163 protein-coding genes, 2 tRNA genes and 2 pseudogenes are annotated in these 188,793 nt (G+C 39.0%); 63 read left to right on the forward strand and 104 right to left on the reverse strand.

Annotated features, from left to right (window positions below):
- Positions 1-134 precede the first annotated feature (134 nt).
- A complete protein-coding gene (locus I6F41_RS06350) occupies positions 135-683 on the forward strand; it encodes a cytochrome b (RefSeq protein ID WP_011328160.1) in 549 nt (182 codons plus the stop codon).
- 56 nt (positions 684-739) lie between these two features.
- On the opposite strand, the gene I6F41_RS06355 is transcribed toward I6F41_RS06350, so the two are convergent.
- Positions 740-1,993 (reverse strand): YeeE/YedE family protein, encoded by a 1,254-nt coding sequence (locus tag I6F41_RS06355; protein WP_182684530.1) that lies wholly within the window; start codon positions 1,991-1,993, stop codon positions 740-742.
- A 286-nt stretch (positions 1,994-2,279) separates the two neighbouring features.
- Positions 2,280-2,939 (reverse strand): SCO family protein, encoded by a 660-nt coding sequence (locus I6F41_RS06360; protein ID WP_197107934.1) that lies wholly within the window; start codon positions 2,937-2,939, stop codon positions 2,280-2,282.
- Positions 2,940-3,290: 351 nt separating this feature from the next.
- Here I6F41_RS06360 and I6F41_RS06365 point away from each other — a divergent pair, with 351 nt between their 5' ends.
- Positions 3,291-3,644, forward strand: coding sequence for a TM2 domain-containing protein (locus tag I6F41_RS06365; protein WP_011328163.1), 354 nt, complete (start codon positions 3,291-3,293; stop codon positions 3,642-3,644).
- A 120-nt stretch (positions 3,645-3,764) separates the two neighbouring features.
- Here I6F41_RS06365 and I6F41_RS06370 read toward each other — a convergent pair whose 3' ends face one another.
- On the reverse strand, positions 3,765-5,282 hold the full coding sequence (locus tag I6F41_RS06370) for a leucyl aminopeptidase (RefSeq protein WP_011328164.1): 1,518 nt from the start codon (positions 5,280-5,282) through the stop codon (positions 3,765-3,767).
- Between the two features lie 214 nt (positions 5,283-5,496).
- Between I6F41_RS06370 and I6F41_RS06375 the strand changes: the two genes are divergently transcribed.
- The gene (locus I6F41_RS06375) at positions 5,497-7,311 is read left to right on the forward strand and encodes a protein kinase domain-containing protein (protein ID WP_182684531.1); all 1,815 of its coding nucleotides are present in this window, start codon (positions 5,497-5,499) and stop codon (positions 7,309-7,311) included.
- Between the two features lie 59 nt (positions 7,312-7,370).
- Positions 7,371-7,814 (forward strand): DUF3859 domain-containing protein, encoded by a 444-nt coding sequence (locus tag I6F41_RS06380; protein ID WP_179807058.1) that lies wholly within the window; start codon positions 7,371-7,373, stop codon positions 7,812-7,814.
- Positions 7,815-7,917: 103 nt separating this feature from the next.
- On the opposite strand, the gene I6F41_RS06385 is transcribed toward I6F41_RS06380, so the two are convergent.
- From I6F41_RS06385 to acuR, 3 genes are all read right to left on the reverse strand, one after another.
- Positions 7,918-8,334, reverse strand: a complete 417-nt coding sequence (locus I6F41_RS06385; RefSeq protein WP_011328167.1) for a VF530 family DNA-binding protein — start codon at positions 8,332-8,334, stop codon at positions 7,918-7,920.
- 72 nt (positions 8,335-8,406) lie between these two features.
- Positions 8,407-9,399: an acrylyl-CoA reductase (NADPH) gene (acuI, locus tag I6F41_RS06390; protein ID WP_197107936.1), complete on the reverse strand. Its 993-nt coding sequence runs from the start codon at positions 9,397-9,399 to the stop codon at positions 8,407-8,409.
- Positions 9,400-9,447: 48 nt separating this feature from the next.
- Positions 9,448-10,083, reverse strand: a complete 636-nt coding sequence (gene acuR, locus I6F41_RS06395) for an acrylate utilization transcriptional regulator AcuR (RefSeq protein WP_197107938.1) — start codon at positions 10,081-10,083, stop codon at positions 9,448-9,450.
- Between the two features lie 386 nt (positions 10,084-10,469).
- Here acuR and rmf point away from each other — a divergent pair, with 386 nt between their 5' ends.
- Complete coding sequence (rmf, locus tag I6F41_RS06400) at positions 10,470-10,640, forward strand: ribosome modulation factor (RefSeq protein WP_011328170.1); 171 nt, start codon at positions 10,470-10,472, stop codon at positions 10,638-10,640.
- Positions 10,641-10,716: 76 nt separating this feature from the next.
- Here the strand turns inward: rmf and fabA are convergent, their stop codons facing one another.
- Positions 10,717-11,232, reverse strand: a complete 516-nt coding sequence (gene fabA / locus I6F41_RS06405; RefSeq protein WP_011328171.1) for a bifunctional 3-hydroxydecanoyl-ACP dehydratase/trans-2-decenoyl-ACP isomerase — start codon at positions 11,230-11,232, stop codon at positions 10,717-10,719.
- A gap of 203 nt (positions 11,233-11,435) precedes the next feature.
- Here fabA and I6F41_RS06410 point away from each other — a divergent pair, with 203 nt between their 5' ends.
- The 3 genes from I6F41_RS06410 to I6F41_RS06420 are packed head-to-tail and all read left to right on the forward strand — an operon-like array spanning position 11,436 to position 13,544.
- Entirely contained in the window at positions 11,436-12,293 is an 858-nt protein-coding gene (locus I6F41_RS06410; RefSeq protein ID WP_179807056.1) for a 6-carboxytetrahydropterin synthase, read from the forward strand.
- Positions 12,286-13,104: a M23 family metallopeptidase gene (locus I6F41_RS06415; RefSeq protein WP_182676700.1), complete on the forward strand. Its 819-nt coding sequence runs from the start codon at positions 12,286-12,288 to the stop codon at positions 13,102-13,104. Before I6F41_RS06410 ends, I6F41_RS06415 begins: the two co-directional genes overlap by 8 nt.
- 5 nt (positions 13,105-13,109) lie before the next feature.
- The gene (locus I6F41_RS06420) at positions 13,110-13,544 is read left to right on the forward strand and encodes an acyl-CoA thioesterase (RefSeq protein WP_011328175.1); all 435 of its coding nucleotides are present in this window, start codon (positions 13,110-13,112) and stop codon (positions 13,542-13,544) included.
- Between the two features lie 198 nt (positions 13,545-13,742).
- Here I6F41_RS06420 and I6F41_RS06425 read toward each other — a convergent pair whose 3' ends face one another.
- Genes I6F41_RS06425 through I6F41_RS06445 form a run of 5 tightly spaced genes read right to left on the reverse strand, consistent with a single transcriptional unit; the run spans position 13,743 to position 19,347 of the window.
- A complete protein-coding gene (locus I6F41_RS06425; protein WP_041454421.1) occupies positions 13,743-15,065 on the reverse strand; it encodes a Na+/H+ antiporter family protein in 1,323 nt (440 codons plus the stop codon).
- On the reverse strand, positions 15,062-17,053 hold the full coding sequence (locus tag I6F41_RS06430; protein WP_197107939.1) for a transglutaminase TgpA family protein: 1,992 nt from the start codon (positions 17,051-17,053) through the stop codon (positions 15,062-15,064). The genes I6F41_RS06425 and I6F41_RS06430 overlap by 4 nt, the downstream gene beginning before the upstream one ends.
- Positions 17,050-18,039 (reverse strand): DUF58 domain-containing protein, encoded by a 990-nt coding sequence (locus I6F41_RS06435; RefSeq protein WP_197107940.1) that lies wholly within the window; start codon positions 18,037-18,039, stop codon positions 17,050-17,052. Before I6F41_RS06435 ends, I6F41_RS06430 begins: the two co-directional genes overlap by 4 nt.
- A gap of 5 nt (positions 18,040-18,044) precedes the next feature.
- Positions 18,045-18,950, reverse strand: a complete 906-nt coding sequence (locus tag I6F41_RS06440) for an AAA family ATPase (RefSeq protein ID WP_197107941.1) — start codon at positions 18,948-18,950, stop codon at positions 18,045-18,047.
- A gap of 13 nt (positions 18,951-18,963) precedes the next feature.
- Positions 18,964-19,347 carry a response regulator gene (locus I6F41_RS06445; protein ID WP_086994129.1) on the reverse strand — a complete coding sequence of 128 codons (384 nt, stop codon included), beginning with the start codon at positions 19,345-19,347 and terminating at the stop codon, positions 18,964-18,966.
- Positions 19,348-19,772: 425 nt separating this feature from the next.
- On the opposite strand from I6F41_RS06445, the gene I6F41_RS06450 reads away from it, so the two are divergent.
- Positions 19,773-20,516, forward strand: a complete 744-nt coding sequence (locus I6F41_RS06450; protein WP_197107942.1) for a hypothetical protein — start codon at positions 19,773-19,775, stop codon at positions 20,514-20,516.
- A 237-nt stretch (positions 20,517-20,753) separates the two neighbouring features.
- Positions 20,754-21,713, forward strand: a complete 960-nt coding sequence (locus I6F41_RS06455) for a sugar-binding transcriptional regulator (protein ID WP_179807051.1) — start codon at positions 20,754-20,756, stop codon at positions 21,711-21,713.
- A gap of 1,681 nt (positions 21,714-23,394) precedes the next feature.
- Here the strand turns inward: I6F41_RS06455 and I6F41_RS06460 are convergent.
- From I6F41_RS06460 to I6F41_RS06475, 4 genes are all read right to left on the reverse strand, one after another.
- Complete coding sequence (locus tag I6F41_RS06460; protein ID WP_197107943.1) at positions 23,395-23,778, reverse strand: DUF1090 domain-containing protein; 384 nt, start codon at positions 23,776-23,778, stop codon at positions 23,395-23,397.
- 107 nt (positions 23,779-23,885) lie between these two features.
- Complete coding sequence (locus I6F41_RS06465) at positions 23,886-24,458, reverse strand: tRNA-(ms[2]io[6]A)-hydroxylase (protein WP_011328238.1); 573 nt, start codon at positions 24,456-24,458, stop codon at positions 23,886-23,888.
- Positions 24,459-24,545: 87 nt separating this feature from the next.
- Complete coding sequence (locus I6F41_RS06470) at positions 24,546-25,178, reverse strand: sulfotransferase (protein WP_086996941.1); 633 nt, start codon at positions 25,176-25,178, stop codon at positions 24,546-24,548.
- 10 nt (positions 25,179-25,188) lie between these two features.
- On the reverse strand, positions 25,189-25,563 hold the full coding sequence (locus I6F41_RS06475; protein ID WP_011328240.1) for an MAPEG family protein: 375 nt from the start codon (positions 25,561-25,563) through the stop codon (positions 25,189-25,191).
- 121 nt (positions 25,564-25,684) lie between these two features.
- Here I6F41_RS06475 and I6F41_RS06480 point away from each other — a divergent pair, with 121 nt between their 5' ends.
- On the forward strand, positions 25,685-27,031 hold the full coding sequence (locus I6F41_RS06480; RefSeq protein ID WP_011328241.1) for a DUF2254 domain-containing protein: 1,347 nt from the start codon (positions 25,685-25,687) through the stop codon (positions 27,029-27,031).
- 9 nt (positions 27,032-27,040) lie between these two features.
- Here the strand turns inward: I6F41_RS06480 and I6F41_RS06485 are convergent, their stop codons facing one another.
- The 3 genes from I6F41_RS06485 to ggt all read right to left on the reverse strand — a co-directional run bounded on the left by I6F41_RS06485 (position 27,041) and on the right by ggt (position 31,593).
- A complete protein-coding gene (locus tag I6F41_RS06485) occupies positions 27,041-27,751 on the reverse strand; it encodes an SIMPL domain-containing protein (protein WP_011328242.1) in 711 nt (236 codons plus the stop codon).
- 217 nt (positions 27,752-27,968) lie between these two features.
- Positions 27,969-29,663 (reverse strand): NAD-dependent malic enzyme, encoded by a 1,695-nt coding sequence (locus I6F41_RS06490; protein ID WP_011328243.1) that lies wholly within the window; start codon positions 29,661-29,663, stop codon positions 27,969-27,971.
- A 151-nt stretch (positions 29,664-29,814) separates the two neighbouring features.
- Positions 29,815-31,593 carry a gamma-glutamyltransferase gene (gene ggt, locus I6F41_RS06495; protein ID WP_197107944.1) on the reverse strand — a complete coding sequence of 593 codons (1,779 nt, stop codon included), beginning with the start codon at positions 31,591-31,593 and terminating at the stop codon, positions 29,815-29,817.
- 94 nt (positions 31,594-31,687) lie between these two features.
- Between ggt and rrtA the strand changes: the two genes are divergently transcribed.
- Entirely contained in the window at positions 31,688-32,272 is a 585-nt protein-coding gene (gene rrtA, locus I6F41_RS06500) for a rhombosortase (protein WP_197107945.1), read from the forward strand.
- A gap of 54 nt (positions 32,273-32,326) precedes the next feature.
- Here rrtA and I6F41_RS06505 read toward each other — a convergent pair whose 3' ends face one another.
- The 7 genes from I6F41_RS06505 to I6F41_RS06535 form a co-directional block, all read right to left on the reverse strand.
- A complete protein-coding gene (locus tag I6F41_RS06505) occupies positions 32,327-34,831 on the reverse strand; it encodes a S9 family peptidase (protein WP_197107947.1) in 2,505 nt (834 codons plus the stop codon).
- 102 nt (positions 34,832-34,933) lie between these two features.
- Entirely contained in the window at positions 34,934-36,106 is a 1,173-nt protein-coding gene (locus I6F41_RS06510) for an endonuclease/exonuclease/phosphatase family protein (RefSeq protein ID WP_197107949.1), read from the reverse strand.
- Positions 36,106-37,032 (reverse strand): YeiH family protein, encoded by a 927-nt coding sequence (locus I6F41_RS06515; RefSeq protein WP_011328248.1) that lies wholly within the window; start codon positions 37,030-37,032, stop codon positions 36,106-36,108. The genes I6F41_RS06510 and I6F41_RS06515 overlap by 1 nt, the downstream gene beginning before the upstream one ends.
- 6 nt (positions 37,033-37,038) lie before the next feature.
- Positions 37,039-37,263, reverse strand: a complete 225-nt coding sequence (locus I6F41_RS06520; RefSeq protein WP_179807044.1) for a DUF2798 domain-containing protein — start codon at positions 37,261-37,263, stop codon at positions 37,039-37,041.
- Between the two features lie 57 nt (positions 37,264-37,320).
- Positions 37,321-38,469 (reverse strand): 5-(carboxyamino)imidazole ribonucleotide synthase, encoded by a 1,149-nt coding sequence (locus I6F41_RS06525; protein ID WP_179807043.1) that lies wholly within the window; start codon positions 38,467-38,469, stop codon positions 37,321-37,323.
- 2 nt (positions 38,470-38,471) lie between these two features.
- Positions 38,472-38,954: a 5-(carboxyamino)imidazole ribonucleotide mutase gene (gene purE, locus I6F41_RS06530; RefSeq protein ID WP_011328251.1), complete on the reverse strand. Its 483-nt coding sequence runs from the start codon at positions 38,952-38,954 to the stop codon at positions 38,472-38,474.
- Between the two features lie 151 nt (positions 38,955-39,105).
- Positions 39,106-40,695, reverse strand: coding sequence for an ABC-F family ATPase (locus I6F41_RS06535; protein WP_080516828.1), 1,590 nt, complete (start codon positions 40,693-40,695; stop codon positions 39,106-39,108).
- 718 nt (positions 40,696-41,413) lie between these two features.
- Between I6F41_RS06535 and I6F41_RS06540 the strand changes: the two genes are divergently transcribed.
- Positions 41,414-42,625 (forward strand): porin, encoded by a 1,212-nt coding sequence (locus tag I6F41_RS06540; protein ID WP_197107951.1) that lies wholly within the window; start codon positions 41,414-41,416, stop codon positions 42,623-42,625.
- Positions 42,626-43,426: 801 nt separating this feature from the next.
- On the opposite strand, the gene I6F41_RS06545 is transcribed toward I6F41_RS06540, so the two are convergent.
- Positions 43,427-43,927 (reverse strand): GNAT family N-acetyltransferase, encoded by a 501-nt coding sequence (locus I6F41_RS06545; protein WP_197107953.1) that lies wholly within the window; start codon positions 43,925-43,927, stop codon positions 43,427-43,429.
- Positions 43,928-44,078: 151 nt separating this feature from the next.
- On the opposite strand from I6F41_RS06545, the gene I6F41_RS06550 reads away from it, so the two are divergent.
- Positions 44,079-44,282 carry a hypothetical protein gene (locus I6F41_RS06550; protein ID WP_011328256.1) on the forward strand — a complete coding sequence of 68 codons (204 nt, stop codon included), beginning with the start codon at positions 44,079-44,081 and terminating at the stop codon, positions 44,280-44,282.
- Between the two features lie 89 nt (positions 44,283-44,371).
- On the opposite strand, the gene I6F41_RS06555 is transcribed toward I6F41_RS06550, so the two are convergent.
- The gene (locus I6F41_RS06555; RefSeq protein WP_011328257.1) at positions 44,372-44,569 is read right to left on the reverse strand and encodes a CPXCG motif-containing cysteine-rich protein; all 198 of its coding nucleotides are present in this window, start codon (positions 44,567-44,569) and stop codon (positions 44,372-44,374) included.
- Positions 44,570-45,017: 448 nt separating this feature from the next.
- Between I6F41_RS06555 and I6F41_RS06560 the strand changes: the two genes are divergently transcribed.
- Both I6F41_RS06560 and msrA read left to right on the forward strand, forming a co-directional pair.
- Positions 45,018-45,539 (forward strand): TetR/AcrR family transcriptional regulator, encoded by a 522-nt coding sequence (locus tag I6F41_RS06560; protein WP_086996965.1) that lies wholly within the window; start codon positions 45,018-45,020, stop codon positions 45,537-45,539.
- Between the two features lie 815 nt (positions 45,540-46,354).
- Positions 46,355-46,954: a peptide-methionine (S)-S-oxide reductase MsrA gene (gene msrA / locus I6F41_RS06565; protein ID WP_197107955.1), complete on the forward strand. Its 600-nt coding sequence runs from the start codon at positions 46,355-46,357 to the stop codon at positions 46,952-46,954.
- A 97-nt stretch (positions 46,955-47,051) separates the two neighbouring features.
- Here the strand turns inward: msrA and I6F41_RS06570 are convergent, their stop codons facing one another.
- Both I6F41_RS06570 and I6F41_RS06575 read right to left on the reverse strand, forming a co-directional pair.
- Positions 47,052-49,163 carry a TonB-dependent siderophore receptor gene (locus I6F41_RS06570; RefSeq protein WP_197107956.1) on the reverse strand — a complete coding sequence of 704 codons (2,112 nt, stop codon included), beginning with the start codon at positions 49,161-49,163 and terminating at the stop codon, positions 47,052-47,054.
- Between the two features lie 758 nt (positions 49,164-49,921).
- Positions 49,922-50,842, reverse strand: coding sequence for a transposase (locus I6F41_RS06575; RefSeq protein WP_197107958.1), 921 nt, complete (start codon positions 50,840-50,842; stop codon positions 49,922-49,924).
- A 361-nt stretch (positions 50,843-51,203) separates the two neighbouring features.
- Between I6F41_RS06575 and I6F41_RS06580 the strand changes: the two genes are divergently transcribed.
- The gene (locus I6F41_RS06580) at positions 51,204-52,397 is read left to right on the forward strand and encodes an acetyl-CoA C-acyltransferase family protein (protein ID WP_197107960.1); all 1,194 of its coding nucleotides are present in this window, start codon (positions 51,204-51,206) and stop codon (positions 52,395-52,397) included.
- Between the two features lie 352 nt (positions 52,398-52,749).
- Here I6F41_RS06580 and I6F41_RS06585 read toward each other — a convergent pair whose 3' ends face one another.
- Complete coding sequence (locus I6F41_RS06585) at positions 52,750-53,607, reverse strand: AraC family transcriptional regulator (protein WP_041454433.1); 858 nt, start codon at positions 53,605-53,607, stop codon at positions 52,750-52,752.
- A gap of 268 nt (positions 53,608-53,875) precedes the next feature.
- On the opposite strand from I6F41_RS06585, the gene I6F41_RS06590 reads away from it, so the two are divergent.
- The 4 genes from I6F41_RS06590 to I6F41_RS06605 all read left to right on the forward strand — a co-directional run bounded on the left by I6F41_RS06590 (position 53,876) and on the right by I6F41_RS06605 (position 58,166).
- Positions 53,876-54,064, forward strand: a complete 189-nt coding sequence (locus I6F41_RS06590; protein WP_011328267.1) for a hypothetical protein — start codon at positions 53,876-53,878, stop codon at positions 54,062-54,064.
- Between the two features lie 118 nt (positions 54,065-54,182).
- On the forward strand, positions 54,183-55,562 hold the full coding sequence (locus tag I6F41_RS06595; protein ID WP_197107962.1) for an NAD-dependent succinate-semialdehyde dehydrogenase: 1,380 nt from the start codon (positions 54,183-54,185) through the stop codon (positions 55,560-55,562).
- A gap of 386 nt (positions 55,563-55,948) precedes the next feature.
- Positions 55,949-56,578, forward strand: a complete 630-nt coding sequence (locus I6F41_RS06600; protein WP_089368324.1) for a response regulator transcription factor — start codon at positions 55,949-55,951, stop codon at positions 56,576-56,578.
- Complete coding sequence (locus tag I6F41_RS06605) at positions 56,565-58,166, forward strand: MASE1 domain-containing protein (RefSeq protein ID WP_197107964.1); 1,602 nt, start codon at positions 56,565-56,567, stop codon at positions 58,164-58,166. Before I6F41_RS06600 ends, I6F41_RS06605 begins: the two co-directional genes overlap by 14 nt.
- Before the next feature lie 28 nt (positions 58,167-58,194).
- On the opposite strand, the gene I6F41_RS06610 is transcribed toward I6F41_RS06605, so the two are convergent.
- Complete coding sequence (locus I6F41_RS06610) at positions 58,195-58,737, reverse strand: hypothetical protein (protein WP_011328271.1); 543 nt, start codon at positions 58,735-58,737, stop codon at positions 58,195-58,197.
- 210 nt (positions 58,738-58,947) lie between these two features.
- On the opposite strand from I6F41_RS06610, the gene I6F41_RS06615 reads away from it, so the two are divergent.
- The gene (locus I6F41_RS06615) at positions 58,948-59,664 is read left to right on the forward strand and encodes a metal-dependent hydrolase (protein WP_197107965.1); all 717 of its coding nucleotides are present in this window, start codon (positions 58,948-58,950) and stop codon (positions 59,662-59,664) included.
- Between the two features lie 168 nt (positions 59,665-59,832).
- Here I6F41_RS06615 and I6F41_RS06620 read toward each other — a convergent pair whose 3' ends face one another.
- The 3 genes from I6F41_RS06620 to I6F41_RS06630 all read right to left on the reverse strand — a co-directional run bounded on the left by I6F41_RS06620 (position 59,833) and on the right by I6F41_RS06630 (position 63,248).
- On the reverse strand, positions 59,833-61,707 hold the full coding sequence (locus I6F41_RS06620) for an AAA family ATPase (protein WP_197107966.1): 1,875 nt from the start codon (positions 61,705-61,707) through the stop codon (positions 59,833-59,835).
- A 162-nt stretch (positions 61,708-61,869) separates the two neighbouring features.
- The gene (locus I6F41_RS06625; RefSeq protein ID WP_182683719.1) at positions 61,870-62,346 is read right to left on the reverse strand and encodes a hypothetical protein; all 477 of its coding nucleotides are present in this window, start codon (positions 62,344-62,346) and stop codon (positions 61,870-61,872) included.
- Positions 62,347-62,636: 290 nt separating this feature from the next.
- Positions 62,637-63,248, reverse strand: a complete 612-nt coding sequence (locus I6F41_RS06630; RefSeq protein WP_197107967.1) for an excalibur calcium-binding domain-containing protein — start codon at positions 63,246-63,248, stop codon at positions 62,637-62,639.
- Positions 63,249-63,533: 285 nt separating this feature from the next.
- Here I6F41_RS06630 and gloA point away from each other — a divergent pair, with 285 nt between their 5' ends.
- Positions 63,534-64,061, forward strand: a complete 528-nt coding sequence (gene gloA / locus I6F41_RS06635) for a lactoylglutathione lyase (protein WP_197107968.1) — start codon at positions 63,534-63,536, stop codon at positions 64,059-64,061.
- An 82-nt stretch (positions 64,062-64,143) separates the two neighbouring features.
- Here gloA and I6F41_RS06640 read toward each other — a convergent pair whose 3' ends face one another.
- The 8 genes and pseudogenes from I6F41_RS06640 to bioB form a co-directional block, all read right to left on the reverse strand.
- Complete coding sequence (locus I6F41_RS06640; protein WP_197107969.1) at positions 64,144-64,422, reverse strand: flavoprotein; 279 nt, start codon at positions 64,420-64,422, stop codon at positions 64,144-64,146.
- A 226-nt stretch (positions 64,423-64,648) separates the two neighbouring features.
- Positions 64,649-65,005, reverse strand: a pseudogene (locus tag I6F41_RS06645) (NADPH-dependent FMN reductase); the annotation flags it as partial.
- 49 nt (positions 65,006-65,054) lie between these two features.
- Positions 65,055-65,507, reverse strand: a complete 453-nt coding sequence (locus I6F41_RS06650) for a DUF302 domain-containing protein (RefSeq protein ID WP_197107970.1) — start codon at positions 65,505-65,507, stop codon at positions 65,055-65,057.
- A gap of 116 nt (positions 65,508-65,623) precedes the next feature.
- Complete coding sequence (htpX, locus tag I6F41_RS06655) at positions 65,624-66,493, reverse strand: protease HtpX (protein ID WP_089368331.1); 870 nt, start codon at positions 66,491-66,493, stop codon at positions 65,624-65,626.
- Between the two features lie 154 nt (positions 66,494-66,647).
- Entirely contained in the window at positions 66,648-67,331 is a 684-nt protein-coding gene (gene bioD / locus I6F41_RS06660) for a dethiobiotin synthase (protein ID WP_197107971.1), read from the reverse strand.
- Between the two features lie 37 nt (positions 67,332-67,368).
- Positions 67,369-68,265 (reverse strand): methyltransferase domain-containing protein, encoded by an 897-nt coding sequence (locus I6F41_RS06665; RefSeq protein ID WP_197107973.1) that lies wholly within the window; start codon positions 68,263-68,265, stop codon positions 67,369-67,371.
- Positions 68,262-69,413: an aminotransferase class I/II-fold pyridoxal phosphate-dependent enzyme gene (locus I6F41_RS06670; RefSeq protein WP_197107975.1), complete on the reverse strand. Its 1,152-nt coding sequence runs from the start codon at positions 69,411-69,413 to the stop codon at positions 68,262-68,264. The genes I6F41_RS06665 and I6F41_RS06670 overlap by 4 nt, the downstream gene beginning before the upstream one ends.
- Before the next feature lie 58 nt (positions 69,414-69,471).
- Positions 69,472-70,512, reverse strand: a complete 1,041-nt coding sequence (bioB, locus tag I6F41_RS06675) for a biotin synthase BioB (RefSeq protein ID WP_197107977.1) — start codon at positions 70,510-70,512, stop codon at positions 69,472-69,474.
- A gap of 100 nt (positions 70,513-70,612) precedes the next feature.
- On the opposite strand from bioB, the gene bioA reads away from it, so the two are divergent.
- The 5 genes from bioA to I6F41_RS06700 all read left to right on the forward strand — a co-directional run bounded on the left by bioA (position 70,613) and on the right by I6F41_RS06700 (position 76,456).
- Positions 70,613-71,914 (forward strand): adenosylmethionine--8-amino-7-oxononanoate transaminase, encoded by a 1,302-nt coding sequence (bioA, locus tag I6F41_RS06680; protein WP_197107979.1) that lies wholly within the window; start codon positions 70,613-70,615, stop codon positions 71,912-71,914.
- Positions 71,915-72,069: 155 nt separating this feature from the next.
- Entirely contained in the window at positions 72,070-72,882 is an 813-nt protein-coding gene (locus I6F41_RS06685; protein WP_011328289.1) for a hypothetical protein, read from the forward strand.
- The gene (locus tag I6F41_RS06690) at positions 72,883-73,923 is read left to right on the forward strand and encodes an extracellular solute-binding protein (protein ID WP_011328290.1); all 1,041 of its coding nucleotides are present in this window, start codon (positions 72,883-72,885) and stop codon (positions 73,921-73,923) included.
- A complete protein-coding gene (locus tag I6F41_RS06695) occupies positions 73,923-75,422 on the forward strand; it encodes an ABC transporter permease (protein ID WP_011328291.1) in 1,500 nt (499 codons plus the stop codon). The genes I6F41_RS06690 and I6F41_RS06695 overlap by 1 nt, the downstream gene beginning before the upstream one ends.
- Positions 75,423-75,436: 14 nt before the next feature.
- The gene (locus tag I6F41_RS06700) at positions 75,437-76,456 is read left to right on the forward strand and encodes an ABC transporter ATP-binding protein (RefSeq protein WP_089368337.1); all 1,020 of its coding nucleotides are present in this window, start codon (positions 75,437-75,439) and stop codon (positions 76,454-76,456) included.
- Between the two features lie 55 nt (positions 76,457-76,511).
- Here the strand turns inward: I6F41_RS06700 and I6F41_RS06705 are convergent, their stop codons facing one another.
- The gene (locus tag I6F41_RS06705) at positions 76,512-76,946 is read right to left on the reverse strand and encodes an ATP-binding protein (RefSeq protein WP_011328293.1); all 435 of its coding nucleotides are present in this window, start codon (positions 76,944-76,946) and stop codon (positions 76,512-76,514) included.
- 304 nt (positions 76,947-77,250) lie between these two features.
- On the opposite strand from I6F41_RS06705, the gene asnS reads away from it, so the two are divergent.
- Positions 77,251-78,648, forward strand: a complete 1,398-nt coding sequence (asnS, locus tag I6F41_RS06710; RefSeq protein ID WP_011328294.1) for an asparagine--tRNA ligase — start codon at positions 77,251-77,253, stop codon at positions 78,646-78,648.
- Positions 78,649-78,940: 292 nt separating this feature from the next.
- Here the strand turns inward: asnS and I6F41_RS06715 are convergent, their stop codons facing one another.
- Complete coding sequence (locus tag I6F41_RS06715; protein ID WP_182683480.1) at positions 78,941-79,867, reverse strand: electron transfer flavoprotein subunit alpha/FixB family protein; 927 nt, start codon at positions 79,865-79,867, stop codon at positions 78,941-78,943.
- The gene (locus I6F41_RS06720) at positions 79,868-80,617 is read right to left on the reverse strand and encodes an electron transfer flavoprotein subunit beta/FixA family protein (RefSeq protein ID WP_011328296.1); all 750 of its coding nucleotides are present in this window, start codon (positions 80,615-80,617) and stop codon (positions 79,868-79,870) included.
- Positions 80,618-80,836: 219 nt separating this feature from the next.
- On the opposite strand from I6F41_RS06720, the gene I6F41_RS06725 reads away from it, so the two are divergent.
- The 5 genes from I6F41_RS06725 to I6F41_RS06745 all read left to right on the forward strand — a co-directional run bounded on the left by I6F41_RS06725 (position 80,837) and on the right by I6F41_RS06745 (position 86,628).
- Entirely contained in the window at positions 80,837-82,483 is a 1,647-nt protein-coding gene (locus tag I6F41_RS06725) for an electron transfer flavoprotein-ubiquinone oxidoreductase (protein WP_182683479.1), read from the forward strand.
- Positions 82,484-82,604: 121 nt separating this feature from the next.
- Entirely contained in the window at positions 82,605-83,069 is a 465-nt protein-coding gene (locus I6F41_RS06730) for an acyl-CoA thioesterase (RefSeq protein WP_011328298.1), read from the forward strand.
- Positions 83,070-83,330: 261 nt separating this feature from the next.
- A complete protein-coding gene (locus I6F41_RS06735; protein WP_011328299.1) occupies positions 83,331-83,900 on the forward strand; it encodes an outer membrane beta-barrel protein in 570 nt (189 codons plus the stop codon).
- A 204-nt stretch (positions 83,901-84,104) separates the two neighbouring features.
- Positions 84,105-84,809 carry a tRNA (N6-threonylcarbamoyladenosine(37)-N6)-methyltransferase TrmO gene (gene tsaA, locus I6F41_RS06740; protein WP_041454438.1) on the forward strand — a complete coding sequence of 235 codons (705 nt, stop codon included), beginning with the start codon at positions 84,105-84,107 and terminating at the stop codon, positions 84,807-84,809.
- A 94-nt stretch (positions 84,810-84,903) separates the two neighbouring features.
- Positions 84,904-86,628, forward strand: a complete 1,725-nt coding sequence (locus I6F41_RS06745; protein WP_089368340.1) for a proline--tRNA ligase — start codon at positions 84,904-84,906, stop codon at positions 86,626-86,628.
- Between the two features lie 121 nt (positions 86,629-86,749).
- Here I6F41_RS06745 and I6F41_RS06750 read toward each other — a convergent pair whose 3' ends face one another.
- The 4 genes from I6F41_RS06750 to I6F41_RS06765 form a co-directional block, all read right to left on the reverse strand.
- The gene (locus I6F41_RS06750) at positions 86,750-89,809 is read right to left on the reverse strand and encodes an ATP-binding protein (protein ID WP_197107980.1); all 3,060 of its coding nucleotides are present in this window, start codon (positions 89,807-89,809) and stop codon (positions 86,750-86,752) included.
- A gap of 229 nt (positions 89,810-90,038) precedes the next feature.
- Complete coding sequence (locus I6F41_RS06755; protein WP_011328303.1) at positions 90,039-91,247, reverse strand: ABC transporter permease; 1,209 nt, start codon at positions 91,245-91,247, stop codon at positions 90,039-90,041.
- A complete protein-coding gene (locus I6F41_RS06760; RefSeq protein ID WP_011328304.1) occupies positions 91,240-92,028 on the reverse strand; it encodes an ABC transporter ATP-binding protein in 789 nt (262 codons plus the stop codon). Before I6F41_RS06760 ends, I6F41_RS06755 begins: the two co-directional genes overlap by 8 nt.
- Positions 92,025-92,837: a DUF3025 domain-containing protein gene (locus I6F41_RS06765; protein ID WP_011328305.1), complete on the reverse strand. Its 813-nt coding sequence runs from the start codon at positions 92,835-92,837 to the stop codon at positions 92,025-92,027. The genes I6F41_RS06760 and I6F41_RS06765 overlap by 4 nt, the downstream gene beginning before the upstream one ends.
- 116 nt (positions 92,838-92,953) lie before the next feature.
- On the opposite strand from I6F41_RS06765, the gene I6F41_RS06770 reads away from it, so the two are divergent.
- The gene (locus I6F41_RS06770) at positions 92,954-94,579 is read left to right on the forward strand and encodes a M28 family metallopeptidase (protein WP_089368342.1); all 1,626 of its coding nucleotides are present in this window, start codon (positions 92,954-92,956) and stop codon (positions 94,577-94,579) included.
- A gap of 121 nt (positions 94,580-94,700) precedes the next feature.
- On the forward strand, positions 94,701-95,873 hold the full coding sequence (locus tag I6F41_RS06775; protein WP_197107981.1) for a putative manganese transporter: 1,173 nt from the start codon (positions 94,701-94,703) through the stop codon (positions 95,871-95,873).
- 76 nt (positions 95,874-95,949) lie between these two features.
- Here I6F41_RS06775 and I6F41_RS06780 read toward each other — a convergent pair whose 3' ends face one another.
- From I6F41_RS06780 to seqA, 6 genes are all read right to left on the reverse strand, one after another.
- Positions 95,950-97,524, reverse strand: coding sequence for a dihydrolipoyllysine-residue acetyltransferase (locus I6F41_RS06780; protein WP_197107982.1), 1,575 nt, complete (start codon positions 97,522-97,524; stop codon positions 95,950-95,952).
- A gap of 8 nt (positions 97,525-97,532) precedes the next feature.
- Entirely contained in the window at positions 97,533-98,510 is a 978-nt protein-coding gene (locus I6F41_RS06785; protein WP_011328309.1) for an alpha-ketoacid dehydrogenase subunit beta, read from the reverse strand.
- Positions 98,510-99,724, reverse strand: coding sequence for a thiamine pyrophosphate-dependent dehydrogenase E1 component subunit alpha (locus tag I6F41_RS06790; protein WP_011328310.1), 1,215 nt, complete (start codon positions 99,722-99,724; stop codon positions 98,510-98,512). Before I6F41_RS06790 ends, I6F41_RS06785 begins: the two co-directional genes overlap by 1 nt.
- Before the next feature lie 264 nt (positions 99,725-99,988).
- A complete protein-coding gene (astE, locus tag I6F41_RS06795) occupies positions 99,989-101,044 on the reverse strand; it encodes a succinylglutamate desuccinylase (RefSeq protein WP_197107983.1) in 1,056 nt (351 codons plus the stop codon).
- Between the two features lie 97 nt (positions 101,045-101,141).
- A complete protein-coding gene (gene pgm / locus I6F41_RS06800; protein ID WP_011328312.1) occupies positions 101,142-102,779 on the reverse strand; it encodes a phosphoglucomutase (alpha-D-glucose-1,6-bisphosphate-dependent) in 1,638 nt (545 codons plus the stop codon).
- 9 nt (positions 102,780-102,788) lie between these two features.
- Positions 102,789-103,382 (reverse strand): replication initiation negative regulator SeqA, encoded by a 594-nt coding sequence (seqA, locus tag I6F41_RS06805; RefSeq protein WP_089368346.1) that lies wholly within the window; start codon positions 103,380-103,382, stop codon positions 102,789-102,791.
- Positions 103,383-103,645: 263 nt separating this feature from the next.
- Here seqA and I6F41_RS06810 point away from each other — a divergent pair, with 263 nt between their 5' ends.
- From I6F41_RS06810 to fur, 5 genes are all read left to right on the forward strand, one after another.
- On the forward strand, positions 103,646-104,413 hold the full coding sequence (locus I6F41_RS06810; RefSeq protein ID WP_086994251.1) for an alpha/beta fold hydrolase: 768 nt from the start codon (positions 103,646-103,648) through the stop codon (positions 104,411-104,413).
- 95 nt (positions 104,414-104,508) lie between these two features.
- Complete coding sequence (locus I6F41_RS06815) at positions 104,509-104,730, forward strand: DUF2788 domain-containing protein (protein WP_011328315.1); 222 nt, start codon at positions 104,509-104,511, stop codon at positions 104,728-104,730.
- Positions 104,731-104,732: 2 nt separating this feature from the next.
- Entirely contained in the window at positions 104,733-105,011 is a 279-nt protein-coding gene (gene ybfE, locus I6F41_RS06820) for a LexA regulated protein (protein WP_011328316.1), read from the forward strand.
- A 12-nt stretch (positions 105,012-105,023) separates the two neighbouring features.
- A complete protein-coding gene (gene fldA / locus I6F41_RS06825) occupies positions 105,024-105,551 on the forward strand; it encodes a flavodoxin FldA (RefSeq protein ID WP_011328317.1) in 528 nt (175 codons plus the stop codon).
- Positions 105,552-105,747: 196 nt separating this feature from the next.
- Positions 105,748-106,191, forward strand: coding sequence for a ferric iron uptake transcriptional regulator (gene fur, locus I6F41_RS06830; protein WP_011328319.1), 444 nt, complete (start codon positions 105,748-105,750; stop codon positions 106,189-106,191).
- A gap of 113 nt (positions 106,192-106,304) precedes the next feature.
- Here the strand turns inward: fur and glnS are convergent, their stop codons facing one another.
- Positions 106,305-107,963 carry a glutamine--tRNA ligase gene (glnS, locus tag I6F41_RS06835; RefSeq protein WP_011328320.1) on the reverse strand — a complete coding sequence of 553 codons (1,659 nt, stop codon included), beginning with the start codon at positions 107,961-107,963 and terminating at the stop codon, positions 106,305-106,307.
- A gap of 216 nt (positions 107,964-108,179) precedes the next feature.
- Here glnS and I6F41_RS06840 point away from each other — a divergent pair, with 216 nt between their 5' ends.
- Complete coding sequence (locus I6F41_RS06840) at positions 108,180-109,250, forward strand: DUF3083 family protein (RefSeq protein WP_011328321.1); 1,071 nt, start codon at positions 108,180-108,182, stop codon at positions 109,248-109,250.
- A 68-nt stretch (positions 109,251-109,318) separates the two neighbouring features.
- Here the strand turns inward: I6F41_RS06840 and sucD are convergent, their stop codons facing one another.
- From sucD to sdhC, 8 genes are all read right to left on the reverse strand, one after another.
- Positions 109,319-110,191: a succinate--CoA ligase subunit alpha gene (sucD, locus tag I6F41_RS06845; RefSeq protein WP_011328322.1), complete on the reverse strand. Its 873-nt coding sequence runs from the start codon at positions 110,189-110,191 to the stop codon at positions 109,319-109,321.
- On the reverse strand, positions 110,191-111,357 hold the full coding sequence (sucC, locus tag I6F41_RS06850; RefSeq protein ID WP_011328323.1) for an ADP-forming succinate--CoA ligase subunit beta: 1,167 nt from the start codon (positions 111,355-111,357) through the stop codon (positions 110,191-110,193). The genes sucD and sucC overlap by 1 nt, the downstream gene beginning before the upstream one ends.
- Before the next feature lie 177 nt (positions 111,358-111,534).
- The gene (odhB, locus tag I6F41_RS06855; RefSeq protein WP_197107984.1) at positions 111,535-113,073 is read right to left on the reverse strand and encodes a 2-oxoglutarate dehydrogenase complex dihydrolipoyllysine-residue succinyltransferase; all 1,539 of its coding nucleotides are present in this window, start codon (positions 113,071-113,073) and stop codon (positions 111,535-111,537) included.
- Positions 113,074-113,076: 3 nt separating this feature from the next.
- On the reverse strand, positions 113,077-115,896 hold the full coding sequence (gene sucA / locus I6F41_RS06860) for a 2-oxoglutarate dehydrogenase E1 component (protein ID WP_011328325.1): 2,820 nt from the start codon (positions 115,894-115,896) through the stop codon (positions 113,077-113,079).
- 88 nt (positions 115,897-115,984) lie between these two features.
- Entirely contained in the window at positions 115,985-116,701 is a 717-nt protein-coding gene (locus tag I6F41_RS06865) for a succinate dehydrogenase iron-sulfur subunit (RefSeq protein WP_011328326.1), read from the reverse strand.
- 10 nt (positions 116,702-116,711) lie between these two features.
- Entirely contained in the window at positions 116,712-118,484 is a 1,773-nt protein-coding gene (gene sdhA / locus I6F41_RS06870) for a succinate dehydrogenase flavoprotein subunit (RefSeq protein WP_011328327.1), read from the reverse strand.
- Complete coding sequence (gene sdhD / locus I6F41_RS06875; RefSeq protein ID WP_011328328.1) at positions 118,485-118,832, reverse strand: succinate dehydrogenase, hydrophobic membrane anchor protein; 348 nt, start codon at positions 118,830-118,832, stop codon at positions 118,485-118,487.
- The gene (gene sdhC / locus I6F41_RS06880) at positions 118,823-119,200 is read right to left on the reverse strand and encodes a succinate dehydrogenase, cytochrome b556 subunit (protein WP_011328329.1); all 378 of its coding nucleotides are present in this window, start codon (positions 119,198-119,200) and stop codon (positions 118,823-118,825) included. Before sdhC ends, sdhD begins: the two co-directional genes overlap by 10 nt.
- Positions 119,201-119,606: 406 nt before the next feature.
- Between sdhC and I6F41_RS06885 the strand changes: the two genes are divergently transcribed.
- The 3 genes from I6F41_RS06885 to I6F41_RS06895 all read left to right on the forward strand — a co-directional run bounded on the left by I6F41_RS06885 (position 119,607) and on the right by I6F41_RS06895 (position 122,676).
- Positions 119,607-120,893, forward strand: a complete 1,287-nt coding sequence (locus I6F41_RS06885) for a citrate synthase (RefSeq protein ID WP_011328331.1) — start codon at positions 119,607-119,609, stop codon at positions 120,891-120,893.
- 125 nt (positions 120,894-121,018) lie between these two features.
- A complete protein-coding gene (locus tag I6F41_RS06890; RefSeq protein WP_182683471.1) occupies positions 121,019-122,245 on the forward strand; it encodes an aminotransferase class V-fold PLP-dependent enzyme in 1,227 nt (408 codons plus the stop codon).
- Positions 122,246-122,259: 14 nt separating this feature from the next.
- Positions 122,260-122,676 (forward strand): SufE family protein, encoded by a 417-nt coding sequence (locus I6F41_RS06895; RefSeq protein ID WP_182676632.1) that lies wholly within the window; start codon positions 122,260-122,262, stop codon positions 122,674-122,676.
- Positions 122,677-122,710: 34 nt separating this feature from the next.
- Here the strand turns inward: I6F41_RS06895 and tcdA are convergent, their stop codons facing one another.
- The 7 genes from tcdA to I6F41_RS06930 are packed head-to-tail and all read right to left on the reverse strand — an operon-like array spanning position 122,711 to position 130,181.
- Positions 122,711-123,517: a tRNA cyclic N6-threonylcarbamoyladenosine(37) synthase TcdA gene (tcdA, locus tag I6F41_RS06900; RefSeq protein ID WP_089368348.1), complete on the reverse strand. Its 807-nt coding sequence runs from the start codon at positions 123,515-123,517 to the stop codon at positions 122,711-122,713.
- Positions 123,518-124,198, reverse strand: coding sequence for a TIGR01621 family pseudouridine synthase (locus I6F41_RS06905; protein ID WP_182683470.1), 681 nt, complete (start codon positions 124,196-124,198; stop codon positions 123,518-123,520).
- A complete protein-coding gene (gene kdsB, locus I6F41_RS06910; protein WP_011328336.1) occupies positions 124,195-124,956 on the reverse strand; it encodes a 3-deoxy-manno-octulosonate cytidylyltransferase in 762 nt (253 codons plus the stop codon). The genes I6F41_RS06905 and kdsB overlap by 4 nt, the downstream gene beginning before the upstream one ends.
- On the reverse strand, positions 124,944-125,141 hold the full coding sequence (locus I6F41_RS06915) for a Trm112 family protein (RefSeq protein ID WP_011328337.1): 198 nt from the start codon (positions 125,139-125,141) through the stop codon (positions 124,944-124,946). The genes kdsB and I6F41_RS06915 overlap by 13 nt, the downstream gene beginning before the upstream one ends.
- Entirely contained in the window at positions 125,131-126,111 is a 981-nt protein-coding gene (gene lpxK, locus I6F41_RS06920) for a tetraacyldisaccharide 4'-kinase (RefSeq protein WP_089368349.1), read from the reverse strand. The genes I6F41_RS06915 and lpxK overlap by 11 nt, the downstream gene beginning before the upstream one ends.
- Entirely contained in the window at positions 126,108-127,853 is a 1,746-nt protein-coding gene (gene msbA, locus I6F41_RS06925; RefSeq protein WP_011328339.1) for a lipid A export permease/ATP-binding protein MsbA, read from the reverse strand. Before msbA ends, lpxK begins: the two co-directional genes overlap by 4 nt.
- A gap of 60 nt (positions 127,854-127,913) precedes the next feature.
- On the reverse strand, positions 127,914-130,181 hold the full coding sequence (locus I6F41_RS06930; protein WP_182683469.1) for a DNA internalization-related competence protein ComEC/Rec2: 2,268 nt from the start codon (positions 130,179-130,181) through the stop codon (positions 127,914-127,916).
- On the opposite strand from I6F41_RS06930, the gene I6F41_RS06935 reads away from it, so the two are divergent.
- Positions 130,161-130,667, forward strand: coding sequence for a DUF2062 domain-containing protein (locus I6F41_RS06935; RefSeq protein ID WP_011328341.1), 507 nt, complete (start codon positions 130,161-130,163; stop codon positions 130,665-130,667). The two genes, I6F41_RS06930 and I6F41_RS06935, sit on opposite strands and share 21 nt — an antisense overlap.
- A 93-nt stretch (positions 130,668-130,760) precedes the next feature.
- Here I6F41_RS06935 and I6F41_RS06940 read toward each other — a convergent pair whose 3' ends face one another.
- The 21 genes from I6F41_RS06940 to I6F41_RS07040 all read right to left on the reverse strand — a co-directional run bounded on the left by I6F41_RS06940 (position 130,761) and on the right by I6F41_RS07040 (position 159,872).
- Positions 130,761-132,500 carry a DUF3466 family protein gene (locus tag I6F41_RS06940; protein ID WP_182683468.1) on the reverse strand — a complete coding sequence of 580 codons (1,740 nt, stop codon included), beginning with the start codon at positions 132,498-132,500 and terminating at the stop codon, positions 130,761-130,763.
- Positions 132,501-132,511: 11 nt separating this feature from the next.
- Positions 132,512-134,428, reverse strand: coding sequence for an ATP-binding cassette ATPase Uup (gene uup / locus I6F41_RS06945; RefSeq protein WP_011328343.1), 1,917 nt, complete (start codon positions 134,426-134,428; stop codon positions 132,512-132,514).
- Positions 134,429-134,443: 15 nt separating this feature from the next.
- Positions 134,444-134,683 carry a glutaredoxin family protein gene (locus tag I6F41_RS06950; RefSeq protein ID WP_041454446.1) on the reverse strand — a complete coding sequence of 80 codons (240 nt, stop codon included), beginning with the start codon at positions 134,681-134,683 and terminating at the stop codon, positions 134,444-134,446.
- Positions 134,676-136,793: a bifunctional 23S rRNA (guanine(2069)-N(7))-methyltransferase RlmK/23S rRNA (guanine(2445)-N(2))-methyltransferase RlmL gene (gene rlmKL / locus I6F41_RS06955; protein ID WP_011328345.1), complete on the reverse strand. Its 2,118-nt coding sequence runs from the start codon at positions 136,791-136,793 to the stop codon at positions 134,676-134,678. Before rlmKL ends, I6F41_RS06950 begins: the two co-directional genes overlap by 8 nt.
- A 90-nt stretch (positions 136,794-136,883) precedes the next feature.
- Complete coding sequence (locus tag I6F41_RS06960; RefSeq protein ID WP_011328346.1) at positions 136,884-137,414, reverse strand: cell division protein ZapC; 531 nt, start codon at positions 137,412-137,414, stop codon at positions 136,884-136,886.
- Positions 137,415-137,593: 179 nt separating this feature from the next.
- Entirely contained in the window at positions 137,594-138,604 is a 1,011-nt protein-coding gene (pyrD, locus tag I6F41_RS06965) for a quinone-dependent dihydroorotate dehydrogenase (protein ID WP_182683467.1), read from the reverse strand.
- Between the two features lie 136 nt (positions 138,605-138,740).
- Complete coding sequence (locus I6F41_RS06970; protein WP_011328348.1) at positions 138,741-143,570, reverse strand: NAD-glutamate dehydrogenase; 4,830 nt, start codon at positions 143,568-143,570, stop codon at positions 138,741-138,743.
- Between the two features lie 210 nt (positions 143,571-143,780).
- Positions 143,781-146,102 (reverse strand): efflux RND transporter permease subunit, encoded by a 2,322-nt coding sequence (locus I6F41_RS06975; protein ID WP_011328349.1) that lies wholly within the window; start codon positions 146,100-146,102, stop codon positions 143,781-143,783.
- Positions 146,102-147,097, reverse strand: coding sequence for a YCF48-related protein (locus tag I6F41_RS06980; protein WP_011328350.1), 996 nt, complete (start codon positions 147,095-147,097; stop codon positions 146,102-146,104). The genes I6F41_RS06975 and I6F41_RS06980 overlap by 1 nt, the downstream gene beginning before the upstream one ends.
- 131 nt (positions 147,098-147,228) lie before the next feature.
- The gene (locus I6F41_RS06985) at positions 147,229-148,593 is read right to left on the reverse strand and encodes a DUF1329 domain-containing protein (protein WP_197107985.1); all 1,365 of its coding nucleotides are present in this window, start codon (positions 148,591-148,593) and stop codon (positions 147,229-147,231) included.
- Between the two features lie 13 nt (positions 148,594-148,606).
- Entirely contained in the window at positions 148,607-150,706 is a 2,100-nt protein-coding gene (locus I6F41_RS06990) for a DUF1302 domain-containing protein (RefSeq protein ID WP_182683465.1), read from the reverse strand.
- Between the two features lie 253 nt (positions 150,707-150,959).
- Entirely contained in the window at positions 150,960-151,181 is a 222-nt protein-coding gene (locus tag I6F41_RS06995) for a DUF2835 domain-containing protein (RefSeq protein ID WP_086998601.1), read from the reverse strand.
- Positions 151,182-151,184: 3 nt separating this feature from the next.
- Positions 151,185-153,779 (reverse strand): aminopeptidase N, encoded by a 2,595-nt coding sequence (pepN, locus tag I6F41_RS07000; RefSeq protein WP_182683464.1) that lies wholly within the window; start codon positions 153,777-153,779, stop codon positions 151,185-151,187.
- 48 nt (positions 153,780-153,827) lie between these two features.
- A complete protein-coding gene (nhaC, locus tag I6F41_RS07005; protein ID WP_011328355.1) occupies positions 153,828-155,312 on the reverse strand; it encodes a Na+/H+ antiporter NhaC in 1,485 nt (494 codons plus the stop codon).
- 159 nt (positions 155,313-155,471) lie between these two features.
- Entirely contained in the window at positions 155,472-157,496 is a 2,025-nt protein-coding gene (prc, locus tag I6F41_RS07010) for a carboxy terminal-processing peptidase (protein ID WP_011328356.1), read from the reverse strand.
- A gap of 26 nt (positions 157,497-157,522) precedes the next feature.
- Positions 157,523-158,161, reverse strand: coding sequence for an RNA chaperone ProQ (proQ, locus tag I6F41_RS07015; RefSeq protein ID WP_086998613.1), 639 nt, complete (start codon positions 158,159-158,161; stop codon positions 157,523-157,525).
- A gap of 15 nt (positions 158,162-158,176) precedes the next feature.
- Positions 158,177-158,455: a hypothetical protein gene (locus tag I6F41_RS07020; RefSeq protein WP_011328358.1), complete on the reverse strand. Its 279-nt coding sequence runs from the start codon at positions 158,453-158,455 to the stop codon at positions 158,177-158,179.
- Positions 158,455-158,913, reverse strand: a complete 459-nt coding sequence (locus I6F41_RS07025; protein WP_011328359.1) for a GAF domain-containing protein — start codon at positions 158,911-158,913, stop codon at positions 158,455-158,457. Before I6F41_RS07025 ends, I6F41_RS07020 begins: the two co-directional genes overlap by 1 nt.
- 128 nt (positions 158,914-159,041) lie before the next feature.
- Positions 159,042-159,422: a hypothetical protein gene (locus I6F41_RS07030; protein WP_011328360.1), complete on the reverse strand. Its 381-nt coding sequence runs from the start codon at positions 159,420-159,422 to the stop codon at positions 159,042-159,044.
- A gap of 167 nt (positions 159,423-159,589) precedes the next feature.
- Positions 159,590-159,680: transfer RNA gene (locus I6F41_RS07035), tRNA-Ser, on the reverse strand.
- Positions 159,681-159,781: 101 nt separating this feature from the next.
- Positions 159,782-159,872: transfer RNA gene (locus I6F41_RS07040), tRNA-Ser, on the reverse strand.
- A gap of 251 nt (positions 159,873-160,123) precedes the next feature.
- On the opposite strand from I6F41_RS07040, the gene I6F41_RS07045 reads away from it, so the two are divergent.
- The 6 genes from I6F41_RS07045 to I6F41_RS07070 are packed head-to-tail and all read left to right on the forward strand — an operon-like array spanning position 160,124 to position 162,853.
- Entirely contained in the window at positions 160,124-160,789 is a 666-nt protein-coding gene (locus I6F41_RS07045) for a Bax inhibitor-1/YccA family protein (protein WP_041454448.1), read from the forward strand.
- Positions 160,790-160,843: 54 nt separating this feature from the next.
- Positions 160,844-161,197: a sulfurtransferase complex subunit TusD gene (gene tusD / locus I6F41_RS07050; protein ID WP_011328362.1), complete on the forward strand. Its 354-nt coding sequence runs from the start codon at positions 160,844-160,846 to the stop codon at positions 161,195-161,197.
- On the forward strand, positions 161,194-161,550 hold the full coding sequence (tusC, locus tag I6F41_RS07055; protein WP_041454449.1) for a sulfurtransferase complex subunit TusC: 357 nt from the start codon (positions 161,194-161,196) through the stop codon (positions 161,548-161,550). The genes tusD and tusC overlap by 4 nt, the downstream gene beginning before the upstream one ends.
- A gap of 20 nt (positions 161,551-161,570) precedes the next feature.
- The gene (tusB, locus tag I6F41_RS07060) at positions 161,571-161,837 is read left to right on the forward strand and encodes a sulfurtransferase complex subunit TusB (RefSeq protein WP_041454715.1); all 267 of its coding nucleotides are present in this window, start codon (positions 161,571-161,573) and stop codon (positions 161,835-161,837) included.
- A gap of 3 nt (positions 161,838-161,840) precedes the next feature.
- A complete protein-coding gene (locus tag I6F41_RS07065; RefSeq protein ID WP_011328365.1) occupies positions 161,841-162,170 on the forward strand; it encodes a TusE/DsrC/DsvC family sulfur relay protein in 330 nt (109 codons plus the stop codon).
- On the forward strand, positions 162,170-162,853 hold the full coding sequence (locus I6F41_RS07070) for a pseudouridine synthase (RefSeq protein ID WP_011328366.1): 684 nt from the start codon (positions 162,170-162,172) through the stop codon (positions 162,851-162,853). The genes I6F41_RS07065 and I6F41_RS07070 overlap by 1 nt, the downstream gene beginning before the upstream one ends.
- Positions 162,854-162,918: 65 nt before the next feature.
- On the opposite strand, the gene I6F41_RS07075 is transcribed toward I6F41_RS07070, so the two are convergent.
- Positions 162,919-164,190: a sensor domain-containing diguanylate cyclase gene (locus I6F41_RS07075; RefSeq protein WP_197107987.1), complete on the reverse strand. Its 1,272-nt coding sequence runs from the start codon at positions 164,188-164,190 to the stop codon at positions 162,919-162,921.
- Between the two features lie 297 nt (positions 164,191-164,487).
- On the opposite strand from I6F41_RS07075, the gene mnmA reads away from it, so the two are divergent.
- The 5 genes from mnmA (at position 164,488) to I6F41_RS07100 (ending at position 169,304) form a co-directional block, all read left to right on the forward strand.
- Positions 164,488-165,588, forward strand: coding sequence for a tRNA 2-thiouridine(34) synthase MnmA (mnmA, locus tag I6F41_RS07080; protein ID WP_011328368.1), 1,101 nt, complete (start codon positions 164,488-164,490; stop codon positions 165,586-165,588).
- Positions 165,588-166,190 carry a high frequency lysogenization protein HflD gene (gene hflD, locus I6F41_RS07085; protein WP_011328369.1) on the forward strand — a complete coding sequence of 201 codons (603 nt, stop codon included), beginning with the start codon at positions 165,588-165,590 and terminating at the stop codon, positions 166,188-166,190. Before mnmA ends, hflD begins: the two co-directional genes overlap by 1 nt.
- 31 nt (positions 166,191-166,221) lie before the next feature.
- Positions 166,222-167,592, forward strand: a complete 1,371-nt coding sequence (gene purB, locus I6F41_RS07090) for an adenylosuccinate lyase (RefSeq protein WP_011328370.1) — start codon at positions 166,222-166,224, stop codon at positions 167,590-167,592.
- Positions 167,593-167,681: 89 nt separating this feature from the next.
- Positions 167,682-168,827 (forward strand): cupin domain-containing protein, encoded by a 1,146-nt coding sequence (locus tag I6F41_RS07095; RefSeq protein WP_011328371.1) that lies wholly within the window; start codon positions 167,682-167,684, stop codon positions 168,825-168,827.
- Positions 168,828-168,836: 9 nt separating this feature from the next.
- A complete protein-coding gene (locus I6F41_RS07100) occupies positions 168,837-169,304 on the forward strand; it encodes a GNAT family N-acetyltransferase (protein ID WP_197107989.1) in 468 nt (155 codons plus the stop codon).
- A 61-nt stretch (positions 169,305-169,365) separates the two neighbouring features.
- Here I6F41_RS07100 and I6F41_RS07105 read toward each other — a convergent pair whose 3' ends face one another.
- A complete protein-coding gene (locus tag I6F41_RS07105; protein WP_011328373.1) occupies positions 169,366-169,812 on the reverse strand; it encodes a DUF4826 family protein in 447 nt (148 codons plus the stop codon).
- Between the two features lie 125 nt (positions 169,813-169,937).
- Positions 169,938-171,356 (reverse strand): M28 family metallopeptidase, encoded by a 1,419-nt coding sequence (locus I6F41_RS07110; protein WP_197107991.1) that lies wholly within the window; start codon positions 171,354-171,356, stop codon positions 169,938-169,940.
- Positions 171,357-171,555: 199 nt separating this feature from the next.
- Here I6F41_RS07110 and I6F41_RS07115 point away from each other — a divergent pair, with 199 nt between their 5' ends.
- Positions 171,556-172,353 (forward strand): spermidine synthase, encoded by a 798-nt coding sequence (locus I6F41_RS07115; RefSeq protein ID WP_197107993.1) that lies wholly within the window; start codon positions 171,556-171,558, stop codon positions 172,351-172,353.
- Between the two features lie 172 nt (positions 172,354-172,525).
- Positions 172,526-174,373, forward strand: coding sequence for an ABC transporter ATP-binding protein (locus I6F41_RS07120; protein WP_197107995.1), 1,848 nt, complete (start codon positions 172,526-172,528; stop codon positions 174,371-174,373).
- Positions 174,374-174,455: 82 nt separating this feature from the next.
- On the opposite strand, the gene I6F41_RS07125 is transcribed toward I6F41_RS07120, so the two are convergent.
- From I6F41_RS07125 to I6F41_RS07140, 4 genes are all read right to left on the reverse strand, one after another.
- Positions 174,456-175,832, reverse strand: a complete 1,377-nt coding sequence (locus tag I6F41_RS07125; protein ID WP_011328377.1) for an NAD(P)-binding domain-containing protein — start codon at positions 175,830-175,832, stop codon at positions 174,456-174,458.
- 352 nt (positions 175,833-176,184) lie between these two features.
- On the reverse strand, positions 176,185-177,621 hold the full coding sequence (nhaD, locus tag I6F41_RS07130) for a sodium:proton antiporter NhaD (protein WP_197107997.1): 1,437 nt from the start codon (positions 177,619-177,621) through the stop codon (positions 176,185-176,187).
- A 366-nt stretch (positions 177,622-177,987) separates the two neighbouring features.
- Positions 177,988-178,407 (reverse strand): MAPEG family protein, encoded by a 420-nt coding sequence (locus I6F41_RS07135; RefSeq protein WP_011328379.1) that lies wholly within the window; start codon positions 178,405-178,407, stop codon positions 177,988-177,990.
- Positions 178,408-178,647: 240 nt separating this feature from the next.
- Positions 178,648-179,730, reverse strand: coding sequence for an endonuclease/exonuclease/phosphatase family protein (locus I6F41_RS07140; RefSeq protein WP_197108014.1), 1,083 nt, complete (start codon positions 179,728-179,730; stop codon positions 178,648-178,650).
- A gap of 530 nt (positions 179,731-180,260) precedes the next feature.
- On the opposite strand from I6F41_RS07140, the gene I6F41_RS07145 reads away from it, so the two are divergent.
- Positions 180,261-181,523 carry a valine--pyruvate transaminase gene (locus I6F41_RS07145; RefSeq protein ID WP_197108000.1) on the forward strand — a complete coding sequence of 421 codons (1,263 nt, stop codon included), beginning with the start codon at positions 180,261-180,263 and terminating at the stop codon, positions 181,521-181,523.
- 301 nt (positions 181,524-181,824) lie between these two features.
- Complete coding sequence (locus tag I6F41_RS07150) at positions 181,825-183,024, forward strand: Nramp family divalent metal transporter (protein ID WP_197108002.1); 1,200 nt, start codon at positions 181,825-181,827, stop codon at positions 183,022-183,024.
- A 105-nt stretch (positions 183,025-183,129) separates the two neighbouring features.
- Here the strand turns inward: I6F41_RS07150 and I6F41_RS07155 are convergent, their stop codons facing one another.
- The gene (locus I6F41_RS07155; protein WP_058373532.1) at positions 183,130-183,570 is read right to left on the reverse strand and encodes a hypothetical protein; all 441 of its coding nucleotides are present in this window, start codon (positions 183,568-183,570) and stop codon (positions 183,130-183,132) included.
- On the opposite strand from I6F41_RS07155, the gene I6F41_RS07160 reads away from it, so the two are divergent.
- A complete protein-coding gene (locus tag I6F41_RS07160; RefSeq protein ID WP_197108004.1) occupies positions 183,555-184,745 on the forward strand; it encodes a PQQ-dependent sugar dehydrogenase in 1,191 nt (396 codons plus the stop codon). The genes I6F41_RS07155 and I6F41_RS07160 overlap by 16 nt on opposite strands.
- A 247-nt stretch (positions 184,746-184,992) precedes the next feature.
- Here I6F41_RS07160 and I6F41_RS07165 read toward each other — a convergent pair whose 3' ends face one another.
- Positions 184,993-185,427, reverse strand: coding sequence for a hypothetical protein (locus I6F41_RS07165; RefSeq protein WP_197108005.1), 435 nt, complete (start codon positions 185,425-185,427; stop codon positions 184,993-184,995).
- A gap of 117 nt (positions 185,428-185,544) precedes the next feature.
- Here I6F41_RS07165 and I6F41_RS18010 point away from each other — a divergent pair.
- Positions 185,545-185,803 (forward strand): annotated as a pseudogene (locus I6F41_RS18010) (IS110 family transposase); the annotation flags it as partial.
- A 37-nt stretch (positions 185,804-185,840) separates the two neighbouring features.
- Here I6F41_RS18010 and I6F41_RS07170 read toward each other — a convergent pair.
- Positions 185,841-187,244, reverse strand: coding sequence for a KAP family P-loop NTPase fold protein (locus I6F41_RS07170; protein WP_197108007.1), 1,404 nt, complete (start codon positions 187,242-187,244; stop codon positions 185,841-185,843).
- Positions 187,245-187,362: 118 nt separating this feature from the next.
- Complete coding sequence (locus tag I6F41_RS07175; RefSeq protein WP_197108009.1) at positions 187,363-188,595, reverse strand: hypothetical protein; 1,233 nt, start codon at positions 188,593-188,595, stop codon at positions 187,363-187,365.
- Positions 188,596-188,793 lie beyond the last annotated feature (198 nt).

A 188,793-nucleotide genomic window follows, 5' to 3' on the forward strand; every position in this document is an offset into this window, starting at 1 on the left:
TCTGGCTAGAGAAAATAAAATTAAATATAACGATGATTCAATATGTTAGTAAATCTCTTAACCAGAGTTCAGGTTAAGTACGGTGTGCTTGAGAAGTAAAGAGCGCATTTATTTCTTATATTTTTAGAGGTTTTATGGCTATAAAAAACACATCTACCCATTACAATAAACTCTCAATAATCCTGCACTGGCTAATGTTATTAGTATTAATTGCTGTGTATGCATCTATTGAACTACGGGTTTTATTTGATAAGGGCACAGAAACTCGCGATTTATTTAAAATGTGGCATTTTATGCTGGGGTTATCAGTTTTATTGCTTGTAACTATTCGGCTATTTATTCGTTTAAAAAGTGGTTCTAAACCATTAATAACGCCCAGTCCAGCAAAATGGCAAACCATGGCGGCTAGTATTACGCACATTGCACTTTATGCTTTTATGTTTGCAATGCCTTTGGCAGGTTGGTTTATGCTGAGTTTATTTGATGCGCCAATCCCTTTTTATGGTTTTGAATTACCCGCATTAGCGGCAAAAAACACTGATCTGGCAAAACAAATTAAATACCTACACGAAACAACGGGCGTACTTGGTTATTACTTAATTGCATTACATGCCAGCGCAGCACTTCTGCATCATTATATTATTAAAGACAATACACTTAAACGTATACTGTTTAAAAAATAACGGTTAGTAAAAATGCCGACTTATAATTTAAGTCGGCATTTTAATTATAAAAGGTATTATTTAATAACAGCATGTTGCAGCTTATTACCCAGTATTCCACCAAGCAGTAAAAAAATTAGGTAAATCCAACCTGACAATGAAAAGTTAGCGATAGGGGTAAATAATGCACCTACATTGCAGCCATTGGCAAAACGCGTACCAAACCCCATTAGTAGCCCGCCAAGTGCAAATAAAGCAAACTGTTTAGCTGAGTGGTTTATTTTAAATGAAAACGAAAATTTACCCATAAGCAGCACGGCTATTAATGTGCCTAACATTATTGCAAAGTTTTGTACCGAAATAGCATGATCAAAAAAGCCTGTAGTAAACATTACTTCGGGTCTTAGAGTATAGTTTGCAATATCGTTTGCGCTTATGCCAAGTTGCATTACAAGCTTACCAAACCATATGCCAAAAGGGGTAGAAGCGCCCCAGCCCGAACCAGTTGACGCCATCATTACACCAAATATAATTGCAATTACTAAAGCAGAAGTGCGCATTTCCCACATGTTTCCTATCCAGCGTTTATATGTGTGGGTGCTAAAAAATGTAAATTGTTGTGTACTGTTGTGTAATAACTGGTTTTGTCGGGCTATTTCACCGTCAACCCCTAAATAAGATCCACTTTTTTGTCGGTAGTTCTCATATTTTTTAGCCAGCACTACAACAATTAAAGCAAAAGCAATCGTAACTAAAATAGCAATAAAGTAGCCATTTAATGGCCCCCAACTAAACAAATCGGGCAGGTAAACACCTTGCCCAGCATAACTACTTGTAGAGATTACACTTTGCGTGATCCAGCTTTGCGTTGCTTGTAGCGGAAAGCCAAAAAACACACCTGCTCCAAAAAATACCAATGTTGTTAGTGCGCGTGGTACATCGCTTACCATTTCTACCATCATGCCGGTAGCACAGCAGCTCGACAAGCTCATACCGGCACCAAACATTACGCCACCAATAATCAGGCCTAAATTAATAGGGTTAACCCATAAGTTATAACTTGTTGAATCTGTATTTACTAATAAGCCAGCATTTATAATGGCAGTAATAACAAACATAAACATAAGAGTTTGCAATAGCTGTGTTGAGCCACGTCGGTATGCGCGATTAATGCTGCCAGCAAAACCAATTGAACCTTTCGCTAAGGCAAAACCCAAAGCTAAGCCTAGCAGTAGACGTAAAAACAGTGATGATGTTTCGAGAAATAGTGCCCCTAACAAAATAGATAAAATAGCAATAGCGCTACCTAGTATGGCTTGTTTTTTATTCACGTAAGTACCCAATAATTAATAATACAAAGCTGAAGTGTGAGTGAAGGGCGGATTATTCTATTGTGCTGCAAATAAGTCCAACGCTACCCTATAACTTGTTGGTATATATACGTCATTAATACTCTATGCTGTAAGCAAGTGAAGTAGTTGATTAAAAATATATTAGAGATTAAAAGTGGACTTAACTGGTAGGGAGGTATTTTAAGTAAACATTTATAAAATAATATAAACACTCTATTTGCTAATAAAGTGTTTTATATTTGTGTTTTTAGTAATAGTGAGTAGCTTAAAAGTTGGCAAGCTCCTTAGCAGTGAAAGTTGCATTACTAATTACACCCGTTTTTTGGAACTTGATTCTGCCTTGCTGATCAAGCACCGTCATTATATTAGAGTGCTCTACCTCGCTATTCCCTATATTTTGATACTTAATGTTTAATGCTGCAGCTAAGCTGCGCACATCATCGGCTGAGCCTGTTAATAAGCTCCAATTATGTGCACTTAGTTTTCTGCTTTGGGCAAAGCTTTGTAATACCGTCGGGGTGTCTGTATCAGGAGTAAGCGAGACTAATATAAATCCAACATTGTTTTTTTCTTCATTACTAAGCTTATTTTCAATAGCTTGCATGGTCGACACAATAGTAGGGCAGGTATGCGCACAATGTGTGTAAATAAGGCTCACTATTTGCTTTTTACCACTAAAGCTACTTAATAAACGCTCGTGGCCATCTTGATCTAACCACGTATTATTTAATTGGTAAATCGAGTTTTGAGGAATGTTTTGAGCTGGAGCCTGTTTGCTATCTTTAGATGAAGCTTGAGCATAGGCTTGTAAGTAAGCCTGTGTGTAGGTTTGTGAGAAGCCTAGTGAGTATGCGGCTGAGCTGGTTAATAATGCCGTAACAGTACACATTTTAACAAATAGTGTTATCGATTCAAATTTTATCATTTTGATACTCCATTAAAAAACCACAATTAACTTAGTGCTGCGCTATTAAGCAAAAAGGGTTTATGCAGAACAACTAACTAAATGTAAATTTTGTTAACGTTATTTAGTGTTGATTATTGATACTATCGAGTTTTAATAGCTGCACATCGTTTATTTGCACTATATAAATCATGTATAAGCACCCAAATGTAAAATAGTTGTTTTATTTTTGTTGAATATGGTTTGCCTATTGTGCTAAGTTTTTAGCTGTTAAATATTTTCAAGTATCTAAAAATTAAAACTAATAATTTATATACTGACATTTACTTAACTACGCTATGAAGCATATTTATAAACAATGGAGAGTTATTAATGAGTGATGCAGCAACATTAAAAAGTGCAGACGAAAAGTTTTGTTCGGACTGTGGAGGCGTAATTAGTTTAAAAGCAGAAATTTGTCCTAAATGTGGGGTAAGACAAACAGCGCAACCTAATTCATTAGGTGGTACTGCGCCCAATGGTAAGAGTAAAATAGCTGCAGCATTGCTTGCGGTATTTTTGGGTGGCTTTGGTGTTCATAAGTTTTACTTAGGGCAAATTGGCTTAGGCTTTATTTATCTGTTGTTCTTTTGGACAGCTATTCCGGCGATCATTGCATTTGTAGAGTTTATTATTTTATTAACCATGAGCGATGAAGCGTTTAATAATAAGTATGGTTACGACTAAAACGTGTTTGACCTTCTAGGTTAAAGGTTATATTGCTTTAACTAACAATAAAAAACGCCAAAAGCATATATGTGCTTTTGGCGTTTTGTGTTTTAGCTAGTAAAGCTAACTAATGTATATTTAATTACTTAGTAGCCATTCACTCAATAAACGCACGCCAAATCCGGTACCGCCAGCAGATACTTCGTCTTTGCCTTTTTTAGCTAATGCATTGCCGGCTATGTCAATGTGTACCCAGCGAGTGTCACCGGCAAAATGCTCTAAAAAGCTTGCTGCAGTAGTTGCACCAGGGCCGCTGGAGCCAACATTGGTTAAATCAGCAATATCCGACTTTAAAGCATCTTTATACCCTAAAGGTAGGCGCCATAAGTTTTCGTTAACCTGTTTTCCGGCTAAGGTTAATTGCGTTACTAATTTATCATCTTGTGAAAATACTGCCGCGTATTCATTGCCAACAGCACCTACTTTAGAGCCAGTTAATGTGGCTACATCAATCATTATTTCAGGATTAAAGTGCTTACGCGCATACCACATTGAATCGCTAAGTACCAAGCGGCCCTCTGCGTCGGTATTAAGTATTTCTACACTTAAACCTTCAGCGGTACGTACTACGTCGCCCGGTGCTACAGCAAATTGCGACACCATGTTAGCGGCCATACCCATCACTGCAACTACGTTTTTATCTGCTTTAGCAAGTGCCATTGCTTTTACAGTACCCAGTACCGCTGCTGCACCTGCCATGTCTGATTTCATTCGTGCAATAGATGCACCTGTTTTAATGCTGTAGCCGCCAGAGTCAAATGTAATACCTTTACCTATTAGGGCAATAGGTGCGTCGTTAGACCCTTTATAATGAGCAACTACAAGGCGAGCGCCTTGTTCGCTACCACGGCCAACAGCTTCAAGCGCTCCCATACCTAGCTCTTTTAATTGTGCAGGCTCAAGTACGCTAATAGTAACGCCAAGAGACTCTAACTCTTTAGCTGCATTGGCAAAGTCGACCGGGGTCATGTGGGTAGCAACTTCAGAAGTTAAGTCGCGGGCCAAAAACACCCCAGCTTGAATGCTTTGTAGCAACTTATATGTTTTTTGTGTTTGCTTAGTGTTAGCAACATCAAATGTGTAACTAATAGTTTCTGTGCTGGCTTTTTGCTTATATTTTTCAAAGCGGTGGTCGCGTAAATTAGCACCGTGAGCAAAGTTAGCTGCTAACTCGGCATTATTATTTAAGCCGGTTACGTCATCAAATATTACACTTGCGGTTGTTACTTTATTACCGAGTAAGCGAGCATGTATATTGCCACCTAATTTTGCAATACGGGCTTTATCTAGTTCTTTTTGTTTACCCGTACCTACCACTAATATACGATCATATTTACTGTTTTGTGGTGCTATAAGTTCGGCAACACTGGCGTAATCGCCTTTAAAGTTTTCAATGTCTATTACGCGCTGTAAATGCTGTTTAAACTCTTTATTAAGTGCTTTAAATTGTTTGTTTTTTCCATCTTGGCTATAAAATACGACTAATGTTTGTGCATCTTTGTTTATGTTTGATGAGAAAGTAAACTCAGCTGCGTGCGTACTCATACCAGCACAAAGCGCTATAGCTAAAGAAGAGGCTTTAATTATGTTTGTCATTGTTTGACCCAAAAGAATATAAAGCCCTGTTTTACCTTATTTTAGCCCAATAGGTTAAGCCCTATACGTTGAATCCGCAATTTCTAGCGATATGTAGCCTTAAAATTTAAACGAGCGCTATTACTTGAGATAAAACTTTAAATAAAATAGAGTATTACACAGCTAAAAGGGTTATTAATTTAAGCCGTTACACTTCCTTAATTGAGAAAATACAGTGCAAGCCAAAGAAATTCGTAACTTTTATATTAACGAAGAGCAATCTGTTTATTTGCTCTCACACCACGATGCTAAAAAGCATAGACAGTGGCTTAATATATGTATTAAAAAACTTACCTTACTTGGTTACGAAAATGTAGAAATGATTGGCTCAGGCGCTTTTGGTTTTGTATTTGCGGGACACGACGATACCGGCTTACCTTGGGTATTTAAGTTTTCGCGTATTACGCTAGCGCAAAGTATACGCGACCGCCTAGAAGACGAAGCTTACATGCTATCGCAAATTAACAATCCACTTGTACCTGAATTTTATGCATTTGAACGAATTAAAAAACAAGGCATTTTAATGATGGCTCGCGCCATGGGCGAAGACCTTGAAAAAGTATCGTTGAAAAAAGGCCGAATTGGCGCTGCAAAAATTATGACGCTGGCAGTGCGACTCAGAAACGTGCTGCTCGATCTGCGCAATCATAATACGGGTATAACGGCGCAGCCTATTGTGCATGGCGACATTAAACCTTCAAACTTAGTATGGGACGAAGCCAGTGATGCACTATCGTTAGTGGATTGGGGAAGCTCGGTATACGCGCAAATAGATAGTGACGGTAACCCCATTGCCAGTAATTTTATGGATTTAATGTCGGCAGACCTAAGCACCACTAACGCACGTATGGGCGATGTTTACTTTATTGGTGAAGCACAAATGTCGGGAGAGCAATCATCTCCACGCTTTGATGAGCAAGGCGTAGCGGCAACCTTGTACGCCCTTGCTTCTGCACAGTCTTGTCGGTTTGGAGTAGACGTTATTCCGGCCAGCAGTTTAGGGCTACCAATAGAGCTGGCTAAAGTAATTGACGGTATGCTCTCTAAAAACAAACAAGTGAGAGATAGCGCAGGTGATTACTTTATGCGTAACATTACTAGTATGGCGAAAGCGTACCTACCTGAGTTACCTAAAAAAGTAGTTAAAGCCGCGATTCCGTTTTGGTTTAGTTATGACGAAGAGCCCGAAACCGTTGTATACAGTTCACGAAAGCAGTTTTTACGCCAAGCCGATCATAAACAGCAATTGCTTGATGTAAACGATGCCCAATTAGATCGTTACTACAAAGAGTTTTTGTTTGATACCGGAGATACCGAAAAAGCATTTTTAGCTTCAATTAGTCGTTTAGCAAAATATCCTGCCGTAGGCGGATTAAGCTTTCATTGGAAAGATGAGTCACTGTTTGTTGAATCATCGCTAATTTTGTATAACGAAACGTTAGCCGCTGCATTTACCGATGCGGTAAATAACACCGTAATGCTGGCACAAGCAATTAGCCAAAAAGGGCTGTTTAAATGTTGTTTGTTTGACGCACGTAAAACCATTCAGCTAGAGCGCGATAGAACCGGCGCCTTTAAGTTTGAAAGTTTACCAGAACTTGATTTTGAAACGGTGAATGTAAATGCCAGTGATGTTACCCGGCCACATTCTTACTTTGAAGATGGTAAAGATCCCGACGAGCAACTACAACTGCCAAAAAAAGTAATTAAATGTGTGTTTGAGCTAAATCAAATACACCACACTGGCTGCATTATTTTTGAAGCGCTGCCCGATAGGCTCAAAATACATCATTACTACCGGTTGCTCGATGCCAGTAAAGAGGATGAGTTTAGGCGGCTGCTTAATAAGTTGATGCAATACGCAGTTAATATTACCGACGTAGGGGTAGCCGGTTTTATGAAGTTACCTTACAAAAATACTCGTGAGTTTAGTTTGTGCGAGCAGCAGAGCAATCATTACTATCCTAAAAACCCAAAAATGACACTTTAAATATGGCAAATTTACACTCTGCTGGCATACAATAAACGTTAAATATAAAGTTAGGTGATATGGCTAAATTAAAACCGATAATTACGCTGCAAAGCTACGGTATTTACTCAACATGGGATAACGAGAGTAAAGCATTGCCGCAAATAGAGCAATTTACTACTGAGGTCATCGCTACTCTTGATGTTGAATTTGGTTTGATCATAAATATTAAAAAAGCCAAAGGCGAAAAATTACATTACAGCATTTATCATCCTAATATACCCGATGATGAAGGCGACATAATGCCTCCTTTTTCCGGAGTGGTGTATGTTAAAGACAGCGACTGGCATTTTTATTTAGGTGATACTTTATGGCCACCAATTAATAATAAACTTGGTAATTGGCGCATGACCATAGAGTACAATGGCAAACTTATAGCGGATAAAACATTTAATGTAGCACTGGCTACAGAGCGCTCGGCTGTAGAGTTTTGGCAAGATAGGGGATACAAGCCACTAAAGTAAAGTTTATACCTCTGTTGCTGTTAACTTATAGGGTATGAGTAAAAAGGCGTAATAAAAAAGCCGGCAATGCCAGCTTTAATAATGAGTGGTTTAACCTTGTGCTTTAGTTGCCCCAAGGATTAGTTGAGCTAACACGCTGTTTACGGGTACGCGCACGTTGCTTAGTCTCTTTTTTCTCCATAATACGCTTTGCATCAGTAAAGCTTAACTCACACGGCTCACCAGGTTTATGATCAGCAGGGATCACGCGATCACGCGGTGGCAGTTCGTATTGTACATCATCAGGACGTGGTAAGTTTTTAAGGCGATACAAATAAAAGTTATCTACTTTTTCTTGTGCCCACTGTGTTTTACGTAAAAATTTAACCGCCGATTTAATATCAGGATTATTTTTAAAGCAATTTAGCTGTAAATAAGCGTATAGGAGTTCCCACCCATATTGTTCAACCAGCTCTTCAACCACTTGTTCTAATTTTACGCCTTGCAGTGGGTTATTACTGAAAAGTTCTTGGTTGCTCATAGGTGTTGCCTCGTTATTAAAATACAAATTGTATTATAAATTTAATAACGAGGCTTTAACAGTGTAAAAAGCTTAACTTTGGCAATTAACTACAACACGGCCGCGAATTTTACCTTTCATAAGCTGCTCGGCGTTATCAATTACTTGTTCAAGCGTTATTTCGGTCGATATTTTATCAAGGTAATCAGCTGCTACTAAAGATGCTAAACGATCCCATGCTTCAATTCGGTCGGCTTTTGGGCGCATTACGCTATCAATGCCTATTAATCGAATGCCACGTAATATAAATGGTGCTACAGAGCCAGGTAAATCCATACCTTGTGCAAGCCCACATGCGGTTACAACACCTCCATATTTTAATGAGGCGCAAATATTAGCTAAAGTATGGCTACCTACTGAGTCTATAGCTGCGGCAAAACGCTCTTTTTGTAGCGGCTTACCTGGGTTTGAAAGCTCATCACGATTAATTACATTTGCTGCTCCTAGCTCTTTTAAATAATCACTTTGCTCCATTCGTCCAGTAGCTGCGGTTACATTGTAGCCAAGCTGATTTAGTAAATATATTGCAAAACTACCTACGCCACCATTGGCACCGGTTACCAGCACTTGGCCTGAATCGGGTGTTATGCCTTGTTTTTCGAGTGCAATTACACTGAGCATAGCGGTGTAACCCGCAGTGCCAACTTGCATAGCTTGTTTAGGTGAAATGCCAGCAGGCAAGGGGATTAACCAATCGCTATTAAGTGCTGCTTTTTGAGCAAGCCCACCCCAGTGTTTTTCGCCTACACCAAACCCATTTAAAATTACCTTATCGCCACTTTTAAATTCATCGCTGGTGGAGTGGCTCACAGTGCCTACTAAATCTATACCCGGCACCATAGGAAAACTGCGTACCACAGGCCCTTTTCCGGTTATTGCTAAGCCATCTTTATAATTTAAAGTGCTGTATAGCACATCAATAGTGACATTTTCATTCGGCAGGTCACTATTCTTAATGCTGCTTAAAGAGGCGCTGTAGTTATTATCATCTTTATTAATAACAATGGCTTTAATTGGGTTACTCATGGGATATCCTTTTAGACCGATCGTCTTTTAATTAGTAAAAAAAACGCATTAGGTTAGTAATGCGCGTAAAAACATTTCTGTATACAAAGTAAGTGGAGTATTAGACTTAGTGAGCTTGGCACGCATAACCGCACCCTCCCAACCAATCCAAAAATACTCACTCATTAATGGGGTGTTTACACTGTTGGCAATTGTACCTTGCTGCTTTGCTTGGTTTAAACACACCTCTACCAAGTTTTGCCAGCTAGTATAACTTTGCAATAAGCGGGTTTGGAATTCGTCACTTAAGTGATTCAGTTCTTGATTTAAATTGCCTACTAAACAGCCACGCTTATAATCGTACTTCTTCATCCCTTTAATGGCACTTTGGGTAAAGTTGACTATTCGCTCCAGCGGGGGCACGTCACTTTGTTGTAAATAATGATTAAGTTTGGCAATAAAATAACTGTCGTAAGCATCAACAAGGGCAATACCGTACGCTTCTTTACTTTTAAAGTAATGATAAAAAGAGCCTTTAGGTACGGCTGCTTTTTTTAATATGGTATCGAGGCCAGTTGCGCTAAAACCAAACTCGGTTAGTGTTTCTAGGCCTGTGCGAATAAGTAACGCTTTGGTATCTGCGTTTTCTCTGGCTACTTTGGGTGGGCGGCCACGCCTTACTGGAGTTGGTGTGTTTTTGTTCATACAACATATTAGACCGATCGACTTTAAATAATCAAGCATTAATTGTGTTGTTTATTAAATAAGCTAAATGAAATTTAAAATAATTAAAAAATAGACTAGATTAATTTGGAACTAAGGCTAAATTAGCCGGTCACAATATATACACAACAGTGTAATAAAACGATTTTTTAATCGTGTTTTTAAGTTAGATTAAACCGGTCAATACAGTGCAAGTACGACCACTTACTTTTTAAAAAGCTAATTCATCATTGCATCAGCAGCTTAGTTAAAGTCAAACTAATTAATTGCTTTTATAATTTGAATTAACCTTTTTTATTAGCTATTCATTACATGTAGATTTCACTAATGCTACAAAATATATAAATACAAAGGTGAGGATATTACCGATGAAGAGACAAAAAAGAGATCGTTTAGAGAGAGCACATTCTCAAGGATTTAAAGCAGGTTTAGCAGGTCGCTCTAAAGAGCATTGTCCCTATCAACAAGTTGATCCAAAATCAGAATGGTTAGGTGGTTGGCGCGAAGCAATAGACAATCGTAATATTTATAAAACATAGTATATAACTGAATTTAAGCAAAAATGCCTCCAAGTGGAGGCATTTTTGTATGTGTATTTTAATTATTAACAGTTAATTAAAATGCACTGGTGTCTTGAAATAGACCTACTTTTAAATCTTTCGCTTCGTAGATTACACGGCCATCTACTTCTACCGTGCCATCGGCAACACCCATAAATAATTTGCGTTTAATTACGCGTTTCATTACTAGGCGGTAGGTTACTTTTTTAGCGGTTGGTAAAATTTGGCCGGTAAATTTAACTTCACCCACACCTAGCGCACGGCCAAGACCTGGACCGCCAGACCAACCTAAGTAAAATCCAACTAACTGCCACATAGCGTCTAAACCTAAGCAACCGGGCATTACAGGGTCACCTTTAAAATGGCAGTCGAAAAACCATAAGCTAGGGTCAATATCTAGCTCAGCAACAATTTCGCCTTTACCGTGTATTCCGCCATCGGCAGTAATAGAGGTAATGCGGTCCATCATTAACATATTGTCGCTTGGTAAACGGCAGTTACCTTCACCAAACATTTTACCTTCACCACATAGGATCAAGTCTTCTTTTGTATAGCTATTTTTAGGTTCCATAACACTTATCTTCGCTTATAAATTGCCAACTACTTTAGCGTACACTTGTACGCTGAACAACTCGGATCAGTTAAAAAAGCTAAATTTAGCAGGTTTTTTAATCAATCGATTGGTGTAATTGATTTTAGCCTGATTAAACCGCGCAATTACAATCATAAATCATTATAATTACCGCTGACTTTTAACCTGTTTAAAGGAAATTTATGATCCTTTTTGTTAACTCACTAACAGTGATAGATTTTTCTTACTTGTGTAATAAACGCGGCGCAGTTGGCGAGAGCTGGATTGTTGATTTAACTTTGCATGGCAAACTAAACGATGAGTCTATGGTATTAGACTTTGGCTTAGTTAAAAAGCAAATTAAAGGCATTATAGATGAGTGTATTGATCATCGTTTAGCTGTACCTAATAATCTAAATGGCGTGGTTAGCGAATTTAGCGACCATAAAACATTAGATTGTACATTTGGTGATAACCACCATTTGGCGATGAGTGCTCCACATCAAGCTTATTGTATGATTAACGCAGATGAAGTAACTATTGCATCGGTTACAGATTTTTTAATAGCGACTATTTTGCCACAACTGCCAGATAATATAGAAAAAATTGAGCTGTCATTGAAGCCAGAGCATAATCAAAGCTATTATTACCATTACAGCCATGGCCTTAAAAAGCATGATGGTAATTGCCAACGTATTATTCATGGGCATCGTTCTCAAATTGGTATTAGTTTAGATGGTATTTCTATGCCTCGCCTGCAAAAAGAATGGTCACAAAAGTGGCAAGACATTTATCTAGCCACCGCTGAGGATCAAATTAAGGCAGACGAGTTACAGCACGTTAGCGCAAAAGCTGGCGATGTATGTTTTGCATATACTTCAGCGCAAGGCTATTTTGAAATGGCTATTAGCGAATCGCGTTGCGATATTTTACCTAGCGATACCACGGTTGAATGCATTGCAGAATACTTAGCGGGTCAGGTAAAAGCACAATATCCTGAAAAAGCGGTAAAAATAACGGCCTACGAAGGAGTAGGCAAAGGGTCTATTAGCCATGCTTAAAACATTATTAGCAGCCGTGTTAATTTCCTCTACTAGCTTAAGTGCAATGGCACTTGAGCTAAAAGGGCAATTAACTCAAGGCGGTTTAGTAACCGGTAATATTAGCAACGCGCAGTCGGTTAGCTTTAACGACAAAACACTTAAGCTTTCGAGTAAGGGTGATTTTGTATTTGGCTTTGGCCGCGATGCACCAACAAATCACACACTTAAATGGGTTGATAAAGCTGGTGTTGAGCACAGTGAAAGCCTAGTAATTACTAAGCGCGACTATCAAATTGATAAAATTACCGGCGTTGCTAAAAAATATGTATCGCCGGCTAAAGAACTCAGCGCACGTATAAGTAAAGAGGCTGCTGCGATTAGAGCTGCGCGCCAGGTTAATTCTGACCTATTGTACTTTTTAGATCCTGTGCTAAAACCTGCACAAGGGCGTATATCTGGGGTGTATGGTAGCCAACGTTATTTTAATGGCGAGCCACGCAGACCACATTTTGGCTTAGATATAGCCAATAAAACGGGGACACCTGTGTATGCACCTATAAGTGGTACAGTGGTGTTTTCGCAGCCGGATATTTATTATTCAGGTGGCACACTTATTTTAGACCATGGCCACGGCGTTACCTCTACTTATATTCATTTAAGTAAGCTTGATGTAAAGCTGGGCGATAAAATTGAGCAAGGTAGTAAAATAGCTGAGATAGGTGCAACAGGGCGGGTAACAGGCCCACATTTAGATTGGCGTTTTAACTGGCAAGGTGAACGCCTTGATCCGGCCTTATTAATGCAAAACAAATTAGCTAATAAAAAGTAGATACTATGACACAAGTAGAGCGCGATGCTATTATCGCGCAACGTATTAAAGATTCCACCACATCGGTAACTAAAACAGTGTTTCCGGGGCGAACTAATCACCACAACACTTTATTTGGTGGCGACGCTTTAGCTTGGATGGACGAGGTTGCTTTTATAGCGGCAACGCGTTTTTGCCGTAAGCCTTTAGTTACCATTTCATCAGATCGAGTAGACTTTAAAGAAGCTATTCCTGCAGGTACTTTTGCTGAACTTATAGCAAAGGTGGTGCATGTAGGTAATACCAGTTTAAAAGTTGATGTCGATATACTTCTAGAAACTATGCATAATGACAACAAGCATTCTGCTATTAGTGGCAGCTTTACCTTTGTTGCAGTAAATGATGATCACCGACCAACGCCTGTGGTTTGCGATAAAATGATTTATGGTTTTGACAAGTAAACATTAGAATAAAGTATTTTAATGTTATTAAAAATAAGCACTTTAAGTAGTGCTTATTTAAACACCACTAAAGAACACATCATACTAATTAATTGCAAAAGATATAGCTAAACAGCAGAGTCAATTTTAATAATAATTATCAAGGTGGGAGGTCGATAACCTAATCTATTATTAGGTTATCGTTTTACATTACTTAGGTTAAAGCACCATGGCGGCTATCCAGCCAAATATTAATAACGGTATATTAAAGTGAATAAAGGTAGGCACTACTGAATCCCAAATGTGGTCGTGCTGGCCATCAGCATTTAGCCCGGAAGTTGGCCCAAGTGTAGAGTCAGAAGCGGGGGAGCCTGCATCACCTAACGCACCGGCCGTACCCACTAAAGCAGCAGTGGCCATAACCGAAAAGCCCAGCTCTAAACATAAAGGAACAAATAAAGTAGCTATAATTGGCACGGTTGAAAATGAGCTACCTATACCCATGGTAATAAACAATCCAACTAATAAAATAACCGCTGCCGCAATGGGTTTATTCCCAGCAAATAACTCAGCGCCACTGTGTACTAAACTAGCCACATGACCTGTAGCTTGCATAACAGCTGCAAATCCTTGAGCAGAAATCATTATAAAACCAATCATTGCCATCATAGCGACGCCTTTACTAAATACGTCGCCATTATCTTCCCATTTAACGATGCCGAAAACGCTAAAAATCATTACACCCACTAAGCCACCTAAAATCATTGAACCGCTAGCGTTTTGCGCAATAAGTGAAGCAAGTACAGCAAACAGGCCAACTAACATTACCTTTTTTGGGTTTTCTACCGTGGTTTCTTTACTTTCTATGGTAAGCGGTAGCGCTGCGTAGTCGCGACGTTTTCTGTAACTAAAAAATATTGCAATTAATAAACCTGCAAACATGCCCAAAGCCGGAATTATCATTGCCATAGGCACTTGGGTATTTATTATTTCTAAACCGTTATCCACTAAATTTTTATGGAGTATTGAATATAAGTAAATACCACCAAAGCCATACGGTAGTACCATATAAGAAGTAGCTAAACCAAAAGTTAATATACAAGCTATTGCACGTCTATCCAGCCTAAGTTTATTAAAAATTACCAGCAGCGGTGGAATAAGAATAGGAATAAAGGCGATATGAACCGGCACTAAGTTTTGCGATGAAATGGCGCAGATCATTATTATAAATAAAATAAAATAACTGAGCAGGGTTTCACTGCCACTTTTTTGTGCATTAACTTTAGCTAATAATTTTGCGGCTAAAATACGTGTTAAACCTGACTTAGAAATAGCCACTGCAAAAGCGCCTAACATGGCATAACTTAGTGCTATTTCAGCACCTGCCGACAATCCCGAATTAAAGGCGTCTATACTTTCTTTTAAGCCCAAACCAGCGGTTAAACCAGCAACTAGGGCACTTATTATCATTGCAACAATAACATTTACGCGGACCAAGGTAAGCCCAAGCATTAATAAAACGCCTATAACAACCGCATTCATAGATTTCTCTGTTTCGTAGATTTAATTAATTTTATCAGATATTTTGCCTGAGTTTTACGTTCTTTATTAAATGGTTTTTTAGCATAACGTACTTGGTTAAATAACTGACTAAACTCGAGTAATTGTTGCTCAACATGCGGCGCTTGCGATGCTAAGTGTTGTAATTGTTGAGTAGGCGTTAAATGATCGGCTATCTTAAGTTTACGTTTTTTAGCCCAATTTATTAATTGTTCAAACTCTTTAACCATAGGAGCTAATTTAGTAGCGGGCTTAGGCCAATTTAAATAAACAAAATAACTAACAAAAGTTAGCCCTAAAATAACAATTACAGCCAGCGGTACCAGCCAAATATTTTTGCTGCCAAAAATAGACTTTAAAAAGTCGTTTTGTTTTTCATCATCAAAACCAAGTACCCAGCTAGACCACTTATAATCTAAGTTTTCTAGCTCTAGTCTTAGCCAATTAATAGCTGCAAAGTTACTTAAACTGACCAAACCAAAGTCGAGATTGCTTTTAAACTCATTATTTAATTCATTATTTTGTGAAAGCGATCCTGTAAGCCTATCGGGAGCAACCACCGCTGTGGCATCAAATATTTGCCAGCCTTCATTATCTAAATACACTTCTACCCATGCATGTGCATCATATTGGCGAACAGATAAAGTATTATTATCAGTATTAAGCTCACCACCTAAATAGCCACTGACAACTCTTGCCGGTATACCCGCACTTCTAAAAATATAAGCTGCGGCACTGGCATAGTGGCCACAAAACCCACGTTGTTGCTCAAACATAAACTGATCAATAGTATTGTTGCCGCTCATTGGCGTCGGGTTAAGCGTATAACTAAATTTTTCGTCTATAAAGTACTGTAGTAATGCATTGTAAAAATCACGGTCGCTGGTTAAGTTTTGTTTTAAATTATAGGCAAGGGCACTTGCTTTGTTATTGTTGTTATTGTCGTTATTTACTAAGTGTTTGTAGTGTTTAGTTTGCCACTGTAATAAAGGAGCATTTGTTAGTGCAGAGCTACTTGCTGTGTATTGCACACTTTTAGCTTGGTAATTTTTTTTACGCAGTAAGCCCAGTGAGTCACTCTCTACGTTATCGTTATTACTGGTTGCAAAGTTGAGCCCATATAACCACTTTTGACTCGAGGGCTCGGCAATAATCGAATAGTCGTATTTTGTTAAACTACTAACTTGTTGCGTTTTAGTTTGAGTTACGCTGTTATGCTTTAATAAATTGGAAGTGAGCCACGCATTTCCGTTAAACTTATCGTGTACTAAGGCTCGCCAATACAGGGGAGCTTTAGGTGCTAGATCATTAAATTTAGCTCTAAACACCAGTTCATCTGAATTAGATAACTTGGCAATATCAAACGGATCTATTTGCTCAGACAAACCTGTTTTAGCTAACTTTGGCCCAGGTAGTTGCCAAAATGCCGGCATTTTTGGTAAAAATATTAATAAAAATACCGCCAGCGGTAATGCCAATAATAGTAATTTACCGCTTTGTTTAGATGCGACTTTTAAATTATGTTTTGATTCTAACAAGCCCAGTACAGCAAAGTTTAAAATGTACAAACTACTCACTACTAAAGTAGTTAAAATACTTTGGTTAAATAAATAAACCGCCGAAAGCGAAAAAAATGTCAGCGTAGTTATTACATGATAATGCTTTTTAGTTTTCGCCTGTAACAACTTAAATAAGCTTGAAAGCAACAACATAGCCACAAATAAAATAACCGTGTCGCTAAATCCCACACTAAAAAGCATTAACCCTAAAGCAAGTGCTGCTAAAGCATTAGCCAGCCAGGCATTAGGTTTAGTTTTATTACTTATGGTTACATAAAAGTTCCACGCACAAAGTAGCGCTAGTACACTAATAAATACAATTGGTAAGTGAGCAATAAAAAACACGACTAAGCAGCTGTATATAAAACACAGTGAATAATTTATTACTTTTATGTTTTTTATTGCCGTCACTTTGTATAACCATTAAATGTACTAAGTGATTCTAAACAAAGTGTTTTATGTTGCACACCTACGTTGGTAGCTATTATTTTACTTGGTAGTTTTAGCATAAAGGGGGTGTTATTCTCTGTTGCTTCACATACTAAAAAGCACAGCTGGTTTAAGCGTTGCTCGGTATCGCCATGCATTAAATCAAAATCAAATAATGCATCAGCAGCTTTAAAATCAACAAACTCTTTAACTAATAACTGCTGTGTTTTAGCAAAATGTTTCCAAGAAATTCTTTGCAATCCCATTTCAGGCAAGTGCGGTATTAATGTTTCAAACTCTTCACTACCGAGTTGTTTGGCAATACTGTTTTCGGCTTGATCGGCTAGACTATTTATCTGAGCGTCACTAAACACCTTTTCAAGTGAAGGGTAAATATAAACACTTGATTGTAGTTGAATGTAGCTCCAAACAGTGATCAAGCCAAAGGGATAATTACTGGCAATTTTTATTCGCTGTAGTGAGTAACATCCGCGTTTGTTATAGGGTAGTGGTAAGCTTAGCATTTGGGCTGTATTGGTTATTTCATCATGATCAATTTGCGTTTGTTGATCGCCTTGATAAATTAGCATCACAGATTGGCAAATCGAGGGGCTTTGTACAGCAAACTGAACTTGTGGATTTTGTGGTGCAAAGCTCGAAAGTGAATTTTTAAAAGTAACAGTTAGGCCTTTTGCATTGCTGTAACCCAGTAGTACAGCAATAATCATTACCACAAACATTAAATAAGCCATGATCAAAATTAAGTTGTTTTGATAGTTAATCCCCATCACAAAATTTAAAATAGCTACACTAATAAAGTAGCAGCCAAGGGCTGATGGAAAAACATAAATAGTTTTGTGTTCAAGTGTAATTGACTGTTTTAAATGTTTATTTTTTAATAATTTATTAAATATGGCACGTTTAAATGACTTAAATAAAGCAGGGCGCTTAGCTTTTTTATTTGGCATAAATGCTATACCGGAACCATAACAGCTTTTAATATTTGCATAACTTGCGCTTCGCCCGACTCATTGTGTAACCCTAAACGGTGCTGACAAACACTGGCAAAAACTGCTTGCACATCTTCAGGCATAACAAAGTCACGACCGTCAATATAAGCCCATGATTTAGCAGCTTTTGCTAATGCCATGCTAGCGCGTGGCGATAACGATGCAGCAAAATTATTACTTTCGCGTGTATAATTTACCAATTCAATAATATAATCAATTACAGGATTACTAAGTGTAATATTGCTAATTTCAGTTTGAATTTGAGCTAATTGTTGCTCAGTAATACGTTGTGGTAGCTGGGTGTAGTCACGCTTTTGCATATTTAGTAACAGCCTTTTTTCGGCTTCTTTTGGCGGAAAACCAAGGCTAATACGCATTAAAAAACGATCTAGCTGCGACTCAGGTAAAGGGTAAGTACCTGATTGATGTAATGGATTTTGTGTAGCAATAACAAAAAATGGGGTAGGAAGAGAATACTTTTTACCATCAACAGTAACTTGTTGTTCTTCCATTGCCTCAAGTAAGGCGCTTTGTGTTTTAGGTCCCGCTCTGTTTATTTCGTCTGCTAAAACAACTTGGCTAAAAATAGGCCCTTTATGAAAGCTAAAACTGTGTTCATTACTATTAAATACATTAGTACCTAATATGTCGGCTGGGAGTAAGTCGCTGGTAAATTGTATCCGTTGATACGACAAGCCTAAAACGGCTGCTAAGGCATGCGATAACGTTGTTTTACCCATGCCAGGTAAATCTTCAATTAGTAAATGGCCTTCACTAAATAAGCAGGTGAGCGCGAGCTTTATTTGTTGTTTTTTACCAAAAATAACATTAGATAAATCATCGATAATTGCACTAACAGAACTTTGCATACTAACCTTATTATTATTCAATGAGCTCTAAACGCTTCATTACTGTATCTACTTTTTGTACATTAAACGGTTTTGCTATAACCCCTTTAGCACCAAGTTCCCACGTATTTTCTACATTTTCGAAACTGTTATGGCCAAAGCAAATAACAACATGAATATGCGGATAGCAATTATTTATATAAGTTAAAATATCACTACCTTCAGAGTCAGGTATTTCGACATCTAAAAATATAACCTTTGGGGACTTTTCGCTAAGCAGCGGTTTTGCACAATCAAAATCTTCACACTCAAGAATATCTTCATAACCAAGATCCGTTAAAATTTGGTTTAGATAGTCGCGACTGTTTTTTGTATCATCAATGATTAAAATAGGTTCTAGTGGGTGCACAAATTCCATATGTTGTTACTTCTATTGTTAATACCATTTGAGTACTTTCAATACTAAGCTAACCACCTCATAAGCTCAAGATAGTAACTAAAAAACAGTCATTAATAACTGATTTAAATAATTTTTTGCTACTTTGTCGTTTTATTAAATAACCTCCGCGCATTACTTATCCTTTAATATTGTAAAAATTTACGCTGTAAGTGATTTACGTTTAATTAACAAAAACAAATTAACAATTATGGTGTTTTAACCTACTGATATAATTGGCTTATTATTGCAAGGTAATGCATTGTGAATTTTTTGTTATTTAAATAGTTGACGTACGAACTTCTTGCTGGGATTATGACCACAAGAAGGGCTTATGCCCACATTGTAATTTAGCACTATATAACTCAAGCCAAACGCAGAGCTTATACAACCAAAGAAGCATATTTATGAAAGCTAAACATGTATTAACACTAACGGCAGCAATAGCAACTTATAGTAGCCAGGTACACAGCAACGATTTTAATTTAGGGTTAGAATTTAAAACAAATCACTTATGGCATGGCTCAATTGTAACGCCAGGCCCAATGGTTGCTGGTGAATTAACTTATAAAACGGCGGATAATAAAATCACCTTAGGTTTATGGGGTGGGACCTCTTTTGATGGTGAGTATCAGGAGTTTACTTATTTTGCTTCTTATAAGTTTTCAGAGCAGCTGTTCATTGAAATTGTTAATCATGGTAACCACTCGTCGATTAATAATGTAGATATTTTTGACTATTCAAGCGATCCGGATAAAACCGGAAACTTTATTGATGTCGGCCTTGGTTACACCTTTGCGGGCGAAATGCCATTATCACTTTACTACTCAGTAATAGTTCAAGGGATAGATACCTATTTAGATGAAAGTTCAGGAAAAAACAAACAAGCTTACACTAACTATCTCGAAGCTAGCATGCCCGTGTGGAAGGGTAATGAATTAGATGAGCAAGTCTCTGTATTTATTGGTGGTGCTTTTTCTTTTTTAGATCAGCAAAACTTTTATGATGATAACGCTAATATAGTTAACTTAGGTTTTACTTACTCCAAGAGCTTACAAATACTAGAGTATAATTTTCCTATATCGGCAACAGCTATGTGGAACCCCGCGCAAAATAAAGGTGCATTACAGGTCGCATTTACGTTTTTATAATTTTTATAGCTGTGGCCATAACTTGCACTTAGCTGTAATAGAAAAAATATGTTGTGAGCAATTAGAAAGCGTTAACTTGATTTCTATTAGTGCAATAACATGAAAATTCGACACTTTTATTAAATGAATGGTATATTTAGAGGGCTAATAACAATTAAATAATTCGTTCAATTAACAAAAATATTTTGCTGTTAATCAATTTTAATAGTCTTTTTATTTTGATTTTAAGAGGTTTCAGTGGCCAAGCTATCTAATACAGAAATTAGAAAACTCGATGACGCAGCAAGAGCAGGGTGGTTGTATTATGTTGCAGGTAAAACACAAGACGAAATAGCTAAAAAGCTTAATACCTCACGCCAATCGGCACAAAGAATGGTAGCGCTATCTGTTAGCCAAGGATTAATAAAAGTAAGACTCGATCATCCTATTGCTAAATGTATGGATTTGGCTGAACAAATTAAAACACGTTTTGGTTTGCTCTCTTGTGATGTAGTCCCTAGTGATCCGTCAGAACCTTCATCTACATTAGGTTTGGCACAAGCTGGTGCGGCTGAAATAGAACGCCATTTAAAATCACCACAACCAAAAGTTATTGCAATGGGAACTGGGCGAGTTTTACGCGCATGCGTAGATGAGCTGCGAACACAAGATTGCCAACAACATAAAATAGTTGCCATGTTAGGCAATATGGCATTAGACGGATCGGCATCGCCATACGATGTAGTAGTAAGAATGGCGGAACATATAAATGCTAAACATTACCCAATGCCGTTACCTGTTTTGCCACGCACCATTGAGGAAAAGCTGCAACTGCATTCACAGCAGAATGTTGCTAGTAATTTAAAATTAGCCACGAATGCAGATGTTACATTTGTAGGCGTTGGCAATTTAGGATTAAATTCGCCACTTCATAAAGACGGTTTTGTAAGCCTTGACGAACTCCAAGAGTTACAACAGCAAGGTGCTGTAGGAGAAATGATAAGCTGGGTGTTTGATAAAAATGGTAAGTTATTAGATTGTAATGTTAATCAACGAGTAGCAAGTACGCCATTAAAAGTTAATTCAGATAAACAAATTTTTGCCATAGCTGCCGGAGAAGAAAAAGTATTAGCCATTTTAGGTGCGCTAAGATCTAAAATGATTAGTGGGCTTATTACTAACGAATACACGGCCGAGCGTTTACTAAGTATTGAGTAACTTATATTTTAAATGAAATCCTGAAATATAATATTCCATGCATTAGATTACATACATTAGAAAATATTAATTAAATTTAAATGTACCAAACTGAGAATAACTAACTTAGATAAAAACCTCTTTAATGTCCGATACCGTCTAGTATTGGACATTGTAGAGCTAATAAAGAGAATATATGGCACTCCTTATTAATACATATATAACTACCTATAATTTATATTATGTTAAATAGGGTTTGCAGTAAGCTATTCAGTATAACTATGTGTGTTGTAAGCCTTCTCGTTACGAGATTATTAAGTGTATTTTACGTTTTTAAGCAAATTCAATACAGCTGCTTTCCTACTACTACGAATACATAACTTTAAATATGGATGCTTTACTTACATGAGCCCTATAAAGCAAGTTTGTTATTTAAACATGTATTTGTATAAAACAACCCCGCTGATAATTTAGCGGTTAAAGTTCTCCTTGTTTATAAAGCGCACCTATCTATAACTAACCAGTCTGCAAGTATATTGTTATGCCTTTGCTATATTTTCAATTCAAAGAACGGAATTTTGCTGCTTACTATTTATGTGGCTTCTTATACTCTTTGTATATAAACACTAATGTTGCAATTATTATCTTATCTAGCTTAATGAATCAGGCCCCTTAAAGCATTACTTTTTTTGGCTATGCATAAATCACGAATTTAACTTAGGTAATATTCAGCTACTATTTCATACCTACACGTTACTTATAAATCTCTATATGCACATCTTTGCTCTCTATATTATTTAACTTATATCTATAAATTTACTAGCAGCCTTACTGTGATTTTAACTAAGTGATAATTCAATTAAATTTGCGCCATAACTTACTACATAATTAACGCCTATAAATAAGCTTAAGTCTTTAACCTAGTTAATCGCTTTATTTTATCTTCTATTCCAATAGCTAACTAACATTTCTATTTCAATCCCATGCTGTTTTATTACTCTTTATGAGTAACAATCCGGCCATAATATTTGAATTGATATACCATATGCTTATACTTTGGCTATCAGTTGTAATAGTTTTTTATAAATAAACCTCAAAAAGATCTGGTTTATCACTGTTACACTCATGGGTTTTACCTGTATTTACATAGCTAGTTTTACAAAATAACGCTATTAACAGTAATAAATCAGCTGGTTTAGTTCGTTTTATAAGCAGGTGCTTTAAATAGCCTATTATGTAGGGTTTTAATTTTCAGTTTTAGTTATATTTGGTTTAATTATTAGTCATTTAAATTATGTTAAATTATGTTAAATTGTGGTGTGATTATGTTTGTCACAGTAATGCGCTTGGTTATTTAACTAAAACTCACTGCTGATAGTGGTTTTAACTATGAACTTCTAAGTTGTTGAAAGACAGCTGGTATAAAACAGAGTAATGGAAGCGCGCTTCCCCATAATGTTTGATTGCTATTTGTAGTATGACTTTTTAAGTATAATTTTTAAGTGTATTTTAATTAGGCTAGTTTTAAAGATTGAAGTGCCCTGCACTGTATATAGTTATTGTTGCGTAATAATGTAATTAAATATGATGGTTAATCCGATAATATTCGCAGTACACTTGCTGTTAACGATAACCTAAAGCGTTAACAACAAGTAGCCACTGGTGATTTAATTAATTTTGCCAAGCTCATCTTTCAGATGTTTTAGTTTAAGCTTTCTGCTGTAATCTTTTTTTGATACTTACTAACTTTATCACTTTTACCTGCTTGTTTAGCATCTAGCAGATCTTCTTCATATTCAGCAATATCATTGTTAGCATCGTTTATTTTTTCTATTAAATTTTCTTTCAATATTTTTTCGCTGCAATTAGCTTTTGCTGCATGTAATGCCTTTTTTAACCCTTCAATCTTGTATTTATTGCCATGTTCCTTAGCTATGGCAAGCTGGCTTTCTATCTCGAAAAATTTTTTTTCACAGCCAGTCAAATCACTACACGCTAATGATGAAGCAACCGATGTGGATGACAGCATAAATAGAATACCTGCTGTTGTTGGTATTACTTTATATTTTGAAAATATATTAATCATCAGCTTTGTCCAAACATAATAATTATTAAATTATGCGTAATTGTTACAAACAAAAAAGCGCCAAATATAAATTTAGCGCTTTTAGAGTATGGCATTAACAGCTTAAATTAATGCAGTGCCGCAGTAAACGGAATGCTTTCACAAATTTTAGCTTCCGCTATTAGTAGCTCTTCTAGGCGTATGTCTACTTCTTCTTTATCAAAATACTCATACGCTAGTTCTACAAATAAGTTTTTATGTTTTTCTTCTGATTCGGCAATCGCAATGTAAAACTCTTTTTCTTTGCCCTCTGGTAGCGCTTGCGCCACTAGTGAAAAACGTTCGTGCCCTCTTGCCTCAATAACCCCACCGACTAATAATCGATCCATTAAAAAACCGTCGCGGCCGTGTCTAAATAAAGCACGTATTTGTTTTATATAAGGGTCTTTTTTGTCGTCACCTAAATTTACATCACGTGAAATTAAAATTTTCAGCACTTCTTTAAAATGAATCATTTCTTCAAGTGCTAAGTCTGCCATAGCTGTAACCAGTTTACGTTTATCGGGGTAATGCGACAGCATAGACATGGCCATACCCGATGCTTTTTTTTCGGCTGCGGCGTGGTCTTGTAAAAAAGTATCGAAGTCATCAAGTACAACTTCGGTCCATTCAAATGGAGTGTGGTATTTTAATTCAAACATGCTCTGTACTACTTATAACAAGGTGTAAAATAATGCGCAGATTTTAGCGTATATTAGGCAAAAAATCATGCTCCTAAGCCTGTAAAGTTAAACCTTGTAGCGTAACAGTTTATCTATGCGCCCTTTTGCTGTTGATTCAACTTTTAGCGGATGTTTTATATCGTTCCAGGCAGTAACTTTGCCGCCCATATTCATTTTTTCAAAATCTGTTTTATTACTTTTAATCGCTAAAAAATCACAGAGCATTTTGTAGCTTTGCGGTTTTGCTATATTTATTGATAAAAAGCGTTGCTCTTGGTGTTTAAAATAATTTTTAGCGTCATTGATATGCGTGTTATAACAATGCGTTAAGTAACTATCATCGTTTATATTATCAATTGTTAAATTACTAAATGTATTTAAATAACAATGCTTTATATGAATATTAAAGCCACCATCAGTGCGTGTTAAATTAGTATGCATACGTAATAATAATTGCTTTATTGATGGTAGCCATACGTTAAGCTCACGCTCTAAATAAATAAATTTTGCATCCGGATAATACTTATCGAGGGCTTTATAATCATTAAAAATTGGCGTATCGGCAATTGCATGGGCGTTATCAAAACAATTGTTTGTGTAAGCAGTATGCGCTGTTGGTATACCAAACTCTAAAAAAGCATGGCAAACACTTGTAGTGCCTGTACGCGGTAAACCAATAATAAATATTTTGTTATTCATACTATTAAATTTAACTAAAGCGGGTTAATAAAATAACTAAAGCACTTATAAGCATAGTTAAAAATGTAGCTATAACACCAATTTGGCGGTACTTTAGGTTTTTTTCTACTATGCCAAAATTATGAAAAACGCGGCCTATAAGCAACATTGCACCAAGTGCATGGCAATAATGACTCGCTAACCCCTGATATTCTGCTAAAAAAAGCAAAATAATAGCAAACGGTACATATTCCATAAAATTACCATGGGCACGAATTGCCCGTTGCAACTGTGGATTTTCGCCTTCACCAAGTGATATTTGCGCTGCCCTGCGCACGTTTATTACGTTAAAGCTTAAGTAAATATAGTAAAATGCAAGTAATGCAGCGTATGTTGAAATGATCACAGTATTATCCTAATATTTTTGGCAATAATAACACACAAGTTAACCTTCATTATCAGAAGTTTAGTTTACAACTATGCTAAAGTATTAATAATACTCTTATACAATAAAGCATAAGGATTTTATGTTTGTACCTCGCAAAGTAGCCGACAGTTATCGAGAAATGATAAATAGTATTGGCTTTTACCCTTCTTTACTTTCAATTGCATTTTTAACCTTTGCGGTTATTACGATGTCGGTTGAATATATGCCCATTATTGAAAAGCTAAAGTCGTTTATATCTGTAGTATTAGTAGATAGCGCCGAAAATGCGCGAACTGTTTTAAGTACCTTAGCCGGCAGTATTATTTCGTTAACTGTGTTTAGTTTTTCAATGGTAATGGTGGTATTAAACTCAGCCAGTGCCAGTTTATCGCCGCGTGTAGTACCTGGATTAATAACCCGGAAATCTCACCAACTGGTATTAGGTTTTTATTTAGGCAGTATTATTTACTCAGTAATTATGCTCATAAATATTAATAAACTCGAGAATGGCGCCATGGCTATACCGGCACTTGGGGTATTATTTGCGCTTATTTTTGGTTTGATTTCGTTAGGGCTATTCGTATTTTTTATTCACTCTATATCTCGCGCTATTCAAGTAGATAATGTTTTAAATGGTTTATTTAGCCAAACAAAAAGTGAAATTAAAACCATTATTAAAAGTCAGCAAGAAGCGCCACTTAAAAATCTTCCCGACTTTACTGATTGGCATTCTATAAATAGTCAAACTGAAGGCTACTACAAAGGAGTGCACACCGATAAGCTTTGCGCCTTATTATCTGCAGAAGAAATTGAGCTTTATATCACTGTTAAACAAGGTTATTTTACAGTTAAAGGTTATCCATTTTTAAAGTGTAATAAAGATATTTCAAGTAATGATGAGTTAATTACTAAAATTTTAAGCTGTTTTATTTTTTATATAGAAGAGTATATTAGCGACCATTATCGTTATGGTTTAACGCAAATATCAGAAATAGCCGTTAAAGCGATGAGCCCAGGCATAAACGATCCGGGTACAGCAGTTAAAGCCATTGATATGTTGAGTATTTTATTAATTAAACGACTTTCAATAAGTGATATTAATTACAGCTTTAAGCACAGCAAAGATACGCCATTATTATATATACACGAAACCCGCTTTGATGAATTACTGCATGATAATTTTACACCGCTACGTAATTACGCTAAAGGCGATGCGTACGTAATGACCAATGTGTTAGAAGCATTTAAAAATATTTTATTTGTTGCTCACGAAAATTCAGCGGCGAGGGAAAGTTTATTTAATTATTTAAATGCTATTGTTGATGACATTAACGAGCACGTAACGAATGAGTACGACAGGCAGGAAATTAATAATATGCTTAAATCAATTGCCCGTATTAGTAAGCAACAAGGTGATACATTACTGGCACGTTTTAAGCGCCAGTAATGTATAAACTTAATCTATATAATAAACTGCATAACTAGATGCAGTTATAATGATTTCACCTGCATGATAGGCATCGGGAACATAATTACTCGGTGTACTATCTGAGAGCATCACTTTTTCGGCGCGCATATAAGGGGCTGATTGCACATTTAATGGCTGCATAGATGCGCTATATAAGCCTTTTAACTCTACGCCAAACTCACTGCTAAATTCTTTAGCTGCATCGCGAGTATCTTTTATAGCCAGTTTTTGCGCTTTTTTGTAGAGTTCATCGTAATTGCTTGCTAAAAAACGCGTATGGTTAATTTCGTTAATACCATTGTTTACTAAGTTTTGTAGTAACTCGGGATATTTATTAATGGCATTAAGCTTAACCGTTAAAGATCTGCTAACCCTAAAACCTTTAAATTGTTGCTCACCGCTTTCACGATTATATTGGCTTTCTCGGTTTATTGATATTTGCCCGGCATTAATATCTGCATCACTTACACCTAATGCTGTTACTAATTTTATTGCCTTAGCCATGGTTATATCGGTTTTATTTTTTGCTGCAATTAAATCTTTATCTATTTCGGTAATGCCAACATTTAATAATACATGGTCTGGCATGGTGGTAATTGTTGCCTCACCTTTAACATAAATATGCGGTGTATCGGGTGTGGCCGCAGCAAATGCATTAAAGCTCAGTGCTGCACCTAAAAATAAAGTAAACGTTTTCATAAGTGAATCCTTTTATATTAACCGTAACAGCTGGTTATATTACTAACTTTATTAAATTCGCAATCCTTTATTGGTCACTAATTTAATACAAAAAGTATTTACAGCTTGCTATATATTAAGCTTATTAAACACTTTAAGTGGTTAATTACAGATGAACAAGTACAAAAAACAGGCCGTAGCCTGTTTTTTAATTATTACTAAATACTAAGTTGCAGCTTTAAATGCTACTGCGCTTATAGTTACGGTACTTAGGTAACCAGTAGTTTTTATCGATAGCAGCCCATAGTGCGTCGTCAGAAATATCAAGAGCAACGCCCTCTTCAATCGCTTTTTTGCCTACAGCAAATGCAATACGTTTACTTAGGGTTTCAATTTCTGTAAGTGCCGGCAATAAACTTCCTTTACCTGTGTTTGCACGCGGCGATGATTCAGCCAGCATTTCGCTAGAAACACTTAACATAGCATCTGTAATACGCGTTGCTTTTGCAGCTATAACCCCTAAACCAATTCCCGGGAAAATATAACTGTTGTTACACTGCGGAATTGGGAAAAGCTCACCATTATATTCAACTGGGGCAAATGGGCTACCTGTAGCAACAAGTGCTTTACCTTCGGTCCAGTTAATAATATCTATTGGGTGTGCTTCTACCTGTTTTGACGGGTTACTTAATGGGAAAATAATAGGTTGTGCACAACCTGAATACATAGCGCGTATTACTTGTTCGGTAAATAAACCAGGTTGGCCCGAAACACCAATTAAAATATCGGGTTTAGAGCAATGCATTACATCAAGTAATGACGCAAATTCGCCGCTGTACGTCCATTCACTCAAACGAGCTTGTGGTTGCGCTAAAACTTGCTGAAAGTCGCGTAGACCTTCCATACCTTCCGATAACAAGCCAAAGCGGTCAACCATAAATACCTGGCTGCGTGCTTGCGCTTCGCTAATACCTTCAAAAACCATTTGGCTTACAATTTGCTCAGCAATACCACAACCCGCAGAGCCAGCACCAACAAATACTACTTTTTGATCTGCTAGGCGTTCGTTTTTAACTCTACACGCAGCAAGCAATGAGCCAACAGTTACTGCAGCTGTGCCTTGAATGTCGTCATTAAAACTACAAATTTCATTGCGGTAACGTTTCAGCAGTGGCATCGCATTTGGCTGAGCAAAGTCTTCAAACTGTAGTAATACATTTGGCCAGCGACGCTTGATTGCTTTAATAAATAAGTCTAAAAACTCATCGTACTCATCTTGAGTAATACGCTTATGACGCGCACCCATATACATAGGATCGTTTAATAGCTTCTCGTTATTTGTACCCACATCTAGCATTACCGGTAATGTATACGCAGGGCTAATGCCACCACATGCGGTATACAAAGATAGCTTACCAATAGGAATACCCATGCCACCAATACCTTGGTCACCTAAGCCTAAAATGCGTTCACCATCGGTTACCACAATTACTTTTACTTTACCTTTGGTGGCATTGCGTAAAATGTCGTCTATTTGAAAACGATTTTCATATGAAATAAATAATCCACGTGCGCTGCGATATATATCTGAGAATTTTTCACAGGCATCACCCACTGTTGGGGTGTAAATTATTGGCATCATTTCTTCAATATGATCACGCACTAAACGATAATAAAGTGTTTCGTTATTATCTTGAATTGCACGTAAATAAATATGCTTATTAAGATTGTCGGTAAAACTAGAATACTGCTGGTAACAACGCTCTACCTGCTCTTCGATTGTTTCATAACGAGGAGGCAGTAAACCCGCAATATTAAAGTTTTCGCGTTCTTTTTGGCTAAATGCACTGCCTTTATTGAGTAATGGCGTTTCAAGAAGGCCGGGGCCAGAATGATGAATATAAAGATAATTTGGATCGGTATTTGTAGTCATATTTCCAAGCTTTACTTAGTCTTAAGTTATGATCTGCCATTATCGGTGTTAAAGGCTAAATTGCAATGCTATTTAACCTTGTCAGACCATTGAGAATATATAAATGCGCTAATTTTAAACACTAGCTTAGCGCATTTGTATTATACATAATTTAGAATTTTAAAGTGGCGCTTTTATCAGTTAAATCAGACAAAGCCACCCCTTCACGGCGAGGATCGGCGCCGCCTATTAATGTGTTGTTTTTTACTTCAACTGCATGTAAACCAGAATTTAAATCTAAAATTCTAACATTATGACCACGCTTGCTAAGTGCTGGCGCTAATGCTTCAAGCGCAGTGCCTTTTTCAAGGCTAGTGTAGTCGTTACGATTAGTAGTACGTGGTAGATTAATTGCTTCTTGAACAGATAAATCCCAATCAAGCACGCCAATTACCACTTGCGCAACGTAACTAATAATACGGCTTCCGCCAGGAGATCCGACAACCAAACGTAAACTTCCATCTTTATTAAATACCATTACTGGCGACATAGAGCTGCGCGGGCGCTTGCCAGCTTCAACTCGGTTTGCTACAAGCTGGCCGTTTTTACGCGGCGATAATGAAAAGTCAGTCAGCTGATTATTTAAAATAAAACCATTTACCATTACCGTTGAGCCAAAAGCCATTTCTATTGAACTGGTCATAGACACTGCATTACCTTGGCTATCTACAATCGACACATGGCTGGTTGATGGCAATTCGAACGAGTCGTCTTTGGCATAACTTAAGTAATCAACTGGGTTACCAGCAACGGCTGTTATATCTTGCTCGGTAATTAGTTTTGCACGTGTGGCTATATAGTCTTTATTTAATAATTCCTTGGTAGGTACTTGGGTAAAATCGGGATCGCCCATGTAAACATCCCTATCGGCAAACGCAATTCTTGATGCTTGGCTAAAGTAATGCAGTGCTTGCTCACCATTTACTGGCAGTGCGCCCATGTTTTTATGCTCTAATAAGCCAAGCATTTGCAGCACAGCTACCCCGCCGCTACTGGGTGGTGCCATAGAACATACATTATAAACACGGTACTCAATACATACCGCCTCGCGCTCTTTGCTAGTGTAATTAGCCAGATCTTGCTCATTTAATTTGCCAGGCGCTATTTTAGAGTGCTGTACCGCATTAACCATTTGTTTGGCATTAGCGCCCTTATAAAATGCATCAATACCATTACTAGCAATCTCTTTGTATAAATTAGCTAATGGCTGGTTTTTTTTGATGCTACCTATCGCAATTAATTTACCGTTTGGGAAAAAGTAGTCGTTAATTACTGGCATGCTCATTACGCCAGGGTTTAATTGGCGCTGCAGTAAACCGTGTAATCGCGGCGAAACCTCAAAGCCTTGCTCTGCAAGCTCAATGGCTGGTTTAAATAAATCAGCCCAAGGTAGTTTACCGTATTGTTTATGTGCGTTAGCAAAGGCATGTAAAACCCCTGGCACACCTACTGAGCGTCCACCTACTATGGCTTCAATCCACTTCACGGCTTTGCCATGCTTATCTAAAAACAATGTTTCGTCGGCGTTTTCTGGTGCAGTTTCACGGCCATCAAAACTGGTTAATTTGTTGTTTACTTTGTTGTAGTACAGCATAAAGGTGCCGCCACCAATACCTGACGATTGTGGTTCTACTAAAGTCAGTACCAGTTGCGTTGCTATTGCAGCATCAACAGCGCTGCCGCCTTGCGCTAATATTTGCTGCCCAGCACGAGATGCATACGGGTTAGCTGCAACCACCATATATTTATTGCCGCTCACGGCTTGTTTATGTACTAGGCCGGTTGCGGCTTCTGGCTCGCGCGTTTCAATTTGAGTAAGGGGTTGTGCAAATAAAGGAAAAGACGTTGCACATAATGTAATAGCAAGTAATGCGTGATGTTTAAAGTTCATAAAGAGTAAATAACCTAAATTATCAGGAGTTAATTGGCATCTTAAAGTTAAACAGGCACAATATGCAAAAATTAATACTAAAAATTACAATTAAATGCTTAATTTACCAGTGCAACCTCGTTATTTACTCCCTCCTTTATTTTTAATGCTGCTAAGCGTTACTTTTGCTACTTTTGATTTAAATGACTTACTCGAATTTAATCGCGATTTAGTTAGTCAGGGCGAATTGTGGCGAGTTTTTAGCAGCCAATTTGTTCATGCTAACTGGGCACATTTGGCGCTAAACTGCGGCGGTATTATTTTAATTTGGTTACTACATGGCGAATATACGTCGCCTAAACGCTACGCTATTAATATTAGCTTATTGGCTCTGTGGTGCGGCTTAGGTGTTTACTGGTTTTGCCCCAGTATTTATATTTACACTGGGCTAAGCGCACTGTTACATGGCGTTATTATTTGGGGCGCAGTTAAAGATACAACGCTTGGGCTTAAATCAGGCTATTTATTGTTTATTGGGGTGTGGCTTAAAATAATATTTGAGCAGCTAAATGGTCCTAATGCCGATATTGGTAAGCTTATAAACTCAACCGTTGCAATTGACGCGCACTTAATTGGTGCTATTGGTGGTACTTTGTTAGCTGCACCTTTATTAGTTAACTACATTAAAAACAAAAACTAAATATAAAAAACGCCACTTAAAAGTGGCGTTTTAGGTGTAACTTGTTATTAATCGTTACAGGGTTTCTTTAAACAGTTTATAAATACGGCGATATTCATCTAACCAGCTCGATGGCTGCACAAAACCGTGCGGCTCTACCGGAAAAATAGCCGTTTCAAAGTTTTCTTTTTCAAGCTCAATTAAACGCTGTACTAATCTAACCGTATCTTGAAAAAACACGTTGTCGTCAACCATAGGCGCATTAATTAATAAGCGTTTGTTTAAACCCTCAGCATAGTAAATAGGCGAACTGCGCTCATATGCAATTGGATCAACATCCGGATGGTTTAATATATTTGCCGTGTACGGCGCATTATAATGAGCCCAATCGGTAACGGGGCGAAGTGCAGCACCCGCTTGAAACAATTCTGGCGCGGTAAATAACGCCATAAAGGTCATAAAGCCGCCATAAGAGCCGCCATACGTGCCTACAGCTTGCGTATTTACGTTGGCATTTTCTGCCATCCATTTAACCCCATCAGCTAAATCTTGGGTTTCGGGTGTACCCATTTGACGATAAATTGCCGTACGCCAATCACGTCCATAGCCTTTAGATGCGCGGTAATCCATATCCATTACTACATAACCTTCGTCAGCTAATAACGAATGAAACATAAACTCACGAAAATACCCAGACCAGCCCAAGTGCGAGTTTTGTAAGTAACCTGCACCGTGGTTAAAAATAACCGCTTTACGCTTTTTACCCACTTCGCCCTCTACATAATCAGCCGGATAGTACACTTTTGCGTAAATAGGTTGATCAGTATGGCTAGATGGCACTGCAATTATTTTAGGGGCCGTTAGCTTTTTAGCTAAAAACTCATCCGAAACCGTATGTGTTAACCGGGTAACCTGTGTGTTTGCTTTTGCATCAGCCACATACAACTCAGTTGGTAACATAATTGTTGAGTGCTTTAACAGCAGCTTGGTTTGATCAGGGCTAAGTGTATAGTCGGTCATACCGTTAAGGTCGGTTACTTGCTCGTTTTTACCGGTTAGTGGATTTACACGGTAAATTTCGTATAGGCCTGGGTGTTCAACGTTAGCTTTATAATAAATAGCACTGTTATCGTCGGTAAGCGTAAGATTAGATACTTCAAACTTACCTGTTGTTAGCGCTGTTGCTTTACCATTTAACGGCTTTTTATAAAGCTGACTGTAACCCGACTGCTCTGATAAATAATATAAGGTGTTAGAGTTGTGTAGCCAGCCAAAATCGTTAAAAGCATAGGCTATCCAAGCGTCGTCATGTAAACGATGTTGCGACACTAACTTATTATTTTTAAAATCGACGGTTGCTAACCAGCGATCTTTGTTATCCCACGCTTCTAGCATTATTGCTACGTTTGAGCCGTCGTCGTTCCAAATTATAGGGCTTTGATCCCAGCCCCAATCGCTAATTAAATTTATACCACGCGGCGATTTTTTAGACTTATACGTTTTACCATCACGGGCATAGTTTTCTTTTTTAACCGCTGCCAATACGTCTTCATCAAAGCCCGGTAGGGTATCAAAGCTTAAGGTATTTTGACTTTTATCGTTTAAATTAATGTATACCAGCTCTGAGGTTTGCGACTTTTCGTCAGCTACTCGGCGGCGCGCTTTTTTAGGTTCAATGCGGGCATCATCGGTAATATAATTTGGCATTATATCGCTATCATCGCGCCAATCTCTTTGCTCTTGCACTACCACTAATAAAGCATCACCATTTGGCGATAACTGCACGTCTTTTACACTATTACCTTTGCCTAAATAAAACTCAGTATTAGCAATTGAGCTATTTTGCTGCTTAAGCTGTGCTTTGCGTGCTTGTTTATCTTTATTGTTTTTATGCGTTAGCGCTATGTAATCAATAAGTTTGTGCTGCTCTTTAGCAATATAACTGCTTGGCTCTGTAATGCCCTGGGGCTTATCTGCCAGTTTTAAATTAGCAATTTCAGTGGTTAAGCCTGAGCTTAAGTCAACTTTAAAAAATGTATTACCTTGACGATAAGCTAAGCTGCCATCATTTAAAAATTGTGGTTTAGATTCAGTGCTAGAGGTATGCGTTACTTGTTGAATTGCACCTGTTGTAACGCTTTTTACAAATATATTACCCTCAAATACATAGGCTTGCAGGGCTTTATTTTTTGAATAAACAGCTTTATTTGCACCTACAGTGTGCAGTTTATTAAGTGCTATTTGCTCTGCGCTTTGGCTTGTAATTGATTGGCTAAATAAGTTACGTAACTCATTACCTTGCTCTTTACGTGCATAAATAATGGTAGCAGAATCACTGCCCCAAAATGCGCGCTCTGGTTGACGTCCAAGCCAATCGGGATGGGCCATAGCTTGCTCTAACGTTATTTTAGTAGAGCCCATATCGGCGGGGGTATTAACAACGGCAGCAACAGGAGACGTTGTTACATTATTTTGCGTAGCTGTTGAAGATGATGCAGTTGCTTGACACCCTGCTAAAAAAACACTTGAGGCAACAGCCAGTGCTATTAATGTTTTGGACGATGAGATATTAAAAATCATAGTGCTTCTTAACGGTAATTATAATTAAGCCGTATTTAAGCAGAAGCACTTTGGTGATTGCAATTTTTTAAGACAAACGCCGGTGTAACTGAGTTAGGTTGCTTATTCTAAGCGTAAATCTAGCCAAACTAGTCGATGATCACTCGACGCATTTCTGTCTTTAATTAAGCGGTATAGCTGGCTATTTTTAGTTGGCCAAAATACCCCACCATCAATAATTTTTAACCCATAATGCGATGGCAAAACATAGTCAACCCGTGCTTGCCAACTTGCACTGTAATTTTTAGCATGGCTGTGCTGTGGATATTGCTCTTTTGCGCCAGCACTTTTCGGTATAAAACTGGCGTTTACAAGCGGATGCTTAAGTAGCTGATCTGTAGTTATAGTTCGCTGTTTATCACCCTCAGGGGCGGCATTTAAGTCACCTAAAATAACAAACCGAGACTGAGCATTTAAACCGCCTTTTTTACCTTTATCGTCATAAATATAATCGGCATTATTAATGTAGTCTGCAACTAACCTTACTTCATCATGGTTACGCTTGCCGTTTCTGTCCTCTAAGCCATCAAAAACCGGCGGGGTTGGGTGCGATGCAAGTATATGTACCGTTTTATTATTAACTGATATGGGTAAATCCCAAAAAGATTTTGAGCTCAAACGAATGTTTTGCCATTCTTGCTCGTTATACCAGTTTTTGCCTGTGGTTGGATCGATAGGCATTTGCGCATTAGGCATATCTTTATATTTAAAAGTTTGCAGCGTTCGTACTTTATCTAAATCGATTGGATAACGAGATAAAACAGCCATACCGTAATGGCCTTCAAAAAAACCAAAACCGTGAGCGTCACCCATTATTCCTGTTTTTTTACCATCGTTATCTAAATCAAACTCAGTGGCTAAACCGGTATTAACTGGCGCAATATAAAAATAAGGATAGTCTATTGCCGCTTGATTATTTTGACTCACGTTTAAATAATGGCTTTTAAAGTACGCTATACCCTGCTCTTTTGGCACATAGTCAAACTCGTTTAATAGTATTATATCGGGGCGAACACGTTGAATTATTTCGGCAATATTTTTAATTTGTGAATGCTCTGCTTTAAGCGCGCTAACCAAAGAATCGCTTTTTACAGGGGTTTTTCTTGGTGTATAGTTAGTTGCATCCATACTTACATTAAAGGTGGCAACACGCAGTTGCGCCGCTGCAACGTAGTTGCTTAGCAGTAAACAAAACAACGTACTACCCAAAGTAATACTACTTAAATTACCTTTCATTATATCAACCCATCTAAAATTAATAATAAAATAACACTACTTACCACTATCCATAATAAAATTGCCATTATAAAGGGCTTAAGTCCGGCTTGTTTTAGTACTGCTAATGATAGGCCACTACCAATTAAAAATAATGTAACTATAAGCAATTGTTTAGCAACTATATTAATAACGCTCCATACAGGTGAAAACTGTGGCAAATAAGTATTAATAAGTGCGGCGAGTACAAAGCCAACAATAAATAGTGGAATACTGGCTTTTTCATCTGAGCGTAAAAACACCCCAGCAAGCGCAGTATAAGGAATGATCCACATAGCGCGGGTTAATTTTACTGTGGTGGCAATGCTTAGTGCCACAGCGCCATAAGTAGCGGATGCACCTACAACACTGCTGGTATCGTGAATAGCTAAAGCAGCCCACATGCCAAATTGCTGCTCGGTTAAATTAAAATAATGGCCAATGGCCGGAAACAACAGTAAGCCCACGCCATTGAGCATAAATACTACGCCAAGTGCCACAGCCACTTCATGATCTTTTGCTTTAATTACCGGTGCCATAGCTGCAATAGCACTGCCACCACAAATAGCAGTGCCAAATGAAATTAATACGCCGGTATTGCGGTTAAGTTTAAATACTTGGGTAAGTATTTCACCTAAGCCAATTATTGCGGTAATACTCACAATAGTGAGCACTAAAGAGCTGCTACCCACTTCAATTACCTGATTAAAGTCAACGGCAAAACCAAGCCCGACCACCGCTGCTTTTAACATCCACTTACTGGCTTTTTGCGAAAGCTCGGCAAACGGATTACCTAATGTCATAGCAAAAGCAGCGCCTATTACCAGTGCACTACCAGCGCCAATAAAAGGAGTGATACATAATGCTAAAAGAATTAAAAACAATGGCTTTTTGAGTGTTAATGGCATGCTGTATTACGCTCGAATTATTTTATCAGTTAACTTGTGTACTAAAGGTGCAACTAGAATAACTGTAGGAAATGCGATAGAAAATGCAAATATCCATGCTTTGAGCCATATAGTTATAATATTATCGACCATTCCCACGTTAAATAATGAGATCACAAAAGACATAAAGCCCGACATTAATAGTGCCATTAAAAATGCAAACACAACATTGCGGTATTTAGGGTTAAACATAGGTGTAGCCTTTGGCGTTAAGCAATAAATTGAGATGTCCCAATTTATTGCTTATTTTTAGTTGAGTATCAAAGATGTACTCGTGGCTAAAATACCTGGGTAGGCTTGTTCTGGTAAACACTCGCTAAGTTCAGCTAAGCGCTCACCTAGTTGATGTAGACTTTGAGCTGAGACATTAATATGACCCATTTTACGCCCTGGTTTTACTGTTTTACCGTACCAATGACTAGTTACATCAGTCACTTCTAAAACTGCAGTAGGAATACTGGCTTGGCCAAGCACATTTATCATCGCAGTGGCGTGTTTAAGCTCAGTATTACCCAGAGGCAGCCCTGCAACCGCACGCATATGGTTTTCAAACTGCGAGCAATGGCAACCTTGCTGTGTCCAGTGGCCTGAGTTGTGTACACGCGGGGCAATTTCGTTTACCAGTAAAGTGCCTTTAACGTCAAAAAACTCAATTGCCAATACACCCACATAATTAAGCTCATTCGCTAATTTAGTAAAGGCATCAATAGCTTGCTGCTCTACATGGCTATTATTTAAACCTGCTACCGATAAGGTTAATACACCATTGGTGTGCTGGTTTTCGGTTAACGGATAAATTGCAACATTACCGTTTTTATCGCGTGCACCAATAATAGATACTTCACGATCGAACGGAATCATTTTTTCAGCAATAATAGTATGAGGTGCATGTGCTGTGCCTGAGGTAATAAAATCAGACATTTGAGCCCAAATTTCATCAATTTGATCGTCAGACTTTAATCGCCATTGGCCTTTACCATCGTAGCCTGCTTGACAGGTTTTAATAACTAAAGGTTTACCTAGGTTTTTAACCGCAAGCTCAAGGTGCGCTTTTTCAGTAATAAGTTGATACGGTGCGCACGCTACAGCTGTTTTATCTAGTAGTGCTTTTTCGATTTGGCGATCGCCACCGGTTTTAATGGCCGCTTTACCCGGATAAAACTTATTGCTATTACAACAAAGTGTTAATACATCGTCAGGTATATGCTCAAACTCAGCAGTAATTGCATCTGCGTTTGCTATGGCTTGCTCTAATGTGGTTGAGTAAACTTCGCCTGTGAGTGGGTGCACAATTTTTTGGCTGCCTACATCGTACGCAACCACATTTAAATTAAGTGGCGCGCCAGCAAGGCTCATCATGCGTGCTAATTGCCCTGCACCTAAAATTAAAATAGTCATTATTACTCTGCAGGATTAGGGTTAGCTAAAATAGTGTCGGTTTGTTCTTTACGAAACGCTTCAATTTTTGCGAATATTTCAGGATTTTGACACCCTAAAATTTGCGCTGCAAGTAAACCTGCATTAGCAGCGCCAGGCTCACCAATAGCTAATGTCCCTACCGCAACACCTTTAGGCATTTGGCAAATAGAAAGTAGCGAATCAATACCATTAAGCGCTTTTGATTTAACTGGCACACCAAGTACTGGTAATGAGGTAAATGCAGCTGCCATACCCGGCAAATGGGCCGCGCCGCCTGCGCCTGCAATTATAACTTTAATACCACGGTCGCTTGCTGAGCTTGCGTAATCAGCAAGGAGTTGAGGAGTTCGGTGGGCAGAAACTACTTTTGTTTCGTACTCAATGCCAAATTTTTCTAGCATGAGCGCCGCATGTTCCATGGTTGGCCAATCTGATTTAGAACCCATAATAATGCCAACTTTCATAAATACTCCTCAGTAATATACTATTTTAACTAGCGGACTTATGTCCGCTTTTATGGCGGGTATTATACCCAAAAGTCATTAAATTGCGACTAACAAAAACAAAAAAAGCCATGTTAAACATGGCTTTTAAAAGTTAGCAGTAAAGCGCTATTTACGCCTCTTTACTTGCTAGGTACTCAGCGTAGGTACCTCTAAAGTCAATAACCTTACCGTCTTTAACTTCCCAGATACGCGTAGCAACCGATGATACAAATTGGCGATCGTGAGACACAAACAATAAAGTACCTTCGTAGGCTTCAAGTGCTAAGTTAAGTGCTTCAATAGATTCCATATCCATGTGGTTGGTTGGCTCATCCATTAGTAATATATTTGGTTTATGCATCATAATTTTACCAAATAACATACGGCCTTGCTCACCACCTGATATTACTTTAACCGACTTTTTAATATCGTTTTGAGAGAACAACATACGGCCTAAAAAGCTGCGCACCACTTGCTCGTCGTCGCCTTCTTGCTGCCATTGCTCCATCCACTCAAATAAGTTCATATCGGTGGCAAATTCATCTGCATGATCTTGCGCGTAATAACCAATATTGGCATTTTCAGACCACTTAAACTCACCCGACTTAGGCGCTAAACGCCCAGCAAAGGTATTTAACAGTGTTGTTTTACCTACACCGTTTTCGCCAATAATAGCAATGCGTTCACCTACTTCTACTAAACCTTCAAGGCCAGAGAACAAAGTGTTGTCGCCAAAACCTTGGCTAAGGTTAGTCATTTCTAGCGCATTACGGAATAATTGTTTTTCTTGATCGAAACGAATAAATGGCGTTTGACGTGATGACGCTTTAACTTCATCTAACTGAATTTTGTCGATACGTTTAGCACGCGACGTTGCTTGCTTAGCTTTTGACGCATTAGCAGAAAAACGTGATACAAATTGTTGAAGTTCAGCAATTTGGTTTTTCTTTTTGGCGTTTTCACTTAACAGACGCTCACGTGCTTGCGTTGCAGCAAACATGTATTCGTCGTAGTTACCTGAATAAATACGCAGCTCACCGTAATCAATATCGGCCATGTGGGTACAAACCGAGTTTAAAAAGTGGCGGTCATGCGAAATTATTATCATTGTGCAATCGCGTTGGTTCAATACATCTTCTAACCACTTGATTGTATAAATATCCAAGTTATTAGTAGGTTCATCGAGTAGCATTATTTCAGGATCTGAAAACAGTACCTGTGCTAAAAGTACACGCAATTTAAAACCTGGCGCAATTTCTGACATAGGGCCATAGTGTTGCTCAGTAGCAATACCTACACCTAATAACAACTCACCCGCTTTAGATTCTGCAGAGTAACCGTCCATTTCGGCAAATTCAGTTTCCAAATCGGCTACTTTCATGCCATCCGCTTCGCTCATTTCAGCTAAAGAGTAAATACGGTCGCGTTCTTGTTTAATTTCCCATAACTGCTTGTGACCCATGATCACAGTATCAATTACAGAATACTCTTCGTACGCAAACTGGTCTTGGTTTAGTTTAGCAACTCGTTCATTTGGATCAGTGCTAACGTTACCCGAAGACGGCTCAAGCTCACCACTTAGAATTTTCATAAATGTTGATTTACCGCAACCATTAGCACCGATCAAACCGTAACGGTTGCCGTCGCCAAATTTTGCTGAGATGTTTTCAAATAATGGTTTAGCACCAAATTGCATGGTGATGTTAGCTGTACTAATAATAGCGCTACCCTCCAAGGGAGACATGATGTATTTTAATTGCGCGCAGTTTAAACCAAATTCATCGTTTTTTCTATGAAAGTTTAAAGGCTAAATACGCAAATAAGAGCCTGCTTTAATAACTATAATTAAGTTGTAAAATATTACTTAACGCACACTAGGTAACGCACCTTACAAAGCGATTAAATTGCCGCATAATTAAACAAATTTCAATTTTGAAAAGTTAGCAACTCCTTAATATTTGTATCCAAAAACAACATCAGTCAGCAATTGATATTGCTGCTGGTGCGTATTTAATTAATAAATTTTTGCTGACTGAATTTCATTCGCCGTTGTTAACATCTGCAAAATTATTTAATACAACTGTTTAACCTGTTTGTTAGCTTGTTTGTCGCATTTAGTTTTTATTAAAAATATTTTTGTATATATTGATGATATAAAAGCCACTTAGAGCTTTTGCACTACCCTTCACTTTTTAGCCAACTTGAAAAAAATTCACCTTTATTTTTTTAATTTCTAATACCAAACAACTACCCAGCAACTCAAAGCATTAAAAAAAGCAACACTACAAAAACAAAATTAACGCTTGGTGAATATTTGCCATTTATTTTGTTTATTGCGGGTGATTATTTTTCACTTTTGAGCATATTATTGCTTTGTTAGTCTTCAACCCCACAGATATACCCCAATAAAAAAGCATCAAATTTACACAAGGCAACAAATGATAAATAACAAGTTAGCAACTCTACTAAGCGTAAGTATTTTAGCGGCTCCAGCTGTATCAGCAGTAGAAGTTTATAAAGACGATAAAAATGCTGTCTCTATTGGTGGTTATATTGACGTTCGTGCGATCAATACCCAAAACCAAACTGAAATAGTAAATGGTGCCTCGCGTATTAACTTTGCTTTTAAACGCCAATTAAAAAATGATTGGGAAGCACTGGCCTTAATTGAATGGGGTGTAAACCCTGTTGGTAACAGTGATATTGTTTATAATAACCGTTTTGAATCTATTCAAGATGAGTTTTTATATAACCGCTTAGGTTATGCCGGCTTATCGCATGATAAATATGGTCAAATTACCATTGGTAAACAATGGGGTTCGTGGTTCGATGTTGTTTACGCCACCAACTACAGCTATGTGTGGGATGGTAACGCAGCAGGTGTTTACACATATAATAAAGACGATGGCGCAGTAAATGGTACCGGTCGCGGTGATAAAACGCTGCAATATCGCAATACTTACAACGACTTTGAATTTAGCGTACAAACGCAGCTAAAAAACAGTGAGTTTTACACTTGTGATGTAAGCAATATTACAGAAGCACAGTGCCAAACAAAATGGGAAGCTGGCGATGCGACAGCACAAAAAGTAGAGTTTAATTACACTTTTGGTGGCGCAGTAACTTATAACGTAACCAATATGCTTACGTTAACTGCCGGCATTAACCGCGGTGAGTTTGACTTACACTTTGGCGATGGCACAACTCGCTCAGTAGAAGATATAATTTATGGCGCTGGTATTATTTGGGGTAACATTAACGCACCAGGTTTATACGCTGCCGCTAACATTAATAAAAACGAAAACCATGATACCGACAATCTGGGTCGCTTAATTAAAGAAGCAGTTGGTATAGAAACATTTGTATCTTACCGTTTCGATAATGACTTTAGACCATTTATTGCATACAACCTTTTTGATGCTGGCGACGATTACGTAATTCAACCTAACTTTAACGCCGACCCTAACGATGTATTTAAGCGTCAATTTGCCGTTATTGGTGTTCATTACTTACTTGACGACAATACCCAGCTTTACATAGAAGCACGTAAAGATTTTGGTGACTTTGAAAGTGCTAATAAAGAACAACAAGCACTTATGGAACAATCGGAAGATGACGGCATCGCAATTGGTTTTAGGTATATACTTTAAAGCTTAACATAGTTTTATAAAGGCCTTGTTATAGAGCATAACAAGGCCTTTTTTATTGGTTTTAAGTTTATAGCATCACTCAGCCATGCTGCTTTGAATGTCTATTTGGGCGCTTAAAACTATATTTACAAATGTTGTACTTACGTCATTTTTTAAATTGAATTTGTAGTGGACTTTGCGTACTTACATTCTCTAGCGTTATAAAATGACATCCTCACTGTAAAATTTCTTGTGCACAATACAGTCCTATCACCCCACTCCTAAACATTACAATCTCGGTTACTAATATTTGCATATGCCTAGGTTTGCTAACACTATTTGGCGAAAACCCGACTTATTTACTTTCACATTTATGGCCTTGATTAACAAGAGCAACTAGCTTATCTGGATAGACCGCATGGCTAATAAATTCATTGCTAATTGTGCTTCTTAGTAATGGCCTTGAAAACGCTATATCAATTTGCTCTGTAGCTGTCATTTCAAATAACGTTACGTGCACTTGCATATAGTAGGTTGTATAAGTGCGGACCAAAGCCACCATAAAAGTTAAACACGCCGAACTCAAATGTGCAATTTAAGTGAACCGGATAAGTCGTCAGGATCTCAGATATTGTAATTTGAAATAAATATCTGCGCTTAGCATTTACTACTCCCTGCTACTTTATAAATTTAACACCTTTGCTAAGGTATTACTCCCTCTCAGCAAGTATGATGTGTTCTTTACTGTGTTTACTTATAAATAATTACAGTAATTACGGAGGTAACGTTTAGATTTAAACCGGCTATTGTAGCACGTTAACTCTATAATAATTTATACCAAAGTGAACTGTTATCACTATTTTGTACACCACACTTTGGCGTAAATCCTAGCTTTATTAGCAAAGCGTGTGAACGTTGGTTGTGTGTACTCACCTCAGCATACAAATGTTTTAATTGTAATGCAGGCATTACTGCCATAAAACCTAAAAGCACTTCTTGCATAATTCCTTGTTGCCAAAAATTTGGGTGTAGCTCAAAACCTATAAAAGCAGTTTGCTTGTCTGTATTTATTTTGTATAAACCACACGAGCCTAACAATTGGCCATTGCTGTTATGCTCAATTGCTAAGCGCAATACACCCCCTTCGTAATAGCCGCTAATATCGTTTTGTATTAATTGCTTTACCTGTTGCTGGCTAAGCGGTGTTTGGTAATCGTTATATTGAGACACTAAAGGATGATTTAAAATGCCAAACAAAGCTGCGCCATGTTTGTGAGTTATTAAACGCAAGGTAACTCGCGGTAGTGTTATTGTTTTAAACATGCAATTACCAAAATTATAAATTTTTGAGCTACCTACTACTTAAATTCAATATTTGTAAAAATAGCTATTAAGCAATAAATAGCACTTTATATAACAGTATTATTAACTTACCATACTGCATTAACAAGCAATATATTGAGAGTAATTAGCCATGAGTGACGATTTTAAAGTAATACAGCCCACTACCACGGTTTATTGCCCTGAGCGCGGCGAAGGTTGGACCCTAACGGGGATTACTAATATTAACGAGTTCACTTCGGTGATGTTTGACGGCACGCGCTACACCCTTCCCGCTCGCGAAATTATAGAGCAGTTATTGCCAAACCAATTAGCAAGAGAGCAGCAAAATAAATAACGACTTTTTAGCTTACATAAATAACCAAAAGGCTGCTTTGATAAAAAGCAACCTTTTAGTTTTAAATTAAATCTGCGAGATTATAAAAGTTAAAATGCATCATCTTCACTGTATACATTAACACCAAGCTCAGCATCAGCATCTTCAAAAACTTTAAAAATAATTGGCTTACAACATACCTGGCAGTCTTCAATATACTGTTGGTCTAAATCTGCAGCATCTAGTAAAACGTCAATTGTTTCGCCGCAATAAGGGCAGCCAATCGATTTTTCGGTTAATTGATTCATTTACACACCAACCATTATAAATAAAGTTATTTTAGTTAAAATGCAGCTATTAAACAACATATCCTAAGTATTACACTGTGCTAATTTTTATAGCATTTACGCGAGTAAATATTATCGCTTATAACCAAGCTATTGGTTTATTTTAATGCGCTTAAATAAGGCAATAAACTCTAACTTGAGAGTTAGATAAACAAACTAGAACCTGTAGAATGAACAAATACATGTTTGCTATAATAATAACAATGCAGATTATTAATTGAGCATGCTCACAATAAAAATGAGCACACTCAATTACTATTTACTTAATTTAGTAAGTAGCGAATAGTCAATAAGCATTTGCAAGCTTGAAATAGGGTACTCAATTGTTTTTAATGCAGTTTTATAAACACTTATTTTGCACTTACAAACATTACTTAATAAAACTAGTAGAGAGCAATACACAAATATAATGGATAAAAAACAGAGAACACGTAATAAAATTTTAGTATCTGCTTGGGAGTTATTTTTATTACAAGGTTACGAGCATACCTCAACCCGAGAAATTGCAACAGCTGCTGGTGTGGCTGTGGGCACTGTATTTAGTCATTTCGAAAATAAAATAGACTTATTAATTGCCGGAATGCAGCAACAAATTACCGCTATAATTAATCAAGCTCGCGCATCCGATAAACAACACTCTCCTAGATTAAAGCTGCGTCATTATGCACATCCCCTGTATTATTTTTATTGTGAAAACAGTGAATTTAGTAAAATACTTATCAGTAATGTTATTTGGCAAGCAACCTTTTTTAGTGAGCAAGTAAGCCTGTTTAAACAGTTATTATTTCAGCAGCAAACTCAAATTGATGACGTAAAAGCAAGCGTAATGATTGACTGCTACTTTATGACTTTAATTAGCGGGTTAAACGAGCAATCTCCCAATGCCGATGCTATGTTAAGGCAACTTACCCAAAAAATAGCTTTGCTATAAACAGAGCACTATATAATTACTGGTAACTAAAACGGAGCATCGCTATGCGGTAAGCCCCGCCCTTTACTTATGATAAAGAAAACATAAAGATTAGCGCTATTGCTAAACTATACTCACCCACAGCAAAGCATGATGTGTTCTTTTTACTCATAACTTTGTCCATTAAATCTAATAATATAAAGTATAAATAAAATAAGCTCTGAATAAGGTGTTTAATACACTAGCCATTTCTTATTAAACTCCTATTCTGCACTTTAATAAGTACAGGTAATATTATACATTCCCAAACAATTACTGTATATAAATACAGTTGCCTGCAATATTGTAACCCAGCTAAGTAAACCGGCACCATTTAAAGTTAAAACTTTATATATAACAACCTATTATAAAACTGAATTTATACATAAAGTTTATTATATAAAAACAAACACTGTACGCACACAGTCAACGCCATTTGTGCTAAATATCTTACTTCCCTACTTTTTAAATACATACCCCCACCAGCGGTATTGGCAGTTAACATTTTATAAGCTTGTGTACTAAGCACCTACCCGCTATCTTTTTGCTAATGCCTAGTTGTGATCCACCGGCAATAAGCATTTTATTAGTTTTACTGTTCTTAAAATTTGCTAACAAGCTTTGCGTTAGTCTCAAAAATAGGGTTTAGGCTTTAAAGTGGGTTTTATTAAAGTGGCCTCATTCACTAAAGCGCGTTGCGGCTTACAAATAAAAATGAAATACGTTTTACTAATAGCGGGTCTAGTAACTATACCAATATATTTATTTATACATTCATCAAACAGATGCGAGATTTTATGAAAAGAATATTAGCCTTAGCGTTAACATCATCCGTTATATTTTATGCATCGCTCGCCCATGCAAACAAAACCGAAAAAGCCGTTTTAGCCGGAGGTTGCTTTTGGTGTATGGAAAGTGATTTTGAAAAGCTAGCAGGTGTAACCGATGTAATATCGGGTTTTACAGGAGGTAAACTTAAAAACCCAACTTATAACGGCAATCATCGTGGTCATTATGAAGCTGTAGAAATTACTTACGATCCTGCAATAGTTAGCTATAAAGCTATACTCGACCATTACTGGGTAAACATTGATCCCTTTGATGCTAAAGGCCAATTTTGCGATAAAGGGCCAAGTTACCTAAGCGCTATTTTTGTAGCTAACGAGCAAGAGCGCAAATTAGCAGAGCAATCTAAACAAGCAGTGAGCAAACAGTTCCCAAATAAAACCGTGGTTACCCCTATACTAAACACCAGTACCTTTTACCCAATTAATGGCGATGAAAGTTACCATCAAGATTATTATAAAAACAATCCTATTCGCTACAATACCTATCGCTGGCGTTGTGGGCGCGACAACCGTCTAGAAGAAATTTGGGGCGATAAAGCAAACCATTAAAGTACCCACAATAAAATACCTTACTCAATACTAGATTAACTAACAGGCTGCTTATACTAACCAGCCTGTTATACGTTTTTAAAATACGTGTAAGGTATTAAAACTTAAACGAGGCAGAAAATCTAACGCTACGAGGCGTGCCTGGTTGCACCCAAGCGTCTGAAAATGAGCTGATATAATAAGTTTCATTAAATAAGTTATCTAGCTCCCCTGTTAGCGTTATTGAGTCTGATACGGCGTAACGCATAAATGCCCGAGCAGTTATATAACTTGGCAGTGTAAAGTCGGTACCAAAAAAGCCATTTCGATCTCCCACATAAAGTAAACCACCACCCAATTTTAATGCTTTTCCATTCACTTCTGTCGACTTTACCAACTGTAAACTCAATTGATGCTGAGGAATATTTAACAGCGAGCTGCCTGCAGCTATATTTAGGCCAAAGTTGCTATCGTAAAATGAATTTTTGGTTGTTGCATCAACATAAGCATAAGACGCCCACAGGTTTAAGTTATTCGTTAGTTGACCATTTATATCAATTTCAAACCCTTTACTTTGCGCCTCCCCAATAGCGGCACTGGTAAATGCTGTTGGATCGTCTACTACCAACATATTTTGTTGCTCAACTTTAAATAAGGCTAAGGTGCCCACCAGCGCACCGTTATTTAAACTAACCTTAACGCCTACTTCCTTTGAAGTTGTTTGGTTTGGTTTAAAGCCGTTTCCCTGCGCGTCGGTACCCGAAAGCGGACGAAAGTTTTCACCATAAGCCGCATAAGCCGATATAAAGTCAGACACCGCATACACAGCCCCTAATTGCGGACTAATACGCGATTCTGTTTGTTTATACCCTGTATTAGTTAAACGATTATTAAGTGTTTGCTTAAAATCGTCTAAACGCGCGCCAAGACGTATATCTAGCTTATTGGTTAAACTTATTTGATCTTGTATAAATACGCCCAATGATTGCTGAATTTCAATACGATCAGTATGAGTGGTGGGTGCAGGTAGCGCATAAGCACCATACTCTGGGTTATATACATTAATATATTGATCGCCCTTTACCTGTAGTAAAAACTGATCGTTTTCAAATTTATCGGTATCAGCCCCTATAGTTAAACGATGCTCAAACCCTGCAAAATTAATATCGCCAGTAACTTCGCCGCGTAAAACCTTATAGTTTGCACTGTAATCTCGATAACGCCTAAAGCGATTAACCTCATCATTCACTACACCTGCAAAACCAGTTTCAGTGGCAAAACCGGTTAACTTAGTATCACGGTAATTAGCAGCAATTAATACACTCCAGTCGTCATTAATATCATGCTTAAGTTCAAGCTGATGGCCAACTACTTGTGCTGTAATAGGGCCATCACCCGGCTCACCTAAAAATCGGTTTGCAGGAATAACCCCAAGCTCACCATTTATTGCTAACACTCCTCTATCAAAAGGTATTGTTTGCTTACTGTATTCAAGTTCGTAAATCAGTTCACTATTGTCGTTAATATACCAAGCTACTGATGGGCTAACGCCTTGTTTGGTTTTTTTAATGGTGTCTCTAAAGCTATTTGAATCTTCATAAAAACCGATCAGTCTAATTGCAACATCATCAGAAACCCCAGTGGTGTAATCTATATCAGCCCTATAAGTATCCTCACTTGCAACAGCAAGTTTTAGTTCGCCTGCGGTATCAAATGTTGGCCGTTTAGTTATTAAGTTAACCACTCCGCCAGGTTCTCCCCGACCAAATAACGCAGCACGCGGCCCTTTTAGCACCTCAACCGAGGCAATACTTGACAGATCTCGCGTACCACCCAAGCCCCAGCCTATATTAAAGCCATTAACTAAGTAGTTACTCGAGAGGTTTTCATCTCCTGTAAAACCACGTAAAGCAAAATTATTTAACAGGCCACCAAAGTTATTTTGCCTAGCAACCGAAGCAGATAGATCCAATGCTTGGTTTAAATCCCATGCGCCAGCATTTTCAAGCGTTGCTAAATCGATTGTTTGCTCAGCTTGTGGTGTTTCTAAAGGCGTAAAGTTACTGCTGTATACATGGCGCGAGCCTATCACTGCAACCCTCTCTATAGCTGTATTAGCCTGATTAATTAGCGGTGGTTGCTCAAAGGCTGAGCTTGTTTGGCTGGTAAATAAGAAAACTAAACAAGCAGATAAATAAGTAAGCTTACGCTCTTTAAAATTGGTGTTCATTGTTAACCTTGTTAATTACATAACTAAAATTGAATTGCAGCCTAAAGCAGTAACTAGTGCTTAGTACTTATAGGCTGTTTGCAAAGCTTGGCATGTGAGGTAATGCCGCTTTTGTTGGATTACGTTTAAAGCATTGACGTTTATAAACGTGCTGTAGCTTATAAACTGGTTATACAAATTTACGGCCATAGCCGTGTGATTAGAATTAATTAACTTACAAAATGACATGCCTAGCGTGATCATCACCAGCGGCGTGTAATTAATACTAAATACCCAGGTACGTGCTCATATAAGCATTCGTGCGGTACGTATGATTTAAGGTGTAGCCGTAGGCTAAAATAAATTCGGTGTGTTTGGTTAAGTGCTGTTGCTGCAAAGCGGCTTTATATTAAAGATAATACTGGGCGCCGTTTTTCGATAAAAGTCCAAAAAATTCAATAGATTAAATTGGCTTGTTCACCCTTGCTATTATCCATACTATATTGAGTAAACTAAAGCTGGCAGTCTTATACCATAAACAGTGTTTATTGCAATATTGGCATGAAGTTATTTATTATTAAAAATGAGACTGGCATATTAAAAAGGGATTAAAATGGGACAGGCACATATTACCTGGTTTATTTAACCTCAAAGTTCGTCATCGTTATTTACTAATTCCCTCTCACTTCTACGCTCTATTAAAAATGGGACAGGCATATGTTAGTTTCAAAGGTGGTTTGTTAAAGTTGTTGTTTAAGTTATCGCTGAAGGTGTGGCGCTCACCCTGCACCTTTGTACCATTTAACATCGTTATTCGCGGCTTGCTGCTTTAATCGTTGTTTACTCCCTGCAAAGTTTGAATATTTATGCCTAAATCGTTGAATCGATTCAAGCCATTGTGCTTCTTCTATATTCAGAGTAACTAGCACTTTAGGAATTGCTTTATTTATATATCCTTTTTTGTTTGGAGAAATTTGACGACCACTCCAATCTACTAATTCTAGGTAATCTAGTAACGCAAAAGGTATAGTGGGTTTTATGTTGTTAGCGCAAAATGGCTTTAGCTGACTTGGTTGACTTTGATCTTGAACACTATCTTTTTGCTTTGAGGGGTTATTTGTTTGAACCGTATTTTTAGTAAAGGCTGTCAATTGCGCTATACGTTCTTGAATAGAAGTAAAATCACTGTCTTCTAACGTACCGGCCATGTTTGCTCTAATAGGATTTAAATCGACATAGGCCATGCAACTAAGCAATGCGGTTTCATCTAATAATGCTTGTGATTTATAGCGCCCTTCCCAGTACTTACCTGTGCAGCTATCTTCCTTATTTGCTTCACGGGCAATGTATTCATTTAGGTTTTTCATATACCAGCTTATGTCGTAAAGTCTTTCTCGCCATTTAGCTATAATTTCATTAACGCAAACTAAACTCGCATTATCTAACTGCTCGCCTTTTAAGTAACTATCCACCAAAGCGTGGCCATTATAAAGCCTATACCAGCGTTCAATTACTTCACTATTTGCCCAATCTAGTGTCTGCTTTCTATTAACATTTACAACTAAGTGATAGTGATTACTCATAATTGCGTAAGCTGCAATCTCTATGGCAAACACACTACTTAACAACTTTATACGCTCTACTAGCCACTCTCTGCGGTGATCAAAGTTTTTACCTGTGTATTTATCATCACCACACAAAAAAGCTCGCCTAACGCATCTAGCTATTAAGTGATAATAAGATGTTGATGCCAAATCAATGAGATTTTTTCTTGCGCGTGTCATAAAATACAAAACCAATAACCACTGGATATAATAACAGTAGTAGCTAATGTGAGTTTTGCAAATACTTTGTACCTGTCCTTTTAAATCCTCTTTTTAAATCTCTTTAAAGCAAAAACATAAAATGATTAACAAAGTTATATATCAACTCAACGCCTGCAGCTTTAGTTTATTTTAAAATTATGTTTTGATGAATTAAAGTCAACCTTTATCCTTTTGCTCTTTTAATATCATTTAGAATAAAGTGGATACAAGCAAAAAAAATAATAAAGAGAACACAATGACAAAATTTAATAACAATAGCGTAGTAATATTAAGCGCAGTACGCACTGCTATCGGTGGCTTTGGTGGCAGCCTTAAAAACTTCACTCCCGCTCAGTTAGGCACTATGTGCGCCAAAGAAGCATTAGGTAGAGCCAATATTTCACCAAAGCAAGTTGGTTCATGTGTGGTAGGTAAAGTGATACATAACGGTCCTAAAGACGCGTATTTGTCGCGAGTTATTGGGCTAGATGCAGGGTTACCAATTTGCAGTCACGCGGTAACACTCAACCGCTTGTGTGGTTCGGGTTTAGAAGCCATTATACAAGCAGCACAACAAATTCAATTAGGTGATGTAAACGCAGCTTTAGCAGGCGGAGCAGAAAGCATGAGTAGCTCAGGCTATACTCTAGCAAGTAATCGTTGGGGCCAAAAAATGGGTGATAGTACAGTAGTTGATGAGCTAACTACCACATTACAAGACCCATGGGACAACACCCCTATGGGCGTTACCGCTGAAAATATTGCAGAAAAATATAGCATTAGCCGCAAGCAACAAGACGCTTACGCAGCACAAAGCCATCATAAAGCGGCTAAAGCCATTACCGCAGGCTATTTTAAACAGCAAATAATGCCCATCGAAATTAAATCTCGTAACGGTAATCAAATTTTTGATACTGACGAGCATGTTCGTGCTGACACAACGGTCGAAAAACTCGCCACCTTAAAACCCTACTTTAAACAAAATGGTACAGTCACCGCAGCTACCTCATCAGGTATTAATGATGGCGCAGCCATGTTAGTGCTTATGTCGGAGCAAAAGGCCAATGAACAAGGCTTAAAACCACTCGGTCGCCTAGTCGGTTATGCCAGAGCAGGTGTTGAGCCTTCATTAATGGGCACAGGGCCTATTCCTGCTGTGCAACAGGTGTTTGACAAAACTGGATTAACTATTGATGACATGGACGTAATAGAATCAAACGAAGCCTTTGCCGCACAGGCATTATGCGTAGGCAATGAGTTAAACTTTCCTGAGCATAGAGTAAACCCCAATGGCGGAGCTATAGCACTTGGCCACCCTGTTGGCGCAACCGGTGCTATTTTATCAACCAAATGCCTGTACGAACTGAAACGCATTAACGGTAAATACGGCTTGGTCACTATGTGTATTGGTGGCGGACAAGGTATAGCTGCTATTTTTGAAGCGCTTTAGTTATAAAAGATTTTAAAAGAAATAGCGGCTAAAAATAAGCCGTTTTAATTTAGTAAAAATAAAGTTTTGATTAGTAAAGGACATGATTATTAAAGGACAGGCATAAACCTGTTAATTGCTTTATGCCTGTCCCTTTATTTTCCTAGTTAAAATGAGTTTATTAGCAAATAGCCTGGGGTATAGAATCATTCATATTCCTAACCCACCTAGGAAAATGGCTTAGAAAATATCAGGGTTTAATTTACGGCACTGTTAATTATTTTATGCCTGTCCCTTTATATCTTTATGTCCCTTTATTTCTTTACCTTTATTTCTGCTTTGTGACCATCTGGAAGACTGCTGTTGCGATGCTTTAATCCAAGTCATTATTTGGACTGATGCCAAACAGTCGTTTATATTCTCGGCTAAACTGGCTAGGGCTTTCATATCCTACTTGCAAGGCAATGTATGATATTTGCGCGTCATTGATTTTAATCAGCCGTCGCGCCTCCATTAATCGTAAGTTTTTTTGATACTGTAGCGGACTCAACTGAGTAATTTTCTTAAAGTGTTGGTGAAACCCTGAAACACTCATACCGCAGCGGCTTGCCAAGTCTGCAATAACCAAAGGTTCATCTAGATGTGCTTTCAGCCAATCGACTGCTTGAGCAATACGATGAATATGGCTGCCATTCGTTACCAGTTGGCGCAGCTTATCGCCTTGTTTTCCTGATAGTAATCGATAATAAATTTCTTGCTGTATTAAAGGAGATAGAAATTCAATATCATTTGGATAATTAAGTAACTCTATCAATCGATCAAACGATGGCATGATAGAGTCATCTAATTGCCATTTGATTCCAAAATAACCCTCGTCTATATGTTTTTTAGGTGGTATTTTAGCCAGAACGTCGCGAATCATTAGCAAATTTAATTTCATAGATAATACAACAACAGGATTGTCTAACGAAGCCTGTTTAATATGTATGTTCAATGGAGCGTCTACTGGACAAAACATCAGGTTAGTATTGTCAAACTTTACACAATCTGTTCCTAAGTAAACCTCGCGCTCGCCTTGTAAAACAATACATATACTAGGCTCTAGGACGTAACCGATTATTTTTTCTGGCCTGTCGGCACAATGAAATACTAAGTCTGGAATATCTGATTCGATGGTTTGGTTCTTAGGGATTAATCTAAGTAGTTGCTCAATGTTTGTTTTCTGCATCATATTTTACTTATTTTTAGAACCTGATTGACAGTACAAATTTTTATAGGATTAGGCAACACATTTGTAGGACTATTATAACGAATTATTAAGCTGTCCCTTATAATGATCGCATCACAAAATGAAAGTATTACACAGCTTAGGCAATAGCAGCCGGTGATCGGTTTGGGCATACAAGTCTTGACAATGGTTCACTAAGTTTTTGATTTGGTGTTCTTTCAAGAACCAGATAAAAAGGGTTTTAATCCAGAACAGCTGTTTGTGATGGGTTATGCAGCGTGTTTCGATAGCGCGCCCTGAACATGGCAGCACAACAGTTAAAATTACCAATTACAGCTTCAATACATCTGCTCAAGTCGGTCTTGGTATGAAAGCCGATAATAGCTATAACTTAATATATATAGATCTGTCTGTTGAAGTATCACGTATTAACAATGTGCAATCACAAAATCTCATCTAACCTGTCCTTACTCTAATGCAACATTTAGTATTGATGTACGCTTACATGTTGCAGTTGTATAAATAATAGTTGTACTCAGTGAGTCACTATAAATGAACTTTTAATCCAAGGAATATTTATGAGCGAATATAAAGTAACCAATCCAGCAACTGGCAAAGTTGAAGCCAGCTACCCTACTGCAAATGAACAAGATATTCAGCAAGCCATCACAAAAGCTGATGATGCCTATAAAGAATGGCGTAACATCTCTCTTAGCGAGCGCAGCGCACTTCTGCACAAAATTGCAGATATCTATATTGAGCGTCAAGATGAGCTGGCAAACATGATCGCTGTAGAAATGGGCAAGCCTGTAGCCCAAGGTAAAGGAGAGCTCGCTCTAGTCGCTGAAATATATCGCTATTATGCAGACAACGCAGAACAGCTATTAGCACATAACCAAATCAATGTAGCCGAAGGCTCAGCTTTTGTAGAGAAACTGCCAGTAGGCGCATTGCTAGGAATTATGCCGTGGAACTATCCGCATTATCAAGTAGCACGCTTTGCAGCACCTAACTTTATGGCAGGCAATACAATTATTTTAAAGCATGCCCCGCAGTGCCCTAAAACGGCAGAAGTAATTGTCGAAATTCTTAAAGATGCCGGTTTACCAGATGGCGTATATAACAATGTATTTGCTACCAATGATCAAGCCGCAACTATCATCGAAGACAGCAGAATACAAGGCATCTCATTAACAGGTTCTGAGCGTGCAGGACAAGCAGTTGCTAAAATAGCAGGCGGCGCCCTTAAAAAGGTCGTTTTAGAGCTTGGCGGTTCAGATGCCTTTATCGTTGCAGCAGATGCTGATATTGAGCGAGCAGTAGCAGATGCCATCACCGGCCGCTTTGGCAATACAGGACAAGCTTGTAACGCCGCTAAGCGCCTAATTGTCGTTGAAGCCGTTTATGATAAGTTTGTACAAGGCTTTGCCGATGCGGTTCGTGAGATGACGTTGTCTGATCCATTAGATCAAACAACCTTTATCGGACCGATGTCCTCAAAAAGCGCTGCAGTCAATTTACAAAAGCAGTTAGATGAAGCAATAAAAGCTGGTGCCACCGTTCTAATTGAAGGCGGCATTGTCAAAGACAAGCCAGGCGCTTGGTTTGCTCCAGCAGTACTTACCAATGTCGATAACTCAATGGCTGTTTATAGCGAAGAACTATTTGGTCCTGTTGCTGTTATTTATAAAGCTCGTGATATCGCTGATGCGATCAAAATTGCCAACGATGTTCCATTTGGTCTTGGTGCGTCAATCCAGACTAAAGACTCAGAATTGGCAGCTGAGATTGCTGATCAGTTAGAAGTCGGCATGGTGACCATAAACGCACCTTCTGGTACTGAAGCCAACACCCCTTTTGGCGGTGTTAAGCGCTCAGGCTTCGGTCGTGAACTTGGTACCCTTGGTATTACTGAATTTTTAAACTACAAATTGATTCGTAATAAAACCAGTGCATAGATTTAAAGTATAATTCTTATAAATAAATAACAAAAAGCCTAGCGTTAACATGCTAGGCTTTTTTGTTGCTCACTGACCCGTCCTGAAATAACTTTACGAACAAGGAGCTTATAAATAGACTTATCCATCTAAGAGCAAACATAGACTTTCAAATAACCACCAGCCCAAACTATAAATCTTCTAGAGATTAAGCTAGCTGACATTAAATTCCACAGCTTATTTTTAGTAAGATCGTGAAGTATTCAAAAATTTAGGCACTGTAAATTATTTTATGCCTGTCCCTTTATTTTTTGCCTTTATTTTTCTACCTAATTACCCTTTCTAAGATTTTTTCCTAGCCAATACTTACCTATTACCATGTATAATAATTTTAAAGGGAGATATAAATGCACATTGGTATCATAGAAGATCATCAACTAGTAAGAGATAGCTTTAAAAAGCTACTCGAATTACAGCCAGATTGGAAAGTAATAATAGAAGCTTGCAGCGTAAATGAAGCAAAGCTTGCGGTTGAACTAGAACAACCCGATATATTTATAGTGGATATATCGCTTAACGGTAAAGAAACCGGGCTTACTTTTTTATCTTACCTTTTTGAGCATTTTCCTAACATTAAAACCATTGTTGCCTCCATGCATGACCACGAACCCTATGTGAGTAACGCTTTGCGACTTGGCGCGTTAGGTTATGTGTCAAAACGCTCTGCTTCTGAAGAATTAATAGATGCGGTTAAGTCTGTAGCTTTGGGTAAGCGCTATATAAGCGAAGACGTAAACTTTGCCCTAACCACAGAAAGTAGCGCACTTACGCTACTAACAAATCGAGAAATAGAGGCCTTACCATTATTTTCTAAGGGGCTTAATGCCAAGCAAGTAGCACAAGCATTAGGAATAATGCCTAAAACTGCTCATGTCCATAAGGCAAATATATACACTAAGCTTAACGTTACAACTTCATTCGAGCTGTTAAAAATTGCAATAGATGTAGGAGTAATACAACTAGATGAGCTTACTTAGCCTATCCCCCTCGTTTAGTTTTTTTATTACTACAGCTTTTAAACAAGTAACCAAGCAGTTACTTGTTGGGCTTGTTTATTTTGTTATATTTGCTGCAACTTTTTGGCTCAGCAAAAATCTAGAAACAGTCCCCGAAAGCAGCGCAATTTTTATTCCTGCGGGCATTAAAATTGCCTTCTTTTTACTTTTACCTACAAAGTATTGGCTAACTTTATGGGTAGCATCTCGTCTTCTCGCTGCCTTTGTGGGTGCTTTTAATAATGAAGTTTTAGCTCTTGCACAATGGGATTTTAATTTATTTCATGGTTTTTGGCAGGAGCTTTGCTTTGTTGCGCTTATTTATATTTTAAAAAACAGCCGTTGGCCGCCCAGTATTAACGATAGCCAAGGTATACTTTCGTTAATATTACTGGCTGTTGCTAGTACATCTATTAAATGGTTTGTATTTGCTAGTGCGTTTGAATTTACCAATATACTGGTTGCTACAGAATTATTACAGTACCAGTTAAATATGTGCCTTGGGGATATTACCGGCACACTATTAGTCACTCCGCTAATGATGCTAATTTTTAGCGTGAGGCATAAATTAAATAAATCGCTATTACTAAAAATGATGCATTTAGGGGCTGCTTTATTGTGCCTTTTATTAATTGTAATTTTTGTATATGCACTACGCCCCGACACCTACCCGCTACTAAGGCTCGCCTCGTTATTACCCATTATTTGGTTTTCGTATAGGTTTGGCTCTTTGGGCGCTGTAACCAGTGCCACGTTAATTAATAGCTTAATTATACTCGAGGCAAGCTTTACTCATGCCCCTGAAAACACTTATATAAGCCAGTTATTCATTTTAGCAAATGCAATTACCAGTATGGTTTTAGGCGCTGCAATTACTGAACTAAAACGTAAAAATAATGAGTTATATAAAACGAACCTAGAACTCAGAAAGCAGTTAACTAAAAACACACACCTTGCGGCTAAAATGGTTAGCGTACAAGAAAATGAGCGAAAACATCTTTCTCAAGAGTTACACGACGAGTTGGGTCAAAATCTCACTGCTTTAAAAACTGACTTATCTATTTTGTCTCACATGAGTAATAAAGATACTCAGTCGTTTGTTAAAAGCTTAAAAACGAATGCCAATACCATGTACGATTCGGTATACCAATTAATGCATTACCTTCGCCCACGCGAATTAGACGAACTTGGCTTAAATAAGGCAATAACAGCCGGGCGACTAAAAAGTTTACTGCATAAGGCAAAAATTAATTTTCAGGCCGACTTTAAAATTCATAAAGCCCTGTCAAAAGATCATGAAATAGCTATTTATCGAATATGCCAAGAAGCTGTAACTAACTGTGTTAAGCATAGTAATGCCAGCAAAATGCATATAGAACTCGTAACCGATAATAATTTTATTACACTAACCATTAGTGATAATGGCAGTTTAGCAACACCTGCTAACAACTCGGGTAATTATGGTTTAGCTTTTATTGAAGAGCGCGCAATGGCATTGGGCGGAACTTTTGAAGTGTGTGTAAAAAATGGCTTTACCATTAAGGTAAAGCTTCCTTTTTACTTTGATTAGTTAGCACATTGCTTAATTTGTAAATTGCTTAGCAAATAAAAACTTGTTTAGTATAAAACTTTTGCCTTAATTGGCCTGCTTCTATATGTTCGGGATTAACTTGTATTTCAGCTTGGTTACCTATTAGCTGCAGTAGCATACCTTGTGCTATTTGGCTGTTGCCAAGCCTTGACTTTACCACCACTTGCTTGCCTATAGCGCCTTGTAATCGTGGCTTTGGCAAACTAGGTTTGCTAATTGGTTTTAACCCTTCCGACTTTGCAAATAAGTTTACGCAGTGCTGCTTAGCTGCAACTATCAAATCGTCTTTACCTTTAACCACGTCAACATTATTTAATAAATGGATAAATGCTTGATTAGCTCTATCAAACTCTGTAGACACATCAGTTAAACCCCGTATAGCTGCCCATTTTCGAATGACTATATATTTACCCTTTTTAATACGCGCTAAACTAATTGAGGCACCTGTCATTTTGCTATACCACTCAATACGATAGCAAAATGAGCCTAGGCTATGTAAAAACACCGTAATATTGCCAAATTCCTTTGTGCTTGCTTCAATTAAACTCATTTTACTTCCCTAACGTCCTAGTTAAATTGAGTTTATTAGCAAATAGCCTGGTATAAAATCATCCATATTCCTAATCCATCTAGGAAAATGGCTTAGAAAATACAAGTGGATTAATTTACGGCACTGTTAATTATTTTATGCCTGTCCCTTTATTTGTCTTAAAGAACATAATTGTTAGAATGCCCTCCTATTTCCCCATCAAGAGACACAATGGCAAATTTCAATACTCATCTTAATACTGCGCTAATCATCACAGGCTTAGCCTCAGCCACCTTATTATCTGCAGAACATATTGATTTAAAGGGCGCGCTCTGGTTATGGTTTTTAGGTTCAATCGGCGGTTTATTACCAGATATAGATTCAGATAACTCCACATCTCTCGACACTATTTTTAACTTATTTGCACTGAGCGCTGTATTACTGGTACTGCATTACATAACCACTGAGCTAATTATTAAAATTAGTTTTATCGAGTTAATTGTCGTGCCGTTATTGGTTTACGGATTTATGAAATATATTATTAGACCACTTTTTGAATGGATCACAGTACATAGAGGCAGTTGCCACTCTTTACTATTTATACTGCTATGCGCGCTATTAACAACACAAGTAACATGGGAACTGAATGATCAATCAACCCCACAAGCAGCCACTTTTGCCTGGTTAACGGGTGGATTTATTTTACTAGGAGGATTAATTCATTTATTGCTGGATGAAATTTACAGTGTAGATTTAAGTAATGTCACAATTAAACGCTCTTTCGGGACCGCTCTAAAAATAGCTGACTTCAATAATAAATTAATTACATTATCGTCAATTATTGCCATTGCAGGTTTAATCTATGTCGCTCCCCCTACAAAACAAACTATCACAGCGTTGAGTGATTGGTCTCACTTTAGATTTCAATCTTTAAAAATTAGATTTTAAGCCCTCTATACGCATAATGATACGCATAGCGAAATCAAGTGAATAGCATTGACACCCACCCTAGTTTTTTCAAAGTGATTAGCGTGGGTGTCATCATAATTTTATTCTTTGTGTTTGTTTCAATTAAACTCATTCCACCTAGGGAAATAGTTTATAAAATACCAAGATTTAATTTACGGCACTGTTGATTATTTTATGCCTGTCCCGTTTCATCGTTTCACACATTCCAATTATCTCGTCAATGATAGTCACAAGATCTTCACATATTTCATCCGAGTTTATAGAGTTAATATACTCTTCTCTATCGAAACTAACTCTGAAATAGGAATTTATTCCCTTAAGCACTGGTTTTACATCTTTGACAAATAGAGCTTCTGTACTGCTTGTTCTATCTGAGAGCTTAAACGTTTCAGGAATCACTAATCCGTGTTCATTTATTAGATAATCTCTTACAGAATTAACATCTTTAGGGATTTCAGTATTTCTACAATTACTGACTATATACCGACTTATAGCTTCAGGAATTATTAAATAGTTTTCAATCTCTCTGCGCCTTAAGGTTCGATACTTCATAATTACATATTCGCCAGAATCATCTCTTTGTTCATCTTTACCATTGTCAAATAATTGAATATTAGTAGTATTATAATTATTGTCATCTAAGTCCCTTAGACTATAAGCTATTATAGGGCTACCCGTTTCTTGGAGTATCTTTTGATTGAGTTCAATGATTAGAGTTTTTCGTTCTTTATGTTTTTTATTTGTGACCCACTCAACCAGATTTTCAGGCCAGACCTTTCCTGATTTTTCACATAAGCTCTTAAGAATACGCGTGTCACTTGCATTCTCTACCAATAGTACTTTCTTGTGCTCAATCATTGAATCTAAAAGAGGGAAGTATTTGCTACCAAGCCCCTCCAAAACCAGTACTTTTTCTTCATTATTTTTTAGATATTCTGCTTTTGAATTCTCAACATGTAAGACCTTTTGGTAATCAATAAGTTTTATTAGATCAGAGCTATGACTAACCATAATAACTTGTTTATTATTTTCTTCGCATATCTTTTCCAGCTTTTCTAAAAGCAACGATTGCAATGAAGAATGTAAGTGAGCGTCAGGCTCATCTAAAAGGAGAATGTTATTGTTTTTATCTAGAGCTAGAGCAAAGACACTTAGCCATTGAAGAAAGCCGCTACCTTCAACCATAAGATCTCGTTTACTCGAAATATTCCTTTCTTTTTCTTGGGTTTCAGGATTTTTAAACAGATCTAAAACATCAACACTTATGAAGTTATGAAACTGACTATCGAAATCATGGACATATAAATTCACGTGAAATACGTCAGATAATATTGTTTTTAATTGTCGCCATTCTGTATCTACTTCTTTAAGTCTATTTTGGTCAGCCTGTGTTAATCGCTGCTTGCTTGGAAAAAGCTCGTTTTTGCGATTTTCAATATCGTTTTCATGTGATTTATGTAAATCTAACAACAAGTTTCGAATAACAGAGCCAGCTTGACCTTTTCCAATAAGCTTTCTTCTGTCTGCAATTGATAGCCAACTTTCATTTTCATTCATCCCACCGAAAGGAGGAAGGTATGCTATCGTTGGGATTACATCAGATTCAGCAAGGTTAGAATCTGATTTCTTGATGGCAAAATTATTTCCGTTAAGTGTATAAGCTATTTCTAAATAAAGACTTCTGTTTTCTGATCCTTTCCAACCTACTTTTATCTTAAGTTGATATGACCCGTTCGTCTTCTGATCTTTCCATAAGTATTTCAATGAAGGGATGCTAATTGGAGAAAAAGATTCCGAGGGAATACCTAGCCCTTTCTTTTCGATATTATACTCTTCAAAAAGTGATTCTTTACCACGATAATTAACCAGTAGAATCTTAGCATATTCCCACACTGCCAAAGCATGCAGAAGGCTAGTTTTACCAGAGTTGTTAACTCCAGATACTAGAGTTAACCCCTTTTCATTGAGATCAACATTGATCTCTTCGAATTTTTTAAAATTCTTTAATTCTATCAGGTTCACTCAGTACTACCTTGTATGAATATAACGCCCGCATAACGGGCAAATAATGCTTGGCTAAAATAGTGAACGCAGTGAACAAAAGCCAAGCTTTATTTGTCCCTGTTAATGCGCTTGTTAGGCGCACATCAGGAAACATAACTTAATTAATAAACAAGCTGGCTTTTAAGAAATATCTGAACCATCTATCATACATAAGTTATCTTGTTCAATTGCGTCCTTTAATTCAACAATATCCCGTAAGAAAAGTTCACTAGTATTAGGGATTGCTATTCGAAAGGTATGCTTTAACTCTATAGCTTTAACGCTACCATTTGGAAAAGAAGCATCAAGTTCTTTTTCAATTGCAAACAGGCCATTCCCGTTAGGTTCTATATTAAAATCACCACCATCAACTATATGCCTAACGACACAGTTGCTTACAGTCGGCAACTCTTCTTTTCCGATATCTATAGTTGTAATTTGACCTTTATGATCTGAATCTAACCTTCTATAAACATAAATAACGGCTTTATCTTCGACAGGTTTAAACTCGAGTAATTCCTTATATTCTTCAGTCCCTTTTTGAGCTGTTGGTATTGTTGTACAACCACTAGTTAAAATTGTTGCAGCAATCGCTGTTGCTATAAAAAGCTTTTTCATATGTGTACTTATCCTTGTTGGAGTTGTTGTTTAATTAAAGTGATACGCAATGATGGCAGTGCGCCTAACAGCTTATTGAACACCCCAAAACGGCGCATATTACGTTGTTCGACAAAAAACAAACAACTCATTTATAAACAGATAGTTACAACTGCTATTTTGTAACCTTTATAATTTAATCCCAAAACAACTTTAATAATGTTATGGGACAAAACCTACAGCACTGTACTTATATACAGTATCAAATTAAATTTATTTTTTATAAAAACGCATCTGCAATTATCACCTATTTAAAACCTTGAATCATTTTCACAAGGTATTCCGTCGTTATCGCCATCCATTTTTGTATTCGGGCAGTTATTAATAAAAAATACAGCTTCGGCTCGTGAGGTCATTTGGCTACAGTGTTGCCTGCCATCACATGTAAAGTTTTGGGTGCTTTTAGGAATAACGATTTTTGGGTATTTCTCATCAAAGGTGGTTAAGTCGGCATTGGTAATAACGGGGGTGTTGTTTTTATTGCCTGCATGAGTGTTTGCGAAGTACCTATTGTATGCGCTAAAACCTATGCTTAATATAATTACCAGCGCAACAAGGTTAGCTAAAGTGCTCGACTTCTTTTTTGCTTTACTCATTTTAAAGGGTTTATTAAAAGCAGCTGTTTTTTCTAATTTGCTTTCTACTTTGCTTTCAATTACGCCTTCAATGCGGCAGTTTACGGCTTTGCTTTTACCATTGGGATCAGTAGCTACCTCAAAATAGATAGTGTCGCCTACTTTGGGTTTGCGGCTCATGTGTTTAAGCGAAGATATGTGTATAAAGGTGTCGTGTGCAACGCTGCTAGATTTAATAAAACCATAACCTCGGTTGTCGTTCCACGACGTTAACAATCCTTTGTTCATTGGTGTTCCTGATTTTTATACTTTTTATTAGTTATTTTTTATGTGTTACTTATGCAAACTATACGTTTCTAAAAGTGGTCGGTAAACTTATTTTAAGTAATTTTAAAATTAAACTACTTTATAGCCATTGCTTGGCGGTATTTTAATTAACTAATTATTGAATAGTGATTGAATAACGAATGAATTACATAGGGTGGTTTTAATTTGCGGTGCTGTTGATTATGATGGCGCTAGAAATACTTAATAAGTCTGTTGTGCTTTAAATTTTTTAGTAAGGATCATCTTATGTCTAGCTATAACGAATCTCCAGAGCAAGTTACTAAAGCGACCGAAGATTATGTAATGCAGCAAACTATGCTGCGAATTAAAGACCCAAAACCGTCATTAGCATTTTATGAAAACGTATTAGGTATGAAGTTGTTGGGCAAATATGACTTTCCTGGTATGAAGTTTACCCTGTACTTTTTAGGTTACGAGCAACAACTGCCTGAGGGCGATGATAAAACCAAAGCTGAATGGGTGTTTCGCCGCCCTGCACTAATTGAGCTTACCCATAATTGGGGCACAGAAAACGACGATAGCTTTGCAGGCTATGTAAGTGGTAACGAAGAGCCTAAAGGCTTTGGCCATATTGGTATTAGCGTACCCGATGTATACGCCGCGTGCGAACGTTTTGCAAAATACGATGTAGAGTTTGTAAAAAAACCAGACGATGGCTCGATGAAAGGTTTGGCGTTTATTAAAGACCCCGATGGTTATTGGATAGAAATACTCTCGGCCGAGGGCATTACCGAAATTATTATGTCTCAGTAATAGCTAGGCCGTATGTTTAAAGTTACAAAGCCAGCAGCTAAGCTGGCTTTATTGTTTGTAGGCGTTGTTAATTAAACTTAGTTTATTTAGGAGCGTTTCGCTGTGAAGGATCTTTAGTAAAGCTGCTTAATACTTCAGTTGGATTTTGAGTTAGCTTTTGCTGTTGAGCAGCCTCTGCCCACCAGGCTAATTGGGTAAATGTACGTGAGAAGTAATTAAACCAAGTGTCTTGTTCACTTTGATCATTGAACGAGCCATTTTCAGTCATTACCTCTTGCGCTTTTGGTACATGGATCATTGCTGATACGGGTAAGCAGCCTAATTCACTTAAAAAGTTACGCATACCCATAGCGGCGCGCATACCACCCCATTGCCCAGCGGAATGGATAACCTAAACTCTGGATAATAAATCTATCTCAAGCAGCTACTTTCTGCGCTAACTGCGTTGAATTCACTTGCAATAGGCCAGCTATTGACGCGTAAATTCGCCTTGTTTTCACTAAAAGTCTCTGGCTAGAGAAAATAAATTTAAATATAACAATGATTCAATACGTTAGTAAATCTCTTAACCAGAGTTTAGGTTAAGCAACAATAGCGCTGGGTTTGTACGAAAACAGTGAGCTGCCAAAATGATTTAATAAGTTGGCCAGTGCTGGGCTCATAGAATGGTTGTACTCTGGGCTGACCATAATGTAGCCATCGGCTGCGGCAATTTTATCGGCTAGGGTATTTAGCTGCTCCGGAGCTTTACTTTTGGGATAAGCAAAGTGTGGTTTAAATACTGGTTCGAGCGGGTAATCTAGCGCGTCGATTAGCTCTATTTCGTGTGTACTAAATTGGCTTTGCAAACACGCTATACATGCTTGGGCTACGCGCTCGCCAAGCCTTGCTGGTTTAGGTGGTGTGCTATTGCGTACTGTGCCTAAAAATACTAAAAACTTCATGTATATTCCCTCGTTGTTTAAATTACTTTTTTAGGATTGGTAATTAAGCTCAGGGCTGTATAGCCTGTGCAGCAAGATCTGCAAGTACATTGGCAAGCTTTGTAGCAACAGCGCATTGCCCTGCACCATGGCGCTTAACTAAATAGCTAGGATCGTTGTAGCTCAACCATACTTTTGCATTGGCGTCTTGCCAAACAAGTGCTTTAAGCGGTAAATCAATCCCCATTGTTTGCGCGCACTGCATTAAAGGAGTACCGCCTTGTGGATTACCAAATATAATAACTTCGGTATAGCCAAGCTGCTGCCCTACTTTTTTAGCCCCTGCGGCGTGATCAATACGTGCAAAAATTGTCAGTCCTTTATTTTTAGCCAGTAGCTCAAACTTATTCATAGTGGCTTTGGCGCTTTGCTGGCTTTGTAGTGTTATTAGGCCGTTTGTTGCTTTAGCCGGAAAAAACACAAAAAGTAACGCAAATACAAAAGTGGTGCTTAATAGTTTCATGTATAAACTCTGGTTTGGTTAAACATATGAGCAACCAACTTAGCATGTAATTTAGCCACAAAAAAGCCAGCGGTTAAGCTGGCTTGGTATATATGCAATAACTTTGCGCTAAAACATTATTTACGCAGTGCGTCTATACGGGCGTCAAGCGGTGGGTGCGACGAAAACAACTCAGCCATGCCTTTACCACTGGCAATACCAAACGCCATCATTGAGCCTTCTAGTTGCGAAGGATGATTTTGCTTTAATCGCTCAAGGGCTGAACGCATTTTGTCTGCGCCTACTAGTTTGGCAGCGCCGCTGTCGGCAGCAAACTCACGTTGGCGGCTGTAATAAGCCACTATAACGCTGGCTAAAATGCCAAAAATTACTTGAAACAACATATCGAACAGGAAGTAGGTCCAGCTGTTGCCGCCCTCTTGTTCATCGTTGTTACTGTTTATAAAGTTATCTACTATGCCTGCTAGCACTTTAGCGGCAAATATAACAAAGGTGTTTACCACGCCTTGTATAAGTGTAAGCGTTACCATGTCGCCATTAGCAATATGCGATACTTCGTGGGCCAATACGGCTTCGGCTTGATCTTGGCTCATGCTGTGTAATAAACCTGTGCTTACTGCCACTAGTGAGTTGTTTTTACTTGGGCCGGTGGCAAATGCGTTCATTTCTGGGCTGTCGTAAATGGCCACTTCTGGCATTTTAATGCCGGCTTTTTGCGCTTGTGCTGCAACCGTAGTTACTAGCCAATGTTCGGTTTCGTTACGTGGTTGGGTAATAACATGTGCGCCGGTTGATTTTTTAGCCATCCATTTCGACATAAATAACGAAATAAACGAGCCACCAAAACCAAACACAGTAGCAATCATTAGCATACCGCCTAAGCTACGGTTGCTTAGTCCAAATACACTCATCACTATTGAAAGCACTACACCTAATACCAACATAACCGCGAGGTTTGTTAGTAAAAATAAAAAAACACGTTTCATACTTGTCCTCAAAAAATAATATCGATTGCGGTACTATTAATATGTTTAGTGCGTTTGGCACTAAATTGATTAAAAGCAATCACTGCGTTATGACGCAGTATGTCACAACGTTAGCGCTATTCTGTGACAAACTATGTCGTAAAACAAGTGTTTTTTATGTGTTTAGTGCGAAATTTTCTAGCAGTGTTTTATATATTTGTAATTTAGGGGTTTGCTCACTGTATGGGCTTATTGCCAGTATAGGAAAGGGTAAACGTAATTTAAGTGAATCAAGATTAGCTTGGTACTCGTCTATGTTTGGATCAACCTGATTAGCAATCCAGCCAATGCAGTTTATACCCATGCTTTGCATATGTGCAGCAGTAAGTAGCGCATGGTTTAAGCAGCCTAACTTCATACCTACTACTAATATTACCGGCAGTTGCTCTGTTTTAACCCAATTGTATAAATAATCTGTGTTGCTTATAGGCAGCGCCCAGCCACCAGCACCTTCGGTAAGTATATAATCGGCACCTTGCTGTTTTACGTTTTTATACGCGCTGCTTAGCTTATCTGCAGTAATAGTAACCCCTGCTTGCTCGGCGGCTATGTGCGGGGCAATAGCAGGTGCAAAGGCAAACGGATTAATTATATCGTACTTGGCACTTACCGTTGCGCTTTCCATTAATATTAGTGCATCGGCATTTACTAGCTGATCAAACGCCATTTCGCAGCCAGACGCGAGCGGTTTAAAACCAATTGCTTGCTTTTTATGTTGGGCAAGTAGCTTTAGTAATAAACTGGTAACGTGGGTTTTTCCGGCGTCGGTGTCGGTGCCGGTAATAAAAAATTCTTTCATGGCGTTATTTACCTTTGCTGTTTTATTTAACTGGTTTTTATTTAACTGTTTTTTTGCAAAGTGCTAATAGCATAACGTGATACGACACGTGCGCTTTATTATTTTTAAGCGGATATGCGCTGCATACCTGCTGCAAAGCGTGCTTAGTTAACAAGCCTCTGCGCGTATTACTGTGATTTTGCGCTGTAGCACCTATGGCCTTAATAGAGCGAATGGCATTTAATGGCGATGTAAACTCATCGCTATACAGGGCTTTTTGTATTGTATTAATAGTAAACCCAGATTTTTGGACTGATTGGTTTATATACTGTTCGCTATTAAAGGTATTTATATGGCTGTTGTTATCAAGTGCGCTAAATGCGGTTTTTATCTCGTTAAGTGAGCCTTCAATAACGCAGCTAATATAGGCTTGCCCGCCTGGTTTGAGCGCAGTATAAAGCGATTTTAATAATTGAGCAAAATCGGCCGACCATTGCACTGCAAAGTTACTGTAAATAATATCAATACTATTGGCTTGCAGCGGTAGATTATCCATATCGGCGCATAGCCGTGGCGTATTTAGTGCGCTGCTTTGTAGCATGTTTAAACTAAGATCCATGGCAATAACGCTGCCAAATAATGTTTGCAAAGTATGTGTATTAACTAATGGCCCTGCGCCTAAGTCGATACACAGTTTGGCTTTATTACTGCTATTTGCATTCGCTTTTATAAGTTTAAATAAATCATCTGCGGCTTGTTTTTGCACATTAGCATGGTGGTTATAACTGCTGGCTGCTTTTGAAAATTTACTCTGCGCCCCTTTTTTAAGGCTACAGCTTGGTAATAATATAGGCCCTGCTGATAATGATTGTATATTTAACGGCTGCCTATTTGGCTCTGTATTTAATGGCTGTGTAGTTATAGAAGCAGCATTTAAAAGTGTTTGAGCAATCATACTAATGCACCTACTAAGCTATTAACTAAATGGTTAATGTCGTGCTTTGTATGCGCTGCGCTGAGTGTAATTCGCAAACGTGCGGTGTTATGAGCAACGGTTGGCGGGCGAATAGCAGTAAGCCAAACACCGTATTCTTTAAGTTTACTAGCCACGTTTAAGGTGTGCTCGGCGCAGCCTAAAACAATGGGCTGAATAGCGGTACTTGACTCCATTACGCCAATATTATGTTGTTTAGCAAGTTGCTTAAAGTAGCTAATATTTGCGTTTAATTTAGCGCGTTTATCATCTGCGGTTTTAATCGCTTTAATACGTGCAAGAGTAAGCCCTGCAATAAGCGGCGACATAGCCGTGGAATAAGTGTAATCGCGATTAAATTGCAGCATGTAATCAATAAAATGTTTACTGCCTAATACACACGCGCCGCTACTGGCTACCGCTTTGCCAAAAGTAATAACCAGTAACTCAGGTAGTTGCTCGGTATTAAGCGCCTCGCAGCTGCCTAATCCGGTTTTACCTAATACGCCAAAACCATGAGCATCGTCTATCATTAGCCAAGCATTGTGCTGTTTGGCTAACGCCAGTAGCTCGCTAAGTGGCGCTTTGTCGCCATCCATCGAAAATACACCTTCGCTTATAATTAGCTTATGCTGCGCTGTTGATTTTTCTAAGCGGGCGCGTAAATGGTTCATGTCGTTATGATTAAAACGGATTAAAGCGGCGTTTGCATGCAGTGCGCCGTCTATTAGGCTGGCATGATTAAGCTTATCTTGAAAAACAGCACTGTGCTGCGCTACGGTTTTATCTTGAAACAGCGCTTTTATTACACTGCTATTAGCACTAAAGCCCGAGCTAAACAGCATGGCGGCTTCGTAACCTAACTGTGCGCATAAATACTGCTCTAGTGCGTGTTGCTGAACTTGATAACCGGTAACTAACGCTGAGCTGTGACTCCCTAATGCCGGTAATTCATTTAAAGCAATTGCGTTATCGCCAAAGCCTAAGTAGTCGTTACTGGCAAAATTAAGATAGGTTTTGTTATTAATAGTAATTTTGCGCGCCGTAGCATGCTGTACTTGGTGGCGTTTACGCAGTAGCGCATCGTGCAAGCGAGCTTGCAGATGCGTATTTATAAATTCAAATGACATTTGGCTGTGTTTACCTAGGCTTAGTTATAGCTTAGTTATTACTTAGTTATAATTATGGTTATGCTTCGTAAAATAACTTAGACGTTGCTTTGTCGGCCACTTGCGATGAAAGCGACGCGGCTACGGCTTCATCTGAATAGTCGTGACGAGTTTCTGGGTTCATCCCTAACTTTTTAATTAAGGCCATATCGGCATCGGCGTCTGGGTTTTCGGTGGTAAGCAGTTTGTCGCCATAAAATATAGAGTTAGCACCTGCAAAAAAGCACATTGACTGCATTTGCTCGTTCATGGCGTTGCGCCCTGCCGACAAACGCACATAGCTGTGCGGCATCATAATGCGCGCGGTTGCAATTGTGCGTATAAACTCAAAATGATCTAAGTCATCTACGTTTTCAAGCGGTGTGCCTTTAACTTTAACCAGCATATTAATGGGTACGCTTTCTGGTTGTTGATCTAAGTTGGCCAGTTGCATTAATAAGCCATAGCGATCGGCTGCTTGCTCGCCCATACCTACAATACCGCCCGAACATACTTTCATACCCGCGTCGCGTACATTGCCTATGGTATCTAGGCGGTCTTGAAAAGTTCGGGTAGATATAATTTGCTCGTAATACTCAGGCGAGGTGTCAAGGTTATGGTTGTAGTAGTCAAGCCCAGCATTACGTAGTTCGTGGGCTTTTTCGTTATTAAGCATGCCTAGGGTCATACAGGTTTCTAGGCCAAGTTCTTTTACTTCTTTAACCATTTTCGAAATATACGGCATGTCTCTGTCTTTTGGATCTGACCACGCGGCACCCATACAAAAACGAGTTGCGCCTTTTTGTTTGGCTAAACGCGCTTGTTCTACTACTTTTTCTACTTCTATTAGGCGTTCGCGTTCTAAATCAGTTCGGTAATGCCCAGACTGCGGGCAATATTTACAATCTTCTGGGCAGGCACCGGTTTTAATCGATAATAAAGTAGAAATTTGCACTTCATTTGGGTTGAAATTAGCACGATGAACCGATGCTGCTTTAAATAGTAAATCGTTAAATGGCATTTCAAATATTGCTTTAACTTCACTGTGGGTCCAGTTGTGACGAACAGGTGCAAGTTCCATAATTTTCTACTCTCTTTATTTTTTTCATAACGGTGATATTGGCTTAGTCTACTTCTTGAAGTACCATTGTCAACGAACCCAAGCCCACTTAAGTTTACATATGATTAAAAAGAACACGATTGACCTGAATTTTGATCGCCAGCATATTTGGCACCCTTATACCTCTATGACCAAACCTATAATGGTTTACCCTGTTACCCACGCAAATCATAATATTATTGAGCTTGAAACAGGCGAGCAACTCATTGATGGCATGGCCTCATGGTGGAGCGCTATACATGGCTATAACCACCCAGTTTTAAATAACGCCATGATTGAGCAAATTAACTCTATGAGCCACATTATGTTTGGCGGATTTACCCATAAACCCGCTGTAGAGCTGTGTAAAAAGCTAGTAAGCATTACCCCTGCTAGCTTAACTAAGGTATTTTTAGCCGATAGCGGCTCGGTAAGTGTTGAAGTAGCTATAAAAATGGCGCTGCAGTATTGGCTTAGCCAAGGCATTTCTAACAAACAAAAATTAATGACTCCCTACAAGGGCTATCATGGCGATACCTTTGCGGCTATGAGTGTATGCGATCCAGTTAATTCAATGCACAGTTTGTACAGCAGCTTTTTACCCGAGCATATTTTTGTACCAGCCCCGGTAAGCCAATTTAATAGTGAGTTTAACCAAGCTGAGGCAACCGAGCTTGAAGCGTATTTTAAAGCGCACCACCAGAGCGTAGCGGCATTTATTATTGAGCCAATTGTACAAAATGCTGGTGGCATGAACTTTTATCACCCTGAGTACTTAGCCTGCGTACGCAAGTTATGCACGCAATATAAGGTGTTACTTATATGCGACGAAATAGCCACTGGCTTTGGCCGTACCGGTAAATTATTTGCCGTAGAGCATGCTAATATTCAGCCCGATATAATGTGTATAGGCAAAGCACTTACTGGCGGCGCTATGACCCTATCGGCCACTCTTACCAGTGACAAAATAGCCACAGGTATAAGCGAAGGCGAAGCCGGTGTATTAATGCACGGCCCTACTTTTATGGGCAATCCGCTTGCCTGCGCTGTGGCCTGTGCCAGTATAGATTTACTGCTTGAGAAAAACTGGCAGCAGCGCATTGCCAATCTAAACAGCCAACTGCAGCAACTCAATAAATGCAAAGAGCTTGATGACGTAGCCGATGTACGTACTTTAGGCGCTATTGGGGTGGTAGAGCTAACAGCGGAAGCAGGCAATGTTGATGTGGCTAAAATTCAGGCTTATTTTGTAGCACAAGGTGTATGGATACGCCCCTTTGGTAAACTTATTTATTTAATGCCGCCATATATTTCAGACCAGAGCAGCATAAAAACCCTTTGTGATGCCATTTATAACGCCATTAAAGGCAAGCATTACGCTTAAACTTACCGCTAAATTAAAGTTTTAGGGTTAAAAGTTGTACACACTTTGCCCTAATAAACAAACAGCCCCTTAACTCACCTTTAGAGTATTGATCTCAGTGATCTTTACCTATATGATAATACCTATCATTTACAGTTACCTTTTCGGACTCTTTTATGAACTTATTATTTAAACCAGCTAAAGCGTTAGGCGTAAGCCTGTTATTAGCCTCTGCTTTTATAACGCAACCGGTACTTGCAAACGGCCCTATTGGCGAGCATGTTAATCATCTTCAGGCTAATCTTAAAAGTTACGCCGAAGAAGTAGAGTGGATGGTTGGCAAAGTCGATACTATGGTAAGCGACTACGATACCAAAGGTGCTAAAGCGGTAAAAACAGATGACCTTATTGAATATTGGGAATCGGTTAAATTTCACAGCGCCATAGAAACCAATTTTGTACCTGTTTACGCTTCTATTTGGCAAGGTATTTACGGCGTAAAAATGGCTATCGAAAACAAACAGCCTGCAGCTGAAGTTCGTAAACAACAACAAGCTATGAACAATGCCCTATGGCAAGGCCTTGGCGCTGTTAAATTAGCGGCAAAATTTCAGCAACAGGGTTTATTAGCAAATGTAACAACAACTGCAACCAAAGAAATGACCCAAAGTGCCACTATCGACGAAATTAAGCACCGACTCGATCGTGTTGTTGCAAAATTTGCTGAGCGTTTAAACGACGAAGCCACCGAAATTGTACACGACACTTACCTACACTTATTTGAAGGCGTAGAAGGCACACTAATAGCGCAAGACGCTAACTTAGTTGAAGTGTTAGAGAAAGACTTTAACGTAACACTGCCACTTGCTATTTCTAGCAACAAAAGCGTAGACGAAGTACGTAATGTAATAAGCGACATGCAAACAAAATTAGATCGCGCTAAAACGCTGATCGAAAAAGCCGAAAAAACACGTAAGGATGTATTTTAAGTGAAGCGTAGGACCTTTATACAAGGCCTGGTTGCGCTTGGGGCTGTGGGTGCATTACCACTGCCTCTTGCTCGCGCACTAGCGGCCAATATAGCAAACCCTGTGTCTGTAGATAGCTTACCTAAACTAGAGGGTGAGCTTACGCTTTATTTAGGGCGTGGTGAAGGTGGCTTATACGAAAACGTATTACAAGCTATCGAGAAGAAAAATCCAAACCTTAAACTCGGTATACGCCGAGGCCCAACTGCTGCATTAGCAAATACCATAGTAGCTGAAGCAAAAGCAGGCGTTCGCCGTGCTGACTTATTTTGGGCGGTTGACTCAGGCGCGATTGGTTTAGTTACCGATGCTGGCCTTGCACAGCCAATACCAAGTGATTTATCGGCTCAGTTACAACCGCAATTTAGATATAAAGAATGGACGCCGGTAACCGGCCGTATTCGTACCTTGCCATACAACACGTCGCGTTTAACTAAAGAGCAAATTCCCACCAGCATTATGGAAATTGCCGACAGCGATTTAAGTATTGGTTGGGCCCCTGCTTATGCATCGTTCCAGTCGTTTGTAACTGCAATGCGAATTTTAGAAGGTGATGACAAAACCGCTAAGTGGCTTAAAAAAATTAAAAAGCGCTCTAAAACCTATGCCGGTGAATTAGGTGTAGTTATGGGCGTTGAGCGCGGTGAAGTTGATATTGGCTTTGCCAATCACTATTACACACTTAGGTTAAAGTCGGGCAAGCCCGATGCTAAGTTAGATTTAGCTTTTACCCAAAACGATGCAGGCTGTTTGGTCAATGCCTCAGGGGTGTTAGCTTTAAGTGACGATCCGTTAGCAACTAATTTTATGCGTTATTTACTAAGCACCGAAGTGCAAAGCTATTTAGCCAGTGAAGCTTACGAAATCCCACTTGTTAATGGTATTAGTGTGCCACAGGGCATACCGTCTTTATCGAGTATTTCGCCGCCTAAAATTGATTTAACTCAGCTCGCCGATTTACGCCCCACTATCGATTTAATGCGCAGTAGCGGCGTACTGTAATGCGACTACCTGCATCCTACCCAATGGCGCTGCTTGCAGCGCTCATTACGCTTACCCCTATTTATGTGTTAATTACCCTTGCCAGCGACACAAGCTCAGTATTTGACAGCCATAACCTCGACATTTTAGCTAATACCTTATCGTTAATGGCGTTAACTGTATTGGGTTCTATTTTAATTGGCGTGCCACTGGCGTTTATTAGCGCTTATGTACATTTGCCATTTAAAAAATTATGGCTGGTTATATTTGCAGCTCCCTTAGCTATACCTAGTTATATAGGGGCGTTTACACTTTATGCAGCTTTTGGCCCTGGGGGGGAAATAAATAACCTGCTTGGCATTCCAACGCCCTCAATGGACGGCCTTAGCGGCGCAGCCATAGTAATGACCTTGTACACATTTCCGTTTGTAATGATGACCACCCGCTCGTCCTTACTCAGCCTTGATGCCAGTATGGTAAACGCTGCACGTACACTGGGTATGTCGATGACACAAAGTGTATTTAAAGTAATATTACCCCGCGTAGTTAATGGTATTGCCGCGGGATCTTTGCTTGTTGCACTTTATACTTTATCTGACTTTGGTACACCGGCAATGATGCGCTTAGATACCTTTACCCGAGTTATTTATGTGGAATACAACGCCTTTGCTTTGGGCCGTGCGGCTATGCTCTCGTTGCAATTAATGGTTATTGTTGGCTTTTTATTAATGATTGAATCACAAATAAAAACCGCCACTGAACGCCAAGGCAGACCACTTATTTTATTCCCTAAAAAGTGGCAGTTAAGCGCTATGTTTATAACGTTTGCGCCTATTTTGTTATTAGCAATTGGCTTGCCTTTGGCTATATTTTCGTTGTGGCTGGCACGGGATGGTTTTAGCGGCTTTGATTTTAGTATTGCTTGGAACTCAACATATGCCTCAGCAATTGCTGCTGTAGTAGCTGTAATTGTGGCCATTCCGGTTGCTCATGCGGCTCTTAGCGGTAAAGCAGGTAAAGTAATGGAGCGCGTAACTTACTTTGGCTTTGGTATTCCGGGCATCGTAATGGGCACAGCGCTTGTTTATGGCGGCTTGCAACTGCCCTTTTTGTATCAAACATTAGGGTTGCTTATTATTGCTTATACGCTGCGCTTTTTACCCCTTGCTGTAGGCTCAGTACGTACCAGCACCGAACACTTAGATCCAAGCTTGGTAAAATCGGCCCGGGTACTTGGTGCCAGCCCACGCGAAGCATTTATGCGTATAACACTGCCCTTAACTATGCGCGGTATTATTGCCGGTGCAGCATTAGTGTTTTTAGAGTCGATGCGTGAACTAGAGGCCACCTTATTACTTGGCCCTACGGGGTTTGAAACCCTCTCTACTTATTTGTGGCGTGTATACGAAGCCGGCTATTTTGGCCGCGCTGCTATTCCGGGGTTATTATTAGTGGTGATTTCTGCGTGCGCGTTAGCTATTATGCTCACTGGCGAAAAACGCAACCAGCTCGAACATTAAGGATTTAATAACAAATGCTATCTGTAAGTCAGTTGTCTATAGATTATGGCAGTAACCGTGTAGTAAGCGATTTAAACCTATCATTAGGTAATAACGAAATTCTTATGCTTGTAGGCCCTACTGGCTGCGGTAAAAGTACTATTTTGCAGGCATTAGCCGGCCTTATACCTATAAGCGAAGGCGAAATAAACAGTGGTAAATGGCGGGCAACGCCTAAAATTACTGTGCCTGCGGAAAAACGCAGTGTAGGTATGGTGTTTCAAGATTTTGCTTTATTTCCGCATTTAACCGTGCAGCAAAATATTTTTTTTAGGTTAAAAGACACCAGCCCAGGCGAGCATTGGATAAAGTTACTTGGCCTTGATGAGTTTAGAAATAAAAAACCAGCAACGCTTTCAGGCGGACAAAAGCAACGCGTAGCACTTGCGCGCACCCTTGCCCACCAGCCCGACTTTGTATTATTAGATGAGCCGCTTTCTAACTTAGACGCCGCACTAAAAGACATGCTGCGCTGGGATATTCGCAACGCGCTTAAAGCGGCGGGCGTACCTGCAATTTGGGTAACGCACGACCAAGAAGAAGCATTGTCGGTAGGCGATCGTGTGGGTGTACTGCAAGGCGGTAAAATTCAGCAAATTGATACACCAGAGCGCTGTTTTAGTATGCCTAACAATCGATTTGTGGCACGCTTTTTAGGGGAAGCCAGCTTTATAAGCGGCCAATTTAGCCAAGGCCAAGCAACCACAAGTATTGGTAATGCCCCTGCCCACGGTGTTGATTGCGATAGTGGCGATGTAGATGTGCTGCTGCGCCCCGATGATGTATTACTAGTGCAAAGTAGTGTGGGTAATAATGGCGAAGTTATTTGGGTGCGCTTTGAAGGTGGCAGCCGCTTATGTGCTATAAAGCTTGCCTGCGGAACTGTAGTAACCAGCCGCGTTAGCCATGAAATAGTGGTAAACCCCGGCGATGCTGTACATGTATCTTTAAGTACCTCACACCCGTTAGCGGTTTATAAACAACTCGCGCAATAATAAAGTATACAACACTAAAAAGCCCATTAACATGGGCTTTTTTAATCTGTATAAATTACCATTCAAACATATAGGCCATTTTACTAATAGTTTTAAGTGGAATGTTATGGCTGTTACGCTTGGCATATAAATGCTGCATAGATTTGTCTTTTACTTCGCCCACAATCACTTCTTTTACTTGATAACCCAAAGCAACTGCCGCTTGTGCATAGGCAATAAATTCCCATTTTTTAATATTGGTGTTATCTACAATCACCAACGGGATATTTTGTGCTAAAGCGTTAATAAAGCGCGCTAAATTTAAATTATGGTATTGCGGCAATTTAAACTTATCAAATTGGTATTCACCTTGATCATTAATAAAATAATCATCGGTTGAACAAATAACATATTGGCTTTCGTCTGCACCGGCGAGTTCATCGGCAAGATTTTGCGCATAATAAGACTTACCGCTTCCTGGTAGTCCTCGTAAAATAAAAACTTGTTTCATAGCATCCATTTTTTAGTATGTAATGGTAAAACGATTAATATAAAAATATCTGAATGTTCATAATGCCACAAAATGGGTAAACATAAGAGCAACAAATAACAATACTCACATTTAGGCCTTAAAACTGTATAAAAATAAAGCGCATTTATAAAAATTTTTAAAGAGTTGCCCACAATAGTTTTTTTATCTTACTTTACTAGGTAAGATACAGGGTTCAAGTGCAGCGCCGTTTAAGAGCAATTTTGCCAGCGTGTGGTGCGTAGTTAAATTATATAGTTAGGCAACTTATATCATTGGAGTGAAGATGAGCCATTTAGCGATTTCAGAGCTATTAAAAGGCAAGGTATCGGTAGACAGCCAAGTTACAGTAAAAGGCTGGATCCGTACTCGCCGCGATTCAAAAGCAGGAATTTCATTTTTAGCCGTTCATGACGGTTCGTGTTTTGATCCTATTCAAGCGGTAGTTCCTAATTCACTTAATAATTATGATGAAGTCACTAGCCTAACAGCCGGTTGTTCTGTGTCGGTTACCGGTGTTTTAGTGCAATCTGCTGGCCAAGGTCAGTCTTATGAGATTCAAGCTAACTCGGTTACTGTATTAGGTTGGGTAGAAAACCCAGATTCGTACCCTATGGCTGCAAAGCGTCATAGTATTGAGTACTTACGTGAGCACGCTCACCTTCGCCCTCGTACTAACATGATTGGTGCCGTAACCCGTGTACGTAACTGTTTAGCTCAAGCTATTCATCGCTTTTACCATGAGCAAGGTTTTTTATGGATAAGCACCCCTATTATCACAGCAAGTGACTGTGAAGGCGCAGGTGAAATGTTCCGTGTATCAACGCTTGATATGCAAAACTTACCGCTTACCGATAAAGGCGAAGTAGATTACAGCGAAGATTTTTTTGGTAAAGAAGCATTTCTTACTGTATCTGGCCAGTTAAATGGTGAAACTTACGCGTCGGCAATGTCAAAAATTTATACGTTTGGCCCAACCTTCCGCGCAGAAAACTCAAATACTTCGCGCCACCTTGCCGAGTTTTGGATGGTAGAACCTGAATTAGCATTTGCTGATTTAGAAGATATTGCAAAACTAGCAGAGCAGATGTTGAAGTATGTGTTTAAAGCCGTACTAGAAGAGCGACGCGATGACATGGAATTTTTTGCACAACGTGTAGAAAAAACAGCCATTACTCGCCTTGAAGAATTTGTAGAAAAAGACTTTGCACAAGTTGATTACACCGAAGCGGTAGAAATATTAAAAGCCTGTGGTAAAAAGTTTGAGTACGCTGTTGAATGGGGCGTAGATTTACAGTCTGAACACGAGCGTTACTTAGCAGAAGAACACTTTAAAGCACCGGTTGTTATTAAAAACTACCCACGCGATATTAAAGCGTTTTACATGCGCCAAAACGAAGACGGTAAAACCGTTGCCGCAATGGACATAGTAGCGCCAGGTATTGGTGAGATCATTGGTGGCTCACAACGTGAAGAGCGCCTAGATATTCTCGATGCTCGTTTAGACGAAATGGGCTTAAACAAAGACGACTACAGCTGGTACCGCGATTTACGTAAATACGGTACTGTGCCGCACTCAGGCTTTGGCTTAGGTTTTGAGCGTTTAGTTGCTTATGTTACCGGTATGGGCAACGTACGTGACGTTATCGCCTTCCCTCGTACTAAAGGCAGCGCAACGTACTAATACGTTAACGCTTACTGTGTACCATAGTAAAAACCAGCCGATGGCTGGTTTTTTTATGCCTAAGTAACCTGAGCTCCGGATAAAAAACGTATCTCAAGCAGCTATTTTCAGCGCTAACTGCGTTGAATTTTCTTGCAATAGGCCAGTCAGGTTAAGTGAATAAGTATCTTAGGTTTATTAAGTTTATTAGGTTTATTAGGCACAATCAAAAGCCGCAGCATCATAAAATGATATTGCGGCTTTTAATTTATCACTATAACTATAAATACAAATATAATTTTTAGTTATTAACTTATAGAGCTTGCTCTAGCTGTGGTAAAACATCAAACAGATCGGCAACTAAACCGTAGTCTGCAACCTGAAAAATAGGTGCGTCTGGGTCTTTATTAATTGCGACAATTACTTTTGAGTCTTTCATACCGGCTAGATGCTGAATTGCACCACTAATACCCACTGCAATGTACAAGTTTGGCGCTACAATTTTACCTGTTTGCCCTACTTGCATGTCATTTGGTACAAAGCCTGCATCAACTGCTGCGCGCGAAGCACCAATAGCAGCGCCTAACTTGTCGGCTATTCCGTGTAATAAACTAAAGTTTTCGCCATTTTGCATACCACGACCACCTGAGATAACCACAGTAGCTGCGGTTAATTCTGGGCGCTCTGATTTAGTTTGCTCATCGCTTACAAAGCTGCTTAGCGCAGAATCGGATACCGTATTAACTGCCGTTATTGGCGCGCTTGCTTGCTGTGTTTGTAAGTCGAAGCTACTAGCACGTACAGTGATAACTTTTTTGCTATCGAGTGACTTAACCGTGGCAATTGCGTTGCCCGCATAAATAGGACGCTTAAATGTTTCTGCGTCAACAACGTCAATAATTTCTGAAATTTGTGCAACATCAAGCAAGGCTGCAACGCGTGGCATAAAGTTTTTACCTGTAGTGGTAGCACTTACCACTATGTGGCTATAAGAATCAGCAAGCGATAGCACTAAATCTGCCATACTTTCAGCTAATTGGTGTGCATATACTGCGTTATCTGCTACCAGTACACTGGCTACGCCATTAATAAGCGCAACTTCTTCGCTTAGTACACCTAGGTTTTCGCCCGCAATAAGCACATCAATAGGAAAACCAAGTTTTGCTGCTGCGTTAATTGTTTTTGAGGTTTCTGGTTTTAATACACCGTTATCGTGTTCTGCTATTACAAGTGTTTTCATTTAGATTACCTTCGCCTCTGTTTTTAATTTTTCTACAAGTTGCGCCACGTCCTCAACTATAATACCGGCAGTACGTTTAGCTGGCTCTTCAACGCTAATTAATTGCACACGGGCCGTTAAATCAACACCCAAAGTATCGGCTGCAATAACCTCAAGCGGTTTACGTTTCGCTTTCATTATATTTGGCAGCGACGCATAACGTGGCTCATTTAAACGTAAATCGGTAGTTACAATAGCCGGTAAATTAAGCGCTACTGTTTGTAAGCCGCCGTCAACTTCACGGGTAACATTAACTTTTCCATCAACCACTTCAACTTTTGAAGCAAACGTACCTTGGCCACGTTTGGTTAATGCAGCTAGCATTTGGCCGGTTTGGTTATTGTCTGAATCAATTGATTGCTTACCTAAAATAACTAATTCTGGTGCTTCTTGTTCTACAATTTTTGCAAGTAATTTAGCAATGTGCAGCGACTCTAACTTTTCATCGGTTTCGATGTGAATGGCTTTGTCGGCGCCTAGGGCTAATGCCGTACGTAACTGTTCTTGCGAGGCTTTTGGGCCAATTGTTACGGCAATAACTTCGCTTGCTGTACCCGCTTCTTTTAAGCGAATCGCTTCTTCAATTGCAATTTCGCAAAATGGGTTCATCGCCATTTTTACGTTGGTTAAATCAACGTCTGTTTTGTCTGACTTAACTCGCGCTTTTACGTTGTAATCTATAACTCTTTTTATTGGTACGAGAACTTTCATATGGACTCCATCGTTATTTAAACCTACAAGCTGACGTGCACGTCAACCTATTTATTTTATGAAATCAGACTACTGTCTATTGACGTAAACATCAACCTAAAATAACCTTTAAACATTCACAACCCATAACTTTTTATTAGCATCTATCAAATGGGTTATGTATTTCATTAACGTGTAGTTAAATATAGGGTACGTTAACCATTCGAATAAGAGGTATTTATGATCACCCGGGAAACCATGGAATTTGATGTAGTTGTTGTAGGTGCAGGCCCAGCGGGTCTTGCATGTGCAATAAAACTGGCACAACAAGCGCAAAATAAACAACAAGAATGCATGATCTGTGTCGTTGAAAAAGGTTCAGAAGTGGGTGCTCATATACTCTCTGGTGCCGTGTTTGAAACCAAAGCGCTGGATGAATTACTGCCAAATTGGCAAGAGCTCAACGCCCCTGTAACCACCAAAGTAGCAAAGGATGAAATTTACTGGTTTAACAACGAACAAAAAGCCACCGCTATTCCGCACTTTGCCACACCAAAAACCTTTCATAATGATGGCAATTATATTGTCTCTATGGGGAATGTTTGTCGCTGGTTAGCTGAGCAAGCAGAAGCACTGGGAGTCGAGATTTTTCCTGGGTTTAGTGCGCATTCGCTTATTATTGAAGACGACACAGTAAAAGGCATTATTACTGGCGATATGGGCCTTGATAAAGACGGCAACGAAAAAGATGGTTACATGCCTGGCATGGAGCTACGCGCTAAATACACCGTATTTGCCGAAGGTTGTCGTGGTCATTTGGGCAAACAACTCATTAATGAATTTGCCCTCGATGATGAGTCATCACCGCAGCACTATGGCTTAGGCTTAAAAGAAATTTGGCAAATTGATGAAAGTAAGCATCAATTAGGCACAGTAGTGCACGGTACAGGCTGGCCATTACAAGGCGATACTAACGGCGGCGCATTTATGTACCACTGTGAAAACAACCAAGTTGTGGTAGGACTGATTGTTGATCTCAACTACTCAAACCCGCATTTAAGCCCGTTTGATGAGTTTCAGCGCATGAAACACCATCCTGTGTTTAAAAATGTATTAGCAGGCGGCGAACGTGTTGCTTATGGTGCTCGTGCTATTGCTAAAGGCGGTTTGCACTCATTACCAAAAATGCATTTTCCTGGTGGGTTATTGGTAGGCTGCGATGCAGGTACGCTTAACTTTGCAAAAATTAAAGGTAATCATACTGCAATGAAGTCGGGTATGGTGGCAGCTGAAGTTATTTTTAAAGCATTAGAAAATGAGCAAGCAAATACCAACTTAAGCGAGTTTAAAGACGCGTTTGAGCAATCTTGGGCTTATAAAGAATTGCAGCAATCACGTAACTTTGGCCCTGTTATGCACAAGTTAGGTAAGTTTGTTGGTGGCGCATATAACACCCTAGATCAAAATATTTTTAATGGTTGCTTGCCATTTACCTTTAAAGACAACACCCCAGATCACGATACTTTAGTTGATGCGGCGGATGCCGATAAAATAGTGTATCCAAAACCCGATGGTAAACTCAGTTTTGATAAGTTGTCGTCGGTATTTTTATCAAATACTAACCACGAAGAGTCACAGCCGTGTCATTTGCAATTAAAAGATCCGAGTATTCCAATTGCAGTAAACTTAGTTAAATTTGATGAACCAGCGCAGCGCTATTGCCCTGCTGGGGTTTATGAAATTCAAGAAATTGCTGGCACTAAAGAGTTTGTGATTAACTCGCAAAACTGCGTGCATTGTAAAACCTGCGATATTAAAGATCCGAGCCAAAATATTACTTGGGTAACTCCGGAGGGGACTGGCGGGCCAAATTATCCTAATATGTAGTTATTATTGTTAATAAAAAGTAGGTTTTTACATATAAATTATAAACCTACACTAATTTGCAGGGGCTTGTGCCCCTGTTTTGCGCTATGCTTACCCTAGTTTTTATAAAAGAGAATTAGTTATGCCGTCGTCAAAAGTTGTTTTTCGTTTTTTAGCAGAGCCTACTGATGTAAATTTTGGTGGTAAAGTGCATGGTGGAGCCGTCATGAAGTGGATTGACCAAGCTGGCTATGCATGTGCTGCAGGCTGGAGTGGCCATTACTGTGTTACCGTATCTGTTGCTGGGGTTAAGTTTAGACGCCCTATTTTAGTAGGCCAAATTGTTGAAGTGGAAGCTAAAATAGCCCATACCGGTAAAACCAGTATGCAAATATTTATTCAAGTGCGTTGTGGCGACCCTAAAACACAAAATATGGTTGAAACCAACCACTGTGTAATTAGCTTTATTGCTATGGATGAAACCGGTTACCCAGTAGCTGTGCCTTCTTTTAAAGCGATTACCGAAGAAGATTTAAAATTAGAAAACTACGCTATAAAAATGAAAGAAATTGCAATAGAGACGGAAAACTTACTGCATAAGGTATAAGTAACTAAAGTGTGCCTGTAAAAACCTCACACTTTTTGTAAAACATGCAATTGAGCTTAGAAAGTAACAACTAATAAAAGTTCACTGCTGTACACGTATCATACAAATGGCCATAAAAACCAATACTAAAGTAGGTTTTTATGGCCGTTTTTTTATGTTTTTAATAATTGGCATGCTCACTGCACCTACCTTGATGACGTTTGATTTAATTACATCTTATTTTTTCAAGCATTTGATTTTTATTATTAAAGGAGCTAATTCATGATTAAAACACTTTCTCTTTCTACACTTGCTTTAGTAACACTGGGTTTTAATACTGCAGCTAAGGCTGATATTGCTGATTTCGATTCTCCACGTATCTACACGGGTGTTGGTTACGGTCAATATTCTTTTGAATTTGAAGACAGTGACAAAGACACTGACTTTGACGACGATGCACAAATGCTAAAAGGTTACGTTGGCGCACAATTTAACGAGTATTTAAGCTTAGAGCTTGCTTATCAAAACTTTGATGAAGTAAGTGATGTGGACAGCAAAGCTGAAATTGATGGCGTATCGCTTGCCGCACGCTTGGGCTACCCTATTACAGAGAGTTTTTCTGTGTATGCAAAAGGCGGTTGGCTTGAGTGGGATGCAGAATACACACAAGATTTACCAGTAGGTTCTGTTTCAGCTTCTACAGATGGTGGTGATGCGTTTTACGGTGCAGGTATTGAATATGCACTTACAACAAACGTTCAATTTCGTTTAGAGTATGAACGCTATAAACTTGATGACGATATTGACCCAGATATGGATGTAGCGTCTGTATCAGTGCAGTACATGTTTTAATTAAACCCTAAAACGTGTGTAAAAGGTAAGCTTAGGCTTACCTTTTTTGTTTTGAGTGGTTTAAACGCACATGCATATAAACCACTTAGTCTAATCAATACCTTTTAGACTAGGCTTCTATGAGTAATAAACTCACTTACAAGTAATGCCATAAACGCTAAATATGGGTAGAATAGCGCTCTATTTCATTTGCACCCGAGTACTATGAGCGATTATACCATTTCGGCTATTGGCCACATTCAATCTCCTTATAAACAAAAGTTTGCTATACCTAGGCAACCTCGTTTAGTGCCAGAAGCTAAAGCAAAGCTTATTTTTGCGCCTGACTTTAATCGTGAAGAATTTGTACGCGGGCTCGATGAGTTTAGCCATATTTGGCTGCTATTTCGTTTTCATGAAACAGCCGACAAAGGCTATTCAGCTATGGTGCGCCCGCCTCGTTTAGGTGGTAATGCGCGCAAAGGCGTGTTTGCCACGCGAGCCACTTTTAGGCCTAACGCCATTGGTATGAGCGCGGTAAAACTAGAAGGTATAGAGTATAAAAATGGCCAACTGAGCTTATTACTCGCCGGAATAGATTTACTCGATGGCACACCAATAATCGATATAAAGCCTTACTTACCCTATTCTGACTCTATGCCAGAGGCCAGTGCGGGGTTTGCCGACACCCGCCCAGAAACCCACATGAGCGTTGAATTTACACCTGAAGTACTAGATTTTATTGCGCAGCAAACGCAATATCCAGATTTACAGGCGTTTATAAGTAATGTGCTAAAGCAAGATCCTCGCCCTGCTTATAAAAAGCAAAAAGACGGACAGCAAAGCTACGGTATGACTTTGTATAACTATAATATTTGCTGGCAAGTTAATGAGTCGCATAATTTAGTTACTAGTATAGAAAATACCTAAATAATTTATCACTTAGCGCTTTAGTGTAAATGCAACCGCTGGTAGACTGAAGCCCTTACAATATGTACATAATTACTCTAATTTCGGAAACAACATGCGTACCAGTCAATATATACTCGCCACACTTAAAGAAACGCCTTCGGATGCTGAAATTGTATCGCATCAATTAATGCTTAGAGCCGGTATGATCCGTCGTGTCGCTTCGGGTTTATACACTTGGTTACCCACTGGGTTACGGGTACTTAGAAAAGTAGAAAATATCGTACGTGAAGAAATGAATAAAGCCAATGCGATTGAAATGCTGATGCCAGTAATTCAACCAGCAGATTTATGGGAAGAATCAGGTCGTTGGGATGAGTTTGGTCCTGAACTTATGCGTTTTACCGATCGTCATAATCGTACCTTTGCGCTTGGCCCAACTCACGAAGAAGTGATCACTGATTTTGTTCGTAAAGAAATTAGCAGCTATAAACAGCTACCAATTTCTTTATACCAAATACAAACTAAAGTGCGCGACGAACGTCGTCCGCGTTTTGGTGTAATGCGCGCCCGCGAATTTACAATGAAAGATGCCTATTCATTTCACTTAAGTGATGAGTGTTTAGATGCAACGTATCAAGTAATGCACAAAGCGTATTGTAATATTTTTGAGCGTTTAAACTTAGACTACCGCCCTGTTATTGCCGACACGGGTTCTATTGGTGGTAGCGTATCGCATGAGTTTCATGTACTTGCAGAATCTGGTGAAGACGCTATTGCATTTAGTGATGGCAGCGACTACGCAGCAAATATTGAAAAAGCAGAAGCACTTGCACCAAGCGAGCCACGTCCAGCTGCAACAAAAGAGCTTAAAGCGTTTCCAACGCCTGACGCTAAAACAATTAACGAGCTTAAAAAGCACTACGGTGTTAAACCACATCGCGGTGTTAAAACATTAATCGTTTACGCTACGCCTGATGAAAACGGGGTACGTGGTTTAGTTGCGCTAGTTTTACGCGGCGATCACGACCTTAACGAACTAAAAGCTGAAAAACACCCGTTAGTAGATTCTCCGCTTGAAATGGCAACAGAGGCAGACATTGTTGCTGCTATTGGTGCAAAACCTGGCTCATTAGGCCCGGTTGGCCTGTCTATGCCAATTATTGTTGATAGAAGCGCTAACATACTAGCTGACTTTGTTGCCGGCGCTAATAAAGACGACGAGCATTACAGCGGCATTAACTGGGATCGTGATGTAACTGATTATGAAGTTGCTGATATACGTAATATTGTAGAAGGCGATGCAAGCCCATGTGGCCAAGGCACTTTACAAATTAAACGTGGTATTGAAGTTGGCCATATTTTCCAACTTGGCACTAAATACTCACAAGCAATGAAGGCTGGCGTATTAAACGAATCAGGTAAAAACCAAATAATGACTATGGGTTGTTATGGTATTGGTGTGTCGCGTATTGTTGCTGCAGCAATCGAGCAAAACAACGACCAATACGGTATTATTTGGCCACAACCAATTGCACCGTTTGATTTAGCTATTGTGCCTATGAATATGCATAAGTCGCATCGCATTCCAGATATTGCTAACAACCTTTACCAAGGCTTAAAAGATGCTGGCCTTGATGTGTTATTTGATGACCGTAAAGAGCGCCCTGGCGTTATGTTTAACGACATGGAATTAATTGGCGTACCATTTACATTAGTTATTGGCGAGCGCAACCTTGATGAAAACAAAGTTGAACTTAAAAACCGCCGCACTGGTGAAAAGCTAATGATTGATATTGATACAGCAATCGATGCAATTAAAGCAGCTGTTAAAGGTTAAGCATAAAATACACTTAACTATAAATAAAAAAACCGCTTTAAAGCGGTTTTTTTATATTAAAATATAATTACTTCAGCTAAAAAAAGGTGACTTATTAAAAGCCGCCTATTTCGCTTTAGTGTTAACTCAACCACGTAATAAGCTTGTCTTTTAACGTTTGCGGCTTAATTGGTTTAGTAATGTAGTCGTTCATACCGGCCGTTAAACAACGCTCTCTGTCGCCTTCCATTGCACTTGCTGTCATCGCAATGATAGGCACATGAATATATTCTATTCCGGCTTTGGCGTTTCTAATTTCGCTGGTGGTATCGTAGCCGTTTAAATTAGGCATTTGGCAATCCATTAAAATAACGTTAAAAGGTTGCTGTTTATTACTCTTTAACGCCTCTAAAGCTTCAAGACCGTCAGATGCACAGGTGATTTTAACTTTAGTGTGCTTTAAAATCGCTTTAGCCACTTCTATGTTGATCATATTATCGTCAACTAAAAGTACATGATAAGCTGATAAGTCTGCATCTACAGGCTCTTCAATTAAGCTCTTTGGTGGGGTAATAACAAACTCACTACTGGCACCGAATAAACTCGCTAATTTGTAACTAAACTCATCTTGGGTAAGCGGTTTATTTAAAATATGTAGATGATCCGGAAATACTTTTTTCGATTGTTTGTTCATCACCATATCACGCAAAATTAGTACATATTTTTTATCGTACTGTTTGCAAAAGCTAATCAGGGCATTAACTTGTGGATGGTCGTCGTCAATAATTAATAAGTCCGCTTCAAACTCATCATGCTCACTAAAGTAATCTAACCTAACAATATTACTTTTATCTACTTTGCATGTTTGCAGTAATAAATCACACACATTGTTATACACATTATCGCGAGCAATTAATGCAGCAACATCAATACTGGTAGCAAGCTCAATACCGGTATTTAGCTTTTTCTGGGGTGCTACATGCAGCTCAACGGTTGCAGTAAAGGTGCTCCCTACCCCTTTTTCGCTTGTTAGCGATATATTACCACCCATTAATTGCGCTAGCTTTTTACAAATTGATAAACCCAAGCCGGTACCGCCAAAATGGCGTGTGGTACTTGAATCTTCTTGGGTAAACACTTCAAATAGTTTATCTATATTTTCAGCTGCTATGCCAATTCCAGTGTCTTTAACCGCAAAACTCATCTGTAATTTAGTATCGGTAATGTATTTAGAGCCTATGGTTAAGCTAACTTCACCTTTGTGAGTAAACTTAAAAGCATTATTAACCAAATTAATTAAAATTTGCTTAAGGCGATGGCTGTCACCTACTACCATACGATCAACAATATTGTGGGTGTGTAAAAATACTTCAAGTCCTTTGCGTTGCCCTTGTAGCGCTAATGAGTTAATCATATCGCTGCACACAGTAACAACATCAAAGCTGTGATTATCAATATCGAGCTTACCCGCTTCTATTTTTGAAAAATCTAAAATATCATTAATTAAATTCATTAAAGAATTAGCACTGCTATTTGCAAGTTTTAAATAATGATGCTGTTGCTCTGATAAGCCATCTTCTTTAAGCATTTCTAGCATGCCTAATACCCCGTTCATAGGGGTGCGTATTTCGTGAGAAATATTAGCTACAAAGTCACTTTTAGCTTGGCTTGCTGCTAATGCTTCATCTATTGCGCGTTCAAGCTCTCGGGTTCTTTGCGAAACTTTAAGCTCTAAAGTGGTATTAACTCCCTCAAGTTCAGCCTGAATATTTTTAAGCGAACTTATGTCTCTTAAAATAGCCGCAACTTGATAACGCTCATTAAACACATCATAAATACTGCTGAGGGTTATTGAGTAGTAGTATTTATTGCCCGAACTGTCGGTGTGCATGGCTTCAAAGGGCATTTTAGAGCCATTTTTAATGGTTTCTCTTATGCATTGCTCATCTTCTTTATTTAAAGTAAATAAAGAAATAAAATTTACGTTATCACTCTCTAGTATATCGCCAAACACTTGCTTAGCTGTGTTATTAAATTGCACCACTTTACCCGACTCTGAAATGCTAAAAATAGCATCTAAGGAGTTTTCTATTACTCTGTTATTTTGCTCTTTTAACGAGTGAATAAGTAACTTTCGGTTTATAAAGCGCTGATACAGCATGGTCATAACTAAAAACACACCAAAAAATACAGCTAATGTAGTAATAAAGCTTTGGCGTCTCTCGCTCACTTTTGCTAATAATGTTTGCGTATCTACACTCACAGCAAGCTCGAGTGGCAGCATGGCAATATCATTACCAAAATAAATACGCTTTTGCAGTGTGTATTGTTGTGGGTAGTTATTTAACGGCAGCGTTTTGTCTGCAGCCATATTTTGCGCGCCAACAGACTCTTGCTCCCAGGTTCTGCTTTTATTAAACTCAAACCCAAAGCGCAGCTCTGGGTTTGGATGATATAAAAACTCACCTTGGTTATTCATTAAATAAATTGCAGTGCCTTGCGGAGACTCAAAAGTGAGGCTTTTAAATAATTGTTCTGCATAATAATTCGTAACTAAAACCGCAGAAACCTGTTTGTTTTTGTCAAATACAGGTTTTGCTACCCGAAAGGTACTGATATAAGGCTGCTGAATCTTACCATTTTCACGGTTGTAATTTATTGGTGAAATATAAACAGTGTGCTCATCAAGCATACTGGTTTTAATAACGTAATCTCGTTGGCCTTTTTGTTGTAATTGCTCGCCTTCGAGTATGGTAATTTTGCCTTGCTCGGTCCGATCAACCCTTACGACTTCTTGCCCGCCTTCTGCTAGCATTATATAACGCGCTTGTAATATGCTTTCGTCGGTGCGCATAAAGCCAGAAAATATACTCGCTAAGCGATTTTTCCAAATGGCCATAGGCGTTGCAGATGCTGGATCTGACAATTGATTTTCACTAGCGCGTGATATTGCTTTTATAGGTGGGGTTGCATCTAAAAATCGAATGGCGTTAACGCTGTCGGTAAAGTGTTTTTTTAACGATAATGTTTTAGTTTCGAGTTCGCGTTTTAGCTCTATTTGCGCCGTGTGATAAATTTCACTTCTTACTTTTTGCTCAAATATATACATTGAAGGCAACGCAATGATCATAAAAATCATTACGGCAAAAAGTATTAGCTTATTACTTTTTGCAACTCTAGATAAAAAATTTCGTTTTAACATTTACTATTACCTACACTATAGTACTTACATAAGTAGTCTAGATTGAGAAACAATAAACCTCAAAATTAATTACTTACCTCTTTTATTTGCAATAAAGAGTGCCAAATTATGAAGTGTATTCTACCACTACCATTGCTCTTAATGAAATAAACTAAACGCTATTTATATTTGTTTATAAATGAAAAAGGCAGCGAGTGCTGCCTTCAAAACTTAAAGCTTTGTCTATTAACTATCTAAATAACACATCTTCGCGGTTAAACCATTTAACGCAAAAAGCTAATAAAATACCGGCAATAATAGCTGTAGCTAAAAATATTAGCCCTATTAGCGTGTAATCTACTGTGCCTTTAACTATTTCTTTTATTGCTAACGCTACATTAGTGACAGGAATAAACGCTGTTTTAACAGTGAGTTCCACATTTGGCATTAAGGCAATTATTACCGGAAAAATAACGCCCAGAGATAACGGTGTCATGTAGTTTTGCGCTTCTTTAAAGGTACGTGCGTAAATTGAAATAGCTAACGCTAGCGCAGAAAATATAGCCGCCAGTGGTAACAGTAATACAAAAATCATTAATAAATCAGAAACGGCTAAGCTACTAAATGCAACTTTAATAAATTCAAGATCCGCAAAAGTAATCGCCAAGGCTATCCACACTCCCATACTCAGCACAGTAATGGTTGTAGAGGCAATCGAAGTAGTTAAAAGGGTAATAAATTTACCTAAAACAAGTTGCGTACGGGTGATAGGTGTTAACAATAATGTCTCTAGGGTGCCACGTTCTTTTTCGCCTGCCCCTAAGTCAATGGCAGGATAAGTTGCTCCCATTAATACTAAAGGCACTAATAAATACGGTAAAAACCCACCTATTTTTTCACCTAAGTTTTCACGTTTATCGGCGGTATCTACTTTTACAACTTCAATTGGTTCAAGTATTGCTTTTTGCGTTGCTTCGTCAATGCCAAAACTAAGCAGCTTTTGTACTTGTAACGCATCGCTGTATTCTTGCGCTAGCTCTTTCACCCGCTGAAACAAAAAGTTAATAGACTTAGCGTCGTTAAACACTACCTGCCATTTGCTTTGCTGTGCATTATTTAACGTTTGCTGTGCATTGCTTGGTAAATAAATGCCCATATCAATATCGCCAGCAATCACTGCGGCTTTAAGCTGTGCAACACTATTAAAGGTTTTAGTGCCTTTATACTGCTCAAAACTTTTATGGTAAAACACTTTGTCGGTAAACTCTGGCGCATAGTCGCCGTTTACAATAGCGTAGGTATTTACTTTTTGCTCTGCATCCATAGCTGCTTGTGCGCTAATAAAGGCAACAACGGCAAAAATAAGTGGGAACACTGCAACTGGCACAGCCACTACAAATATGAGCGTTTTTTTATCGCGTAGTAACTCTCTTAATTCCTTTTTAAATACTTCAAACATCACGTTTCTCCGTTAATATGTTCATAAACGCTTGGTTAAGTTCTTCACTGTTACCTGTTTGTTTAAACTCTTCTACAGTGCCATCAAAACAGCTTACGCCTTCGTTAATCACTGCTACGCGGTCGCACAGTAAAGCAACTTCATCTAGGTGGTGCGTTGAAAAAACAACCGGTGTGCCTTGCGCTTTTAAACCTTTTATAAAGTTAATTACCGTTTGTGTGGTCATAATATCTAACCCGGTCGTTGGCTCATCTAAAACCACTACAGCAGGATAATGCACTACTGCGCGGGCAATATTGGCTTTTTGTTTCATTCCGGTTGAGAGGTTTTCTGCACGCTTATCTATAAATTTATGCATATCGAGCAAGGTAAATAGCTCTTCGCAGCGTGTTGCAATATCTTTTTTGCTCATGCCATGGAGTTTTGCAAAATATTCGATGTTTTCTTTTACAGTTAAACGCCCGTATAAGCCGGTTGAACCCGATAAAAACCCAATTGATTTACGCCCCAGCAATGGCTTTTTTATTATGTCGTTACCGGCAATGGTAATACTGCCTGCATCGGGTTTTAAGGCAGTCGAGATCATTCTTAACGTGGTGGTTTTACCTGCGCCATTTGGTCCTAGCAGTCCAAGTACTTCGCCTTTTGCACAACGAAAGCTAACATCTCTAACTGAATGAAAATAATCTTTATCTTCGCGCGGGTCTATTTCGTCTACTTTGTTTTTTTTATGATCTTTAGTTAGCTTAAATTTCTTTTTAAGGCCAATAACTTCTATCATGTTCGTATCCTTCGTTTTTCTCTAAAGTAATCCGTATTATTATAAAATGTGTCGTCGGTGTTGTCCTCATGCCACCCCGGAACACCTAGTAGTGGTAAAGGTGAAAGGAGTTTATTGTCGGCTAAACACTGATCGGTTTTTATCATCTCATAAAGTCTTTGATCTAGGTACTGGTATTGGGTAACTAAATCTTTACAAAATATTTCATCGGGTACAGTTACAAACAACGCTTTACCCGTTAAACCAATATAGGGTTTAGTTAGCATTTCGTAATTTGCATGGCCAAACATAAATGGTTTGATGGTTTTTCCCCACTGCGCTCTATGCTCAACAAACGCTGTTTTCCATTGATGATCGCGCAACCACTGTTGCCATTGGGTATTGCTAATAGCCAGTACAACACCGCATTCGTCAAATAAGGTTAGGGCATTGCGATGTTTGGTACGCTGCTTTGTGCCATGTACTGCAATATCTGCTACGTGGCGTTGATTAATGAGCGCTTTGGTTTTAGGAAATAAACACCAAATAAAGCCACCAAATAAGTCGTGCCAATTTTCAGTACGCGTAGGCACCTGCCCTGTTTCAAAAATAACTTGCTCGTAATAACGCTCAGCAAAATCTATTTTTGCATCATCGACAAAGCTAATAGCCAAGTTATTGGCATTAATTGCGTTTAAGTGTGGGCTAAACCAGCTAGGCAGAGGCCAATTTTTTTGCTCATGTATATTAAACAACGTGCGCAAATGCTCAAAAGCGCCGCTTTGTAAGCAGCTTGGCTGAAATTCTTCTGGGGGAGTAAAACGCTTCATTATTATTTGTACTTACTAGTTTATACCTTAAATTTTGTAACAGTTTACCGCAAAAACTGGTTCTAATTAATAGAACTTCATATACTGGGTTATCTTAAAACAAAAATAGAGCCAATATGAAACGTTATTTCTCTCTTACCCTTATCACTGCTGCCGTATTAGCGGGCTGCGCTACAACAAGTATTACCTCCGATGATGTAACTAAGGGCTACAACAGTATTCAAGCTGATGAAATTGCTAAGCATGTAAAAGTGTTAGCATCGGATGAATTTGGTGGCCGTGCCCCTTCATCGCCAGGCGAAAAGCTAACGCTTGATTACCTAACAGCGCAATTTAAAGCCTTGGGTTTAAAGCCCGGTAATGGCAATAGCTTTTTACAAGAAGTTCCGCTGGTTTCGCTTGAAGCAGACTCAGACATGGTATTAAAAATTGGTGGTAAAAACTACCAATACAAAACAGACATGGTAATGGGCAGTAGTCGCATTAGCGAAAACCAAGCAATTGAAAACTCTGAGCTAGTATTTGTTGGTTACGGCGTTAATGCACCAGAGTATAACTGGAACGATTACGAAGGCTTAGATGTTAAAGGCAAAACGGTAGTAATGCTGGTAAACGATCCGGGCTTTGCAACTAAAAACCCTGATTTATTCACTGGCGATGCCATGACCTATTATGGCCGTTGGACTTATAAATACGAAGAAGCGAGTCGTCAAGGTGCAGCGGGCGCAATTATTATTCACGAAACAGCACCAGCTTCATACCCTTGGTCTGTAGTAGAAAACTCGTGGAGTGGTGAGCAGTTTGGTTTTCAAAAAGAAAACAACAATATGGACCGTGTAGCCGTTGAAGGCTGGGTAACAACAGACGTAGCCAAAGAGCTGTTTAATAAAGCAGGGCTTGATTTTGATACACTAAAAGCCAATGCTGCAAAAGGCGCTTACCACGTTGATATGGGCGATTTGACTGCCTCTATAAAGATAAAAAACACCATTAAAAAGTCTATCTCGTATAACTTTATTGCCACTTTACCGGGCAGTGAAAAACCAGATGAACATGTTATTTATTCTGCACATTGGGATCACTTAGGCACTGATAAAAACCGCAAAGGGGATCAAATTTTTAATGGCGCGCACGATAATGCTACCGGTACGGCTGGTTTAATTGAAGTGGCTGAAGCCTTTACTAAATTACCTAAGCACCCTAGCCGTTCAATGACCTTTTTAGCGGTAACCGCTGAAGAGCAAGGCTTATTAGGATCAAAATATTATGCAGCTAACCCTGTTATTGCTGCCAATAAAACCGTTGCTAACATTAATATGGACAGCTTAAATTTATTAGGCAAAGTAAAAGATATTAGCGTGGTAGGTATTGGTAAATCACAAATGGATGATTTATTAACAACGGTTGCGCTTGAGCAAGGCAGAACAATATCTGGCGATCCTAATCCTTCTTCGGGTGGTTACTATCGCTCTGATCACTTTGCTTTTGCAAACATGGGCATTCCAGCCATGTACGCAGGTGGTGGCACGCAAGCCTTTGACGAAGAAACTGCAAACTACCGTAAGCGTATGAGCTTAGTACTGCGCGGTTGTTATCATCAACCATGCGATCGCTACCGTGATGAATGGGATTTATCGGGCGCGGTGCAAGACCTACAATTATTTTATAAAGTAGGTTTTAATATTTCTGAGCAAGAGCAATGGCCAACGTGGAACACTAACTCTGAGTTCCAACGTAAGTAATTTAATCTTATCTAATCGAAAAACTCAAATAGAGTAATCGATATAATTGCGCTCAAATGATATTGATTATCATTTGAGCGCAATGTAAAGTGTAGCTTAGTTACTTACTAGGCCACACTTTATGCAATTACTCTCACATAGTGGATTTATAACAGCCAATTCAAAACGCTTTATGGGTCAAAACAAACGCTTATTATTACCACTCTTTATATTAGTGTGTTTAGCCCTACCTAATTTACGCGCTATTACTATTACTGCACTCAGTGACGCATTTTTTCAGGTCAGTGTTTTTGTAGCAGCTACCTTACTAATTTACTACTATGCCATAGCACGTTTACCACAATTAGAGCTTAGTTATTTAAGCGCTAAGTCGCCTATTTTAGAAGTTGCTTTTGCATCTATACTAGGTGCATTACCAGGCTGTGGTGGTGCAATTATTGTTGTTACCCAATTTACAAAAGGCCAAGCCAGTTTTGGCGCTATTGTCGCGGTTTTAGCTGCAACAATGGGTGATGCGGCATTTTTACTACTTGCTACTCGCCCTACCGAAGGAGTAATTATTATGGGTATTGGCTTGGTTGTAGGAACTTTAAGCGGGTTGATAGTAAATGCTATTCATAAAAAAGACTTTTTGCGACCACTCCCACAACAGCATAAACAACAGGTTATACAGCTACCAACAGCTATTATTAAAATATCTAAGCCGGTATGGATGGTTGCTATTGTTCCAAGCTTAATTATTGCTTTGTTAATTGCGTTTAATGTTGATTTTAACAAGTGGGATACTAATATACCTAACATTATTAGCTCTTTTGGCGCTGCAATGGCACTGTTTATTGTCAGTATTTGGGCGTATTCGTCTAAAGGAGAGAGCTATAAAGAAGTCACCGCAGAAGACGATGCATGTAAGCGTAATCCTCCCTCTAATATTACCAAGGTATTACAAGACACTCACTTTGTAACTGCGTGGGTCGTTGCGTCATTTATGTTATTTGAAATATTAGTAAATGTGGCAGGACTTGATTTAAAAGCATGGTTTTTACACTATGCGTATTTAGCACCACTTATAGCGGTATTAATCGGTTTTTTACCCGGTTGCGGGCCACAAATAATTGTTACCACTTTGTACATTCAAGGTATTATTCCATTTAGTGCTTTAACTGCAAATGCTATTTCTAACGATGGCGATGCGCTGTTTCCTGCCATAGCAATGGCACCAAAAGCCGCGCTCATAGCAACTTTTTATACTGCAATACCGGCTTTAGCCGTGGGTTATGGTTTATATTTTTGGTGAGTAAATAATACTTTTAAATACAGTAAACAAAAAACCAGCCGAAGCTGGTTTTTTTAATAACAATAAGCGCGTATGTTTAGCTCATCGCCATCATCATTACCGATGGGTTTTCTAAGTACGATTTCCAAAGGTTATTAAAACGAGCAATAGTGCCGCCATCAATCACGCGATGATCGCCAGACCAGCTCACCTGCATTATAGCTTTGCTTACCACTTGGCCGTTTTCATCAAAACGCGGTAAGTGCTGTAATTTACCCAAAGCAACAATAGCCACCTCTGGTTTATTAATAATAGGCGTCGCAATAGTGCCGCCAATTGCACCAATATTTGAAATACTAATAGTACCGCCTTTCAAATCATCTGGCGCAACACGACCTTCTCGCGCTGAGTCGGTTAAACGGGTTAAATCGTTTGCAACTTCTACAATACTTTTGCTCTGACACGATTTAATATTAGGCACTAATAAACCTATTTTTGAGTCAACTGCAATTCCAATATTATGATCGTTATAATAGGTAAGCTCGCTGCACTCATCATTTACTTTAGAGTTAAGTACTGGGTACTCTTTCATTGCAAGCGATAATGCTTTAACAAAAAACGGCATCATGGTTAGTTTAATACCTTGCGCTTTATACTGCTCTTTTAAACTAGAGCGAAGCGCAATTAGCTTAGTTAAGTCTACTTCATCACTAAAGGTAAAGTGTGGAATGGTCGAAACCGACGCCACCATTTGTTTAGCCATTGCCGCTTTTATGCCTTTAATTGGCTCTACACGTGTACCACCTGAGTGTGTAGCTGATGTTCTTTGCTCATTGCCACTGTGCAATGGTGAGGTATCGATAGTGTTAGGAACTTCGCCTTTTACAAACTCTTCTATGTCTTGTTTATAAATACGGCCATTTTTACCACTGCCCGGTACACAGGTTAAATCAACATCAAGCTCGCGTGCTTTACGACGAACCGCTGGCGATGCAACTGCTTTTTTATTCACAATTTTAGTTGTTTGCTCAGCTTTAATAGCCGCTGGTTTATCTGCTGCATTAGTTTGTGCTTTTACCACTGCTTGATTTATATCTGCATCGGCTTTAGCTGTGCGCCCTGCTACCGTCATTTGAAATAACGGGCTGTGCACTTTGGCTATTTCACCTTTTTGATAATACAGCTTATTTACAACACCAGTATATTTTGCCGGTATTTGTACCAAGGCTTTGTCTGTCATTACATCACAAACCGCTTGATCCTCAACTATTTCTTCACCTTCGGCAACTAACCAGTCAACAATTTCACACTCAACAATACCTTCGCCTATATCTGGCAAAATAAAATCTTCTAAGTGCTCGCTGCTATTATTACTGACAACCGTTTGAGTTGCTTTTTCAGGTGCTGCATCAGCTTCTTCGCTAACTGCTTCACCACTTACATTCATAGCAAATAATGGCCCATGAACCTTGGCAATTTCACCTTTTTGATAATAAAGCTTGGTAATAACCCCATCATGTACAGCGGGTATTTGCACTAATGCCTTGTCTGTCATTACATCACAAATAGGCTGATCTTCAGCCACAGTGTCACCTTCTGCTACAAGCCATTCAACAACTTCGCATTCAACTATGCCTTCACCAATATCGGGTAATATAAAATCTTTAGCCATGGTATCCCCTAAAAATCCATTGATTGTTTAATTGCGGCCAATACTTTTAATGCATCCGGTACATATTCTTTTTCAAGCGCTAACGGATACGGCGTATCTAAGCCACACACGCGCATAATTGGCGATTCTAAATGTAGGAAACATTCTTGACCAATGGTTGCCGCTATTTCTGCACCAAAGCCATTAGTAATTGGCGCTTCGTGGCTAACAATCAAGCGTCCAGTTTTAGTCACCGACTGTGCAATTGCCTCTACATCCCATGGTAAAATACTGCGTAAATCAATTACTTCACAGCTAATGCCTTGTTCACTTGCTTGTTTGGCGGCGTCTTCTATTATTTCCATTTGCGCGCCCCACGCAAGTAAGGTCACGTCTGTACCTTGCTGTACTACCTCGGCTTTTCCAAGCTCAATGGTGTAATCTTCTTCTGGCACTTCGCCGATTGATGCGCGGTATAAGCGTTTTGGTTCAAAAAACAATACCGGGTTGTCATCTTTGATTGCCGCGCGTAATAAGCCTTTTGCTTGGTACGGGTTACGTGGCACAATAACTTTTAAGCCTGGTGTATGTGCAAAGTAAGCCTCGGGTGATTGTGAATGATACAAGCCCCCTGCAATTCCGCCGCCGTAAGGTGTACGAATAGTTAAATTACCCACATTAAACTCATTACCACTGCGGTAGCGAAATTTAGCTGATTCATTGACTATTTGGTCAAAGGCTGGAAATATATAATCTGCAAACTGTATTTCTGCCAGCGCTGGAGCGCCAAAAGCGGCTAAACCATTCGCAAAACCTAAAATACCTTGCTCTGTAAGCGGGGTATTAAATACACGGTGTTTACCGTACTTTTCTTGTAAGCCTGAAGTTGCTCTAAATACACCACCAAAGTAACCCACATCTTCGCCAAAAATACAGGCTTGTGGATGCTCTGCCATAGTAATGTCAAGTGCAGAGTTAATTGCGTGTAGCATGTTCATTTTAGCCATTACTTAATTCTCCCTGCTGTAACTGGGTAGGCATCTGGATGCAGTTTTATATGCGCTTTTAGTTGCTCATATTGGCGTTGCAATGATGGAATTGGGGTATCGTAAACATCTGATATTAATTCTTCTAAAGCTGGCTTTGCCACTACTTCGGCACGTTTTAGCGCAGCTAAAATTTCTTCACGAATTGATTCTTTAGCTTTTACATCGTCGGCTTCGTTTAGCCAGTCTTGCTTAATTAGCCATTTTCTAAACTTGTCGATTGGGCATACTTGATGATTAGCTTCTTCATCTTTAGAGCGATAACCACTTGGATCGTCTGAGGTCGAATGCGCACCTAAGCGATAAGCAATTGATTCAATTAAAATTGGCTCGCCTGTGCTCACTGCAATTTCACGGGCTTTTTTAGTTGCCGCATACACTGCAAGGGCATCTGTGCCATCAACACGAATTGTTTTAATACCGTAACCAACGCCACGAGAAGCAATGCCGTCACCTTTAAACTGCTCATCTGCAGGGGTCGAAATAGCATAACCATTATTACGGGCAAAAAATATTACCGGCGCTTGATGCACTGCAGCCATATTTACACCGGCATGAAAGTCCCCTTCAGACGCTGCGCCTTCACCAAAATAACAAATAGTGATGTTATCTATAGTGCTGGCAAGCTCACCTGTTTTAGCATCTATATGTTTAATTTTTTGACCATAAGCGTAGCCAGTCGCTTGTGGAATTTGTGTTCCTAATGGCGATGATATGGTCATATAGTTTAATGCTTTAGAACCATAATGAATCGGCATTTGGCGGCCTTTGCCTAAATCCAGTTCATTAGAAAACATTTGGTTCATAAACTGATCAAGCGTAAAACCACGATAGTGAAGCGCCGCTTGTTCACGGTACTGAGCCATAATCATATCATTTTGATCAAGCGCAGCTGCAGAGGCTGTTACTGCAGCTTCTTCACCTAAACATTGCATATAAAAGCTAATGCGGCCTTGGCGCTGTGCACCTTGCATGCGCTCATCTAACAAACGTATAAAGCGCATGGTTTCGTATAATTTAATTGCGGTATGTTTTGAAATGTCGGGTGCGGTTGCACCTGGATGAATCTCGCCGTCCTCAGTTAAAATACTAAGGGTTGGAATAGTTAACGCATTGCCATCGATAAACTCAAGCTTATGGTTAATATTCAGCGATACGTTATTTGGATTACTCATAACCTACCTTCTTTTGTTGTCGATAAAACAGTGCCCATTAAATTATTATTGTGGGTTGATTGCTGCGAATAAACTTTGCAACATCTGCACTGTCTTTAATTAAAGCTGCCGACACTTTACGTTAACGTAAAGTGTTATTCAACAAATCTGTGACGAAACAAAACTAAATAGTGAGTATAAAAATGGCAAGTTAACTATACAGATATTTTACTATTTATTAATCATATAGTTAACTTATTACAACAAGTGGTCTGATCAGCTATTTTAAATAAAATTACTGTCTATCGCCATTGGCACAACGGTTAACAGCGCTCGCTGCCCGATAGCTACGTTTGCATTGGGGAAAATAATCGCCTCTCCTTGCACGTCGGCGTAGTAAGGTGTATCGCCATCAGTAGCTAACAACTCACCCTTGGCAAAACCTGTGAAGTTTTCGGCCTGATCTGAAAATGGAAAACTAAATTCATTCTGCGTTCTATTTATGGTGCGGTGCACAGTAAACAACTCGAATTCATCTGCATTAAATTCTGGATATTCAACCTTATCTTGGCTAATTAATGCAGTGAGTGTTTGTTTGGTTTTTGTAAAGCGGCTCATGTCATTCTCACCAAAGGGCTTAACTTGGCCAAGCTCGACCGTAAACGAATCGGCACCATGCACATATGATGAATAATAACTAAAGGTGGTTGCTGGGGATTTCATCATTAATACGGTATTTACCCCACAACTTAATAAAAACTGTAATTGCGACTTTTTCCACGGTTTACCATGTAAATAGGGATACACTGCAAACTTTTCGTTTTTAGAGCCACGAATTGCAGTATGTAAATCGTAATGGCAGCGGCTGCTACCTTGCTCGCCTCGGCTAAAAAAGTCACTTACGTACTGCTCTAATTTGGCTGCACGGGTACGTTCGTTATTCATTGGTACGCCGTCTACACTATGGTGGCCATTAAACAACCTGTTAAGGTTTTCTTCTACAAAACGCAAACCAATATTAATTGATTGCGGATTACCAAAAATAAATAAAGCGCGCTGCTTTAAGAGCAGCTCACCGGCGATTATTTGTTTAATTAATTCGTCGCATATTTCGATTGGTGCGGTTTCGTTTCCGTGCACTGCACTTGAGTACACTACGTCTTTGCTTGAAACAGTGGCCGGTTGAAACTCTATAACACCGGTATCATGAATAGTAACTACGGTGCCATTATTAAGGGTGAACTCCCCTGCGGCTAAGTGCCATTCGTTATTGCGGCTTAGCGTTAAAAAGTCGCCAGTTTGTTTTAATTCTTCGATGTAATCTGGAGTAGTGGCTGACATATGGATAAAAGCCCTTTGTAAAATTGAAATTATTATTATGCAATTAAAAACAAAAACGGCTGATTAAATCAGCCGTTTTTAAGTAATATAAGCGATATTAGCTAATAACTGAGTCTACTAGCTTTTTAGCTTCTTTTTCAAGTAGTGCTAAATGCGCTTCACCTTTAAACGACTCAAGGTAAATTTTGTATATATCTTCAGTACCCGATGGACGCGCTGCAAACCAACCACTTTCGGTAACTACTTTTAAACCACCAATTGGCGCATTATTACCTGGCGCATGGGTTAGCTTTTGTAAAATAGGTTCACCTGCGAGTGTATCGGCTTTAACGTCGTCGGCACTGAGGGCTTTTAAACGCGATTTTTGCGTGCTTGTAGCCGGTGCGTCTATACGTTTATAAAGCGGCGAGCCAAATTCTTGCTCTAACTCTTTATAAAGAGCAGACGGTGTTTTACCGGTAACAGCAAGTATTTCGGCCGCTAATAAGCCCATAATAAAGCCATCTTTGTCGGTACACCAAACACTGCCATCAAAACGTAAAAATGCGGCGCCAGCACTTTCTTCGCCGCCAAAGGCTAACTTACCTTTATTTAACCCTTCAACAAACCATTTAAAGCCAACCGGTACTTCTTTTACTTTACGGCCATTACGCTCAGTAACTTTGTCGATCATGGAGCTGGAAACTAACGTTTTGCCAATTTGCACATTTGCGTTCCAGTCTCGATTTTTAAGCAAATAATCAATCGCAACCGCTAAAAAGTGATTAGGGTTCATTAAACCATCTGGCGTTACTATGCCATGGCGGTCGTAATCTGGATCGTTACCAATGGCAATATCAAAATCATCTTTAAGCGCAATAAGGTTGGCCATTGAATAAGGTGATGAGCAATCCATACGAATTTTACCATCTTTATCAAGTGGCATAAATGCAAAACGAGGATCAACAACATCATTTACAACGCTAATGTCTAAATTATATTTTTTAGCGATAACCGGCCAAAAATTAATGCCTGAGCCGCCCAGCGGATCAACGCCAATTTTGATACCCGCTTCGCTAATCGCTTTTAAATTAACAATATTTTCTAGATCATTAATATACGGGGTCATTAAGTCTTGGTATTTAATAAACCCTGAGCGCGAGGCTTTAGCAAACGGAAATAATTCCACTTCAACTAAGTCCTCTAGTAATAACTGATTAGCTCTGTCTTCTATCCATTTAGTCACGTCGGTATCGGCAGGCCCGCCATCGGGTGGGTTGTATTTAAACCCGCCATCCTCTGGTGGGTTATGCGAAGGCGTAACTACAATACCGTCGGCTAATTCATTTGGGTGCAGCTTGTTGTAACTTACAATAGCGTGGCTAATTACAGGTGTTGGAGTAAAGTCACCATCGTCTTGGGTGATCACTTGCACTTCGTTGGCTACTAATACTTCTATTGCCGAATTAAAGGCCGCTTCACTTAAAGCGTGGGTGTCTTTTCCTAAAAATAACGGGCCAAAAATATCGTTTTGTTTTCTGTAGTCACAAATAGCTTGAGTAATAGAGAGTATGTGCGATTCGTTAAATTTAACATCGTAGGAGCAACCACGATGCCCTGATGTACCAAATGCAACACAATGCTCTGGATTCTGCTCAAGGTCTGGCTCATTTAAATAATACGCAGATACTAATTTAGGTACATTTATTAATACCGATTGTGGAGCTGGTTTGCCCGCACCTGGATGAATAGCCATAGTATTTCCTTACAGGTAGTCGCGAATTTTTTCAGCTTGTTCTGTGCTATAACCTAAACACAAAGCAACTTCATGAAGCATCATTTTTTTACGTGTAGTGTTAGAGTTTGTCATTACCCAGTACTCACTGTCGGTGATGTTTTTAGGGTTCATACTGCTACCACTATTAACTAAGTCTTCTTTGCTAGTAGCAAAGTAAACGCGATCACGGCCTTTGATATCTAATACGGCGCGAAAGTCAGTTTTATGGGTACGGTAAAATGCACTTAAAATAAATAAAAACCGACCCACAACGCCTTTCTGCATTGCCAACTCTTCTTTATTTAATACATTAAATACATTCGCATTTTTTTGCTGCACAGACTTCTCAGCTACTGCACTTGGCTTAGCAGCAAGCGCAGGTGTTTGCTCTGCTACAGGGGTAATTTTAGGCAAGGTAGTTGTTGTTTGATTATTTTGATTAAGCTCTACGTTTGCGGTCTGAATTTTTTCGCCGCTCAGATTTAATAAACGACGTAAAATAGTGGATGCGCTCTCACCAATACTTTGCGTATTGCTGGCAATATACTGATATAACTCGTCGTCTATGTCGATTTGTTTCATGTTCTTCCTGTCATTACGGCCACATTTTTCTTTCCGTGTGATTATACCCAAACCAGTTAGAAATGCGAGTTACAACAAACCCCGCTGTAAACATATATTTTAAATTACTTATGTGCGCTATTTAAATTACTATTTAGCACGATTAAATAGCTAAATATTGTTGATAAAACAGGCTACAGCCCAATATTATATTTTGTGACTGTATTTTTTGCTTTTTAAGCAAATGCTCGTCACACTATGGCGAATTTTACACTGAGGCTAATATGCAGTTAAATTATAAGCAACAAGGGCAAGGCCCACATGTTATTTTAATTCATGGGCTTTTTGGATCATTAGAGAACTTAAACGTGATCGCAAAACCCCTTAGTGAATTTTATACCGTAACCAATGTCGATTTACGTAACCATGGCAAATCGCCCCATAGCGATACAATGACTTATGCGGCAATGGCCCAAGATATTATTGAATTATTAACGCATTTGAACATAGATAAAGCGCACATTATAGGCCACTCTATGGGCGGAAAAGTAGCAATGGAATTGGCATTAACCCATCCAGAGCACGTTAATAAATTAATTGTGCTTGATATAGCACCTGTTAGTTACCCTGCTCGCCACACTAAAATTATTCAAGCGCTTAAAGCGGTTGCAAACGAATCTATTACAGATAGAAAGCATGCCGATGCAATTATGCAGCCTTTTATAGACGAGATGGGTGTGCGTCAGTTTTTATTAAAAAGTTTAGCTAAAAACGATGAAGGCAATTTTGCATGGCGGTTTAATTTATTGAGTCTTGATAAAAATTATTCGATAATTACCGACAATGTTAATGAAAACAATTCTTGTTTGTGCGACACTCTATTTATTAAAGGTAATGATTCTGACTATATATTAGCTGAGCATAGAGCGGCTATTAATGCGCGCTTTAGTAATGCCAGTGCCAAAATAATTCACGGTGCTGGCCACTGGTTGCATGCGCAAAAGCCATTAGCAGTGAATAAAGCAATAAATGACTTTTTAACTGCGATTTAAACTCATTTTAATCGCCTGTTTTTGATTTTGCGTACTAAAAAGTCGTATATTTATATGCTATAGTATGCGCCGTTTAATTTAAAGGTTACACGTTGATGGTCAGTCAGTTAATTAACGAATTTGATACCTTAGGGTTGTATTTTGGCTTAGCCGGTATTTTTATATTTATCGGTATGGCAATTAAAGACGTACTAAAAAGCGGCAATGTACCCAAGTTTGGTCGTTACATTGTTTGGGCTGTACTCTTTTTAGGGTGTTCTGGCTTTATTGCTAAAGGACTTATTCAAGTATTTTGGCAAGGCGCAGGTGTAGGTTAAGCATGGCCAAGTCAGAAACAGATAGAACAACGCTCGATTTATTTGAATACGAAAAACGCCCAGGCAGACCTAAAACCAATCCCCTTCCACGGGATATGCAGTTAAAGGTTAATAAACGTAATCAAATAAAAAGAGATAAAGCACGTGGTTTAAAGCGTGTTGAATTTAAAGTTTCTTCACAGTTATATCAGGCACTTAGTGATATGGCAGATGCACAAAATATTAGCCGCAGTGTGTTGATTGAAACAATTTTACAAGAAAGATTGGCTATTGATAGATAAAAGGTTTAATCCATGGCAAGTGTAGGCATTTTTTTCGGAAGTGACACAGGTAATACAGAACACGTAGCAAAAATGATCCAAAAAGAATTGGGTAAAAAGCTCGTAGCTGTACATGATATTGCAAAAAGCTCTAAAGAAGAGATTGCGGAATTTGATTTAATCTTATTTGGTATTCCTACTTGGTATTATGGCGAAGCGCAATGTGATTGGGATGATTTTTTTCCTGAGCTTGAAGAAGTAGACTTTGAAGGTAAGCTGGTTGCTATTTTTGGTTGTGGTGACCAAGAAGACTACGCAGAGTACTTTTTAGATGCAATGGGCATGATTAACGATATAGTTACTGAACGTGGTGCTATTGTGGTTGGTCATTGGCCAAGTGAAAGTTATAACTTTGAAGCATCTAAAGGTATTGCTGATGACAAACATTTTGTTGGTTTAGGTATCGATGAAGACCGTCAACCAGAACTCACTGAGCAGCGTGTTAAAGCCTGGTCTGCCCAAGTTTATGAAGAAATGTGTTTAAGCGAACTTGCTGATTAACTTTATTTTTTCTTGGTTTTTGCTTAAATTAGTAGCAATATATTAGTAAATGCGTTTTTATCGGTATTTATTAGCTTTGACCTTTGCACTTAGTAGCTAGGCACGTTACCCTTACCGGTTGATGTGTCGTGTACATCTATTCGTGTACATCCTTGCAAGGTGTCTAGTATAACCAAACAAAATTGAGACAGATTTAATGACTGATCATAATTTGGAATTAAAAAAAGCCGGTTTAAAGGTTACTTTACCGCGAATTAAGATTTTAGAGATTTTACAATCACCTGATAACCAGCATATTAGTGCTGAGGATGTTTATAAAATTCTTCTAGATTTGGGTGAAGAAATCGGTCTTGCAACTGTATATCGCGTACTTAATCAATTTGATGACGCTGGTATTGTTACTCGCCATCACTTTGAAGGTGGTAAATCAGTATTTGAACTTGCAACCAGCACTCACCATGACCACTTAGTATGTCTAAAATGTGGTAAAGTGGTTGAGTTTGAAGATGATGTTATTGAACGTCGCCAACTTGAAGTTGCTGAAAGAAATGGTATTAAATTAACCAATCATTCTTTATATTTGTATGGTGAATGCGAAGACAAAGAAGCGTGCAAAAATTTTGCTAATAATATAAGTTAAGCTTGTATTATAAACAAAAAAAACCTGCTTAATGCAGGTTTTTTTGTCAGTAAAATTCCCAGTACTCATTACTAACACTTCCTAGGTAATAATGAGTACAGAGGCGTTAACCTTTACTGGGTTTTTGACCATGAGTCACGCAGACCCACTGTTTGATTAAATACTATGTTTTTCGCTTTTGAATCTCGCGAAAAATAGCCAGTACGTTCAAACTGAAAACCTTGCTCGGCTGCTGAATTAGCCAACGATGGCTCTAACTTAGCATTCGTTAAAATAACTAATGAGTCAGGGTTTAAGGTGCTTTCAAACTCATCGGCTGCTGCTGGGTTTGGTACGCTAAATAAACGGTCATACAAACGTACTTCTGCTGTAATCGCTTCACTTGCCGATACCCAATGAATAACCCCTTTAACTTTACGACCATCACTTGGGTTTTTACCTAGCGTTTCTGGATCATAAGTACAGTAAATAGTGGTAATTTCACCGTTTTCGTCTTTTTCAACACGCTGTGCTTTAATAACATAAGCGCCGCGTAAGCGTACTTCTTTATCAAGTACTAAACGTTTGAACTTGTTATTAGCTTCTTCTTTAAAGTCTTCACGTTCAATATAAATTTCACGTGTGAATGGCACATCACGGCGACCCATTTCTTCTTTATTTGGGTGATTAGCCACAGATAAGGTTTCAACTTTATCAGCATCATAGTTTTCAATAACGATTTTAACGGGATCAAGTACCGCCATTGCACGTGGTGCATTTTCGTTAAGATCTTCACGGATACAGGCTTCAAGCATGCCCATTTCAACCATGTTTTCTTGTTTGGTTACACCAATACGTAAGCAGAACTCACGAATGGAGGCTGGGGTATAACCACGACGACGTAAGCCTGCAATCGTAGGCATACGTGGATCATCCCACCCTTCTACATGATTATTCACTACTAAGTCGCTGAGCTTGCGCTTAGACATAATAGTGTACTCTAGGTTTAAGCGTGAAAACTCAATTTGCTGTGGATGACACTCTAAACTGATGTTATCAAGTACCCAGTCGTATAAACGACGGTTATCTTGAAACTCCAGTGTACACAATGAATGCGTAATGCCCTCTAGCGCATCAGAAATACAGTGAGTAAAGTCGTACATTGGGTAAATGCACCACTTATCTGCAGTTTGATGATGATGAGCAAAGCGTACACGATAAATAATAGGATCGCGAAGCACCATAAATGAGCTTGCCATATCAATTTTAGCGCGCAGTACACACTCGCCTTCTTTAAACTCGCCATTACGCATTTTTTCAAATAACGCGAGGTTCTCATCACTTGCTGTATCGCGGTATGGGCTGTTTTTACCCGGCTCTTTTAATGTGCCACGGTATTCACGGGCTTGATCTGCCGTTAAAAAGCACACATACGCTAAGCCTTTATTTATTAGCTCAACTGCATAATCGTATAATATATCGAAGTAATTAGACGAGTATTTAATTTCGCCATCCCAATTAAAGCCTAACCACTGCACGTCTTCTTTAATAGAATTAACGTAGTTAATATCTTCTTTTTCTGGGTTTGTATCGTCAAAGCGTAAGTTACATAAACCGTTATAGTCTTTTGCGATGCCAAAATTTAAACAAATTGATTTTGCATGGCCAATGTGTAAAAAACCATTTGGTTCGGGTGGAAAACGAGTATGCGTAGACGCATGCTTTCCACTTGCTAAATCTTGGTCAATGCGGGTTCTAATAAAATTACTTGGGCGATTCTCGATTTCCGCCATAGGAGTATGATCCTCAAAATAGTGCGTGATAACAAAACTAATGCATTATTACAAAAACATACACTAACATACAGCAATAGATTAAGGTTTATTTTAGATCTTGGTTAACTTTAATTCAGTAACGAGTCAGTTAATGAATAAACTTTGTTTTAGCGCAATAATAACGTCATCAAAGGCCATTATAGTAAGCAAATAACCTGACTTAAAGGAACCATGATGGCTATACAAAATCAACACCGTGTTTATATTCCAACCAATGCCCGTACCAATCACTACCTTTTAGCTGAAATAACCCCTACCACTGATTTTTATAAAAGCTTTAGTAATATTAACTGTTGTTATGAGCGTATAGCACGTGAGCTTTTTTCTTGCTGTGATGAGCTTGGCTTACACAATGTGCATTTATTAGCGAACGACAAACTACCTGTAGTACGCTTTAACGATGAGTCGTATCAGCTTGAAACGAATAAACAAATGTTGTTTTTTTATAACCCTCGCTACCACGAAGCACATAAAGCGTACTACACTGAAAATATAGCCAGTAAAAAAATCAGGCTGTTATTTTTAGCAACCGGTGACGATCTGCGTGCAAATTCAGCACTGTTTCATAGCAAAGTACAAAAGGTATTAAATAATTTACAACAGCAGTTATTTTTAGAACAACCACTGTTTAAACTGCGCGATCATCAACATTTAACCTATGACTTATTTGCTAAAGATAAAGGCAATAAACAAACCTACGGTTATAAACTGCGTAGCCTCTACCCTCGCTACCAGTCAAGGCAGTGTAATATTCCCAGTGATCATGCCCAAATGAGCTATGCAACCTTCGCTATTCCAGTGTCACGAGCAATCAAAACGCAATTTCAAACACAAATAAATAATCGTGATTTTAAGCAATTTTATACATACTTTACCGATTTATTTACCCAAATTTGTAATACCAATAAGTTAACCCACGGGGCTATGGTTGCTAATGGCGCTATACCAATTATTCGTAATAGCAGCATTGATAAAAATGACGGTAATCAAGAATTACAAAAGTTAAGCTTTGACATAGAGACTGATCAAGTGCAAATTAAAGCGCTATTTAATGAAGATAAATTAGTAGAAACACTGCATTTTGTAGTGGTAGCTGCGCAGCATAATAATAATGAAATGGGCTATGGGCGGTTTATGAATCAAGTAGAGAAAACGATTCATACTTTGTGCGATGAGTTAGCTATAAATAAACAACGCCAAGATTTATCAGTGCGGTTTTATCAGCATATAAGCTACCTATACTAAGTGTAAAAATAAAAGTGCAGATAACAAAAAGGCTCGCATTAGCGAGCCTTTTTAGAGTAAAAAAGCGATTACCAGCCTGTTTTCTCTTTAAGTGCTTTACCGATATCAGCAAGTGAACGTACAGTTTTTACGCCCGCAGCTTCTAGTGCAGCAAATTTCTCATCAGCAGTACCTTTACCACCGGCAATGATTGCGCCAGCGTGACCCATACGCTTACCTTCTGGTGCAGTAACACCAGCAATGTAAGATACTACAGGTTTAGTAACGTGTGCTTTGATGTACTCTGCAGCTTCTTCTTCTGCAGTACCACCAATTTCACCGATCATTACGATCGCTTCAGTTTGTGGATCTTTTTCGAACATTTCTAAAACGTCGATAAAGTTAGTACCTGGAATTGGGTCGCCACCAATACCAACACATGTAGACTGACCAAAACCAGCATCAGTAGTTTGCTTAACTGCTTCGTACGTTAATGTACCAGAGCGAGAAACAATACCTACTTTACCAGGTTTGTGGATATGACCAGGCATGATACCAATCTTAGTTTCACCAGGAGTAATAACACCTGGGCAGTTAGGACCGATCATACGTGTACCTGTTTGATCTAGTTTGATTTTAACATCAACCATATCAAGTGTAGGAATACCTTCAGTGATACAAACAATCAGCTCGATGCCTGCATCGATTGCTTCTAAGATTGCATCTTTACAAAAAGGTGCTGGTACATAGATAACAGACGCAGTTGCGCCAGTTTCTTGTACTGCTTCACGTACTGTATTGAATACAGGAAGACCAAGGTGCGTTTGACCGCCTTTACCTGGGCTTACGCCACCAACCATTTGTGTACCGTACTCAAGCGCTTGCTCTGAGTGGAAAGTACCTTGGCCACCGGTGAAACCTTGACAGATAACTTTTGTATCTTTATTGATTAATACAGACATTATTTGCCCTCCGCAGCAGCAACTACTTTTTCAGCAGCGTCTGTTAGTGATTCAGCAGCGATGATGTCTAGACCAGAGTTTTTAAGAACTTCACGGCCTAGTTCAGCGTTAGTACCTTCTAAACGTACAACTACTGGTACGTTTACGCCTACTTCTTTAACTGCGCCAATGATGCCTTCAGCAATCATGTCACAACGTACAATACCGCCAAAGATGTTAACTAAAACAGCTTTAACATTATCATCAGAAAGAATGATTTTGAATGCTTCAGAAACTCGTTCTTTAGTCGCGCCGCCGCCAACATCTAGGAAGTTAGCCGGTTTGCCACCGTGTAGGTTTACGATGTCCATAGTACCCATTGCTAGGCCTGCACCGTTAACCATACAACCAACGTTACCATCTAGCGCTACGTAGTTAAGCTCAAAGCTTGCTGCATGTGCTTCACGTGAATCTTCTTGTGAAGGATCGTGGAATTCACGGATTTTAGGTTGACGGTAAAGTGCATTACCATCGATACCGATTTTGCCGTCAAGACAGTGAAGGTTACCTTCGTCTGTGATCACAAGCGGGTTGATTTCAAGTAATGCGAAATCAAAATCAGTGAACATTTTACCAAGACCCATAAAGATCTTAACAAACTGTTTCATTTGTACTGGGTTAAGACCCAATTTGAAACCTAGTTCACGTGCTTGATAAGCTTGAGGACCTACTAATGGGTCGATCTCAGCTTTGTGGATAAGCTCAGGTGTTTCCTCAGCAACAGTTTCAATTTCAACGCCGCCTTCAGTAGACGCCATGAAAACAACTTTGCGAGATGCACGGTCAACAACTGCACCTAGGTACAATTCGTTGGCGATGTCAGTACAGCTTTCTACTAAAATTTTAGCAACTGGCTGGCCTTTCTCGTCTGTTTGGTAAGTAACTAGGTTTTTACCTAACCAGTTAGCTGCAAACGCTTTAACTTCGTCGATAGTTTTTACTAGCTTTACACCGCCAGCTTTACCACGTCCACCTGCGTGAACCTGAGTTTTAACAACCCACATATCGCCGCCAATTTTTTCAGCAGCAGCTGCAGCTTCTTCAGGTGTATCGCAAGCGTAACCTGTAGAAACTGGTAAACCATATTCGGCAAAAAGTTGTTTTGCCTGATACTCATGCAAATTCATGATGCTTTATCCAAATTTTTATACTAAAAGAGCCGAATATTTTTTCAAATAAACAACTATCCCAAATTGCGACCATAGTATAGATCCCAAGGCTTAACATGAAAACCCCAGTATGACCAAAGGCGCAAAAAAAAAGCTGTGAATGTTCATTCACAGCTTACATTTCATACAACTAAATTAAACATCCAGTAATAAGCGTGTTGGATCTTCAAGTAACTCTTTAATTGTTACTAAGAAGCCAACAGATTCTTTGCCATCAATGATGCGGTGGTCATAAGAAAGTGCTAAATACATCATAGGAAGTATTTCTACTTTACCGTTTACAGCCATTGGACGATCTTGGATTTTATGCATACCCAAAATTGAAGACTGCGGTAAATTAATGATAGGAGTAGATAGTAAAGAACCAAATACACCGCCATTTGTAATAGTGAAGTTACCACCCGTCATATCATCAAGTGTTAGCTTACCATCACGACCTTTTAGTGCTAGCTCACGAATACCTTTTTCGATTTCTGCAACTGATAACTTGTCACAATCTTTAAGTACTGGCGTTACTAGACCACGAGGTGTAGATACAGCGATGCTGATGTCGAAGTAGTTGTGATAAACAATATCGTCACCATCAATTGATGCATTTACATCTGGGAAGCGCTTAAGTGCTTCAGTAACCGCTTTCACGTAGAAAGACATGAAACCTAAACGAATACCGTGGCGCTTTTCAAACACTTCTTGATACTGCTTACGAAGGCTCATGATAGGTTCCATGTTCACTTCGTTGAATGTTGTTAACATTGCAGTTGAGTTTTTCGCTTCAAGTAAGCGCTTAGCAATTGTTTTACGTAAACGCGTCATAGGAACACGTTTTTGTGTACGATCGCCCATTGCTGCTGCAGGTGCCGCCGCTGGTGCTGCTTTTGCCGCTGGTGCAGGTGCTTTTAAGAAAGTATCTACGTCTTCTTTAGTTACACGACCGTTTTTACCCGTGCCTTTAATTTTTGCAGCGTCTAGGCCTTTTTCAGCAATTAAACGACGTACTGAAGGTGTTAACACATCAGAGCTGTCGTTTGACTCATTTGCTGCTGGTGCAGCTGCGTCTGCTTTTTTAGCTGGTGCTGCTGGAGCGCCGCCCGCTTTAACCGAACCAATTACTTGCTCGCCTAATACAGTGTCGCCTTCGCCGTGGATTATTTCACCCATGATACCGTCTTCTTGAGCAACAACCTCAAGTACCACTTTATCAGTTTCAATATCTACTAAGTTTTGATCGCGAGTTACTGCGTCGCCTGCTTGTACATGCCATGTAGCAATTGTTGCGTCTGCAACTGATTCTGGAAGTACAGGAACTTTAATATCCACTTCTTTACCTTCTGATGCTGGTGCTGATTGCGCCGCTGGCGCGTCTTCTGATTTAGTTGCTGCAGATTCTTCAGTTGAAGAGTCTTCTTTTGGTGCATCTTCACTTGCTGGTGCTACATCAGCATCGCCAAGTAAACCGATAACTTGATCGCCAAGTACCGTAGCGCCTTCTTCTTGTGTAATTTCAGTAATCACACCGTCATGTTGCGCAACAACTTCTAAAACCACTTTATCTGTTTCAATGTCTACTAAGTTTTGGTCGCGAGTTACTTTGTCGCCAACACTTACATGCCATGTAGCAACGGTAGCATCTGCAACCGACTCAGGAAGAACAGGAACTTTAATTTCTGTGCTCATTGCTTATCCTTTATTTTCGATAGTAAGCGCGTCGGCAACGAGCGCTTGTTGTTCTTTAGTATGTACTGACATATAACCACATGCTGGTGATGCTGAGGCCTTACGACCCGCATACGTTAGTTTAGCGTTTTGTGGAATAGCATCTTTGAAGTGATGTTGCGAGCAATACCATGCACCTTGGTTTTGCGGCTCTTCTTGACACCATACAAAATCAGTTACGTGCTGGTAACGCTCTATAATAGTTTTCATTTCGTCGTGTGGGAACGGGTAAAGCTGCTCTACACGTACGATAGCAATATTATCTTGTTCAAGCTTGCGGCGCTCTTGTAATAGTTCATAGTAAACTTTACCACTACAAAAAATAACGCGTTCTACTTTCTCAGGGTTAATATCATCAATTTCGTCAATCACATTATGAAAAACACCTGCAGAGAGTTCTTCTAGCGAAGACACTGCTAACGGATGGCGTAGTAATGACTTAGGCGTCATAACAATCAGTGGACGACGCAATGGTCTAACTGATTGACGACGAAGCATTGCATATACTTGCGCTGGCGTTGAAGGTACACATACTTGCATATTGTGATCAGCACAAAGTTGTAAAAAGCGCTCTAAGCGTGCAGAGCTGTGCTCTGGACCTTGGCCTTCGTAACCATGTGGTAATAAAATAGTAAGGCCGCATAAACGCCCCCACTTTTGCTCACCCGAGCTTAAAAACTGATCAAATACAACTTGTGCGCCGTTTGCAAAGTCACCAAACTGTGCTTCCCAAATAATTAATGACGTTGGCTCTGCGGTTGCGTAACCATATTCAAAAGCAACAACCGCTTCTTCAGAAAGAACTGAATCGAATACTTGGAAAGTACCTTGATCTTTACCAACATGCTCAAGTGGAGTGTAAGTCGCACCATCGGCTTGACTATGTACTACCGCATGGCGATGGAAGAAAGTACCACGACCAGAATCTTGTCCAGTAAAGCGAATATCTGTGCCTTCTGCTGCAATAGTTGCATAAGCTAGTGTTTCTGCCATGCCCCAATCAAGCGGCTTTTCGCCAGATGCCATTAGCTTACGATCGTCGTAAATTTTCTTCACGCGCGATTGAGCTTTATGACTCTCTGGGTAGCTAGACACTATGTTGCCAAGCTCTTTTAGTTTTTCAACCGAGACACTTGCATCGTAATCAACACTCCATTCATGGCCAACATACTTTGCCCAATCTGATGAATGTGATGTTTCTGGCTGTATTTCATCAACCACACAATTACCTTCGTCTAAACCATTACGGTAATCATCAACAAGTGCTTTAACCTCATCTTCAGTGAATGAGCCTTCGGCAATTAATTGATCAGCGTAAATTAAACGTGGAACTGGATGCTTTTTAATTTTTTGATACATAACAGGCTGAGTAGCATTAGGCTCATCAGCTTCGTTATGACCATGGCGACGGTAACAAACAAGGTCAATTACAACGTCACGCTTAAATTGGTTTCTGAAATCAAGTGCCAGTTGAGTAACAAATGCCACTGCTTCTGGATCGTCAGAATTAACATGAAATATTGGCGACTGCACCATTTTAGCAATGTCAGTACAGTATGGAGTAGAACGTACATCGTCTTGTTTAGACGTTGTAAAACCAACTTGGTTATTTACTACTATACGAATACTACCGCCACAGCTAAAGGCGTTTGTTTGTGACATGTTAAATGTTTCTTGTACAACACCTTGACCAGCAATTGCTGAGTCGCCATGAATAGTAATTGGCAGTGCTTTAATACCTGAGCTGTCACCTAAGCGGTCTAAACGAGCACGTACTGAGCCCATAACCACTGGATTTACAATTTCAAGATGCGATGGGTTAAACGCAAGTGCCATGTGCACATTGCCACCTTTAGTAGCAAAGTCAGATGAGTAACCCATGTGGTATTTAACATCACCCGAGCTTAACGTGTCTTTGTGTTTACCGGCAAACTCATCAAATAACTCTGATGGATTTTTACCAAGTACGTTCACAAGTACGTTTAAACGGCCGCGGTGAGCCATACCAATAACAGCTTCTTTTTGGCCACTTTCACCAGCGCGGTGAATCAGCTCTTTAAGCATAGGTACTAACGCATCGCCACCTTCAAGTGAGAAGCGCTTAGCACCTGGGAACTTAGCCCCTAAATATTTTTCAAGACCATCGGCTGCGGTTAATCCTTTAAGGATACGTAGCTTTTCGTCTTTATTGAATTTTGGCCTAGACTGAACAGACTCTAAACGCTGTTGTAACCAACGTTTTTCTTCTGTTGATGTGATGTGCATATACTCGGCGCCAATAGAACCACAATACGTGGTTTTTAGTGCTTGGTATAACTCACCTAGAGGCATAGTATCGCGCCCTACAGCAAACGATCCTACATTAAATTCGCGGTCAAAGTCAGCATTGGATAGGTCGTGGTAATCTAGCTCTAAATCTCGTACGCGCTCTCGCTGCCAAATACCTAACGGATCTAAGTTAGCATTTTGGTGTCCACGAAAACGGAAAGCATTAATAAGTTGCAATACTTTAACCTGTTTAAGGTCACCGCCACTGCCCTCTGCTACCACTACTTCTCTATGCTTGTTTTTAGCAAGCGCCGCAAACTGTGCTCGAACTTCTGAATGTTTTACTTCAACATCCACACCATCAACTTTAGGTAATTGTTCAAACACTTCTCGCCATTCTTCTGGCACCGAAGTCGCATCGTCTAAATACGCTTCATAAAGCTCTTCAATATAAGCAACGTTACCGCCGTTTAAATGTGAAGATTCTAGCCATGCCTTCATCACACCTTCGTGCATTTATAAGCCCTTTTCTTTAGCGCAGAAATTAATAGTTATGATAACAGGATGACTAATTAGTATTAGCCATCCTACATTTACTAAGTAATTAAACCGCTCGGTTTAATAACATAGATTTTATTTGTCCAATTGCTTTGGTCGGATTAAGACCCTTAGGACAAACGCTAACACAGTTCATTATACTGTGGCAACGGAACACACTGAAAGCATCGTCTAAGTCAGCTAAACGCTCTTCTGTTGCTGTATCTCGGCTATCAGCCAAGAAACGGTAAGCATGAAGAAGGCCTGCTGGACCAATGAACTTGTCTGGATTCCACCAGAACGAAGGACACGATGTTGAACAACATGCACATAAAATACACTCATAAAGCCCATCTAACTTATCACGTTCTTCGATTGTTTGAAGACGCTCGCCAGCTGCTGGCGTGTCATTAATTAGATACGGTTTAACTTTTTCGTATTGAGTGTAGAACTGACTCATGTCAATAACAAGGTCACGAACCACAGGTAAGCCTGGTAATGGACGCACTACTATTTTACCTTTGCCACCTTTTTGCAGCGTAGATAAAGGAGTGATACATGCCAAACCATTTTTACCATTCATGTTAACACCATCAGATCCACACACACCTTCACGGCATGAACGACGGAAAGATAATGTTGGATCTTGTTCTTTTAAAAGAATAAGTGCATCCAAAACCATCATGTCGTGACCTTCCTCTGTTTGCAAGGTGTATTCTTGCATACGAGGTGCGTTGTCAACATCGGGATTATAACGATAAACTGAAAATTGTACTTGTGCCATCGTCTATCTCCTAGTACACACGTGCTTTAGGTGGGAAAGCTTCACGCGACTTAGGCGCGTAGTTTACGTCACGCTTGCTCATTTCATCCGTTAACGGATTAAATACTGAGTGACATAACCAGTTTTCGTCATCACGATCTGGGAAGTCAAAGCGAGAATGTGCACCACGGCTTTCGGTACGGAAGTTTGCAGCTACTGCAGTTGAGTAAGCTGTTTCCATTAAGTTATCTAGTTCAAGACATTCAATACGCTGCGTGTTGAAGTCTGATGATTTATCATCAAGACGTGCATGTTGCAGACGTTCACGAATTTCTTTAAGTTCTTGCAGACCAGCAGCCATTGAGTCACCTTCACGAAATACCGAGAAGTTAAGTTGCATACATTGCTGTAAGTCTTTTTTGATTTGAACTGGATCTTCACCTTGGCCAGCCGTTGAATTTTCCCAACGATTGTAACGTGCAAGTGATGTTTCTAAATCAGACTCTGATGCCGCTTTAGAAATTTCAACATCATTTAGGTATTTACCTAAGAAGTTACCGGCCGCACGACCAAATACCACTAAATCAAGTAATGAGTTACCACCTAAGCGGTTAGCACCGTGTACTGATACACAGGCAATCTCACCTACCGCAAACAAACCTTCAACGATTGTTTCTTTGCCGTTTGCGTCGATTTGTAGCGCTTGACCATTTACGTTGGTTGGCACGCCACCCATCATGTAATGACATGTAGGAATTACTGGAATTGGTTCTTTTGCAGGGTCAACGTGAGCAAATGTTTTAGCAAGATCACATACACCAGGAAGACGCAGATTTAGTGTTTCTGCACCTAAGTGATCTAGTTTTAGCTTAAGGTGAGGACCCCAAGGACCATCACAACCACGACCTTCACGGATCTCAGTCATCATTGAACGTGCAACCACATCGCGAGACGCTAAGTCTTTTGCGTTTGGTGCATAACGTTCCATGAAACGCTCGCCATCTTTATTTAAAAGATAACCACCTTCGCCACGACAACCTTCAGTTACTAGCGTACCCGCGCCAGCAATACCCGTTGGGTGGAACTGCCACATTTCCATATCTTGCATAGAAATACCAGCACGTGTTGCCATACCAACGCCGTCGCCGGTGTTGATGTGCGCATTAGTAGTTGATGCAAAAATACGACCCGCACCACCTGTTGCTAATACTACTGCTTTAGATTTGAAATAAGTGATTTCACCTGTTTCAATTTCAATTGCAGTACAACCTACTACATCACCATTATCGTTTTTAACTAAATCAAGTGCATACCATTCTGAGAATACATTTGTTTTGTTTTTAACATTTTGTTGATAAAGAAGGTGTAATAGTGCGTGACCAGTACGATCGGCAGCTGCCGCAGTACGTGCAGCTTGTTCACCACCAAAGTTTTTCGATTGACCACCGAAAGGACGTTGGTAAACACGGCCATTTTCAAAGCGAGAAAATGGGAGACCCATGTTTTCTAATTCAGTAATAGCTTCTGGGCCTGTTTGACACATATATTCAATAGCGTCTTGGTCACCGATAAAATCGGAGCCCTTAACGGTATCGTACATGTGCCATTCCCAGTTATCTTCGTGCGAGTTACCAAGCGCTACTGTAATACCACCCTGTGCTGATACAGTGTGTGAGCGAGTTGGAAATACTTTAGAGATTAAAGCACACGTTTTGCCAGACTCAGTAATAGCTAAAGCAGCGCGCATACCTGCACCACCGGCACCGATTACTACGGCGTCAAATTCACGAACAGAATATTTCACTTATACACCCCATAATACGATTAGACCAATAGCTACGTAAGCAAAGGCCATTAGGTTTAGTACAAAGCCTAAAACAGCACGAAGCTTAGCGCACTTAACATAGTCTGTTAGAACTTGCCAAAGGCCAATGCGGGTATGAACCATAATGCAAACCAGGGCAATTAAAGTAAACCCTTTCATTGCTAGGTTAGAGAAGAGGCCTGTCCAGGCTTCGAAAGTGACTTCTGGCGTTGCTAAAAAATAGCCGATAATAAAAATCGCATACGCGCTTATTATTAATGCCGTGGTACGTAAAGATACGAAATCTTGTACACCATCACGTTTAAGAGTTGCTTGATTTAAAACCATATCCACACCCCTGCCAATACGGCAAACACAACGCCAAGAGCCATTGCAATTTTAGCGCTGAGGTTACCTGATTCAAGTTCTTCCCAATGTCCCATATCCATAATCATATGGCGAATACCACCAATAAGGTGATAACCCAATACAGACACGGTGCCCCAAGCAATAAATTTGGCAATGAATCCGTTAAACAGACCCTTGACGAATTCAAAACCTTCAGCAGAAGAAAGAGACTCTGACCAAGCCCAAATGACAAACGTTAAAGCAAAAAATAATGCAACACCGGTGACGCGGTGGAAAATTGACGCTTTAGCCGTTGCCGGCATAGATATAGTTGTTAGATCTAGATTTACAGGTCTTTGCTTTTTCACAGTTACTTGCCCATCTTGCCCACAGTGGGGCTCATCTACTTGTTTTTCTAAAACCCACCAAATATTTCTGATGGAACTATCAAAATAAACGTCTCTTTACAAATAAAGTTCACTATAATGCAAAAATTATAATGTAAAAATATGTTTACCTAAATACAATACGGTTAAAAACCTTCGACAGTATATATAGCCGCAGGCCTTTTTACAATTCTTGTTTAGTTAGAGCCATTTGCAAATTAGCCAATGGTATAATATTCAAACCATACCGAATATTTATTATACGTATACGCATAATGCTTATAAAAATTGACTTTATACCCCTCTTTCACGTTAAAATGAGAAGATGTGCTTAAAACAGATTTTAGAGTATAAAATCAGAATAGTTATCTTAATAGGAGATACATAGATGGCGGATAAGAAAGCCACAGTCCATATTGATGGTCTAGATCCAATCGAACTTCCAATTTATCAAGGTACTGCTGGCCAGGATGTAATTGACGTACGTACATTAGGTTCACATGGTCACTTTACTTACGATCCAGGTTTTATGTCGACTGGCTCTTGTGAATCTACAATTACTTATATTGATGGCGGCAAAGGTGTTCTACTTCATCGTGGTTACCCAATTGAGCAGCTTGCTGAAGACTCTAACTATGTAGAGCTATGTTACTTACTATTAAACGGTGAGTTACCTTCAAAAGAGCAGTATGAAGAATTTGCACAACAAATCACTCGCAGTACTATGCTAGATGAAAAAATTGCAACTTTCTTCCAAGGTTTCCGTTTTGATGCACATCCTATGGCAATGCTATGTGGCGTGGTTGGTGCTTTATCATCTTTTTATCATGAAGATCTTGATATTACAGACGCAAGCCAACGCAAAACAAGTGCAATTAAATTAGTAGCTAAGTTACCTACTATTGCAGCTATGGCTTATAAAACAAACATTGGCCAACCATTTGTATACCCACGTAACGATTTAAGCTACGCCGAAAACTTCTTACATATGATGTTCTCTGTACCTGCTGAAGAGTATAAAGTTAACCCTGTAACGGCTAAAGCTATGGATAAAATATTCATGCTTCATGCTGATCATGAACAAAACGCATCAACGTCTACTGTACGTCTTGCAGGTTCATCTGGTGCTAACCCATATGCTTGTATTGCTGCTGGTATCGCATCTCTTTGGGGCCCTGCACACGGCGGCGCTAACGAAGCATGTTTAAACATGTTAGAAGAAATTGGTTCTGTTGATCGCATTGACGAATACGTAGCTAAAGCAAAAGATAAGTCAGACCCGTTCCGTCTTATGGGCTTTGGTCACCGTGTTTACAAAAACTTTGATCCACGTGCAACGGTAATGCGTCAAACGTGTCACGAAGTACTTGCTGAGCTAAATATTCAAGATCCATTGCTTGATATTGCAATGAAGCTTGAGCAAATTGCGCTTGAAGACCCGTACTTTGTTGAGAAGAAACTCTACCCTAACGTAGATTTTTACTCAGGTATTATCTTAAAAGCGATCGGTATTCCAACAAGCATGTTCACTGTAATTTTTGCAATGGCACGTACTGTTGGTTGGATCACTCACTGGGATGAGATGCTATCTCAACCTGGTCATAAGATCAGCCGCCCACGTCAGCTTTACACGGGTTACACACAACGTGACTACAAAGCAACTGACAAGCGTTAATTCGCTGTAATATTGCTTAAGTATTTTAAAAGGTCGCTATTGCGGCCTTTTTTGTTACTCAGCACTTGAGAATTATCTTAAACAGATTACAATTCTCGCCCTAAATTGACTAATTAAATGAGCTTATGTCTGTTTCCACGTTTGATATCACTAAAATACGTAATGATTTCCCTATCCTAAATCAAACGATTAATAGCCAAACTTTAACTTATTTAGACTCTGGGGCAACCACACAAAAGCCACAATGCGTTATTGATACCACGGCAGAGTTTTATGCAGCGCAAAACGCGAACGTACATCGTGGACGCCATACCCTCAGTGAGCAGGCTACTTATCGTTATGAGCAAGTACGCGATAAAGCTGCAGAATTTTTTGGTGTTAATAGTAATGAAATTGTATGGACTAAAGGGGCAACTGAAGCTATAAACTTAGTTGCTAATGGCTTAAAAAATCAAATAAAAGCCAGCGATACCATCATTATTACGCCTATTGAGCATCATGCTAATATTGTACCTTGGCAGGTTTTGTCTCAGCAAACTGGTGCTAAGCTTGCTATTTTACCGCTTAACGACGATGCCACCTTTGATATACCTGCATGCTGTGAATTTATAAAGCAGCATAAACCTAAGTTATTGGCCATTAGCCAAGCCTCTAATGCGCTTGGTAATATCACTAATTTAGCGCCGTTAATTGCCAGTGCGAAAGCGGTAGGCGCATTAGTACTGGTTGATGGCGCACAAGGAGCAATGCATTTAAAAGCTAATTTAAGCACACTTAATTGTGATTTTTACGTTTTTTCTGCCCATAAAATGCTGGGGCCAACCGGTTTAGGCGGCTTATATGGCCGCTACGAGCAATTAAATGCCCTCACCCCATACCAAACTGGGGGAGAAATGATCCAAACCGTAACCTTAACGCACAGCACTTATCGCGATGCTCCGGCAAAGTTTGAATCGGGGACGCCAAATATTGCCGGCGTATTAGGCTTTGGTGCGGCACTTGAGTACATAAATGCATTAAATCACCCTGCTTTAATTGAATATGAACAAACGCTATTTAATTATGCAACCAATAAACTACAGCAAATTGATGGCATCACCCTATTTAGTGACCTTAAGCATAATATTGGCACTTTATGTTTTAACTATAAAGATGAGCATCCATACGATTTGGCAACTTTACTTGACGGATATGGGGTTGCACTGCGCAGTGGCCATCATTGCACTCAGCCTTTAATGGCGCATTTAGGGGTCAATGGCACCCTTAGAGCAAGCTTAGCTTTCTATAATAACCATACAGATGTAGATAATTTTATTAATGCACTACAAAAATGCATTGCTCTATTAGACTAATGTTGGATAAGAATATGACAAATACTTATAATAAAGCAGCCCAAGGGATAAAAAATGCACCTGCATGGCAGCAAAAATACCGAGAAATAATGTTACTTGGTAAAACATTACCAGTACTTGCTGACGTTTTGAAAATAGACAGCGCATTAGTTCCTGGCTGCGAAAGTAAAGTGTGGCTATTTGTGGAGTTTGATTTAACCGAAAATACACTCGTGGTGATAGGTGATTCTGATACCCGTATTGTAAAGGGCTTACTTGCCTTAATATTAGCGCTATACAATGGCCTTACCCCAGAGCAAGTACTGGAGATAAACGCCTATCAAGAGTTTGAAAAACTAGGGTTAATTAGCCACTTAAGTCCATCTAGAGGGAATGGTATTAAAGCCATGGTAGAGACGATTCAAACCATGGCTAAACAAAAAATAAGTTAAATTAACCCAAGATCAGGTTAAGTTATAAGCAGCGTTATGCTTGGGAGCTAAGTAAACGCTGTTTTTTATCTAAATATTTACGAACGGCTTTTGCAGCTACAAAAAAGCCAAAGCTGCCAGTGATCATAGTCACTGAGCCAAAGCCATTATTACAATCCATATTCATACTACCATCGGCATTTTGCTTAGCATGGCAAACACTGCCATCACTGCCTGGGTATACCAGCTGCTCTGTTGAATATACACAATCAATATTAAACTTACGCTTAGGGTTATTACTAAAATTATATTGCTTGCGTAAAATATAACGCACTTTAGCTAAGAGTGGATCTTGGGTAGTTTTAGCCACATCGCCAAACGTAATTTGCCCCGGATCAGTTTGCCCACCTGCGCCGCCGGTAGTAATTACAGCTAGTTTATTGCGTTTACAATGCGCAATTAATGCCGCTTTTTCTTTCACTGCGTCAATACAATCAATAACATAATCAAAGCCCTGAATATGCTCATGAATGTTATCTAAAGTAATAAAGTCATCAATCACCTGCACTTCACATTGTGGGTTAATTAACTCACAACGCGCTTTCATCGCCTCCACTTTAGCTTGGCCAATGGTGCCGGTAAGTGCGTGTATTTGTCTATTTACATTAGTGGCACAAATATCATCTAAATCTATTAGGGTTAATTTGCCAACCCCAGTGCGCGCCAATGCTTCTGCGGCCCAACTACCAACACCACCAATGCCAACAACACAAAAATGTGCCTGCTGTAACCAGTCAAACTGTTGTTGTCCGTATAAACGTTTGATCCCGCCAAAACGTATGTCTGTTACTTTTTCAGTCATTTACCAATCCAGTTGCCATGGTGTTTTCCATGCTTGAAAATCTTGATGTTTAATTAATTGTGTAAACTCATCCCCGTTATCGGGTAAAAGAGTAAATTGTATTTGCTGCTCATTCCATAAGAAATCAAGCGCAAATGCATGCAAGTAAGTACGTGCGCTATGCGCACCTGCATAAGAGGTATCACCTAATATAGGTGCGCCTATACTTTTTAGCGCTACTCTTAATTGGTGCGTTTTACCTGAGTAAGGTTTTAAAATATACCCCCTAAAACCGGGTTTATAACTTACAGAATAAAAACGACTAATAGCAGGATTAGCTGTTGTTGTAAGTAACTTAAAAGTACCACGGCGTGATTTTGCCATATCGCCTTTTATCCAACCCTGCTTTTTTTTAGGCTTGGCGTCGCTAATAGCCAAGTAAAACTTATTAATTGTGTGCTCAGTAAACATTTGCGTAAATTTAGCGGCGGCGAGTTTATTGCGCGCTAAAATAAGCAAGCCTGAGGTCACTTTATCGAGGCGGTGTACTGCAAAGAGTTTTTCATTTAATTGCTGCTCTGCTAATACCACAAAACCTGCGGCGTCTTCTGAATGAAAATTCAGCCCTGCAGGTTTTGCTAAAATATAAAAGTCGCTATGACTATGCACAACTTTTAAATAGGCTTTATCCGTAATGCTCACGCGTGTTTACTTTGCAAATAGCTAATTACTTTAGCTAAATCTTCTGGGGTATCGACACCCGCTTGTGGAGTAATATGCGCTTGCTCTATTTTAATATTGTAGCCATGGTAAAGCACACGTAATTGTTCTAGTGATTCTAGCTGCTCTAGCGGCGACACACTTAGCTCAATATATTGCTTAATAAAACCAGCTCGGTAGGCATAAATACCCACATGGCGTTGAAACGGCGTTAAATCCAGCGTGCTCTGCTCGCCCATCATGGCGCTACGATCAAACGGAATACTGGCACGCGAAAAATACAATGCATTTTTATTAATATCGCTAACGACTTTAACTGCATTAGGATTAAAAACGTCTTCTTGCTCTTCTATCGCTACACTTAAAGTGGCCATAGGTGCAGTTGATTCATTTAATAACGTGGCAACTTGAGATACATTTTCTGGTGCCAATAATGGCTCATCACCTTGCACATTAACTACAATAGTGTTGTTATCAAGCTTAAGTAAATCAACAACCTCTGCTAAACGTTCCGTGCCTGACTGATGATCTTCACGCGTCATTAATACATCACTTGTAAAGGTACTCACAGCATCAAATACTTTTTGATGATCGGTCGCAATAACAACTTTACTCGCACCCGATAAACAGGCTTTTTCGTAAACATGCTGGATCATTGGCTTACCACAAATATCGGCTAGTGGTTTGCCTGGTAAACGGCTAGAAGCGTAACGCGCAGGAATAACAACTACGAATTCCACTTTTGTACCTCATCAAGTGACAATTCACGCGCTTCATTTTCAAGCAATACTGGAATGTCATCGATAACCGGATACGCCAACTTAGCGGCTGTACTTATTAGTTCGCTGTTTTCTTTATCAAAACGTAATTTACCCTTACATACTGGGCAGGCGATAATTTCGAGTAATTTTGTATCAAAGGCCATTGAGGATCCCTTTATCTTTTAATAATGAATTTAATTTGTTTATAACGCTATCGGTAGGTTGAGCATCCACTGGTAAGTAATACCAATTTTGTTTTGCAAAAGCACTACACTTTACAGCATCTTTTTCGGTCATTAACACATTTTCATCACCAAACTGAGTAAAATCATCAGCAGTGTATGCATAATGGTCTCGATAATGATGGGTTGATACTAAGGTAATGCCTTGTGCTTGTAATGACTGCTCAAAACGCAGCGGATTACCAATAGCACTCACAGCGTGGGCTGTTAATATAGGCTCTGTTAGCATACTATTATTGAGCACAGATTTTAAAGCTGCAGGCTGCAAATTATAACGTTGTGGGTTGTTGCCGCCATTTTCTATCACTAAATCAACGCTCTTTAAACGCTTTTTAGTTTCGCGAAGCGGGCCTGCTGGCATTAACAAACCGTTGCCAAATTGACGTGCACTATCAACAATACAGCATTCAATACTACGTGCCATTTTATAATGTTGCATGCCATCGTCAGATATAATTACATCAATAGCAGAGGTTTGTTCAAGTAATTCTATATTTTGTTGTCTGTTTGGGCCAACCGCTATGGGGCACTGCAAACGATGATATAAAAGTATCGGTTCATCGCCCGCCTCAAGCGTAGTACTGTTATGATCAACAAGCAATGGATATTGCTTAGCATGCCCGCCGTAGCCTCGGCTAATAATACCTACAGATAAACCTTGCTGAGTTAAATGAGCGTGTAGCCACAGTACAAATGGCGTTTTACCATTGCCGCCAACACTAATATTACCCACTACAATTACAGGTGTTTTGCTACTAAATTGCGTTAGTATACCGCATGTATAAAGCCATTTACGTAATGTTGATATTAGCCAAAACAGTGCAGCTAAAGGCAGTAATAATATAGTAATTAAACTGACAGGCTGATACCAGCTTTGTTCAATTTTGCTCACCCTTGCTCACCAAATTGCATTTTGCATAATGCTGAATAAGTGCCATTATTTGCCAGTAAACTTAAATGATCGCCACTTTCAATAACACTGCCATTATCTATAACATAAATTCGGTCGCTATTTTCTATCGTCGATAAGCGATGCGCAATTACAATCGAGGTTTTGTCTTTCATTAATGCCTCGAGTGCTTGCTGAATTAGTTTTTCTGATTCAGTATCGAGCGCAGATGTTGCTTCATCAAGGATTAAAATAGGCGCATCTTTTAATATTGCACGAGCAATAGCAATACGTTGGCGTTGACCACCAGAGAGCATTACCCCATTTTCGCCAACCATAGTATTTAGCTGCTCTGGTAAGTCTTTTACAAACTCCCATACATGCGCTTGCTTGGCTACTTTTTCCAGTTCTTGCTGCGATATTTCACGCTGTAAACCGTAACAAATATTATTGGCAATGGAGTCGTTAAATAACACCACTTGTTGCGACACTAGCGCAAACTGACGACGTAAATCGGTTAGCTTATAATCATGCAGTGCAATGCCATCGAGTAAAATTTCACTAGGCGCTTCTAAATCATAATAACGTGGCAATAGGTTAGAAATAGTAGATTTACCTGAGCCCGAACGCCCAACTAAAGCAATGCTTTCACCCGCTTTAATCGTTAACGATAAATTGTTTAATACCGGCTCATCTTTAGTTGGGTATTTAAAGGTGACATTTTTAACTTCAATCAAGCCTTTTACTTTATCTACGCTTACAGTACCTGTGTCTTTTTCTACTTCCTCGTCGAGTATTAAAAACACACTTTGCGCGGCTGAAACTCCTCGCTGCATATCACTGTTTACATTAGCTAGCTGTTTAAGCGGGCGAAGTAACATCATCATTGATGAAATTAATACTACAAAGTCGCCTGAGCTTATGGTGTCAATCATCGAAGGCATTGACACAACCCATAAAATAACCGCCATAGCGCTGGCAGCCAATACTTGAATGATTGATACACTCAAGGCTTTAGTTGCGTCCATTTTAATTCGTTGCTGACGATTATGATTATTTACTTTTGAAAACTGATCTATTTCTTGATTTTGGCCACCAAAACCATGGATCACTTTATGACCGCTTAGCATTTGCTCTGAGCTACGAGTAACTTGCCCCATAGCTGATTGAATACTTTTAGAAATGTGTCTAAAGCGCTTTGACACAACAGTGACTATGACAGCAACTAAAGGAATAATAACTAAAAATATCAGCGATAATTGCCAACTGGTATAAAACATAACTGCGAGTAAAAACACCACAAAAGCGCCTTCACGCACTACAATTAATAATGCCTTGGTAATAGCTTGTTGTACTTGTTCGGTATCAAAGGTTATTTTGGAAATAAGATCGCCGGTGGAATTTTTATCATGAAACGATACCGGTAAATGTAGAATATGTTCAAACAACTCTTGGCGCAGCGAGCGTACAACTTGTGAGCCTACATAACTCAAACAATAAGACGACATAAAGTTAAATACACCACGCCCTATTACCAAGGCAATAACTACAAATGGTGCATATTTTAATACATCAGCATTGCGCTCATTAAGACCTTCGTCAATAAACGGCTTCATAAGCTGAATAAATAAAGCATCCATACCTGAATACCCTATCATGCCAATAATAGCGACGATGGCGACTGTTCTGTACGCACCAACGTAAGAAATAAGACGTTTATAAATTTGTGTAGTACTTTGATCCATAACACTCTCTTTATACAGTTACAGCCCCTATTGTATCCTCAGGGAGGCTAAAACAAAACGTCAATCTTTAATAAACCAATAACTTTCACGCTCTCTCGCCGTTTCAACATGCAGATTAGTACTATAAAATTTAATTCTAATTTGTCCTTGCTGCCCAGTAATATATTGCGCAGCGCCAATTTTGTTAAACCGCGCAACCACTTCATCATTAGGAAAATGCCATTGCCCTTTGTAAGCACTCGAATGCACCACAACTTTAGGGTTAACAGCCGCAATAAACTCACTACTTGATGAAGTGCCACTACCATGATGCGGGCTTATTAATACATTGCTTGCTAAATTATATCCTGCGGCAATTAGTGCGTGCTCTCGTTGCTTAGAAATATCACCAGTAAAAAGTACACTGTGTTGCGCGCTACTAATTTTAACTACGCAGGAGTCATCGTTGTTATTGTTAAAAGTAATTGAACTAAACGTTTGTATTTTAAGCCCATAAAAATCCATAGTCATGGTTTTACATAAACTCGGTATACCATTTGGATGAAAAGTACTGAGAGTCGATTCAAAGCCTGCCTCAATAAAATGTTTAACTCCTCCTGCATGGTCGTTATCTTGATGGCTTAAAATAGCGGTCGCAACATTCAGGTTATTAGCTTTTATATACGGCAGTAAAATACTACGTGTACGGCTAAAGCGGTTAAAATAACTAGGGCCAAAATCATAAATTAATGCATTGTTATCTTTTTCTAACAACACCATCAAACCATGGCCAACATCAAATATGTTTACTTGCCAATCACTTTTGGAAGTAAAGTAACTATCAACCAGCAATACACTTAACGGGATACAAGCAAGCCATTTAAATTTCACTAAATACAGTAGTAGCATGGTTACATAACTAAACATTACTATATCTAAAGTAATTGTTCCTACATTAAACCAACGCCAGCCTGGCGGTATTGCCATTAATTGTTGATACAAAAAATACAATACGGGGTCAAATAACGACACTATCAGGCTCATATCAATAACACTGCTCAATATCGCAACCACTAATAATAATGGCATAATGATAAAGGCGAGCAACGGAATAGCGATTAAGTTCAAGACTAACCCTGCCAAACTCACACCATTAAAAAAGTATAAAGACAAAGGCAATAAGCCTATAAATAGTGCCCCTTGTATAGCACATAACATGCCTATTTTAGCGATAACAGAGGCCCCCTTAAAGGGTACTTTTGTAATAACAATAAAGATGATAACCACAGCTAAAAATGAAAAATACAAACCAGGATTTAATACATTAAAAGGGTTAATCATTAAAACTAAAACCAAGGCGTATAAAATACTGCGCCAACGTAGCGATTGTTTAGCTAGGTAATACAATAATAAGTAGCACCCTAACATTATTAAAGCGCGGGTCGCAGAGACAATAAAATCGCTTAAATATACATAAACAAATGCCGCTATAAAGCCCATTAAGCTATAACAAGTTGCAAGATTAATTGTTTGTTTTATTCTAATTCTGGCGTGGCTTACAAGTGAGCGTGTTACAAAAAAAGCAAAGCCAAAAACTAACGAAATATGCAACCCAGAAATTGCCAGTAAATGGCTTAACCCCAGCGTTTGCATGGTCAGCTTTTGTTCAAAGTTCATTAAAGACTTGTCGCCCGTCAGCAGCGTATAATAAAGCCAGTTAAGCTTAGACTCTTTAAATATGTGTTTAATATAGTGGCGATAAGCTATAACGTGTTGGTTTCTTTTTGTATCAGTAATAATTAAATTTTTATTGAGTACTTTCCCTTTAAAAAATATTTTTTGTGTAAATGCATAAAGTTGATTGTCAAAAACAGTAAAATTTTTTGTGCTTCTAAAGTTTTTTAAATGTGCGTGAGCACTGAAGGTTGCGCCTACTTCTAATATTTGCGCTGAATCAACACTTAACATAGCACTGGGGGCAGTAAAATAAGCGTAATCTTGCTCATCAAGCTTAATAATTTTTGCTTTTATATATTGCGGAGCATTAGCTGATACAACGTCTTCAACAACTAACTTTACTGAATATGCATACTTTTCACCCTGCGCTGGTAGCTCAAACGAGTAAAAAAGTGTGAAATGCACTAAGATAGCAAAAATAGCGCAAATAAAGCCTAACAAAACATTTGAAAACGGCTTAAAATAAGCGCTCGCAATTAGGATTGAAATTGTGATGAGTATAAATTCGAGGGTTTGAAAATAAAATACGGTTGCAATACTTCCGCACACAAATCCAAGACTAATCCACATTGATGTAAATGGTTGCTTTAAATGGCTAAAAAAACGATCCAACGATTTTTACCCGATCCAAATAAAATTAGGCATCACAAATCACTTAAAATATTTGGCCGTTTGTTACAAGACGCGAACCTTTGGCATTTAAATAGACGCTCTGCGCGTGGTGCATTTGCTGTCGGGTTATTTTTTGCGTTCATCCCTGTTCCTTTTCAAATGGTCCTAGCTGCAGCAACCGCTATAGTGTTTAGGGTAAACCTGCCCATTTCAGTGGCCTTAGTGTGGATAACTAACCCCGTTACCATGCCACCTATTTTTTACTGCTCTTATCTTATTGGCACCCTAGTACTAAACCAGCCAGAACAACATTTTTCCTTTGAAGCAAGCTGGCCTTGGTTCATCGAAAGCTTAACGACTATTGGTCCAGCATTTTTAGTTGGCTCCTTGGTGTCGGCATCAGTTGCCGCGATTATCGGCTATTTTGGAATAGATATTGTTTGGCGGCGTTCAGTTAGAAAAGCATGGTTAATACGTAACAAGTAGCCAATAGTTATAATGACTATAGACAAAAAAAGCCCAACTTAACAAGTTTGGGCTTTTTTAGTTTCTCGGCTTAAATTTTCGATTTAAATTCTATTAAAATCTAAATACTCGTCTAAACGCAATCAGTGGTAATAATAATAATCCATACCAAGAGAAGCTTGCAGAGCGACGCTCATACACTTCGGCATCAGGTGGTGCGCAATCCTCTATCGTGCCATTAGGTATTGGCGAAAGCTTTACTGCTACAGCAACACTTTCATATTCAGTTTTACCGTTAACATCGGTTACAACTTCACCTAATGAGTTACGCTTTTCAACAGTTTTAGTGGCCACACCAAATATTTCATTGTTTTCGTTAATCACTTTAGCTTCACTCATGCTATAGCCATAACTACTTGTACCGTCCATGTCGTAACACGGCAATAAGTCATTTAAATTAGTGATTTTATCATCACCTATTTTATAAATGAACGCAGCTGATCGACGTGAACTATCAGAAATACCAACCTCACCTTCGCCAACAATATAACCTTGATTATTTATACTGTTACCGTATGAGCTTGAGCTCGTAAAATAGCTATCTGGATAAACGGTAGTACCTGTTGCTATATCATGATAGAAAAACTTATTACGTAAAGCACCATCAACACGTCTTGTGGCATAACCTGTCACAATATTATTATCGTTAATTGCTAAAGATTTACCGCCTTGCCAACCGTCTGGTTGATTTATAAATTCAACCGCTTTGCCATCTTTAAAATACACCGGCATGGTTATAATAGTAGTATCTTTATCATAATAACGCGTGTTCGATACACCTGCTGCAATACCGTTCTTATTAACCGCGAATGCATTACTAATAAACGCAAAGTCAACTTCGTCTTCATAAGGAGTAAAGGCTAAACCTAGTACCTCGGTAGACGTGATATTAAATGCGTTATCAAGCGTCCATTTAGTTGCTTGCTTATTAAATATCCCACGGGTTGTTTGATTATTAATAACTTCAATACAGGTTGAAAATGGCTGATATTTATCATCACAGTTATCAGTAATATTGGTTTGACGCGTTTGCGGTATACCAAGTGACATATTACCAACAACAATATAACCATCTGCGGTTTTTACAATATCAGAGGCTTGGCTGGTACCACCATATTCACTAAATTGGGGTACTAAAGGAACTTCCATACCGCTTTCAGATATAACAATACCGCGCTCTATAAAGTCACGGGTAAACCACGGTTTAGGATCAGTTTCGTCCTCTATAGTAAACTCTATTTTATCAAAAGGAGCACTACCCCAACCAACTGTAGTGCCATCTTCTGCAACAGCGTTGTAAAAGTTAGTCACAGAGCGGGTAACGCCTGGGTAATCAGGCGAGTTTATATCAAACAATGTTTGCTCAACAGCAGCGCCGCTATCATATTTTATTGCCGTTAGTGAGCTTAACTTTTGAAACTGATAATTAGCCGACACATTTGCTAAAAAACGAATCATGAAGCTATGCGCATCTGCATTTGTTGCTACAGCATTGTTTTTTTCTATGTCTTCTAACGTAAAAGTAATCTCTTTATCACTAAGCTCAAATGCATTAACTTCATTAGTGTAAGCGTTTTGAATTAAACTCAGTGAAAAATCAATATGCTCAATATCTACAGGTAAATTATATAAGCCATTAGCTATACCTATAATATGACCACTTTCACTTACATCGGTAACATAAGAATATTTCGCGCCTTCAAGTGCACCCAATTCCGTTAATTGATAAGTCGCACTTAATGCTGAAGTACTCATTGTTGCTAAAATACTGGCAGCGAGTAATTTATATTTCATTTTAGTCCTTACTACTGATTTTTTAATTCTTCAAGTTCTTCCCAGCGCGAAAACGCGGCCTCAAGGTCTGACTCAAGTTTTGCCAAATGGTTCAATGCCTTAGCCGTTATATCACTGTCTTGCTTAAAAAAATCAACATCACTAACTATGGCTTGTTGAATTTCAACATCGGCTTCGAGTTGTTCCATTTTATTAGGCAGTTGCTCTAATTCAAGTTTTAATTTGTAAGAGAGTTTATTACCTTTAGCCTCTGCTTTAACTACTGGCGCAGCAGGTGCTTTTTCAACTTTTTTAGTTGCTTGCTGTGGTTGATTTTTTTGTTGCTCTGCTAAGTAATTAACATAGGCTTCGTAATCACTGTAGCCGCCAACAATATCAGTAATCTTGCCATTACCTTCAAATGCCCAAACACTAGAGCAGGTATTATCAATAAACTCACGGTCATGGCTTACTATTAATACTGTGCCTTGATACTGGTTAATAATATCTTCCAAAAGCTCTAATGTTTCTATATCCAAATCATTAGTTGGCTCATCGAGTACCAATATGTTTGACGGTTTTAAAAACAGTTTAGCCAATAACAAGCGGTTTTTTTCACCACCCGAAAGCGCTTTAACTGGTGTACGGGCACGTGCTGGCGGGAACAAAAAGTCTTGTAAGTAACCTAATACATGGCGCGAGCGACCACCCATCATTACTTCTTGCTTACCTTCAGCAACGTTGTCTTGTACTGTTGCTTCTTCATCTAATTTTTCACGGTATTGGTCAAAGTAAGCAAATTCTAAATTAACACCTTGCTTAGTTTCACCGCTATCTGGGGCTAGGCTACCAAACATTAATTTTAATAACGTTGTTTTACCAATGCCATTAGGACCAACTAAACCAATACGATCGCCGCGCATAACCAAGGTTGAAAAATCATCTGCAATCACTTTATCTTTAAATGCATGACAAAGATGCTTAGCTTCAAATACCAATTTACCCGAACGATCTGCGGTTTCAATATTAAAGTCTGTTTTACCTACTTGGTCAACACGTTGTTTACGCTCGTTACGTAGTTGCTTAAGTTCACGTACGCGCCCTTCATTACGGGTTCTTCGTGCTTTAACACCTTGGCGTATCCACGTTTCTTCTTCGGCTAAACGCTTATCAAATAAAGCATTTTGGCTTTCTTCAACTTTTAAGTCGTGGGCTTTTTGCTCTAAATAAGTAGCATAGTCGCCAGGGTATGATATTAATTTACCACGGTCTAAATCTAAAATACGCGTTGCAACAGCACGAATAAAGGCACGGTCATGCGATATAAATACAATGCCGCCTTTAAATTCTTTTAAAAATTGCTCAAGCCACATAACACTTGCCATATCTAAGTGGTTAGTAGGCTCATCGAGTAATAATAAGTCTGGCTCACTAACCAGTGCACGAGCAAGTGCAACTTTACGTAACCAGCCACCTGAAAGTGACTCAAGCTTAGCATCAGGTGTTAACTCTAATTGGGTTAAAACAACTTGAATGCGACTGTCAAAACGCCAGCCATCAACCGCTTCTAATTGGTTTGATAAACGCTCAAGTTTATTTAATAACTTATCGGTACATACGGTTTGTAGCTCTGTACTCACATGATGAAAATCAATCAGTAAGTTGGCAATTTCAGGCATACCTTGAGCAACATAATCAAATACAGTGCCGCTTGCGCCTTTTGGTGGATCTTGTTCTAAACGAGAAATTCTTATACCGCCAAGCTGGTTTATTTCGCCATCATCTAATAAAACCTCACCATCGAGTACTTTTAATAACGTTGACTTACCAGCACCATTTCGACCTACAACACACACACGCTCGCCACTTTCAATCACTGCATCTGCTTTATTAAGCAATGCATGAGTACCAAAGGCCAGTTGTGCTTTTAAAATTCTAATTAAATCCATAATTCTTCTTTGCTCTTATTCTGCTTGCGCTAAAAATTCACGCACGTCTAGTGCAGTAAAAGGCCAAAATAATTGTTGGCCTTGCTCACTTTTAAATACCGGAATACTAACCTGATAATCAGCAATAAGCTGATCATCAGTCATAATATCTACTAGCAATAATTCATTGTGGCTATTAACTAATCCCTTAATTAATTGCTCAGCTTGTTCACACAAATGACAACCATCTGTGTGATATAAAATCCACTTAGCCATGGGTAATTAACCAGCTATTATGAATTTTTTTATTACGCTTAAAATCAGGCGATAAGGTTTTGTCAGAAATATTAACCGCTTTTAAGCCCAAGCCAATTAAACCCACTTCATCCATAACAAAGCCACGTTTATTATTAGAAAAAATAAGCGTACCCGACGGGCTTAATATTTTTTTAACCCAAGTTAATAACTTAATATGATCGCTCTGCACATCAAATGCATCTTTCATACGCTTAGAGTTTGAAAACGTCGGGGGATCTAAAAAGATTAAATCGTACTGCGCCGTCGCATGCTCTAGCCACTTTAAGCAATCTGCTTGCTCAAAACGGTAGCGAGTATTACTAATATTATTTAAATCAAAGTTGTCTTGGCCCCATTTTAAATAGGTTTTTGACAAGTCAACCGTGGTAATTGCTTTAGCGCCACCAAGTGCTGCATGTACTGACGCTGTACCTGTGTAGGCAAATAAGTTTAAAAAGCGCTTATCTTTGGCGTTTTCTTGAATATAACGACGCATTAAACGGTGATCTAAAAACAAGCCAGTGTCTAAGTAATCAAATAAATTCACTTTAAACTTAGCGCCAAACTCTTCAACCACCATAGTGCGGTTTTGTTTAGCCATTGGCGTGTATTGCTCTTCGCCTTTTTGCTTTTTACGTACTTTTACAGCAATATTCTCTGGTGCTATTTTGAGTTGTTCAGCGGTTAAGCTGATCACATCTTGTAAGCGTTTTTCAGACGTTTTTTCATCAATTTCTTTCGGGGCTGCGTATTCAAAAATAACCGCTGAGTCACCGTAAATATCTACAGCAACGTTGTACTCAGGAATATCAGCTTCGTATACACGGTATGCTGTAATTTCGTTTTGCTTAAGCCAGTTTTTTAAACCCTGCTTGTTCTTTTTCAATCGATTAGCAAAAGACATTGAACCTTCAAAATTCAGCGCTTTTTTATCATCGGTTGTCAGGCTTACTTGTTTGTCATCAAGTTGATACAAGTTAAGTTCAACATCTAACGGGCCATTTTTAAATTTATAACGTTTCAGCCTAACCAACTTTAACAGCTTAAATAAGCTCTCATCCATACCCAGTAAAGCAAGCTTCCAATGATTGAAGTGCTTTTTAAAGCCCACGCCTAAATTACGATGTAAATCTACAAGCTCAGCCATAGAACCAATACGCTCACCATAAGGTAAGTTAGATATAACTACGCCAGGTAATTTAGCCACTGCGGTTAGTTTAGTTGCATCACTTTGTTTAAACTTAATAATATCGTCTAGCTCAGCACGTTTTGCGTTATCAATTGCTTTACCTAATACTTGAGCGTCGTAATCGTGGCCAATGAGCCATAATTTAGGGTCTATAATATTGCCCAGCAATTCTTCTTTTAGCTCTTTAAATTTCGCAGCTCTAAAACTTGGTAAGCGCTCAAATGCAAAGCCTTCGCGAAATAAGCCGGGAGCTTCGTTGCGCGCCATACCGGCAGCTTCAATTAAAATAGTACCTGCACCACAACATGGGTCAAACAAAGGCTGATTTACATTTTCAAGCCAGCCGCTGCGTTTGATTAATGCCGCTGCTAAATGCTCTTTTATAGGTGCTTTACCTTGGCCCTGTCGGTAACCACGTTCAGATAAACGCGGGCCAGAGTAATCTATATACATAGATACGCCATAACGATTTAAACGCGCAACCACACGCACATTAGCGTCTTGTTTATCAACATTAGGGCGCTGCTCGAATAAGTCGTTAAAGTAATCAACTATGGCATCTTTTATAACTAAACCAGAAAACTGTGTATTTTTTAATGAGTCGTTGGTGCCATTAAAGTCGACAGCAAACGTTTGTGTAGGCCCAAACCATTCTTGCCATGGTTGTGAGCGAGCAAAGTTATACAGGCTATTTTTGTCATCTACGCCTTCTTTTTCTTCAATAAGCATAAGCACGCGCGTAGCAAAGCGAGTCGATAAACACACCTTTTGCGCCAATAATGAGTCTGCCTCAAAGCGAACAGAACCAACAGTTTGCTTAGACACAGTTGCGCCAAGTTCTGTTAGTTCATCAACCAATAAATTTTCGATTCCGATAGAAGTAAGTGCGATAAATTGCAAAGTAGTAACCCTTAATAGCTAATTGCGCAGGATTATAACATAGGTTTGCATACAAACACGCCATAAACACGGGCTGAAAATAAAATTAGATTAAGCTATTTTGCTATGAATATGCTGATTTAAGAGAGGATGTACACGATTGTTTAAAACGCGAATGGCTTCAAACTGTACTAATGATAAATTATCATCTAATTGAAAATTTTCACTTAGGTTAATACACACAGATGCATCACTGCTGTGCTCTACAATTAAAAACTCTCCCGACTGCGCTTTAGAGGTTAAATTAATAACGGCTTCAGTACTTGGAGTGCTTCCTGTGTATTGCTCAAAAAACCAACTTTTAGCAAGTACTGGCTTTAATTGAAATTTCACTGCGGTTGCATTGAGTGATATTTGACATAATTGCGCTGGATTCCACAGCTTAAATTGCACAAGATATTGATAAACTTGTTCATAAAAAGCGGCATCTTCTAAGCTAAAATAAGGGTTTTTAAATGTACTGTCAGTAAGTTGTCTTAACTTATAAGGAGTGCAGAGCTGCATATCTTCATTTAAATCAAGTAATAAGCGGTTTTTTTTGGCGCAAGATATCCACTGCCATTGCTTTGATGCTTGTAACATATCCCCTCCACGCTTAACATTTAAATATAATAAAAACAATAAGCACAAAGTATAGCCGCTTTTAATCATTTTTAAAATGTTTTATTAGAACATTTATTGAACGATCAAAAGCTTAGAGGGCAAGTTAGCCTTTTAGTGTTAAAACAAACTTAACTTTTAAGGCTAAGTAGCCCTATTTTTTATAAACTATCAACTATCGATTTAATTAATTGTGGGCCTTTATAAATAAAGCCAGTATAAATTTGTACTAAATCGGCACCTGCGTTTATTTTTTCTTTCGCCGATGACACATCGTCAATACCGCCTACACCTATAATAGGTAACTGCCCATTAGTTAAGCGCTTTAGCTCGCTAACTACATGCGTCGCACGCTCCCTAACTGGCTGCCCCGATAAACCACCGGCTTCGTCAGCATATTGCTGACCCACAACCATGCTACGCTCAAGTGTAGTATTGGTAGCAATTACCCCATCTATTTTATTGCTTAGTAAAGATTCACTTACTTGAGCAATTTGGATTGGATCTAAATCTGGCGCAATTTTTACCAGCATAGGTACCTGTTTACCATGTTTAGCAACAAGATCAAGCTGCTCGTTTTTCAAACTTTGTAGTAAATCATCAAGGGCTGCACCGTATTGTAAATCACGAAGCCCTGGGGTATTTGGCGATGAAATATTAACAGTTATATACGAGGCATGTTCAAACACCTTGCGCATGCAATGTATGTAATCGTCTTTGCCTTGCTCATTCGGTGTGTCTTTATTTTTACCAATGTTAATACCTAAAATACCGGTATAGTTGGCTGCTTTAACGTTATTAACTAAATTATCAACGCCTTTGTTATTAAATCCCATGCGATTGATAATGGCATTTGACTGCGGCAATCTAAACATACGTGGTTTATCGTTACCAGCTTGTGGGCGCGGAGTAACTGTACCCACTTCAACAAAACCAAAGCCCATTTGTGCAAATGCAGTAATACACTCTGCATTTTTATCAAGCCCTGCAGCAAGACCAACGGGGTTTTTAAGTTCTAAGCCTAAAAAATTAACTGGTTTATTCACAATATTTTGTGACCAAGCAGCGCTTAATGGTGTATTGGCAAAACGACTTAAATTATTAAGAGCGAACTCATGCGCCCACTCCGCATCACGGGTAAACATAAAACGGCGAGCTAAATCGTAAAACATGAATATAATCCTCTTAAAATGCAGACAAAAAAATACCTCAGACTAGGCCGAGGTATTGTATAACAATTTTAACCATTAACTCATTATTTTCACCAAGGAAAATAATGAGTAGGCATTAATTATGGTTTTTATTCTATTACACGCAGTTATGGCTTAATAACATGAGTTCACGTAGTGCTACTGAAAACTTAGCAAAATCGTGAGTTTGTGATGTTCTAAACTCTGCAAGCATTTGCTTCCAACGTTGTAATAATAACTCTTGGCTATCCATCCATTGCTCAATTTGGCCATTAACATCTTTGTTATCATCGGCAAAACCGTTTAATACCACTTCTGCTAATGTACGTTGTTGCCAATCAAGCTCTTCGCGGTACGATGCACGCGCTAATGCCTGCCAATGGTTTGCTACTGGTTGCTTAGTAATTTGCTCTAAGAACCAATGTAAGCCCATGTTTGCACCAAGCTTGAAGTAAGTATGCGATACAGTATCGATACTTTGTTTCGAACTTGCTGAGATTTCAGCTAAGTCCATAGCAGAAAACAAGCTAGATAAACCAGTAATGCGATTAGCTAGTTCTGCAGGCACACCACTTTGTGTTAACTCTTGGGCAGCTGCAACTAAAAGCTCGCCTTCTTTATCAACCATATACGTTGTTAAATTAGCACTTAAATCTGCAAATGTTGGCGCAAAAAATTCAACTGTTTGGGTAATTGTTTGTGCTTTGTTGCGATGACGTAAGAACCAACGTGTTACACGACGAACCGTGCGACGTAATTGGTATAGCATTTCGGTTTGTACAGCAGCCGGAATTTTATTATCAAGTGCAACAACCGAGGCCCACGTATCGCTCATTTGGAACAACTCGCTGGCAATTGAATAACATAAAGCAATTTCAGCTTCATTTGCACCGGTTTCTTCATGCATACGCACCATGAAGTTAAGGCCCATATCGTTAACAATTTGATTAGCCAGTTTAGTGGCAATAATTTCTTTACGAAGTGGGTGATTATCCATCGCTTCGTTAAACTTCTCACGCAGTGGTAACGGGAACGAATTAACTAACAATTGACGGTAATATGGATTTTCCGTAATTTCATCTGTAACAAATGACTCTTTAAGTACCATTTTAGAGTACGACACTAAAATCGCTAACTCTGGACGTGTTAAGTCTTTGCCAGCTGCTGCACGTTCTGCTAATTCTTCATCACTTGGGATAAACTCAATCGCACGATTTAGCTTGCCTTCTTTTTCAAGAGCATGAATAAAGCGAATTTTCTCTTTAAGCGTTGATGAGCCTTTAGATTGAGTAATTGAAATAGTGTGTGTTTGACGATAACAATCATTCAATACCAGCTTAGACACTTCGTCTGTCATAGCGTATAAAAGTTCATCGCGTTGCTTGCGCGTTAAGTCACCTGAGGTAACTAAACCATTAAGTAAAATCTTAATATTAACTTCGTTATCTGAACAAGTAACGCCACCTACGTTATCAATAAAGTCAGTATTAACACGGCCGCCTTTCGCTGCAAATTCAATACGTCCTAACTGAGTTGCACCTAAGTTACCGCCCTCGCCAAATACTTTAGCACCTAGCTCGCCACCGTTAATACGCAGTGCATCGTTTGCACGATCCCCTACATCGGCGTCAGTTTCTTTGCTGCTCTTAACATAAGTACCAATACCACCATTCCACAATAGATCGTAATCCATCATTAGCGCAGCTTTGATCAGTTCAGTTGGTGTCATGCTGGCTTTTTTAGTGCCTAACATTTTTTTCATTTCTGGGCTTAGTGTAATCGACTTAGCCGCACGAGAGAAAACACCACCACCGGCAGAAATTAAATCTTTATTAAAGTCTTCCCACGATGAACGCGGTAATTTAAATAAACGTTCACGCTCAGGATACGTTGCTGCTGCATCTGGTGTTGGGTCAATAAAAATATGCATATGGTTAAATGCAACTTGTAAACGAGTATGTTTAGATAACAACATACCATTACCAAATACATCCCCTGCCATATCGCCAATAGCTACCACGGTAAAATCGGTTGTTTGACAATCAATATCCATTTCGCGGAAATGACGTTTAACTGATTCCCACGCGCCACGTGCTGTAATACCCATTTTCTTATGGTCATAACCCACTGAGCCACCTGATGCAAACGCATCACCTAGCCAAAAGTTATATTCATTTGCAATGCCATTAGCAATATCAGAGAAAGTTGCAGTACCTTTATCGGCTGCTACAACTAAATAAGCATCATCGCCATCGTGGCGAGTTACATCTACAGGCGCAACAATTTCACCTTGTACAATATTATCTGTGATATCTAACAAACCACGAATAAAGATTTTGTAACACTCTTGGCCTTCTTTTAAGAATGCTTCACGCTCAGTTGGCAATTGTTTACAAACAAAACCGCCTTTAGAACCTACTGGCACAATTACCGCATTTTTCACTTGTTGTGCTTTAACTAAGCCAAGTACTTCAGTACGGAAATCTTCACGGCGATCTGACCAACGCAAGCCACCACGGGCAACACTACCGTATCGTAAATGCACACCTTCAATACGCGGAGAATATACAAAAATTTCAAACGCCGGTAATGGTAATGGTACGCCAGGAATTAAGCTTGGCTTAATTTTAAACGATACATACGATTTAAATTGGCCATTGCCATCTTTTTGAAAGAAGCTAGTACGCAGTGTTGCCACTATCATATCAACGTATAAACGTATAATACGGTCATCATCAAGATTGGCTACGTTTTCAAGTTCTAAATATATTTCTGTACTAAGCTTTTCAAGTGTTTTTTCACTTGCAGGGCTTTTAACTGAGAACTTTTTAGTAAACAAGTTAACAATTTTTGCTGCAATGTGTGGATAATTTGCAAAAGTGCCTTCAATGTAAGCTTGCGAGAAGGTAACCCCAATTTGGCGCATGTATTTAGCGTACGCACGTAATATTGACGCTTCACGCCCAGTAAGACCACCCATTAATACTAAACGGTTAAAACCGTCGTTTTCTAAGCGGTTATTCCAAACACTGGTTAACGCAGCGCGAAAACGTGCTGAAATTTTATCAAAATCTGCCATCCCTTTGCTATCAATTAGCATAGAGAAATCCATGATCCAATTAATGCTACCATCGCTAGTTTTAACTGAATAAGGTGTTTCGCCAACGACACGTAAGCCAAAGTTTTCTAGCATCGGCATCACATCAGATAAGTGAATAGGCTCATCTTTATGAAATAAGCTTAAACGCACAACATTGCTGTTAGCTTCTTCTTGCGGGCGATAAAATAACATTTCAAGTTTGTTTTCATCGTTAAGCATTTCTAGCTTTTCAATATCAACAACAGCTGCACTTGGTAATACTTCATCTTTATATGAGCGAGCAAATGCTTGAGCATACTTACGGTTTAATTCATTACCGCGTGCTTCGCCAGCTTGCTCTAGTAAGGCTGATTGTAATTTATCTTCCCAAGTACGGGCCGCTTCAACTAAATTGTTTTCAATGTCTTTCACTTTATACTCTATATTATTATCAGTCACACGCACGGTATAATGAGTACGGGCTAGTGTTGACTCAGAGAAATAGGTTGTAAATTCGACTTTTTCGTCAGAATTAAATGCATTTGCTAAAATATTTTGCGTTTCATGACGCAGTGCCGTGTTATAGCGCTCACGTGGTACATAAACCATACATGAGAAAAAACGTCCATAGGCATCTTTACGTACAAACAAGCGACACATATCACGCTCTTGTACTTGCAACACGCCCATTGCAACTTCTAGCAATTCGCTTTCGCGGGCTTGTACAAGTTCATCTCGCGGGTAGGTTTCTAAAATATTAAGCACCGCTTTATAAGCATGGGTGCCTTTGGCAAAATCACACATTTGCATAATACGGTCAATTTTACTTTTAAGAACCGGTACGTCTGCCGCACTGTAGTTATAAAAGTTTGACGAGAACAAGCCAATAAAGCGATCCTCACCAATAACATTGCCTTTGTCATCAAAACGTTTTACACCAACATAGTCGATATAAGCCGGACGATGTACGCGTGATAATGAGTTAGTTTTAGTTAAAATTAGTAAGTTACTACTACGCGCATCTTGGCGAGCAGCTTCTGGTAATTCAGAAAGTAGACGAGTGTGTTCTACACCGGCATTTTTCATCAAACCTAAACTGGTTTCCATTACGCCTTTTAACTCGTAATCACCCTGTATTGGCGATAACTCATATTGGCGATAGCCCATTAGGGTAAAGTTGTCTTTAACTAACCAGTCTAAAAACTCAACCGTTTCATCTACTTCAGCATTATTTTTGCCAGCACGACGTTTTGGTAGCTCTTTACTAACTGCAATTAGCTTTTCGCGAATTGGCTGCCAGTCTTCTACCGCTACCGATACATCTGTAAGTACAGACTCTAACTCTTGTTTGAAAGACTCAATCACAGCTGAATCTGTTTGACGGTCAATTTCAATAAAGAATACTGTTTTGGTCGAGGTTGATTCTTGCTCTGCTTTTAAACCAGATAAACCTGAGATCTTGTCATTTTCATCTCGTTGGATTTTAAGCGGGCTATGTAGTAATAAGTGAGAGGCAATATTTTCACGAGTCATGGCCATACGTACTGAATCAACTAAAAACGGCATGTCTTTAGCTATAATCTCAACAATGGTATGCGATGACTGCCAGCCATCTTTTGCCACTTCTGGGTTGAAAACGCGAATAACCGCGTCATCAGACGTGTTCTTTTCTAGCGAATTCCAAAGGCTTAGTGCAGCACCATATAAGTCACTATCGTTACGATTAGCCAAATCCTCTTTAGACATATTGCTGTACAAGGCTTTGGCGAATTTTTCAACGAGTAACACATTATCAGCGCGAACTTTTTTGTGGATAAGCTTACAAACATTATCTAAAATAACTGAGGCTTGACCTTCATTTCGTGTCATTGTTTATTCCTTAAATCTATTACTGCTTAATAGCAGAATATTTGTACAGCATTTATTAGCGTGGAGTCGAGCAAATTCTAACTCGTTTACAACTAATAAACAGCCTTTTACGATGAAAACATTTTTAGCTTTTCAGCTATTTGGTCATCTATTCACAAATTATAGATATAAATGGCCTTTACAGGCCATTTAGGAGCAAACTTATTCACTTTATTTTTTCTGGTCAGTCCAGAGCAAGCTACCAATTGCTGGTAAAAGCAGCACTGCACCCAGCATATTTACTAAAAACATGAAGGTAAGCAAAATTCCCATATCAACTTGAAATTTCAAATCAGAGAAAATCCAAGTACTCACGCCAATAGCAAGTGTAATACCGGTAAATAATACTGCACTACCGCGCTCAATTAACGCATTTCGATAAGCCACACTCAGCGGTACATTTTGTTTTAACTGCCCCATCATCGACGACAATATATAAATACCATAATCAACGCCTATACCCACACCTAATGCAATAACTGGCAGTGTAGATACGGTTAAGCCAATTTCCAGCTGTACCATTAGTGCTTGTGCAAGAGTAGATACCACATACAGAGGTAACACTACTGCAATGGTTGCTTTTACGCTTCTAAAGCTTAGTAAACACAAAACAATTACAGCGCCGTAAACATACAGCATCATCGGAATTTGCGCCGCTGACACTGACTCGTTTGTGGCTGCCATTACACCTACTGGGCCTGATGCGAGTTTAAACGCAACTTTATCTGTACCCTCTTCTTGTGCAAAGCGTTTAACACTTTCAATTACAAGATCAATTGTTTGCGCTTTATGATCATCTAAAAAGATAATCACTGGCATCACTGAGCAATCGCCGTTGAGTAATCCCGTGCTGGTTTCTACCCGCGAGGTAGATTGTACTAAGCTTGCAGAGTTACGTGGCAGGCTTTGCCATTTAAGGTTACCTTCGTTATAACCGGCATTTACCGACTGCGCTACCGAGCTTAAGCTTACCGCTGATTGCACACCGGCAACATTCTCTACTTTGTATTGAAAACGGCTAATACGCTGCATCACATCATGCTCAGTACATGCTGCAGGATACGCTTCTACAATTACCTTTAAGATATCAGACGAAATGGTGTATTTGTCCGAGATTAAAAATGTGTCTTGGTTATAGCGTGCATCTTGGTGCAATGATGGTGCGCCAGCATGTAAGTCCCCAATACGCATTTTATCAGCTTGCCAATAACCAAGTGCAAATAACACTAAAGTAAAAGCAATTATCATTTTAGCAATTTTAGGATCGGTGGCTTTAACCAATAAATCTCTAATTGCATCAAGCATATTTGGTTTTTTAGCATCACCCGATTGAATATGTACACTATTTTCAAAGTGCATATACGACGCCCATACAGGGAGTAAAATCAGGTTAGTAAATATAATTACCGCAACACCTAAACTAGCAGTTATAGCAAGCTCTCTAATAATACCAATGTCAATGGTTAGCAGAGTTAAAAAGCCAACCGTATCCGATAACAACGCAATGCCGCCTGGGATCAATAATGCTCTAAAGCTTGACTGACAACATTCTCGCGTACTTTTACCCTCGCCTACTTTTTTACCTATCGCGTTAATCATCTGCACACCATGGCTCACACCAATTGCAAATACTAAAAAAGGTACCAAAATAGACATAGGATCTAAGCCAAAGCCTAAACTCGACAGTAGCCCTAATTGCCAAATTACAGCAATGATCGAACACATTATAGGTAAAATAGTCAGCTTTAAACTGCCACAAAATAGCCAAACCATAATAAAAGTAAAGGCAATCGCGATGGCAAAAAATACCACCACACCTTTTGCACCTTCGGCTATATCACCGGCCATTTTAGCAAAACCAATTATATGAATACTCACCTTGTCGGTGCTTAGCGGTTCACGTAGTTGTGTTTCGAGTTTTTGCGCAAATGCTAAGGTATCGAGCTTTTCTTGGGTTTGCGGATCGGTTTCCATTAATTGCGCTGTCACCATCGCACACGAATAGTCACTGGCAATCATGCGCCCAACTACTTTCGCTTTTTCGATATTTTCTTTAACGACCCCTAAACCCTGTTTATCGGCTTTAAAATTAGCAGGAATTATTGGCCCGCCGGCAAAACCATCTTCAACTACTTCAACAAATCGAGCGCTGGGTGAAAATATTGAATTTACTAAAGGTCGATTAACACCTGGGATAAAATATAGCTGGTCGTGTACCGCTTTTAATTGGGTAAAAAATTCAGGATTAAAAATATCGCCGCTGTCGTCACACACCGAAATTAAAATACTGTTAGCGCCACCAAACTGCTTTTCGTGTTTGGTGTATACCTTCATATAATCGTGGTTTAACGGAATGTTTTTATTAAACGAGGCATCAAGTTGAATTTGTGTCGCTTTAAATGCCAATAAACAGGTTATAAGCACAAAGCTTATAAGCATAATTAAGCGATGTTTAAATATCGCATTTTCTATAAAGTCTAAAATCTTATGCATTAAGGGGTCAACTCCTTCACTTTAATGCCATCTTCTGTTGCCATGATTAGTTTATTATTTAAAATCACACCATCTAGAATTGCTTTACCGTCGGCCAATTGCTCATGTGTAAGCTCAGCGTTTTGCAAATGAAAAATCACGCCGCTATTGGCCAACATTAGCCATTGTTCATTGTTATAATTTATGATGTTGTTAATCGTTGCTGTTTTTTTATTATCAAGGTGCTGCCAATTTTGATCACCTTGCTGGCGAGTAAAAACATTGCCTCGTAATCCTGCCACTACCTCTTGCTGCGCATTGGCGCTAAATGCAAAAAATGATCCTGGGTAAATTTCGTCAACTCGCTGCCATGTTAAGCCTGCATCGGTACTTTTTGCCATTAAGCCCATTTCACCCACTAACATTAAACCGTCTGGAGTTTGCTCAATGCGGTTAAAGTGCGGCAAAATTGAGGCTGTTTCTGCTTCATAACCTTCTGGGTCATGTTCTTTTAAATCACTCAAATATTCTCTATCGTCACTAAATAATAGCGAGTCTAAAAAACGTTTTTGCCAGTGCTTACCACCGTCGCTGGTTTGATAAAACATGCCATAAGCCCCCACAGCATAACCATGTAGCTCATCTTTAAATAAAATATCTAAACACGGTTTATCTATCTCTGGCTTAGCTTGTTGTAAATGCCACGTTTTACCACCATTTGTAGTATTTATAATTGTTGCATCGTGCCCACAGGCCCAGCCATTGTTTTCATTAGTAAAATCAACCGCAGTTAACAATACTTGAGTTGGCACCGATTCTGCTTGTTGCCAATCAATACCATTAATACTTGTAATTACAGTGCCATGCTTACCAACAGCCACTAAACCCGCTTTAGTTTGGGTAATATCAGTCAATAACGTTTTATCGGCGTTTATTGCACTAATAGCAAATTGAGGAGTTTCTTGTGCAACACTCGCACCGCTGAGGATCAGGCTGGCATATACCAAATACTTCATAAATTTAAATCGCCTTGAACTGGGGAATTGTTTGTCTATTTAGGTGAGGAAAAGCCCTGCGCGTCAAAAAGACAAACGCGATGAGAAAGGAAAAAAGGCACCTAACCAATCGGTTAGGTGCCTACTATTAACTATCTACCTTCGCGACGTAATGCGCTTGATGTAAACTCATTGTCGTTAAACGACTGAGAAAAATCATACATTTTGTGCTGGTTATCTAAACCAATTGCTAAGTAACGACGAGAGTTTAAATCATGATAAACCTCTAACGTACTCCACTGCGTTGGTACTTCATAGTAGTTAAGGCCATAAGCCATAGCTACACGGTAAAGTTGGTCACGGTTATCGTAAATATCGGTAACCTGTACTTGCCAGCTATCTTCATCAATATAAAACACACGTTTTTTATAAATATGGCGCGTATCATCTTTTAATTTAGCTTCAACCACCCACACACGGTGCTTTTCGTAGCGTGTATGCTCAGGGTTAATATGTCCTGGCATTAATATTTCGTCATAGCTTAGTTTATCGCTATGGAGCTTATAACTATTGTATGGAATATAAAGCTCTTGCTTACCTTTTAATGTCCAGGTGTAACGGTTTGGTGACCCGTTAAACATGTCAAAGTCATCAGTAGTACGTAAGCTGTCAGCTGCTGTACCTGGTGCATCATAAGCAACGTTAGGTGCACGACGAACACGACGTTGACCACTGTTGTAGGTCCATGCTTGGCGTGGCGTTAATATTTGGTCCATGGTTTCATGCACTAATAACGCAGTACCCGCTAGGCGTGCCGGCTCTGTTACTTTTTGTTTAAACTTAAACAAAATATTTGAGTCTTGCAGTTGCGCAGGTGTAGCACTTGGATCTGAGTATTTAACTAGTAGTTGCTCATCAAAACCAACATAGTTATACGAACCCGAAGCGGTAGGTGCTGCTTGGCCGCCAAAACGCTCAATAGACTGACCACGGTAACGTAGCAAGTGATTCCAAATTGCCTCTAAACCAGTTTTAGGAATAGGAAATGGAATACCAATTGCTGTACTTTTAATCCCATTACCGCCTTCTATTAGCTCTGCAGTGGGTGCAAATTGCTTAGTTGCATCATATACAAATTGCGGGAACGAAGCAGAGCGACGAGTTGCATATACTGGCATTTTAAAGGTATCTGGATACGCTTCAAATAACGCAATTTGGCCAGGGCTTAAGTTCGCTTTATATTTTTCAATATTGCTTTTATCAATAGTAAACAACACTTTATCCGTATTAAACGGGTCTAAGTGATGCATACCTGCTTTATAACCTGCCGGTGCTGCGGTAATACCACCATTCCACGCAGGAATAGAACCATCTGCATTGCCTGCTTTTTGAGCGCCTAGTGGCGTTAAGTCTGCACCTAAGCGCGCAACTTCTTCGCTGCTAATTTTAGCTAAAGCAGCGTGACTTGCAAACAAGCTACAAAATGCAGTAGCAATGAGGGTAGGTTTTTTAATCATAATAATATTACCCCTAAATAGAATATTTTAAGTTAAATGAAATGTAATCGCGATCAGAGAAGGTATTAATGTCGCCGCCACCCCAAAATGAGTTGTAGCTAACATCTAATGACCACGCATTTTGATAGTTAAAGTTCATGGTTGCACCTAACGATTTACGATCCTCTATAAACAAAAACATAGGATCTGGCGTGCTACCATTTACGTCATGAGAAAATACAAAACGTGGCGAAAAGTTAATACCGTTATACAGGTTATAATAATCACCTTTAGCAATTAAGCGATAACCCCACGATGTAGCCGTAGCAAATTGTTTTTGCTCTGCTCCATTTGATAACGCCATATGTAGCGCAGAATAATCAGAACTGCCCGGGCCGGTCATAACGCCACTACGCCCAGTACCAGAAACGTTTAAACGCATTTCATCGTACTCCGGCATACTATGAATACGCACGCCACCAACCTCACCTACCACAGCCCAGCTATCTGCACCCAAAGATGGGCCAAATAAATGCGTCGCGGTAAATTGTAATTGACTGGTATTACGCTCTATATAACCTTTTGCTAGCTCGCCTGGGCCAACAACACTAACTGCATTGCCTTGGCTCATTTGTGAAATACCTGCAAATTCAGGGCGTAAACCTGCCACTGCTAATTGCTCTGGCATTGCAGCGTAAAGTAGCTCTACGTCATCAATTTGTAGTGGTTCATCTTCGCGAAAAGTAAACTCACCGGCAAACGCAGTTTCACCTAAAGATGTGTTGAAGCTCAAACCATAGAGTTTAATGTCTTCTGGGTATTCATTTTTTGCTAAAGAGAAAGCTCTTAAATTATGAATATTATCTTCAGTGATTTCGGTCGTTGTAATCATTGCTAAATCTTGGGCAAGTGAAGCTTGAGTGAAATTAGACACTCGACCAGATACTAACGGGCGACGGCTATGATAATTCACATGATAAAATGCCACTTCCGTGTCATTAAATTCAGGTAAAAACACGCCTAAACGTAAACCGTATTGGCCGCCGTCATCCGGCTCTACTTTACCTTCATCGCCTTTACCTTTTAGTGCTACCTTAGTTGGATAGGCTAAATACATTTCGGCCAGTAGCGCTTTGCCTTGAGCACTTGAAGGATCAACGCCTTTGAGTGAGGCTGCTAGGGCAAAGTCAGAGGTTAAATTATTTAAACTGTCGGTTAAAAATGCTAAATCAATATCAGGATTTGAAGTAAAACCTAACTGCACATTTTGCTGATAACCATTTTCAGATGCAAAGTCATTGGTAGAAAAATACGTTCCCGTTGCTGGTAAGCGTGTTTCTTGCCATTGGTATTGATAAAAACCCTCTAAGGTTACGTTATCAGTAATACCTAACGACGCCCATAACATACCAACAGGTATAAAGGCTTCTTTAAGCTCTGCACCAGGCGCTTTTAAACGGTCTATGTCAACTGGGTTAACGTTAATACCATGCGATATTAATGTACTTTCACCCCAATTTATTACTTGTTGACCAACGCGAATTGATAGTGGGTTTTTTCCTTCATTTAAATCAAAGCTTGCCCATACATACGCATCTAATAAACGGATGTCAGCACAGCTTTGTGCTTTTGTATCTTTGTCATCACATGGATCGACGCCTTGGCCTGAGGTAGGGTTTACATAAGCACGATCGCCATCCATTAACTCAAAGTCATAAAAATACATAAATCGAGTAAACAAACCATAATTATCTTTACTGATAGATAGATCATGGGTGCCCTTTAATAGTTTTGAAAACGAATCACCACTATCAAAGTTTAAATCGCCTGCATCACCATTGTTTGAATATGATCCTGGTTGCGCCCACACATCTTGCGATGAGTAAACGGTATTGTTTAAGGCTGGGTTATAACCCGTCCAATCGAATGAAGGGTTGTTACTTTTACCTATTAAGCCAAAGTCTCGGTCTTCTACACGAATACTTTGTCCATAAGAAAAAGTGGAGTCGAAAGTTATATCAAAACCTCCGGCTTCAAAAACTGCCGCTTGTGCAGTCATTGCAGATAACCCTAAGCTTGCGGCTGCTAAACCTATAGCGATTTTATTTTTAACAAAAAGCGATCTTCTTATCATTTTGGTTTCCCCCCTGTCGCGGGTCATTTTGTGTGATCAAGTTATTGTTTTTAGTGTAATCGTAACGATAGAAGCGAATTAAACAAATTACAAACAGTCGCCTTCAATCAGTCATAATCTTTTTTTATTCACTGACGTTTACGCAATGGTAAGACGTCATACCAGTAATTTATACACGCAAATTAACAATAGGACAAATCGAAATTAACAAAAAGGCAATATTTATGTATATCTATAACATAAATACAAGCGCTTAGGCTACTCGTTCGAGGCGGATAAACTTATTTTCGGGGGTAAGTATCAATCTAAACCTACCTCGCACCCCTAAACTAGAAATGTAGGGGCGCAGGTAGTTTGCGGCAAATCGAATGGTTTTACCGCTGTCATCTACAACTTGTACTGAGCTATAACGTCCATGGTAGTAATCCATGCATTCGTTGTAGCTCAAATTTAATCTAAAATAATATTCAATCATGATTTAATTTAAGGCTTTTTCAACCTTCTCAAATAAATCGTCGCTCAGCGTATCTAAATCAGCTAAACGCTGCAGTTGTGTTTTCATTGCTGCAGAACGTACTTTATCGTAACGTTTCCACGACATAAAAGGCGTTAACATGCGTGATGCATTTTGCGGATTAATAGTATTGAGCTTAATGAGTAAATCACCAAGCAAAGCATAACCTTTACCATCTAGGCGATGAAATTGCGCGGTATTAAAGTGGCTAAAACTGCCAATTAAAGCACGCACTCGGTTAGGATTTGAAAAGTCAAAACAAGGATGTTCATACAGTGCTTTAATATTGTCAATTGCATCATCACCCGACTGCATGGCTTGCAGTGCAAACCATTTGTCCATTACTAATACGTCGTGTCGCCATTGGCTATCAAAATGTGCAAGCAAGGTGTCACTTAATGTATGCGACGCTTTTATAGCACCACTGAGCGCACCGAGCACATTGGTCATATTAGTTGAGCTTGCAGCTTCTTTTATAAATTCAGCCGCTGGTAAACTGTCTGTTTTTGCTAGGTAATACAAACATTGTTGTTTTAATGAACGTATTGCCACAGCAGCCGCATTAACACTGCCATCGTCTTCAAGTGCTTGGTAACAATTAATAAATTCTTGTTCAAGGGTATCAGCTATTTGCTGTTCAAACTGCTGTGTAATAGTAAGAATGGCATCAACTGGGATCGTCTCAAACTCAGCTGCTAAGGTATCAAAGCTAGGGAGTTTTAACAGTTCAGCAAGTAATGCCAAGTCACCTGCTCTACTGGCTATTAATACCTGTAATGCTGCTATTATTTCATTACTTAATGGTTCAGGTTTTTTGCTTGCAATACCACGCTTAACCGCATTAATAAATAGCTGTTGCTGTGCATCCCAACGCGAAAAATCGCTACGCGCAAAGCGCATTATGTGCAATAGGTCTTGATCGTTACTGTGCTGCTTTAATATACACGGGGCTGAAAAGTCTTCCAATAAAACGGCAACAGGTTGCTCTGCTAGCTGATCAAAATTAAATGTTTGCGTTGCTTTAGTTACATCAAGCACATGATCAACGCTCTGACCTTTATATTGTAACGGTACACTTTTCCCCTTGCTATCTAACAGCTCAATTGCAAAAGGAATATGCAAAGTATCGTTTTGTGGCTGATTAATTGGCGCAGCCTGCTCAATGGTAAGGCTAAACGTTTGCGTCTCGCTATGGTAACTTTGTTGTACATTTAAACGAGGAGTACCCGATTGGCTATACCAGCGTTTAAATTGCTCTAAGTTAATATTAGATGCATCACTCATAGCACTTACAAAATCGTCACAGGTAACCGCTTGGCCATCGTGGCGTTCAAAGTAAAGTGTCATGCCCTTTTGAAAGTTAGTTTCACCAAGCAAGGTGTGCATCATACGTATAACTTCAGCACCTTTGTCGTATACAGTCACAGTGTAAAAGTTATTCATTTCAATTACTTTTTCTGGACGAATAGGATGCGCCATAGGCCCTGCATCTTCACTAAACTGGTGAGTACGCATTACTTTAACGGCATCAATACGGTTTAGCGCTCGCGAGCCCAAATCACTGCTAAATTCTTGATCTCTAAATACTGTTAAACCTTCTTTTAACGATAACTGAAACCAATCTCTGCAGGTTACGCGGTTGCCGGTCCAGTTATGAAAGTATTCATGCCCAACAATAGATTCAATGGTGTGATAGTCTTTATCGGTAGCGGTTTCTTGATTTGCCAAAACACACTTACTATTAAAAATATTAAGCCCTTTATTTTCCATCGCTCCCATGTTGAAAAAATCAACGGCAACAATCATATAAATATCAAGGTCATACTCTAAATTAAAGCGTGTCTCATCCCACTGCATCGCTTTTTTAAGTGAGCTCATTGCATGTGGTGTTTTTGACAAGTTACCTTTATCTACAAATAAGGCTAAATCAACATTCTTACCACTTTTTGTAGTATAGCTATCATTTAACACATCAAAGTCACCCGCCACTAAAGCAAATAAGTAACTTGGCTTCTTAAACGGATCTTGCCACTTAGCAAAATGACGACCGTCTTGCGTTTCACCGCTATCTACCATGTTGCCATTAGAGAGTAACTGCGGGTATTTTTTGTCTGCTATTATGGTTACATCGAATGTTGATAAAACATCTGGACGGTCCATATAGTAAGTTATTTTTCTAAAACCCTGCGCTTCACACTGAGTACAATAAGCCCCACCCGATAAATAAAGTCCTTCTAAAGAAGTATTTGTTTGCGGAGAAATTTCGGTCACTATACTAAGTTGGCAGTGATCTGGTAGGTTATTAATAATGAGTTGCTCACCCACTATTTTATAATCGCTAATATCATGAGTATCTATTGAAAGCGACACTAAGCGTAAATCAATGCCATCGAGTACTAAAGGTGCCGTTTTAGCGCCCACGCGGCTCAATGTAAGTAGCGCAGTGACTCTTGTTGTTAACGGCTGTAAATCAAAGTTAAGCTCGGTGTGATTAATTAAAAAGTTTGGCGCTTGGTAGTCTTTTAAATATTGTGTTTGCGGTTTTTGTGCGGCAGTCATAAATACTCCAAAAACAGCCTCTTTTATGTTTAAAAGAGGCTGTTTAAATTAAGCTGTCTGTTTTGGTTTAATACGTAATATTTTAATACCTAAATAAGCGTAAATAATTGCCAAGACAGGGTTAATTAAATTAAAGAAAGCATACAGTGCATAGTCAAATGGATTGATCAGTAACACGCTTTGCATATATGCACCACAGGTATTCCATGGGATCAGCGGGCTAGTAATTGTGCCGCCATCTTCTAAGGTACGCGATAAATTAACCGGCTTTAAACCACGGTTTGCGTATTCTTCTTTAAACATCCGCCCCGGTACCACAATAGCAATATATTGATCCGCTGCAATGACGTTTGTACCAATACAAGTCGCTATAGTTGCAGTGATTAACGACCCTGTGCTTTTTGCGATTTTAAGAATACTCTTAACAAACACATCTAACAGTCCCGTTTTTTCCATAATAGCGCCAAACATCAGTGCCGTCATAATTAGCCAGGTTGTTGTAAGCATACCTGACATACCACCACCACTGAGGAGCGCATCCATATTGTCGTCTTGGGTACTAATACTAAAACCATCAAAAAAAGTGGTCCAAATTAATTTAAAGTAGCCTATTAGCTGGCCTTGGCTTATGTCTATTTGGCTGGCAATTAAATCAGATTGAAACAACACAGCCCACACAGCGCCAAGTACCGCGCCTATCGATATAGCAGGAAACGCTGGCATTTTGCGTATCGCAAGTACCAAAAGTACAATTAAAGGCACTAGCATTTCTAAACCAATATTAAAGTTTTGCTGCAAAATAGCAGTAATTTCATCAATACGCCCTGCTTCACTCGATGCAGTCGCGTTAAACCCCATAAATATAAAGATTATTAAGGCAATTACAAAGCTCGGTACTGTAGTCCATAGCATATGCTGAATATGTTCAAATAAATCTGCCCCCACAACCGCAGGCGCTAAATTAGTAGTCTCTGATAGTGGACTAAGCTTATCGCCAAAATACGCGCCCGATATAACCGCACCAGCCGTTACTGTTTGCTCTAACCCTAAGCCTGTAGCAACGCCTAATAAAGCCACACCTATTGTAGCCGCTGTGGTCCACGAACTACCAATGCTCATTGCTACAATGCCACAAATTAAACAACTAGCTGCATAAAACCAACTCGGATTAATAACCTGTAAGCCATAGTAAATTAGCGTAGGTACTGTGCCCGAAAGCAACCAAGTGCCTATTAACGCACCTACCATAAGTAAAATTAAGATAGCACCTAACGACAAGGTGATCCCTTCAATCATCGCATCTTCTAGTTTTTTCCAATTGTAGCCATTTTTTAGACCTATTAATGCTGCTGCAAAAGTAGCAAATAACAAAGCTATTTGATTTGGCCCAGAAGAGGAATTATCACCAAATAGATAAACAGCCGCACCAAGTAAACAAATGAGAACTGAGATTGGAATGAGTGCATCAAAAAACGAGGCGGGTTTTATTGGTTTTTCTTCTAATGACTTCAAGATAAAGACTCCTACACACATCTAATGCATGTTAATTATTCTTCTTAGCACATACAGCGCATTAATCGAGCAACATTGATCTAGCTCAACTTTGTGTAATCAGCGATTATAACAATCTTGTAAATTATGGGTAGCAAAAAAGGCGCAATTGCGCCTTTTTTTATAGAGGTAAACCAATTATTACTTTTTGGCTATACGCCCGTATTTAATATAGTCTTGAGTGATCAGGGCTGCTTCCTCTAAAAATGGATCCAGCTTTTCAATTACTTCCGGCACATCATCTAGGTTTTCGATTGGTTTTTCACCTAAACGCGCTAAACGCTCATTAGTACGCACTAAAGCGCGTGCTTCATTTTCATCTTTTTCTTTAATACGCTGAGCTTCTACTAACGAAATAGTTTTGCGGTCTTTCTCTTCGTTGTAGCGAGTAATGTCTTCAAATACATAATTAAACTCTGGCTCTGACTGAATACGCTGCGCATGTTGCTTATCTAAATACGTAATAATCGGTTTTAAGTCACCCATTTCTTGGTATCTAGCGCGTACTATGCTATCCCACGGCAGTGCATTATCTTGTTTGCTTTCTCCCCACTCTGCGGGATCAATTGCAGATGGAAACGAAATATCAGGAATAACGCCTTTGTGTTGTGTGCTACCACCATTTATGCGGTAAAACTTAGCAATTGTATACTGCACACTGCCAAGCTCGTTGTCGTACAGGTCGTACGCTCGCCCTAAGCCTTTGTGCTGTTGTACAGTGCCTTTACCAAAGGTTTGCTCGCCAATCACAATACCGCGACCATAATCTTGTATCGCTGCTGCAAAAATTTCAGAAGCAGATGCACTGTATCTGTCTACTAGAACAGTTAACGGGCCATCGTAGTACGTAATACCATCGCGGTCTTTCTGCTCTTCAATACGATTATTAAGAGTGTGAATTTGTACCACAGGACCTTGATCGAAAAACAATCCAGAAAGCTGTGTTGCCTCGTATAAAGAACCACCACCATTTTGACGTAAATCTATAATAACACCGTCTACTTTAGCTTCTTTTAGTTTAGCTAGTTCAACTTTTACATCTTGCGACAAGTTATTATAAAAGCCAGGTATTTCAATAACGCCTATTTTACTGGTTAAATCGGAATACTGTGCTTCAAACACTTCAGATTTGGCTGCTCTGTCTTCTAGGCGTATTTTATCTCGGGTTATTTCAACTATTTTAGGCGTACCGTGCGCATCAGCGCCTTTTAGATACTGTAAACGTACTTTTGTACCTTTAGGGCCTTTAATTAAATCAACCACGTCATCTAAGCGCCAACCTATCACATCAACAAACTCTTTACCGTCTTGGGCAACGCCAATAATGCGGTCATCGGCTTTAATTTGTTGTGATTTATCGGCAGGACCACCCGGTACTAAACTGCGAATAACGGTATAGTCTTCGTCTGGGCTTAATACTGCACCTATGCCTTCAAGCTCTAGGTCCATATCCATTTTAAATTGCTCTGCACGGCGCGGCGATAAATAAGAGGTATGCGCCTCTATACTGCGTGCAAGCGAATTCATTACTATTTGAAAGGCATCTTCGGATTTTGATTGTACTAAACGCTTTTGTGCATTTTTATAGCGCTTTACAAGTACATCTTTTATACCTTCCCAATCTTTACCGGTCATTTTTAAGCGCAGTGCGTCATATTTAACGCGCTCACGCCATATTTCATCAAGTTCGTCTTGGGTAGTTACCCAATCAGCATCTTCTCGATCAAAAAAGTATTCATCTTGTTTATCAAACGTCATCTCATTTTCAAGTAATGAAAGCGAGTAATCATAACGCTCAAAGCGACGTTTAAGGCTTAGGTTAAAAATATCAAACGTAAAGCCTAACTTGCCGGTTACCAATGCGTTATCAAAGCCATTACGATATTGCTCGAATGACGCAATATCGCTGGCTAAGAATACACTTTTATTAAAATCAAGGGATTCGATATAACGATCGTACACTTTACTTGAAAGCTCATCGTTAAATCGAACCGGTGTATAGTGTGAACGAGTAAATAAGTTAACCACTCGTTTGCTGGCTGTAGCATGTTGACTTTCTTGCTTGAGCAACGGTAAGTCTTTTAACGTAACGGCTTCAACGGCAGCAAATAATGAACCTGAAAACAGGGCAGCAACTAACGGAATGAGCGTAAACTTTTTACTCATACACAACTCCTTAATTTATTTTCAGCTTAAATAATGTATAAGCTGTCAGCTTTGGTTTTAACTTGCATACCAGTCACTAATTCAACATGAACGTCGTCTTTGTTCACTTCAGTGATTATTGCATTAACAAGTGCTTGGCCAAGTTTAACCTTAACCTTATTATTAACCTTGACCTCACTTGCTGGTAAAGGTTCAATTTTTCCTGAACGCTTAACCGGTGCGGCTTTAGCTGTTTTATCTGCTGAAGTAGCATTTTTAGCGGCATGAGCAGGTTTCTTTTTGAAAGATTTTGCATCTGCATCTGGACGCGGACGTTGCTGCTTTTTGCGTTTAGCCATTTTCGCGCGGCTTTCTTCCAATGCTTTTTGTGCATGGTCGATATGCTCTTGCTCAACTTTTTCAGCTTGATTACCATCAAGATCAATACGAAACTCTGACTTAGTCACAGCTTCTAAATAACGCCAGTTAGACGTGTATTTTCTAAGCGCTTGGCGCACTTGAGTCTTGCTTACTTTTTCAGACCCTTCAATACGCTCAGCAATATCTTTAAAAATACCGACTTTAAGCGGTTTGATACCGTCTTTTTGTTTAAAACACTGCGGGAATTCTTGATATAAAAATTCCAACACTTCGTTCATATCTTTTAGCTTGTTTGTGGTTTCCATTTTAGAACCTATTTTTCACATCTTTTCATCAAGGGACGAATCAACATAGTGTATTACCCAGTCGACCAATTCTTCGAAGTCGGCCTCAATTACAGCCATATCACCACGAAGGTGTTCCCAAATACCATTAATTGTTTCATCGATAAATTCACACTCGGCTTCGTCTGGTAGACGATCCCAAGCAATATGAATCAAATCATTGAGCGTTTCCGCTACATGTTCTTCATCGCCTTCCCAATCGCCCACATCTTGTACGGCAAAAAGGTAGTCTTGAACATTTAGCAAGTCTTTCATTATAGGCTTGCCTCTAAGCATTTTACTAATGCTTCAAGACCCGCTTGATCGTCAGTATCAAATCGGCTAATACTTGGGCTATCTATATCAAGTACAGCAAATACTTTACCAGCTTTCATAATAGGTACAACTACTTCAGAATTTGACGCTGCATCACAGGCTATATGCCCATCAAAAGCGTGAACATCTTCTATTAATTGTGTTTGTCCGGTTGCAGCGGCGGTTCCACATACACCCTTTCCTACCGGAATTCGAATGCAAGCTGGGTTACCTTGAAACGGACCAAGCACTAATTCGGTAGGTGAATCCATAAAATAAAAGCCCGCCCAATTTACATCATCTAATGAAGTAAATAACAGCGCGCTTATATTTGCCATATTAGCAATTACATTCGATTCACCGCCTATCAGCGATTGCGTTTGCTTAACTAATGACTGGTAAAAATCGTGCTTTTGCATACCAAACTACTTCTTATTAAACATACAGTAGCTAAAGGTACTCTTTGTCGTGAAAAATTGAAACCTTTTGCGGCTAAAAAAAAGGAAAATGCACGCTTTATCAGCATGCTTGCTTAATAATGCTACGATTATTTTTTTGCGGTTTTACGCAGCCCAAACAAAAACAGCCCTGCAGCAAACCCAGACATCACACTATTTATTAAAAATATCTCGCCCGTAGTAGCACTAAGTAAGTAACTAAAAATAGCGCCGCCTAATAAACCAAGCGTTAAAACCCCTGAATAATTTACTTTAGCGTACTTAAACATAAGTAAGTAACCTGGCACTACAAATGCGGCCATCGTTAACCCTACAATATGTGCGTTTGCTATTGCCGTCATCAATAATTGAAAAAATATTGATAAAAAGTCGCCACTCATAGCAAGGCCATAATAAACACCCAACATACCACCAATAATGATTGGGGAGAGTAATGAAAGCCCGACACTTTTTGCAAGTTGATGTTTCATCGTAAAATCCTTAAATATACAAACATAAGCCTCAATAATATAAGCATGCCCTAAGCGAGGTAGCTTATAAATAGAGACTATGGTCGTAATTTAAACTTACAAAACAAACGCGTTATTTTATATGAGGCACAAAAAAGCCCGCTAATTAAGCGGGCTGTTTTGTTATATGGTGGAGAGATAGGGATTTGAACCCTAGATGGGCTATAAACCCATGCCGGTTTTCAAGACCGGTGCATTCGACCACTCTGCCATCTCTCCGATACTGCTATAGTTAAAAATAAGAGTGTATTTTTAACTATTTTAAATAAATGCTTACTATTGATTTTAAAAACCATAACACCATTTATTTGTTAAATAAGTGGTGGAGAGATAGGGATTTGAACCCTAGATGGGCTATAAACCCATGCCGGTTTTCAAGACCGGTGCATTCGACCACTCTGCCATCTCTCCGCACGGCCTGAATAATAGGGAAAGCGCAGAGGTTTGTGAAGCTTTATTTTAAATTAATTGTTTAAGTGATTAAAAAACAACTAATTTGTTTAAAGTTAAAGCAAAAGTGGCCTGTATTAATTGTAATTGAACTTTTATTTAAATATTTCACTCTATTGAACTACAAAGGTTTGCCCAAACATATAAGAGTTGTTAATCTAAATTTAGTTAAATTATCGGAACTACTCAGTTTCAACCACAGGAGCTCTACAATGGCGTTTAATCAATCGTACAATACCGCTAAACCGGTAATGTCTACCATTGAAACAAACAAGGTGCTTAAAAACACCTACCTATTACTTGCTATGACACTCGCATTTAGCGCTGTTACAGCGGGTATTTCAATGGCACTACAGTTACCATACTTTATGGGATTAGTGTTCACACTTGTCTCGTTCGGCTTATTATTTGTAGTAAATAAAAAAGCAGAAACTGCATCTGGTGTATTTTGGGTATTTGCTTTTACCGGCTTAATGGGCGCAGGCCTTGGCCCAATGCTTAACCACTATGCAGAAATGCCTAATGGCCCTATGCTAATTATGCAAGCGCTGGGCTCTACCGCGCTGATATTTTTTGGTTTATCGGCTTATGCACTTAACACTAAAAAAGACTTCTCATTTATGGGTGGCTTTTTAACGGTTGGTTTAATCGTTGTTATTGTGGCAAGCATTGTTAATATTTTCATCGGTAGTTCACTGATGTTTATGGTACTTAATGCTGCTGTGGTATTAATTATGTCTGGTTTAATTTTATTTGATACCAGCCGTATTATTAACGGTGGCGAAACAAATTATATTCGCGCAACTGTGTCACTTTACCTAAGTGTATATAACTTATTTACTTCATTACTTGCTCTGCTTGGCGCAAATAATGACTAATTAAAAAGTTCTGTTAAAATAGCCCCTTAATTGGGGCTTTTTTTTGGAATAATTTTGTCGCGTTTCGTCTTGTCTTTACATACTCCACCCTCTGATCACGATACTACGCAGCGTTTAGTTAAATTTGCGCACGCTTGCTTAGCGCAAGGACACACCATAGACGCTATATTTTTATATCAGCAAGGGGTTTATCATGCTTCAAACCACTTTGATCTTCCCACTGATGAGCTACAAATTCCGATGTTATGGCAGCAATTAGCAGATCAAAAAATTAATTTAATGTTATGTGTAACCGCCGCTGAAAAACGTGGTTTAGACATTAAACACACCAATGTGTTTAATGTTGCTGGGCTTGCTGAATTTGCCATGCTTGCTAGTGATGCCGACAAATGGATACAGTTTAAATGATTAACGTACTCGTAATGAGCCAATGCAGTCCTTTTGATGACTTGCATATTCGCGACGCCCTAGACATGACCCTCATATTTGCAGCTGTCGATCAGAATATCAGTTGGCTATTTAGTGGCCCAGCTGTACTGGCACTAAAAAAGCAACAACAACCAAATATGCTTGGTATAAAAGATTTTTTTAAAAACATTAAAACATTGGAAATTTATGACGTTGAAAATATTTACGTCTGCGAAAAGTCACTACTCGATTATGGCTTAAACAAAAATGATTTATTGTTAGATGTGCAAGCACTAAACTTTGATCAGCAAAAAGCGCTAATTAAAACCCAGCAACATGTGGTGAACCTATGAGTAACCTACAAACTAATGCTTTGAGCACCTTACATATATTTTCTAAACCACTTAGCTACTACAGCGCCAATCGATTAGAAAACCTAATTCAAGCAACTGATATTGTACTTCTGGTTGGCGATGCCTGTTATGCAGCAAAGCAGTATCGACAATTTGCCGAATCATTGTTTATTTTAGCGCCTGATGCGAGTGCTCGCGCTATAAAGCTAAATAATAACGATAAAGTAATTAGCTATGACGAATTTGTAACCCTTAGCTTATCAACCAATCAATCTATTACCTGGTAACTTATGCTTGAAATTAACAACCAACAGCTTGAAACAGACAAACAAGGTTATTTACTTGACCATACTTTATGGTCAAAAGAATTAGCGCCCATTATTGCACAGCAAGAAAACATTAGTTTAACTGAGCAGCATTGGGAAGTTATTAACTTTGTTCGCAACTTTTACCTAGAATACAACACCAGCCCCGCTATTAGAATGCTGGTAAAAGCCATGGCTAAAGCACTCGGTGAAGATAAAGGTAATAGCCTATATTTATATAAATTATTTCCTAAAGGCCCGGCAAAACAAGCGACTAAAATTGCCGGCTTACCAAAACCTGCCAGGTGCATATAATGAATAATAAGTCAGCTAATAAGCAAGAGTACACAGCTAAACCCAAACGTAATACTGGCAGAACCTATTCTCGCAGCACGCTAAAAAGCGTCGCTTCAAAAAGAGAAATAAAACCAGCAATAGCTGCACAAGATATAAAAATAGTCTTATTTAATAAGCCTTTCGACGTTTTGTGCCAATTTACTGATGATGCCAACAGAAAAACCCTTGCTGAATTTATTCCTATAAAAGAAGTTTACGCTGCAGGCAGACTCGACAGAGACAGTGAAGGTTTATTACTGCTCACCAATTGCGGTAAATTACAAAACACCCTAACCGCACCGGGTAAAAAAACCAGTAAAACTTATTGGGTTCAGGTAGAAGGTGAGCCGAGCTCAGAGTCAATTGCTGCACTATGCACAGGCGTAGAATTAAAAGATGGCCTTACATTACCCGCTAAAGTGAGCATCATCAGTGAGCCAACAGTATGGACGCGTAACCCGCCAGTAAGAGAGCGAAAACTAATACCTACAACTTGGCTCAGCATAACAATAAGTGAAGGGCGTAACCGCCAAGTTAGACGCATGACAGCACATATTGGGCACCCTACTTTGCGTTTAATTCGCTATAGTATTGGTAAGTACACCCTAGATGGCATTAAAAACGGCGAGTATAAAGTCATGACAGGTATAGAGCATACCTAACTGATGTAAACCAACTTACAATCGCTAATTTATAAGCCATTATTAACTTTAAATTAGCGTTTAAGCTATTTGCCAGGGCTTAGCGCAATACAATTACGCCCTTGGTTTTTTGCATAATAAAGAGCATCATCGGCAGCTTGAATAAATGTTAAATGATCATCACACTGATGATGATTAACAGTATTAATTCCCATGCTTACTGATAAATACCCTGTAAAGCTATCTTCATGCACAATTGCCAACATTTCAATTGCTTTTTGAATTTGTTCAGCCACAAATAGCGCCCCTTGTTTATCTGTTTGTGGTAGCAATACAACAAACTCTTCGCCCCCATAACGGGCAACAAAATCCTCTGGACGACTCACTGTGTCGGCAAGTTTTTGTGCCACAGCGTATAAGCACTTATCGCCTGCAATATGCCCGTGACGGTCGTTAAATTTTTTGAAGTTATCAATATCAATTATAATGAGTGAAAGCTGACAGTTTGCTAATTTAACACGGGAAAATTCATCAACAATTTTTTCATCAAAGCGGCGCCTATTGGCAATTTTGGTTAACGAATCTAAAAACGCCATTTCGCTTAAAATCTCATGTGCTTTAATCCGCTCAGTGGCGTCATTAAAAACAACCAAAAATTCATTACCAATATTAATACCCGATACTTGCATAATGACTTGCTCACCATTTTTGCAGGTTATTTGGTAGTCGTTTGCAGGAATATCGCCTTTATTACTTTCGGCTTGTGCAAGCGATGCGTTCCATAATGCCCGAGCAGCATTTCTTTTATCAATATCTGGGTAGGCTTTTTCCCACCAAATATCTACATTGGGCGTATCATTTATAGTAAAACCAAATACATCAATATAACGCTGGTTAACTTTTAATATATCACCCGTTTCAACGCACACATTACAAATAGGCATAGGAAGCACTGTAAATAATTTCGCATAATGGCTCAGCTCATGATTACGCATAGGGTGATGCGTGTGAGCAATTAAATACTTTTGTTGTGGGTCGTTATGTTCGTTAAGTAATTTGGCATTCATAGTCGCTACAAAATGCCATTCAACCCACCATGCTTCTAAACGCTCTAATAATGCTTTTTCTACTTTTAGATTAGGGGTCAACGACTGTTCAATTAATTTAAATAACTCAACAATAGGATGTGGCTCTTGGAAAAAAATAGGGGGGGTTATTGTGATCAATTCATCAAACAAATAATAAGCTGTTTCTTTAAGTTCACTCAACGGGTTATTAAGCAACTCACTTATATCGGTTTTTTTTGAGTAATCTAAAATAAAAGATTTTACTTTGTTGACGTGAGAAGCATAGTTCATATATTCATTCCATTGAGTATATTAATAATAACCTTAGTTACGCTTAAATATAACACTATAAAGCAATATAAAGCTATAACTCCCCTACTATTACACAGCTAATATTCACACTTATTTACTATTTATATTTATTTTGCTTACTGCAAATAGCAAAAACGTTTTGCTGACGCTATAAAAATAACTACAAAAGCGCTGCATTAAGGCTAAGCCTCTTTAAGCGCTGCTTAAATACATGCTATAATCGCAGCCTTTCCAAGATGTTATTAATAACAGTAATCTGTATAAGCGAAATTATTCATGAGCGAAAATAGTCACATTAAAGTCATCGTAGGTATGTCCGGCGGTGTTGATTCTTCTGTATCTGCATATTTGTTAAAGCAACAAGGCTATCAGGTAGAAGGCCTGTTTATGAAGAACTGGGAAGAAGACGACAATGATGAATATTGCGCCGCAGCTGATGATTTAAAAGACGCGCAAGCAGTTTGCGATAAACTCGGTATTGAACTGCATACAGTTAACTTTGCCGCTGAGTATTGGGATAACGTATTTGAGTACTTTTTAGCAGAATACAAAGCAGGTCGTACACCTAACCCCGATATAATGTGCAATAAAGAAATTAAATTTAAAGCCTTTTTAGAATTTGCGGCCCAAGCATTAGGCGCCGACTTTATTGCCACCGGTCACTATGTACGCCGCGAACTACGCGATGACAAATACGTTATGTGCCGCGGGTTAGATGATAATAAAGATCAAAGCTACTTTTTATACACGCTTAGCCACGAACATATTGGCCAAACATTATTCCCTGTTGGCGATATTGCTAAGCCAGAAGTACGCCGCATAGCTGAAGAGCAAGACCTAATTACTCACGATAAAAAAGACAGCACAGGTATATGTTTTATTGGTGAGCGCAAATTTAAAGACTTTTTACAAAAGTTTTTACCTGCCCAACCTGGTGTTATCGAAGACACTGATGGTAACAATGTAGGCGAGCACGAAGGATTAATGTATCACACCCTAGGTCAACGCAAAGGCTTGCTAATTGGTGGTATGAAAGAAGGCTCAGGCGAGCCATGGTATGTAGTAGATAAAGACCTTGAGCGAAATGTACTTATTGTTGGCCAAGGTAAAGATCACCCTCGCCTATACAGTAATGGCCTTAATGCTAACCAATTGCACTGGGTTGACCGTATTGGCCCTAAAGGCACTACTCGCTGCACAGTTAAAACCCGTTACCGCCAAGAAGACTTAAGCTGTACGCTACTTGTAGGCGAAGACGGCATGGCACGCGTATTATTCGACGAGCCACAAAAAGCCGTTACTCCAGGTCAATCTGCCGTATTTTACGCAGAAGATGTGTGTTTAGGTGGTGGTATTATTGATTCGGTGATCAAATAATGAATCAACACCAAGTCATGGCGCTTGCCGCCATGTGCCAAGTTGCTAAACAAGTTCAAAAAGTTGCTCAGTACGGCAATAATAATGAACACGATTTAGAAATACTACTTTCGAGTATTATTCAAACCTCGCCGGCATCGCCAGAGGATGTATACCAAGGCACAGATAACCTACGCGATGGCTACAAAACATTATTGGCACAGCTAAGTGCTGGCGCGCAAAAAGATGTTGAAATTGTAAAATACGTCGGTGGTTTAATGCAGCTAGAACGTGCCTTGAGTGCAAACGACAAAAGCTTAAACGAATTAGGTAAACGTATTGATGACATTCATCGACGTTTAGATCATTTTGCTATAACCGACGAGAGCGTTGTCGCCGGTTTAGCGGATATATACTCAACGGTGCTAAGCCCCCTTGGGCACCGTATACAGGTTTATGGTAAACCTGAGTTACTAAAGCAGCAGCTCACTCAAAATAAAATCCGCGCATTATTATTAGCCGGTATTAGAAGTGCAGTTTTATGGCGACAAATGGGCGGTAAACGCCGTCACTTTTTCTTTGCAAAAAGAAAAATAATCGCCATTGCTAAAGCAAAAATTTAATTATCGTTCAAACTAAAATTTAGGAGTTATTATGGAGCTTTCAGCGTTAACGGCTATCTCTCCAGTGGATGGTCGCTACGGCAGCAAAACCACTGAACTACGCAGTATTTTCAGCGAATTTGGGCTAATCAAATACCGCGTAACCGTTGAAGTGCGTTGGTTGCAAGCGTTAGCTGCAGCGAGCGATATTAAAGAAGTCCCTGCATTTAGCGAACAAGCTAATGCATTACTAAACGCCATTGTTGATAACTTCAGCGAAGCTGATGCACAGCGCGTTAAAGATATTGAACGCACAACAAATCACGACGTTAAAGCGGTTGAATACCTTCTAAAAGAAAAAGTAGCCGATAACGCAGAACTACATGCAATTAACGAATTTATTCATTTTGCATGTACCTCTGAAGACATTAACAACCTATCTCATGGTTTAATGCTAACTGAAGCACGCAATAATGTATTACTACCATATTGCGATCAGTTACTTAGCGCAATTAAAGAAAAAGCGATTGAGTACAAAACAATCCCTATGATGACACGTACGCACGGACAACCTGCTACACCGTCTACTATGGGTAAAGAGTTTGCTAACGTTTACATGCGCTTAAAACGTCAACGCGACCAAATTGCACAAGTAGAAATGCTAGGTAAAGTTAACGGTGCTGTAGGTAACTACAACGCTCACCTTAGTGCATACCCAGATTACGATTGGCACACACATGCAGACAAATTTGTATCAAGCCTAGGTTTAACTCTAAACCCGTTTACTACACAAATTGAACCGCATGACTACATTGCTGAGCTTTTTGATGCTATTGCCCGTTTTAACACAATACTGCTCGATTTTGATCGTGACATGTGGGGTTACATTGCCCTTAATCACTTTAAGCAAAAAACCATTGCTGGCGAAATTGGCTCATCAACAATGCCACATAAAGTTAACCCTATTGATTTTGAAAACTCAGAAGGTAACTTAGGTTTAGCAAATGCTATTTTTTCTCACCTTGCACAAAAGCTGCCTGTTTCTCGCTGGCAACGTGATCTTACCGACTCAACGGTATTACGTAACTTAGGTGTAGGTATGGGTTATGCACTTATTGCATACCAATCAACACTTAAAGGTGTAAGTAAGCTTGAAGTAAACGAGCAACGTTTATTAGAAGAGCTTGATCAAAACTGGGAACTGCTAGCAGAGCCAATTCAAACAGTTATGCGTAAGTACGGTATCGAAAAGCCATACGAAAAGCTTAAAGACTTAACCCGTGGCAAACGTGTAAACCAAGAAATAATGGCAGACTTCATCGATGGTTTAGACCTTCCTGAACACGCTAAAGTAGAAATGAAAAAACTAACACCTGCTAATTATATTGGCCGCGCTGTTGAGTTTATTGATGATTTAGTTTAATAACTAAACTAAAATCAATGAAAAAGCGAAAGGTCTCCTTTCGCTTTTTTTGTTTTAATACCACTTGCACTAATTTGTAGGGCCACTGTATGTATCAATTAAAAATAAATGACTTATCAGAGCAAGAGTTTTTAACTCAGTTCTGGCAAAAAAAACCACTCTTGATTAAACAAGGTTTTAGTAATTTTCAAGACCCGCTTGATGCGAATGAACTTGCAGGCCTTGCAATGGAAGACAGCATAGAGTCGCGTATTGTTACTAATCATAATAATGAATGGCAATCGCACCAAGGGCCGTTTGAAGACTTTGAACAGCTTACAGAGCAACACTCTACTTTATTAGTACAAGCGGTTGATCATTGGCATAACGATGCAGCACAGCTGCTAGAGCCGTTTCGATTTATCCCAAACTGGCGCATAGATGATTTAATGATCAGCTATTCAACGCCTGGCGGTGGTGTTGGCCCGCATTTAGATCAATACGATGTATTTATTATTCAAGGTGAAGGCAAACGCCATTGGCGAGTAGGCCTGCCAGATCCTAGCCTTAAACAATTCACCCAAAATAAAACATTATTGCAAGTAGAAGCGTTTACTGCGGTTATTGATTGTATTTTAGAACCAGGCGATATTTTATATATTCCACCAGGTTGCCCGCACGAAGGTTATGCCGTAGAAAACGCCCTTAATTATTCGGTGGGTTTTAGAGCGCCAAATCAACAAGATTTACTCTCTAGCTTTGCCGATCATATTATTGATACCGAAAGCGGACAAAAGCGTTACACCGACCACAACCTTACATTAAGAGAGTCTAAGGGCGAGCTGAGCGATACTGAGGTTGATAAAGTAAAAGTGCTAATGCAGGCATTACTAAACGACCACACCTTATTTAAACAATGGCTTGGCACAACTTTAAGCCAACCAAAGCACGATATGGACTTAATGCCTGTTGAGCAACCGTTTAATGCGGCGCAAATAGCCGATGCAATAAACAGTGACGACATAAGCTTTGAACGCCTAGGTGGAACGCGTGCTATATATCAGCAAACAGCTGATGAATTATTAGTAAGTGTTAACGGAGAAAACTACTCTGTACCAAATAGTGACTTGAATGCTGTTAAGTTACTTACTGATTTTACAGGTTTTAATGCGCAACAGCTAAAAAACACGGCCCCAAGCCTAGTTTTTATTGAAATATTCACTACACTAATTAATGAGGGTATTTGGTTCAATTAGAGGTGTATTATGGACTACCGGGTAGAACAGGTCGATTGGCACAGCCAAAAAACGCTACTGCAGCAAATAAGAGAGCGTGTATTTGTTTATGAGTTACATATTCCTAAACATATTGAATTTGACAACCTAGACCCACTTGCCCAACATATTCTTGTCACCTGTATTACCAACGACACACAGTCTCCTGTAGCCACAGGCAGGCTGTGTAGCGATGGCCTTATAGGCCGTATAGCTGTATTACCCGCCCACCGCAATCGCAATGTTTACAAATCCCTACTTAACTTTATTGTTGCACTTGCTGCAGAGCAAAATATTGAAGTACTGAGTATTAACTGCATTTTAGAAGAAGTTGAATTATTTAAACAAAATGGCTTTAGCCAACAAGGCAATGTATTCATGGAGGCTGGCATTGCAAAGCTACGAATGCAATGCCCTGTTACCAGCTTTGAAACTCGTCCATTTACGTTAACGCATTAAAAAGCGAGCTACAATAAATAAAGTAGCTCGCTTTTTAATTTGTTATACAAACATATTAAACTTATTTAGGCTCGTTAGCCCACAGTTGTTCATTTTCGTGCATTTCGTATAAACCATGGGCACGATTGATCAGTAAATTGGCAAAATCAACCTTGGTTTTATCACTCGCCCCTGTTTGCATTATTTGATCAGCTTTTAACTGCCATTGCAGTGAAAAATAACGTATTGCATCGCGAGCATCTTTTGCAGCACTCACTTCAGCATGATCAGTTGGTAAACGACCGGTAATTACCCAATAGTTTTTACCGTTTTGCGCCTTAAATTTCCATAGAGCACAAAATGGGGCTAAAAAACGACTGTCTTTTTCAATCAACGTTTTAGGCATAATGCCTTTTTCAGCTAAATGCTTTTGTGCGTTTTGAAAGCATTCACGCTGCCATAATATATTTTGCTGCTCTACTTGAGCTTGTTCTTGTGCTGTTAACGGTTTTTTTTCTTGTTGTGTCATTATTAATAACCTTTTACTTCTTTTTTAACACTTTAAGGGCTTAACAAATAAGGTGCAAGTACAAAAATAGTATTTTTTAGCCTCAAACCCGCTGTTTGCCTGGTTTTTAGCCAAATTTATAAGCTTTACTTAACTATTTTAATATTATGATCGAATGAGCCCACATCCCCCGGAAATACCACCGGCGACTCAATCCCTTCTTTATTAATGGCTGCAACACCAAAATAGTAATTATCAATTACTACATTGTTAAGTGTAGCTTGAGTAACCTTACCCACGGTTTTACTAAACTGCCATTGTGGCTCGCTGGTATAACGCCAATAAATACGATAACCGGTTATATTATTGTCTTTAGATGCCTGCCACGACAAACGCGTATTAGCCGTTACCGCACCCGCGATTTTCACGTCTTTAGGAGGGGCTGGTGCCCACGCCATCGACGCTAAACTTACAGCATTAAGTGCGGTTAATTTGGCCGCATAGTCAAAATCAACGCCTTTGATCGTATCGCCATATTCAATGCCGTTTTCAATGCGTAAGTCTTGATGCTGGCGATCGTAATGCTCGTTTGTTTCCATAATGCGCACTGCAGCAAAGCCCGCGTCATTAAAAGGTCTATGGTGCCCACCTCTACCAAATCGGTCTAACCGATAAACTAACATAGTATTTAAATTAGCAATGTATCTGTCGGCAATGGTATCTATGTAACGCGCCAAGTTACGACTAGCTGAGTCAACCTCGCCCCCCGTAAAGCGCCGCGTTCGTGCTTGCTCTTTAGTTTCTATTACGCGCGTACCTTCAGAAAATATCCGCGCTGTGGTGTTATCGGTTACGCCATTAACCCCGGTAATATTGCCTATCATGTCGTTGTTTAGTACTGCGTGTACTTGCCAGTCGTGTTTTTGCGCATAAGCGGTTAAAATTTTACCACCAAATAAACCCTGCTCCTCGCCCGACAGCGCCGCGTACACCACAGAGCCATTAAATTTATGTTTACTCAATACACGCGCCGCCTCTATTACGCCCGCCACACCAAAGGCGTTATCGTTAGCCCCCGGCGAGTCGCTAGTAAAATCCATCACATCGCTTACGCGTGAGTCTATATCGCCCGACATTATTACCATACGGTTAGGCTCGCTTATACCGCGCTGAATAGCGACAATATTAACCACTTCGGTTGCATCAGGAATTCGTTTTTCGCCCGATATAGTGTCTTTTACTTCAATAATCTCTAGGCATCCGCCGCATTGTGCTGATATTTTTTCGAACTCTTGTTTTATCCAGCGCCTTGCTGCACCAATGCCACGGGTTTCCGATTTAGTGTCTGATAATGTATGGCGCGTACCAAAATCCACCAGCGTTTGAATATCGCCACCAATACGCTGCGCTGAAATATCACCGGCTATAGCATGCAATTTTTGTTGATCAGTGTATTTAATCTCGCCCGCTGCCAATGCTTGCGAAGTTAAACCCACAAAACAAGCAGCTGTAAGGGTACTCACGCTAAGTAATTTTGTTGTTATTTTAAAAGGTGTTTTAAGCATTTATAGCTCCTTATTTTTATTATAATCACCATTACGCAAGTAAGCTTATTGCGCAATACTTTTGCGGTAGGCACCACAAAAAAGTAAGCTAGAGTACAGGTTAAAGGTTTAATTAAGCCAAATAATTAGCAACTACAATATTTAGTAATATAGTTATTTTATTTATGCCACACTAGGGTTTTTATTTATTAAAAACTTTATGCGCCAATTAAAAAACGATACCAAGCTCAGTAATCAAATCTATCATACCGACAGTAAGTTTGGTCCGGTACGCGTTTATCAAAATGAAGATTATAGATGGCTCACTTTTAATAACGATCCGCCGCTAGGCTCTACCCTTCAAGGAGTAATGAGTAAAGCCCGGCCTGAACTATTATGTGTACCAATATATCAAAGCATGTTGTTATTTTTATTAGCCCCGGTTAGTGAGCTACGTATTTTAAATTTGGGCTTAGGCACTGCAGCAATAGAGCGCGCACTTAAACACATTGAATCTAGCCGCCGTAATTTAATTGATACGTTTGAAAGTGTAGAAATAAACCCTGATGTTATAAGTATCGCTAAGCAATTTTTTAAATTACCCAGTGATCATACTGTGCACTTGCAATGTGCTCAGCAATTTATTAGTCAATGCACTCAACAATACGACCTAATTTACATAGATATATTTAGTGGCGAGCACCACCAAACGTTTATTCAAAGCGAGTCGTTTTGGCACGCCATTAACCACTGCATTAATAAAAGCGGCCAGGCAATCATTAACCTAAATCCTAAAACAGGGCAAGAATTACAAACTACTTTAGTATTGTTACGCCATTACTTTAACTGTATTGCACTTATAGAGTTTTTTGAATACAAAAACATTGTTCTTATACTAAGTAACCTGTCGTTAAAGCATATAACGGTAGAGGCAATACAAGCCTCAACAGTAATGCAAAGCATAGCGCCAAACTTGCATAGCAATATAAATACTATTTACCATATAGAAGCAAAATAAAACTTAATGGGGCTGTTCAATAACGGCTGATAATAGCAATCTTAGTATTGTTTTAATGCTTACTAATATTAATTATACCTTAGAGTATGAGTAATTAAGCCTCTACTAAGCTGCATTTAAAAACACAAAAATGCTATGATAGCTGCAATTACTTGCCATTTAAGCTATTAAAATGTATCGACTATTTGAGCGCATTACTAAGCCGTTCCCACAAGATAAACCAATGCAGCCACCTAACACGCTGCTTGCGTTTTGTCTTCATTACACCAAAGGCATGGGGCTGTCGCTAGCACTACTCTCGTTAAGTGCCGCCTTGCTCGCTATTTTAGAAGTATCGCTATTTAGCTATATGGGGCAACTAGTTGATTGGCTGGCAATTTATACACCACAAACACTCTTTGTAGAGCAGCAGTCCGAGCTGACAAAAATGGCCCTTATGCTCCTTGTGGTGCTGCCTGTAGTGGTGTTTTTTCATTCTGCAATTTTGCACCAGGCATTACTGGGCAATTACCCCATGTCGATTCGCTGGTTAGCACATAGATATTTATTGCGCCAAAGTGTTAGTTTTTATCAAAATGAATTTGCCGGACGCATCGCCACCAAGGTATTACAAACCTCTCTGGCTGTGCGCGAAGCTGTAACAAAACTACTCGACGTATTAATGTACATAATCGTTTATTTTGGCTCTATGTTGTTTTTAGTAGCCGAGGCCGATTGGCGCTTAATGTTACCCTTACTTGTTTGGCTTGTTTTGTATATTTGCATTCAACTTTACTTTGTACCGCGTCTTAAAAAAGTGGCTACCTCACAAGCCGATGCCCGCTCAGAAATGACCGGCCGCATTGTCGACAGCTACACTAATATTGCTACCATTAAACTATTTTCGTACACCCAACGCGAAGAAGAATACGCAAAACAAAGTATGGATGTTTTTTTACAGCCGGTGTACAAGCAAATGCGTTTAGTTACCAGCCTCAACTTTGTTATTCAAACTTTAAATTACTTATTAGTGTTTTCGGTCACTGCGGTATCACTTTACTTGTGGTCGCTAAGTGCCATTAGCGCAGGAGCAATTGCCGTTGCGGTAAGTTTAGCCCTTAGATTAAACGGCATGGCGCAGTGGATCATGTGGGAAATAAGCAGCTTATTTGAAAATATTGGCACCGTGGCCGATGGCATGCAAACCCTCTCTAACCCAATTGCAGTAGCCGATAAACCCAATGCCAGCACTCTTAACGTTAGCCAAGGTGCAATTGAATTTAACAATGTGCACTTTAACTACGGCAAAGCAGCGAGTGAAACGCTGCGTGGCCCAGTTATTAACGGTTTAAACTTAAATATTAAAGCCGGTGAAAAAATTGGCTTAGTGGGTCGCTCTGGCGCGGGTAAATCAACGCTAGTTAATTTACTACTACGCTTTTACGACACCGACTCTGGCAGTATAAAAATTGACGGCCAAAACATTACCGATGTGAGCCAAGAAAGCTTACGCCGTTACATTGCCATGGTAACTCAAGACACTTCCCTGCTGCACCGCTCAGTAAAAGACAACATTTTATACGGCAGACCAGATGCCACTGAAGCCGAAATGATCGATGCCACCAAGCAAGCTAAAGCGCTAGAGTTTGTAACCGACTTAGTTGATAGCAAAGGTAATAAAGGCTTTGACGCGCAAGTAGGCGAACGTGGCGTTACCTTATCGGGTGGGCAGCGCCAACGTATTGCTATTGCGCGCGTACTGCTTAAAAACGCCCCTATTCTCATACTCGACGAAGCCACCAGCGCGCTTGATTCAGAAGTAGAAGCCGCTATTCAAGCAAGTCTTGATGATTTAATGACAGATAAAACAGTAATTGCTATTGCTCACAGGCTATCAACCATAGCGCAAATGGACAGGCTTATCGTACTTGATAACGGCGGTGTTGTTGAGCAAGGCACGCATGATGAGTTAATAGCTAAGAATGGGATTTACGCTGCACTTTGGGCACATCAAACAGGTGGGTTTATTGGCGTTGAATAGTTTTTTTAAGTATTAACAACAAACTTAAAATATTAAACCATAACGAAAAATGCGTTATGGTTTAATATTGTTTTATTACGTGCTAGCTCGCTTTACTTTTTTCTATGGTGTGAGTAGCCGATAATTCTAAAAAGTATTCTAATGAATCATCAAGTACATCTAACCACGGCACAGGAAGCTCAGGTGCCAAGGTGTTTGTTAAAGTAGAGCGATACGCTTTTTCCCTAAAACACATAATGTCTTGTTGTTTATCTTTTTGCCATTCTTTGAGAATATCTGCCTGTTTTTCAACTGCAAATTCAGGGTAATCTGTGGCATTAGTTAAATCACGAATATACGCTGCTTGATAATCAATAGAGCCTTCAACATTCGTTACTTCATCGTACTTAGCTAACCAATTTTTTTCATCTTCTTGTCGTGCTGCTAATGCTGGTATTTTTATTCTGTCTAAAATTTCGTCGCGTACATACCATGCTTGCGCATCAAACATATTAAAAGTGAAGTACTGATCTTGCATGCCTAAATAAACTAACTTAGGGTTTGGCTGCCAAAAAACACCCTTATACAAGTTTGCCGGATACAAACAGTTATGTGTTTGTAAACGTAGTTCGTCAGGTAAAAATGGAAAATGAAATAAATACCCAGTACACATAATCACAGCATCAAAGCGCTTACTAGTGCCATCTATAAAATGAGCAACGTCCCCTTCAAAGTGGGTCACAAGTGGCATTTCTGCAATGCCGTCTGGCCAATTATAGCCAAGTGCTTTAGTACGGTAGCTTATAGTTACCGATTTAGCGCCATACTTATAACACTGCGTACCTATATCTTCGGCAGAATAGCTGCTGCCTATAAGTAAAACTTCTGAATCTTTAAATTCTAGTGCGTCTCTAAAGTCATGAGCATGTAATACTCGACCAGAATACTCTTCTAGCCCTTCAAAATAAGGCATGTTTGGTGTAGAGAAATGACCTGTAGCAACAATAACATAATCAAACTCATTCACTTCCTGCTCGCCGGTTTTATGGTTCATAACCGTTACAGTAAACATTTGTGTTTCGTCGTCAAATGTAACCCAACGAACCGGGCACTCAAAGCGAATGTATTTACGAATATCTTGCTTGTTAATACGCCCCATTATGTAGTCTTTAAGCACTTCACGAGGGGGATACGAAGGAATAGGTCTACCAAAATGTTCTTCAAAAGAATAATCAGCAAATTCTAAGCATTCTTTTGGTCCGTTAGACCAAAGATAACGATACATACTGCCATGTACCGGCTCACCATTTCTGTCTAGCCCAGTGCGCCATGTATAGTTCCACATGCCACCAATATCATTTTGTTTTTCGTAACAAACAACTTCCGGTAAATTCTCAATACCGGCTAAACGAGCTGCTTCAAATGCACGTAATTGTGCCAAACCGCTTGGACCTGCGCCCAAAATAGCAATTTTTTTCATTATAAAAGTCGACTCCTAATAGCTAATACGAGCCTTACTATAACATTTTTTCATGCAAATTATTTGCCACAATAAAAATAAATCCTTTTTTATAACATTTACCTTTAAAAAAACATAAAATAAATCAATATTTTATTAACTAGCCGTCTATTATCACCGCAACTTATTTGGCTTAAAAAATTTAATCAGTAAGCACTCAGCCATTAGTTTATAACAGCTTAAATTTAAGTAATAAAAAAAGCGAAGATGCTGTTTATGCTCCTTCGCTTTTACTACCATTAAATACTTAAATTAAAGCTTTATAGTATTATTACTGTGATAAAAAATAGCTTATAGGCGTTTGCTGGTATCTTTAAAATAATGATGCGTTAAGCCATAAGTGCAGCATTATGCTGGCCCCGTAACCTAACGCAATCACAGGCGTCCACTTTAGGTGACCAAAAAAAGTATAGTAGCCGCGTGCTTGCCCCATTAATGCCACTCCCGCAGCCGAGCCAATCGAGAGTAAACTACCGCCTACCCCAGCAGTTAATGTGATCAGCAACCATTGCCCATGCGACATTTCAGGATCCATAGATAACACCGCAAACATAACCGGTATATTATCGATCACTGCAGAAATCACCCCAAGAAAAACATTTGCCGTTGTAGTAGACCAATTGCCGTATAGCATCTCAGACATAAAGTTTAAATAACCTAAAAACCCTAAGCCACCCACGCACATAACAATACCGTAAAAAAATAATAACGTGTCCCACTCTGCCCGTTGCACTCTACTAAATACGTCAAATGGTACAACACTGCCTAGTTTAGCTAATCGTTCTTGATCGCCCAACTGCTCTGCATGGGCTCTTTTACGAGCCAGTGATCCTGGTAAAGTCATTCTTAAAAAATAACCAAAAAACTGTAAATAGCCTAGCCCCATCATCATACCTAATACTGGTGGCAGGTTTAAAAAGCTATGGCAAGCAACGGCAGTGGCTATGGTAAGTAAAAACAACACTAATATTCGCACTGCGCCGCGTTTTAGCTCAACCGCTTCGTATTGTGCGGTTGGGTGCTTATCGGCAACATAAAAGCTCATAATGGCTGCGGGCACTAAGTAATTAACTAAAGCAGGTAAAAACAGCACTAAAAACTCGTTAAAATGCACCAATCCAGCTTGCCACACCATTAGCGTGGTTATGTCGCCAAAGGGGCTAAATGCGCCGCCCGCATTAGCCGCAATAACAATATTAATACAGCTGATGTTTATAAATGGCTTATCACCTTCGGCAACTTTCATTACCACTGCACACATTAATAACGCGGTGGTAAGGTTGTCGGCAATCGGAGAGATAAAAAATGCTAAAAAACCGGTTATCCAAAATAAATTTTTATAGTTAAAGCCTTTACGGATCATCCAAGCGCGCAATGCATCAAATACTCCTCTTTCTTCTAGCGCATTTATGTAGGTCATAGCGACTAGTAAAAAGAGCATAAGCTCAGCAAACTCAAGTAAATTATGCCTAAATGCAGTTTCGGTAAGTTCAGTAATATCATGGCTAACGTAATAGGCACCTATTAATATCCAAATTAATCCTGCTGCAACCAATACTGGTTTCGACTTTCTTAAATGTAGCTTTTCCTCGAGCATAACCACGGTATAAGCAATTAAAAATATACCAATACAAAACCAACCAATACTCGATGATGTTAAATCTAACTGCCCTTGCGCAGCCCAAACTGGCGAGCAAAAAAACAACATAGCAATACATACTATGTTGAACCCCCGTAACAAACTCTTCATTTTACATTTCCTGTTTTAATTACATAAATCAGCTGGCTTTAATTACAATAAAGCAATTTATCTGCTTTATTGATACGCATTTTGGTGAGTATTTATTGGTTATTATTTTTTCACCACAATAAAATAGCACAGCATTACCAAGTGGCTATTGTACTGAGGTCTATATATGCATAGATGGTTGCTATATTGTAAATAGAGTGTGTGAATGGTGGTTGTACAAGCTTTAATATTTACAGGTTAATTATTTAAAATTCAATTGGTTACATTATTTTTATTTAGTGCCGCGAAAGTAGTTTACAAAAAAAGCGAAGTTGCTATGTAAGCAACTTCGCTCTTGGTTAATTGTTGTTTGTTATTTAATTTGTATTAGGCAATTAACCTTAAGCCTACCATTACTAGCATCACAACATTGGCAAGTACGCCAATTAAAAAGAAGTAGCTACGTGGGCTAGGATTTTTATTAGTAGCAATTGCGTAGTACAGCACCATATGAATTAATCGCGCAATAACGTATATCCATACACATAGTGCAAATATTGGGCTTTGATAATTTATTACAAAAGCAAACAACACTGTTCCTATAAATAACGCACTATTTTCAAGGGTATTGTGAAAAGTACGGTGTGCTCTAAATATAAAACTATCATGCGATAAGTCGTCACTTATTTTACCCGGCACTGCATTAGGCTGTTTTGCTTTGCTAAAAGTTGCTACCGCCCACTGTACAAGCAACATAATTAAATACAGGTAAAACGCCAAATACGCCGAAAGTGCAATATTAGTCATAGTTAATTTCCTTGTTTTTATTAAAGATTATCAATTTTTAGATGTTTAACATTAATAACAGGCAAGTTTTAGGCCGAGTTTAATTATTTGATAGTTATACAAATAATTAAAGCTATCGTTTAAACTCAGTAATTTATTCCGACGTTTTTACATAAAAGCACTTAATACTTAAATTAAAAACCGTAAAAGTAATATTGTTAAACAAATATTATTAGCAATATTAATCATTAAAATTATAGCCTACGACCTCAAAGTTAAACTAACTATAACCACCCCATGGTCGGTACTTAAATCGTCTCGCTCAAATACTGGGTTAATTAAATGCCGATCGTAAGTGTTATAGTCACTTACTTCAAAAAAGCTATCATGGTAGCTGGCATCAAATTCACTAGACAATAAAATATAGTCAAGCACTGAACTGCTCGCGCCATAATAATGGGTTGGCGTGCGTGGAGTTGCTGGCTTAGCCACATTATTTGTATCACCTTGCTCAATTACAACACTCGCTATATCACTATCAACACGCAAGTCGTCTGTTGGTGCTTGTGGCTCAGCACTTGCCAATTGCGACTTTGTAAATAAGTCCCATGCATCATTTAAACAATATTTAGCAAGGTAAGTTTTAGCGTCAAAAGCAGGTGCAAAACGCAGTGTATTAGTAAGCATGTGGCTTAACACACCATCGGCTATGCTGTTATTAAAGTCGCCCATTAAAATCATAGGCTGCTGCGTAGCTTCGCGGCGCGCAATCATTTGTATCATTAATAATGTGGCTTCGCTGCCGCGCTGAATAGTTGATCCCCAGCCACCCGCTACATTCGCTTTTAAAATCTCAATTATGTTCTTTTCGGGCGAAAGTGCTTTATTGTGCTCATCAACCTCAATCATTGGGCGTTTAGATTTAAAATGCACCACATAACAATCGGTAATACCTATGTGCGGCAAAGTTACTGTGGCTCTTAATACCTTGCGGCTAAATGTAAAATCAGCACTAAGCCCAAGGGTAGCTACAAGTTCATTATCGTGCTGCACCGCAGCCACTTCAACAATAGGATATTTTGCGGCAATTGCCACTACGGGGCGTTTATAAATAAAGTCGTCAATCACCTCGGGCGTATCTACCACTGCAAAGTGCTCATAACCTTGCCCACGTACTAATTCTTGTAACGACTCAATACTAAACACTTCCTGAAAACCAATCACATCAGGTGCGTGCTCTGTTAAATAATCAATAACCCACTGCTGCTTTTTAGCCCACTGTTGCGCGGTATAAATTTTCTCAAACTCATAGTATGCATTGGGTGGCTCAAGGTAATTAAACAAGTTAAATGTGGCTATTTTTAGTTGAGTGTTTTTTATCAAAAGAGGTTCCACTGCTGTACATTTTAAAATAACAAACATCGCTGAGTTATTAGCCCTAATGCTTGCTTAAATGAATACGTAAAAGTATGTAATAGCAGTATACCCTATTGCTTATCGTTTTTAAGGCTTTAGGGGGGGGGGCAAAACCTGTGCTATTTAAGTAAACTTGTAAAAATAAGATCATACATGGCAAATCAATTCAATTTCATACATCAAACAATAGCATTACAAATTTAGCTGCTTACGTATTCGTACGCTTTGTTTTTACCCTTGAGTATCGCTACGCGCTATTAAAACCAAAAACCCCCTCATCTTTTACAAATATCTCCAAAAAGCACAGTGCCTATTTTATTACTGCTTTATTATGCTTATATGCAATGAGGTTGCAGTAACAACCTTTAAAACTACGCATTGAATAATTCTCAACTTACTATTTTAGCCCTTTATTTAGGCTATACTGCCCTTTCCATTACCTACAAACGCTATGTATTATGAACTACTCAAACTTTGGCACTAAATTTACACAACCCAACGGCATTACTCAGTTAATGGAAGACTTAGGCAGTGCTAAAAGCAGTAACAATCCTAATATTGTTATGCTTGGTGGCGGTAACCCTGCATTAGTACCACAAGTAAATGAGGTTTTTTTAAGTGAGTTACAAAAGCTCGTTGCCAGTAATAAAGTATCGCAAGTATTTGGCCTTTACGACGGCCCAACCGGTAACGACGAGTTTAGAGCTGCATTAGCAAGCCAACTAAGTAAAGAATATGCATGGGATATAAGCGCCAATAACGTAGCACTTGGTAATGGCAGCCAAGCTAACTTTTTTGTGTTGTTTAATATGTTTGCAGGCGAAATGCCTGATGGCAGCCATAAAAAGATTTTATTTCCCCTCGCGCCAGAATACGTAGGTTATGCCGACCAAGGTTTATCGGACGATATGTTTGTTGCCATAAAGCCCGATATCGAAATTTTAAATACCGGTAGCACATCTAAACAATTTAAATACGTTATTGATTTTAAAGCGGTTGAAAAAATATTAGCAAACGACAGCAGTATCAGTGCGCTGTGCGTGTCGCGCCCTACCAATCCAACCGGTAATGTAATAACCGACGATGAAGTAAAACACCTTGATTTACTCGCTAAGCAATACAACATTCCACTCATTATAGATAACGCATATGGCGATCCATTCCCGGGCTGTATTTACACCGACGCAAACCTAACCTGGAACTCAAACATAATTTTATGTATGTCGCTTTCAAAGCTTGGCTTACCGGGTTTACGCAGCGGTATTGTGGTTGCAAACAATGAAATTATTAAAGCAATTGGCCGCGTAAATGGCAGCATGGTTTTATCGCCAAATAGTATAGGCCCAAGCTTAGTTACCCGTTTAATTAACGACGACGAACTACTGCCGCTGTGTCGTAATGTTGTGTTGCCTTTTTATCGTAATAAAGCACAAGTAGCGATTGAACTGTTTGATGAAATATTTGCCGATATGAGCGTTTACTTGCATAAAGTTGAAGGCGCATTTTTTATGTGGCTGTGGTTTAAAGATGCAAAAATAACAAGCGAAACACTATACCAAAAGCTTAAAGAGCAAGATGTGTATGTAATTCCTGGACACAACTTTTTTATTGGTATTGACGATAGCTGGGCGCACAAGCACGAGTGTATTCGCATTAACTATGCAACCGATGAAGCAACACTACGCAAAGGTTTACAAACCATAAAGTATTTAATGGCGTAAATTAATGCTTATGCTATCTACGCTTTGGCTATAACTTAACATCCACTATAACGGCACGCTATTGAGCAAGTGTTGCCTTTATCCCTTATTTACCTCTGTAATTCTGTACTCTTTTTGTGCAAACGCGCGCTATACTCTTTAAATTTATATATAAACTGTTATTCTACGCGACCTTTTTTACACGCTATTTACTAGCGGGTAGCATAAAAGGTAGTTCAGGCTGCAAACGCTTACTAAGTGGCAGTAATAAAACGCGCGCCCATACAGGTGCACACTTTAAACACCAACATACAGGTAAATTATGCGATTAGGACCAGGACTACTAGTCACCGCAGCCTTTATAGGACCAGGCACCATAACGACTGCTAGCGTAGCAGGTGCAGACTTTGGCTTTGCACTTATCTGGACATTACTTTTTTCAGTAATAGCCACTATATTATTACAATCTATGGCTGCTCGCCTTGGCGTAGCAACAGGCAAAGATCTTGCTCAAGCACTGCGCGCGCATATTCATACCCCAGTGCTTAAAGTGCTCGCTAGCTTTTTGGTAATAAGCGCCATTGGCGTGGGCAGCGCCGCCTATGAAGCGGGTAACCTTAGTGGCGCTAGCATGGGTTTAATAAAGATATTTCCGACAATAAATGCGCAAATATGGACGCCGCTCATTGCTTTTATTAGCGCATTGTTACTGTACAGCGGAAAACATAAAGTGGTAGAAAATGCGCTCATTTTATTAGTGATTTTAATGAGCTTAGTGTTTATTTCTACTTTAGTTATGGCTGCTCCGCCTATAAGCAAAGTACTAGCGGGTTTTATTCCTACTATGCCTGAGGGCTCTGTTACCACTGTACTTGCACTGATTGGCACCACCATAGTACCTTATAATTTATTTTTGCATTCAGGAGTGCTCGCAGCAAAGTACAACAATAATAGCGATAAACGTAAAATAATTAAGCAAACAAATATCGATACCAGCTTATCAATCACTTTAGGTGGAGTGATCACTTTGGCTATTTTATCTACCGCCTCGGTGGCTTTTTATGGTACCGACGCAGGTAAAGTTAGCGCAGCAAATATGGCAGTACAGCTTGAGCCATTATTAGGTGGCGCTGCCCATTACTTTTTTGCTATTGGTTTATTTGCTGCAGGTTTAACTAGTGCAATTACTGCTCCTTTAGCGGGAGCCTATGCAGTTTGCGGAATGCTTGGTTGGTCTAACAAAATGCAAAGTAGCCGTTTCAAATCGGTAGCACTGGTTATCTTATTGTTTGGCGCAGCTGTTGCCTCTTTGGGGTTAGATCCGGTTGCCGTGATCATTTTTGCCCAAGCTGCTAATGGCTTATTACTGCCTATTATTACTGTTTATTTACTCTGGTTGGTAAATCAAAAAGCGGTGATGGGCAATTACACCAATTCTGTGTTATTAAACCTTATCACTGTGCCTATATTACTGCTTATTTTTGGCTTAAGCAGCTACAAGCTGATTAGTTTGATTTTTTAATTAAACTAAAAACACCTAATTAAAAGCCACTGTTTATTAAAAACAGTGGCTTTTACCTTATTCACTATTATAAAAAACCTTACCTGTATCCTGCAGTAATTAAAATCAGATAATATTTGTTTTTGTTAAGCGTGAAAACACATAGCCACCGGCCGCACCTGCAAGCAATTGAGTGTAAAACCCCCAACCTCTTGCGCCCGCTATAATATGAATATTCATAATCGATTCAATGGCAATTAACACCATAGCAAATGCCACAATGCCAGCAATAACAAATAGCTGAGTACGGTATTTTTGAACCTTTTTATTAAGCTGCACCGTAACTAAAAAAGCGATTGCCAATGCAATGGCAATAATAGCGCCATAGGTGGGTAATAAGCCCAACCAATCATCCAGTGTTAAACTAACACGGTCGCTAAAGCCCACTACAACACCTACATTAACTAATTGATTGACAACGTATTGGCTATGAAACAAGCTAGCAAGTGTGAATGTAAATAACCAAGAAACTAAAAATGAGGGCAATATACGTGTTAAAAATGACATGGTTATCTCAACTTAAAATAAAGTTTTTTTCTTATATAAGCCATGCTAGCAAAGGCTTACCCCGTAAACAATGTATCTCTTTTTTTACTCTGCTTTCGCTTTTTGTGTTTTCTGTTAATGCAGGCGCTGCGTTACCAAAAAAGCAATACAGTACAAAAACCCTTGCTACACAATTACAGTCTCCGTGGAGCATGGTTGAACTAGCAAACGGTACATGGTTAATTACAGAGCGTGATGGCCACGTAGTTATAATTAAAAATAATGAGCAATCAAGAGTAAAACTAAACCTAGAGGGCTTATACCTTGCAGGCCAAGGTGGCTTACTCGATATAGTATTATCGCCAGATTACAGTAATTCCAAAGAAGTAATTTTTACCTACGCCCAAGGCGATGCCAACGCAAACAAGCTTGTTGTTGCCAAAGCCACCTTTAATGGTACTCGTTTTTCAAAGCCGCAAATTATTTATAAAGTTGCTACCAATAAAAACACACCACAGCATTACGCTGGGCGCGCCCTTGTCCTACCCGACAATACGTTATTAGTTTCAACGGGCGATGGCTTTGACTTTAGAGAGCAAGCACAGGTTATTACCAGCCAGCTTGGTAAAATATTACGTATAAACTTAAACGGCAGCATTCCAACAGATAACCCATTTATTAACCATACAAACCCAAATGCCCATGCTGTTTACTCACTTGGCCACCGTAACCCTCAAGGCCTTGTATATGATTACGATACACAGCAAATTATTAGCCACGAACACGGCCCCGCAGGCGGCGACGAGCTAAACTACTTAACCGCAAGCACCAACTATGGCTGGCCAGTAATTACTTACGGTAGGGATTATTCGCAAGCGCGTATTTCACCTTTTACGCAATACCCAGGCATGCAAAAACCAAGTGTTAATTGGACGCCATCAATAGCCCCATCAGGCATGGCGTATTACGGCTCTAAGCACGCCGCTTTCCCTTCACTACAAAAACATGTGTTAATTACGACTTTGGTTGATAAAAAGCTCTACGCTGTAAATTTAGCTAATGGTGAATTTACCCAGTCTCATATATTCCCAGAGGCCACAGGCCGATTAAGAGATGTGTTTGTAACCACTGAAGGTAATGTAGCAATATTAACCGATGGGAAAGATGCAAAGCTGATGTTAGTTAAATCAAATTAGTTCACAAGAGGGTTAGAGAGACTTCGCTTTTAGGGGGGATAGCGCCTTTTAGTAAGCCGCTTTAATAGGTTTAATAACTCTGTTGGGTGGCGCCTTCGGCTTAACCAACCTACCTTTTGACGTAAGTCGGATAAGTGGCGAAGCCACGCCATCCGACAAAAGGGTAGTGTTTATTAGAAACAACCCGACTTACCGCGTTATGCAGTAACCGGAAAGTGTATTAAAGGTAATTACAAGAGCTTTACACCTAGTTTTTACCCGATTCTAATTTCTGTTTTAATAATTCAATAAGTTGAATGTTAAGCCCGGTAATTTCACCTTCTAGCACCTTCACTTTAGCCTGCGACTCTTCATCATCTTTACTGCGTAACAATGCAGTTTCTTGCAGTAGTTTTTCAAGCTTCTCTTGTATTTCAGCAATTAGTTCATCAAGGGGGTCACCTTCAGATTGTGATGCTTGATCTACATCTTCATTACCTAATAACTTGCGAAACGCTGCTTGATTTTTATCTTCCAGACTTTTTTCCGCCCCCTCTTCAGATATATCTACTTGGACGCCTTGAGCCACTCCCTTTTGCACTGTCTCTTTTTCAGAATCGTCATCAGCCACCACCTTTAAAATTTGTTTTTTCGGGTAAGTTTCTAAAGGTTTAGACGTTATGTTAACTGACATTTTATCCATTTTAATACCCTTTATCTAATCAATTATTGCTGGCTATTGTTCACCTATAAATATAATACTTCGCTAACTGTTATTTATTCTTGTATATAAAAACTTTATGCCTGTTCTATTTTTACTTCTAAATTTTTAAGGCAAAAATTTGTTGACTGGGCAATTATTTGTGCGTTATTCATTTTGGGCAAAAACATATTATCGGCAGCAAGAAGCCAAAGGAAAACCCCATAATACCATCATCAGATCATTAGCATTTAAGTGGATAAGAATACTATTTAGGTGCTGGAAAACACATACGCCCTACGATGAATCAACTTACTTAACTGCATTGAAAAGTAAGAGATCACCGCTGTTAAAATTTACGGTGGAAAGTGAGATTTAGTGCTTGCTGTCCACCTCAGGGCGTGTTGTTAGCTTTCTTAACTACTAAACTTAAAACCTTCTACCATTTCTATTCTATGTTTTAAGCTATCTAAATTTATTGAGTTTCTGAATCCATTAAAACTAGTAGAAATTTGAACGATTCTGTCTGAATATTGCTTTTGTTCTTTGCTAGAGTTTTCATCCTTTTCGATATCTTCATGGCGTTTTAATGAATTTCCAACAGCATTTTTATAGTCATCGTATTTAGCTCCGATTAAAAAGCTTTCAATTAGAGCGCAAGGATGTGAGTCCAATAATTCTGATTGAGGAACCATGGCATACAAGTCATTAATCAATTTTTCTGGTGTATCACCTTTGTTGATATAGTCATTATAATTATCATAATGATATTCTTTAGCGATTATTAAAAATGCTAATAGTGCCGGGTAAAGGTATGTATTTTCAGCTGTGGATTGGATTACTAAGTTTATTTTTGCAAAGAGTTGCTCAACTTCACGTAAAGAAAGTTTTTTAGCATTCGCTAACAATTTAAAAGTATCTTTCAAATTGTCCTTATCATATCGGAATTCACTATACTTCATTCTATTTTGGAAGAACTCATTAAAGCCAAAGCTAACATATAATTGATCAATAAATGCATCGAGTTCACTTTCAGGTAGAGTATATTCAATATCAATAAACCGTCTCAAATAACCTACAGCTTCAAATTCTGAGCCATATATAGCTTTGACACTGTGGGACAACTGAACTTTATCCATAGCTAAAATAAAGACTAAGCCTTCAATATCAAGTAAGTGTTTGATTCTTTCTAACAATTCAATTGCATAAGTTGGTCTACACCTATCTAACTCATCAATGAATATAAACAAGCGAGTAGGTGTTCCGCCTTCATTCGATAGAACTTTAGAAACACCAGATTTAAACTTAGAAATTGCCTCTTTATTTTTAGTATATTCTTCTAAGAAGTCTTTAGTTAAGCCTTCCATTACTTTAGATGATTCATCTTCTATTATTTTCTCGGCATCTAAAATACCAGCGGTACCAACTTTGATTAATGCCGGTATCCCTTTTCTTAAAATATGAGCACCTGCTTTTTTTGTGGTTTCCCAAGCTTTGTTTTTCTCTTCATCACCACTAATTAATGCTTTTATTTTTTCGTTTATTTCACCTAGAAAAGCCTGTAAAGGGTCACTAGCAAAGTCGGTTTCCCAAGCACTAAAATAGATAGAGTTATGATCATTATTTTGTAATTGTGCATGCAACATTTCCAAGAATGTTGTTTTTCCTTGCCCCCAAGGAGCATTAACCGATAAAACTATAGGTGAACTTATGTTCTCCAATAAATTTGTAAAATTATCAACATGAGGTTTACGGTTTAATCGGTCGTTTTTGAAAGGGTTTTCTGACTCTACGATGACTTTATGTGATTTAAATTCCATTTTGTGACCCGATTTGATGTGAAAGCTAACGCTTTGCTAAGCGGCAATAAAATTGTTGGCTAAAATAAGCGAGGTACGAGCAAAAAGCCAACTGTTTTTTGTCCGTTTAAGCAACTTGTTAGCCGTTTAACTTACTAATATCACCGCCAATCGCTTTTAAGATGGGGCGCATATAAAATGCTTGCCCCTCATCAAGGTCTACAACTTCTGACTGAGCCAGAGTTGGTTTTGATTGTTCATCTTCTCGCAAGACCTTCCAAGAAATACTTTTTTTACAGTTATCCGAATCTATACCTATAATTTGTAACTTTTCATCTACTATTGGCATTTGATGAATAGCCTTTGTAGAGTTTATTTTAGAGTTTCTAACCCAAAGCTCCGCTATCCAAAGAAAGCCATAAGCATTGGTTATTCTTGCTCGTTCAGCTGCGGAACGCCAAAATATAAACTTATCGGCTTGATCCTCAAAGTTAGTTGTTAATAAGTCGATTATTTTATAGTTATTATCATAGAACATGAGTATGGGAACATGATGCCCATCTTCTGAAAATGTTACTTCTGCTAATCTAGCGTAAAAATCGACTAAACTATCAGTGCTGTTGATTGTCTCCTTAGAGCCAATAGACTTTACTCGAGTTTTTACACTTTCAGGGATACTTTGAGCATCATACGAAACTGAATCGTATGATAATACACCATTAGTAAAGTTCTTTAGTTTAAGATAGTTAACATGTCTAATTTCATCTCTACTAGACTCAAATGATGTAGATGAAGGGATTTTCTCATCTATAGGCGAGTTAACTAATTCACCTAAAGCTTTACAACAATCATACATTCGAGCATAAATAAGAGTTAAAGCATGTAGCAACTCAAAGTCCTGTAGAGTATTTGCTACCCACCTCCTTTCTGACTTGATCACCGCGGCATCTTCAACACTTGAAGGTAATTTTTTTTGAGCTAAACGCACCAACCTTTTAACACTAATACTAAGCAGTTCATTCTTTGTTATTATTTCTATGTCCTGCTCTTCGATATAAGAAAATAATAGTGTTGCCTTAGCATCACTATACATATCTAGATCACCTTGCTTTTCAATAGTATTTCGTGAGTTTTTAGCCCACGTCATAAGAGGATCATTCTTCCATTTATCAATGACATTAACTGGGTACCATTCATCATATCCATCAATATCAGATTTATTCTTTTGAATAATGAATGTGACGGTTCTTGCAGTTTGTAAGAACTGGTTGAGGTTCAGCCTGAATAACTCAGGTTCAAAGTATGTTGAAGCGCAGCTATTAAGAAGGTGAGCTAAATCTTTTAGCCTCCTTTCCCATGGTTTTTTAGTCAAGTGATCTCCAAACTTAGAATTTTAAGCCAAACGGCTAACGCCTCACTAAGAGGCAAATAATAGTTGGTTAAAATAAGCGACGAAGGAGAAAAAACCAACTGTTATTTGTCCTTTTGAGTGACTTATAGTTCGACCAAGCCACTTAATTTAAAAGTAACTGACTATTATATTAAGTGGAATATGCTTCTGTTGGTTACG

It is taken from the genome of Pseudoalteromonas sp. SCQQ13 (assembly GCF_015864415.1).
Taxonomy (GTDB): Bacteria; Pseudomonadota; Gammaproteobacteria; order Enterobacterales; family Alteromonadaceae; genus Pseudoalteromonas; species Pseudoalteromonas nigrifaciens.

Coding starts and splice junctions, on each gene's coding strand:
- odhB (WP_197107984.1), bottom strand. CDS start 113,073: ATGAGCACAGAAATTAAAGTTCCTGTTCTTCCTGAGTCGGTTGCAGAT.
- I6F41_RS07065 (WP_011328365.1), top strand. CDS start 161,841: ATGCTTGAAATTAACAACCAACAGCTTGAAACAGACAAACAAGGTTAT.
- I6F41_RS06510 (WP_197107949.1), bottom strand. CDS start 36,106: ATGAAAGGTAATTTAAGTAGTATTACTTTGGGTAGTACGTTGTTTTGT.
- I6F41_RS06490 (WP_011328243.1), bottom strand. CDS start 29,663: ATGACTACAAATACCGATCCAAATTATCTTTATATTCATCATTCTGGC.
- I6F41_RS06975 (WP_011328349.1), bottom strand. CDS start 146,102: ATGCATAAGATTTTAGACTTTATAGAAAATGCGATATTTAAACATCGC.
- I6F41_RS06580 (WP_197107960.1), top strand. CDS start 51,204: ATGACAAAATTTAATAACAATAGCGTAGTAATATTAAGCGCAGTACGC.
- I6F41_RS06840 (WP_011328321.1), top strand. CDS start 108,180: ATGGCTATACAAAATCAACACCGTGTTTATATTCCAACCAATGCCCGT.
- I6F41_RS07125 (WP_011328377.1), bottom strand. CDS start 175,832: ATGAAAAAAATTGCTATTTTGGGCGCAGGTCCAAGCGGTTTGGCACAA.
- I6F41_RS06970 (WP_011328348.1), bottom strand. CDS start 143,570: ATGACACGAAATGAAGGTCAAGCCTCAGTTATTTTAGATAATGTTTGT.
- glnS (WP_011328320.1), bottom strand. CDS start 107,963: ATGGCGGAAATCGAGAATCGCCCAAGTAATTTTATTAGAACCCGCATT.
- I6F41_RS06715 (WP_182683480.1), bottom strand. CDS start 79,867: ATGAAAACACTTGTAATAGCAGAACACGATAACGGTGTATTAAAACCA.
- hflD (WP_011328369.1), top strand. CDS start 165,588: ATGAATCAACACCAAGTCATGGCGCTTGCCGCCATGTGCCAAGTTGCT.
- I6F41_RS06785 (WP_011328309.1), bottom strand. CDS start 98,510: ATGGCTAAAATGAACATGCTACACGCAATTAACTCTGCACTTGACATT.
- I6F41_RS07025 (WP_011328359.1), bottom strand. CDS start 158,913: ATGCAAAAGCACGATTTTTACCAGTCATTAGTTAAGCAAACGCAATCG.
- fldA (WP_011328317.1), top strand. CDS start 105,024: ATGGCAAGTGTAGGCATTTTTTTCGGAAGTGACACAGGTAATACAGAA.
- I6F41_RS06665 (WP_197107973.1), bottom strand. CDS start 68,265: ATGATTGCTCAAACACTTTTAAATGCTGCTTCTATAACTACACAGCCA.
- pgm (WP_011328312.1), bottom strand. CDS start 102,779: ATGGCTATTCATCCAGGTGCGGGCAAACCAGCTCCACAATCGGTATTA.
- I6F41_RS06625 (WP_182683719.1), bottom strand. CDS start 62,346: ATGAAAAAGCTTTTTATAGCAACAGCGATTGCTGCAACAATTTTAACT.
- I6F41_RS06650 (WP_197107970.1), bottom strand. CDS start 65,507: ATGAAACTATTAAGCACCACTTTTGTATTTGCGTTACTTTTTGTGTTT.
- fur (WP_011328319.1), top strand. CDS start 105,748: ATGACTGATCATAATTTGGAATTAAAAAAAGCCGGTTTAAAGGTTACT.
- I6F41_RS07070 (WP_011328366.1), top strand. CDS start 162,170: ATGAATAATAAGTCAGCTAATAAGCAAGAGTACACAGCTAAACCCAAA.
- purB (WP_011328370.1), top strand. CDS start 166,222: ATGGAGCTTTCAGCGTTAACGGCTATCTCTCCAGTGGATGGTCGCTAC.
- I6F41_RS06590 (WP_011328267.1), top strand. CDS start 53,876: ATGCAGCGTGTTTCGATAGCGCGCCCTGAACATGGCAGCACAACAGTT.
- I6F41_RS06895 (WP_182676632.1), top strand. CDS start 122,260: ATGACAAATACTTATAATAAAGCAGCCCAAGGGATAAAAAATGCACCT.
- bioD (WP_197107971.1), bottom strand. CDS start 67,331: ATGAAAGAATTTTTTATTACCGGCACCGACACCGACGCCGGAAAAACC.
- I6F41_RS07150 (WP_197108002.1), top strand. CDS start 181,825: ATGCGATTAGGACCAGGACTACTAGTCACCGCAGCCTTTATAGGACCA.
- I6F41_RS06980 (WP_011328350.1), bottom strand. CDS start 147,097: ATGAAGTATTTGGTATATGCCAGCCTGATCCTCAGCGGTGCGAGTGTT.
- I6F41_RS06435 (WP_197107940.1), bottom strand. CDS start 18,039: ATGCCAAATAAAAAAGCTAAGCGCCCTGCTTTATTTAAGTCATTTAAA.
- bioB (WP_197107977.1), bottom strand. CDS start 70,512: ATGGAACTTGCACCTGTTCGTCACAACTGGACCCACAGTGAAGTTAAA.
- I6F41_RS07030 (WP_011328360.1), bottom strand. CDS start 159,422: ATGAAACATCAACTTGCAAAAAGTGTCGGGCTTTCATTACTCTCCCCA.
- I6F41_RS07135 (WP_011328379.1), bottom strand. CDS start 178,407: ATGACTAATATTGCACTTTCGGCGTATTTGGCGTTTTACCTGTATTTA.
- I6F41_RS06640 (WP_197107969.1), bottom strand. CDS start 64,422: ATGCGCGCCGCTATGGGTATGCGTAACTTTTTAAGTGAATTAGGCTGC.
- I6F41_RS06775 (WP_197107981.1), top strand. CDS start 94,701: ATGCAATTACTCTCACATAGTGGATTTATAACAGCCAATTCAAAACGC.
- I6F41_RS06425 (WP_041454421.1), bottom strand. CDS start 15,065: ATGAATGCGGTTGTTATAGGCGTTTTATTAATGCTTGGGCTTACCTTG.
- nhaC (WP_011328355.1), bottom strand. CDS start 155,312: ATGTGTGTAGGAGTCTTTATCTTGAAGTCATTAGAAGAAAAACCAATA.
- I6F41_RS06560 (WP_086996965.1), top strand. CDS start 45,018: ATGGATAAAAAACAGAGAACACGTAATAAAATTTTAGTATCTGCTTGG.
- I6F41_RS06540 (WP_197107951.1), top strand. CDS start 41,414: ATGATAAATAACAAGTTAGCAACTCTACTAAGCGTAAGTATTTTAGCG.
- purE (WP_011328251.1), bottom strand. CDS start 38,954: ATGAAAGTTGGCATTATTATGGGTTCTAAATCAGATTGGCCAACCATG.
- I6F41_RS07020 (WP_011328358.1), bottom strand. CDS start 158,455: ATGAAAGACTTGCTAAATGTTCAAGACTACCTTTTTGCCGTACAAGAT.
- I6F41_RS06515 (WP_011328248.1), bottom strand. CDS start 37,032: ATGCCATTAACACTCAAAAAGCCATTGTTTTTAATTCTTTTAGCATTA.
- I6F41_RS06725 (WP_182683479.1), top strand. CDS start 80,837: ATGATCACCCGGGAAACCATGGAATTTGATGTAGTTGTTGTAGGTGCA.
- I6F41_RS06990 (WP_182683465.1), bottom strand. CDS start 150,706: ATGATAAGAAGATCGCTTTTTGTTAAAAATAAAATCGCTATAGGTTTA.
- I6F41_RS06950 (WP_041454446.1), bottom strand. CDS start 134,683: ATGGCTAAGTGGATTTTATATCACACAGATGGTTGTCATTTGTGTGAA.
- I6F41_RS06485 (WP_011328242.1), bottom strand. CDS start 27,751: ATGAAAACGTTTACTTTATTTTTAGGTGCAGCACTGAGCTTTAATGCA.
- I6F41_RS07170 (WP_197108007.1), bottom strand. CDS start 187,244: ATGGAATTTAAATCACATAAAGTCATCGTAGAGTCAGAAAACCCTTTC.
- I6F41_RS06685 (WP_011328289.1), top strand. CDS start 72,070: ATGAACTTATTATTTAAACCAGCTAAAGCGTTAGGCGTAAGCCTGTTA.
- I6F41_RS06760 (WP_011328304.1), bottom strand. CDS start 92,028: ATGATAGAAGTTATTGGCCTTAAAAAGAAATTTAAGCTAACTAAAGAT.
- I6F41_RS06995 (WP_086998601.1), bottom strand. CDS start 151,181: ATGATTGAATATTATTTTAGATTAAATTTGAGCTACAACGAATGCATG.
- I6F41_RS06480 (WP_011328241.1), top strand. CDS start 25,685: ATGTTTGTACCTCGCAAAGTAGCCGACAGTTATCGAGAAATGATAAAT.
- sdhD (WP_011328328.1), bottom strand. CDS start 118,832: ATGGTTTTAAATCAAGCAACTCTTAAACGTGATGGTGTACAAGATTTC.
- I6F41_RS06890 (WP_182683471.1), top strand. CDS start 121,019: ATGTCTGTTTCCACGTTTGATATCACTAAAATACGTAATGATTTCCCT.
- I6F41_RS06815 (WP_011328315.1), top strand. CDS start 104,509: ATGGTCAGTCAGTTAATTAACGAATTTGATACCTTAGGGTTGTATTTT.
- sucC (WP_011328323.1), bottom strand. CDS start 111,357: ATGAATTTGCATGAGTATCAGGCAAAACAACTTTTTGCCGAATATGGT.
- I6F41_RS06385 (WP_011328167.1), bottom strand. CDS start 8,334: ATGAGCAACCAAGAACTTTTCAGTAATAACCCACTGCAAGGCGTAAAA.
- msbA (WP_011328339.1), bottom strand. CDS start 127,853: ATGGATCAAAGTACTACACAAATTTATAAACGTCTTATTTCTTACGTT.
- I6F41_RS06985 (WP_197107985.1), bottom strand. CDS start 148,593: ATGATTAAAAAACCTACCCTCATTGCTACTGCATTTTGTAGCTTGTTT.
- I6F41_RS06695 (WP_011328291.1), top strand. CDS start 73,923: ATGCGACTACCTGCATCCTACCCAATGGCGCTGCTTGCAGCGCTCATT.
- I6F41_RS06450 (WP_197107942.1), top strand. CDS start 19,773: ATGAAAGCTAAACATGTATTAACACTAACGGCAGCAATAGCAACTTAT.
- prc (WP_011328356.1), bottom strand. CDS start 157,496: ATGAGTAAAAAGTTTACGCTCATTCCGTTAGTTGCTGCCCTGTTTTCA.
- I6F41_RS06730 (WP_011328298.1), top strand. CDS start 82,605: ATGCCGTCGTCAAAAGTTGTTTTTCGTTTTTTAGCAGAGCCTACTGAT.
- rrtA (WP_197107945.1), top strand. CDS start 31,688: ATGCTTAATTTACCAGTGCAACCTCGTTATTTACTCCCTCCTTTATTT.
- pyrD (WP_182683467.1), bottom strand. CDS start 138,604: ATGTTTTACGATTTAGCTCGCCGTTTTATGTTTACCCGTGATGCGGAG.
- fabA (WP_011328171.1), bottom strand. CDS start 11,232: ATGGAACCTAAAAATAGCTATACAAAAGAAGACTTGATCCTATGTGGT.
- I6F41_RS06360 (WP_197107934.1), bottom strand. CDS start 2,939: ATGATAAAATTTGAATCGATAACACTATTTGTTAAAATGTGTACTGTT.
- I6F41_RS06735 (WP_011328299.1), top strand. CDS start 83,331: ATGATTAAAACACTTTCTCTTTCTACACTTGCTTTAGTAACACTGGGT.
- I6F41_RS06745 (WP_089368340.1), top strand. CDS start 84,904: ATGCGTACCAGTCAATATATACTCGCCACACTTAAAGAAACGCCTTCG.
- bioA (WP_197107979.1), top strand. CDS start 70,613: ATGATTAAAAAGAACACGATTGACCTGAATTTTGATCGCCAGCATATT.
- uup (WP_011328343.1), bottom strand. CDS start 134,428: ATGGATTTAATTAGAATTTTAAAAGCACAACTGGCCTTTGGTACTCAT.
- acuI (WP_197107936.1), bottom strand. CDS start 9,399: ATGAGTAACCCAATTAAAGCCATTGTTATTAATAAAGATGATAATAAC.
- I6F41_RS06865 (WP_011328326.1), bottom strand. CDS start 116,701: ATGGCACAAGTACAATTTTCAGTTTATCGTTATAATCCCGATGTTGAC.
- I6F41_RS06935 (WP_011328341.1), top strand. CDS start 130,161: ATGGCTAAAAAAACGATCCAACGATTTTTACCCGATCCAAATAAAATT.
- I6F41_RS06445 (WP_086994129.1), bottom strand. CDS start 19,347: ATGGAATTTGTGCACCCACTAGAACCTATTTTAATCATTGATGATACA.
- I6F41_RS06705 (WP_011328293.1), bottom strand. CDS start 76,946: ATGAAACAAGTTTTTATTTTACGAGGACTACCAGGAAGCGGTAAGTCT.
- I6F41_RS06350 (WP_011328160.1), top strand. CDS start 135: ATGGCTATAAAAAACACATCTACCCATTACAATAAACTCTCAATAATC.
- I6F41_RS06465 (WP_011328238.1), bottom strand. CDS start 24,458: ATGTTTGAATTAAAATACCACACTCCATTTGAATGGACCGAAGTTGTA.
- astE (WP_197107983.1), bottom strand. CDS start 101,044: ATGTCAGCCACTACTCCAGATTACATCGAAGAATTAAAACAAACTGGC.
- I6F41_RS06570 (WP_197107956.1), bottom strand. CDS start 49,163: ATGAACACCAATTTTAAAGAGCGTAAGCTTACTTATTTATCTGCTTGT.
- I6F41_RS06700 (WP_089368337.1), top strand. CDS start 75,437: ATGCTATCTGTAAGTCAGTTGTCTATAGATTATGGCAGTAACCGTGTA.
- ggt (WP_197107944.1), bottom strand. CDS start 31,593: ATGAACTTTAAACATCACGCATTACTTGCTATTACATTATGTGCAACG.
- I6F41_RS06780 (WP_197107982.1), bottom strand. CDS start 97,524: ATGGCTAAAGATTTTATATTACCCGATATTGGTGAAGGCATAGTTGAA.
- I6F41_RS06670 (WP_197107975.1), bottom strand. CDS start 69,413: ATGTCATTTGAATTTATAAATACGCATCTGCAAGCTCGCTTGCACGAT.
- I6F41_RS06750 (WP_197107980.1), bottom strand. CDS start 89,809: ATGTTAAAACGAAATTTTTTATCTAGAGTTGCAAAAAGTAATAAGCTA.
- I6F41_RS06720 (WP_011328296.1), bottom strand. CDS start 80,617: ATGAAAGTTCTCGTACCAATAAAAAGAGTTATAGATTACAACGTAAAA.
- I6F41_RS07145 (WP_197108000.1), top strand. CDS start 180,261: ATGAACTACTCAAACTTTGGCACTAAATTTACACAACCCAACGGCATT.
- acuR (WP_197107938.1), bottom strand. CDS start 10,083: ATGAACAAAAACACACCAACTCCAGTAAGGCGTGGCCGCCCACCCAAA.
- tcdA (WP_089368348.1), bottom strand. CDS start 123,517: ATGACTGAAAAAGTAACAGACATACGTTTTGGCGGGATCAAACGTTTA.
- gloA (WP_197107968.1), top strand. CDS start 63,534: ATGTCTAGCTATAACGAATCTCCAGAGCAAGTTACTAAAGCGACCGAA.
- I6F41_RS06630 (WP_197107967.1), bottom strand. CDS start 63,248: ATGAACAAAGGATTGTTAACGTCGTGGAACGACAACCGAGGTTATGGT.
- I6F41_RS06585 (WP_041454433.1), bottom strand. CDS start 53,607: ATGATGCAGAAAACAAACATTGAGCAACTACTTAGATTAATCCCTAAG.
- msrA (WP_197107955.1), top strand. CDS start 46,355: ATGAAAAGAATATTAGCCTTAGCGTTAACATCATCCGTTATATTTTAT.
- I6F41_RS06595 (WP_197107962.1), top strand. CDS start 54,183: ATGAGCGAATATAAAGTAACCAATCCAGCAACTGGCAAAGTTGAAGCC.
- I6F41_RS06755 (WP_011328303.1), bottom strand. CDS start 91,247: ATGTTTGAAGTATTTAAAAAGGAATTAAGAGAGTTACTACGCGATAAA.
- I6F41_RS06520 (WP_179807044.1), bottom strand. CDS start 37,263: ATGTTTAACCCTAAATACCGCAATGTTGTGTTTGCATTTTTAATGGCA.
- rmf (WP_011328170.1), top strand. CDS start 10,470: ATGAAGAGACAAAAAAGAGATCGTTTAGAGAGAGCACATTCTCAAGGA.
- I6F41_RS06615 (WP_197107965.1), top strand. CDS start 58,948: ATGGCAAATTTCAATACTCATCTTAATACTGCGCTAATCATCACAGGC.
- ybfE (WP_011328316.1), top strand. CDS start 104,733: ATGGCCAAGTCAGAAACAGATAGAACAACGCTCGATTTATTTGAATAC.
- pepN (WP_182683464.1), bottom strand. CDS start 153,779: ATGACTGCCGCACAAAAACCGCAAACACAATATTTAAAAGACTACCAA.
- I6F41_RS07100 (WP_197107989.1), top strand. CDS start 168,837: ATGGACTACCGGGTAGAACAGGTCGATTGGCACAGCCAAAAAACGCTA.
- I6F41_RS07105 (WP_011328373.1), bottom strand. CDS start 169,812: ATGACACAACAAGAAAAAAAACCGTTAACAGCACAAGAACAAGCTCAA.
- I6F41_RS06370 (WP_011328164.1), bottom strand. CDS start 5,282: ATGACAAACATAATTAAAGCCTCTTCTTTAGCTATAGCGCTTTGTGCT.
- I6F41_RS06470 (WP_086996941.1), bottom strand. CDS start 25,178: ATGAATAACAAAATATTTATTATTGGTTTACCGCGTACAGGCACTACA.
- sucA (WP_011328325.1), bottom strand. CDS start 115,896: ATGCACGAAGGTGTGATGAAGGCATGGCTAGAATCTTCACATTTAAAC.
- nhaD (WP_197107997.1), bottom strand. CDS start 177,621: ATGAAGAGTTTGTTACGGGGGTTCAACATAGTATGTATTGCTATGTTG.
- I6F41_RS06525 (WP_179807043.1), bottom strand. CDS start 38,469: ATGACTATTTTAATTTTAGGTGCAGGGCAATTAGCACGCATGATGAGC.
- I6F41_RS06960 (WP_011328346.1), bottom strand. CDS start 137,414: ATGTTACAAGCATCAAAGCAATGGCAGTGGATATCTTGCGCCAAAAAA.
- I6F41_RS06415 (WP_182676700.1), top strand. CDS start 12,286: ATGCTTAAAACATTATTAGCAGCCGTGTTAATTTCCTCTACTAGCTTA.
- I6F41_RS06440 (WP_197107941.1), bottom strand. CDS start 18,950: ATGCAAAGTTCTGTTAGTGCAATTATCGATGATTTATCTAATGTTATT.
- htpX (WP_089368331.1), bottom strand. CDS start 66,493: ATGAAACGTGTTTTTTTATTTTTACTAACAAACCTCGCGGTTATGTTG.
- I6F41_RS06505 (WP_197107947.1), bottom strand. CDS start 34,831: ATGATTTTTAATATCTCATCGTCCAAAACATTAATAGCACTGGCTGTT.
- I6F41_RS07110 (WP_197107991.1), bottom strand. CDS start 171,356: ATGCTTAAAACACCTTTTAAAATAACAACAAAATTACTTAGCGTGAGT.
- I6F41_RS07045 (WP_041454448.1), top strand. CDS start 160,124: ATGGCGTTTAATCAATCGTACAATACCGCTAAACCGGTAATGTCTACC.
- I6F41_RS06410 (WP_179807056.1), top strand. CDS start 11,436: ATGATCCTTTTTGTTAACTCACTAACAGTGATAGATTTTTCTTACTTG.
- I6F41_RS07165 (WP_197108005.1), bottom strand. CDS start 185,427: ATGGATAAAATGTCAGTTAACATAACGTCTAAACCTTTAGAAACTTAC.
- asnS (WP_011328294.1), top strand. CDS start 77,251: ATGAGCCATTTAGCGATTTCAGAGCTATTAAAAGGCAAGGTATCGGTA.
- I6F41_RS06550 (WP_011328256.1), top strand. CDS start 44,079: ATGAGTGACGATTTTAAAGTAATACAGCCCACTACCACGGTTTATTGC.
- I6F41_RS06915 (WP_011328337.1), bottom strand. CDS start 125,141: ATGGCCTTTGATACAAAATTACTCGAAATTATCGCCTGCCCAGTATGT.
- I6F41_RS07155 (WP_058373532.1), bottom strand. CDS start 183,570: ATGTCATTTTTAACACGTATATTGCCCTCATTTTTAGTTTCTTGGTTA.
- I6F41_RS06605 (WP_197107964.1), top strand. CDS start 56,565: ATGAGCTTACTTAGCCTATCCCCCTCGTTTAGTTTTTTTATTACTACA.
- I6F41_RS06420 (WP_011328175.1), top strand. CDS start 13,110: ATGACACAAGTAGAGCGCGATGCTATTATCGCGCAACGTATTAAAGAT.
- I6F41_RS06555 (WP_011328257.1), bottom strand. CDS start 44,569: ATGAATCAATTAACCGAAAAATCGATTGGCTGCCCTTATTGCGGCGAA.
- I6F41_RS06610 (WP_011328271.1), bottom strand. CDS start 58,737: ATGAGTTTAATTGAAGCAAGCACAAAGGAATTTGGCAATATTACGGTG.
- sucD (WP_011328322.1), bottom strand. CDS start 110,191: ATGTCTGTATTAATCAATAAAGATACAAAAGTTATCTGTCAAGGTTTC.
- mnmA (WP_011328368.1), top strand. CDS start 164,488: ATGAGCGAAAATAGTCACATTAAAGTCATCGTAGGTATGTCCGGCGGT.
- I6F41_RS07095 (WP_011328371.1), top strand. CDS start 167,682: ATGTATCAATTAAAAATAAATGACTTATCAGAGCAAGAGTTTTTAACT.
- I6F41_RS07075 (WP_197107987.1), bottom strand. CDS start 164,190: ATGAACTATGCTTCTCACGTCAACAAAGTAAAATCTTTTATTTTAGAT.
- I6F41_RS06790 (WP_011328310.1), bottom strand. CDS start 99,724: ATGAGTAATCCAAATAACGTATCGCTGAATATTAACCATAAGCTTGAG.
- I6F41_RS06940 (WP_182683468.1), bottom strand. CDS start 132,500: ATGAAATATAAATTACTCGCTGCCAGTATTTTAGCAACAATGAGTACT.
- I6F41_RS06600 (WP_089368324.1), top strand. CDS start 55,949: ATGCACATTGGTATCATAGAAGATCATCAACTAGTAAGAGATAGCTTT.
- I6F41_RS07120 (WP_197107995.1), top strand. CDS start 172,526: ATGTATCGACTATTTGAGCGCATTACTAAGCCGTTCCCACAAGATAAA.
- I6F41_RS07115 (WP_197107993.1), top strand. CDS start 171,556: ATGCGCCAATTAAAAAACGATACCAAGCTCAGTAATCAAATCTATCAT.
- I6F41_RS06545 (WP_197107953.1), bottom strand. CDS start 43,927: ATGTTTAAAACAATAACACTACCGCGAGTTACCTTGCGTTTAATAACT.
- I6F41_RS06460 (WP_197107943.1), bottom strand. CDS start 23,778: ATGATTAATATATTTTCAAAATATAAAGTAATACCAACAACAGCAGGT.
- I6F41_RS06365 (WP_011328163.1), top strand. CDS start 3,291: ATGAGTGATGCAGCAACATTAAAAAGTGCAGACGAAAAGTTTTGTTCG.
- tusC (WP_041454449.1), top strand. CDS start 161,194: ATGATTAACGTACTCGTAATGAGCCAATGCAGTCCTTTTGATGACTTG.
- seqA (WP_089368346.1), bottom strand. CDS start 103,382: ATGAAACAAATCGACATAGACGACGAGTTATATCAGTATATTGCCAGC.
- I6F41_RS06765 (WP_011328305.1), bottom strand. CDS start 92,837: ATGAAGCGTTTTACTCCCCCAGAAGAATTTCAGCCAAGCTGCTTACAA.
- I6F41_RS06770 (WP_089368342.1), top strand. CDS start 92,954: ATGAAACGTTATTTCTCTCTTACCCTTATCACTGCTGCCGTATTAGCG.
- I6F41_RS06810 (WP_086994251.1), top strand. CDS start 103,646: ATGCAGTTAAATTATAAGCAACAAGGGCAAGGCCCACATGTTATTTTA.
- I6F41_RS06885 (WP_011328331.1), top strand. CDS start 119,607: ATGGCGGATAAGAAAGCCACAGTCCATATTGATGGTCTAGATCCAATC.
- tsaA (WP_041454438.1), top strand. CDS start 84,105: ATGAGCGATTATACCATTTCGGCTATTGGCCACATTCAATCTCCTTAT.
- I6F41_RS06380 (WP_179807058.1), top strand. CDS start 7,371: ATGGCTAAATTAAAACCGATAATTACGCTGCAAAGCTACGGTATTTAC.
- proQ (WP_086998613.1), bottom strand. CDS start 158,161: ATGGAAACCACAAACAAGCTAAAAGATATGAACGAAGTGTTGGAATTT.